This window comes from Gordonia sp. NPDC003950 (assembly GCF_053605205.1).
Map to the genome: position 1 here is coordinate 1 of NZ_JBSGIT010000004.1, position 230,686 is coordinate 230,686.

Below are 230,686 nucleotides of genomic sequence, written 5' to 3' on the forward strand. Positions count from 1 at the left end.
CCCTGGGGTCCTACTTCGCCGACCGCGACCCGCGCCGAACCTTCTCGGCGAGCGGACTGATGGCTTCGTCAGGAACGATCACGCGTCGGAGGCTTCCTTCTCGGCCGGGGCCTCGTACGAGGCGTCCTCGTCCACCGTTGCCAGGCTGACCTTGCCGCGCTCGTCGATATCGGCGCCGCCGCCCTGCAGTGGGGCCTGGTGAACCGGGTCGTCCCCCACGCCGAGGTCCTTGAGTCAGCCATCGCCCTTGCCGAAACCATCGCCGCCAACGCCCCGGTCGCGGTCGCCGCCAGCAAGCGCATCATTTATCACAAGGGACTGCTGCACGATTAGGTGACAGTTGCGGTGTCATGCCGCTGAGGCGGCTGTGTTGATGATGGTCTCGTATTCGATCGGGGTCAACCGGCTGAGGCGGACCCGACGGCGCCGGCGGTGGTAGGTCCGTTCGATCCACGTGACGATCGCCATCCGTAGTTCCTCGCGAGTCGCCCACCGTTGCCGGTCAAGGACGTTGCGCTGCAGCAGCGCGAAGAACGATTCCATCGCGGCGTTGTCACCGGCAGCTCCGACCCGCCCCATGGACCCGACCAGACCATGTCGATTCACCGCGGACACGAACTTACGGGACCGGAACTGAGAACCCCTGTCCGAGTGGATGATACAGCCCGACACATCGCCCTTTCGGCGGGTAACGGCGTTGTTGAGTGCGGTCACGGCGAGACGGGACTGCATGCGGGAGTCGATACTGTACCCAACGATCCGCCCCGAGCAGGCATCTTTGATCGCGCAGAGGTAGAGCTTGCCCTCGTCGGTCCAGTGCTCGGTGATATCGGTCAACCACAATTCGTTCGGTGTGTCGGCGGTGAAGTCGCGTTCGACCAGATCGTCATGCACCGGTGGGCCGGGCCTCTTCCCGCCCCGGCCTCGTTTCTTGCCGAACCTCGACCACCAGCCGTTCCCGTGGCAGATCCGCCACGCCGTCCGCGCACTCATGCTCTGGCCAGCAGCTTCGGCCTCATCAGCGAGGAACCGGTACCCGAACTCCGGGTCATCACGATGAGCGTTGAACAGCGCGTTCGCGCGCTCCGCTACGACCCGCTCGGCGGTGGTGACCGGGTCGGTCAGCCACCGGTAGTACGGCTGGCGGGAGAGCTTGAGCACCCGGCACGTCACCGCGACGGGAATCCCGTCCGCGGCGAGCTCTTTCACGAGCGGGTAGATCCTTTTCCCGGTAGGTTCGCCTGCGACAGATACGCCGCCGCCCGCCGCAACACCTCATTCTCCTGCTCCAACAGGCGGATTCGTTAGTTCGCTTCCCGCAGTTCCGCCGCCTGACCAGAAGTCATCCCGGGTTTGTTGCCGTCATCGATATCGGCGCGTCGCATCCACTTCTGCAAGGTCATCGGGTGTACCCCGAAGTCTTTAGCGATCTGCTCGATCGTCACACCGCTCTCGCGGTCGCGGGCAACCCGGACCACGTCATCACGGAACTCTTTCGGATAGGGCTTGGCCACGATAGTCATCCTTCCAGACCTGCCCTCCCGGGCAAGCCAGATCAGATGTCACCTATCGGTGCAGCAGACCCCAATCTCGCCCTGGGCTCCGACTGGGATCGGGAAGTCTGGGCATATAGCGACGCACAAACCCGAACGGTCATCAAGAGCGCGGATGCACAAGAAGGACCGCGGGCTTTCATCGAACGGCGAGCACCGAACTGGGTAGGCCGCTGACATGAGTGAGGCATCCATCGCCACCATCGCCGGACTCGGGCTGACCGAGGTTGGAAAGGTCTACGGGCGCAGCGCAAGCGATTTCGCTGCTGACGCGGCGCGTCGCGCCACCGCCGACGCCGGGATGCAGCTTGGCGACATCGACGGACTGTTGGTCACCCCCGGCACCCAGGGGCGCCCCAACCTGACGCTCCAGAAACTGCTTGGCCTGCGAGTGATCCGTCCCGGTGTTTCCGGAGGGCTCCTCTCAAGGGAGGATGAAACCTATGGCAGCAGGATCGAAGCGGTACTCGGCTGAGTTGAAGCGACAAAGGCGGTGCGCGACGGCGACAGCTTCGTGGTCAACGGTGCCAAGACCTACATCACCTCGGGAACGCGTGCCGACTACGTCACGACGGTCGTCCGTACCGGCGACTCCGGTCACGGCGGACTGTCGCTACTCGTGGTGGACACCGACACGCCCGGATTCTCGGTGACGAGTGCCCTGCCCAAGATGGGGTGCCTGTGCTCGGATACCGCCGAACTCTCCTACCAGGATGTGCGGGTTCCAGCAGCGAATCTTGTCGGCCCGGAAGGAACTGCCTTCACACAGCTGATGACTCGCCTCGACGGCGAGCGACTCCAACTCGCGGTTCAGGCATACGCCACGGCCCAGCGAGCCATCGATGTGACGATTCCGTGGGTTCGCCAGCGTTCGACCTTCGGCCGGCCCCTGGCAGCACGTCAGGTGATCCGCCACAAACTAGCCGAAATGACCCGTCAAACGGTCGCCGCGCGCACCTTCGTGCGCGACATCGCCGCACGCTTTGTCGACGGACAACGAGTGTCTGCGGAGGTGGCGATGGCCAAAAACACCGCCGTAGCCGCGTGCGACCACGTCGTCAACGAGGCCGTGCAGATCTTCGGTGGCATGGGATACATCCGTGAGACGGAGGTCGAGCGCCTCTATCGCGATGCCCGCATCCTTGGCATCGGCGGTGGATCGAACGAGATCATGAATGAGATCATCAGCAAATCACTGGGATTGAGCCAGTCGGGACAACGCGGCGCCGCACCAGAAGCGTGAGCCGACGAACCGGTCCACACCCCCTCGAGTTGGACGGGGCGCCGATCGCGGGTCAGGTGTTCGACCCGGACCGGTCGAACACCGCCATGATGATCCGATTCGGATCGGCCGGCCTACTCGGTCCACCCGGTCGCCCCACGGCCGACCGATATCGGTCAAGGATCGCCCGCACCGCTTCCGCGGCGCACCCGCCACGACGGCGTTGTTCACCGGCACCGGCATCGATCAGCCGCGCCCAATGGGCACCGAAGTGACCACGATCCCCTGAAACGACATGATCGTCGCAACCCCCCCATCTGAGGGGTGTTGCGACGATCATGTGAGCCTGCCCGAGGCCGCCGGGGTCCGCGGGCGAGCGTCGGCGATGCCGACGATCAGGCGTCGGCGGTCGCCTTCTCGGCGGGGGCCTCGGACTTGGCGTCCTCGTCCACCGGCACCAGGCTGATCTTGCCGCGCTCGTCGATATCGGCGATCTCTACACGCAGCTTCGATCCGACGTTCACGACGTCTTCGACCTTGTTGATGCGCTTGCCCTTACCGAGCTTGGAGATGTGCACCAGGCCGTCGCGACCCGGCAGCAGCGACACGAACGCACCGAATGCGGTGGTCTTGACGACGGTGCCGAGGAACCGCTCGCCCACCTTCGGCAGCTGCGGGTTGGCGATGGCGTTGACCTTATCGATCGCGGCCTGCGCCGACTCGCCGTCGGAGGCGCCGATGAACACGGTGCCGTCGTCCTCGATGGAGATGTTGGCGCCGGTGTCCTCGGTGATGCCGTTGATGGTCTTGCCCTTGGGGCCGATCAGCTCACCGATCTTGTCCATCGGGATCTTGATGGTGGTGATCCGCGGGGCGTACGGGCTCATCTCGTCGGGCTCGTCGATCGCCTCGGCCATCACGTCCAGGATCGTCAGACGCGCATCCTTGGCCTGGCTCAGCGCACCGGCCAGCACCTGGCTGGGGATGCCGTCGAGCTTGGTGTCGAGCTGCAGGGCGGTGACGAAGTCCTTGGTGCCGGCGACCTTGAAGTCCATGTCGCCGAAGGCATCTTCGGCGCCGAGGATGTCGGTCAGTGCGACATAACGGGTTTCGCCGTCAACGGTGTCGGACACCAGACCCATGGCGATGCCGGCAACCGGGGCGCGAAGCGGCACACCGGCATTCAACAGCGACATGGTGGAGGCGCACACCGACCCCATCGAGGTGGAACCGTTGGAGCCCAACGCCTCGGAGACCTGACGGATGGCGTACGGGAACTCCTCGACGCTCGGGATGACCGGCACCAGGGCACGTTCGGCGAGCGCACCGTGGCCGATCTCACGACGCTTGGGCGACCCGACGCGACCGGTCTCACCGGTCGAATACGGCGGGAAGTTGTAGTGGTGCATGTAGCGCTTGGAGGTTTCCGGCGTCAGCGAGTCGATCTGCTGGGCCATCTTCACCATGTCGAGGGTGGTGACGCCCAGAATCTGGGTCTCGCCACGCTCGAACAGCGCGCTGCCGTGGGCGCGCGGGATGACCGCGACCTCCGCCGACAGCGACCGGATGTCGGTGATGCCGCGGCCGTCGATGCGGAAGTGGTCGGTCAGGATGCGCTGACGCACCAGCTTTTTGGTGACCGAGCGGTAGGCCGCGCCGATCTCCTTCTCGCGTCCCTCGAACTGATCGCCGAGCTGGTCGAGGATCTGCGCCTTGAGTTCGTCGGTCTTCTCGTCGCGTTCCTTCTTGCCGGCGATGGTGAGGATCTGGCTCAGCTGCTCGCTCGCGGCGGCGGAGACGGCGTCGAAGACGTCGGTCTCATACGGCGGGAAGAGCGGGAACTCGGCGGTCGCCTTGGCGGCGGCGTCGGCGAGCGACTTCTGTGCCTCGCAGAGACGGGCGATGAACGGCTTGGCGGCCTCGAGGCCCTCGGCGACGATCGACTCGGTCGGCGCCTGGGCGCCACCGGCGATGAGGTCGATGACGTTCTCGGTGGCCTCGGCCTCGACCATCATGATCGCGACGTCGGCGGTGTCGCCGGACCCACCCACGATGCGCCCGGCGACGACCATGTCGAACACGGCACCCTCGAGCTGCTCCACGGTCGGGAAGGCGACCCACTGGCCGGCCTTGTTCTCCTCGGTGGGGATGAGCGCGACGCGCACACCGCCGACCGGGCCGGAGAACGGCAGTCCGGCGAGCTGGGTGGAGGCCGACGCGGCGTTGATAGCGACGACGTCGTAGAGGTCCTTCGGGTCGAGCGAGAGGATGGTGACGACCACCTGGATCTCGTTGCGCAGGCCGTCGACGAAGGACGGACGCAGCGGACGGTCGATCAGGCGGCAGGTGAGGATGGCGTCGGTGGACGGGCGGCCCTCGCGACGGAAGAACGAACCGGGGATACGCCCGGCGGCATACATCCGCTCCTCGACGTCGACGGTCAGCGGGAAGAAGTCGAAATGCTCCTTCGGGTGCTTGGACGCCGCAGTGGTCGACAGCAGCATGGTGTCGTCGTCGAGGTAGGCGGTCACCGAGCCGGCGGCCTGCAGCGCGAGGCGCCCGGTCTCGAATCGGATGGTGCGAGTACCGAAGCTGCCGTTGTCAATGACGGCAGTGGCCTCGGTGATGGCTTCGTCGTAGTCGTCGGCGAAGTCGTCGGTGGTGGTCACATCTGACATGTGGGGTGGTGATCCCTTCGTTGCGGCCGCGTCGTGCGGCCGTGGGGTGGCCGCGTCCGCGCGGCCTTCGTTATACGGCTGTGGGCCTGCCACGACGTGCACGCAGAACACCTGTCCTGTGAATCCCCGGATCGGGGTGCACGTGTGCATCAGCCCCGGAACTGCCGGGAAGAGAAATCGTCGGCGGGAGGCGATCGGCGCACTCGTTGCGCACCGCGTGTGCTCAGACGGCCTTCGATCGAAGCGGCCGGAAACTTCTGTCCTACGACCCATTCGTGCGGGTCACGTTCCGGCGGCCACTACCGAAAACCGATCTGGCTCGTCATCGCTTCCGTGCGTCAAATCTTCGTCACGGGCAACGTTCCGTTGGTCAGTTTATCACTGCCGATATGACGAACCGGCCACCTCCAGCGGAGATGACCGGTTCGCGGTGTCTGGTGTTCGCTCAGCGACGGTGTCGAAGGTCGCTCAGCGACAGTGCCGACAGGTCGCTCAGCGACGGTGTCGAAGGTCGCTCAGCGACGCAGGCCGAGACGCTCGATCAGCGAGCGGTAACGGTTGATGTCGACCTTGGCGACGTACTTGAGCAGGCGGCGACGACGGCCGACCAGCAGCAGCAGACCACGACGGCTGTGGTGATCATGCTTGTGGGTCTTGAGGTGCTCGGTGAGGTCGGTGATGCGCTTGGTCAGCAGCGCCACCTGGGCCTCGGGGGAACCGGTGTCGGTCTCGTGCAGGCCGTACTCGGTGAGGATGGTCTTCTTCTCGGCAGCAGTCAGCGCCATGGAATTACTCCTGTTTCTCAGTACCGCGTCAACTTCAGATCCTGCGAACCCGCCCACCCGGACGGTTCGTCGGCGGCGTGCCACCGCGGACTGCAGCAACGCCGAGAGACAAATTTACCAGCGGAGAAGTGGTGTACCCAAATCGGTGGTCAGGACCCGTTGCACCACGGCATGTGGCGTGGCTCGGAGTAGAGCCACCAAAAAAACTGCGACCGCAAGCACTCCGAGCACGACAGAAAGAACTCCGGAGACCCGGAGTCCGGTTGTCGACGTCAACTCAGTCGGTCTCGGCGCTGTCGGCTGCCAGCAGCACCCGCGTCTTGTCGACGTCGTCGGCGATGGCCTTGATCAGGCCGTCAATGCTGTCGAAGGGTTCCATCGGGCGGATGTGGCTGACGAAGTCGACGGCGACCTGCTGGCCGTAGAGGTCGGCGCTGGTGTCGAGGACGAAGGCCTCCACGGTGCGGGTACGCCCGGAGAATGTCGGATTGGTGCCCACCGACACGGCGGCCTGATACCGCTCCCCCGGCACCACCTGGCCGACGACGGGTCCGGCGCCGAGCACCGTGAACCACGCGGCGTACACGCCGTCGGCGGGGATGGCGGCATGCATCGGGGGTGCGACATTGGCTGTCGGATAACCCAATTCGCGACCCCGGCCGTCACCGCGGACGACGACCCCCTCGACCCGGTGCGGCCGGCCGAGCGCCTCGGCGGCCCGCTCGACGTCGCCGGCGGCCACACAGGAGCGGATGTAGGTCGACGAGTAGGTGACCGCATGCTCGCCGAACAGCGAGATCGCCTGCACCTCGAACCCGAACTTCGCACCGAGTTCGGCGAGTTTGGCGACATCACCGGCGGCCTTCTTGCCGAAGGTGAAGTTCGCGCCGACCACCACGTCGGCGGCGTGCAGTCGTTCCACCAGGATGTCGTGCGCGAAGTCCTTGGGTGTCCGCGACGCAAGTTCGGGTGTGAACGGCATGACACAGAACACGTCGATGCCCAGCTGCTCGGCGAGTTCGGCACGTCGGGTCAGCGTGGTCAGTTGCGGCGGGTGGTTGCCGGCGCGCACCACCTCGGCGGGGTGCGGATCGAACGTCATCAGCACCGCGGGCACACCCCGGTCGTGCGCGGCCCGCGTCGCGGCACCGATCAACTCGGCATGACCACGATGGACCCCGTCGAACACACCGATCGTCACCACGCAACGCCCCCAGTCCGCGGGCACATCGTCCAGACCTCGCCAACGCAACACGCCGACCAGACTACGACGCGACGGCGCACCAAACCAGCACCGCCTCCCCGGATGAACCCGGCGTGACGTAGTCGTTCGACACCGGTGAACCGGACATGGCGAGACCGGCGGCACACACGGTGCGGCGCGGGCGATCACTCCGTGATCCACACAGTGGGAGCGTCGGCTTCGCCGTTGGTGCGACGGCGTCCTAAGCTTGCCGATATGCCCACCAAAGGAGCGTCCACGCCGCGCCGAGGCACCGGCGCCGAACAGGCGGTGGCGGAGCTGTCGACGGTGACCCAGGACTATCTGAAGGTGATCTGGACCTCACAGGAATGGGCCGAGGTCAAGGTCACCACGAAGCTGCTCGCCGACAAGATGGGCGTGTCGGCGTCCACGGCATCGGAATCGATCCGCAAACTCGCCGATCAGGGCCTGGTGTCCCATGAGCGCTACGGCGCGGTGACGCTCACCGAATCCGGCCGCACCGCAGCCGTTCTCATGGTCCGACGGCATCGCCTGCTGGAAACCTTCCTGGTCCGCGAGCTCGGCTACAGCTGGGACGAGGTGCACGACGAGGCCGAGGTCCTCGAGCATGCGGTGTCCGACCGGCTGATGGCGCGACTCGACGCCAAGCTGGGCCATCCCAACCGCGACCCCCACGGTGATCCGATCCCGGCCGTCGACGGTTCGGTCCCGACCCCCGATGCCGATTCGCTTGCCGATCTCGACGTCGGCGCGTCGGGAACCGTGGCACGGATCTCCGACGACGACCCGGAGATGCTGCGCTACTTCGACGAGGTCGGCGTGGCGCTCGACTGCCGGGTGACGGTGACCGGCAAACGACCGTTCGCCGGGACGATCTCGATTTCCATCGACGACGGCGACGCCCTGGACATCGGGGACATCGCGGCCCGCGCGATCTTCCTCGTGCCGACGCCCTGACGACGGATCACCGAGCCGGACAATCCCTTTCGGACGGCGTCAGGAACCGTTGATCGCGTCGACGATGGCCGGGATCGACACGACGAACCAGGCCACGAGCGCAATGGCCACCGCACCGACCGCGATCACCACCAACCACGCCAGGGCGCGGACGATCGGTCCCCCGGGGCCCTGTCCGAGCAGGATTCTCACGAACTCGACGAACAGGTCGATGAGCCGTACCAGTGTCATCATCAGTGTGTCTCCGGGCGGTTTCAGGTCATTGTGACGTTGGCGAACGTCAGCACGGGTCAGCACACGATCGCTCCGAGGAAGGAGACGACCTTGTCGACCGGGTTGTCGATGTCGGCAAGATGCGCGGTGTGGGTCAAGGTCCACACCACGCCGATGATTCCGTAGGGGATGCCGATGAGGATGAGGGCTCCGAGGATCTCGGAGACCTTCATCTGGTGGTCGAGGATGCGGTTGATGGTCTTCATGTCACACCAGATCCCTTCCGGTGCGGATCCGATGTCGCAGGTCACCCATCCCCAGGTGGAAGGCCCAGAATCGAAGTGGTTGCGGCAGAAAACGATTGGTGAAGCCGACGAACAGGAAGAGATTGTCGAAGCGCCGCTGATCGATGGGTCGCCACTGCAGCCCCATCCGCTCGCGGAATACCGGCGCGAGTGAGCCGATCGTCAGGAACCGCAAGAGGCCGCGCAGGGGGTACCGCATCAGCGGGGTGACCATCTTGAGGTCGATCAACCGGTTGAGGAACTCTCGCTGCATCTCGTCGTAGGCGATCCGCTCACACGCCACGTTCCAGAAGTGTTCGAAGTCGGCGCGCGTGGCCGGCCACATGTCGTCGGGCACCTGCAGCGTGGTGCCGAGCGGGCGGGCACTCTGGTAGAACTCCTCGGCCTGCTCGGGGGTCATCTTTCCGAACAGCAGCTGGTGGGTGTCCTCGAAACCGATGAACAGACACGCCGCGACCCACATCTGCAGTTCCCGGTCGAAGACGTTGTACTTCACCGGTGAGGATTCGGTGCTGCACACGTGGCGGTGGGCCGAGTTCACCGCCTCCCGGTAGGCGGCGCGCTCCTCCTCGGTGCCGAGAATGGCCACGGCGAGGTACTGGGCGGTGGTGCGTAGGCGCTTCCACGGGTGCATCATCAGTGCCCCGGATTCGACGCGGGATTCCATCACGCCGTAGCCCACTTCCGGCCAACCCAGTTGCATCGCGACGTTCGCGGCCGCACCGGCAGCCGCCCACCCGTCGAGGGCTTCCTGAATCCGCTGCCCGGCGTGCTCCGCGCTGGTGGCACGCCGTGGGGTGGCGATGGAGATGCGGGTCTGTTCCGTGGTCAACCGCGCAATGGTGTTCTGCCAGTCCGTGAGGTACCGGCCGGTCGCCGGTCGCACGGATTCGGCGACGCCCGGCCGGACAACGGCCACCTCGGAGCCGTCGTTACCCGCGTCCTGACCTGCATCATCGCTGTTGGCGTCACCGCGTCGCCGGTGCCGACCCATCGACCTCGTCATCCTGCGCCCCCGATCTGGATACGTACGTGATCAGAATAGTCGACAGCGCACGACGACGTGACGCCGGTCATGAATGCCGAGGGGTCGGCGCACCTCACATGTGAACTGGCGTGTGCGGTGTCAGCGCAGCGTGGCCGGTCGCACCACCATCACCGAACTCGCCCGACGGCCCTTCTCCTCGATGAGCGCGATCGCCTGTCCGGACGGATCGACGGCGACGTAGATTCCGGTCAGGCCGATCGGCCGCAGCCACCGCCCCTGTGAGATGGATTCGGCCTCGTCGTCGTCGATGTCGCGCCGCGGGAACGACAACAGGGCCGCCTCGTCAATCGTCAGCGACAGTCGTGGGGTCTCGGCGAGATCGTCGAGCGTGCGGGAATGCTCGAGCGTGAACGGCCCCACCGCGGTGCGCCGCAGGGCGGTGAGATGTCCGCCCGCGCCCAGCGCCGCCCCGAGATCGCGTGCCAGCGAACGGATGTAGGTGCCGGCTGAACAGTCGACCTCGACGTCGAGGTCGAGGAACGCGCCTCCGGGGTAGGCCTCATCGGCCGCAACGTCGACGCGGCGGCGGTCACGAATCTCGAAGCGCGACACCACCACCGGACGCGCCTCGAGGTCGAAGTCGGCTCCGGTGCGCACCAGGGCGTGCGCACGTCGGCCGTCGACCTTGATGGCGCTGACCTTGGCCGGCACCTGTTGGATGTCGCCGGTGAGATCTGCGACGGCGGCATCGACAGCCTCGTCGGTGATCGCCTCGACCGCGCCGCGGGAGATGATTTGCCCCTCGCGGTCATCGGTGTCGGTGGCCGCGCCCAGCCGGATGGTGGCGGTGTAACTCTTGGTGGTCAACGACAACAGCCCGAGAAGCTTTGTCGCCCTCTCGATTCCGACCACGAGCACACCGGTCGCCATCGGGTCGAGGGTGCCCGCGTGACCGACCCGGCGGGTGTTGAAGATCTTGCGGCACCGAGCGACGACGTCGTGGCTGGTGATCCCGGCGGTCTTGTCGACGATGACCAGACCGGCGTTTTCGATCGATGCGTCGGCCATGTCAGACGTTCACGATCGTGGTGAGGATGAGGCCGTTGTCGACCGTCCAGCGTCCGTGCAGTTCGTCGAGCGGAGCTCCTCCGTCGACGGTGCGACCGTCGATCAGGATGCGCGACCGGAACGTTCCGGTCGGTGCACCGGCGGCGTCGTCGTCCCGGGCGAAGGTGATGTGCGCGTCCTCGAATCCCAGCCACCGCTCGGTGAGCGGGAACCACGCCTTGTAGGTGGCCTCCTTGGCGCAGAACAACAGTCGATCCCAGTGCAGGGTGTCCGGACGCCCGGCGAGAACCTCACGTTCCTCCGGCAGGCTGGTGTGGTCGAGCACGCCGTCGGGTAGCGCGTCGTGGGGTTCGGCGTCGATGCCGAGGGATCGAACCGCCATGCCGTAACCGACGATCGCCGCCCGGTATCCGTCGCAATGGGTGAGACTGCCGACAACATTCTTGGGCCACAACGGCATTCCGCGCTCGCCCCGCATGATCGCGACGGGCTCGATGCCGAGTTGGCCGAGCGCTTCGCGGGCACAGTGCCGCGCGGTGGTGAACTCGCGGCGACGTTTCTCCACCGCACGGTAGATCAGCGACTCCTCCCCCGGCAGCGGGGTGAGACCCGGTGGGTCACCGAAGGATTCGGCCGAGGCCACACCCGAGGGCAGCAGGCGTTCGATCACGTCTCGGGTCCTTCCGGCGTCGGCTGGGTCGGGGAGCTTTGCGCACGTCGGGCCGCCTGTCGTTCCCGGCGCTCGGCGCGTCGCCGTTGGAACTCCTCGGCCCGCCTCTCATAATCGGGCGGCAGTTCGAAGCGTGCGCCGTGCGGCGGCAGATCCTCTTCGCGGAGTCCCGGGTCGGGAGTGATCTGCCGCAGCAATGGTTCGGGCAGACCGCGCCGCTTCCATTCCCGCGGATAACCCACCGACACCTCTTCGAACCGCACGAAGTCGTAGAAGGTGGTGCGCGGGATGTGCAGGTGTCCGTACACGCAGCAGGCCGCGTTGAAGCGGGTGTGCCAGTCCGCGGTCTCGGTGCTGCCGCACCACAAGGCGAACTCCGGATACATCAGTGCGTCGGTCGGTTCACGCCGCAGCGGCCAATGATTGATCAGGATCGTCTGCTCGGCCGGGTCGAGCGCCTCGAGCCGGGCCCGGGTCGCCGCCACCCGCGCCCGCCCCCACGCGTCGCGGGTCGGGTAGGGCTCCGGCGACAACAGGAATTCGTCGGTGGCCACCACATTGCGTTCCCGCGCCAACGCCAGGGCCGCCAGTGCCGTCGAGGTTCCCTCGGGCCGGAAGGTGTAGTCGTAGAGCAGGAACATCGGCACCACCCGCACCGGCGCGGATCCGTCACCGGGATCGAACAGTGGGTAGATGTCCTCGGGCGTGACGACACCGAGGTCACGGCAGGCCTGCACGAGGTAGTCGTAGCGTGCCGCGCCGAAGATCTGCAGCGGATCCTTGGCGGTGGTGTAGAGCTCGTGATTGCCGGGCACCCAGACGACGGTGTGGAATCGGGCACGCAACCGTCGCAGGGTGTCGACGATGTCGTCGGTGCGTTCGGCCACGTCGCCGGCGACGATCAGCCAGTCCTGATCGGAGGTCGGACGGATCTGGTCGACGATGTGCTCGTTGCCGCGATGCGCAACGTGCAGATCGCTGATCGCCCAGAGAGTTGCCACGGGGATCCATCGTGCCATGCGCCCGGATGACACTATCCCGGCGGTGGCCGGGTCCACGTGACACACGCGGTGCACTCCCCTGGCTATCCTCCCGTTGCACCGGTACCCGCCCGCAGCCCCGCCCTCGGTGACCGTGGGCCGTGGTGGGTGCAGGCGCTGATCAGCGCGGGTATCGGCGTGGTGTTCTTCGTGCTGTCGGTGGCACTGCAGTACGTGCTGATCCAGGTGGATGTCGATGAGTGGCCGAACTTGGCGGCCTGGTCCGTGCTCGGCCTGATCTTTGTCGGGGTCCTGGCACTGTGGGGACGGACGACGACCCGGCGGATCGTCGGAGCCCTGGTCGCGCTGGTGTTGATCGGTGTCCACCGAATCCTGCAGGTGTTCTGGGTGGTGTCTGAGGACAATTTCCTCGACTGGGCGGACTGGCAGTTCAAGGCGCTCTGGTGGACCGGGACCGTGGTGCTTTACTCCGGTGTCATCCTCGGGTGGACCATCGCCCGGCGGCGGACCGGCTTCACCTGGATCGGTCTCCTGCCCGTGGCGATCCTGATCGCGCTGGCCGTGTGGGCCAACTGGGAACTGCCATACATCGACAGCGACTTCCGGCGTGCGCTGGCGGGCAACGCCATCGACTACGCCTTCTGGATCGTCGGCATCCTGATCTTCTGGGGGTGCGACGGCTTCGGGCTGGCATCACAACGCAACGCCTCCCCGCCGCCGTCGTCGCCGTTCGGCGGCGTCGGGGGTCACGGCCAGGGTTACGGCACGCAGGGTTACGGCACGCAGTGGCCGGGCCAAGCCGGTCCGACACCGCCCGCGCAGGGGCAGGGATGGCCACCGCCGCAGCAGTCGTGGCCACCGCAGTCCTGAACGACCGCGGCTTGAACCACTGCGGCTTGAACCACTGCGGCTTGAACTAGTACGGCTTGAACTAGTACGGATCGAGTCCCCGCGAACGACGCCGGAGAGGTGATGTGACGATGGCAGCTCCGTACCCCCTCGGGACACCGCCACTCCCGGCGATCCCGGCAATTTTGGCACCCGGCGCATCGGAATCACGCTGCTGATCGGCCCCATCACCGGATGGGGTCTCGCACGACACCGGATGCCCGCCGCCTGATCGGCGTTCTACCCGCCGTCGGCGTGGTGTGGCTCGGCGGTTGGCCGCTCACCTTCCAGCCGCGATCTCTGGATTCCCTGGGACGTCGCGGTGTACGCGGCGACGGCGAACTGAGCCGCGTTCCTCGGCCTCGCATTCGGGCTGACGGTCCTGGGCATTCTGCTCGTGTGGGCCTACGACGGCATCGGCCTGCTCCTGCGCCGTGGGATCACCGACCACCAGAAGTCTCCCTCGACGCCGTTGCACGGTACTGTCACGGACCCGGACGGTCACGGACCCCGCTGGTACGGCCATCAACCCGGACCCGGGCCCTGGCCACCACAGCAGCCACAGCAACCACCGGGGTGGCCGTCGCAGCAGTGAACACCGCGCGTCAGCCGACTCCCACCCGCCGCCAGCGCCCCGACGCGATCCGCCACCCGACGGCGGCCAGCCGCAGGATCATGAACACGACGAGGCCGGTCCACACCCCGGCCAGTCCCCAATCGAAAATCAGCGACGGCCAGATCAACGGCAGGAACCCGCACAACGCGGCGATCAGGGTGGCAGTGCGCAGGAACGCCGCGTCGCCCGCACCGAGAAGCACGCCGTCGAAGGCGAACACCACACCCGCGATCGGCAACATCGCGACGAAGAACCACCACGGCACACCGATCGCGTCGAGCACCGCGTCGTCGGAGGTGAACACCCGAGGCAGGACCGACGAGCCGGCGGCGAACACCCCGGCCATGAACACCGCCGCCGCCACCGACATGATCGTCACCCGTCGGGCCACCGAAACGGCCACGGACACCGAACCGGCGCCGAGCGCGGCACCGACCAGCGCCTGTGCGGCGATCGCCACCGAGTCCAGGAACAACGACATGAACTCCCACAGTTGCAGGACCAGTTGATGCGCCGCGACCTGCGCGACGCCGAATCGGGCGGCGACGGCGGCCGCGGAGACGAAGCAGATCTGGAACGAGAGACTGCGCACGATGAGGTCGCGGGCCATGACCAGTTGTGCCCCGATCATGGCGCGATCGGGCCGGAATGCCGCCCAGCTCACCCCCGAATCGCGGGTGTGTTCGCGGATCACCCGCGTCGCGAACAGGACACCGGTGATGGACTGCCCGATGACATTGGCGATCGCGCTACCGACGATGCCCAGACGCGGGAACCCCCACAGTCCATGCACCAGCCCGACCACGAGAACCGCCGAAAGTGACAGTCCGACAAGCACATAGATCACCGGACGACGGGTCTCCTGCACGCCACGCATCCAGCCGTTGCCGGCCATCGACAGCAGGATCAGCGGGACGCCGAACACCGCCACACGCAGCCATTCGGTGGCGTCGGTGGCCACCGTCGCCGACGATGAGGACGCATCACCCACCAATGCCCGCATCACATACGGCGCGATCGGCCAGGTGACGGCGACGATCAGCAGACCTGCGCCGAGCGCGATCCAACTCGCCTGTACGCCTTCGGAAATGGCGCCGGCACGATCACCGGAGCCGAACCGTCGAGCCGAGCGTGCCGTCGTTCCGTACGAGAGGAACGTCAGCTGGGTGCTGATGATCGACAGAACCAGGGTGGCGACGGCGAGCGCGGCGAGTTCGTCACCGCCGAGCCGGCCGACCACGGCCAGGTCGAGCAGTAGGTACAGCGGCGGGGCGATGAGCACCGCAAGCGCCGAGATGGTGAGGGTCCCGACGCGTCGCATCCCGGCATCGATGTCGGGGCCGGTCGTCGTCGGTGATCCGCTCAGAGTGACTCCCGCAGCCGGGCGATCACCTCGTCGGCCGAACCGGTGTCGCTGTAGCCGGAGGCGTTTCGATGGCCGCCGCCGCCGTGCGCTCGCGCGACCGGGACGAGATCGACGGTATTCTTCGACCGCAGCGACACTGTCCAGCTGTCGGCGTCGACTTCCTTGAACACGGCCGCAACCTCGGCCTCGGCGGTGGTGCGCACGATGTCGATGACGCTTTCGGACTCTTCCCAGCTCATCCCGCTCAACGCCGCACGGTCGACCACGGCGTACACCAGTCCCTCGCCGTCACACGCCGCAGCGTCCAACTGAGCCGACGCCAGAACACCGGCGACCATCCCCAGCCAGGCGAAGGGATGCGTGTCGAACAGCCGCCGACTCCAGGTGCGGGAGTCGACGCCGGCGTCGATCAGTCGGGCCGCGATGCGGTATGAGTTCGGACGCGCCCACCGGAAGGACCCCGTGTCGGTGGTCAGACCGGCATACAGGCACGTCGCGATGTCACTGTCGAGGTCGACACCGAGATCGTCGAGTATCCGCAGCACCAGCACCGCGGTGCAATCTGCTTGCGGATCAATGAAGTTCAGATCGCCGAAACCCTTGTTGGAGGCATGGTGGTCGATGACGAGGGAGGTGGCGGCCGCATCGAAGAGAGGCCCCAGGACGCCCAGCCGCTCGACGCTGGCCGCGTCCACCGAGATCACGAGATCACTTCCCCGGACGCCGGGGGCGTCGACGAGCAATTTCGCGCCGGGAAGTGCACCGAGGGCCGCGGGCAGGGTCTCCGGACCCGGAAAGGCGATCTCGACATCCACGCCGAGACGGTCCAGTGCCAGTCCGAGGGCGAGACCACTGCCGATGGTGTCGGCGTCGGGGCGGACGTGACACAGGATCGTCGCCGCACCGCCACTCTCGGCGGTACGGCGAAGCGTGTCGGCGACGGCCGCACTCGAGGCGTCGACCACTACTGCTCGACTTCGCCGGTCACGGCATCGGATTCGTCGGCGTCCTTGCTGCGGTACGGGTCGGCGTCGCCGGCCGGTTCGGCGCCCGCGGCACGACGTGCGACGAGCTCGTCGTTGGCCCGGGCCCGCGCCACCAGTTCCTCCATCTGCCGCGCGGCATCGGGAACGGTGTCGAGGACGAAGGTCAACGTCGGGGTGAACCGCACCCCGGTGCCCGCGCCCACCTTCGATCGGAGGATGCCGGTCGCCTTGGCCAGGCCGGCCGCGGCGGCGACGAGGTCGGGTTCCTCGTCCAGGGTGGATCCCATCACGGTGTAGAACACCGTGGCGTCGTGCAGGTCATTAGTGACCCGCGCGTCGGTGATCGTGACATGCGCCAGACGCGGGTCCTTGATCTCGTTGGCGATCGCCGACGCGACGATCGACGAGATCCGCTTGGCGAGACGTTGTGCTCGTGCCGGATCGGCCATCGGTGTCCTCCCAGAGGTCAGAAGATACTCCCCTCCCGGCGGGCGGTCCGGGCGAACCCGGACACCGCCCGCGGGAGGGGAGCCTCGATTGTTGCGCTGCGCGTCAGTCGCGCGCCTTCTCCTGCAATTCGTAACTCTCGATGACGTCGTCGACCTTGATGTCGCTATAGGTCAGCGTGAGACCACATTCGTAGCCTTCGCGAACCTCGGTGACATCGTCCTTCTCCCGTCGCAGCGAGGCGATGGTGAGATTCTCGGCCACCACGACGTTGTCGCGGAGCAGACGTGCCTTGGCGTTGCGGCGGACGATGCCCGACTGCACCAGGCAACCGGCGATGTTGCCGACCTTCGACGACTTGAAGATGGCGCGGATCTCGGCGCGGCCGAGTTCCACCTCTTCATAGATCGGCTTGAGCATGCCCTTGAGCGCGCTCTCGATCTCGTCGATGGCCTGGTAGATCACCGAGTAGTACCGGATATCGACGCCCTCGCGGTTGGCCAGCTCGGTGGCCTTGCCCTCCGCGCGGACGTTGAACCCGATGATGATCGCATCCGAGGCGGCCGCCAGGTTGACGTTGGTCTCGGTGACGCCACCGACACCGCGGTCGATGACGCGCAACGACACCTCGTCGCCCATGTCGATACCGAGCAGCGCCTCTTCGAGGGCCTCGACGGTACCGGAGTTGTCGCCCTTGAGGATCAGGTTCAGCTGGCTGGTTTCCTTCAGCGCCGAATCCAGGTCCTCGAGGCTGATCCGCTTGCGGCTGCGTGCGGCCAGCGCGTTGCGCTTGCGCGCATTGCGGCGGTCGGCGATCTGCCGGGCGATGCGGTCCTCCTCGACGACGAGCAGGTTGTCGCCCGCCCCGGGCACCGAGGTGAAACCGATCACCTGAACCGGACGCGACGGCAGGGCCGCCTCGATGTCGTCACCGTGTTCGTCGACCATGCGGCGCACACGTCCGTAGGCGTCGCCGGCGACGATCGAATCGCCGACCCTGAGCGTGCCGCGCTGGATGAGCACGGTCGCCACGGGTCCACGACCACGGTCGAGGTGCGCCTCGATGGCCACACCCTGGGCGTCCATGTCCGGGTTCGCCCGCAGGTCGAGCGACGCGTCGGCGGTCAGCAGCACCGCTTCGAGTAGTTCGTCGATGTTGGTGCCCTGCTTGGCCGAGATGTCGACGAACATGGCGTCGCCGCCGTACTCCTCGGGGATCAAACCGTACTCGGTGAGCTGACCGCGGATCTTCTGCGGATCGGCACCTTCCTTGTCGATCTTGTTGACCGCCACCACGATCGGCACGTCGGCCGCCTGCGCGTGGTTGATGGCCTCCACCGTCTGCGGCATGACGCCGTCGTCGGCGGCGACCACCAGGATCGAGATGTCGGTGGCCTTCGCACCGCGGGCACGCATGGCGGTGAACGCCTCGTGACCCGGGGTGTCGATGAAGGTGATGAGCCGATCATCGCCGTTGAGGTGCGTATTCACCTGGTAGGCACCGATGTGCTGGGTGATGCCGCCGGCCTCGCCCTCGCGGACGCTGGCATTACGGATCGTGTCCAGCAGTCGGGTCTTACCGTGATCGACGTGGCCCATGACGGTGACCACCGGCGGACGCTGCTCGAGGTCTTCCTCGTCGCCCTCGTCCTCGCCGTAGGACAGGTCGAAGCTCTCGAGGAGTTCGCGGTCCTCGTCCTCGGGGCTGACCACCTGGACGGTGTAGTTCATCTCCGAGCCGAGCAGCTCCAGCGTCTCGTCGTTGACCGACTCCGTCGCCGTGACCATCTCGCCGAGGTTGAACAACGCCTGGACCAGCGATGCCGGGTTGGCGTCGATCTTGTCTGCGAAGTCCGACAGCGAGGCGCCACGGGCGAGACGGATGGTCTCACCGTTGCCACGCGGCAGCCGGACACCACCGACCGCTGGTGCCTGCATGTTCTCGTACTCGGCGCGCTTCGCCCGCTTCGACTTGCGGCCCTTGCGGGGCGCACCGCCGGGACGTCCGAACGCACCCGCGGCACCGCCGCGACCACGTCCACCACCGCCGGGGCGGCCGCGGAAACCGCCGCCACCTGCGGGTGCGCCGGCACCGGGAGCACCGCCACCGCCGCCGCGGTAGCCACCGCCGCCACCACCGCGGTTACCGGGACCGCCGCTGCGGCCACCGGGCCGGGCGTCGGGTCGGCTGGCACGGCTGGGCATCGCACCCGGGTTCGGGCGCGGCGGCATGTTGCCGGGGCTGGGACGGGGACCGCCCTGGCCGGGAGCGGGACGTCCGCCACCCTGACCGGGTCGATTCTGCGCGCCGGGACGTCCACCGCCGGGACGGGGACCGCCCTGACCGGGGCCGGGACGCGGACCCTGCGGACGCGGCGCGGGGGCCGGTGCCGAGGAGTACGGGTTGTTCCCGACCCGTGGTGCACGCGGACCGGGCTTCGGTCCGGGGCGCGGACCGGGACTCGGGGCCGACGGCGCTGCGGGCGCGGGTGCCGACGCAGCAGCCGGCTTGGGTGCTGCGGGCTTGGCTGCCGGAGCACTCGGCGCGGGAGCCGGGGCCTGCGGGGCCGGGGCCGCCGGGGTGGCGGCCGCGGGACGGGCCGGGGCTGCCGGCGCGCTCACCTCGGGTGCCGGAGCGGGACCGGGCTTGGGCGCCGACGCATTGCCGCCGGGCTTGGGGCCGGGACGCGGACGCGCACCGGGCTTGGGTGCGCCGCCGTTACCGCTGGGCTTGGGTGCGGCGGAGCCGCCGTCTTTCTTGGGGAATGATTCGCGAAGTCGACGGGCCACGGGGGCCTCGACGGTCGACGACGCGGATTTGACGAACTCACCTTGTTCTTTGAGTCGCTCGAGCACTTGCTTGCTCGTCACGCCCAGTTCCTTGGCCAGTTCGTGCACGCGGGCCTTGCCTGCCACTGCTCTCCTCACTTGGAGGCCGAGCGGGCTGCCCGCTACGGCCTCGGATTATGTCCGATACGTGCTCATCGTGGGGACTTCACGGTGTGCTCATGTCTTCTGCTACCTGTTCCGGCTCGGTGTCGAGCCTGCTGTCGTCCGCGATCGGGAACCGATCCCCGGCTCCGATCGCTTCGGCGAGGTCATCTGGGTTGGCGGCCAGATTCGTCGTCCTCAATGCCACTGCGAATGCCCGTCGTCGCACCGCCGCGGACACACAGTCCACGCTCGGATGCAGCCACGCACCTCGTCCCGGCATGGTCTTCGCGAGATCGACCACGACCGTCGGTCCGTCGGCACCCTCGCGGGCGACCAGACGAACCAGTGCGGTGATCTCGGCGCGTTGCCGACATCCGATGCACATTCGGACGGGACGATCCCGACGGCCATCGTCGGAGGACGTGGTCGACGGCTTTCGCTGAACCATCGCTCAGTCTAGCGTGAGTCGCCGCTAAGAGGACAATCGGCCACCACTCGGTGTGCGGGAGCCGGTCGCGGCCGACCCGTCGGCATCGGATCGGATGTCGATTCGCCACCCGGTCAGCCGTGCGGCCAGCCGCGCATTCTGTCCTTCCTTGCCGATGGCGAGGGACAGTTGATAATCCGGTACCACCACTCGTGCGGCTTTCCCCGCGAGGTCGACGACCTCGACGGAGACAACCTTCGCCGGCGACAGTGCATTCCCGACGAAGGTGGCCGGATCGGTGTCGAAGTCGATGATGTCGATTTTCTCGCCGGCGAGTTCACTCATCACGTTGCGCACGCGCTGACCCATCGGGCCGATGCAGGCCCCCTTGGCGTTGAGGCCGCTGACACCGGTGTGCACCGCGATCTTCGACCGGTGACCCGCCTCACGGGCGACGGCGACGATCTCCACGGAGCCGTCCTCGATCTCCGGGACCTCCAGCGAGAACAGTTTGCGAACCAGGTTCGGGTGCGTGCGCGACAAGGTGATCTGCGGTCCACGCTGTCCTCGGGTGACTCCGACGACGTAGCACTTGATGCGATCGCCATGGGTGTAGGTCTCCCCCGGCACCTGCTCGGCGGGCGGGATGACGCCTTCGGTGGCGTTGGCCTCGCTGCCGATCTGCACGACGACCATGCCGCGGGCGTTGGCGCGGGCGTCCTGCTGGACGACGCCGCCGACGATCTCGCCCTCGTGGGCGACCAGATCGCCGAAGCTCTTCTCGTTCTCGGCGTCACGCAGCCGCTGCAGGATCACCTGGCGCGCGGTGGTCGCCGCGATGCGGCCGAATCCCTCGGGGGTGTCGTCGTACTCGTGGACGACGTCGCCGTGCTCGTCGAGTTCCTGGGCCATCACCCGCACCTCACCGGATTTCCGGTTCACGTCGATGCGCGCGTGCGGGGCGAAACCGTCGGTGTGCCGGTAGGCGGTGAGCAGGGCCGTCTCGATGGCGGTGATGACGGTGTCGATCGAGATGCCCTTGTCGGCCTCGATCATCCGCAGGGCGTTGATGTCGATGTTCATGTCGTGAGTGCTCCTATTCATTTGTCGGTTTCACTTGTACGGCTATTCAGTTGTGGCCACTGAAGTTGTGTCGAGTCCAGTGTCCGCCGCGGGACCCGTCCTTCACAATTCCGTCGGACCGGGTTCGCGGCGTCGCTCGATCTCGCTGTCGTCGAGGCCGCAGCGTTGCAGCTCGGCCACGCTCGGGCGGGAGAAGTCGACCTCCACCACGGCCCGGTCGACCGCGGTGAACGGGATCGTTTCGGCGCCGATCCGGCCCCGCGTATTGGTGACGACGGTGACCTCGCCGTCGGTGCTCGCCCCGATGCGTCCCTCGACCTTTCGGCCGTCGTGCAGCGTGATGCCGACCTTGCGGCCCTGCGCCCGTCGCCAGTGCCGCGCCAGGGTGAGCGGACGCCCGATGCCGGGTGAGGTGACCTCGAGCGTGTAGGGGGTGTCGGAGATGTTGGGACCGGCGTCGAGGACCTCGTTGATGTCGCGGGTGAGCGCACCCAGAACGTCGAGATCGGCGCCGCCGTCCCGATCCACGACGAGGCGGACCTCGTCGGTGCCGGCCGCGGACGAGATGATCACGTCCTCGAGGTCGAAGCCGTTCTCGACGACCAGATGTTCGACGAGGTCGTGAACCCGTTGCTTCTCGATGGCCACCGCATTCTCCTCGTCTTCAGTTGTCCGGTCGGTCGGCCCGCCCATGGTAGTGGATGGGCCGAGCGGATCCGACCACGGTGTGCACGGCCGGTGCGGACTCCGACCGGGCTGGCATCATGTGTCGGGTGATGCGTCCACCACCCGCCGACCCCGTCCACGGCGATACGCCCCACGGCGGCACCGGCCCGTCCCGTCGCACCGTCCTGCGCGGCAGTGTGATGCTCGGTGCCGGCGCGACGGCGGTGGCCACCGCCGCGGGATGCGATCGAGGGCCAACGCCGGGTCAGGTCACCGCACAGGCGCTGGTGCCGTTGGCCCGGTCGGCGGTGGCCGACGCCGCGGCGGCACGGGCACTGGCCCCGCAGCTGACCGACTATTCCGCGGCACTCGGCGTCGTCGCCGATCAACGCGGTCAGCATGCGCAAGCACTGCGGGAGGAGATCACCCGTCTCGATCAAGACATCGCCGGGCAGATCGATACACCGGCGTCCGGCACCGCATCGAGTGCACCGACGTCGTCGGGTGCCGGCCCCAGCGCGACAAGCGGTCCGGCGGCGCCGTCGGCGACCACCCTCGACGGGCTGCGATCGGCGTTGGCGGCGTCGGCCAGGGCGGCGGAGAGTTCGGCGATCGACCTGAGCGGGTACTCCTCGGGCCTGGCCGGTTCGATCAGCGCGTCGGTGACAACCCTGGTGGAGGTGCAGCTCGGATGAGTTCGGTCGATGCGATGTCGGCTGCCGTCGACACCCAGAACGCCGCCATCTTCACCTATGGGGTGGCCACCGCGTTCATATCGTCCGCACGGCGGCCGATGCTCGAGGAGTTCATCGCCGAGCACCGCACCGAACGGGACCGGATCACCGCGGCGATCACGGCGGCCGGCGGCACTCCCCCCGAGGCCGCGGCCGGCTATACGTTGCCGATCACGGTGAATGACCCGGTCAGCGCGGCGCAGGTGGTGCTCGATTCCGAAATCGACTGCACCGTCGCCTATCGCGCCCTACTCGAGCAGGCCGACGGCGCCCCGGCACGCGCCCTCGGTGTCGACGGACTGACATCGTCGGCATTGCGGGCCGCGCGGTGGCGTGTGGTGCTGGGTGAGCGGCCCGCCACGGTCGCATTTCCCGGTCGTCGGTAGTCTCGCGACACCCGTGAACGGTCGTCACCCGACGCCGGTGGGCGTCACCACCTACGCTTCCGGGGGGCGACACCCGACGCCGCGGTCAGAAGAACGGACAACGCCAGATGACGACACTCGAGAGCGTTCGCGACCTCGCACGTCGCGCACACGCGGGCCAGGTCGACAAGATGGGCCGCGACTACTACACCGCCCACCTGGAACCGATCGCGGAACGCCTCGCGCCGCTCGGCCCCGACGCCGAGATGGCCGGACTCCTGCACGACATCCTCGAGGACACCGACGTCACGGTGACGGAGTTGACCGACTTCGGGATTCCGGCACATGTCATCCGGGCCGTCGTCGCGGTGACCAAGAACGACGGTGAGGACTATTCGGCCGCCATCGAGCGCGCCGCGGCCGATCCGCTCGGCCGGCAGGTCAAACTCGCCGACAACGCCCAGAACCTGTCGGGCAACGCCGCACTCGCCGAACGCGATCCGCAGACCGCGGCGCGCCTCAAGCAGAAGTACGAGACGGCGCGCGAACGCCTGCTCGCGGCGGGGCGTGACGATCCGTCCCGCTGATCCGGCGTTTGTCTGATCCGGCCTTTGTCTGATCCGGCCTTTGTCTGATCCGGCCTTTGCCGAACCGTCGGGTCAGCCGCGCACTGCCGCGGTGATCGCCTCGACCGCGTCGTCGACGGGAACCTCGGTGCTCTCGCCGGTGAACCGGTCACGCACCTCGACGACACCGTTGGCATAGCCACGCCCGACGACGACAACCGTTGGCACACCGAGCAGTTCGGCGTCCTTGAACTTCACACCGGGTGAGGCCTTGCGGTCGTCGAGGAGGACCTCCAAACCGGCGGCGTCGAGATCAGCGGCCAGGGTGTTCGCGCCGTCGATCGCGCCCTGGTCCTTGTTGGCGATCACCAGGTGCACGGCGAAGGGCGACACCGCACGCGGCCAGCGCAGCCCCTTGTCGTCGTGGTTCTGCTCGGCGAGCACCGCCACCAGACGCGACACCCCGACGCCGTAGGAGCCCATCGTCAGCCGTACCGGCTTACCACTCTCGCCGAGGACGTCGACCTCGAAGGCGTCGGTGTACTTCTGACCGAGCTGGAAGATATGACCGATCTCGATGCCCTTGGCACTGACCAAGGGGCCCTTGCCATCCGGCGAGGCGTCGCCGTCGCGGACCTCGGCGGCCTCGATGGTGCCGTCGGCGACGAAGTCACGTCCGGCCACCAGGCCGACGACATGCTTGTTCGGCGCGTCGGCGCCGGTGATCCACGATGAGCCGTCACCGATCCGCGGATCGACAAGATAGCGAACCCCGTTGTCCTGCAGACCCTTCGGTCCGATATATCCCTTGGTGAGGAACGGGTTGGCGGCGAAGTCGGCCTCGGTGAGTAGCTCCACCTCGGCCGGCTCGAGGGACGCCTCGAGTCGTTTGAAATCGACCTCGCGGTCACCGGGCACACCGACGCCCAGCAACTCCCAATCCTTGCCCGGCTCACGGACTTTCACCAGGATGTTCTTGAGTGTGTCGGCGGCGGCGTAGCTGCCGTCGAGGGTGTCGTTGGCCCACGCCACAAGGGTGTCGATGGTCGGGGTGTCCGGGGTGTCGTGCACGACGGCGGCGGGCGCGTCGTCGAACGGAATCGGCTCTGCCGCAGGGGTGATCACGGCTTCGACATTGGCGGCGTAACCCGACTCGATGCACCGGACGAAGGTGTCCTCACCGACCTCGCTCTCGGCGAGGAACTCCTCGGAGGCGCTGCCACCCATGGCTCCCGAGGTGGCCGCGACGATTACGTACCGTACGCCGAGGCGCGCGAAGATCTTCTGATACGCCTCCCGGTGGGCCTGGTAACTGACCTTGAGCCCGTCGTCGTCGAGGTCGAAGGAATAGGAGTCCTTCATGACGAATTCACGGCCACGCAGAATGCCGGCGCGGGGGCGTTCCTCGTCGCGGTACTTGGTCTGGATCTGATACAGCACCACCGGCAGATCCTTGTACGAGGAGTACTCCCCCTTGACCAGCTGGGCGAACAGTTCCTCGTGGGTGGGCCCGAGCAGCATGTCGGCGCCCTTGCGGTCCTTGAGTCGGAACAGCGCCGGGCCGTATTCGGTCCACCGGCCGGTCTCCTCGTACGGATCGCGCGGCAGCAGCGCGGGCAACAGGATCTCCTGGGCGCCGATGGCGTTCATCTCGTCGCGGACGACCTGCTCGACGGCCTTGAGGACCTTGAGGCCCAACGGCAACCAGCTGTACACACCGGGCGCTGCGCGTCGCACGTATCCGGCGCGGACGAGCAGCTTGTGGCTGGGAACCTCGGCGTCGGCGGGGTCGTCGCGCAGGGTTCGCAGGAACAGGGTCGACATGCGGGTGATCACGGGAGCCGAGTCTAGTCGGGTGCTGCAACCGCATTGTCGCGCCCGTCGGCGCCGCCGATACAGTGTGGCGGTGCTCGTCATCCTCCCCCCTTCGGAAACCAAGTCCGACGGCGGTTCCGGCGCCCCGCTCGACCTCGACGCGCTGTCCTTCACCGAGCTGAACCCGACCCGTAAGCGCATCGCCGACGCGATCGTCGACCTCGCCGACGACCTGGACGCCAGTCAGAAGGCACTCGGCCTCGGCAAGACCCAACTCGCCGAGGTCGACCGCAACGCCGACCTGTGGCTCTCCCCCACCCGCCCGGCGATCGAGCGCTACACCGGCGTGCTCTACGACGCCCTCGATCACCGCTCGCTGACGAAGGCGGGCAAGAACAAGGCCGCCGAGCGTCTCGCCATCGGCTCGGCACTGTTCGGCGTGGTTCGGGCCACCGACCCGATCCCGGCCTATCGCCTCTCCGGGGGATCCAAACTCCCCAGGCTGCCGCCCCTGACCGCACTGTGGAAACCGGAGCTGTCGGCGGCCCTCGACGCGGTCGACGATTTCGTCGTGGATCTGCGCTCGGGTATCTATCAGCAGCTCGGCCCGGTGTCGGGGGCGGTGACCGCCACCGTGGTCACCGAGGCCGCCGACGGCACCCGCAAGGTGGTCAGCCACTTCAACAAGCATTACAAGGGACTGATGGCGCGCGAACTCGTGCGAACCCGCCGCACCGTGCGCGACATCAACGGACTCGCGTCGGTTCTCGGTGACGCCGGCCAGCGGGTGGAAATCGCGCGCGGTGATGAGATCGTCGTGATCACCGACTGACCGTGAGTCGGGACCCGAACCGATTTCCAGAAGACGCCATTAACTATGGTGAATCGCAATGTCTGAACCGTTGTTCGTCGTCAACCTCGATCCGCGCACCCACGATCTGCGTGACCAGCCGTTCGATCCGTCAGCGCTCGAGGCGTTCGCCGCGCGGCGGCTGACGGACCGCCCCACCGACCGGTCAGCGGAATCCAGTGGCCGCACGCTGGTCGATGCGCCGTGGATCCGGCTGGACCTCGCCCCCGACACCGCGACCTTCGCCGTCACACCCGGGCCGGCGGAGGCCGCCGTCGTCCACGACGTGCTCTCGACTGTGGGAGGCACCGCCCTCGGTGCCGGGATCGGTGTGAACATCACGTGCGACCGGGCCTGGCTGGGTGCCGACCGGGGGCCAACCGACACCGCGCTGATCGTCGTGCGCAGCGAGGCGGAGGTTGCCGAGTGCCTCGTCCTCGACGGTGTGCATCCCGGGATCTACGACGGCCCGCGCGCCGCTGTACGCACCCTGCCCACCTTCGGTTCCGAGGCCCACGTCGCCAGGGCGCTCGGCGATCGGGTGTCGATCACGCTCGATGACGAGGGTGTCCTATTGACCGGAGTGTGGTTCGACCCGCCGATGCGGTTGCGGGACGACGGAACCCTCGTCGACGGAGCCCCGCCGGCGACGATCACCATGCGGTGGGGTGCCGCGACGACGGTGTTGGACGTCGGGCTGCGCTATGCGGCACGCGGTTGGACCCTGCAGGCGGCGGCGAGCCATCTGCGTGTCTGGGGGCACGGTGCGAATCTGATGGTCACCGGCCCGCGTCAGGCCGTCCTGTCCGAGCCGGACTGAGGGCGGCGCGCCACGGCCCGTGTGTCGGGGCCGGTGTGTCGGGGCCGGTGTGTCAGGGCCGATGTGCGACGGCGTCGTCGACGTCGAGGGTGGTGTTCGCGGCTTCCTGGGCGGCCTGCCCCTCCGCGACCTCCTCCGGGGTGAACCGCATGAACATGACGACGACCGCCGCGATCAGCGCGATCCCCGCACAGCAGGCAAACGCCAGGCCGTAACCGTCGGCCTGCGCCGCGAGTTGGGTGGGGTTCATGGTCTCCACCGGCCCGGTGGTGCCGCCCTGCGACAACGCCCGTGAGGTGACCATCGCGCCGACGGCGACCAGTCCGATGGCGCCACCGAGGTTCTGGGCGACCTGCGCCAACGCGGTCAGCGGTCCGATCTCGGTCGGCGCGACGCCGGCCACGACCGACAGGGTGAGCGGGATCACCGACAGTCCCACGCCGAAGCCGATGATGACGACCGTCAGTCCGATGCCCGGGAAGTAGTGCGGCATCTCGGTGGCGATCGAGGACGCGTACAGGCATCCCGCGAGGATGATCGCGCCGCCGACGAGCACCAGCCACCGGGGCTGGATCATCAGCGAGAGTTTGGACGCGATCGCCGCGGCCACACCCAGCCCCACGGCGAACGGCACGACGGCCAGACCACTCTCGATCGGCGAGTACTTCAGAATGCCCTGCAGGTACAGAGAGATGAACACCGCCATACACATCATGATCATGCTGGCCAGGAAGATCGCGGCGAGGGCGGCGACCCGGCTGGTGTTGTCGAAGAGGACGAACGGCAGGATCGGGTTCGCGGCGCGACGTTCGACCACGATGAATGCAGCGAGCGCGACGGCACCGAGGAGGAAGGAACCGACGACGAGGGGCCGACCCCACCCGTCGGGACCTTCGCTGACCGCCAGCACCAGCAGCGTGCAGCCCACCGTGGCGAGCACGGCACCGCGGACGTCGAGTGCCAGACGTTCACCCTGGGACTCACGCAACGCGAACACGGCGCCGACCGCCACCGCCAGCCCGATCGGCACATTGATGAGGAACACCAGCCGCCAGGACATCTCGGTGAGCACACCACCGAGGATGAGGCCGGCGACCGACCCCACGCCCGTCATCGCCGCGTAGATGGCGAAGGCCTGACTGCGCGGCTTTCCCGGCGCGAAGGTGGTGGCCACCAGGGCCATCGCGGTGGGTGCCGCGACGGCCGCCGACGCACCCTGCAGGGCTCGTCCGACGATCAGGCTCGCCTCGTTCCAGGCGACCCCGCACAGCAGCGAGGTGAGGGTGAACGCCGTGACACCGACGATGAACATCCGCTTGCGGCCGAAGGTGTCGCCGAGTCTGCCGCCGAGCAGCATCAGACCGCCGAAGGCCAGGACGTAGCCGGTGATGACCCAGTTCGCCGACGATTCGCCGAGATCCAGGTGATCGCGGATGCTCGGGAGTGCGAGGGCGGCGACGGTGCCGTCGAGAACCATCAGCAGTTGCATCCCCGACAGCACCAGGATCGCGAGACCGAAGACCGGCCGGTATTGACCGGGCACCACCGTGGTGCCGTGATCAGACGGAGCTGATAGCGACATAAGGGTCGACGCTACCGTTCGCCTTGATCAATATGCCAATCGTTGTTGGCAATGTTGGCACAGAAGTGACGGCAAGTTGATACGGCAGTGACCTCGTGAGGCGGCTGTGACGGCGTCGAAAACCGAGGATCCTGCCGGATCAGGAACTGACGGTGGTGTCCGCGTCGGTGAACCCGGCGACGTCGCCGATCACCACGATGGCCGGTGGTCGCAGGTTTCCGCGGACCGCCTCCTCGGCGGCGTGGGCCAGATCCGCACGGATCACCCGCTGGGTGGGCAGCGAGCCGTTCTCGATCATCGCCACCGGTGTCTGCGGGCTGCGGCCACCGTCGAGCAACGCCTGGGTGAACCGGTCGATGCGTTCGACGGCCATCATCAGCACCAGGGTGCCGCGCAGCCTGCCCAATGCCGGCCAGTCGACCAGTGAATCGGGATGATCGGGCGCCACGTGCCCAGAGACGATCACCACCTCATGGGTGACGCCTCGATGGGTGACGGGGATGCCCGCGGATGCGGGCACCGAGATCGGGCTGGTGATCCCGGGGACGACGGTCACCGGGACATCGGCGGCGACGCAGGCCTGCAGTTCCTCGAAGCCCCGGCCGTACACATACGGGTCGCCGCCCTTGAACCGCACGACGAACTTGCCCTCCTTGGCGCGGGCGATCAGGACATCGTTGATGGCCTCCTGTTTCATCGCCCGCCCATAGGGCACCTTCGCGGCGTCGATGATCTCCACCTGCGGCCCCAACGCGGCCAGCAGTTGCGGCGGCGCGAGCCGGTCGGCGACGACGACGTCGGCGGCCATCAGCAGCCGCAGGCCGCGGACGGTGATGAGGTCGGGGTCCCCCGGTCCGCCACCGACCAGCGCCACCCCGGGCGGGTGCGGTGCATCGTCGACGACGAGGTCACCGTCGGCCAGTGCCCGGCCGATGGCGGCCCGCAACGCGGCGGACAACTTGTGATCGCCGCCGGCGAGGACGCCGAACTGGACGTCCCGGTGGCGACCCGAGGCCGGGGTGACGGCCGAACCGAAGCGCGCGTCGTCGGCCCGCACACAGAACGTGTGCGACCGTTCCGCCTCGGCCACCACCGCGGCGTTGACGTCGGGGTCGTCGGTGCAGGCCATCGCATACCACGCACCCCTCAGATCGCCGTCGGTGTAGGCACGGCGATGGATGCTCACCCCCGGGTAGGACTCCACCGCGGGCGTCGGGTCGATCGCCACCACATGCACGTCGGCGCCGGCCGCCACCAGATTGGGCAGCCGGCGCTGTGCGACCGACCCGCCGCCGACCACGACGACCCTGCGGCCGACCAGATCGAGACCGGCCAGGTAGTGGCCGGCGATTGCGGCGTCACGCTCGGGGTTCTCAGGGGTGTCGGACATGAGTGTGGAGCCTACCGGCTCGGGCACGTCGCGCCCGGGCACGCGGCATGACCGCCGCCGCGATTCCCGCGTGCGCCGCAACCCCCTTGTCCGAGTGGATCTTTGATCGACTACAGCGGCAGCTCACCGGTGCGGCGGATGTAGGACCACACATCCGCGGTCGGCACACCGAGCCGATGCGCCGACGATTGCAGCAACGCACCGAGGAGCAGCGAACTGCAGTACTCGCCGGCGGCGGTGTCCTCGGCGTGACAGCGCACCTCGTTCCACCAGGTCGGATTGTGGTTCGCGGCGGCCTCGGCCATGGTGATCGCCGCGAGGAAGCCGACCGGGACGTCGGGTTCCGGTGCCGGTATCGGGCGTTCGCAACTGCCGCAGCATTCGCCGCAGCCCCCTGCCGGTGCGGACGGCTCGATTCCCAGGTTCATCGGTAGGTCCGCGATCGTCATGCGCCCGCCATTGCCCTTCGGGACTCGCGCTCCAGCGCGCGCTCGCGGGCCCGCTGGAACTTCTCCACCTTGACGTTCATCTCCTCGAGGAAGTCGGCGAGCTTGTCGCGGTACATGTCTCCGAGTGGGCCGAAGTCGTCACGCTCGAAGATCCGCCACTTCCGCAGCACCGGCATCACCACCTCCGAAAGATGTTGCGGCAGATCGTAGATCCCACCCTTGGCGATGAGCACCGCGTTGCGCCGGAAGTTCGGCATCGAGGCACCGGGCATCTGGAAGTTCGAGACGATCCCGTAGATCGCGGCCATCGCCTGATCGGGCACCAGGTCGAGCGCACCGGCGACGATGTTGCGGTAGAAGAGCATGTGCAGGTTCTCGTCCGCCGCGACACGCTGCAGCATCTTGTCGGCAATGGGATCCCCGCACGCCTTGCCGGTGTTGCGGTGACTGACGCGGGTGGCCAGTTCCTGGAAGCTGACGTAGCTGACGGCGTAGAGCATGTCGAAGCTGTGATCGCGCTGACCGTCGTCCTCGGGCAACGGATTGAATCCGTGCGTCATGTGCAGCATGCGGGTTTCCTCGAGTTCCACCGGGTCCACCCCACGGGTGACGACGAGGTAGTCGCGCATCACCGTCGAGTGGCGCATCTCCTCGGCGGTCCACCGGCCGACCCAGAAACCCCAGGCGTCGTCGAGGGTGAAGTTGTCGGCGATCACGCGGTGATACGACGGCAGGTTGTCCTCGGTGAGCAGGTTGGTGATCATCGCCGCCTTCGCGACCTCCGACAGCTGCGACTGCTCGGGATCCCAGTCCACGCCGCCGAGAGCGGCGAAGTTTCGCCCGTCGTCCCACGGGACGTAGTCGTGCGGGTGCCAGTCTTTGGTCATCTTCATGTGGCGTTCGACTTCGGTCTCGCAGACCGGCAACAGTTCACGCAGCAAGTCGGAGCCGGTCATTCCGGCATCACTGGTGGCTGGTCCGATGAGGGTGCTCACGCGTCGCTCCTAGTGCTCTTCGTGTCGGATCGTTACGACCGCGGCGGGATGTGCGTCGTTGCCACACCCGCTCGACGGTCCTCCAGGCGCGCGGCCCGACACGCGCTCCCGGTTCTCCACACTCTCCGCCACGTCCCACCCGTCACACGTGAGCCAAAGGTCCCCTGTCGGTGGGGACCGACGTCGCGATCTGGGCGGCCCGGTGCGGTAACTTCGTGTCATGTCCTCCGACGTCCATCCCGCTTCTGCCGACGATTCCGGTGGTGAGCTCGGCCACGAGGGTGCGCCGAGGACACCGGTTCGGGTGTACCTCGTCGACGACCACGAACTCGTCCGGCGCGGTCTGCGTGACCTGCTCGGAACCGCCGGCGACATCGAGGTGGTCGGAGAGGCGGCGAGCGTCGGAGAGGCCCGCGTCGGCGTCCTGGCGGCCAAGCCCGACGTGGCGGTGCTCGATGTCCGGTTGCCCGACGGCAACGGTGTCGAATTGTGCCGCGACATCCGCGCCGCCGATCCGTCCATCCACTGCCTGATGCTCACCAGCTACGCCGACGACGATGCCCTGCTCGCCGCCGTGTTGGCCGGTGCCTCCGGATTCGTGCTCAAGCAGATCCTCGGACACAACCTGGTGGCGGCCGTGCGCACCGTCGGTAAGGGTGGCTCGCTGCTCGACGATCGCAGCACGGCGGCGCTTCTGGCGAAGTTGCGCGACGGTAAGCAGCACACCGATCCACTCGCCGACCTGACCCACCAGGAGCGCGAGGTCTTCAACCTGATCGGCGACGGCATGACGAACCGCCAGATCGCCGAACGAATGTTCTTGGCGGAGAAGACAATCAAGAACTACGTCTCCCGCATCCTCGCCAAACTCGACATGCAGCGCCGCACCCAGGTCGCGGTGATGGCGACCAAACTGCGCGACGGGAAGGCGTAGCCAACCGAGTCGATGATTCTTCCGGCCGTGCGGGATCCCCGTCTCATCACCGTCCGTCGGGGTGGAACCCTCAGCGACGAGAATCATCATCTGCTCGCGCTGTGGTCGGCGACGTGCGCCGAGCACGTCCAGGGCGCATTTGAGGCGGCCTCTCCCGACGACCGTCGACCCCGTGACGCCATCGATCACGCCCGGCTGTGGGCTCGTGGCCAGATCGCGATGATGACGGCGCGGGCCGCGGGTGGTCACGCCATGGGAGCTGCGCGTCCGCTGACCGGCGCCGCCCGCTTCGCCGCCTACGCGGCGGGACAGGCGGCCGTGGTCGCGCACGTTGCCGAACACAACCTCGGCGCAGCTGCTTACGCCATCAAGTCCGCGCGGGCGATGGCGCCGGAGAACGATCGGGAGGCAGTGCGTGCCGCCGAGTGCGAGTGGCAGCGAGCGCAGCTGCCACCCCAGATCCGCGATCTCGTCCTCGACGATCAACGTCGCCGCAACGGTATCTGCTGGGACATGTTCACCTGAGCCGGCGTCGTATGCGGCTCAGGTGTCGCGTCACCCCTCGGCCAGCGGCACCGACCAGGTCAGCGTCGTGCCACCGCCGCGCCCGTCGCGCCGGCGTGGTGCGGTGTGGATGTCGAAGACGCCGTCGCACTCTTCGGCGCGACGGGTCAGATTGTCCAGCCCCCGGTAGTTGACGTCCTTGGCGATTCCGACGCCGTCATCCTCGATCTCCACGGTCAGCACGTCGTCGGCGCTCACCGACACCGAGATGTGCTCGGCGTGCGCGTGCCGGAGCGCGTTGGAAAGCCCTTCGCGCAGAACGGCATCGATATGTGGTCCGAGCGCATCGGGTACCACGGTGTCGACCGGGCCGATGAACTGCACGCTCGGCGCGATCGGCGCGTGCACCGACAACTCCGAGACGATGTCGAGCACTCGACGACGCAACGTCGAGGTGTCGTGATGATCCGACACCGTCTGCAGATCGAAGATCGAGGTCCGGATCTGCGCGATCGTCCGGTCCAGATCGGTCATCACCTGCTCGAGACGCGCGGTGGTCGCCTCGTCGGTTGTCCCCGGCTGCGCGGCCGAACGTGCCTGCATCGTCTGGATCGACATACCGATCGCGAAAAGGCGCTGAATCACATGGTCGTGTAGATCACGGGCGATGCGATGCCGATCCTCGAGCACCTCCAGATCGCGGGCGACCTGCTGCTGCTCGGCGTAGACGATGGCCAGCGACGCCACCTCGGCGACACCGGCCAGACCGGCGATCTCCTCGTCCTCCCAGAACTTCTTCTCGCGGGCGGTGATCAGCAACCAGCCGAACGCCCCCGACGCGCGATGCAGCGGCTGCACCGTCGCCCACCCGGCCCCCGAACGTGACAGTTCCGAGTCGATCTCCTCGATCGGCACCACCGACAACCCGGTACCGGCGGGCAGTGTCAACCGCGACAGGTCCAACCCGGTGCGGGTGGCCCCGGCGACCGACCGATGTCCCTGCTCGCCGGTGATCAAGTACACGTCCACCGCGTTGACCAACTCGGCCACGTCCGAACACATCCGGGACAGGGTGTCCGACAACGCGATCCCGGCCAGTGGCTCCGATCCGCGACGGGCGAGGATCTGCATCCACCGGTGTCGGGTGCGCGCACGCTCGAAGAGTTGAGCGTTGTCCACGGCGATGCCCGCGGCCACCGCCAGGACGGCGATCAACGTCTCGTCGAGCTCGGAAAACTGTGCACCGCCCCGCTTCTCGGTCAGGTAAATCCGCCCGAAGATCGAACCGCGAATGATGATCGGCGCGCCGAGGAAGGTGGTCATCGGCGGGTGATTCGGCGGGAATCCCACCGACGCCGGATGTTTGGCGAGATCGGGAATCCGCAGAACGTGCGGATCGTCCATCAGCACACCGAGCACGCCGCGACCGACGGGCAGCGCACCCATCCGTGCTCGCTCAACGGATGTGATGCCGGTGTAGACGAACTCGCTGAGACCGCCGTCCGGTCCGCGCACGCCAAGTGCGCCGTAGCGGGCGTCGACGACGCCGACGGCCACCTCGACGATCCGTTGCAGAGCCCGGTCGAGTTCGAGTCCCTGCCCCACCACGAGGACAGCTTCGAGCAGGTCCCGAAGGATGTCGGGGTCGTCGACACCGTACTCGAGCAGAGCGTCGAGCACGGCCCGCAGTTCAGTTCCGGACATGGTCATCGCGGTCACCACCGATCGTCGTAGCCGTCGTTGCCGCGTCGACGAATCGTGCGATCGCATATGGCGTCGCCACCGGGTGTACGTGCAGGTAGGACGCGTGCACGCCATCACCGATGGCCCCATCGGTGACGGGCACCCCACTGACGCCACGCCATCCCCAGGCGGGAGCTCCCTGGTCGATGTCGACGTAGGAGCGGTGGAATTCGTGACCGGTGACCCGCTCACCGGCCCTGTACAAGACCGAATCGGCGATGGCGACGGCATCCCGGTATCCGAGATTCAACCGTGGACCGAAGACGCCGACACCGTCGATGACACCGGTCATCGCATGCCCGTCGAGCTCGCGGCAGAGGTAGAGCAGGCCGGCGCACTCGGCGTGGATCGCGCCTCCGCCACGAGCATGGTCGGCAATATCGTTGCGTAGCAGCGTGTTTGCCGACAGTTCGGCAGCGTGTTCCTCGGGGAATCCGCCCCCGATGACGACAGCGGCGGTGCCGTCGGGAAGTCGGTCGGTCAGCGGATCGAACTCGGCGATGTCGGCACCCGCGGCCCTCAGCAGCTCGGTGTGCTCGGCGTAACCGAAGGTGAACGCAGCCCCGGCGGCCACCGCCACCACCGGGCGGGCCCGGGGAGGTGACATATCCGGGCCGACGGCCCCGGCGATCGCCTCCGCTGCACTCCACGGTCGATCCGGGACCCCACGCGCGGCGTGCGCTGCCGCGACGATGGCCGGCAGGTCGAGTCCGGCTCCCACCGTCGCCGTCATTGCAGCCACCGCGGTCACCGCATCCGCGCTGCGTTCGGCGGCCGGGATCAGGCCGAGATGACGCGACGGGACCGCCAGCTCGGGATTGCGGTGCAGCACACCGAAAACGGGAACACCGGCCCGCGCACACGCCTGACGCAGGACCGCCTCGTGCCGCGGTGAACCGACACGATTGAGGATCACCCCGGCGATCCGCACCGACGGCGAATATCCGAGGAAGCCGTGGAGCAGTGCGGCCAATGACTGACTGTGGCCGGCGGCATCGACGACGAGGATCACCGGCGCACCGATCAGCGTTGCCACATGCGCGGTCGATCCCATGCCGATGGGGTCGGCCTCCGAGATGTCCGCGTCGTCGCCGATCCCGGTGATCCGCCCGTCGAACAGGCCCATCACCCCCTCCACGACGGCGATGTCGGCTCCGGTGCATCCCGCGGCGAACAGTGGGGCGATCATCTCCGCCCCAACGAGATTCGGGTCCAGATTGCGTCCCACCCGACCGGCCGCCACCGCGTGGTATCCGGGGTCGATGTAGTCGGGCCCCACCTTGAACGGCGCCACCCGGTGGCCGGCGGCGCGCAACGCGCCGAGCAGTCCGGTGGTCACCGTCGTCTTGCCGCTACCCGACGCGGGCGCGGCGATGACGACGGTGGGGATGCCGGTGGCCGTCGGCGACGTCACGGCCTCACCACTCGATACCCTTCTGCCCCTTACGGCCCGAGTCCATCGGATGGGAGATCTTGCGCATCTCGGTGACCAGGTCGGCGGCGTCGATGAGCGCCTGCGGGGCGCGGCGTCCGGTGATGACGACGTGTTGCCGGCCGGGCCGCGCGGCCAGTGCCTCGACCACCTCGTCGACGCCCACCCAGCCCCAGTCCAGCGGGTAGGTGAATTCGTCGAGGACGTAGAAGTCGTGTTCGTTCGCCGCGAGACGCCGCGCGATCTCCGCCCACCCGGCGCGGGCCGCGGCGGCGTGGTCGTCGGCGTCATCGGCGTTGGCGCGCAACCACGACCAGCCCTGGCCCATCTTGTGCCACTCGACCGGTCCGCCCTGCCCGGTCCTCTCGTGCAGTTCGCCGAGGGCGGTCATGGCCGACTCCTCGCCCACCTTCCACTTGGCGCTCTTGACGAACTGGAACACCGCCACCCGCATGCCGGAGTTCCACGCCCGCATCGCCATACCGAACGCGGCGGTGGATTTCCCTTTTCCGTCGCCAGTGTGCACGGCGAGCACCGGGAGATTCCGGCGCTGCCGGGTGGTCAGGCCGTCGTCGGGAATGGTGGTCGGAACACCTTGCGGCACAGAATCTCTCCTCGAATACTCGTTATGCGGCCGAATGGGCGGGGCGGGCCAGAGCGGCCAGGCTCAGGTGCTCCATGGGCAACAGTTCCGCGTTGAGGTGCACCGCGAGCTCCGCCGCGAGACCCAGACGCACCATGCCCTGCTCGCAGTCGACGACGACGCCGTCGATGCCTTTGCGGCCGATCATCTCGGCGGCCGCGCGGGCCCGCGGTGCGGCGTCGGCCCCCGCGGTGGCCCGGCCGTCGGTCAGGACCACCAGCAAGGGGCGTCGATGCGGATCGGCACGTCGGGCTCGGGTGATGACCTCGTCGGCGGCGAGCAGCCCCTCGGCCAGCGGGGTGCGGCCACCGGTACGGACCGAGGCCATCCGACGCACCGCGATGTCGACCGACTTCGTCGGCGGCACAGCGACTTCGGCGCGCGAGCCACGCGCGATCACCACGGCCACCCGATCCCGGCGGGTATAGGAATCGCGGAGCAGATCGACGCACAGTTCACTGACGGCGGCCAGTCGGCGGCGTGCGGTCATCGATCCGCTCAGATCGACGACGAAGACCACCAGGTTTGCTTCCTGACCGATCCGCGCGGCCCCACGGAGATCTCTTTCGGCGACCCGTACCCGCCCGGCGTCGTCGACGCCGCGGCCGGCGGCGGATATAACCGTGCCGAACAGATGCATCGGTGTGCCGGGGCCGAAATCGGTGGCGCCGACCGTCTGGCCACGTCGACTCCGAGCGCGGGATCGTCGGCCGGGTTCGCCATCGCCGATGCCGTCGACACGCAGGCGACGCATCCGGCGGGCGGTCGCCGCGGCGGGCCGGCCGAACAGTGCCCCCGGCGCCGGACCGGCCGGCGTCGTCGACTCGGCACCCTCCTCGTCGTTGGGTAGGGCGGCGTCGTTGTTGGATGGGGCGCCATCGGGCGTGGAGGGCTCGGTGGAATCGCGGGGCGCCTCGCGCGTCGCTTCTCCCCCATCAGGTCCGGGGTCATCAGATGCTGGGTCACCGGGTTCACGATCTCCCGACCCGGGGTCATCCGGTGGTTCCGGGGAATCGTCATCACCGGCGGCCTCATCGCCGGCCGCCATCGCATCGTCGAGTTGCTGATCACTGAGACCGGATTCGTCGAACGGGTTGCGTCGGCGCCGATGCGGCAGTGCCAGTTCGACGGCGACGCGCACGTCCTCGGCATCGACCTCGGTGGCACCACGCAACGCGGCGTGGGCCGTCGCTGTCCGTGCCACGACGATGTCACCGCGCAGTCCGTCCACCTGCAGGTGAGCACAGATCCCGGCAATCCGGCGCAGCTGCGAGGTCGGTAGCGCGACGGTGTCGATACTTGCCCTCGCGGACGAAATACGTTGCGCGAGTTCGTCTTCAGAATCTGCGTAGCGCGCCGCGAAACCCACCGGATCGGCGTCGAAGTCGATGCGACGGCGGACGATCTCGACCCGTTCGTCGACATCGCGTCCGGCGATCACATCGACGGCCAGACCGAAACGGTCGAGGAGTTGCGGACGTAGCTCTCCCTCTTCGGGATTCATGGTGCCAACGAGCACGAAGTCGGCGGATTGGGTGTGCGACACCCCGTCACGTTCAATCGTCACCCGCCCACTCGCCGCGGCGTCCAGGAGAACGTCGACGAGGTGATCGGCAAGCAGATTGACCTCGTCGATGTAGAGCACTCCCCCGTCGGCCTGCGCCAGCAATCCGGGAGTGAAGTCGGCCCGACCGTCGCGCAGGACACCGGTGAGATCGAGCGATCCGATCACCCGGTCCTCGGTGGCACCGATGGGTAGTTCGACGACGCGGGCACCGTGACCCTCCGCGCGTGCGTCATGAATGAGTGGACCGAGCGCACGCACAATCGTCGACTTCGCGGTGCCCTTCTCGCCGCGGATCAGCACTCCACCGATCCCGGGTGCGATCGCGCTGAGGATGAGGGCGAGTTTGAGTCGGTCCTGTCCGACGACCGCGGTGAACGGATACCGCACCGGTGCGACGATCGGGTCGCGCGGGGTGCGTCCCGACGCAAGGTCTGTGGTCATCTCAGCTCACGCCCGTCTCCGCCGGACGAGCACCGTCACGCACCATCGACACATGAGGTATCCCGTCCTCGAGGTATTCGTCACTGTTGACCCGGAAGCCGAACTTGGCATACATCTGCGTCAGGTAGGTCTGCGCCTCGATCCGGCACACGTGTTCTCCGATATCCTCGAGCGCGGCGGTCAACAGTTGTGCGGTCAGGCCCATGCCACGGTGGGCCCGTTCGGTGCACACCCGACCGATTCGGAATTCGGGCCTGCCGTCGGGACCGAGACCGTCCTGCATCACGCGCAGCGTCGCCGCCACCGGAGATCCCATGCCGTCCACCTCGTCCGATGCCGACGTCGACTCGGTGAACCACCAGTGATGGGTGGTGGGCTCGAGGTCCCGGCCATCGAGTTCGGGATAGGGGCAGGCCTGCTCCACGACGAAGACATCGACCCGCAACCGCAGAATCCGATACAGCGTGGCGGGATCGAGGTCGGCGGCAGCGCTGTCATGCAGCCGGTACGTGTTCGACGTCGCTGAGCTCATGATGTCGTGACTATCACAGGACCCCCGGGCCGTGCACCTTCCCGCACATCACGGCGTCGCGGTCAGCCGGCCGAGGTCGCACCCGCGTCGGCGGACTGGGTGGCGCCGCCCTTGAGTTGCAGGCTGGCGCTGGTCCAATCCCACACCTGCCGGAACAGGTCACGATTGCCCGACAGTTTTTGACCGAAGGACGGAATCATCTCGGTCAGCTTGGACGTCCACCCCTGATACTGCGTGGGGAAGCACTGCTCGAGCACGTTGAGCATCGCCGGAACGGCCGTGGACGCGCCGGGCGAGGCACCGAGCAGGCCCGCGATGGTGCCGTCACCGGCGGCGACCACCGCGGTTCCGAACTCCAGCGAGCCACCGACGCCGGTCTTCCGGATCACCTGCACACGCTGGCCTGCGGTGATCAACTCCCAGTCGTGCCCGAGGGCGCGGGGTACGAACTCCGACAGCGTCTTCACGCGGTCGGCGGGGCTCGCGGCGAGCTCCCCGATCAGGTACTTGAGCAGACCGAACTCCTGCGGCGCGATCGACATCATCGGCAGCAGGTTGCCGGGCTTGATGGTCGCGGGCAGGTCGGTGACCTTGCCGCTCTTGAGGAACTTCGGCGACCAGCCGGCGTACGGGCCGAACAGCAGTCCCTTGGAGTGATTGATGACGCGGGTGTCGAGGTGCGGCACCGACATCGGCGGGGCGCCGACCGCGGCCTGCCCATACACCTTGGCCGCGTGCTGTTCGATCAGGTCGGGGTTGGTGCAGCGGAAGAACTCACCCGACACCGGGAATCCGCCGAAGCCCTTCGCCTCGGCGATACCCGACTTCTGCAGCAGGCTCAACGCGCCGCCACCGGCGCCCACGAAGACGAACTTGGCGTGCACCTGGATCTTCTCGCCGGTGCGACGGTTCTTCACCTTGACGATCCAACTGCCGTCGGATTGCTTGTTCAGGTTGGTCACCGAGTGACCGAAGTAGATGTCGCCGCCCTGGCTGACGAAGTTCAGCAACTGCTGGGTGAGGGCGCCGAAGTCGACATCGGTGCCGTCGGTGAACCAGTTGAGCGCCACCGGATCGCTGAAATCGCGACCCTGGGCCATCAGTGGCAGCCGTGCGCTGAACTCGGCCGGGTCGTCGATGAACTCCATGCCCTCGAACAGCACCTGTCCGGAGAGACGGTCGTAACGCTTGCGCAGGTAGTCGGCGCCGGCCTGACCGTGGGTGAAGCTGACGTGCGGGATCGGGTTGATGAACTCGCTGGGCGAGCCGAGGATGCCGTTGTCGACGGCGTGGGCCCAGAACTGACGAGAGACCTGGAACTGCTCGTTGATGTTGATGGCCTTGTCGATGTTGACGTCACCATCGGCGGTCTTCGGTGTGTAGTTCAGCTCGCACAGTGCCGAGTGACCGGTACCGGCGTTGTTCCACGGGTCGCTGCTTTCGGCGGCGGCGGCGTCGAGCCGTTCGAACAGGCTGATCGACCAATTGGGCTCGAGCTGCCGCAGCAGCGCTCCCAGAGTGGCACTCATGATGCCCGCGCCCACCAACGCCACATCTGTCTTGATCACCGTTTCAGACACCTGGACCCCAATTCACGCAGCCGGGACGACCGTCGTCCCTTCTCGATAGCCCATTGTCCCCTATCGCGGCGCTCCGGCAGCATCGACTCCTGTCAAGTGTGGGCTGGGCGACACTGCACCCCGACTTTCGCACGCCGTGCGCTGGTCGGTGCCGCCGGTGCCGCTTCACTACAGTGGTGGCGTGACGTCTCAGCAGGGCCTCGTCAACGCCACCAGCAGCACCGGTGCCGTCGTCCACGACTGGCAACCCGACCACTTCCTCGACCGCTACGAAACCTGCACCATCGACCTCGGACCCGACCCCGACGGCGAGGATCCCATCACCGCGACCCTCGTCCGCCGCCCGGCCGGTCAGGCCGATGCCGAACGCGGAGCCGTGCTGTACGTGCACGGCCTGACCGACTACTTCTTCCATGAACCCCTCGCCGATCACTTCGCCGAACTCGGCTATGCGTTCTATGCGATCGATCTGCGTAAGTGCGGGCGTTCGCTGCTGCCCCAGCACACCCCGCACTACACCGCCGATCTCGCGGTGTACGACGAGGAGTTGCGCGCCGCGATCGACATCATCGGCGCCGATGTGGGCGCCGACGCCGAGATCCTGGTTGCCGGCCACTCCACCGGCGGGTTGGTCGCCGCGCTCTGGCTCGACCGACTCCGCCGAACCGACCCGACCCGCCACGATCGCATCCACGGATTGGTACTTAACAGTCCATGGTTCGATCTGCAGGGCGCGCCGTTCCTCCGTTCATACCCGGTGACCCTCTTGTTCCGGATCGTGGCCGCGGTGCGGCCGAAAACCGTGATACCGCAGGAGTTCTCATCCGCATACGGCGACAGCATCCACGTGAGCAAGTTCGGCGAGTGGAGTTACGACCTGGCAAAGAAGCCCCTCGGGGGGTTTCCCAAGACCTTCGGCTTCCTCGATGCCGCCCGAACTGCTCAGCGTCACCTACACCACGGCATCGACGTCGGCGTTCCATCACTCGTCTTACGTTCTGACAAAACACATTTCAGCCCGCACTATTCTTCGGCGACCGACACCGCGGACGCCGTTCTCGATGTCGGGCAGATCGCCCAGTGGAGTGGCTGCCTCGGTAATCGAGTCACCACCGTCCCGATCACCGACGCCCGGCACGACGTGTTCTTGTCGGTACGTCACGCCCGTGAGCAGGCCTACCTCGAGGTCGACCGATGGCTCGCGGCCCTGCACGAACAACAGACTGCGAAAGGTCACTAACCCGTGGGAACAACCACATCTGTCGATCTGGCCATCATCGGATCGGGCAGTGGAAACTCCATTCCCGACGATCGCTTCGCCGGGAAGAGCATCGCCATCTTCGAGGAGAGCATCTACGGGGGCACCTGCCTCAACGTCGGCTGTATCCCGACCAAGATGTTCGTCTACGCCTCCGAAGTCGCCGACATCGCCTCTCACGGTGAGAAGTACGGCGTTCATTCGCGTGTCGACGGGGTCGACTGGCCGTCGATCGTATCGCGTGTCTTCGGGCGGATCGACCCGATCTCGGTGGGCGGCAAACGTTATCGCGTCGAGGACTGTGACAACATCACCGTCTTCGATACCCATGTCGAGTTCGACGGTCGCGATGATTCCGGCCGCTATCGGCTCGTCACCGGGGATTCTGTGGTTCTCGCCGACGAGGTGGTCATCGCTGCAGGGTCGCGTGCCACCATCCCCACCCCGATCGCCGAGAGCGGCGTCCACTACTACACCAACAATGACGTGATGCGGCTGGAGAAGCTGCCGCAACGGATGATCATCGTGGGCAGCGGGTACATCGCCGCCGAGTTCGCGCATGTCTTCGGCGCATTGGGTACCGACGTGTCCATCGTGGCCCGCGGACCGCGACTGCTCCGCAAGCTGGACGACGATGTCTCGGAGCGGTTCACCGAGATCGCCCGGGACCGCTGGGATGTGCATCTCGACACGCAGGTGTCGGGGGCGGCAAACCTTCCCGGGGGCGGAGTTCGTATCGACCTCGAGGACGGGAGCCATCTCGATGCCGACGTGCTCCTGGTGGCCGTCGGCCGAGTGTCCAACGCGGATCGGCTGGGGTTGAACACAATCGGACTCACCCTCTCTGATGACGGCCGGGTGATCGTCGACGAGCATGGCCGAACCGACGCCCGCGGCGTGTGGGCGCTTGGCGACGTCAGTTCGCCGTACCAGCTCAAGCATGTCGCCAATCATGAACAGCGTGTCGTGCAGGCCAACCTGTGCAAGGGTTGGGACGCCGACGATCTCGAGTCCTTTGATCATCGATACGTTCCTGCTGCCGTCTTCACCCACCCCCAGATCGCCTGCGTCGGCATGTCGGAGACGCAGGCCCGCGCGGCCGGCCACGACATCACGGCGAAGGTCCAGGCATACGGTGACGTCGCCTACGGCTGGGCGATGGAGGACTCCACCGGGTTCTGCAAACTGATCGCCGAGAAGGGTACCGGCACCCTGTTGGGCGCCCACATCATCGGTCCGCAGGCTCCGACCGTCATCCAACCCGTCATCCAGGCGATGTCCTTCGGGCTCACCGCCCACGAGATGGCACGCGGGCAGTACTGGATTCACCCGGCAATGCCGGAGGTCCTGGAAAATGCCCTTCTCGGCCTGGACATCTGACCCGCCCCGTTGGTCGATCCGAACGGCCCCATCTCGCCGGTCGAGACGGTCGAAGCGAAGCTGAGTCCGTGACCGCCGCGCCCACGGCCACAACGATTCTGCGGCAGTGCGGCCCGGACGGTCCGGTGGGGTGGTTCAGGAGGTGTCGTCGAGCCGGTAGTGGAGTCTGGCGGCCAAGACACGTTCGATTCGGCTGTTGCGTGGGTTGCTGCCGATGGCGGCCAGTTCCTCAAGCTCACGTTCGCGGTCGGCCGCCGAAATCGGGCTCCGTCGAAACGGAGCCCGAGTCGAGACCACGCAAGACGACGCTGGAAACTCAACCACCCTAACCCCATTCAAGCCTCCTCCCGGCTCGACCACGGCTCGACCAAAGGAACGAGGCCTCACGCTCGGCCCGGCGAATGAGGGTGCTCGACGAGGCCGTTGGGACGGCTCAGGAGGTGGGGTTGGTCGAGCGTCGCCTGACCGATGACGCTCAGAAAACTGCTGAGCGCAAGGAGATCTCGCTGGCCAGTTCGGCCGGCGCGTGTTGCGGAATCCAGTGGTCGACGCCGGACAGTACGCAGAAGCGGAAGTCCGAGTAGGCATACCGTCCGCTCTGCTCGGCCTGCTCACGCCCGAGCGCAGAGTCGGCGTCGCTCCACACCATGGTGGTGGGAATCTCGACGGGTCGGCACGACATCGTCTTGGCGATGTCGGTGGTGAAGTTCGCCCGGTACCAGTTCAACGCGGCGGTCATCGCCCCCGGTTCCTTCAGTGGGACAAGCTCTTCCGCAGTGACACCCGCCCGACGCAGCAACACACCGTTGCGCGCGAGGAGCTTCTCCTCCGCACCTTCGGCAATGAAATCCTTGATGTAGGAGGATCTTTCCCGTTGATCACTGGTGTTCAGTGAATCTCGGGTCGCCGACGGGTGACCCGTGCTGACCGCAACGAATCCGGTGAACCTGTCGGGATGCTTGGCGGCGAGGTGCCAGGCAACCAGCCCTCCCCAGTCGTGTCCGACCAACAACGCGTAGTGCACGCCGAGCGCATCGAGGATGCCGATCGCGTCGTCGACGAGATGATCGATCCGGTAATCCTCGACCTTGTCGGGACGGGCACCCGGGCTGTAGCCACGCTGGTTGGGCACGATGGTCCGCAATCCCGCCTCATGAAGACGTGGGACGACGGCGTCGTAGCACGAACCGTTCACTGGAAAGCCGTGAAGGAGTAGCACCCAGGGGCCCTTGTCCGGGCCCCCGGTGGTGACCTCGAAACTCATATCCCCCACATCGACCGTGCGCTGTTGTGTGTCCACTCGGTCCAGCCTAGGTGATCGCCAACACGTCAGAGGTCAACACGGGCGCGGAATCAGCGCGCTGGCGACGATCGGCAGGTCCGCGCGAGCTCCGGCGGCGAGGATGTCCACGACGGCATCGAGATCGAGATGCTCGACCACCAGATCCGCGATGCGGTCGACCTGCTCGGCGCGCACGTCGGCGAAGGTGACCGTTTCGTCGGGCTCGAACTCGCTATGACCCGATTCTCTTGCGGCCCAACGGAGGAAGTCCCGGCGAAACCCGTCCGAGGCAAGTAGGCCGTGCCAGTGTGTCCCCCGTACCGATCCGCGAGCCGCGCCTTCGTCGCCGAAACGGTCGTCACGCAGCCAGGGTTCCTCGGCGGAACGCGTCACCCGTCCGTGATGGATCTCATATCCGCTGATCGGGAGACCCCCACCGGTGCCACTGACCTCGCGAAGAATCTTCTGCTGATCGAACTCCACGTCGATGTCGAGGAGGCCGAGACCGTCCACCCGTTCGCGTCCCGTCGCCGATTCCACATCGTCGACGATGACTCGGCCGAGCATCTGGAATCCTCCGCAGATCCCGACGATCGGCCGGCCGGCAGCGGCCCTCGCCTGCACGGCGCTGTCGATCCCCCGTGACCGCAGCCACGCGAGGTCGGACACGGTGGCCCGAGTGCCCGGGAGTACCACCAGATCAGCGGAGGCGACGCTCCCCGGATCGTCAACCCACGTGACATCCACCCCCGGATCGCACGCCAAGGCCTCCACGTCGGTGGAGTTGGAGATCCGAGGTAGCCGGATCGCGGCCACCGTGAGGTTGTGGTCCGACCGGCCCGACGTGGCCGGCGGCCCCACCCGGCGTCCGACCGGAGACGACAACGAATCCTCGGCGTCGATCCACAGGCCGGTGTCGAACGGCATCACGCCCAGCGTCGGCCGTCCGGTGAGCGCCTGCAGCTGCATCAGTCCCGGTTCGAGGATCGACACATCGCCACGGAACTTGTTGATGATGTATCCGGCGATGCGCGTCTGATCCGCGCTGTCCAGGATGGCGGTGGTCCCGAAGAGGTGCGCCAGCGATCCGCCGCGGTCGATGTCGGTGACGAGGAGCACCGGAAGGTCCGCAGCCTGCGCCAATCCCATGTTCGCGATGTCGGTGTCACGCAGGTTGATCTCGGCGACCGAACCGGCACCCTCACAGATAACGACATCGAATTCATCACGCAGCGAAGACAATTCATCGGCGACGACCTCGAGTAGATGGGACCGGCGCGTGATGTAGTCGCGAGCACCCACGTCTCCGGCCGGCTGTCCACGCACGATCACGTGCGACCGTCGATCACCGCCCGGCTTGAGCAGCACGGGATTGAATCGGGTCGACGGTTCCAGACCACAGGCGTACGCCTGCAACGCCTGCGCACGACCGATCTCGCCGCCGTCGATCGTGACCACCGAATTGTTGGACATGTTCTGTGCCTTGAACGGCGCGACCCGCACGCCACGTCGCGCCAAAGCCCGGCACAGCCCGGCGACCACCAGGCTCTTGCCGGCGTCCGAGCTCGTCCCTCCGATCAGTACGGCACCACGAATCCCGGTCACGTCGGTCACCCTATCGGTGCGTTCGTCGTTCGGGTGCTTTCCGCGCCGTCGATCAGAGCCCGCCTCCGCGATCCGCGTCGACGCGAGGGCCCCCGGGGTTTGATACCTCACCCGAGAACGTCGGGGTGAGGAGATATCGATGGCACTGGCCGCCGGTGCGACCTTTGCCGTTTATCGCGTCATCGAACAACTGGCTGCCGGGGCGCATGGGCGAGGTCTATCTCGTCGAACACCCGCATCGCCGACGTCGTGAAGCACTGAAGGTGATGTCGGTTCGGCCTGTGCGCTTTCGAAGGCCGATGTGTACTGCTGGGCGACAATCAGTCGGGCCAGGCAGGCGTCAACGAATCGGGCGAGCGAGGTGCGCCGAATCTGCTGTCCCCTCGGCAGGTGCACGGAGTCGACGATGTGACATCGATCAGCGTCGGCGATGCCCACACGTGCGCCATCTCGAACGCCCGGGCGCTGCGCTGGGGCCGATAGCGCCGACGGACAGGTCACCGGGACCGCAGTGAGGCCACCTGAACGGTCGAGCCGGGAGACCTGTGCTGCTGGGGTAACGGCCCGGCGCGATAGGCACACGCGGTGCAACGTCTTGCCTCACAGGCGCACCACCGTCCACATGAGCGCCGACCGAGCGCTCCTGATCACGGTGCGCTTCGCTAATATGCTGCAGACTTGTCGAAGAAGTTGGGGGAATCGACGCGTGATGCTGCTCCAGCCGGGCGCGACGTTCGCCGGCTACCGCGTCATCCGCAGACTCGGTGCCGGCGGCATGGGCCAGGTCTACCTCGTCGAACATCCCTCGCTGCATCGCCGCGAGGCGCTCAAGATCATTTCTGCCAACACCGACGACCCCGACTTCTTTCATCGTTTCGCCAACGAAGCCCGAGTGGCGGCGTCCCTCGATCACCCCGGCATCGTCACCGTCCATGCGCATGGCGTCGACAACGGCACACCGTGGTTCACCATGAGCTATCTGGAGGGGAGCGACCTTTATCACAGCCCGGCGCTGCCGATCGAGGATGTCTCACACATCATCGGCAGAGTCGCCGATGCCCTCGACTACGCCCACGCCCGCCGCATCATCCACCGCGACATCAAACCCGACAACATCGTCATCACCACCGACCCCCACGGCCACCCCGACCGCGTCACCGTCCTCGACTTCGGCATCGCCCGACTCATCGACGCCCCCAAGATGACCGCCACCAGCGCCTTCATCGGCACCCTCGCCTACGCCGCACCCGAGGTCCTGAACGGCGCACCCGCCACCCCCGCCTCCGACCAATACGCCCTGGCCTGCACCGCCTTCACCCTCCTCACCGGCACCCCGCCCTTCCCCGCCACCAACCCGGCCACCTCATCGCCGGCCACCTCAACGCCGCCGTACCCCGACTCTCCGAACGCATCCCCACACCTCCGGCAGCCGACACGGTCGTCGCACGAGCCATGGCCAAAAACCCCGCCGACCGCTATCCCACCTGCCGCGACTTCACCACCGACCTCCGGCAGGCGTTGCTGTCCTCGGGTGCTGCGCCGACGCTGCCCCCGGCCGCGGCGCCGATGCCGTCGCCGATGCCGTCTCAGCATCCCGGCACACCGGGCGCACCTCGCACCCCTGAGACCCCTCGGACATCGGTCGGTGGGCCGCCACGTGACTCATCCGCGCGACGAACCGCTCTGCTGGTGACGGCGGTGGTGAGTGTGATGCTCCTCGTCGCGGCCGTCGCGAGTGTCGCCATCTGGTTGTCGGCGGGTGACGAACCGTCCACGCCGCCGGCCGCCGCGTCGGGAACCGGTGCGCCGGCGGCCACGAGCGCGCCGGACACGAGCGGTGACTGGACCGCGGTCAGCACCTCGACGACCGTCAGCTGTGGGATCAAGGGGCGTGCGCTGTTGTGTTGGGGTGACAACGATTACGGCGCCGTCGGTGACGGCACGACCACCGACCGCGCGGTCCCGACGCCGGTCACGGGCATCAGTGATGTCTCGTCGGTGTCGGTGGCGTTCGGTCAGGCCCGGGTCTGTGCGGTGAGCAAGGGCTACCTCTACTGCTGGGGTCAGGACCTCGCGGGCGGCGACATGCAGCGAACCCCCACTCGCGTCGACGGCATCTCCGATGTCAGTGGGTTTCCTCCGGGATCGCCACATGTGTGGTGCGTCGGGGTGAGGTGTACTGCTGGGGCAACAACGTGTACGGAAGTGCCGGCGTCGGAACGACATCCACGTCGGTGGCCGATCCGACGAAGGTGGCCGGTCTGGAGAACGTGGCGTCGATCGCGAGTGGGGTCGCCACCACCTGTGCCATCACCCGCGGGGCCGAACTGTACTGCTGGGGCCAGAACAATACCGGCCAGGTGGGCGACGGCACCCGGGAGAACCGCGCAACCCCGGTAAAGGTGCCCGGACTACGTTCAGTGACCTCGGTCAGTCCCGGCACCAGCAACACCTGCGCCGTCGCCGAGGGACAGGTCTACTGCTGGGGGTACGGTCCCGGCCAGTATCCCGCGGGCACCGAGAACGAGCATGTGCGCCCCGAGCCGATCGGCCTCGACGGCGCACGATACGTCGCCAACACCGGGACCGGTGGATGCGCCGCGGTCGTCAGCGGTCGTGTCTCATGCTGGCGCAGTAGTGGCGACGTGGCGCCGACGCCCGCCGACGTGGCGGGCATCGATCAGGTGACGGCGCTGGACGGCAACATCAACGTCTGCGCGATCTCGGCCGGTCGACTGTACTGCTGGGGACTCAACAATGCCGGGCAACTCGGCGACGGCACGACGACGACCTCGATCGATCAGCCGGTGAGGGTCCGCGATCCGGCGTGAGGCCGGTCAGGCGTCGGGCCCGGTCAGGCGTCAGGCCCGGTCAAGCGTCAGGCCCGGTCAAGCGTCAGGCCCGGTCAAGCGTCAGGCCCGGTCAAGCGTCAGGCACCGTGAGGATCTCCGCGCCCGTGTCGGTGACGACGAGCGTGTGCTCGAACTGGGCCGTCCACTTGCGGTCGACGGTCACCACGGTCCATCCGTCGTCCCACATCTCCCACGGCAGCCCACCGAGATTGATCATCGGCTCGATGGTGAAGACCATGCCGGGCTCGATGATGGTGTCGACGTTGGGCTGGTCGTAGTGCAGGACGACGAGCCCGTTGTGGAAGGTCTCGCCGATGCCGTGGCCGGTGAAGTCGCGGACCACGGTGTAGCCGAATCGGTTGGCATAGGCCTCGATGACCCGGCCGATCACGTTGAGTTCACGTCCCGGTTTGACCGCCTTGATGGCGCGTTCGGTGGCGATGCGGGTGCGCTCGACGAGGTCGCGTGCCTCCTGCGACACATCGCCGGCGAGGAAGGTGGCGTTGGTGTCGCCGTGGACCCCGTCGATGTAGGCGGTGACGTCGATGTTGACGATGTCGCCGTCGGCGATGACGGTCGAATCCGGGATGCCGTGGCAGATGACCTCGTTCAGCGAGGTGCAGCAGGATTTCGGGAAGTCCTTGTAGCCCAACGTCGACGGGTAGGCACCGTGGTCGATCATGTACTCGTGCGCGATGCGGTCGAGTTCGTCGGTGGTCACTCCGGGGGCGACGGCCTTGCCGGCCTCGGCGAGGGCGTTCGCGGCGATCTTGCCGGCCACCCGGACCTTCTCGATCACCTCGGGAGTCTGCACCCAGGGCTCGTGTCCCTCGTTGACCTTGTCCTTCCAGACGTACTCCGGCCGTGCAATCGAGTCGGGCACCTCGCGGATGGGTGAGAGTTTGCCGGGGTGAAGCGGGGCACGAACGGTCATGGCCCCAGCTTAGTGAACGCCGATGAGCGCCCCGGACCGGCCGGAGGTACATCGCCGACCTCTCACCATCCGTGATTAAGGTGAGCCTGTGCAACAGATGGAGACGGCCACGCCCGTCATCGGCGGCGACCTGATCGGGAAGCGGGCTCGGTATCGTCGACCGTCGGGGCGGCCCGCGGTTCTCGCCGCGCTGGTGGCTCTGGCCGCCACTCTGATGCTGACCACCGGGTGCAGCACCGCGCCGATCGAACAGGCATCGCCGTCGGACGCGGCCGCGCACCTGCGCAGTGGCCCGCAAACGGCCACTCTGCCCGATGCGGACGTCGTGCCGGTGACCTCGAATCCGACGATCACCCTGCCGGTCACCGTCGGGTCGGCATCGGGGGGCAGCGTGACCGTGACCGATACCAGCCGGATCATCGCGATCGACCGCAACGGCACCCTGAGCAACATCGTGTTCTCCCTGGGACTGGGCTCCCGCGTCGTCGGACGCGATCAGTCGACGACGTTCCCGTCGGCGGCCGACCTGCCGGTGGTCACCGGCAACGGGCACCAACTCAACGCCGAGGCCGTGCTGGCGCTGAACCCGTCGGTGGTCCTCGTCGACAAGACGACCACCCCGCCACAGGCGGTCGAAGCGTTGCGTGCCTCGCAGATCCCGGTGGTGGCGTTCACCGACACGCGGTCGGTGTCCACCACACCCGATCTCATCCGGGCGGTGGCGGCCGCACTCGGCGTCACGCCCGCGGGCGACGCCCTGGTGGCACGAACCCAGGCGCAGATCGCCGACGCGCAGGCAACGATCCCCGACCCGTCCGGCGACCCCACGATGGCGTTCCTGTACATCCGCGGACCGAACCTGGTGTTGCTGGCCGGCCCGAACTCCGGCGCCGACGATCTCATCGAGGCGCTCGGCGGCAAGGACGCCGGCACCGCGGCGGGTCTGAGCGCAGCCTTCACCGCCATCACCCCGGAGGCGCTGCTGCGCGCCGACCCCGACGTCATCCTGGTGATGACCCAGGGCGCGGACTCGGTAGGTGGACTCGACGGTGTCCTGGCACTGCCCGGCGTCGCCGACACCGATGCCGGGCGGGCACGCCGCGTGGTGCAGATGGACGAGACCGAGATCCTCGCCTTCGGACCCGACGTCGGGAGGGTCCTCGGCGCACTGTCCCACGCGATCTACACGTGAGCACAACATGAGCATTCCCACGGAGTCACCGTCGACGTCGCGGCCGGGGGCGCGGGCGGCCGGACGAGTCTCGGCACCGGTGGTCATCGCGACACTGATCGTGGCGACGATCGTCGTCGTCGTCGCGTCGGCCGCCATCGGTCAGATTCCGGTGGCGCCGAGCGAGGTACTCGGCAGCATCGCCCACCATTTCGGCCTGAACATCGGATCGCTGCCGTCGCATCCGCAGGGTGAGCACGCGTTGTGGGTGGTGCGATTCCCACGAATCGTGCTGGGCCTCATCGTCGGCGCCGCGCTCGGAGCGGGCGGATGCCTACTACAGGGGGTGCTGGCCAACCCACTGGCCGAACCCGGTGTGATCGGGGTGTCGTCGGGAGCGGCGGTCGGCGCCTGCCTGATGATCGTGATCGGCGGGGTCGGTGTGAACGGCTGGGCACTGGCCGGGGCGGCCTTCGTGGCAGCGTTGATCACCACCGCCGCGGTGTACGTGCTGTCCCTGCGGGACGGGTCGTCGTCGGCGATCATGTTGGTGCTCACCGGCATTGCGATCAACGCGTTCGCCCTGGGCATCATCTCCTACCTCACCTTCGTCGCCACCACCGCCGCCCGCGAACAGATCGTGTTCTGGCAGTTGGGTTCTCTCGCCGGGGCAAACTGGAACGCGGTGTGGGTGACGCTGCCCCTGGTGGTCGCGGGCGTGGCGGCGGCGATGCTTCTGGTGCACAAGCTCGACCTGCTCGCGCTCGGCGAGATCCAGGCCGCGTCGCTGGGTGTGAACGTCGAGACCGTGCGCCGGCAGGTCGTCGTGCTCGTCGCGATCCTCACCGCCGCCGCCGTCGCCTTCACCGGCATCGTGATGTTCATCGGTCTGGTCGTGCCGCATGTGATGCGCCTGATCGTCGGTCCGCGTCACGCGGTGCTGTTGCCGGCGAGCGTGATCGGCGGCGCACTGGTCCTCGCGGCGGCCGACCTGGCGTCACGCACCGTACTCGGCGGGGCCGACCTGCCGTTGGGCGTGTTCACCTCGTTGGTGGGTGGCCCGGTGTTCTTCATCCTGTTGCGCCGCAGCCGCCACGCCGGGGCCGGGTGGTGACGATGGCCGACCCCCACGCCGGGATCGAGGCCACCGACATCGTCGTCGAACTCGGTGGCCGCGACGTGGTGTCCGGGGTGTCGCTGTCGGTGCGTCCCGGCGAGCTCGTCGCGCTGGTGGGCCCCAACGGTTGTGGCAAGTCCACCCTGCTGTCGGTGCTGTCGGGAGTACGCCGCCCCCGACGCGGGCAGGTGTTCATCGACGGTCACGACGTCGCCCACACCTCCCATCGCGATCTCGCGCGCCGCCGCTCGATGGTCACCCAGCACAACCGCGTCGACACCCCGTTCACCGTCGGGGAGGTCGTGGAGATGGGACGTTTCCCGTGGCTGCGCACCCCACGTGCGGCCGATTCCCCCGCCGTGATCGCCGACGCGATCGCCCGGTGCGACCTGTCCGACATCGTGGCGCGGCCGTTTCCGCAGCTGTCCGGCGGTCAGCAGGCGCGGGTGTCGCTGGCCCGGGCGATCGCGCAGGATACCCCGGTGATGATGCTCGACGAGCCCACCGCGTCCCTCGACATCCGGCATCAGGAGCAGGTCCTCGACATCCTCTGCGAGCACCGAGATTCCGGCGCTGCGGTCCTCCTCGTGGTCCACGACCTGACACTCGCGGCCGCCTACGCCGACAAAGTGGCGGTGATGAAGGACGGTCACCTTCGCGCCTTCGGCGCGACCCGTGCGGTGATGACCACCGAATTGCTGTCGGAGACCTACGATTACCCGGTCGAGATCCTCGACCGCGGCGGTCGGCTGATCGTCATACCGCGTCGCAGGTGAACGCTGTGATCAGACTCCGAAACCGGCCGGCAGGAACGAGAAGAAGTCACGGGTGACGCCCACGGCGTTGTTCGAATCACCGCCGCGCACAACGAGAGTCGCGAATGCGAGATCTCCGCGGTAACCGGCGAACCAGGCGTGCGACCCACCATCGAACTCCGCCTCACCGGTCTTGCCGTACACCTCACCCTGCCCCGCGATGGCGGTGCCGGTGCCGGAGACCACGACCTCGCGCATCATCGGCCGCAATTGGCCCACGACGTCGGGGTTGAGTTCCGCCGACGGCCCGCTCACCTGTGTGGTGCGGCCCAGGATCAATTGCGGGACAGGCAGTGTGCCGTTGTTGGCGACGGTCGCCGCGACGAGCGCCATGCCGAACGGGCTGACCAGGTCCCGGCCCTGCCCGAAGCCGTCCTCGGTCCGCGCCACCAGATCGCTCTCGATCGGTACCGACCCGGTGGCCGTGGCCAGGCCGGGGATGTCGTAGTTGCGTCCGATACCCATCGCCGCGGCCGCATGCGGCAGATCCGACGGCCCCATCTCGCTCGCGAGTTTGGCGAAGGTGGTGTTACACGATTGCGCGAAGGCGCGCAGCAGACTGACCGGCCCCAACGCGAACCGGTCGTAGTTGGGGATGGTGCGCGGCCCGATGGTCACCTCGCCGGGGCACCCCACCGTCGAATCCGGGTGCACCATTCCGGCATTGAACGCCGCCGCCGAGGTCACCATCTTGAAGGTGGAGCCCGGTGGGTACAGGCCGGTGGTCGCGATCGGTCCGTGGGCATCGGCGGCCGGGTTCTGCGCGACCGCCAGGATACGGCCGGACGACGGCTGGATGACGACCATGGCGATCTGGAAGGCGTTGGTGGCGTTGACCGCTCGTTGCGCCGCGTCCTGCACCTGACGGGACAGACTCAGCGACACCGCAGGCGACGGCTCGGCCGCGTGGTCGGTGAGGGTGTCGGCGTCCAGGCCGTTCGGATTGACGGTGACGATCTGCCAGCCGGACCGCCCGGCGAGTTCGCCGTCGACGACGCTGCGCACCCCGGTCAGGAGTGCGGGCGCGAAGGCGGGGTTGGTGGGGACCAGTTCGGCCTGCTCGTTGTGGACCACGCCGGGGATCGCCAACTGGTCGCGCAACCGGTCGAAGTCGGCGGTGGACAGGCGGGTGATCGGGTACTGCCCGTCGTCGGCGGTCGATTCCTCCGCGATCTTCTGCGCGTTGAGGGTCGGGTCGACGGGTGCCAGCACGTCGACGAGGCGGGTCACCGAATCACCGACGGACCCTTGGGCCGCTGCGGCTTTCGCGTCGAAGTTGATGCCGACGACGGTGCCGTTGACCATCACTTCCGAACCGTCGGCCTCGTTCACGGTGGCCCGCGGCGCGGCGGTGGTGCGCAGGACGAGCCGTTGATCCGCACCGAGGTTCGGGTGGATGTCGGTGGAGGTCCACCGCACCTGCCAGCCGCGTGAATCCGACCGGACCGCCTTGATGGTCGCGTCGTAGCGCCACTCCCTCGCATCGGCCAACCGCCACGTGTAGGCGACGTCGATGTCGGCGGTGTCCTGCGTGACGTCGGCCCGGCCGGTCCGCCCGGTCACCGACTCGGCGGCCAGCCCATCCCAGGCCGAACGCAACGCGGCCGCCGCCGACTGCGGATTGTCGGTCTGTGCGGCGGCGCCGGCGATGTCGCCGCGGCTGTAGGCGGACAGGAAGTCGTCGACGGCACCACGCGGTCCGTCGTCGGCCGAACTGCAGGCCGTCGCCGCGCCGACGACGAGCACAGCGCTGATCAGCATGGCCAGGATCAAGGCCGCTCTGCGCGTCGGGAATTCCATCGCTGCCGATCCTAGGGTCGGCGGCACCCGGAATCCGGGAGCCACGCGGCGCCAAAGGCTGTGACTCTGCGATCTTCTCGGCCCACCGACGTGCCGAACGGGCACCGCGGCCGATCAGTCGATGAGCACCGTGGCGAACGTGCCCACCTGGGTGAACCCGACGCGGTGGTAGACGGCCTGGGCCGGCAGGTTGAAGCTGTTGACGTAGAGGCTGGGAATGCGCCCGTAGGCGGCGACCGCGGCGGCCACGGCGGCGGTACCGGCGGCGCCGTACCCACGCCCACGCATCTGCGGGTCCACCCAGACACCCTGGATCTGGCCGACCGCCCGTGACATCGACCCGATCTCGGCCTTGAACACGACCTCACCGTCGTCGAAGCGCGCGAACACCCGGCGCGCCGCGATCAGCGACGCGAGACGACGGCGATAGGACCGGCCACCGTCGCCGGCACGCGGATCCACGCCGACCTCACCGATGAACATGTCGACGGCCGCCGGCAGGTAGGCCTCGAGGTCGTCGGGGGTGACCAGCCGAACCGCGGGGTCGGGTTCGACGGCGGGCGGGCCGTAGAGCGCCATCAGCGGCTGGGTGGGACGGACCTCACGGGCCTGCCCCCAGACCGGCGTGATGTTCTCCCACAGGGTCAACGCCAGATCGGTGTCCCCGACGATCGAGGAGCAGACGCGGGCCCCCGAAGTCGCACGGTCGGCGAAGTACGCCATGTCGGCCAGCGATCCCCGGATCGGGATGAGGTTGGCACCGGAGAAACACAGCGACGATTCGGGATGACCGGCCGACCACATCTCCCCACCGAGCATCCGGGGTTCGATGCCGTGGGACTCGAAGCGCGCGGCGACCATGCAGTTGGCGACCGGGTCGGCGTTGAGGACACGACTGACCGCGGGTGCGTCCCGCGCTCCGAGCGGCTTGTCGCCCAGCAGCTTCAGCACCGCTGCTCCTTCGCTCCCGTAGCCCTGCGCGACCCTACGAGACGGTCACGACCGGCGGCCCGACCGGCGCGCCCTCACCAGTGTCCCCTGATTCCTCGGCAATTCGCAGCGCTTCTTCGATCAGAGTCTCGACGATGTCGGCCTCGGGGACGGTCTTGATGACCTCCCCCTTGACGAAGATCTGACCCTTGCCGTTGCCCGACGCCACGCCCAGGTCGGCTTCGCGTGCCTCGCCCGGACCGTTGACGACGCAGCCCATCACCGCCACCCGCAGGGGTACCTCCATACCCTCGAGTCCGGCGGTCACCGCGTCGGCGAGCTTGTAGACGTCGACCTGGGCGCGCCCGCACGACGGGCAGGAGACGATCTCCAGCTTGCGGGGACGCAGGTTGAGCGACTGCAGGATCTGATCGCCGACCTTGATCTCCTCGGCGGGCGGCGCCGACAGCGACACCCGGATGGTGTCGCCGATGCCCTGGCTCAGCAGCGCCCCGAACGCGACCGCGGACTTGATGGTGCCCTGGAATGCGGGACCGGCCTCGGTGACGCCGAGGTGCAGCGGGTAGTCGCATTGGGCCGCGAGTTGGCGGTAGGCCTCGACCATGATGACCGGGTCGTTGTGCTTCACCGAGATCTTGATGTCGCCGAAGCCGTGCTCCTCGAACAGGCCCGCTTCCCACAGCGCCGACTCCACCAGCGCCTCCGGGGTGGCCTTGCCGTACTTCTGCATGATGCGTTTGTCCAGCGATCCGGCGTTGACGCCGATGCGGATCGGGATGCCGGCATCCCCGGCGGCCTTGGCGACCTCCTTGACCCGGCCGTCGAATTCCTTGATGTTGCCCGGGTTCACGCGCACCGCCGCACACCCGGCGTCGATGGCGGCGAAGATGTACTTCGGCTGGAAGTGTATGTCGGCGATCACCGGGATCTTGGACTTCTTGGCGATGATCGGCAGGGCGTCGGCGTCCTCCTGACGCGGACACGCCACGCGGACGATGTCACAACCCGACGCGGTCAGTTCGGCGATCTGCTGCAGTGTCGCGTTGATGTCATGGGTCTTGGTGGTGGTCATCGACTGCACCGAAATGGGGTGATCGCTGCCGACGCCGACCGAGCCGACCTGGATCTGGCGGGTCGTGCGTCGGGGGGCCAGCACCGGCGGCGGCGCCTCGGGCATGCCGAGGCCGATCGCGATCGGGCCGGACGAGTTCGGGTCAGGGGCGGACATCGCGTTCTCCTGCGGGCGTGTCGAGGGGTGCGAGGCGGGCTCGCTGGGCTGGGAGGGCAACCATCAGTTGGGGATGGTGATCGGATTGATGATGTCGGCGGTCAGCGTCAGCACCATGAATCCGGCCATCACGACCACCACCGCGTAGGTCAGGGGCAGCAGCTTGTAGTAGTCGACCGGACCGCCCGGGGCCCGGCCGAACCACCGACGCACCGTGTCACGTCCCTTCTCGTACCCGACGATGGCCATGTGTCCACCATCCAAGGGTAATAGCGGGACGAGGTTGAACAGTCCGAGGAAGAAGTTGATGCTGATCAGCAGCAACAGGAAGGTGTCCCACAGGCCCCGTTCGGCGGCCTGACCGCCCAGCACGGTGGCGCCGTACACGCTGACCGGGGTGTCCGGGTCGCGTTCACCACCGGTGACCGCGATCCACAGATTGTGCACCTTCGTCGGCATCGACAGCAGCGCATTCCAGGTCTGATGTGCCAGTTCGGCGGTGAACACCGCGGATCCGGGCAGGATCGTCAGCACGTTGTAGTGCTTCCACAGCGGGGGCTGCTCGAAGGTGATCCCGACCCGGTTGATGGATCGGCTCGTCGTGGCACCGGCCTTGTCGGTGGTGTTGATCGTCACCGGCTGCGGGGTCATCACGGCGGTGAAGTCGCTGCCGTCGCGACGCACTGTGAGTTCGACCGGACCGACGCTCTGCTGGATCTTCGGGGTCAGGTCCGATGCGGTGTCCACCGGAGTGCCGTTGACGGCGACGATCTGGTCACCGGTGCGCAGTCCAGCCGCACCGGCCGGCCCGCTGCCCGCGCAGGGCGCTTCGGTGGCGGAGTTGCCGGCATCGACCGTGATGGTCGGGGTGACGCAGGAGATCTTGGCGACGGTGGTGCCGGTGGCCGGCGGCGACAGATCGGGCAGACCCCAGACCAGGCCGGCGATCACGATCAGGACGAATCCGAGGATGAAGTTCTGCGCGGGACCGGCGAACAGCACGACGAGCCGTTTCCACGGCTTCTGCCGGTACATCGCGCGCTCACGCTCGTCGGCGGTCAGTTCCTCATGCGGGGTCATGCCGGCGATGTCGCAGAACCCGCCGAACGGCAGGGCCTTCACGCCGTACTCGGTCTCGCCGCGGCGCGTTGACCACAAGGTGGGGCCGAAGCCGACGAAGTAGCGTCGGACCTTCATCCCGGTCCTCTGTGCGGCCCACATGTGACCGCACTCATGCCACGCGATCGACGCGAGCAACGCGAGGGCGAACAGCACCACCCCGATCGCAAAAACCACTTCTCGACTCTCCTGTTGATTACTGATCCCTGTGCCGGGCCTCAAGCCCGGCGCGGTGCCGCGACCAGCTCCGCCGCACGGACCCGCGCCCAGGTGTCTGCGGCGAGGACCTCGTCCACAGTACCCGGGGTCGCACGCCACTGATCGGCGTCGTCGAGCACACGACCGATCACCTCGACGATGCGGGGAAAGGCGATCTCACCGGCGAAGAAGCCGGCCGCCGCGGCCTCGTTGGCGGCGTTGTACACCGCAGTCAGGCTGCCACCGGCCCTACCGGCACGCCGGGCCAGCTCGATCGCCGGGAACACCTCGTTGTCGACGGGTTCGAAGGTCCACGCCGAGGCCGTGGAGAAGTCACAGGCCTGCGACGATCCGGGCACCCGGTCCGGCCAGCCCAGAGCCAGCGCGATGGGCAGTTTCATCGACGGCGGGGACGCCTTGGCGATGGTCGCACCGTCGACGAAGGTCACCATGGAATGCACGATCGACTGGGGGTGGACGGTGACGTCGATGCGGTCGTAGGGCACGTCGAACAGCAGGTGCGCCTCGATCACCTCGAGGGCCTTGTTGACCAGCGTCGCCGAGTTGAGGGTGATCATCGGCCCCATTGACCACGTCGGATGCCGACCGGCTTGCTCGGGGGTGACATCCTCGAGTTGCGCGGCGCTCCACCCGCGGAACGGCCCACCGGAGGCGGTGAGCACCAACCGATCCACCTCGTCCGCGGTCCCCGCCCGCAGGCACTGGGCGATCGCGGAATGCTCCGAATCGACCGGCACGATCTGGCCGGGTGCGGCGGCCCGCAGCACCAGCGCACCACCGGCGACCAGCGATTCCTTGTTGGCCAACGCGAGTCGCGCACCCGATTCGAGTGCGGCGAGGCTCGGCCGCAGTCCGATCGATCCGACGACGGCATTGAGGACGACATCGGCCTCGACTGTCTCGATGAGCCGGCACATCGCATCCGCGCCGCCGAGGACGCCGTCACCGAGTTCGGCGCTCAGCGCCTGGGCCGCCGCCGGATCGGCGACCGCGACCGCCGCCGCGGGTACGCCGTGCTCCCGCGCCTGACGTGCGAGGATGTCACGATTGCCACCCCCGGCGCCGAGCCCGACCACCGAGAACCGGTCGGGATGTTCGGTGATCACGTCGAGGGCCTGGACCCCGATCGATCCGGTGGAACCGAGGATGAGCACGCGCGTCGTCACACGTTCATTGTGGCCGACGGCCGCGACGGGTCACTGCCACCCTTGCCGACGATGCGGGCTCGAGGTCAGCCGCGGACGCCGCCCGGCGCCGGATGCACCGTGCGCCAGTGTTCGGCGATGTCGATGCGGCGGGTGATCCAGACATCGTCGTGGGATTGGACGTGATCGAGGAAGCGCTCCAGGCTCGCCAGCCGGGCGGGCCGCCCGACGAGCCGACAATGCAGACCCACCGAGAGCATCTTGGGTGACCCCTCGACGCCTTCGCGGTAGAGCACGTCGAACGCGTCGCGGAGATGGGCGAAGAACTGCTCCCCCGACGGAAATCCGCCGGGCGAGGCGAACCGCATGTCGTTGGTGTCGAGGGTGTAGGGCACCACCAGGTGATCGACCGCCCCGGTGACCGACCCGTCGGTGCGCGGAACCTTCACCCAGTAGGGCAGATCGTCGGCGTAACTGTCGGAGTCGTAGACGAAACCACCCTGTTCGACCACGAGGGACCGGGTGTTGGGCGAATCGCGACCGGTATACCAGCCGAGCGGCCGCGCCCCGGTGATCTCGGTCAGGACGTCGATCGCGGTGCGCATGTGCTCGCGTTCGACGTGTTCGTCGACCATCTGATAACTCAGCCACCGGTAGCCGTGGCAGGCGATCTCGTCGCCGCGTTCGACAAAGGCCGCGGCCGCCTCCGGGTTGCGGGCCATCGCCTGGGCGACCGCGAAGATCGTCAACGGAAGACCACGACTCTCGAAGGTCCGCAGGATGCGCCACACCCCGGCCCGCGACCCGTATTCGTAGAGCGATTCCATACTCATGTGCCGGTTCGGAAAGGATTGGGCACCAATCATTTCCGAGAGGAATGTCTCGCTGCCGCGATCGTTCTCGAGGACATTGTTCTCGCTGCCCTCCTCGTAGTTGAGGACGAACTGCACCGCGATCTTCGCGCCACCCGGCCACTGCGGGTCCGGCGGCGTCGGACCGTATCCCACCATGTCGCGTGGGTAGTCCTCGGAGCGATGGTCGGCGAGTGAGCGAGACGGTGGATGCATGGCCAGATTCTTACACCGATCCGACGTCGGCACCCGTCGGCGTGGGGAGTGCAACACCGCGTGGGTCGGGCCGCTATGCTTTCCCAGAGCAGAACTACTACCGACCGTCGAAGATCCCTCCGGAGGGCTTCGGCGCCCGCAGTGAGGAGCCAGGCGTGGCAAGCACCGATGTGGAGCACAGCGACGACATCGACACCGGTTGGGTGCACGAACCCGCCGATGCGCCGTCGGCGCGGTTCGGGTGGCACGGCACCGCGACCAAGACCTTCTACATCGCCGGATGGCTGAGCGTGATCCTGCTTCTGCTCATGTTCTTCGGCAATCACGTGGGGCACGTCGAGGACATCTGGCTGGCCGTCGCCGCAGCGGTGCTGGCGGTCTTCCTGCTGCGTGCGATGTTCGCCAAGAAGAAGTGGAGCTAGTCCCCTCCTCCAGACGTCACAGAGCCCGGCCGGTGATCACCGGCCGGGCTTTGATCGTTTATCCGGTCGTGTCGCCCGGGCCCGGAGGTTCTATTTCTCCTCGGCGGCGAGCTGACCGCAGGCTGCCGCGATCTCCTGCCCGCGGGTGTCGCGCACCGTGCAGGAGACACCCTGCTCGCGGACCCGTCGCACGAACTCCCGTTCCACCGGTTTGGGACTGGCGTCCCACTCCGAGCCCGGGGTCGGGTTCAGCGGGATGAGATTGACGTGGACCAGCGAACCGAGCGCCTTGTGCAGCTTCTTCCCCAGCATGTCGGCGCGCCACGGCTGGTCGTTGACATCCCGGATGAGGGCGTACTCGATCGACACGCGACGACCGCTCGAGTCGGCGTAGTACCGCGCGGCGTCGAGGACCTCGGCCACCGACCAACGGTTGTTCACCGGGACCAGGGTGTCGCGCAGTTCGTCGTCGGGGGTGTGCAGGGACACGGCGAGCGTGACCGAGAGTTTCTCGTCGGCCAGGCGCCGGATGGCCGGCGCCAGACCGACCGTCGACACCGTCACCGATCGCGCCGAGATCCCCAGCCCGGCGGGCGCCGGCGAGGTGATCTGGCGGACCGCGCTGACCACGCGTTTGTAGTTCGCGAGGGGCTCACCCATTCCCATGAACACGACGTTGGACAGTCGGCCCGGTTCGCCGAACTCGCCGTCGCGCAGCGCCCGGGCGGCGGCGCGCACCTGGTCGACGATCTCGCCGGTGGACAGGTTGCGGTCGAGGCCACCCTGCCCGGTCGCGCAGAACGGGCAGGCCATACCGCAGCCGGCCTGACTGGAGATGCACAACGTGTTGCGGTCGGGATAGCGCATCAGCACGCTCTCCAGCAGGGTGCCGTCGTGCAGCCGCCACAGGGTCTTGCGGGTGCTGTCGTCGTCGCAGGAGATGTGCCGGACCGGGGTGAGGAGCTGCGGGAACAGTGCCGCACCGACCTTCTCACGAGCGGCGGCGGGCAGGTCGGTCATCTCGTCGACGGCGCCGTTGAGGCGGCCGTAGTACTGGCGGGCGAGCTGATCGGCGCGGAATCGCGGGAGCCCGATCTCGCCGAGGGCCGCCACACGGTCCGCCGGGTCGAGATCGGCGAAGTGTGTCGGCGGACGCCCACGCTTGGGCGCGTCGAACACGAGTGGCAATGACGTCATACCACCATTGTCGCATGTCATGATGGGTGCATGACGAGTCCCGATCCGCAAGGTCCGGCGGCGCCGGATAGCTCTGCCGGAACTACCGACCCCGCCACCCCCGATGTGGACAGCCACGCACTGATCGACGAGCGCGACGCGCTGCGCAGACAAGTGAAGAAGGTCGAGCACACGCGGACCCGCGCCACCTTCATCGGCCTGGTGATCGGGGCCGTCATCACCGTCCTGCTGTTGGTATTCATCCTGCAGAATCTCGAAAAGCAGCAGATCACGTTCCTCGCGTGGCATGTCACGCTACCGATGGGCGTGAGTCTGCTGATCGCCGCCATCGCCGGAGCGTTGATCGTCGCGCTGGTCGGCGGACTCCGGATGATTCAGCTCACCCGGGCACTGAAGAAGGCCAAGAAGTAAAGGCCGAGAAGTAACCGTCGAGACGGCGTCATCTACAGCAGGGTCGTCTATAGCAGGGCGGTGAGCACCGCCCACACGATGAACGCCGACGGCAACAGCGAGTCGAGGCGATCCATGATGCCGCCGTGGCCGGGGAGCAGGGTTCCCATGTCCTTGATCGCGAGATCGCGTTTGATCTGCGATTCGACGAGGTCACCGAGGGTTGCGCAGATCACCAGGACCGGACCCAGGATGACGCCCACCCACCAGGCGTTGTCGAGCAACAGCATCACGCATCCGACCGCGCCCGCGGTCCCCACCACGAACGAGCCGACGAGGCCCTCCCACGACTTCTTCGGACTGATCGCCGGCGCCATCGGATGCTTGCCGAAGAGCACTCCCGCGGCGTAGCCGCCCACGTCGGAGCACACGACCACGACCATCAGGGTGGCGACCCGGGCGGCCCCGTGGTCCTGGGTGACCATGACGACGCCGAACGACGCCAACAGTGGGAGCCACGCCAGCACCAGGATCGACACGGCGAGGTTGCGCAGATAGTTTTCCGGCGCGTGAGTGATGCCCTGCGACAACAGTTTCCACACCATCAGCACGAGCACGGTCGCGACGAATGCCACCAGGATGCCGGTCGTTCCCCACGGCCAGCTCGACCACACAATGGCCTGCCCACCGATCAGCAGCGGCCAGAACGCGACGTCATAGCCGCCGCCGCGGAGCCGTTTGGTGACCTCCCAGGTGGCGATCGCGAAGGCCACCGAGACGACGCCATACCAGACCATCGGCGCGAACAACAGGATGAGGATGATGGTGACACCCAGGGTCACACCGACCCCGATGGCCGCCGGCAGGTCCCGACCGGCGCGTGACTTCTTCGGGGCCGCTGCCGCCGAATCCGCCGGTGACTCGGCCTCCCGACTATCCGAAGTCCCGTCCGTCCCCGACGGCTGCGCCGACGATTCGTGTGGCATTGCTGTGGTGTCCGCCTGTCATCTCCGCTGAGTCGAGGTGCGTTGCGAGGTTGAGGTGTCGGGTTGAGGTCGTCGGGTCCCCGGGTCCCGACTCACCAGGGGTTCGTGATCCTCACACCTCGAGGAGTTCGGACTCCTTGTGCTTGACCAACTCGTCGACCTGATGAACGTAGTCGGCGGTGGTCTTGTCGATTTCCTTCTCCGCCCGCACGACCTCGTCCTCGCCGGCCTCGCCGTCCTTCTGGATGCGCTTGAGCTCCTCGACGGCCTTGCGCCGGACGTTGCGGATGGCCACCTTCGCGTCCTCACCCTTGCCCTTGGCCTGCTTGACGAGATCCTTGCGCCGATCCTCGGTGAGCTGCGGGATCGACACCCGGATCAGCGAACCGTCGTTGGTCGGGTTGACCCCGAGATCGGAGTTGCGGATCGCGGTCTCGATGTCGCGGAGGGTCGACGCCTCGTAGGGCTTGATGACCACCAGTCGGGCTTCGGGGGTGGTGATGCCGGCCACCTGCGTGATCGGGGTGATGGCGCCGTAGTACTCGATGGTGACCTTGTTGAACATCGCCGGATTGGCTCGGCCGGTCCGGATGGAGCCCATGTCGTCCTTGGCGACGGCAACGGCCTTCTCCATCTTCTCCTCGGCATCGAGCAAGGTGTCGTCGATCATGTGTTGAGTTCCCTGGTTCTGGTGTGTGGTGGGTGGTCGCGAAGGTGTGCGGGGCTCAGGTGCTCACGAGTGTCCCGATCGGTTCACCGGCCACCGCCCGGGCGATGTTGCCGCGCTCCAGCAGATTGAACACCAGGATCGGCATCTTGTTGTCCATGCAGAGACTGAACGCGGTCGCGTCGGCGACCTTGAGTTCGCGGTCGAGGACCTCGCGGTGACTGATCTCGCGGAACAGGGTCGCGTCGGGATCGACCTTCGGGTCGGCGCTGTAGACACCGTCGACGGCCTTGGCCATCAGCACCACCTCGGCCTTGATCTCGAGGGCGCGCTGGGCGGCGGTGGTGTCGGTGGAGAAGTACGGCATGCCCATACCGGCGCCGAAGATGACAACCCGGCCCTTCTCGAGGTGACGCTGCGCCCGCAACGGCAGGTACGGCTCGGCGACCTGACCCATCGTGATGGCCGTCTGGACTCGCGTGGTGACCCCGCGCTTCTCCAGGAAGTCCTGCAGCGCAAGGCAATTCATGACGGTCCCGAGCATGCCCATGTAATCCGAGCGGGCCCGGTCCAGGCCGCGCTGCTGCAGTTCGGCGCCGCGGAAGAAGTTGCCGCCACCAATGACGACGGCCACCTGCGCCCCGGACTCCACCACTTCGGCGATCTGATCGGCGACGGTGGCCACCACGTCGGGATCCAGTCCGACCTCTCCCCCGCCGAACATCTCACCGCCGAGCTTGAGGAGCACCCGGTGGAAACCGGAACGCTCGGACTGCTGGGGATCAGGGGATTGCATCATCTACTTCCTCACTGACAGCCGACGGTGGTGGGCCGCATGCGATCCGCGCGGGCGGTGCACACGACCTTCTCGAATCATCTTAGGGCGTGCCCGATTGCCGCTCTGACGCGACGACCCCGTGTCCACGAGAAGTGCGGACACGGGGTCGTCGTGCGATCAGGGCCGATCAGGCCTGGCCGACCTCGAAGCGGGCAAAACCGTTGACGGTCACACCGGCCTCGTCGAGGAGTGCCTTGACGGTCTTCTTGGAGTCCTGCACCGACGGCTGGTCGAGCAGCACGACATCCTTGTAGAAGCCGTTGACGCGACCTTCGACGATCTTGGGCAGCGCCTTCTCCGGCTTGCCCTCGGCCTTCGCGGTCTCCTCGGCGATGCGACGCTCGTTCTCGATGATGTCGGCGGGGACCTCATCGCGGGTGGCGTAGCGCGCCTTGAGCGCGGCTACCTGCATGGCGGCGGCACGCGCGGCCTCGGCCGCAGCGTCGCCCTCACCGGTGTAGGACACCAGCACACCAACGGCCGGCGGAAGATCCGAGGCACGCTTGTGCAGGTAGATCGCGACCGGGCCGTCGTAGTAGGCGACGCGACGCAGTTCGAGCTTCTCGCCGATCTTGGCCGAGAGTGCCTGGACGGCGTCGGCGACGGTCCCGTCGCCGAGCTTGGCGGCCTTGAGTTCGTCGACATCGCTGGTCTTGGCGGCGATCGCGGCCTCGACGACCTGGTCGGCAAGCGCCTGGAACTCGGCGTTCTTGGCGACGAAGTCGGTCTCGGAGTTGATCTCGACCATGACGCCGTCACGAGCGGCGACGAGGCCCTCGGCGGTGGACCGCTCGGCACGCTTGCCGACGTCCTTGGCGCCCTTGATGCGCAGTTCCTCGACGGCCTTGTCGAAGTCACCGTCGTTGTTCTCGAGGGCCTTCTTGCAGTCCATCATTCCGGAGCCGGTGAGCTCGCGGAGACGCTTCACGTCCGCTGCGGTGTAGTTCGCCATCGTTGGCGAGCCTCCTTTAGGAAAAGAGTGTCGATGTGTCTGGTGACCTGCGCGCCCGGGATACCGGGCGCGCAGGTCGACGACGTGGACCCGATCAGGTCAGGACGCCGGGGTGGCGCCACCCTCGGCGGGTGCAGCCGCCTGGGTCAGCAGTTCCTGCTCCCACTCGGCGAGCGGCTCGCCGCCACCGGCCTCCGGCTTGGAGTCGTCGGAGGACTGGCCGGCGCGGGCCTGGACGCCTTCGGCGACGGCCGAGGCGACCACGCGGGTGAGCAGGGCGGCGCTGCGGATGGCGTCGTCGTTGCCCGGGATCGGGTAGTCGACGAGGTCGGGGTCGCAGTTGGTGTCGAGGATCGCGATGACCGGGATGTTGAGCTTGCGTGCCTCACCGACAGCAATGTGCTCCTTGTTGGTGTCCACCACCCAAATGGCGGACGGCACCTTGGCCATATCGCGGATACCACCGAGTGTCCGCTCGAGCTTGTTCTTCTCGCGGGTCAGCATCAGGATTTCCTTCTTGGTGCGACCCTCGAAGCCACCGGTCTGCTCCATGGTCTCGAGTTCCTTGAGACGCTGCAGACGCTTGTGCACGGTCTGGAAGTTGGTGAGCATGCCACCGAGCCAACGCTGGTTGACGTACGGCATGCCGACGCGGGTGGCCTCGGCGGCGATGGATTCCTGGGCCTGCTTCTTGGTGCCGACGAACAGGATGGTGCCGCCGTGGGCGACGGTCTCCTTGACGAACTCGTACGCCTTGTCGATGTAGGTCAGCGTCTGCTGCAGGTCGATGATGTAGATGCCGTTACGGTCGGTGAAGATGAATCGCTTCATCTTCGGGTTCCAACGGCGGGTCTGATGCCCGAAGTGTGCGCCGCTGTCCAGCAGCTGCTTCATGGTTACGACAGCCATGAGTGTGTTCATTCCTTTGTGCGCAGTTGACGTCGACACCGGGTGGCGTCGACCCTGGCGTCTGCGTCCACGCGGACCCGGGAGGCCGGGACCGCCGCGCGGAGGTGTTCGGGGCCGCAGTGCGGCGAACGGGTGCAGACGCGCGAAGTCACCCCGCCGAAGCGAGGTGCTCTGGCAAGTCTACGCGCGCGCATGCCGGTCTCCAAAAAGCCCGAAATCTCCCCGAAATTTCTCGGCCGGCGATGGAGCCGAATGCCCCCGGCGTGCGTCTGATCTGTTGTGACCCGTTCTGCAGATTCTGCGACATACAACGACGCAGCGCATCTCGGCGCCGACGACGACGATGCCGTGACGCCGCCACGGCCATCACGAGCGGTGGTCGTGATCCGGCATCTGACGGCGGTGCTCGTCGAGCTGCTGGTCGTCGCGTCGATGATGCTGCTGATGCCCGGCGTCGTCGGTGCCGCCCCGACCCCGGTGTCCCCGATCCCGGTGTCCCCGCGCGGTTACTCGGCGCCGCTGTCGCCGCGGCCGACGGTGGTCCGCGGCTTCGACAATCCCCCGCAGCGGTGGCAAGCCGGTCACCGTGGGGTCGACCTGGCGGCATCGACGGGTGCGGTGATCCTGGCGGCCGGCGACGGTGTCATCCGGTTCGCCGGGATCGTGGCGGGCAAACCGTCGGTGTCGATCGAGCACGATGACGGGGTGATCACCACCTACGAACCGGTCCACGCGAGCGTGCGACGCGGCACCCTGGTGCAACGCGGCGAGCCGATCGGCAACGTCGAGGCCGGTCATCCGGGCTGCGACGCGGCCGCCTGTCTGCACTGGGGCGCGCGCCGCGGAGCCGGTCACGTGGCCCAGTATCTCGATCCCCTGGCGTTGTTGGGTGCGGTCCGGGTGCGGCTCAAGCCGCTCGGCGGGTGAGACCACGTTTGTTGGGCGACCAGGATTTTGCTGCGCGACCAGGGTTTTGCTGCGCGACCAGGGTTTGTTCGGCGACCGGGCTTGTTGAGCTAGGCCCGCGGATGTGCCTGCCGGTGCGCGGCACGCAGGCGTTCGACGCTGACGTGGGTGTAGACCTGGGTCGTCGCCAGCGACGAATGTCCCAGAAGTTCCTGGACGACTCGCAGGTCCGCACCGCCTTCGAGGAGATGCGTCGCGGCGCTGTGGCGCAGACCGTGGGGTCCCATGTGCGGGCCGCCGGCCGCGGCGACCGCCGAGGAGACGACCGCCCGCGCGACCCGCTGGTTGAGTCGGCCGCCCCGGGCGCCGAGCAGCAGAGCCGACCCGGAGGCGGCGGTGGCCAGCGCCGGCCGTCCGGCGGCCAGCCACCGCTGCAACGCGCGCGCGGCGGGCACACCGTAGGGCACACTGCGCTGCTTGTTCCCCTTGCCGATGACCCGCAGCACCGCCCGCGCGTCGTCGACGTCGGCGAGGTCGAGACCGCACAGCTCGCCCACCCGGATTCCGCTGGCGTAGAGCAGCTCGGTGATCACGCGGTCACGCAGCACGATCGGATCGTCGGGGTCGGCGTCGCCCTCAGAGTCCTCGGCACCCGGCGCCGCGGTGCCGGCGGCGACCGTCGCCGCCTGTTCGGCGGTGAGAACGGCAGGCAACCTCCGATGCGCCTTCGGGGCCTGTAGCCGGGTGGCCGGATCCGCGCCGAGAATCCCTTCGCGAACGGCCCACGCGCAGAACGTCTTTGCCGAGGACACCTGTCGGGCGACCGTTGTCCGCGCGGCTCCCCGACGGGTGTGGTCGGCCAGCCAGGCGCGTAACAGGGCCAGATCGATGTCGCCGACGGGTACGCCGCGCACGCCCGCGAAGCTGATCAGACCGCGCAGATCACCGGTGTACGCACGGATCGTGTGCTCGCTGAGTCCACGCTCGAAGCGCAGATACCGCGCGAATTCCGACACCACCGACTCGGTCATCACCCCAGCACACCCACCGCGCCGCACTCACGCAACCGCACACGCGACGCCGTTGCCGGATCGGTACGACCGCCCGATCCTCCTCGCGCCCGGTTCAGCGCACCAGATTGCGGAGGCGCTGCCCGACGCCGACCTTTTGCTCCCCCTCTTCGGTGGCGCGCAGGTCGGCCTTCCATTCGCGGAAGCCCTCCTCGGTGCGGCCGCGGCGCCAGTATCCGGAAATAGACGCATTCTTCGCACCCACACCACGTTCCTTGCGGATGTAGCCACGCAGATTGTGCATCACCGCCTGCGCCTCGCCGTGGATGAAGACCTGCGGCTCACCGTCGAGCCACTGCGCGCCGCGGACCGCGGCGATCAGCGGAGCGTTGTCCCCGGCACGATCGTCGTCGACCTCACCGGCACCGCCACCCCGATGCACCCAGGTGATCTGCGCCCCGGCGGGGGCGACGAGATCGATCTCGTCCTCGGGACCGGCGACCTCGATGAACACCCGCGCGGTCGCGTCGGCCGGCAGGGCTTCCAGCGCTGCGGCCACCGCCGGCAATCCCGCCTCGTCGCAGGCGAGCAGATGCCAGGGTGCGGCCGGGTTCGGGTGATAGCCGCTGCCCGGCCCGAGGAACCGCACGGTGGTTCCCGGCTCGACCGAGGCCGCCCACGGTCCGGCGAGCCCCTCGTCGCCGTGCACCACGAAGTCGACGAGCAGTTCCCGGCGTTCGGCGTCGACCTTGCGGACCGTGTAGGTGCGCAACGTCGGCTGCTGCTCGGGGGGCAACGACCGCGACGCGCGCGGATCGAAATCCTCTGGGAACTCCACGCCCTCGGGCATGAAGATCAGCTTGATGTACATGTCGGTCTCGCGCAGACCGTCCTTGCCGAGAGCCGGCAAGAAGTCGTCGAACCCATCCCCACCGAAGAACAGCCGCACCATGTGCGGCGTCACCTGCTCACGTCGCAGGACGGTCATCGTATTCACTCGCTTGGCCATGCAGACCTCCTTCTCCCGAACCAGCGTACGCCGAGTTAGGTTTACCTAACTGCGACGGTTGGGTTCTCGCGGAAAGCACACACCGAACACCCACACCCATGGCACGACCTCACGCCAGTCGCCACGTACTGCCGTCGGTGCCGACCAGTCCCCCGAGTTCCATCATCACCAGCGCCACCCGGGTGGCATCGATCTCGACACCCGCGGAGAACGCGATCTCCTCCAGGGTGGCCCCGCCGCGACCGGGAATGGCGTCGTGCACCTGTCTCTGCTGCGCGGTCAGACTGTCGGTGGGCCGGGCCGCTCCGTGATCGGGTGCCCCCAGTCCGTCCGGGCGGACCACCGAGACCAGCGCGTCGACGTCGGCGATGAGTGCGGCACGGCCATCGGCGATCATCTCGTGACAACCCACCGACGTCGCCGAGGTGACCGGTCCGGGTACCGCACCCAGTGGACGTCCGAGCTTGCAAGCCCACGCCGCGGTGCTCACCGCCCCGGACCGCGCACCCGCCTCGACCACCAGGACCGCCGACGACAGGGCCGCGACCAGACGATTACGCGCCAGAAACCGGTGCCGGGCGGCCGTCGTCCCGGGCGTGTACTCCGACACGATCAGCCCGCTCTCGGCGATCGCGGCCAGCAGCCGCGAATGTGCGGCCGGATAGTCCCGGTCGATGCCGCAGGCCATCACGGCCATCGTCGCGCCGTCACACGCGAGCGCGGCACGGTGAGCGGCGACGTCCACGCCGTAGGCCGCACCCGAGACGATGCCCCACCCACGCGACACCAACTGCTCGGTCAGGGTGCCGGTGACGTGGGTGCCGTAGTCCGACGCCGCGCGGGACCCCACCACGGCGATGGATTGCTCGGCGAAGTCGTCCAGTCGCCGAGGACCGCGCACCCACAGCGCCAACGGCACTCCCCCCGCGGATGCCGTGTCCGCCTGATCCAAGGCGAGCAGGGGAAATCCCGGCCACTCGTCGTCGTCCGGGGTCACCAGCCGCGCCCCCACGGCGTCGGCGGCCGCCAACGCCTGCTCCGGCCGGACGGCCGCCGCCCGCGATGCGGTCGGTTTCAATACCGCCCGGTGTGCCGTGGGAACCATGCGGGTACGGATGGCGTCGGCCGCCGCCTCGGCCCCGATGTCGGCCACCAGCGCACCCACCGCGCGGCAGGGCGGTTCGGCCACCGCCACCAGATAGGCCCAGGCGGCGCGTTCGGAGTCATTGCTCGTCATCGATGGATTCCTCGGTCACGGTAGTGAAGGGCCTGTGCCACTTCGTCTTCTCCGGGTGCGGTCTGTCCGGACAGGTCGGCGAGTGTCCACGCGACCCGCAATGCGCGGTCGGCGCCACGGGCGGTGAGTCGACCGTCGCGCATCGCCAGTTCGAGGGGTCGCGTCGCCGACGGCGGCAGACGGAACTCGCGTCGCAGCAGTGGTCCCGGTACCTCGGTGTTGGTACGAAAGCCGCGCCCACTCCACCGCTGGGCCGCCGCTTCCCGGGCGGCCGCGACGCGCGCCCGGATGTCGGCACTCGATTCGCCGGTGTCGGTGGTCAGTGCCGCGTTTCCCGGGGGATCCATGCGCACGCGGATGTCCACCCGATCCATCAATGGTCCGGACAGCTTGCCCAGGTAGCGACGCCGCGTCACCGAACTGCAGACGCACTCGACGTCACGGACCGGGGCACACGGACAGGGGTTGGCGGCCAGGACGAGCTGGAAACGCGCCGGATACACCGCAACCCCGTCACGGCGGGTCACCCGCACTTCGCCCTCCTCGAGCGGTTGACGAAGCGAATCGAGGACCTTGGTGCCCATCTCCGCGCACTCGTCGAGGAACAACACTCCCCGGTGGGCCAGCGAGACGACACCCGGTCGGGCCATGCCGGTTCCGCCGCCGAGCATCGCGGTGAGGGAGATGCTGTGATGGGGATCGATGAACGGCGGTTCGATGACCAGTGGCGAGCCGGGCGACAGCGCACCCGCGATCGAATGAATCGCGGTGACCTGCAGGGATTCATCGGTCGACAGTGGCGGCAGAATCCCCGGCAGCCGACGTGCCAGCATCGTCTTCCCGATCCCGGGCGGACCGGTCATCAGGACGTGATGCCCACCGGCGGCGGCGATCTCGAGAGCGTGCCGGGCCTGTACCTGACCCGCCACATCGGCCATGTCCGCCGGCATCCGCGACGGCGATTGCCGCGGTGCCGCTTCATCGACGGTGTCGAGCACATGGTTGCCGGCGAGCCATCGCACGACCTCGGCGAGGTTGTGCGCGCCACCCACCTCGATCCCCGAGACCAGCGTCGCCTCGGCGATGTTGGCCATCGGCACCACCACCGCGGCCATGCCCGCGGCGCGCGCCTCGATGACCGCGGGCAGCACACCCCGCACCGGCCGGAGGCTGCCGTCCAGAGCGAGTTCACCCACCAGCACGGTGCGGCCGAGCCTGGCCGTCGGCGCCCGGTTGATCGCGGCGAGCACGGCGACCGCCATCGCGAGGTCGTAGGTGGAACCCCGTTTGGGCATTTCGGCCGGCGACAGGCTGATCGTCACCTTCATGTCGGGGAACGAGAATCCCGAGTTGTTGATTGCCGAACGGATGCGTTCCTTGGCCTCGCGCAGCGACGAATCCACGCTGCCGGAGATCGTCACGCCGGGCAGGCCGTGCCCGACATTGGCCTGCACCTCGACCGGGGATGCCTCAAAGGCGTTGAGCCCCACGGAGTTCGTGCACCCGAGCATCCGTGAGGACTCCTCATCCTCACGCCGCGATGGGTCTTCACTCCACGATGTTGACATGGTGCCGCACCCGCGCGCCGTCGGCCGACATCGGATGTGCCGGATCGAGTTGGATGGAGATGATGTCGAATCGGATCTGCTCCCAGTGCCGATCCTGCTGCGCCAACCACATGCGCGTCAGCCGTCGCATCCGCATCAGTTTGTCCCGGGTCACCGCCGCCACGGGATCGTTGAAGATCCGCGACGCGCGGGTCTTGACCTCGACGACCACCAGTCGGCGTCCGTCGGCCGCGATCAGGTCGAGCTCGCCATACCTGTTGCGCCAGTTGCGATCCAGAATGCTCCAGCCGAGACCGCTGACGTAGTCGGCCGCCAGGTCTTCACCCAACCGCCCCACCCCGGCCCGGCGATTGGGCCGGCGATCGGGCCGACGCCTCGGCTCGGGTCCCACCGATTGTGCTGTCATGTCCGACAGCATCACTCACCGCGCCGAGCAGACCGCCCGGATACCTGCCGCGACGGCCGATACCTGTGAATGACTGCGCTTCTGGGGATCACCGCTGGGATGGAACCCGCGGTTCAACCGGTGCGGACGTACCCCCGGCGGACGATCAGACCGCAAAAGCGACACCCCTACAACGACTTTCGTCGCAATCGGCGGATGTCAGGTCACGGTTCGTCGGGCAGCCGTAGTTCGGACTTCTCCAGTTCCTCGATGTTGACGTCCTTGAAGGTCAGCACCCGGACCTGCTTGACGAAACGAGCCGGGCGGTACATGTCCCACACCCACGCATCGCTCATTCGCAGCTCGAAATAGATCTCACCCTCGGGGTTACGCGGCACGACCTCCACCGAGTTGGCGAGATAAAAGCGGCGCTCGGTCTCGACGACGTACGTGAACTGACCGACGATGTCCTTGTACTCGCGGTACAGGGACAACTCCATCTCGGTTTCGTACTTCTCGAGATCCTCAGCACTCATCCTGTAAGCCTATCGCGCGACGTGTCGGCGGATGCGGCAGGAATGTCGCGGATACGCGCGGCGACGTTGCGATACGACATCCGATGCTGGGGCGAGGGTCCGAGTTCGTCCAGACAGTTCATGTGCAGTGCCGTGCTGTAGCCCTTGTGGATCGAGAAGGAGTACCCCGGCAGTTCGGAGTCCATCGCCACCATGATGCGGTCGCGCGTCACCTTCGCCAGGATGCTGGCCGCGGCGATGCAGGCGGCGGCGCCGTCACCGCCGATCACCGGCAGCGACGGGGCGGTCAGTCCGGGAACCGCGAACCCGTCGGACAGGACGTAGCCCGGGGTCACATCCAGACCGGCCACGGCGCGACGCATTCCCTCGATGTTGGCGACGTGGATGCCGATCCGATCGATCTCGGCGGCGTCGATGATCACCACAGACCAGGCGTCGGCGTATCGCGTCACCGAGCGATAGAGCTTCTCGCGCGTTGACTCGGTGAGTTTCTTGGAGTCGTCGAGTTCCGACAACGACACGAGCTGGGTGGGTCGCAGCACGCACGCGGCCACCACCAGCGGCCCGGCGCACGCGCCGCGCCCGGCCTCGTCGACTCCGGCGACCGGGCCGAGACCACTGCGGTGCAGGGCGAACTCGATGGTGCGCAGGCCCGCCGCGCGGCGGATCGGCAGACGGGGTGGCCAGCGACTCATCGTGGATCTGCTATCGACTCGCGGTCACTGCCGTGGGATCACTGCTGGGGGTTGACGGAGTCCACCCCACCCATCCGGGAGAACGGGAAGATGATGAACTGCGTCTTGCCGCGGATGTCGTCGACGGGGACGGTGCCGTCGCTGGTCTCGGTGATGTGGTAGCGCGAATCCGAGGAACGGGTTCGGTTGTCGCCCATCACGAACACGCTGTTCTCGGGCACCACGATCGGGCCGAAGTCCTTGCCGAGGCAACTGTTGAGCTTGCCGTCCTCGCCGATGGCGGTCGGGGTCGCGGTGCCGTCGGCGAGGTTCTGCTCCTGCAGGGCCATGTCGACATACGGCTCTTTGAGAACCTTGCCGTTGACCTTCACACCGACGCCGTCGGCGTTGTGGCATTCGATGGTCTGACCGCCGGTGGCGATGATGCGTTTGACGTAGTCATTCTCGTCGGGAGGCGCGAATCCGAACCACGACAGGCCGTCCTGCAGTCCACGGATCACCGTATTGGAGGATCGGGGTGACACCCATCCGTCCTCGCCCCACGACTCGGGGACCTTGAACACCACGACGTCGCCGGGCGCGGGATCACCGAAGGTGTAGGACAGTTTGTCGACGAAGATCCGGTCGTTCGAGCAACCGGTGCAGCCGATCAGTGTCGGCTCCATCGACTCGGATGGGATGACGTATTGCCGTCCGATGAAGGTCTGCAGAATCCAGCTGATCAGCAGGACGCAGGCGACGATGATGATCGTCTCCCGCAGCAGGGAGCTCTTCTTCTCCGGCTTGTCGCTCTTGGTGCGCCAGGGGCGGGACGCGGAGTCGGCGTCGACGGAATCGTCGCGCGGGACCCGGTCCTCGCCGGCCTCATCGCCTCGGCGGTCAGTGTCAGCCACGTCGCCAGGGTAGACGCGTCAGCGCTTTTCCTTGATCTTGGCGGCCTTGCCGCGCAGATCCCGCAGGTAGTAGAGCTTGGCACGACGCACATCACCGCGGGTCAGAACGTCGATCTTGGCGATGTTGGGGCTGTGCACCGGGAAGGTACGCTCCACGCCGACGCCGAAGGAGACCTTGCGCACGGTGAAGGTCTCGCGGACGCCACCACCCTGGCGACGGATCACGACGCCCTTGAAGACCTGGACGCGCTCCTTGCTGCCCTCGATGACCTTGACGTGCACGTCGAGGGTGTCGCCGGGTCCGAATGCGGGGATGTCGTCGCGCAGGGACTGCTGGTCGAGGATGTCCAGGGTGTTCATGATGGTTGGTCCTTAGGGTGCTAGCTGCGAACAGAGGAACCTGGCGGCCCTCCCCCCACCCGGATCACCCGAGTCGGTGTATGGGTTCGGCCGGTTCGTGCTCCGAGTCATGTGCGCGCCTGCTAGAGACCCCGACCGGGGCCGTCGTCAGGCAACCCGACTATTGTGCCAGACCGACCCGCGTCCGACGAAATCGCGACCTGACCAGCGGTGACGTCGTCACGACCGGGTGGGGTCGATGATGATCGAGGTCACCCCAGCCGTCGCCAGGACGGCCCGCGCCGCCGCCGACGGCGTCGACGGTGAGGCCACCGCGATCGGCTCGTATCCGCGGGCGCGCAGATGGTCGACCACCGCGATCTCCGGTGCCCGCCCGTCACCGGCCAGCTCGTCGGTGGTGCGGACCCGCATCCCGACGCGCAGATAGGGCACCGGATCGCTGGTCCCGACGACCCTCGCGCGTCCCTGGGCCCGATCGTGCCCGATGCCGACGGCCACCTGAACCCAGCCCCCGGCCCGACCGTCGAGGTCGGCGGCCAGAGTCCGGGCGTAGCGCACGAGGTCGTCGTGCTCAGCGCGGGTGAGTTCGAGCGGTTCGTCGTCGTCGGTTCCCGGCTCCCGCCGGTTTCTCCCGGCCGCGGCCGCGGCGCCCACCGCACCCACACCCACCGCACCCACACCCATGGCCCCGAGCCCACCCATCGGCATCATCCCGCTCGTCGCGGCGGCGGGATGTTGCGGATCGTCGGTGGTGGTCGCGGCGGCTCCGTGTGCCGCGGCCTCGTCGGCGTAGTCGTCACTGGCAGCCGTCATCGCCGCTCGTCCCGCACTGGCCGCCCGGACGGCCGGCGTGTCGTCGCCGACCGCAGAGCCGATCATCCCGAGTAGCCGATCGCGATCGGCGATCGTCGCCACGACCGCCATCTTCTGCCGCGTCGTGGTGGTGAGGTTTGCGAAGGCGGCCAGGGTCGTTGCCGAGACGGCGAGCCCGCCGGCGGTCCCGGTCACGTCGTTGGCGAGCCGGGTGGCGGTGTCGAGGGTTGCCTGGTCGAAGGCGCCCGAACCGATCCGGTGATCACGGTGGACGGTCTCGACGGTGTTCGCGACCGCAACCAGTCGCGCAGCGAGCCCGGCGAGTCGCTGCGCGAGCTCACCGATGGCGATGACATCGGTGTCCGGCCACCGATCGGGTGCGAGTTCCTCGGCGATGCGCCGCAGGTCGTCCGGCCCGCTCATGCGGTCCGGTCCACGCTTCGTCGCACGCTATGGGCGGCGGTGTCCTCGGCGGCCTCGACGCCGAGCAGGCCGTAAGCGATCTGTGCGGCCTGGGTGGTCAGGGCGTCGGCGATCGGACCGAGGGCATCGTGCAGCGCGGTGATACCGGGGACGAAGGCGGCGGCAAACGCGGTTGCGCCGACATCGTGTCCGAGCGCTTCGGTGAGTTCGTCGATGATGCGACCGAGGTCCACCCCGATGGCGGTCACCTCGTCGGCGAGTTCGGTCACCTCGCCGACGAGCGTGTGGCCCGCCTCCGGGTCGACCGCGACGCCCTCGGACCGGCTCATGTGCGGTTCCCGCCGGACACGTCCGCGTATCCGGGGACCGTTCCGGCCACCTCCGCCAGGAGGTGTTCACGCTGGTGACGCAGCCGCTGGTCGGCCACGGCGACCAGGTCCGTGATGAGCTCGGCCAACACGGACGCGCGGTGTCGGCGCAGGGCCGCCGGTTCGATCTGCAGGTCGACGAGCAGGCCGCGCGCGTCGACGGTGACCTCGATCAGGCGGTCCGTGCTGACCGCGCGGGCAGTCAGCGTCGCGAGTTGTTCGGCGGCGCTGGCGAGGTCGGCGCGCTGCCGGTCCAGTGTCTCGAGCATCGCCGACCAGTGGGAGTCACCCGGCCGACCCGGGTCACGCGTGTCGTGTGCATCGGACCGTTCATCCACCGTCGTCCCCCCTCGTACCCGCGGGTGAGGCGCTCGGACGCGGGTCGAACGAGCGTAGCCCGAACAGCGGGTTCCCACCGGGAATGCATCCACAGTGGCGACCCCTCTTGCGGAGACGGGGCGTTCGTCGCCGTCAGTCGCCCTTGCCCGGTTCGGCGAGGAGGTCGGGGCGACGCTCACGTGTCCGTTGCAACGACTGCTCGTGGCGGAACCGCGCGACCTTGGCGTGATCGCCGGAGAGCAACACCGGCGGCACGGGCAGCCCCCGCCACGTCTCCGGGCGGGTATAGCTCGGCCCCTCCAGAAGTCCGTCGGAGAACGAATCCTCTTGGTGGGAACGAGGATTGCCGAGGACCCCGGGGATCAACCGCACGGCGGCCTCGATCATGGCGATGGCCGCCACCTCTCCCCCGATGAGGACGAAATCGCCGAGTGAGACCTCTTCGACGCGCACCCGGCGCGCGGCGTCGTCGAAGACCCGCTGGTCGATGCCCTCGTACCGGCCGCACGCGAACACGAGGTGTTCTTCGGCGCTCCAGCGGACGGCGGTGGCCTGCGTGAAGGGCACCCCGGCCGGTGTGGGGACGATGAGCAACGCGTCGTCCGGGCACACTTCGTCCAGTGCGGGACCCCAGACGTCGGGTTTCATCACCATGCCCGGACCGCCGCCGTACGGGGAATCGTCGACGCTGCGGTGCACGTCGTGGGTCCAGGACCGCAGGTCGTGTATCCCGACCTCGATGACGCCACGGTCGATTGCCTTGCCCAGCAGGGCAACTCGCAGCGGCTCGAGGTACTCGGGAAAGATGGTGACGACGTCGACACGCATGCGCGGATCGGTCACGATGCGCCGTCGGGAGTGCCCGTGTCCGCGTCCGCGTCGTCGAGCAGACCGATCGGCGGGTCGACGACGATACCGTCACGCCCGACCACCGGGACGATCTCGCGTACGAACGGGATGAGGATCTCCCGTCCGTCCGGGGCACGCACCGCCAGCACATCGTTGGCGGGCAGATGCAGTACCGACGACAGCACACCGACCGCCGCTCCTGCGACGGTCGTCACCGGCAGACCCTCGAGTTCGTGGTCGTAGAAGGCGTCGGGATCGTCGCCGGAATCGACCTGCGAGCTGTCGATGAGGAACAACGTCCCCCGCAGGTCGTCGGCGTCGGCCCGCGTGCCGACCTCGGCCAGCGACAGCAACAGCCGCCCGGAATGTTCCCGGGCGGCTGTCACCGTGAAATCGCGTTCGCCACCACCACGTGGCAGGCGACCGACCAGGGTCGCGCCCGTCGCGAACCGTTGCTCCGGTTCGTCGGTACGGACGTCGACGACGACCTCGCCGCGAATGCCGTGCGACTTGATCACACGGCCCACCACGAGCTCCATTGATGTGGCGCTCAGCGGTCGGTGTCGACGATGTCGACACGCATGCCGCGGCCACCGATACCGCTCACGAGGGTGCGCAGTGCGGTGGCGGTGCGGCCGTTGCGACCGATCACCTTGCCGAGATCCTCCGGATTCACGTGCACCTCGACGAGGCGACCGCGACGACCGGTGATCAGTTCGACGCGCACGTCATCGGGGTTGGAGACGATCCCGCGAACGAGATGCTCGACGGCGTCGGCGACGACAGCACTCACGCCTGGGCCTTGTCACCCTCGGCGGCCGCCTCATCGGTGGCGGCCTCGTCGGCGGATGCGGCCGGGGCCTCGTCCTTCTTGGCGGCCTTCTTCTTCGGGGTGGTGGCCTCGGCGACCGGCTCGCTGTCGGCGGCGGCCAGGGCCGCGTTGAACAGGTCCAGCTTGGAGGGCTTCTCGGCGGCGGTCTTCAGGGTTCCCTCGGCGCCGGGCAGGCCCTTGAACTTCTGCCAGTCGCCGGTGACCTTGAGGATCGCGGCGACGGGCTCGGTCGGCTGGGCGCCCACGCCGAGCCAGTACTGCGCGCGCTCGGAGTCGACCTCGATGAAGCTCGGCTCTTCCTTGGGGTGGTACTTGCCGATGGTCTCGATCACCCGGCCGTTGCGGCGGGTGCGGGAATCGGCGACGACGATGCGGTACTGCGGGTTGCGGATCTTGCCGAGCCGCGTGAGCTTGATCTTGACAGCCATGTTCTTCTTCTTTCGTTGGCCACTGCGCAATTCAGCGACCCCGCCGGAATGCGAGGCCCGGTTTTGCGATCGGGTGTGACCGTCGGCCGGTACGTGACCGTGTCCGACGAACCAGCGTTCAATTCTGCCAGAGACGCGCCCACCGGCCCAAATCGCGGCCGATCGACCAGCGCGCATCGGCCGCCTGCGATCGACCCGGTACGCTCGCTGGGCGGTCGGGGGTGACCAGCGGGCGGAGTTCGGCGACCTGACGTCGGGCCGCCACCCTCTCACATCAGCAGTCGATGCAGCAGTCGACCCACGGCAGCAGTCGACCCACGGCAGCAGTCGACCCACGGCAGCAGCGACACAGTCAGCGAGGAGAGCACCGCACCCCATGCTCAACGCCCTGGCCTACGCACTCGTCGACGCGGTCAACGTGTTGTTGATCGGCGTCCTGGTCGCGCTCGCGATGATGACCGCACGCGGCCGGTATCGCTCGATCACCATTCTGCTGCTCATCGGCAATTGGCTGGGCGTCATCGGCCTGGCCCTGATTGTCCTGCTCGCCTTCGACGGGTTGGGCACCATCGTCGAGCAGGTCGTCGACTCTCCGGCATTCGGCGCGCTGTTGATCCTCACCGGTGTCGTCACCGCGTTGTGGACGCTGCGCCAGGGCGACGACGGGCCACCCCCGATCGTCGACCGCATCCTGACGCCGGTGCGTACGGCGTCGCCGTTGACCGTGCTGGCCGGCGTGGGTCTCGGCGCGGTGCAGTCCGCCACCTCGGTGCCGTTCTACGCCGGACTCGCGGTGCTGTCGTCGAGCGGTCTACCGGCCGGCGAGCGCTACACCGCGCTGCTGGCCTACGCGACGGTCGCCCTGAGCATCCCGGTGCTGGCGGCGATGGCGCTCGGATTGGTCCGGGTCCGGCCGCGTTCGTGGGCCGGACGTCTGTTCGTCACTGCTCGGCGACACCACACACTCGTCGCCCGCGGGGCCGCCTACCTGGTCTCGGCACTGTTGATCGTGATCGGCATCCTGCGACTGCTCTGACGGGTGCTCCGAACCCAGAAACGGGATCGGGCATGTGGCTGTCCACCCCGCGAAGGACACCCACATGCCCGCATCTTTCCCCGGCGAACATCCCGCCGATCGCACCGCGGTACGGGCGACGAGAAGACTTGTGAACTGATCACGAAGTGGTCAACCTCGCGATGTGACTGTGACCCTACCGAACAGTAAGGACATCGACCAACGGTCAATGAGTGATTTGGCTCACAAATCCGACGTGAGGTGTACAGCGCGGAACAATCCGACCCTTCACTCGGTGACCACCCGTGATGTCGCGATCGCGCGGCGCTGTCAGAGATGCGTGCCCGCGCAGACGATGGCCGCCGGATGACGCAGGATGTCCAAGTTCTCCACCGGGTTCTCCTGAAACACCAGGAAGTCGGCGCGGTCACCGTCGTCGAGAATCCCGGCACCGAGCCAGCGCCGCGGTTCGGTGGTGGCGGCGGCGAGAGCTCCCCGGGCGCCGAGACCGACGCCGGCGAGCCGTTCGATCTCGTCGACGATGCGTCCGTGTTCGACGAATCCACCCGCGTCGGTGCCCGCGAAGATGGTCACTCCGGCTTCGCGGGCCGCCGCGAAGGTGTCCTCGGCGTTCGCGTGCAGCTTGCGCATCGTCGCCGCATAGGTAGGGAACCTGTCAGCGCCGGAGGCGATCTGAAGGAAGTTATCGACCTGGATCAGCGTGGGCACCAAGGCGATCGAGCGTTCGACGAGTGCATCGATGTGCTCGGAGGTCAGGCCGGTACCGTGCTCGATGCAGTCGACGCCGACGTCGATGAGATCGCCGAGCGCGTCGGTGCCAAAGACATGCGCCGTGATGCGGGCACCGTTGTCGTGCGCCGCGGTCACCGCCGCGTCGAGCTGGCGTCGGGTCCACAGTGGCGCGAGGTCCCCGACCTCCCTGTCGATCCAGTCCCCGACGATCTTCACCCACCCGTCGCCGGCCTTCGCCTGCCGCGCCACCTCGTCGGCGAGTTCGTCCGGGTCGTCGAGATCGACACCGTAGTCACGGAGATAACGCTTCGGCCGCGCGATGTGCTTGCCGGAGCGGATGAACCGCGGTCCCGCCGGATCGTCGTCGAGTGGGTGGGTATCCAGCGGGGATCCGACCTCGCGGATCAGCAGGGTACCGGCGAGGGCGTCCTGACGGGCGAAGCCGCGGGCCTGCTCGATGGTCACACCGAGTCCGGGTGCGATCCCGACATGGTTGTGCGCGTCGACGAGTCCCGGCACAATCCAGCCGTCGGCGACGACGGTGTCGGCCGCGGCCACCGGCTCAGCGGTGATCGTGCCGTCGACCACCCAGAATTCGAGGGGCTCGTCGGTCAGCGGATCCCGACCGCGGTAGTGCTGTGCGGGTGTGGTCGCGGAACCGCCGCCGACGGTCATCGGCTCACTTCTTCTTCGGCTGCTGGAACTGCGAGACGTCGATGCCCTCGAGTCCCGGCGGGAGTTGATCGAGTCCGGCGGGCATGTTGGACAGGTCCGGGAAACCGCCGGGCATGCCCGGGAAACCGCCGCGCACCTTCGGCGGGGTCGGTCCGCGTCCGCGGCTCTTACCCTTCTTGCCCTTGCCCTTCTTACGGTTGGTCTTTCGGCCCGGGCCCATCATCCGGCCGGACATCTGGGCCATCATCTTGCGGGCCTCGAAGAACCGGTCGACGAGTTGGTTGACCTCGCTGACCGTGACCCCCGAACCGTTGGCGATGCGCAGTCGGCGAGAGGCGTTGATGATCTTCGGATTCTCCCGCTCGGCCGGGGTCATGCCGCGGATGATCGCCTGCACCCGGTCGAGTTGCTTGTCGTCGACCTGGCTGAGCGCGTCCTTCATCTGGTTGGCGCCGGGCAGCATGCCGAGGATGTTGCCGATCGGCCCCATCTTCCGGATCATCTGCATCTGCTCGAGGAAGTCCTCGAGGGTCAGCTCCCCCTGGGTGATCTTGGCCGCGGCCTCCTCGGCCTGCTGGGCATCCCAGTGCTGCTCGGCCTGCTCGATGAGCGAGAGCACGTCACCCATGCCGAGGATGCGACTGGCCATCCGGTCGGGGTGGAAGACGTCGAAGTCCTCGAGTTTCTCGCCCGAGGAGGCGAACATGATGGGCCGGCCGGTCACCTCGCGCACCGACAGCGCCGCACCGCCACGGGCGTCGCCGTCGAGTTTGGTGAGCACCACGCCGGTGAATCCGACACCGTCGGCAAACGCTTCGGCCGTGGAGACCGCGTCCTGACCGATCATGGCGTCGACGACGAAGAGCACCTCGTCGGGCTGCGTGGCATCGCGGATATCGGAGGCCTGCTTCATCAGCTCGGTGTCGATGCCGAGCCGGCCCGCGGTGTCGATGATGACGACATCGTGGTGGCGAGCCCGCGCCTCGTCCACACCGGCCTTGGCCACCGACACCGGGTCACCGGCAGTGACACCCAACGCATTGACCGCGGTCGGTGACGACTCGCCGGTGATAGAGGTCCCCGGATGCGGCGCGAAGACCGGCACACCGGCCCGCTCGCCGACGATCTGCAGCTGAGACACCGCGCCCGGGCGTTGCAGGTCACATGCCACCAGCAACGGGGTGTGGCCCTGCTTGATCAGCCACGCGCCGAGCTTGCCCGCCAGGGTCGTCTTACCGGCACCTTGCAGACCGGCCAGCATGATGACGGTCGGCGGGGTCTTGGCGAACTGCACCCGCCGCGTCTCGCCGCCGAGGATCGCGATGAGTTCCTCGTTGACGATCTTGACGACCTGCTGGGCCGGGTTGAGCGCGCCGGATACCTCGGCGCCCTTGGCACGTTCCTTGATCCGTGCGATGAAGGCACGGACGACGGGCAGTGAGACGTCGGCTTCGAGGAGTGCGAGCCGGATTTCACGACAGGTGCGGTCGATGTCGGCGTCGGAGAGGCGGCCCTTGCCACGCAGATCCTTCAGCGCACCGGTCAACCGATCGGAGAGGGAGTCGAACATTCCCCCATCTTTCCATGACCGCGCTCGAGGTGACCGCTCGACCACGTCGCCCCAGCCGTGTCGGCGCTCGGGTGCGGCCCGTGATCAGCTGATCGGAACCCCGGAACGCGACGACCCGGCGGTCGGCGGGGCCGCGTCGTCGTCGTCCGAACTCGGCCGGATGACCGGACACACCGCCAGAACCGCCTCCTCCAATGCGGCCCGCGTCTCGTCGGTGTCGGCGGGCAGCGTGAGGCAGAATGTGTCGACGACGGTGTTGCCGAGGGTGGCAACCTTGGCCCACCGCACGGCGACGCCCGACTCCTCGATCACGGCACTGACCCGGCTGAGCAGACCCAGCCTGTCGTCGGTGCGCAGTTCCATCAACACCTCGCCCCCGTCGCCGACCTCGGCCCAGAGCACTCGTGACGGAGCCACCGCGAACAGCGCGGGCACCGCGTTGACGGCAGCCACCGTCGGCATGTCGTCGTCGGTCTCGGAGGCCGCCCCGGGCGAGCCGGCCACCGTCCCGATGGTCGGTGTCGGGGATTCGCGTTCCCGTTTGTCGAGCCGGTCGAGCACCTTGATCTTGCCCTCGACCGCCCCGATCAGCTGCTGACGCAGCAGACCGGCCTCCGGCGGATCACCGAACGCCGGCACCACCACGAACGCGTTGACCGCGCGACCGGCGTGGCTCTGCACGGTCGCCGAATGCGACCGAAGTCCGTTGAGCGCCAGCACACCCGCCATCTTCGACAGCAGACCGGGCCGATCGGGGGCGACCATGATCACCGAGAAGGTATGTGGCCCTTCGGTCGACGAGACCTTCACGGCATACTCTCCGCTCTCGGCGACCGCGATCATCTCGTCGGTGAGCGGCTCCGGCGTGGGCAGTTCGTAACCGTCGAGCAGTCGGGTGGCCCGCCGCACCAGGTCACCGATGAGCGAGGCCTTCCAATCGCCCCACACGCCCGGGCCGGTGGCCAGCGAATCCGCCTCGGCCAGCGCGGCGAGCAACTCCAGCAGCACCCGACTGCGGCCGAGTTTGTCGACCACCTCCTGCGCGGTCGCCGGGTCGTCGAGATCTCGTCGGGTCGCCACGGTCGGCAGGAGCAGGTGATACCGCACCATCTCCGACAGGATCGTCACGTCCTGCGGCCACAGTCCGATCCGCGTGCCGACCTGGATGGCGAGGTCGGCGCCGACGATGCTGTGGTCGGCGCCGCGGCCCTTGCCGAGATCGTGGACCAGGGCGCCGAGCAGCAGCAGATCGGGCCGGGTAACGCGTGTGGTCATCCGGCTCGCGTTGACCGCGGTCTCCACCAGATGACGATCCACCGTCCAGGTGTGCACGGCGTCGCGCGGAGGGAGGTCCCGGACCGCACCCCATTCGGGGAGCAGACGCCCCCACAGTCCGGTGCGATCCAGGGCCTCGATCGGTGCCACCATGTGCGGGCCCGAGCCGAGCAGGACCAGCAGGTCGCTGAGCGCCTCGGCAGGCCACGGTTCACGCAGTTCCGGGGCGTAGTCGGCCAGCCGCGACAGTGTCGAGGCGCTGATCGGCAGTCCGGTGCGCGCCGACGACGCCGCCACCCGCAGGATCAGACCGGGGTCCTTGCTCGGAAGTGCATTGCGCGCCAACACGATCTCGCCGTTGTGCTCGACGACCCCCTCATCGAGGGGCCGCCGGATCGGCGAGCGTCGCAACTTGGCCAGACCGCGTCGGGGCAGCGCGTTACCGGCGGTGCGCAGCCCCACGTCGGTGGAGTAGCTGATGGTGCGCGCGGCGTCGCTGATGACGCGCGCGAGATCGAACCGGTCGCCGATCCGCAACGCGGCGCCGATCTCGTCGGCGTCCTGGGCGCGGACCTGCTCGCGGGGCCGCCCGGCGATCCGATGCAATTCGGTACGGATGTCCAGGAGTCGCTGATAGGCCACCTGGGGGCCGGCCCCGGGCGAGTCGGGCCGCAGGTTGGCCATGCCGTCGGTGAGCTGGGCGATCGACAGGGCGCCCAACAATTGCACGTCACGCAGGCCGCCGCGGCCGTTCTTGAGATCGGGTTCGGCGCGGTGCGCGATGTCGCCACTGCGGCGCCAACGATCCCGCGCGTGCTCGACGACCGCACCGAACCTGGTGCGGATCTCCGATCGCCACTGTTGCCGCACCCCACCGATCAGCAGCGCCGAGAGGTCCTCGTCGCCGGCGATGTGCCGGGCCTCGAGGAGGCCGAGCGCCGCGGTCACGTCGTCGGAGGCGACCTGCAGGGCCTGCGGAACCGTCCGGACACTGTGATCGAGTGGGATGTTGGCGTCCCACAGTGGATACCAGAGTCCGTCGGCGACCTCGGACACCCGCTCCGGTGATTGGTCCTCGTAGAGCAGGATGAGGTCGAGGTCGGAGAACGGCAGGAGTTCACCCCGGCCGAGTCCGCCGACGGCGACGATCGACATGCCGCTGCCCGGCCGGATGCCGAGTTCGGCACCCTTGCTGGTCAGCCAGAACTCGTGCAGATCGACGAGCACCTGCCGGAGTCCGGCAGCGTCGAGTCGGTTGGGTCCGGTGGCCTCGGTGAGTTGCCGCCGGGTGGCCGCGAGATCTGTTGCCGCGACCGGTGTCTGGGAAGGACGCGGCCCCGCACCCGACTCGTCGTCGGACGCGGGGCCGTGACCTGTGCTCACGAAGGGCATCGACCCTCGTTATAGGGCGTCGGAGCCACGCTCACCGGTGCGGACGCGGACGACCGACTCAACCGGCGACACCCATACCTTGCCGTCACCGATCTTGCCGGTGCGGGCGGCCTCGACGATGACGTCGACGACCTTGTCCACGGCGGCGTCGTCGACGACGACCTCCACACGCACCTTGGGAACGAAATCGACGGAATACTCGGCGCCGCGGTAGACCTCGGTGTGGCCCTTCTGGCGTCCGTAACCCTGGACCTCACTGACGGTCATGCCCAGGATGCCGGCCTGCTCGAGACCCGCTTTGACGTCTTCGAGCGTGAACGGCTTCACGATCGCGGTGATCAGCTTCATGAATTATCCCTCTCCAAAGGATTCAGCTGTGATTCAGCGTAGTGGTCAACGGTGCCGGATTCACGCCAACTCATACGCTGTCTCCGCGTGTTCTGCCTCGTCGATACCACTCTTCTCCTCGTCGGAGGCGACACGCCAGCCGAGCGGCTTGAGAATCAGGGCGATGATGGTGGTCAGAACGCCGGTGAAGGCGAGGGCGAACAGAGCGATGACAACCTGCACCACGAGCTGCTTGTAGTCGCCGCCCCAGAACAGGCCGGTGTCCTTCGCGAGGAAGCCGATGCCGATGGTGCCCCAGAGGCCGGCGACGAGGTGCACGCCGACGACGTCGAGCGAGTCGTCATAGCCGAACTTGTTCTTCAGGCCGATGGCGAGTGCCGCCAGCACACCGGCGATGACGCCCAGGATCAATGAGCCGACCGGGGTCAGCGCACCGCAGGCGGGAGTGATGGCGACCAGACCGGCGACGATACCGGACGCGGCACCGACGCTGGTGGCGTGCTTGTCGCGAACCACTTCCACCGCGAGCCAGCCGATCATCGCCGCCGCGGTGGCCGCGGTCGTGTTGACCCACACCAGGCCGGCGGTCATATCCGCAGCGAGTTCGGAACCGGCGTTGAAGCCGAACCAGCCGAACCACAGGAGTGCAGCGCCGAGCATGACGAACGGGATGTTGTGCGGACGGTAGGCGGTCTTGCCGAAGCCCACGCGAGTACCGACGATCAGCGCCAGCACGAGGCCGGCCATACCGGCGTTGATGTGGACCACGGTGCCACCGGCGAAGTCGATGGGTGCCACGTTTGCAGCACCATCGGTGGACCCGAACATCCAGGAGGCGAAGCCCTTCTCGGCGCCGGACATGATGCCACCACCCCACACCATGTGGGACAGCGGGAAGTACACGATCGTCGACCACAGCACCGAGAACACCAGCCAGGTGGAGAACTTCACGCGCTCTGCCACCGCACCGGAAATCAGCGCGACGGTGATCACCGCGAAGGTCAACTGGAACGCCAGGAAGACAATCGCCGGAAGCTTGGTGTCGACACCGGTCCAGAGCACGTACGTCGGCGAGTCATCGGTGCCGGCGGTGTTCATGAGCTGGTCGGAACCGAACAGCGCAAACGGATTCGAGAAAATACCCCCGATGTCGCTGTCGCCGGTCACGGTGTTGCCGAAGGACATCGAAAAACCCCACAGGACGTAGACGACGCTCACCGTCGCCAGCGCCCCGAAGGACATCATCATCATGTTCAGAACGGCTTTGCCGCGCGACAGACCTCCATAGAAGAAGGCCAGTGCCGGGGTCATCAGAAGCACCATCGACGCGCTGGCCAGCATCCATGCTGTGTTACCGGCGTCGGGCTCTCCGAAGACGTCTGGTGGCAATGCAGAAACCACTGTGAGAAACCTCCCTAGAGTGCGCCGACCGCTCGGCGCCTCCAAAGAGACTGTCGGCACTCGGTTTCAGCCGTGGTGCTCTGACGTTTCGGATATGTGAACCGGTGGCCGGTTTACATTTCGTGCAGGTAACACCCCTGGTCGCATATGCACGGCGCCGCATGAAATCCCACAGTCAATTCCACCGATTCCCACATCAGTGTTTGCGTGTCGTCACAGCAACGCGTCGACGAACGCCTCCGGCTCGAAGGGGGCGAGATCGTCGGCGCCCTCACCGAGTCCGACCAGTTTGACCGGAACGCCCAGTTCTTCCTGCACGTGAAAGACGATGCCGCCCTTGGCCGTACCGTCGAGCTTGGTCAACACGACGCCGGTGATGTCGACGACCTCGGCGAACACCCGTGCCTGGGTGAGCCCGTTCTGGCCGACGGTGGCGTCGAGAACGAGGAGAACCTCGTCGACCGGCGCCTTCTTCTCGACGACCCGCTTGACCTTGCCCAACTCGTCCATCAAGCCGGTCTTGGTATGCAGGCGGCCCGCGGTGTCGATCATCACCACGTCCACACCCGTGTCGATGCCCTTGGCCACCGCGTCAAACGCCACCGAGGCCGGATCCGCCTGCTCCTTGCCACGGACGATGTCGGCGCCGACCCGCTCCCCCCAGGTCTGCAGCTGATCGGCGGCCGCGGCACGAAACGTGTCCGCCGCACCGAGCAGCACGCGCCGGCCGTCGGCAACCAGAACCCGCGCCAGCTTGCCGGTGGTGGTGGTCTTTCCGGTGCCGTTGACGCCGACCACCAGCACCACGGCGGGACTACCGGCATGCGGCAGTGCGCGGACCGAACGATCCATCTCGGGATGAAGCTGCTCGACGAGGACACGTCGCAGCAGTGCCCGTGCATCATCGGAGGTGCGGACCGGATTCGTTGCCAACTCGGTCCGCAGCCGTTCGACGACGGCGGTGGTCGACGCGGTACCGAGGTCGGCCATCACCAGCGTGTCCTCGATCTCCTCCCAGGAGTCCTCATCGAGATCGCCTGCGCCGAGCAGTCCGAGCATGCTCTTGCCGATGGCGCCCTGCGACCGCGACAGTCGCCCGCGGAGGCGGCCCAGGCGTCCGGCGGTCGGCGCGATCTCCTCTCGCGGGGGCACCACTTCGGCCGTGGAGGCATCCGTGGGAGCGGTGATCTCGGGTGCCGGAGCGCTGTCAGTGACCCCGGGAGCGCTGCCAGTGACCTCCGGAGCGCTATCAGTGACCCCGGGAGCGCTGTCAGTGACCCCGGGAGCGCTGTCAGTGACCTCCGGAGCGCTATCAGTGACCCCGGGAGCGCTATCAGTGACCCCGGGAGCGCTATCAGTGACCTCCGGAGCGCTATCAGTCGCCTCTGGGGCGCTGTCAGTGACCTCCGGGGCGCTGTCAGTGACCTCCGGGGCGCTGTCAGTGACCTCCGGGGCGCTGTCAGTGGCCTCTGGGGCGCTGTCAATGGTGTCGGTGTCGGTGTCGGGCAGCGTGATGTCGGTGATCTTGCGCTGCTCGGAATCGCGTGGGACCGAGGCGTCGTCGCCGACGCCGGGCTGACCGTCGGTCTCGGTGCGTTCCACCGGTGGGCGCACCGGCTCGGGCGGCGGCGCCACGGTCGTCGTCCCACCCTGACTGAAACTGAATCCGGACCCGGCCTGGTAGCCGCCGGATCTGTCCACCTGGGGCTTGCTTCCGTCGATGACCTGCGTATCGGACTTGTCGCTCAACGAGATCCGTCGCCGCCGCGCGAGGACGATTCCCGCGACGATCAGCGCGAGGATCACGACGACGGCGATGACGACGATGCCGATGATGAGTTGGGTGTCCACTGAGGGTCCTGTCCTGTTCTCTACACGCTCGTTGGGTCCTGCTGATCCGACCCGGTCGCCGGGTCGGACGCGGCGGCGACGGGGATCTCCACCCCGCGCAGCCGCTGTGAGATCACCGTGGTGATCCCGTCACCACGCATGCTCACGCCGTACAGCGCGTCGGCGACCTGCATGGTCGGTTTCTGATGGGTGATGACGATCAGCTGCGACCGCTCCCGCAACTGTTCGAACAGACTGATGAGTCGTCGCAGATTGGTGTCGTCGAGCGCGGCCTCGACCTCGTCCATGACGTAGAACGGCGACGGGCGGGCACGGAAGATCGCCACCAGCATCGCGACGGCGGTCAACGACTTCTCACCACCGGACAGCAGCGAGAGCCGCTTGACCTTCTTGCCGGGCGGTCGCGCCTCCACCTCGACACCGGTGGTCAGCATGTCGCCGGGTTCGGTCAGCACCAGACGGCCCTCGCCACCGGGGAACAGCGTCGAGAAGACCTGCGCGAACTCGCGTTCGACGTCGGCGTAGGCGTCGGTGAAGACCTGCAGGATGCGGGCGTCGACCTCCTCGACCACCGACAGCAGGTCCTTGCGGGCCGCCTTGACGTCCTCGAGTTGGGCGGAGAGGAAGTTGTAGCGCTCCTCCAGCGCCGCAAACTCTTCCAGCGCAAGCGGATTCACCTTGCCGAGGGTGTTCAGGTCCTTCTGCGCCTTCTTCGCACGCGACTCCTGGGTGGCACGGTCATACGGCATCGGGGCCGGGGCCACCACCTGATCGCCACGCGCCTTGGCGGCCTCGTACTCACTCATCTCCAACGCTGAGGGGGGCATCGGCACGTCGGGACCGTACTCGGCGACGAGATCGTCGGGTGTCATCGCGAACGACTCCATCACCTGCTCTTCGAGCTGTTCGATGCGCAGCGACGCCTGGGCGCGGGCGACCTCATCACGATGCACCGCGTCCTTGAGTGTGCTCAAACGCTGCGACAGCAGGTTCGCACGGCTCTTGAGTTCGTCGAGCGCCACCGTCCGGGCGGCCCGGACCTGCTCGAGTTCGTCGCGACCGGCCTGGGCGTCGGCGACGGCACCCACGAGTCGGGTGGAGACCTCGGCGGCCGCGGCGGCCACGGCGGCAGCGACGGTGGCCGCCTGACGCCGCGCCTCGTTCTGCCGCCGGGCCCGTTCGCGGGCGTCGCGTTCCCGCGCGGCCGCGCGACGCAGCGATTCCGCGCGCCCCCGCACCGAGGCCAACCGTTCCTCGGCGGTACGCAGTCCCAGACGCGCCTCCATCTCGGCGGCGCGGGCCACCGCGACCGCCTCGGCGGCCGCCGAACGGTCAGGCGACTCGATGTCGGTGGGTTCGTCGGAACCCTCGTCACGGGCCAGGGCCAGACGTTGTTCGAGTTCGTGCAGGGAGGTCAGGATTTCGGCACGACCGGTCTCGACGAAGGTGCGTTGCCGGCTGAGGCGATCGGCGTCGGCCTCCGCGGCGCGGATCTCCTGCCCCAATCGCGCCAGGTGCTCATACGCGCCGCCGACAGCGCTGTCGGACTCGTGCAACGCGGCCAGGGCTTCCTCGGCCGCCTCCCGGCGTTGCTGCTGTTCGGTGAGCGCACCCTGAAGGGCGGCACCGATCTCCTCGACGCGGCGTCGGGCGGTCGCCAACTCGGTGGTGGCGGCGTCGATCGCCGAGGTCACCTCGAGGGTCGACGGCCGATGCGAGGAGCCACCTTCCAGCGACGCGCGGGTGACTCGGTCACCCTCGCGGCTGACCGCGCGCACGCCGAGCGCCGTCGCCACCTCGACGCCCTGGGCGGTCGTATCCACCACGACGGTGTCGGCGAGCAGGTGATCGACCGCGCCACGGATCGCGTCGTCGCAGGTCACGACGGAGGCGGCCCACACCACCCCGGCGGGGAGGGCGTCGGTGCGGGGCGCCGCGGCTTCGGCGAGACCGCCGACGATCAGCGACGCCCGTCCCCCGTCACCGCCCTTGAGCGCGTCGAGGGCTCGCAGCGCCGCCAGCGAATCGACCGTCGCGATGGCATCGGCAGCCGCGCCGAGCGCGGCGGCGATGGCCGTTTCCCATCCGGAGGTCACCGTGATCAGCCCCGACATCGGTCCCAGCAGGCCGTCGGTGACGTGCTCGAGCAGCCAGGCACCGCCGTCGCCGCGTTCCAGGCCCACCGAGAGGGCCTCGATCCTCGCGGTCAGCGACGCGATGCGCTGTTCGGTCGCCCGCTCCTCGGTCTGCAGGGTGGCGACCCGTTCATTGGACAGGTTGAGCGCGGAGACACACCGCTCGTGATGCTCATCGAGACCCTGTTCGGAGGCCTCGAGTTCGCCCAGCGACTCGGCGACCGCGTCCTGCTGGGTCTGGGCCTGCTGGGCGCGTTCGGTGGCCGCCGCGATCGAGGTGGTGATGCGGTCGATCTCGGCGTCGACCGATTCGGCCTTCGTACGCAGACTCCCGACCTGACCCTCCAGGCGGGCCAGGCCCTCGCGGCGATCGGCGACGGCGCGGACTGCGGCCAGGTGGGCGGCCTCGGCGGCACCCGCGGCACGTTCGGCATCGGCCAGGTCGTCGGCCGCCCCCTCGAGGACTTCCGCGGCACTCTCGACGGCGTAAGTCATCTCGGCCTCGGTCTCGGCGGCCTCGGCGGCCTGACGTTCGAGGTCGTCGGGGTCGGGTCCGCTCGACTCGGCCGCCGGCTCGTCGAGGTAGCGGCTGCGTTCGGCGGCCACCCGACCGGTCGCGCCCACCCGCTCGGCCAGCGCCGACAACGTAAACCACGCCTGACCGGCGGCTTCGGCCGCCGGCACGATCTGGGCGAGGTGCTCCTCGTGATCGGCGACGTCGGCGCTGACGGTGTCGAGTTCGGCCGACACCTCGTCCTGTTCGCCTCGGATCTGGTCCTCGACGGCGGTGTGTTCGGCCATCTCCGTGCGCCGGCTGACGAGGTCGTCGGCGGCCAGGCGCAGTCGCGCATCACGCAGGTCGGCCTGGATGGTCTGGGCGCGGCGGGCGACCTCGGCCTGCCGGCCGAGCGGCTTGAGTTGTCGCCGCAGTTCGGCCGTCAGGTCGGAGAGCCGGTCCAGGTTGGCCTGCATCCCCTGCAGTTTGCGGACGGCCTTCTCTTTGCGTTTGCGGTGTTTGAGGACCCCGGCGGCCTCCTCGATGAAGGCGCGACGGTCCTCGGGCCGGGATTCGAGGATCGTCGCGAGACGCCCCTGTCCGACGATGACGTGCATCTCCCGGCCGATACCCGAATCCGACAGCAGTTCCTGCACATCCATCAGGCGACACGTACTGCCGTTGATCTCGTATTCGCCGGCGCCGTCGCGGAACATCCGTCGGGTGATGGACACCTCGGAGTATTCGATCGGCAGGGCGCCGTCGGAGTTGTCGATGGTCAGCGTCACCTCGGCGCGCCCGAGCGGTGGGCGGCCCGAGGTGCCGGCAAAGATGACATCCTCCATCTTCCCGCCGCGCAGCGCCTTGGCCCCCTGCTCCCCCATCACCCAGGTCAGGGCGTCGACGACGTTGGACTTGCCCGAGCCGTTGGGGCCGACGACACAGGTGATCCCGGGCTCGAAACGCAGGGTCGTCGCCGACGCGAAGGACTTGAAGCCCTTGAGGGTGAGCGACTTGAGGTGCACGACGGTACAGCCTACCCATCTGGAAGTCGGCGGGCGGCCGAGCCGTGGGTGCTCTCCTACTTCTCGACGAAACCCGTCAGATCGTCACGCGGCGGATCCAGCCGATCGACCACCAGATCCACCTGACCGGGGGTCCGGTCCGAGCGCAACGAGTCCACCAGCGCGGACACCGATGAGCGTGGCCCTTCGGCGACCACCAGGACCCGGCCGTCGGGCTGGTTCGCGGCGTAGCCGACGAGACCCAGTTCCAGTGCGCGGGCGCGGGTCCACCACCGGAATCCGACGCCCTGCACGTGGCCGTGGACGAAGGCGGTCAGCCGGACGGTGGTTGCGGCATCGGGTTCGGATGCGTCGGTCATGACACGCTCACTCGGTGTCGATGCGCAGGTCGACGTCGGTGCCCGCCCGCAGGGTACGTCCGACCGTGCACACGGCGTCGATGGCGCGCTCGACGACGACGAGAAGTCGTTGTGCCGCTTCGGGTTCCAGCTCCGAGAGGTCCACCTCGAGAACCTCGGAGAGCTTCGGGTACACCTCGTTCTCGCGGTCGGCGGCACCGCTGACCCGGATGGTGGCGTCGTAGTCGTCGCCGAGACGCCGCGACAGCGGACGATCCGAGGACATTCCGGTGCATGCGGCGAGCGCGATCTTCAGCAACTCGCCGGGGGTGAAGACGCCCTCGACGTCCTCGGATCCGACGAGCACCTCCGCGCCGCGTGAACTGTGGCCGGTGTAGCGACGGGTGCCGGTGCGTTGCACCCACAGTTCGGTGCCCGCGTGTCCCCCGCCGGTGGCATCGGCGGTGCTCGACTCGCCGGCCTGCGCGTTCTCCTGCTCAACGGTCATCGTGGTGACGGCTCCTTCGTGGCTTCTGTCGTTCGTGCTTGGTCAACATCGTGGACTGTCCGAGGCTTCCCGGTGGCGTCTCGAAACGTCCTAGGATTCGCGTGGCCGTCGCTGGCACTGCGGGCAGGAGAACGAACTGCGGTTCATGAAGTGTTCGCGGCGCATCGTTCGGCCGCATCGCCGGCACGGCTGCCCTTCCCGGCCGTAGGCGTTCAGCGATCGCTCGAAGTAACCGGATTGGCCGTTGACGTTGACATAGAGAGCGTCGAACGAGGTCCCACCCACGTCGAGCGCCTCCGACATCACCGCCGTCGCCGCATCGAGGAGCTCTCGTAGCCGTTTCGGGGCGAGGGTGTCGGTCAGTCGGGTGCCGTGCAGGCGGGCGCGCCACAGCGCTTCGTCGGCGTAGATGTTGCCCACCCCGGAAATCAACGACTGATCGAGCAGGGCCCGTTTGATCTCGGTGTGTTTTACGCGCATCGCGGCGACTACGGCCCCGCGGTCGAAGGCGGTCTCGAAGGGGTCGGGTGCGATGTGGGCGATCGAGGCGGGCACCTGCCCCACGCCGCCGAACGGATCGGGGACGTGATCATCGACATGCCACCCGCCGAAGGTGCGCTGATCGACGAATCGCAGTTCGTTGCCGTCGCCGAGCCGCGCCCGAATCCGCAGATGGGTGTGGTCGGGCGCCCCCTCGCGGGCGATGAGCATCTGTCCGCTCATGCCCAGGTGCACCACCAGCGCGGCGTCATCGTCGGCGTCGGCGACGTCGAGCCAGAGGTACTTACCGCGACGCCGTGCCGCGGTGACGGTCTTGCCACGCAGACGCGCGCGCAGGTCGGGCGCGCCGCCGACATGCCGCCGCACGGCCCGTTCGTGCATCACCTCGACATCGGTGATCTTCTGTCCCACAACATGATCGGCAAGACCGAGGCGGACTGTCTCAACCTCGGGGAGTTCAGGCATCTGTCGGGTCGGAGCTCACGAGGCGCCGGCCCGGTCCGACAAAGCCTGCCAGGCGAGTGCCGCAGCCTTCTGCTCGGCCTCTTTCTTGGTGCGGCCGGTACCCTCGCCGACGTCCTCGCCGGCGACCACCGCCACGGCGGTGAACTCCTTGTTGTGATCGGGTCCGGTCGAGGTGATCTGATACTGCGGAGGTCCGTAGCCACGTTCGGCGGTCAGTTCCTGCAGCGACGTCTTCCAGTCCAATCCGGCACCGAGATCGCCTGCGCGGTCGATGATCTCGTCGAACAACCCCATGACGACGTTCTGCGAGGTGGCCAGGCCGTGCTCGAGATACACGGCGCCGAAGAGGGATTCGAGGCCGTCGGCGAGGATCGAGTCCTTGTCGCGGCCACCGGTCAATTCCTCACCTCGACCCAGGAACAGGAAATGTCCGAGCCCGTCGGGTCCGAGCCCCCGCGCGACGTCGGCGAGCGCATGCATGTTGACGACACTGGCACGGATCTTGGCCAGCTCGCCCTCGGGGCGTTCGGGGAATCGTTTGTAGAGACATTCGGTGATCACCACGCCGAGCACCGAATCCCCGAGGAACTCCAGGCGCTCGTTGGTGGGTAGGCCGCCGTGTTCGTAGGCGTAGGAGCGGTGGGTCAGCGCCAACGTCAGCATCTCATCGGAGATCTCGACGCCGAGCGCACTCAGCAGCGGATCGAACGAGGGCGGTTGATTACCCCGTCGCTTACCGTCGGTCACTTCTCGCCCCGCACCTCGGCATCGGCGTCACCCTTGCCCTCTTCGTCGGATGGTTCACCCAGGGAGCCGAACTTGTCGGCCAGTCCCGCCCACCGCGGATCGATCACCTCGTGCCCGTGGTCGGGTTCGGCCACGGCGAGCCGGATACCGCAGACGCTGCACAGTCCCGGGCAGTCGTCGCTGCACAGCGGCGACATCGGCAATTCCAGGGCGACCGCGTCGATGATCGACTGTTCGAGATCGATCCGGTCGTCGACGATCCGATGCACCTCGTCGGCGTCGGTGGTCTGTTCGGTCTCGCTGTCGGGATAGGCGAACAGTTCGGTGAGGAACACCGTCACGGTGCCGTCGAGCGGTTCCAGACAGCGTGAGCACTGCCCCTCGGTCTCGCCGGCGACGGTGCCGGTCACGAGGACACCCTCACTCACAGATTCCAGGCGCAGATCGAGGTCGACGTCGGAGCCCGCCGGGATGGCGACCATCTCCACACCGATGCGCTCGGGGATCGAGACGGTGCGATGCACCTCGGTCATGGTGCCGGGGCGGCGTCCCAGGGACCGGATGTCGAGGACGAACGGATCCCGAACTACTCCGTGTGAATCGGCGCCGGGCGTGGATGCATCCGGCGTCACTGCATTGTCGACCACACGAAAACCATACGCTCGGGTCAGAAATTCCTCGAATGGCCACCGATCCGTGTCGCCCGGACCACCGGCCGGGTCAGACGGCGACGGTCAGACGGCGAGAGGTGACACCTCGTCGTCGGCGTCGGCGCGACCCCGGCCCCGCGCAACGTCCTGATCGACGCTGCGGGGGTATTCGACGTAGTCGTGCATGCCCGCACCCGTGCGCAATTGATGACGGCCACGGTTGACCGAACGCAGGGTGTTGGTGAGGACCTCCTCGAACTGCGCGAGCTTCTCGTCGACGTAGACATCGCAGTCGCCACGCAGGCGGTCGACCTCGGCGTGTGCGGCGTCGATGATCCGTTCGGCCTCCGACTTGGCCGCGGCCACGACCTCGGCCTCGGAGACCAGACGCTGCTGCTCGGCGATGCCGTCGGCGACCGACTTGTCGTAGATGTTGTTCGCGGAGTCGATGGTGCGCTGCGCTTCGGCGCGGGCCCGTCCGGTGACGGCCTCGAACTCGCGGGATGCACTGGCCGACATCCGACGAGCCTCTTCGGTGGCCTCGTCGACCAGGGACTTGCCGTGGTTGCTCGCCTCGTCGACCATGCGATCGGCCTGGGCCTTGGCCTCCGACAGGACGCGATCGGCCTCGGCGCGGGCGTGGGCGAGCACGGCCTCGGATTCCGAGTCGGCCCCGGTGATGACGGTGTCGGCGTGCGAGCGGGCCTCGTTCAGCATCGAGTCCCGGTTGTCGAGCACGTCTTGCGCGTCGTCGAGCTCGCCGGGGATCGAATCCTTGATGTCGTCGAGAAGTTCGAGGACATCACCCCGCGGCACCACGCAGCCCGCCGTCATCGGCACGCTCCGTGCCTCCTCGACAATTGCCATGAGTTCGTCGAGTGCTTCGAATACCCGGTACACAGCCACCCCAATCCGGCATCTGCCATTGGTCTCTTGGTGAAACGTCTGTGGCCATTGTGCCGAATGAGATGTTTGTGACTCAGGAGGTGAATGAGGTCGGCGTGTCGGAATGGCACATCGAGTCGCCGTGGGGGCGTGCGCGCAATACCGCAGCCGAACCAGGTCACCGCACCCAACATCTAGCCGAGACCCCATCCGTCGAAACGGAGCCCGCGTCCGCCGGGCCGAGCTTGTCGAGGTCGAGACCTCGCAAGTCGACGTAGCGAACTCAACCACCCCAACCCCAATGGGTGAAGCCGACATCACCGACCTCGCACCGGCCTGCGGGCCGCACAACCGGATGGTCGGCCCCAACCCCAGCCACTACACCACCGGCATCCACGACGACGGGCCCCTCGCCGGACGATGCTGGTGACGGACGGTGCTGGTGGCAGCACAACACCGCACCCGGCATGCCCGACAACCCGAAAACCGTCAACGACCCCCCCGACATCACCGCCCCTACAAGCAGAAACTCGACCAGATCCGCGACCACATCCACCGCGACCACAACGACAGCGATGGCACGGATACCGGCACCGATAGTGGTTCCGGCGCAACCGAACCCGCAGGCACCGATTTGGTCGACACCGACGTGATCGACGCCGACGTGATCGATGCCGAAACTGCTGACACTGAAGCCGAAGCCGAAGCCGACGCAGAGGATGAGACCGAATCGGTCGATACCGCACGACAGCGACGTCGTCAGACAGCAGCCCGACCCGGCCATTGACGAATGCGATTCAGGCGCAGCCCAATCCGATCCGGTTGAGCCCCGACCACCCGAGCAGTGGGACGGGCCCGACGCCATAGGCGACGAGCACTCCGACGTACCTGGTGTCACCGACACCGGGGCGACGACCGTGGCATCGTCGAGACGGGCGGTGTCCCGATCTTCGAGGATTCAGAGAATCCCGACAGTGCTGCCGCGCTGCATCGTGCCCTGAGTGCCCGTATCCAGGTCGGCGGCACGATTCCCGAGGGACAGGCACGTCAGCACCTCATCCGTATGGGTCGCGTAGAACCCGAGGTCGAGCGACACGAGATGGACGCCGCCGGCACGTATCCCGGCAACCGAGGTGCACGTGTCCTCGCCGCCATACTCCACGACGGTCTCGACACCTCCTGAGCCCACCCCGCGCCCACGGCCCAGGGTGAGACACCTCCCGCGACATGGCACGCCCCACTTACGGACTCAGCGTTCAGCGTCGGCCGCCATCAGGGGATGCGAATACCGCCGAACGTCAACGTGCGCCGGAGAACGAAGCCGAGTTCCTCGTATAGGCCTATCGCGGGCCTTGGGAGTGTTCGCGGTCTGCGGGACGTGGTAGGAGATCGACGGTTTGGGTCCGAGATACGTGTCGATCTTGCCGGACGCCAGAGCGAGATTGGTGGCATTCGACTCCGGGAAGTGGACGACGGTCAACGTCTTTCCCTCTGCGGCATTGCGCACCTCGACCCGAGCACCGGCGCCGGTGATGCCCGCCAGGTCCGCGGCGTCGATGCCGATTCTCGATGACCCGCTCATGACGTCCACCTCGGTCGCCGGGTGAGGGTCGCGGCAGCCATTCGCACTCTCTGTAGCGGTGTCGGTGGCAGGGTCCGACCCGCACCACGCGCGAAGTATCGCTCGACATAGAACTGTGCGACCGTGCTGATCCCGACGATCGCGATGATCAGCGGAGTCGCCAGATCGGCCTCGGAGAAGTGAAAGAACTCGGGCCCGAACGGAATTCCCAGACTCAGCGACTCATACAGCGCGCCGAAGTTGTACAAGTTCAGCAGCAGCACAATCAGCGGAATGGATCCGAACACCCACACATAGATCGAACTGACCGCTGCCAGAACAGGACTCCGCGACAGCCGGATCAGGGCCAGGACGATACCCCCGAGCAACCCGAGAACCGCACTGCACGCCGCCACCTCGAGAGGGTTGCCGGCCGGCACGCCAGGGCTTGACGCTCATCACCGTGATCAGAACGCTACTGCGCGAAGATGTTTCGATGTCAGGCTTGCACCCGCGAGAGTTTTTCTCTGTGCAGAGGTGAGGATCTCGTGCCGAACGAGCGGCCGATCAGACCCGACGCTCGCCGGCGATCTCGGCGAGCAGACGCTGATGGATATGGGCCGACAGGAACGGTGAGACGTCACCACCGAGCTTGGCGACCTCTTTCACCAACGAGCTCGACACATGTGCGAAGCGCGGATCGGTCAGCAGGAAGATCGTCTCGACGTCGGCCAGGTCGCGGTTCATCTGGGCCATCGGCAGTTCGTAATCGAAGTCGACCGCCGACCGCAGACCCTTCACGATCGAATGGATCGAGTTCTTCCGCAGATAGTCCACCAGCAAGCCGGTCCACCGGTCCACCCGCACGTTGGGCAGGTCGGCACAATCCTCGGCGATGAGTTCGAGGCGCTCGTCGACGGTGAACAGCCCCCGTTTGTTCGGATTCACCACGACGGTGACGACGAGTTCGTCGAAACACCTCGCGGCGCGTTCCACCACATAACGATGCCCACGTGTGAAGGGATCGAAGGAGCCTGGGATCACCGCACTGGTCATGACCGTTGAACCTACCCGTCCCCGGTGCCCGGTCGTCGCACGCCCACGTCGACCGCGGTGTCACCGTAGTTCTTCGTCACGATCACCTCGAGGTGATCCGGCCACGTCACCGAAGTCCGCCGTGCCCGCTCGAGAACGATCAACGCATCGGACGACACCCACCTGTCACCGAGTCTCGCGAGGTCCTCGGCGATCTCGGCCGGATCGATCGCATACGGCGGGTCGCTGAAGACCAGGTCGAACGGCGCGGACGGCGCACCGGCCAGGAACGTCGACACCGACGAGGTGACCACCTGTACATCGGCGCCGAGTCCCAGCGCGGTCACATTCGCGGTGATCACGCCCGTCGCGCGGCGTCGGGCATCGACACACGTCGCCGACGCCGCCCCTCGAGAAAGCGCTTCGACGGCCAAGGCGCCCGATCCCGCATAGAGATCGAGGACGTGGGCACCGTCGAGGTCGATGCGGGCGGCGAGCATGCTGAACAGCGCTTCCCGGACCCGATCAGAGGTCGGTCGCGTGCCGTCGTCGGGAACCTTGAGCCGACGTCCACCGAACCGGCCGGCAATGATGCGGGTCACCCCGCCATTGTGCCCCAGTGCCGCGCCGACGAAGGGGAGCCAGCCACCCGTGCTACCCCACTCTGCCACCATCGAGACCCTCCGACGTGACCGGCCTCACATCTGCACGCTGAACTGGGAATTGGTGGGTCATTTCGTGACCGATTTCCGTCGGTGGGTGAATCCGACGACACACATTGTTAACGTCGAATCGTCATGAGCCCGTCCCACATAAGAACGGCCCCATCCAACACACTCACTCTCGACTACCGCATTCCGACGGTGACCGACGGAACCCGGCTCTGGGAAATCGCCCGCGATTCCCGCGTCCTCGACGTCAACTCGAGTTACGCCTACGTACTGTGGTGCTCCGATTTCGCCGAGACGTCCATCGTTGCCGAAGTCGACGGCCGCGCAGTCGGATTCGTCACCGGCTACCGCCGACCGTCGGACCCGTCGACCCTGATGGTGTGGCAGGTCGCCGTCGACGACGACCATCGCGGCCACGGCATCGCCGCCGCGATGCTACATCGCCTCTTCGATCGCACCGCAGAGCGTGGCGTTGTCGCGATGCACACCACCATCAGCCCGGATAACGTTGCCTCCCAACGGCTTTTCGCCTCCGTCGCAGCGGCGCGCGGCCTTCGGTTCGACCGGCGCGATCTCTTCGCCGCGACGGACTTCCCCGACGCCCACGAGCCCGAGGATCTCTACCTCCTCGAACCCGAGGTCCCCGAACCCTGAGGCACCGCGGAACGTTGTGTTCCGACACTCTGGTTTCGCGGCGCGCTTCGCCGGTATTCGTCGCCGACCATGCCGTCGCCGACCACGCATCCCGCCCTGTTCCGGCTCGGCGTCGACGCGAGTGCTGGTGGCCGTTCCGCCGCGCCGACCGCTGTTGTGCCGGCGCGCGTGAGCACTCCCACCGGGATATAACACGGCGTCGGAAACAGCACGGCGCCGGCGCCCACGAATTTTCACCTATCGGAGGTTTGTTCATGAATATGCTCGATACAACGATCCTGGATACCACGATCGACGACTCGGTCTTCACCCAGCACGAATCCGAGGTCCGCAGCTATTGCCGCAGCTGGCCGACGGTGTTCGGAAGGGCTCGCGGATCGTGGCTCACCAACACCGACGGTGATCGCTACCTGGATTTCTTCGCCGGTGCCGGGGCACTGAACTACGGTCACAACAATCCCGTCCTCAAGTCCGCACTCGTCGACTACATCAACGACGACGGCATCACCCACGGACTCGACATGGCCACCGCGGCCAAGGGACGATTCCTGGAGACGTTCGCGGACAAGATCCTCACCCCGCGTCATCTCGACTACAAGATCCAGTTCCCCGGCCCGACCGGGACCAACGCCGTCGAGGCCGCCCTCAAGCTGGCCCGCAAGGTGACCGGCCGCGAGTCGATCGTGAGTTTCACCAATGCGTTCCACGGCATGACGCTGGGTTCGCTGTCGGTGACCGGTAACTCGATGAAGCGTGCCGGTGCGGGCATTCCGCTGGTGCACGCCACCCCGATGCCGTTCGACAACTACCTCGGCGGGGCGGTCGAGGACTTCAGTTGGTTCGAACGTGTCCTCGACGACTCCGGTAGTGGCCTCAACCTGCCGGCCGCCGTCATCGTCGAGACCGTGCAAGGCGAGGGCGGCGTCAACGTCGCCCGTGCCGAGTGGCTGCGGGCTCTGGCCGACCTGTGCGCCCGCCGCGACATCCTGCTCATCGTCGACGACGTGCAGATGGGCTGCGGCCGCACCGGCGACTTCTTCTCCTTCGAGGAGGCCGGGATCACCCCGGATATCGTCACGCTGTCGAAGTCGATCAGCGGATACGGCCTGCCGTTGGCGCTCACCCTGATTCGCCGCGACCTCGATGTGTGGTCCCCCGGCGAACACAACGGCACCTTCCGCGGCAACAACCCGGCCTTCGTCACCGCGACGCGGGCCATCGAACACTACTGGTCCGACGACGCCCTGTCCCGCGACGTGCACATCAAGGGCCGCCAGATCGACGAGGTGCTCACCACCCTGTCGACCCGACACGAGGGCGTGTCGACCCGCGGTCGCGGCATGGTCCGTGGACTCGTCTTCGACGAACCCGCCAACGCCGGCAAGGTGTGCGCCACCGCCTTCGGTGCCGGACTGCTCGCCGAAACCTCCGGCCCGTCCGACGAGGTCGTCAAACTGCTTCCGCCCCTGACCATTTCGCCCGAGGACCTCGACCGCGGTCTGGGAATCCTCGCCGATGCCACCGAGGAGGTACTCGCATGATCGTCCGTACCACTGACGAGATCACCGGAACCGACCGAGATGTCGCCGACCCCAAGGGCAATTGGGTGTCCAAGCGCATCGTGCTCGGCGGCGACGGGGTCGGCTTCTCCTTCCACGAGACCACCATCAACGCCGGCAGCGTGAACGAGTTCCACTACGCCAACCACATCGAAGCCGTGTGGCTGGTGGAGGGCACCGGCACGCTCCTCGATCGCGAGACCGGACAGACCTATCCGCTCGCCGCCGGCACGATGTACCTGCTCAACGGGCATGAGCGGCACACCGTCACCGCCGACACACGGATGCGGATGTTGTGTGTGTTCAATCCGCCCGTCGTGGGGACCGAAGTGCACGACGAGAAAGGGGTCTATCCCCTGGTCACGGTGCCCGAACAACCCGAGGGTCGGCACGCGGAGCCGGTCGAGGCCTGAACCGCTCGACCACCCCGGCGCACCCGCGCCGTTACCCTGGACAGGGTGCGTACACGCCTTCAGATCGGCTGGAGTCCGGCCGAACCGACGCCGCTCGATCCGGATATCGACATCCGGATCGAGCGGCTTCGTGCGTTGACCGACGGTGCGCGGATCTGCGCCCTCACCGGGGCCGGCATCTCGACCGATTCCGGGATTCCGGACTATCGCAGTCCCGGAGCGCCGGTCCGCACACCGATGACCGCGCAGATGTTCGGGTCGTCGCCGCAATTCCGGCAGCATTATTGGGCCCGCAACCATCTCGGCTGGCGCCACATGGATGCCGCCCGGCCCAATGCGGCCCACCGGGCGCTGACCGATCTGCAGGCCGCGGGCCGGCTGACGGGGATCATCACCCAGAACGTCGACATGCTGCACACCAAGGCGGGCACCCGGGGGGTCATCGAACTGCACGGTTGTTACGGCCGGGTGCGTTGCCTCGGATGCGGCGCGATCACCTCGCGGCATCGACTCGCCGAACGCCTGGAATCGCTCAATCCCGGTTTCGCCGACCGGATCCTGGGTCGCGGCGCCATCGAGGTGGCCCCCGACGCCGACATGACCGTCGAGCACACCGGGGATTTCGTCGTCGCCGACTGCCCGCGGTGCGGCGGGATCCTCAAACCCGACATCGTGTACTTCGGCGAGAATGCGTCGAAGAGTGCTGTCGCACAGTCATTCTCACTCGTCGATGACAGTGATGTGCTGCTGGTCGCGGGTTCGTCGCTCACCGTGATGAGCGGTTTGCGTTTCGCCCGGTATGCACGACGCACCGGCAAGCTGCTGATCGTGGTCAACCGCGGCGCCACGCGAGCCGACAACATCGCCGATCTCAAGATCGACCACTATTGCGGCGTTGTCCTGCCCGCTCTGGCCGGCGTCACCACGGGGGCAGGCGCGCCCTGAACGGCGCCGAAGGTCACACGGTCACCAGATCGTCGGCGTGCACGACCGGTCGGGACAACTCCGCCGGCAGCTCCGAGGTCGAGCGGCCCACCATGGCCGCGACGTCGTCGGCGTCATACGACGACACGCCGCGCGCACACACCCGGCCCGAGGTGCTGACGAGTTCGACGACGTCCCCGTCGGAGAAACTACCGCGCACCCCGACCACTCCGGCGGCCAGCAACGATCGGCGACGATGGGACACCGCGGCCACCGCACCGTCGTCGAGGACGATCTGGCCGTGCGCATCGGCAGCATGCCGCACCCAGAACCGCCGCGCCGACAGGCGTTCGGCACGCGGAGCGAAGACGGTACCCACCGATGCCGAACTCAACGCCTGGGCGGCATCGGCCGCGGCCGCCAGCAGCACCGGAACGCCACCATCGGCCGCCAGGCGCGCCGCCGCGAGCTTGGACGCCATCCCACCGGTGCCCAGCGCCCCGCCCGAACCGGCGATCACGCCGTCGAGGTCGTCGGGCCCGTTGACCTCGGAGATGAACTGTGCCACACGACCATCCGGGCCGACCTTGCGCGGATCGCCGTCGTAGAGGCCGTCGACATCCGACAACAGGACGAGCGCGTCGGCGCCCGCGAGATGAGCCACCAGCGCGGCGAGGCGATCGTTGTCGCCGAAGCGGATCTCGTTGGTCGCCACCGTGTCGTTCTCGTTGACGATCGCCACCGCCCCCAGCGAACGCAGCCGGTCCAGTGTGCGTTGGGCATTCGCGTGGTGGGCGCGATTGGAGATGTCGGACGCGGTCAGCAGGACCTGTCCGACGGTACGCCCGTACCGGTGAAACGACGTGCCCCAGGCGTGCGCGAGAACCAGCTGGCCGACGCTGGCCGCGGCCTGCTTGGTGGCCAGATCGGTCGGCCGCTTCTTCAGGCCCAGCGGGGCGATACCGGCACCGATGGCACCCGAGGACACCACGATCACGTCCGAACCCGACCGCATCCGCGCTTCGAGAGCGTCGGCGAGTCGATCCAGACGCGCCGTGTCGAGTCCGGTGCCGAGGTCGGTCAGCGCCGACGAGCCGATCTTGACGACGATGCTGCGCGCATGGGTGATCGTGTCACGGACATCGCTCATGCCTGATCGCTCATTGCACTCTCGCCGCTCGTTCGTCGCCGTTCATTCGTCGCCGTTCATTCGTCGCTGTCGTCATCGTCGACGAGTCCGCGCCGCAGGCGTCGGGCCTGCTTGCGTTCGGCGGCGCCGATCCGTTCGGAACGGTCGAGTCGCACGTCGGTACCACGACCGGTGATCGGGACGTCCTCGCCCATCGGGGTGGACGGCTCCCAGTCGAAGGTCATGTCGCCGATCGTCACCGAGGCACCGGGTTCGGCCCCCAGACGGGTCAATTCGTCCTCGACGCCGAGGCGGTTGAGTCGGTCGGCGAGATAACCGACGGCCTCGTCGTTGTCGAACTGGGTCTGCGCGATCCAACGCTCGGGTCGGGTACCCCGCACGATGAAGCCGCCGGGGACGGACGGATCCGGCTCGACACTGAACTGCGCCTCGTCGATAGCCTTGGGCCGGATGACCGTTCGCCGGGCCACGGGCTTCGGATGGGCTTCGCGGTAGTCCGCAACCATCCGCGCCAGGGCATTGGTCAGTTCCCGCAGTCCCTGATGGGTCACCGCGGAGATCCGGAACACCGGCCAACCACGTTGCACCAGTTCGGGTTCCACCAGATCCGCCAGTTCCGCGGCATCCGGGACGTCGATCTTGTTGAGGATCACCACGCGCGGGCGTTCGGCGAGATCACCGAGTCCGTGGTCGGCGTCGAGGGCAGGACGGTAGGCCGCCAACTCGGCCTCGAGGGCATCGATGTCGGAGACCGGATCACGGCCGGGTTCCAGCGTCGCGCAATCGACGACGTGGGCCAGCACCGCGCACCGCTCGAGATGACGCAGGAACTCCAGGCCCAGTCCACGTCCGGTGGACGCCCCGGGGATGAGGCCCGGGACGTCGGCGATGGTGAACACGTCGCCGGCCGACTGCACCACACCGAGATTCGGCGCCAGCGTGGTGAACGGATAGTCCGCGATCTTCGGCTTGGCGGCCGACAGCACCGACACCAGAGACGATTTACCCGCCGACGGGAAGCCGACGAGTCCGACGTCGGCGACCGACTTCAGTTCGAGGACGAGGTCGCGATGCTGTCCTTCTTCACCGAGCAACGCGAAACCCGGTGCCTTGCGGGCCTTCGAGGCCAACGACGCGTTGCCCAGGCCACCCCGGCCACCCTGAGCGGCCTCGAACGTCGTTCCCTCCCCGACCAGATCGGCCAGGATCGTCCCGTTGCCGTTGAGCACCACGGTCCCGTCGGGGACCGCCAGCACCAGATCCTCGCCGGTCGCGCCGTCCCGGTTGTCACCCATGCCGGGCCGTCCGTTGCTCGCCTTGGCATGCGGGCGGAAATGGAAATCCAGGAGCGTGTGCACCTGCGGGTCGACCACGAGGCGCACCGATCCCCCGTTGCCGCCGTTGCCGCCGTCCGGTCCGCCCAGGGGCTTGAACTTCTCCCGATGCACCGACGAACAACCGTGTCCGCCGTTGCCGGCGGCGACGTGAATGGTCACCCGGTCGACGAACCGCGACATGAGGACTTCCTTCCGTTGACGAACTCCCCTACCGGGACGGACGTCTCAAACAAACAGCCATGCCATCGGCACAACCCACAAACGACAACAGAGCGGGCCGGGTGCGTATGCCCCTGCCCGCCCTGTCGAAAAGAGCTCTGGTGGTTCTGGTGAACCGCTCGGTCAGGCCTGAGCGGTTTCCGGAACGATGTTCACGGTCTTGCGGCCGCGCTTGGTGCCGAACTCGACCGCACCCGCCGCGAGGGCGAACAGGGTGTCATCGCCACCGCGTCCGACGTTGACGCCGGGGTGGAACTTGGTGCCGCGCTGGCGGATCAGGATCTCGCCCGCGCTGACCTGCTGACCACCGAAGCGCTTCACGCCGAGGCGCTGGGCGTTGGAATCACGACCGTTGCGCGAGCTGGACGCGCCCTTCTTATGTGCCATTGTCTCGTCCTCCTGGCTTACTTGATACCGGTGACCTTGAGGACCGTCAGCTTCTGACGGTGTCCCTGGCGCTTGTGGTAGCCGGTCTTGTTCTTGAACTTGTGGATACGGATCTTCGGGCCCTTGACGTGCTCGACGACCTCGCCGGTGACGGAGATCTTGGCGAGCTTGTCGGCGTCGGTGGTCAGCGTCGAACCGTCGACGACCAGTGCCACCGGCAGGCTGACGGTGCTGCCCGGCTCGCTGTCGATCTTCTCGACCTTCACAATGTCGCCCTCAGCGACCTTGTACTGCTTACCGCCGGTCTTGACGATCGCGTACGTTGCCATCGAAGCTGTCCTCTTGTTCATCATCTCGGGCCGTGTCATGCGTTCGCGTGCCACGGAGTGTGTGGGTGTGTGCGTCCGGTGCGGGCCGTGCGAGACCCCGCACAGCGGTGGGGATTCGCTCAGATCGCTCCGAAGGGCCTGCCGGGAAGGATCTCCGATCACCGTTCGCGGTGCATCCGGATGGATACCGCGCACAGCTGGAACCCTTCGCCAGAGGCGACCAATCAAGGTTACGGGAGCCGGTCACGTCAGGTCAAACTCGCTCCGACGAGCGTGGACGACCCCGACCTCCGGCCCCGTGTCCCGTGATCGGCGTCAGTCCTCCACCGGCGGACCGGCCGGACGTCCGGCGGCCCGTCGACGGGGGCGTCGGCGTACCGCGACGACCGCCTCGGTGGGCGAGGTGGAGATCGGACCGAACGTCGTCAGCGGCGCTGCGGTGGCCTCGGCGCGGATCACCGTCGGTGCCTCCGTCGTCGTCGGCGATGCCGCACGTCGAGCGGCCCGGCGCCGCGAGCGTCGCTGCCCGGAAGGTGCCTGGTTTCCCGATCCGGCACCGTTCGCACCGTTGGGGTACACCTCGGCTGCCTGAGCCTCCGGGGTGTCGGCGGATGCCCCTCCCACGTTGTCGGCCCCAGCGTCGTCGGAACCAGCGTCGTCGGAACCAGTGCCGTCGGAACCGGCGCCGTCGACCTCGACCGCGTCGTTGTGCGACCGGCCGGTGTCGGCGTTGGTTCCCTCGGCGGCGGCGGTGCGATCGTCATCAGCGCCACCGTCATCAGCACCACCGTCATCAGCGTTCTGCTCAACCGACACCGGCTCGACGTCGTCGTCGTGCGAGTGTGCCGCCATGGCGCGGAACATCGGGTGTTCGGCCGGGTTGTGCGCGGGCTTCGCGGGGGCCTCGGCGGGCTGGTCGTTCTTGCGCTTGCCGCGGCGTGACCGCTTGGACCCGGACGCATCGCCTCGTCCGGTGTCCTCGGTCTTCACCTCGACCGGCGACGAATGCACGATCACACCGCGACCGCCGCACGACGTGCAGGTGGTCGAAAACGCTTCCAGCAGACCGGTTCCCAGCCGCTTGCGGGTCATCTGAACCAGACCCAGCGACGTCACCTCGGATACCTGGTGACGGGTGCGGTCCCGTGCCAGCGACTCGGTCAGTCGTCGCAGCACGAGGTCGCGGTTGGATTCGAGGACCATGTCGATGAAGTCGACGATGATCATGCCGCCGATGTCACGTAGGCGCATCTGCCGCACGATCTCCTCGGCGGCCTCCAGATTGTTGCGGGTGACGGTCTCTTCGAGGTTGCCGCCGGAGCCGGTGAACTTGCCGGTGTTGACGTCGATGACGGTCATCGCCTCGGTGTGCTCGATGATCAGCGTGCCGCCCGACGGCAACCACACCTTACGGTCGAGTGCCTTGGCGAGTTGCTCGTCGATGCGGTGCACGGTGAAGGAATCCGGGGCGTCGGCGTGCGTCCGTTCGAACCGTTCGACCCGATCGAGCAGATCCGGCGCGACGGCCTGCACGTAGCCCTCGACCAGACTCCATGCCTTGTTGCCCTCGATCACGAGCTTGCGGAAGTCCTCGTTGAACAGGTCGCGGACCACCCGCACCAGCAGATCGGGCTCTTCGTACAGTGCCCGGGGGCCGGCCGAGCCGTTGCCCTTCTTCGCGTCGGCCACCGAGGCGTCGATGGACTTCCACTTGGATTCCAGCCGCTCGATGTCGGTGCCGAGGTCCTCGGCGCTGACGCCCTCCGAGGCGGTACGGATGATCACGCCGGCGTCGTCGGGCACCAACTTGGCCAGGACCTGCTTGAGGCGTTTGCGTTCGACGTCGGGCAGTTTGCGGCTGATGCCGGTCGACGATCCGCCCGGCACGTACACCAGGTAGCGACCGGCGAGGGAGATCTGCGTGGTCAGCCGGGCTCCCTTGTGACCCACCGGATCCTTGCTGACCTGCACGACGACGTTGTCGCCGGGCTTCAATGCCTGTTCGATCTTGCGGGAACCGCCGTCGAGTCCGGCGGCATCCCAGTTCACCTCACCGGCGTAGAGCACACCGTTGCGACCACGACCGATGTCGACGAATGCCGCCTCCATCCCGGGCAACACGTTCTGCACGCGGCCGAGGTAGATGTTGCCGACCATCGACGACGACGTCTCCGTGGTGACGAAGTGTTCGACGAGGACGCCGTCCTCGAGCACCGCGACCTGGGTGTAGTCCTCGATCACCGAGTGGTCCGAGTGATCGGATCCGGTGAGCGCGCTGTTGGCGCTGCGCTCACGCACCACCATCACCCGTTCGACCGATTCGCGCCGGGCGAGGAACTCCGATTCGCTCAGGATCGGCGGGCGGCGACGGCCCGCGTCACGTCCGTCGCGGCGACGCTGACGCTTCGCCTCGAGCCGTGTCGATCCGGAGATGCCCTGCACCTCGTCGCGGACCCGCTTGCTGCGCGGCTCCCGCTCGTGCACGACGGTGTTCGGCGGATCGTCCGGCGACGCCTCATCCGGCTCGACGCCGCCCTTGCGACGCCGGCGCCGACGCCGGCGCTTCGAGGTGGGCACCGACGCATCGGCATCATCGTCATCGGATTCCGCGCCCTCGTCGAACTCGGTGTCCTCGGCGGTCCCGGTGGCGTCGGTGTCCGAGTCTTTCTTGGCGTCCGAGTCCTTCTTGGCAGCGGATTTCGTGGCCCCGTCCTTCGCGGCCTCGTCCTTCTTGGCGTCGGACTTCTTGCCCTTCTTCTCGCCCTTCTTGGACTTCTTGCCGCCGCCGGATGCGGCATCGGCGCTGTCCTCGGCCGCGTCGTCGTCGGACGCCGCCGCGACCGAGGTGTCGTCGGAATCCTCCGAATTCGCCGAGTCGTCACCCGAGTCAGACCGTTCGCCCTGGTCGCCACGACCGCGACCGCGACCCCGACGTCCGCGACGACGCCGACGGTTACGACCCGACTCCCCTGAGCCGGCATCGTCGGAGTCCTCGGTCGATGAGTCGGCATCGGTATCGGCCTGATCGGCCGACGATTCGGTCTTCGGTGAGCTGTCGGTCACCGGTGAAGTGTCGGTCTTCGACGAGCTCTCGGTTGGCGCGCTCGCGGTCCGACGACGGCCCGAACCACCCGAGCCGGTGGCCTCAGGAGCACTCGGCTGCAGGAACAGCGGGCCGTCGGCCACCTCGGTCACCACGACCGGCTCATGGCTGGCGGCGTCGGCCGCCGAGAACAGCGTCATCGCGGCGGGCTCGGCAGCACTCTCGGTGTCGGACTGAGCGCTGTCAACGGTGTCGGGAGCGCTGTCAACGTCGGACTGAGCGCTGTCAACGGTGTCGGGGGCGCTGTCAACGGTGTCGGGGGCGCTGTCAATGGGCTCGGGGGCGCTCTCGATGGGCTCGGGAGCGCTGTCAGCGTCGGACTGAGCGCCGTCAACGGTGTCGGGAGCGCTGTCAGCGTCGGACTGAGTGCTGTCAGTCGGCTCCGGCGCGCCGTCGGCGGCCTCGGGATCGCGCACCCGCTGGGCGACGGCCTCGGCCATGTCGCGTTCGATACTCGATTGTGGGCTGCGCGTGTGCGAGCCCAGTTCTGCCAGGTGGGCCAAGACCTGGCGGCTTGTCACGCCGAGTACGCGCGCCAGCGCGTGCACACGGAGTTTGCTGGGAAATTCTTCCACCGGATCCGACGCAGCGTTCGCGTCAGCCGGTGACCCGTTGTCGGTCACTCGTGTCTCCTCGAGCCCCCGGGCGCGTCGTATCGACGCGGCCACGCGAGGGCCTCATCCTGTGTCCCGGCCTTCGGCCGGTGTTGTGTGGTCTGCGCGTCCCGTCGGTGCCGGAATCCGGCTCCGCAAGACGCTCTTGCTGGGTGATGAGCTCCGGTCCACCCTCCACGCCATCGAATGGGCTGTGGCCTGTGAATGGATCACCGCTGGTGAACCACCTCGATGGGGAGGGCGGGTGGGCGGGCACAAGATGTTTCGTGCTGGTCCGACCCGTTTTCCGTTCGTCATCGGCGTCAACGCGGGCAAAGTGTGTCCGCGATAACTTCCCAAGTATCCCACACGACGGGCCGACGCCGGCACACGTGTGCCGCAATGCGCGTCGGCCCGGTGTCGTCGGCTGTCGCCGAACGCCTCAGGAGTCGAGGTCGGGGAACCAGATCGCGATCTCACGTTCCGCGGATTCGATGGAATCCGATCCGTGAACGAGGTTGTTCTGTGTGGTCAGCGCAAAGTCGCCGCGGATTGTTCCCGGAACGGCCTTTTCCACCGGGTCGGTGCCACCGGCGATCTGCCGCCACGCGGCCACGGCGCGGGGCCCCGCGACGACGGCGGCCACCAGCGGTCCCGAGGTGATGAATTCCAGCAACGACGGGAAAAAGGGTTTGCCTTCGTGTTCGGCGTAATGCTTACGCGCCACCTCGTCGCTGACCTGGGTCAACTCGAGGGCGATCAGGGTCAGGCCCTTGCGCTCGATGCGGGCGATGACGTCGCCGACCAGCGATCGGGCGACGCCATCGGGCTTGATCAGTACCAGTGTCCGTTCAGTCACTCCGACACTGTATCCATCGGGACCGTTCTGATCAGGAGCAGTACTCGATCAGGGGCAGTACTCGCCGGAAATCGGATACACCCCGTAGTCGAACAAATTCCCGCTGTCGGGTTGCGGGTCGACGATGATCTGCAGGCAGCCCCGCGGGTCGGCCAGCGCCGCCTTCATCGCCACATCGAGGCGCGCCGCCAACGCGGCGTTGGCCGGGCGGTAGTCGGCGGGCACCGGCAGGGCGAGGATCGCCTCCGGGATGCTCATCGTCGACAGTTGCTTGGTCACCGAGTGGGTGGCGGTGTACCCGAACGATCCAGCCGGCACCGACATCGGCGGACCGGCCTGCGGAATCTCGAGGACCGAAACACCCGGCGTCGTCTCGGTGGGTGCGGCGGGCTCCGCGTGCGCGATTCCCGCCGACAGCGCCGATGCCAGTGCCGCACCAACCCCGACGGCCAGCGCCGCCGCGCGGAATCGTGTCGAAAAACGGCTGGTGGGCAGGGTGCTGGGTCGATCGACGGTCACGCGGCTCCTCACGGGTTGACGTCAGATGCGATACCGACTCGTGTCGGCATCGGAATCGATGTGCCACGGACATGCGGCAGACGCGCAGTTGTCCCCGGACACACTGGCCGCCATTGTGGCACCGTCGCGTTCCCGGGGAGCCACGGACAGGTCACGATCCGGTCGCGGTGCGTACACACCTCATGCGTTGCCGATCGGCTCCTGCCCGGCGAGACGACCCTCGCGCATCCGGCGGGCGACGTCGTTGCGTACGTAGCGGATATAGATCCACACGAACAGGAAGATGACCCCGACGACGGCGATCGACCAGTGGAAGATGCCGCCGAGGATCACCGGCACCTGCAGACCGAGATCGATGTCGAGGGCACGGGGACGCTTCTGGATGCCGGCGGCGAGGATCAGCAGCAGCGTGACGACGCCGAGGTAGACGCCGGAGAACCAGGACAGTCCCGGTCCGATCTTTGCGACCACCGGGAACGTCAGCGCCATGACGATGACCTCGAGGATCAACGTTCCGGCCATCACGCCACGCAGACCGCGCCACGGGTCGGTGGCCGGGGCGGTGAAACCCGGGTGTTCGTCGGCCTGATTCACGAGGGTTCCTTCCCGAAGAGGGTTCGCCCGGCACCGGCGGTGACCACCGACCCGGTGATGATGACGCCCGCGCCGGAGACCGGCTGGCCCTCGGATTCCTCGGCGAGGCCGATGGCCGCGGCCACCGCGTCGGGCAGGAACGGCTCCACCACCACGCGGTCCTCACCGAACACCTCGCGGGCGATCTCGGCGAGGTCCTCGGCGTCGAGGGCGCGGGGCGAACCGTTGTTGGTCACCACCACCTGATCGAGGATCGGCTCGAGCGCACCGAGGAGACCCTCGGCGTCCTTGTCACCGAGGACGCCGATCACGCCGACGAGGCGGCGGAAATCGAACTGGTCGGTCAGCGCCCGCGCCAAAGCCTGTGCCCCGTGCGGATTGTGGGCGGCGTCGACAAACACACTCGGCGCGCTGCGCACCCGTTCGAGGCGGCCGGGGCTGGTCACCGACGCGAATCCCGCTCGCACGGCGTCGATGTCGAGTTGACGATCGGGCCCGGCCCCGAAGAACGCCTCCACCGCCGCGAGCGCGAGCGCCGCGTTGGCCGCCTGATGTTCACCGTGCAGCGGCAGGAACACCTCGTCGTACACGCCCCCGAGGCCCTGTATCCGGAGTTGTTGGCCGCCAACGGCGGTCACCGATTCGAGGACGGCGAACTCCGAATTCTGGCGGGCGACAATGGTTCCCTTCTCGACGGTCTCGCGCAGCAGGACGTCGATCACCTCGGGTTGCTGCGGCGCGATCACCGTCACCGGATCGACCTGAACCAGCTCGTCCTTGCCGCGCTTGATGATTCCGGCCTTCTCCCCCGCGATCGCGGCCAGGGTGTCGCCGAGGTAATCGGCATGATCCATGGCGATGGGCGTGATGACGGCTACGGTCGCGTCGACGACGTTGGTCGCATCCCAGCGGCCACCCATCCCGGTCTCGACCACCGCCACGTCGATGGGCGCCTCGGCGAAGTAGGCGTAGGCGATCGCGGTGAGCACCTCGAACTTGCTCATCCGCGGGCCGTCCGCGGCCGTCGACGAATCGTCGACCATCGTGATGTAGGGCTCGAGATCACGGTAGGTGTCGATGTAGGCGCGCGCCGAGATCGGTTGCCCGTCAACGGCGATACGTTCGGTGACCCGCTGCAGATGCGGGCTGGTGATGCGGCCGGTGCGCCGGTGCAGCGCGATCAGCAGCGCGTCGATCATCCGGGTCACCGACGTCTTGCCGTTGGTTCCGGCCACATGAATCGCCGGGTAGGCGTGCTGCGGCGAACCCAGCAGATCCATCAGCGTCGAGATCCGGGCGAGGGACGGATCGATCTTCGTCTCCGGCCATCGCGTGTCGAGTTCGGCCTCCAGGTCGGCGAGTTCGGCGAGATCCGAGGCGCTGTCGACCCGGAAGATCGGCGCGTCGGGATCGTCGACGTCGGAGCTCTCGGCGTCGTCGGTCAGCAGCGAGGCCAGATCCATCCGGTCCGGTTCGATCGCACCCGGATCCTCGAAACCGGCGAGATCCTCGGCGGTGAAGATGGGTTCGTCGGCCTCCTTCTCGTCGGCCCCCATCTCCTGACCGTCATCGTCGACGGCGTCGTCCCTGCGGTCGCTCACGATCCTCCCAGCGAGGCGAGTTTGGCGGTCAACCGTTCCACCTCTTCGGTGGCGATCTCCTGCCGCGCCTTGATCTTGGAGACGACCGGCTCGGGCGCCTTCGACAGGAACTGCTCGTTGCCCAGTTTCGCCGTGGTCTGCGCCAGTTCCTTCTCCGCCGCCGCGAGATCCTTGGTGATGCGTTTGCGTTCGGCGGCCACGTCGACGGTTCCGGACGTGTCGATCTGCACGCCGACGGTGGCGGCCGACAGGCGCACCTCCAGCGTCGCGGTCGCGGTGAACGCGTCGGACGGATCCTCCAGTCGCGCCAGCGAGGCGATGGCGGGCGTCAACGGCTCCAGACCCGACTCGGCAAGACGATCGAAACGCACCGGCACCTTCTGACCGGGTTTGAGTCCCTGATCGCTGCGGAATCGGCGCACCTCGGTGATCAGCTTCTGCAGATCCTCGACGCTGCTCGCGGCCGCGGCATCTGCCGGGCGTTCCGACGGCAGCGGCCACGGCGCGATCACCACCGACTCGCCTCCCGTCAACGCCGTCCACAGCACCTCGGTGACGAACGGCATCACCGGGCTCAGCGCCCGCAACAGTGGGTCGAGCACCGCACCGAGCACCAGACGTGTTGTCTGCGAACGACTCTCATCGCCCTCGGCGAACTGGACCTTGGCGAGTTCGAGATACCAGTCGCAGAACTCGTCCCAGGCGAAGTGATACAGCGCCTCACACGCCTTGGAGAACTCGAAGGACTCGAGGCCGGCCTGCACCTGTGCGAGCACCTCGTCGAGCCGGGTGAGGATCCAGCGATCGGCGACGGTCAGCTGCTCCGGCGCCGGGACCTCGCCGAGGGTGGCACCGTTCATCAGGGCGAACTTGGTGGCGTTGAACAGCTTGGTCGCGAAGTTGCGCGACGACGACGCGTGGTCCTCGCCGACCGAGATGTCGCTGCCCGGATTCGCCCCGCGCGCCAGGGTGAACCGCAGCGCGTCGGCGCCGAAGCGTTCCACCCAGTCCAGCGGATCGATGCCGTTGCCCTTGGACTTGCTCATCTTCCGGCCGTGCTCGTCGCGCACCAATCCGTGCAGGAAGAGGTTGTGGAAGGGAACCTCGTTGCCTGGCCCGAGGTCCTTGCCGACGTAGGTGCCGAACATCATCATCCGCGCCACCCAGAAGAACAGGATGTCGTAACCGGTGACGAGAACCGATGTGGGATAGAACTTCTCGAGGTCGGCGGTCTGATCGGGCCAGCCCATCGTGGAGAACGGCCACAGCCCGGAGGAGAACCACGTGTCGAGGACGTCGGTCTCCTGGGTGTAGCCGGCCGGCGGCGTCTCGTCGGGACCCACGCACACCACCTCGCCGTCGGGTCCGTACCAGATCGGGATGCGGTGACCCCACCACAGCTGCCGCGAGATGCACCAGTCGTGCATGTCGTCGACCCAGGCGAACCACCGCGGTTCCATGGTCGTCGGGTGGATGACGGTCGACCCGTCGCGCACCGCGTCGCCGGCGGCCTTGGCCAGCGAGGACACATCGACCCACCACTGCATCGACAGGCGCGGCTCGATCGGTTCGCCGGTGCGTTCGGAATGACCGACGCTGTGCAGATACGGCCGCACCTCCTTGACGATGCGTCCCTGCTCGGCCAGCGCCTCCCGGATCCGCACACGCGCTTCAAAGCGGTCCATCCCGTCGAACGGTGTTCCGGTGCCCGAGATCCGGGCCTGGGTGTCCATGATCGTGGGCATCGCCAGGTTGTGACGCTGCCCGAGCGCGAAGTCGTTCGGGTCGTGCGCCGGGGTGATCTTGACCGCGCCGGAACCGAACTCAGGGTCGACGTAGTCGTCGGCCACGATCGGGATCCTGCGGTCGACGAAAGGATGCTCGAGTTCGGTGCCCACCAGGTGGGCGTAGCGCTCGTCGTCGGGGTGCACCGCGATCGCGGTGTCACCGAGCATCGTCTCCAGTCGGGTGGTCGCGACCACGATGTGCGGCTGCGCGTCGTCGAGCGAACCGTAACGGAAGCTGACGAGTTCGCCCTCGACGTCGGCGTAGTTGACCTCGATGTCGCTGACCGCGGTCTGCAGCACCGGCGACCAGTTGACCAGGCGTTCGGCCTGATAGATCAGCCCGTCGTCGTACATCTTCTTGAAGACGGTGGCCACCGCCCGCGAGAGGCCCTCGTCCATGGTGAAGCGTTCGCGGCTCCAGTCGACGCCGTCACCGAGGCGGCGCATCTGTTCGCCGATGTTGCCGCCGATCTCCACCTTCTCGGCCCACACCCGTTCGATGAACTTCTCGCGCCCCAGGTCGTCGCGGGTGAGTCCCTCGTCGGCCAGCTTGCGTTCGACCATCGTCTGCATCGCGATCGCCGCATGATCCATGCCGGGCAGCCAGAGGACCTCATAGCCCTGCATGCGCCGCCACCTCGACAGCGCATCCATCAGGACATGCTCGTAGGCATGCCCCATGTGCAGGGAACCGTTGACGTTGGGCGGCGGGATGACGATCGAGAATGCGGGCTTCTCACTTGCCGCGTCGGCGGTGAAGTAGCCGGCGTCGACCCACCCCTGATACAGCTTCGCCTCGTGTTCGGCGGGGTCCCAGGACTTCGGCAGCTCGCGGGAGGATTCGGGTGTGCTCACCCCACAATCTTAGGGAACGCCTCCGGCGCTAGATCCCGGAGGCCGCGCGCAGCCGGTGCAGGTCCTCGGGGGCATTCACGTTGGTCAGCCAGTCCGGATCGGACACAGTCACCCGACGTGTCGCCAGCGCGTCGAGCACGGCGGTCATCCGTTTCTCTCCGGTCGCCACCAGCTCGGCGATCCTCGACACCGCCGAGGTGCGATACACCCCGGCCATCGGGTGATCACGTTCGGTGTCGTGGGCGATCACCGCGTCGGCGGAGTCGACGACCGCTCCGGACAGCTCGTCGATCAGTCGGGCCGAGATCAGTGGCATGTCCGTGGCGCAGACGAAGGCCAGATCGGCGCCGGCCTGCGCGGCGGCGGCCAAGCCGACGGCCAGGCCACCCACCGGACCGGCCTCGGGCGCCTCGTCGGTGACCCAGGTGGCCTCCGGGCCGCCGGTGCCGTGCAACAGCCGATAGGCCGACGACGACTGCGCCGCGACCACGAAGACCGGCTCGCAGCGCTCCGAGGAGATCCGCACGATGCGCGCCAGCATCGGTTCGCCGTCCCAGTCCAACGCGGCCTTGTCCGTTCCCATCCGCCGCGATCGCCCCCCGGCGAGCACGATGGCGGCGAGTCGGGATTGCTGTGTGGTGTTCGTCATGACACACAGTGTGATCGATATCGGGTCACAAATACGCGAAGATGAGCAGATGAACCATCGGGAAACGACGCCGTCGACGAACCCGCCGACGTCCACGTCGGTCACATCAAGCCCTATGCGGCGGGCGTGCCCGCGGTGGCGGTGGCACTGCGTCGCGGTATCGAGCAGATGGGCACCGTGCGGACCGCACGGACCCTGGCAAAACTGAACCAGCGCAACGGTTTCGATTGCCCCGGGTGCGCCTGGCCGGAAACCCCCGGGCACCGTAAGCACGCCGAGTTCTGCGAGAACGGCGCCAAGGCGGTGGCCGAGGAGGCGACCCGCCGGGTGGTGACCCCGGAGTTCTTCGCGGCGCATCCGATCGACGACCTGCGCACCCGCTCGGGGTACTGGCTGTCCCAGCAGGGCCGGCTGACCCACCCGATGTACCTCGCGCCGGGCGACACCCACTACCGACCGGTGAGCTGGGACCAGGCCAATCACATCATCGCCGACGAACTGCGCGCGATGGATCACCCCGATCAGGCCGTCTTCTACACCTCCGGACGCACCAGCAACGAGGCCGCCTTCGTCTATCAGTTGTTCGCCCGCAGCCTCGGCACCAACAACATGCCCGACTGCTCCAACATGTGCCACGAGTCGTCCGGCACCGCGCTGACCGAGGCGATCGGCATCGGCAAGGGTTCTGTGTCGGTCCCCGATCTCGAGACCGCCGACCTGATCATCGTCGCGGGACAGAACCCGGGCACCAATCACCCGCGCATGCTCTCCACGCTCGAGAAGGCCAAGCGCGGCGGTGCGCGCATCGTCGCGATCAATCCGCTGCCGGAGGCCGGACTGATGCGGTTCAAGGATCCGCAGCGTCCCAGCGGTGTCGTCGGCGACGGCGTGCGGCTGGCCGACGATTTCCTGCAGATCCGCATCGGCGGTGACATGGCGCTGTTCCGCGGCATCTGCCGAATGCTGCTCGACGACGAAAACGAAAGTCCCGGAACGGTCTTCGACCATGACTTCCTGCGCGACAGGTGTGCGGGGGTGCAGCCCTATCTCGATCTGCTCGGCGCAGTCGACACCGACGAGATCCTCGCCGCCACCGGACTCGACCATGCCACGATCCGCGACCTGGCAACCCGGGTCGCGCGGTCACAGCGAGTGGTGCTGTGCTGGGCGATGGGCCTCACCCAGCAACGCCACGGTGTGGCGACCATCGCCGAGGGCGTCAACATGCTGCTGTTGCGCGGGATGATCGGCAAGCCCGGCGCCGGCGTCTGCCCGGTGCGCGGCCACTCCAATGTGCAGGGCGATCGCACGATGGGCATCTACGAGAAGATGCCGGAGACATTCCTGGCCGCACTCGACGCGGAGTTCGGCATCGCCAGTCCCCGGACGCACGGATACGACACCGTCGCGGCCATCGACGCCATGCACCGCGACGAGGTGCGGGTGTTCATGGCGATGGGCGGCAACTTCGTCGCCGCCGCCCCCGACACCCGGATCACCGAGGAGGCGCTGGGTCGCTGCCGACTGACCGTGCAGGTGAGTACCAAACTCAACGAGTCCCACCTCGCGAACGGCACCGCCGCACTGATCCTGCCCAGCCTGGGCCGCACTGACAAAGACATCGTCGACGGTGTGGCACAACAGGTATCGGTCGAGGACTCGATGTCGGTGGTACACCTGTCCCGCGGATCGCTGACACCGTCATCACCGCTGTTGCACAGCGAGGTCGCCATCGTCTGCGATCTGGCGACGACGACCTTCGGCCCGGATCACCCCGTCGACTGGACCGCCATGGCCCGCGACCACGACGTCATCCGCGACCACATCTCCCGGGTCATCCCCGGCTTCACCGACTTCAACACCCGCGTGCGCGCCAAGGATGGATTCGTGCTCCCGCACCCACCGAGGGATTCGCGGGAGTTCGCCACCAGCACCGGTCGGGCCAACCTCGCCGCCCATCCCCTGCGGTGGGTGCCGGTCCCCGACGGACGGCTGATCCTGCAGACGCTGCGCAGCCACGACCAGTACAACACCACGGTGTACGGCCACGACGATCGTTACCGCGGCATCAAGGGCAATCGCCGGGTGATCATGGTCCATCCCGACGACATCGCCGCACACGGCCTGACCGCAGGTGATCACGTCGACATCGTGTCGGAGTTCGCCGGGCCCGACGGGCCGGAGGAACGACGCGTCACCGACTTCGAGGTCGTCGCCTACGACACCCCGCGCGGCAATGCCGCCGGCTACTACCCGGAGACCAATCGCCTCGTCCCCCTCCACCTGGTGGCCGAGGAATCCAACACTCCGGTGTCCAAGGCCGTCGTCATCCGGCTCGAGCGCGCCGCGAACAGCCCGGACTGATTCGGGCAGCACAACGACGAGGGCCGCTCCACGATCTGATCGTGGAGCGGCCCTCGTCGTGTCCGTGCGTGGGGTGCGTGTCAGGCGCTCTTGTCGCGCCGCTCGTCGTCGTTGTCGCTACGCGGGACGATCGTCGGGAGCACGTTGTCGTTCACGGTCTCGCCCGTGACGACGACCTTCTCCACATCGTCGCGGCTCGGGATGTCATACATCACCGGCAGCAGCACCTCCTCCATGATGGCGCGGAGCCCACGGGCGCCGGTGCCACGATGGATCGCCTGATCGGCGATCGCCTCGAGCGCATCGGTGGTGAACTCGAGTTCCACGTTGTCCATCTCGAAGAGCCTGGTGTACTGCTTGACCAGCGCGTTCTTCGGCTCCGACAGGATGGATACGAGTGATTCCTTGTCCAGGTTGGTCACCGAGGCGATGATCGGCAGACGGCCGATGAACTCCGGGATCAAACCGAACTTGATCAGATCCTCCGGCATGACCTCGGCGAAGTGATCGGTGGTGTCCACCTCGTTCTTGGAGGCCACCTCATTGCCGAAACCGATGCCGCGCTTACCGATTCGTTCGGAGATCACCTTCTCCAGGCCGGCGAAGGCACCCGCCACGATGAACAGCACGTTGGTGGTGTCGATCTGGATGAATTCCTGATGCGGATGCTTACGGCCACCCTGCGGGGGCACCGACGCCTGGGTCCCCTCGAGGATCTTCAGCAGCGCCTGCTGCACACCCTCACCGGACACGTCGCGGGTGATCGACGGGTTCTCGCTCTTGCGGGCGATCTTGTCGACCTCGTCGATGTAGATGATGCCGGTCTCGGCACGCTTGACGTCGTAGTCGGCGGCCTGGATGAGCTTCAGGAGGATGTTCTCGACGTCCTCGCCGACGTAGCCGGCCTCGGTCAGGGCGGTCGCGTCGGCGATGGCGAACGGCACGTTGAGCATCTTCGCGAGGGTCTGCGCGAGATAGGTCTTTCCGCAGCCGGTGGGGCCGAGCATCAGGATGTTCGACTTCATCAGCTCGACGCTCTCACCGCCGCGCGCTTCCTTCTTCTCGCCCGCCTGGATCCGCTTGTAGTGGTTGTAGACTGCCACCGCGAGGGTCCGCTTGGCGGTGTCCTGGCCGATGACGTAGTTCTCCAGAAAGTCCTTGATCTCGGCGGGCTTGGGCAGCTCGTCGAGCTTCACGTCACCGTTCTCGGCGAGTTCCTCTTCGATGATCTCGTTGCAGAGATCGATGCACTCGTCGCAGATGTACACACCGGGACCGGCGATGAGCTTCTTGACCTGCTTCTGACTCTTTCCGCAGAAGGAGCACTTCAGCAGATCGCCACCATCTCCGATACGTGCCATCTTGTGCTGTACCTACTTCCTCGATGTGTCCGCACCACCTGCGTGGATCGCCACCGGATCGGCGACGACGCCACCGGCGGTGCGGTCGGTCGTGAGCTGCCCGCGGGCAGGCTCGACGGGCGTCACGAAAGGCTCGTTCACCCGACGGTACCCGCGGTCGCGCGTTACTTCGACCGCTTGGGCCAAATGTCGCGCAGATTGCCGGAAAGAGCCGGTGGTCGCGGTGCCGCGACCACCGCTCACCCTCACTTCTTCAGCGACTTCTTGCGGTATTCGAACACCTCGTCCACGATGCCGTACTCCTTGGCGGCAGCGGCGGTGAGGATGTTGTCGCGGTCGGTGTCCTTGCGGATCTTCGCCGGATCCTGTCCGGTGTGGCCCGCCAGGATCTCGTCGAGCCGGTTGCGGATCCGCTCGATCTCGGCGGCCTGGATCTCCAGGTCGGAGACCTGTCCCTGGTAGGCGCCGCCGGTGCGGGGCTGGTGGATGAGGATCGTCGCGTTGGGCAGCGCGGCACGTTTGCCGGGGGTGCCACCGGCCAGCAGGATCGCCGCGGCCGATGCCGCCTCACCGAGGCAGACGGTGACGATGTCGCAGTGGACGTACTGCATGGTGTCGTAGATGGCCAGCATGTCGGGCACGCTGCCGCCCGGCGAGTTGATGTACATGGTGATGTCGCGGTCGGGATCCTGCGACTCGAGCACCAGCAGCTGCGCCATCACGTCATTGGCGACGGTCTGGTCGATCGGCGTACCGACGAAGACGATGCGCTCCTCGAACAGCTTGGCGTAGGGATCGTACTGCCGCTGCCCGTTGGGGGTGTGCTCGATGAACTGCGGGAGGATGTAGCGCGCCTCAATACCCTTGAGCGCCAAGGCCGAGGCGGGAATTCCGGCGGCCACGTCGGCCGGAAGCGAGTCATACATGTTGGTCATGGTCCTACTCCGTGAAGGTGGTGGTGGGATGGTCTCGACTGCTACCGAGCGACTACTGCGAGCCGATCGCGGCACGGGCGATCACATGGTCGACGAGGCCGTAGTCCTTGGCCTCGGCCGCGGTGAACCACTTGTCGCGGTCGGCGTCGGCCTCGATCTTCTCCAACGGCTGCCCACTGAACTCGGCGTTGAGCCGGTTCATCTCCTTCTTGGTGGCGGCGAACTGCTCGGCCTGGATCGCGATGTCGGCGGCGGTACCACCGATGCCGGCGGACGGCTGGTGCATCATGATCCGGGCGTGCGGCAGGGCGTGCCGCTTGCCTTTGGCCCCGGCGGCGAGCAGGAACTGCCCCATCGACGCGGCCATCCCCATCGCGTAGGTGGCGACGTCACACTCGGCGAGCTGCATGGTGTCGAAGATCGCCATGCCCGCGGTCACCGATCCGCCCGGCGAGTTGATGTAGAGATGGATGTCCTTGGTCGGGTCCTCGGCCGCCAGCAACAGGATCTGCGCGCACAGCCGGTTGGCGATGTCGTCGTCGACCTGGGTGCCGAGGAAGATGATCCGTTCCCGCAGCAGCCGCTCGAACACCGAATCGGTGAGGTTCAGCCCGGCAACACCCGAACTCATCGAAGGCGTGCGGCCGCCAGAGGACATTGCACCCGCGGGGTCAACAGTCGGATTGCTCACGATTCCTACCTTTACCTGTCGTAGCTCTTTCACGTACCGGCCGGACCGGCACCTGTACTTCGCACGTCGTTCGCTCGTCACCGACACTAACCAATCCGGTGCCACGGGCACTCCCGTCAACGCCCGTCTTCGCTCACAGCAGAACCGAATCGGTGGACCGGAGGACAAGACATGACAGCCGGACACCTCGTGCGGTGTCCGGCTGTCAGGTCACGGTGAAGCGATCAGGCGTCAGAGCTCTTGTCTTCTGCGCCCTTGTCTTCTGCGCCCTTGTCCTCCGCGCCCTTGTCCTCTGCGGTGGCGTCGGCATCCGCACCGTCCTCGTCGGCGGTGCCGAAGAACTCCGTGGTGTCGACGGCGTTGCCGTCGGTGTCGGTGACGGTGACCTCACCGACGATGCCGAGCAGCGCCTTGTTGCGCCGCACGTCGGCGTAGACGGCGCCGACCTGGTTGGCCTGGGTCAGCTGCTGGATGAACTCCTGCGGAGCCATCCCGTACCGCTGTGCGGAGAAGAGGATCTGCTGGGTCAGCTCGTCTTGACTGACCTCGGTGTCCTGCTGCTCGGCGATGGCGTCGAGGAGCAGCTGCTGACGGACCGACTTCTCGGCGGTCTCGCGGGCGTCGGCCTCGAAGGCCTCCCGCGTGGTGCCCTGGGCCTCGAGGAGCTGGGCAAAGATGGCCTCGTCATGTCCGATGCTGTGCAGGACCTGCTCAAGGGAGTTGTCGACCTCGGCCTGCACGACGTTCTCCGGCAACGGGACCTCGACCTTGGCGAGCAGTTCGTCGAGGACAGCGTCGCGGACCTTGTTGGCCTGCTCCATCTTCTTCGATTGCGCCACCCGCTCGGCCAGCGACTCACGAAGTTCGTCGACGGTGTCGAATTCGCTTGCCATCTGCGCGAATTCGTCGTCGAGTTCGGGCAGCTCGCGTTCCTTGACCGAGTTCACGGTCACGGTGACGTCGGCTTCCTCGTCGGCGTGCTCACCAGCGACGAGTGTGGTGGTGAAGACCTTCGACTCGCCGGCCTTGAGTCCGACGAGGGCCTCGTCGAGGCCGTCGATGAGGTCACCGGCGCCCACCTCGTGGGACAGGCCCTCGGTGGAGGCCTCTTCGACCGGTTCGCCGTCGATGGTCGCGGCCAGGTCGATCGACACCATGTCGCCGTCCTGCGCACCGCGATCCACGCCGGTGAGGGTGCCGAAACGGGCACGCAGGCCCTCGATCTGCTCGTCGACGGCGTCCTCGTCGTCGGCGATCGGATCCACCTCGACCGACAGGGTCGAGTAGTCCGGGAGTTCGAGTTCGGGACGGACGTCGACCTCGGCGGTGAACGAGATCGACTCGCCGTACTTGAGTTCCTCGAGATCGATCTCGGGCTGACCGATGGCCTTGGTCTCGGTCTCGGCGACGGCCTGGCTGTACTTGCCGGGCAGCGCGTCGTTGACGACCTGCGCGAGGATCGAGTCGCGACCGACGCGCGCCTCGATGAGCTTCGCGGGGGCCTTGCCCGGGCGGAAGCCGGGGATGCGGACCTGCTGTGCGAGGGCCTTGTAGGCCCGGTCGAAGTCGCCCGAGAGCTCCTCGAACGGGACTTCCACGTTGAGCTTCACCCGGGTGGGGCTCAGCTGCTCGACGGTGCTCTTCACGCCTGATGCTCCTTATATCTGCGTTGCGTACGCCATGATCGTCGCGGCCCCCATTCCGTGGGCCGTCATCGGTTCTGTCGGGATGACAGGATTTGAACCTGCGACCCTCCGCTCCCAAAGCGGATGCGCTACCAAGCTGCGCCACATCCCGTGGGCCCGTTCACCGGACACGCCGCCATCGCGACGTGTCGAAGCAGGGCCGACAGCCGATCTTACGGGTCGGGCACCGAAGGAGAAAAACCGGTCCACCCCACGCAGCCGATCGGGGCCCGGAGACCCGCCGCGAGGCAGGCGATTTCTGATCCGGGGCACCGAACCTGTACAGTCTCATGCGCGCACTTCGCACGGCCCCTCTCGGGCGGTTGTGACGGCGCACGCGGGTGTAGCTCAATGGTAGAGCCCTAGTCTTCCAAACTAGCTACGCGGGTTCGATTCCCGTCACCCGCTCGCGCACTGCCCCGGTCCCCTCAGACCGGGGCATTCTGCGTTTTTCGCCGCAAGGTACTCGGGAGCGTGACCTCACGCCCGCGGCGTCACCATTTTGTGGTCGAAGGCGTAGATCACCGCGGCCGCCCGATCGCGCACGCCGAGTTTGGTGAAGATCTTGCCGACGTGACTCTTGACCGTGACCACCGAGATCACCAGTTCGGCGGCGATCTCGTCGTTGGTCAGTCCCCGTCCGATCAGTCCGAGCACCGTCATCTCGCGCGCGGTGAGATGATCCGGCGCCGCTGCCGCATCGGTGGTGACCGGCATGGACCGGTACGCGTCGAGAACGTGTCCGGTGACCGCCGGATCGAGGACGGCCTCACCCGCAGCGACCACTCGCACCGCGCGGATGAGGTCTTCGGCGGGCGAGTCCTTCAACACGAATCCGGCCGCGCCCGCCCGTAGAGCCTCCGACAGGAGTTGCTCGTCGCGGTAGGTCGTCAGCACCAACACCGGCGGCGCCCCCGCACAGTCGGACAATCTGCGAGTGGCCTCTGCCCCGCCGACGCGTCTCATCCGCAGATCCATCACCACGACGTCGGGCCGATGCGCGGCGACCATGTCGGGCACCTCGTAGCCGTCGCCGCATTCGGCGACGATCTCGAAACCGTCCTTGGCCCGCAGGATGCGGCGCAGACCCGCGCGCACCAGTTCCTGGTCGTCGACCAGCGCCACCCGGGTCACGCCGACGTCACCGCCGGGATGTGGTCTCGTGCGCACCCATCCGGGTCGGCGACGTCCGCGATCCCGGCCGGCAGCGTCGCCTCCACCATCCAGCGGCCCGCGACCACGCCGACTTCGACGGTTCCGCCGAGGTTGCGCACCCGGGAGTCCATCCCACGCAGACCCGACCCGCCCCGGCCGCGACGGAGGTTGGGCGCCACCGGATTTGCCACCCGAATCACCAACCGGCCATCACCCGCCGGCCCGACGTGCACGGTCACCGACGCCCCCGGCGCGTGTCTGCTCGCGTTGGACAGGGACTCCTGAACCACCCGGTACACCGCCAGCCCGGTTCCGGCGGTGACGGTTCCGACGTCGGCGAGGTCACCGTCGATCTCAACACCGGCCCGCCGGAAACCGTCGATCAGATCGTCGAGGTCGGCCACCCCCGGTTGCGGGTCACCGTCCATCCCCTCGCCCCGCAGCAGCTCGATGGTGTGACGGACATCGTGCATGGCTGCGCGGCCGACCTTCTCGGCGTCCTCGAGGGCCTCGGCCGCCTCCGAGCGGTCGTCAGCCGAGCGGCCGGCGTCCTCGCGCAGCGCACGTCGGGCCGCGGTGACGTTGAGCAGCACAATGCTCAACGAATGCGCGAGTACGTCGTGGACCTCACCCGCGATCGCCGCCCGGTCCAGAGCGGCTGCTGGGCACGCGCAGTGCGCTCCGCCCGCAACAGATGCAGTTGTTTCTGCATCAGGTGGCCGACCACTCCGGCGAAACCGACCATCAGGGCCAGCAACCAGCCCTGGTCGATGACACCGGCCAGGCCCCCGCCGACGGCGGTGAGCGACAGCGCAGCCGTGGCGATCAGTCCCCGGTGGCCGGTGGCGATGGCGGCGGTGACGGTGGCGGACAGCGGCAGCAACAGTGACGCGACGTCCACGTGCACCGGCGTCTGCCAGAACAGCACCACCGAGATGATCGACGACGCGGTCAGGCCCATCACCCAGGGCCGAAGTGGCGCCGCCAGACACACCAGGTGAGGTGCCACGCTGACCAGCGCGCCGGCCGCCGGCCACAACCAGGCGGCGCCGTGAACACCGTCGATGCCGCGTTGCACGACCGCGGCCACGCACAGCGTCACCACCGCGAGGTCGGCGATCATCATGTACCCCGGCGGATAGTCGAAACCGAAGCGTTCCATCGCGTGCCGGTAATGGGCGTCCAACCAGCGCATCCGCCGATTCTATCGTCGCGTGACGGCGACCACATCCACCCACGGTCGGATTCTCCGGTCCTGCCCGGGACGGACGAAAGGATCCACCCGCAGCCCGCTGACCTGCAGCGACATTCTTCCTAGCGTTATCGGTAGCCCCACACCGGGATTCGATCGAAGGGAAAGACGTCATGTGGCTGCTCCTCGGAATCACCATCCTCGTTCTCGTGCTCCTCGCCTGGCTGACACACGACCCCGACAACATGGATTACCGCGGCCGCGAGGAACGGGCCGCCTTCGCCGCCCGCGAACGTCGCATCCGCACGGCGCGGTTCTCATGAGCGCGAGTCACATGAGTGCCCCGACCATGCGCCCACACTCCGGACCCGGCCGCGCCTGGTTCGCCGCCGCGTCCGACGCCCGGTCGGGTCTGCTCACCCACGACGGCGAGGCGGGTCCACTGGTCGCCGACGACGCCCGCGACCTGCCGAGCGCACCACTGGCCCGCGCCGCGTCACTGTGGCGCACGATCGACTTCGCCCGCAACGAAACCGACCTGATGTTCGCCGACGCCGCCCGATTGGGCGAAGTGGTCGCCTATGACCTCGTCGGCGGGCCGGGCGCGATCGTGACGATCTCCGATCCCGGCCACATCCGGTCGATCGTGACGGCGGCACCGGAGATCGCGCCCTCGGCCACCCGCCATTCCCTACTGCGGCCGATCGTCGGCGCAGATTCGGTCCTGACGACGCTCGGCGAGCGGCATCGTCGTCAGCGCGCCCGGTTGATGCCCGCGTTTCAGCGCTCCGCGGTCGCCGACTGCCGTGGTCACATCGAGCGGGCCTGCGGTGAGCGCATCGACCGGTGGCGGCCGGGTTCCCGGGTGGCGGTGGCCGGCATTGCCGAGGACATCACCCTCGACGTCATCACCCGTGTCGCCTTCGGCCTCACCGACTCCGGCCGAGCGTGCTTTGCGGGTCGCGGTGCGACGCAGCATGCGGTTCTCGACGACACGCATCGGGGTCGTCGCGCAGTTGCTGAATGCGCGCAGCGAGGAGGCGACCGGAATACTCGCGCTGGGTCTGGCGCCGCTGGACCGCGCAGTGCACCGACTGATCGCCGAACGCCGCAGCCTCGACGACAGCGGTCACGGCGACACCGACCGCGACGACGTGCTGTCGGTGCTGCTCGCCGCCCGAACCCCCAGTGGCGCCCGACTCTCCGACTCAGAGATCAGGGACGAACTCGTCGGACTCCTCCTCGCCGGCCACGAGACGACGGCACACACCACGGCGTGGGTGTTCGAGCGTCTGACCCGCCATCCGCGCATGCTGGCCGACGCGCGTGACGCGGCACGCGCCGGCGAACGCGACTTCGTCGACGCGGTGATCACCGAGACGATGCGGTGCCGCCCGGTGGTTCCGTCAATTGCACGAGAAGTGTTGCACCCCTGGCGTTTCGGACGCTTCCGCGTGGACGCGGGCACCGTGGTGATCGCGAGCACGGTACTGCTGCACCATCGCGACGACCTCTACCCGCAGCCCTTCACATTCCGGCCGGAGCGGTTCCTCGGCACGCGTCCGTCACCGCACGCCTTCCTACCCTTCGGAGCCGGCAACCGCCGTTGCCTGGGTGCACACCTCGCGATGACCGAACTCGACATCATCGTCACCGAGATCCTCCGCCGGGTCGACCTCGAGGCCACCGACCGCGCGCCCGAACGGCCGCGGCACCGCAACGTCACGATGATCCCGGCGGACGGGGGTCGTGTCCGCGCTCGTGCGGTGCACTGACGCGGCACCGACGTGCCGCCCACGGCGCCACCACACGGCCGTCCATCGATATGATATTCGCCACATTCGGCGTAGTCTGAAGCCATGTCTTCCAGTCATGTGAAAAGCCAACGCAAGTGCCCCTCGTGCGGGGCGAATCTGCACGTCCGCAAAGACGTCGCGACCAGCGAGGGAGGTCACCGCCGCGTCGACACGATGCTCGTGTGCCGCGACGAGGCCTGCTCGGAACCCGCACGCCACCTCCACACGGAGCACCTGCAGACCGCCTGAGCCCGGTCCCACGGCCACACCTGGTCATTTGTTCCAGTTGACAGCGGTGGCGCGACCCCACAGATTGTGAGCCGGGCCGGGGGGCCCTGTCGCGGTTTTCCACACCGCGCAGGCGTGCAGGCACAATTCCATGGGGGGACCTTGTCCACAATCTTCGGCCGTCGCGTGCGCACGGCCGCGCTTACCCGGCTCGCTTGCATCGCGTTGACGGTCGCGGGTCTCGGCGCGGGATCACCGCCACCGCCGCCGGCCCGGCACACGCCGACAACGTCGCGCTGCCCACCTCGCTGAGCGACCCGTTCTACGCCGCTCCCGCCGACATCGGACGTTTCCGCGACGGCGACATCATCGCGACACGCACCCGCGTCAACCCGCCGGCGTTCGTCGATGTACGGACGTATCAGATCAAGTTCCGCACGACCGACAGCCAGGGCGCGCCGATCGCCGCGGTCACCACGCTGCTCGTTCCGATTCACAAGCAGGCCAACGAGCCGTTGCTGTCGTTCCAGCACATCATCAATGCGACCGGGCTCGAATGCGCCCCCTCGCAGGCGCTGTGGACCAGCGACCCGAACCTCACGATTCGCGAGGCACCCGGCCTCAACGGCGCGCTGCAACGCGGCTGGACGATTGCCATCCCCGATCACCTCGGGCCGCGTAGCTCCTACGGCGCAGCGAAGCTCGGTGGCCAGATCACCCTGGACGGCATCCGCGCGGTGCAGCACTTCTCTCCCGCCGGCGTCGCGCGGAGCAAGGTCGCGATGGCCGGATACTCCGGCGGTGGCATGGCCACCGCGTGGGCCGCCGCTCTCGCCCCCACCTATGCCCCCGACCTCGACATCGTCGGCGCGGCCTACGGCGGCGTGCCGATGGATCTGATCAAGATGGCGGAGGGTCTGGGCTACAACAATCCGCATCCGGCCTTCGGTCTCGCCTTCGCCGCCGCCATCGGACTCTCGCGCGAGTATCCGCAACAGATTCCGATGCTGAAGTATCTGTCGCCGGTGGGGATGCGCATGTTCCTCGAGATGCGCAACGCCTGCACCAACGACATCCTGCGTCTCGGCGCGGGCCATTCGGCCAAGGAGGTGTCGGTCGGCGGCGAGCAGATCTTCGAAGACCCCACGGCGCGGCGTGTGGTCCGGGACAACAGTCTCGTCTTCTATCCGGGGATACCGACCACGCCGATCTTCGAGTGGCACAGTCCGACCGATGTGCTGATCCCGGTGTCGTCGATCGATCAGACCCTGGGGCGTTACTGCCGAGCCGGGGTGCGAGTGCAACACTTCTCAACGCCGTCACCGGACCACATGTCGGCCGCCGTGATCGGGCTGCTGCCCGCCTTCAATTACCTCGGTGACCGATTCGCCGGGATACCGGCACCCCGCAACTGTTGAGTGTGTCGCTTGTCACATCGACTTTTCTCAGGGTCCCTACCTGTCGTTTCGACATATCGCATCCCCGATGCGGCACCGTCACACACCGCCGACCCCCGCAGGTCTTTGGCCGCAAGGCAACGTTTGTGTAACGATGGTGCCTGCGCACTCCGGGGAGGCGCCCGGAGTTTTCCCAAAAGCAAAGGTTTCAACGTCCCGTGCTGAACACCACTTCTTCTCGCCGCCGCCGTCGCGGAGGCTTCCGCCTTGTCGCCGTCGTCCTCGGCGTGATCGCGATGGCCTTCGCCCTGCCGGGTCTGGCACAGGCGGCACCCGTGACCGTCGTCCCCGGCCTGCCGCCGGTCGAGATTCCCGCCATCCCGGGTCTCCCGACTCCGCCGACCCAGACGCCGACACCGGAGACCACCACTCCGCCGACGACCACGACTCCGGAAACCCCCGGCGTCCCCGCCGTGCCGCGTGTCTCGACACCGACCGGTTGGGTGGCCCTGGCCGACAACGCCAGCCACACCATCTACTGGTACAAGGGCGGCGACTTTGTGAAGTCGATGCCGATCTCGATGGGCTCCGATGAGCACCCGACTCCGAACGGTGTGTACCACACCAAGGAGAAGTACCGTGACATGTACATGGACTCCTCCACCTACGGCGTGCCGGTCGACTCCCCCGAGGGTTACCGCACCTATGTCGAGTACGCGACCCGCATGTCCTGGGACGGCATCTTCATCCACGCCGCACCGTGGTCAGTCGCCCAGCAGGGCGTGAGCAATGTCAGCCACGGCTGCATCAACGTGAGCACCGAGAACGGCAAGTGGGTCTACGACACCATCGGTCGGGGAACCCCCATCGTGGTCCGTGGCACCATCGGTGGCCAGTACACCGGCGACTGAGCGTCTCCGCGCTTCACTGAGCTGATACCACTGAGCTGATACATGAAGGCCGGTCCCGACAGGGACCGGCCTTCGTCCTTCAGCGGTGGTGAGGTCGGGTCGGGTGGCGCCGGTCAGACGGCCGCGTCGGCGTCCAGATCGAGGGAACGGCCCTCCGCGCGCACGCGGGCGATGGCCCGCATCTTGTTCGACGCATCGAGCGCAGCCACCTTGTAGCCCTCGGCGAGTGTCGGATAGTTGAACACCGCGTCGACCAGATAGTCGATGGTGCCGCCCAGGCCCATCACCGTCTGCCCGATGTGCACCAGTTCAGCCGCGTTGGAACCGAACGCGTGCACACCCAGCAGCGTCCGGTCCTCGGCGTGGACCAGTAGTTTCAGCAGGCCGTAGGAATCGCCCATGATCGCACCGCGCGCCAGTTCACGGTATCGGGCAACCCCCACCTCGAACGGGATGTTGGCGGTCGTCAGCTGATCCTCGGTCCGCCCGACGAAGCTGATCTCGGGGATCGCGTAGATACCGATCGGCTGCAGTTCCTCCGCCGTCTCGCCGACCGGTTCGCCGAAGGCGTGGTAGGCGGCACGACGCCCCTGCTCCATCGAGGTGGCCGCCAGCGCGGGGAAGCCGATGATGTCGCCGACGGCGTAGATGTGCTCGACCTCGGTCCGGAAATGCCCGTCGACCTTCAGTCGGCCGCGGGAGTCCGCGGTCAGCCCGGCGGCCTCCACCTTCAGCTCATCGGACACGCCCTGCCGCCCGGCGGAGTACAGGACGGTGTCGGCGGGGATCTGCTTGCCGGATTCGAGGACTGTCAGGGTGCCTGACGGATGCGTCTCGACGGTCTTGACGTGCTCACCGAACCGGAAGGTCACACCTCGTTCGCGGAGCTGGTACTGCAGGGCCTCGACGATCTCCCGGTCGCAGAAGTCCAGCATCGCCGGACGTTGCTCGATGACGGTCACCTTGGTGCCCAGGGCAGCAAACATGGAGGCGTACTCGATGCCGATCACGCCCGCGCCCACCACGACCATCGAGCCGGGTACCCGGTCCATCTCCAGGATCTGATCGGAGTCGACGACGGTCTCCCCGTCGAACTCAACGGTCTTCGGACGGGCGGGCCGGGTACCCACCGCGATGACGAACTTGTCCGAGGACACGTGTTTGAGGTCGCCGGTCGCGTCTTCGATGATGATCTCGTGCGGACTCGTGAACTGCGCGCTGCCGGTGAAGATGCTCACCCCGTTGCGTGCCAACTGGTTCTGGATGACGTCGATCTCTTTGCCCACGACGTGCATGGTCCGCGCGGTGAGGTCGCCGACGGTGATGTCGGTCTTGAGCCGATAGGACTGTCCGTACAACTCGCGTTGATTGAGACCCGTCAGGTAGAGCACGGCCTCCCGGAGCGTCTTCGACGGGATCGTGCCGGTGTTGATGCAGACGCCGCCCATCATGTGACGTCTCTCGACGATGGCCGCTCGCTTACCCAGTTTGGCGGCGGCGATCGCCGCCTTCTGCCCGGCAGGCCCGGACCCGATGACGACGATGTCGAAATGATCCACCGTGGATGCTCCGCTCGAGTGCTCTATGAATCGCGGGCACGAGACGGCCCGAGACGCATACAAGTGTCGCTCACCGGCCCGAATCCCTCGACTCGAACGGAGGTGATCAGGCCACGGCGTCGCTGCGCGGGTCCGCGGTGATGTCGGCAGGGTTCTCCGCTTCGGCACCGATCGCGAAGGTCACCTGGACCTGCAGCCACTGGGCGAGTGCCTCGCAACCGGTGGTCAGCGGGTCGGTGATCGGTGCCCGGTGATATGGCTCGTCACGGTAGGCGGTGTGGCGGCCGCCGGTCCCGTTCCGGATGACCAGCCCCCGCCAGGTGATCAGCCGTGGCAGATATCCGCGCACTTCCCGCGCCGCCGACCACAACCGCGTGATATCGCGTCGCCACTGCGCGGGTCCGGGTGAGGTCCGCAACGCGTTCTGGAAAGAGTTGGTGCGCAGCGTTTCCCACATGGCGCCCAGCCACCGCCGGGGCGCGGCGAAGGTCAGCGTGTCGGTGAGATCGGCGATGTCCCGGATGAACGAATCGTGCCCGGCATTGCAGATCATGTCCTCGGCGGTCCCCACCCACCAGGCCGGGATCGACGCCGGCAACGCCGGCCCGCGACCGGCCACACCCCATCCGTCACATCCCGGGACCACCCCGGGCGGCTGATGCGGATCGGCCACCAGCCCCACGGCCAGCACCCGGTCGGCCGTACCGCATCGACGCGGGTCGGCGGCGATGTCGGCCAGCAGCCGCCGGATCACCACGGCCCCCTGGGAATAGCCGATCAGCACGACCGGACCGGTCTCGGCCCCGAGTACCACAGCGAGTCTGCGCATCCCCTCGGCGACGCTGTCGGCGTAGCTGATCCCGTCCAGGTGCGGGGCCGGACCGTAGCTCGCCGGGTAGGCCACCCAGCGAGCATCGAATCGGTCGTCGAGGGCCTCGGTGACCCCGGACAGGACACCGCTCACCTCGGTGCGGGTGTCGTCGGCGGATGACTCCCCGGTGCCACCGACCACCAGTGCGGTGACATGGTGTGCGGGCGGCCGGTCGCCGGTGGCCGTCACGTCGGTTGCGCTCATGATTCCATCCTGTCCACCGCGGATGAGAACCGTCGACGAGAGGGCTGAGCGCTGACTGAGACCGGCACAGCTCACACCCGAGGCCGCCGGGTGAGCAGAATCATCGCCGAACACGTTGATTAACACAGATGTAACGCGAACAATCGGAAGAGGCCGTGTTTCAAGATGTCGGCAGCGCTCGCTCACCCGCAGCCCGCCGACCGGCCGATCGACACAATCGAGAAGTTGAAAGAAGTACCAGCACATGTCGTTCGCACGTTTCCGTGAACGTTTCCTGTCCACCTCCGCCTGCCATCGCGATCTGTACGACCGCATTCATCGCACTGCCAGTGGCGCTCAGCGCGACGAGCTTCTGGTGATGGCCCAGCGCCTCGAATCGCGCTGATCCCGCCGGCGGCGCCCCACCTCGCTGCTGACCAGCCTCACTGCTGACAGCTCGGGCACCAGTAGAGGTTTCGGCCCTCGAGTTCGGTCTGCGCGATCGGGGTACCGCAGATCCGGCACGGCTCTCCGGTGCGCCGGTACACGTAGGTGCGTGGCCGGTCCGGTGCGTATGAGCCGGGGCCGTGATCATCCTCCGGCGCCACCACGTGAATTCGCCCGCGCCGCACACCGATTCGCATCAACGACACCAGATCCGCCCACAGGGCGGTGACCGTCTCGTGGTCGATGGTGGTACCAGGGCGCTGCGGATCGAGCCGGGCCCGGAACAACACCTCGGCCCGATACACGTTCCCGACGCCGGCGATCACCTTCTGATCCATCAGCAACGCGGCGATGGGTCGTCGCGACCGGCGGATCGCCCGCCACATGCGTTCCGGGTCGCCGTCGCGACGCAAGGGGTCGGGGCCCAGGCGTGCGACGAGCTCGTCGAGATCGGCGGGTGTGTACAGCTCGCAGGCGGTGGGACCGCGTAGATCGGTCCCCATCTCGGCGCCCTCGATCCGCATCCGGACCTGACCCACCGGCTCCCCCATCGGTATCGGGAGTTCGGTGAACGACCCGTACAGACCCAGGTGCACGTGGACGAGTTGAGACCGCCGTCCGTCGCGGTAGCCCTGGATGAGGTGTTTACCCCAGGCCTGCGCCCGGTGGAACTCCCACCCGTCGACGAGCGCGGCCCCCTCGGCGAAGCGACCCTGCGGGCTCGACACCGCGACGCGCTGCCCACCGAACAGCTTCTGCTGACGCCGCGCGATGCGGTGCAGCGTATGCCCCTCGGGCATCGGTCAACCCAGTCTCGGCTCAGGCCTCGGGAACCGCCGGTGCCACGCCGGTGCGCTCGTACTCCGACAGGATGTCGATACGACGCTGGTGACGCTCTTCGCCGGACCACTCGGCGGCGAGGAAGGCGTCGACGATCGCGAGCGCTTCCTCGGTGGTGTGCATCCGCCCACCGATGCCCATCAGCTGGGCGTTGTTGTGTTGCCGCGCCAACTGGGCGGTCTCGATGCTCCACGCGAGCGCGCAGCGCGCACCCGGCACCTTGTTCGCGGCGATCTGCTCGCCATTTCCGCTGCCGCCCAGCACGATTCCGAGACTGCCCGGATCGGCGACGACCTTTTCGGCGGCGGCAATGCAGAAGGCGGGATAGTCGTCGAGGGCGTCATAGGTGTGGGCACCGCAATCGATGACCTCGTGACCGGCACCCCGAAGATGCTCGGCGATGGCCGTCTTCAGTTCGAAACCAGCATGATCTCCACCGAGGTATACGCGCATGCCGACACTATAGAACGCGGCCGGTGCGGCACATCATCGCACCCACCGACCACGTTCTGGCAGACCAGGTTTGCGCCGCCGATCTACTCGGTCGGTCTGCTCGGTCGGTGTTTCAGTCGAACTCCGGATCCTCACCACGGCTGCGCTTGAGCTCGAAGAAGTGCGGGTAGGACGCCAACGCCAGCGCCCCGTCCCACACCGTGCCCGCGGTCTCCCCGCGCGGGATGCGTGAGAGCACCGGACCGAAGAACGCCACGTCGTTGATGTGGATGGTCGGGGTGCCCACGTCGTCGCCGACCTTGTCCATGCCCTCGTGGTGGCTGGCGCGAACGGCATCGTCGAACTCCGTGGAATCCGCGGCCTGTGCCAACTCCGGTTCGAGACCGAGATCGGCCAGCGACTCGGCGATGACGACGTCGAAATCCTTGTTCTGTTCGTTGTGGATCTTGGTGCCCATCGCGGTGTACAGCGGCGCCAGGATCTCGTCACCGTGTTTCGCGGCGGCCGCTGCTATCACCCGCACCGGCCTCCAGGCATCGGCGAGTCGCTCACGGTATTCCTCGGGGATATCGCGTCCCTCGTTGAGGACCGCGAGGCTCATGAGGTGGAAGTTCGCCTCGATGTCGCGCACCTTCTCGACCTCGAGAATCCAGCGGGAGGTGATCCAACACCACGGGCACATCGGATCAAACCAGAAATCCACGCGATCGGTCGACATGCGGGCATCCTTTCGTCGGGTTTGTCTGACTTCGGTGCGCGAACCGTGATCCCGGGGCACACACCCTGCTGTTTGTACAACTCGACGGTGTACCCGCTGATTCCGCCGGCACCGACCGTACCCCGCACACGATGGCTGGATGGCTAAGCTGGCCACTGTGACTGCTCCGAATCTGACGCGTGATGCGGCCCGCGAACGCGCCGCCACCGTGACCGTCTCCCACTACGGCATCGACCTCGATCTGACCGACGGCAACGGGGCCCCCGGCTCCACCACCTTCCGGTCGTCCACCACCGTGACCTTCAACGCCACCGCGGGATCCTCGACCGTCATCGACCTGGTGGCACCGAACCTGATCTCGGCCACCCTCAACGGCACCGAGCTCGACGTGTCCGACTTCGACGAATCGGTCGGCATCGCGTTGCCGGATCTGGCCGCCGACAACGAACTGGTCGTCGTCGCCGACTGCGCCTACTCCAACACCGGTGAGGGTCTGCACCGCTTCGTCGACCCCACCGACGACTCGGTGTATCTGTATTCGCAGTTCGAAACCGCGGACGCCAAGCGCATGTTCGCCTGTTTCGACCAGCCCGACCTCAAGGCCACCTACACCTTGACGGTGACCGCGCCGGAGGACTGGAAGGTCATCTCCAACGCCGCAGTGGTCAACGATCTGGTGGCCGAACCGGGCATCCACCGTTTCCGCGAGACACCGACGATGAGCACCTATCTGGTGGCCCTCATCGCCGGGCCGTACGCGGAGTGGACCGACACCTACAGTGACGAGCACGGCGACATCCCGCTGGGCATCTACTGCCGCGCATCGCTGGCCGAGTTCATGGATCCGGAGCGGCTGTTCACCGAGACCAAGCAGGGCTTCGCGTTCTACCACAAGAACTTCGGCATCCCGTACGCCTTCGACAAGTACGACCAGCTGTTCGTGCCCGAGTTCAACGCCGGTGCGATGGAGAATGCCGGCGCGGTGACCTTCCTCGAGGACTACGTGTTCCGGTCCCGGGTCACCAAGTACCTCTACGAGCGGCGCGCGGAAACCGTGCTACACGAGATGGCCCACATGTGGTTCGGCGACCTGGTCACCATGACCTGGTGGGATGACCTGTGGCTCAACGAGTCCTTCGCCACCTTCGCCTCGGTCCTGTGCCAGGCCGAGGCCACCGAATACGAGAGTGCGTGGACCACCTTCGCCAACGTCGAGAAGTCCTGGGCCTACCGCCAGGATCAGTTGCCCTCGACGCACCCGGTGGCCGCCGACATCCCCGACATCGCCGCGGTCGAGGTGAACTTCGACGGCATCACCTACGCCAAGGGCGCCTCGGTACTCAAGCAGCTCGTTGCCTACGTGGGCCTCGAGGATTTCCTCGCCGGCCTGCGCGACTACTTCACCGCCCACAAGTTCGGTAACGCCACCTTCTCGGATCTGCTTGCCGCGCTGGAGAAGTCGTCGGGACGCGACCTGTCCGACTGGGGTGACCAGTGGCTGCGCACCACCGGAATCAACGTCATCCGACCGGATTTCGAGCTCAACGACGACGGCGCGTTCACCCGGTTCACCATCGTCCAGGACGGTGCCGCACCCGGCGCCGGTGAGACCCGTGTGCACCGCCTGCGGGTCGGCGTCTACGACGATGACGGCTCCGGCGCGCTGGTGCGCACCCACAGTGCCGAACTCGACGTCGAGGGCGAACGCACCGATGTCGCCGACCTGGTGGGCGTGCCCCGCGGCGCGCTGATCCTGCTCAACGACGACGACCTCACCTACGCCTCGATCCGACTGGACGAGCAGTCCCTGGCGACCGCCACCGCACGGATCGGCGACATCACCGACTCCATGCCGCGCACGCTGGTGTGGTCGGCGGCCTGGGAGATGACCCGTCAGGCCGAGATGCGCGCCCGGGACTTCGTCGAACTCGTCGAACGCGGCATCGCGTCCGAGACGGAGATCGGTGTGGTGCAACGCGTTCTGCTGCAGGCGACCACCGCCATCGATGCCTACGCGGATCCGGCGTGGGCGGCCACCACCGGCCGTCCCGGGTTCAGTGCCCGACTGCTCGAATTGGCAAAGGGCGCCGAGGCCGGCTCCGATCACCAGTTGGCCTTCGTCAACACCCTGCTCACCTGCCGGGTCAACGACGATCAGACGCAGATGCTGCAGTCGTTGCTCGACGGCGACGACCCCGCCGACTACGACCTGCCCGGACTGACCGTCGACACGGACCTGCGCTGGAAGATCGTGATCGCCCTGTCCACCGCCGGCGCCATCGACACCGATCCGGATTCGACGCCGGTCATCGACGCCGAGGCCGACCGCGACAACACCGCCGCCGGCGCGCGGCAGGCCGCCACCGCGCGGGCGGCCCGGCCGCTGCCGGAGGCCAAGGCCGACGCCTGGGCTCAGGCCATCGACGACGACACGGCATCCAACATCTACACCCGCGCGGTGGTCGCCGGATTCGCCCGCCCGGGTCAGGACGGCCTCCTCGACGACTACGTGGCGAAGTACTTCGACGCCGCGCCGGGCGTCTGGTCACGCCGCTCGAGCGAGGTCGCCCAGACGGTGGTGGTCGGTCTGTATCCGTCGTGGGACATCAGCGCCGACGCGCTGACGGCGGCCGAGGAGTTCCTGGCCGGCGATCACCCGTCGGCACTCAAGCGCCTGATCTCCGAAGGCCGTGCAGGAGTGGAACGTTCCTTGAAGGCCCGCGAGTTCGACGCGAGCTGAGTTCGACCCGAGATCGGCGACATCGTGTGGCGGGTGCTCACCGCACCCGCCACACGTATCGGACCCGCGGCCGCCCGGTGCGCCCGTTTTCGGTGACCCGGTCCACGGTGCCGTCGTCGGCAAGATGCTCCAGGTAGCGCCAGGCCGTCACCCGCGAACTTCCCACGCCCGCAGCGACTTCCGACGCGGTGAGTCCGGCGGCACTGTCCCGCACCGCACGTGCGACGGCATCTTCGGTATCGGGTGCGCGTCCCTTCGCGGCGGTCCGCCGGTCGCCGATGCTGCGCAGTTGCGCCAGCGCCTGGTCGACCTCCCGTTGGCTCACCGCGTCCCCGTGTCCGGACAGCGCTGCGCGGTAGCCGAGGTACTGGGCGAGCTTCTCCTTGAACGCCGCGTAGATGAACGGCTTGATGAGGTAGAGCAGCACTCCGTGGCCCATCGCGCTGCGCACCGAGTCGAGATCGCGGGCGGCGGTGATCGCGATGATGTCGGGTGCCGGGCGGATACCTCCCAGAGCGGCGGCAAGGTCGATGCCACGCGCGTCGGGAAGCCCCAGATCGAGCAACACCAGGTCGATCGGCGCACCGGTCGCGGACGCCCCGGTTGCCTGCCGCAGCGCGTCCTGCGCGGTGCGACACTCGGCGATCACCTCGAATCCACCGACGCGGGACAGGTATTCGCGATGCCCGGCGGCGATGAGGGGTTCGTCCTCGACGATCATCACCGCGATCACGACCCCACCCCCACAGCGGGTGCGGCGGCCGAACCGATCTCCACGGTGACCACCGACCCATAGGTGTTCTCGGCGACGATCACCCCACCATGGCCGGCGACGACCTGGGCCACCAGCGCCAGCCCGATCCCCCGGCCGGCCTCGTCACCGCCGGCCTTGGTCGAATAGCCGCGTTGCTGCGCCCGGGCGAAGACGTCGGGCGACATCCCACCGCCGGAATCGGCCACCACGATGCGCAGACCACCGGCGTCGCCGCGCACGGTCACCTCGACCCACGGATCCTCCGGGTCGCACGCGTCGAGGGCGTTGTCCACCAGGTTGCCGACCACCGTGATCATCTCCGCCGACGAGAGTCGTTGTGTGGCACCATCATCGACCATCGAATCCTCGGTGAGGGCGAACGCGATGCCCCGTTCGGCGGCCTGCGCCGACTTGCCGAGCAGCAGCGCCGCCAGGGTCGGTTCGGCGACGGCGTCGGCGATCCGGTCGACGAGATGCTGTGACACCTCCAGGCTTTCGGTGGCCAGCCGCACCGCCTCCTCGGTTCGGCCCATCTCGATCAACGCGACCATGGTGTGCAACCGATTCCCCGATTCGTGTGCCTGCGAGCGCAGCGCCTCGGCGAAGCGCGTCATCGAATCGAGTTCTCCCACCGCCTCGGACAACTCGGTGCGATCCCGGATGGTGACCACCGCACCGTCATCGCGACCGGGCACGGGTGCGCGGTTGACCACCAACACGCGACCGTTCGCGGCATACAGGGTGTCGCGCAGCGGTTCATGGCCGCTGGTGAGGAACGACGGAATATCCACCGCGGCATCACCACCGGCCGTTTCACGCCCCCCGCGTCCATCGTCCAGCAGCCGGTGGGCCTCGTCGTTGACCAGGACCGGTTTCCCACCCTCGAGGACGATGAGGCCCTCGTGGACGGCGTGCAGTACCGCGTCGTGGTGGTCGTACATCACCCGCAACTCCGACGGCGCCAATCCGCCTGTGTGGCGCAGCAATCGGCGGCGGATGGCCCACAGTCCGATCAGTGCGATCACCAGTGCGGCGATCCCGATGGTGGCGATGAGCGGGAGCTGCGACACCCAGTCCTCGGTGAGCGTGGACTGGGTGATCCCGACGGCGACCAGCCCGACCACCTTCCCACCGGCGTCGCGCACCGGGGCGACGGTGCGGATCGACGGACCGAGCGTGCCGGTGTAGGTCTCGGTGTAGATCGCGCCGCGCAGCGACGGCTCGGTGGTGCCGATATAGCGCTGCCCGATGAGGGACGGGGTGGTGTGGGTGAAGCGGCGACCCGTGGTGTCCATGATCGTGATGAACGCGACGCCGGTGGCGCGTCGGATCTGCTCGGTGACCGGCTGCAGGGTGGCGGTGGGATCGGCCGAGGTCAGTGCCGCCGCGGTCCACGGCGCGTCGGCCAGACTGACCGCCACCGCGGTCACCTCCTCGCGCGCGGCGCGGTTGGCGTCGGCGCGGGCGTCGACGGCGGCCAGCACGCTGCCACACACCACGATGGCCACCACCACCGCCACCTGCAGGGCCACCGCCTGCCCGGCCAGCGAGCGCGGCATCAGCCTGCTCATCGTCTCATCACCTCTTTCTCCGGACGTGTGCCGGTGATCGCCGGCCAGTGTGCTCCGCGTCCGGTGATGTGTGCCACTGAACGAAATGAACTCAAGGGTGACCGCCATCACCGGGTCGTCGAACAATTCTTACCCAGAACCTCCTCGCATCGGCGGGGGCGGAGGAATGAAAGGCAGTCGAGATGACCATCAGGGCGAAGGCGGCGGGCACCGCCGATTTCCCGGCATCCCCCTCGGGGAAGAAGCGCGATCGCACGCATTGGCTGTACATCGCGGTGATCGTCGCGGTCATCGCCGGTGTGGCGGTGGGCCTGATCTGGCCGGAACTCGGCAAGGATCTCGGCGTCCTCGGGACGATGTTCGTCAGCCTGATCAAGATGATGATCGCGCCGGTGATCTTCTGCACCATCGTGCTGGGTATCGGCTCGGTACGGAAGGCGGCCACTGTCGGCAAGGTCGGCGGCCTCGCCTTCGTCTACTTCCTGGCGATGTCGACCGTCGCCCTGGCGATCGGTCTGGTGGTCGGCAACATCATCAAACCCGGTGAGGGCCTGAACATCTCGTCGGTGGCGGGCAAGGGCGCCGAGCTGGCCGAGCAGGCGCACGAATCCGGCGGCACGATGGCCTTCATCGAGGGCATCATCCCGACCTCGCTGCTGTCGGCGCTCACCGAGGGCAGCGTCCTGCAGGCCCTGTTCGTCGCACTGCTCGTCGGATTCGCCATCCAGGCCATGGGTCGCAGCGGTGAGCCGATCCTGACCGCGGTGTCGTACTTCCAGAAGCTGGTGTTCAAGGTGCTGACCATGGTGCTGTGGGTCGCCCCGATCGGCGCGTTCGGCGCGATCGCGAACGTGGTCGGTCAAACCGGCTGGGCGGCCGTCGGTCAGCTGCTGGTTCTCATGGTTGCGTTCTACCTGACGTGCCTGGTGTTCGTGTTCGGGGTACTGGGTGTGCTGCTGCGCACCGTCGCCGGCGTGTCCATCTTCCGCCTGGTGCGCTACCTGGCCCGGGAATACATCCTGATCTTCGCGACCTCGTCGTCGGAATCCGCACTCCCCCGCCTCATCGCCAAGATGGAGCACCTCGGCGTGCAGAAGACCACCGTCGGCGTCGTCGTCCCGACCGGATACTCGTTCAACCTGGACGGCACCGCGATCTATCTGACGATGGCCTCGCTGTTCATCGCCGACGCCATGGGCGATCCGCTGTCGATCCCCGAGCAAATCGGACTGCTGGCGTTCATGATCATCGCGTCCAAGGGCGCCGCCGGCGTCAGCGGCGCGGGCCTGGCCACCCTCGCCGGCGGTCTGCAGGCACACCGACCGGAGATGCTCGACGGTGTCGGGCTGATCGTGGGCATCGACCGGTTCATGTCCGAGGCGCGGGCGGTCACCAACTTCTCCGGCAACGCCGTGGCCACCCTGTTGGTCGGATCGTGGACGAAGACCGTCGACAAGGACCGCGTCGACGAGGTGCTCTCCGGCCGTGCCCCGTTCAACGAATCCGACATGGTGGACGGAGACGACACCATCGGCTCGGCCGACGACGATCCGATCGATCAGCGGCCGGACGCCGGCGCACAGGCCACCGAGAAGGTCCTGGTCACTCACTGATCACCAATCGTCCCCCAACGACGTCGGCCGCTCATCCACCAGGGATGAGCGGCCGACGTGAGGTTGTCGGGGACGTCGCTACTGGTTTGCGGCCGCCGTGGCGATCACATGCAGTGCCGAGACGAGACCGTCGATGAGGTTGCCGGACCGGAGGCTGCCGATCGCGGCGGTCACGCCGAGCTGGGCGACGCGGTCATTGACGCGGTCGGCGACCCGGGCACCGGACACCACGACCACATCGTGCGAATTTGGCGACACCGCGATGAGTGCACCGTTGGCCGGTTCCGGGGCCTGTGCGAGGACCGCGCGGGCGTCGGCGACCGCGTCGGAGCCGAGATCACCGATGTATACCGAGAAACGCACCATGGCCTTCTCGCTGGCGGCCTTCAGCGCATCGTCGAGGTCGATGAGGTCGGCCTGACTGAACGGCGGGGTGCTCGGGGACTGACCGGGGAAACGGGTCGACGACACGCGTCCGCCGTTGGTGATCACCGTTCCCATCGGGAGCGCGGTGGCCGGGGAGAGCTTGACGCGCCCCTCGGTCCCTGCCTGGGTTACCTCACCACTTGCCACTGGCCGAGCCTCCATCCACATCGGTCGCTTCTGCATGGTGCGGGAGAGCCATCGGCTCGATCTCGGTCGCGCTGAACAGCAACGGATCTCGCGTCCACGGCTGATCGAGCGTGTACTCCTGCACCTTCGGGTACTTCAGGCCGTTCGAGAACACCATCGAGATGACACAGAGAACCACCATCACGACGCAAACGACCGTGACGACGACTCCGATGCCGACCATCGCGCTATCCATGACATCCTTTCGATCGGTGTCCGGGGGCTGCCGGTAGGCGACCCGCCCAGCAGGTCGTGTGATCAATCTAGCCCACGACGACACTCACGTCCCAGTGGGGCCTACAACGCGTCGTAGACGATTTCGCGGGACTCAGGCGGCGCCCACATCGATGTAGCGCGCCCAGGCCGGATCGATCTCCTTGACGGTCGCCAGCAATCGCCAATGCCGCCCCTTGGGCGCCACGAGTGGGGTGTGCAGGGTCCATCCCAACTCGCTGAGCAGATGGTCGGCCTTGCGATGGTTGCAGCCGGCACAGCAGGCCACGCAGTTCTCCCAGGTGTGGCCGCCCCCGCGACTGCGCGGCAGGACGTGATCGATGGTGGTCGCCTTGGCGCCGCAGTAGCCGCAGCGGAACCGGTCGCGATGCATCAGCGCGGCGCGCGTCATCGGGATGGTCGCCCGGTACGGCACCCGCACATAGGTCCGCAGGCGGATCACCGACGGCACCGCGACGGCGGTGTCGGCCGAATGCACGGCCAGTCCGGGGGCCGCGGCGTGAACGACGTCGGCACGCTCACGCAGGATGAGGACGATCGCGCGGCGCAGCGAGACCGCGGTCAGCGGCTCGTAGGTCGCGTTGAGCAGCAGCACCCGTCGGCGGCCCCAGATCCCGGGGGTCGAACGCATCGAAGCGGTGTCCGGGACTGCCGTGCCCACGGCCGCATCCGCACCGAGCACCTCGGGTCGTCGGGGCACCTCGGGTCGTCGGGGCACCTCGGGTCGTCGGGTCGCGTGCAGCATCGTCACATCGCGAACCTGCCGTGGACTTCTGCGTGTCATAGCCGTCTCCCGTGCGCGCACCGGTCGCGTCAAGTGGACCACGTCGAACGCGCTCGTGCACTCCCAATCGGGAGTGAGGGACAATGGACGGGTGAGTGCACAGCAGCCCGCCCAAGCACCCGACCAACGCTCCTTCTACGACGAGGTCGGTGGCGCCGAGACCTTCGAACGCCTGACCCACGCGTTCTACGCCGAGGTCGCCAAGGACGACATTCTCCGGCCGATGTACCCCGAGGCGGATCTCGGGCCGGCCGAACGACGTCTGCGGATGTTTCTCGAGCAGTACTGGGGCGGTCCCCGCACCTATTCGGAGGAACGAGGCCACCCACGGCTGCGGATGCGTCATCATCCGTACACCATCGGCCCGATCCAGCGCGATGCCTGGCTGCGCTGCATGCACATCGCGATCGCCTCGATCGACTCCGACACCCTCGACGACGCGCACCGCCGGGCCCTCGTCGACTACATGGAAATGGCCGCGCAGTCGATGGTGAACTCGCCGTTCTGAGTGCGCCCGGAGGGCATCGGCCCGACGCGACACGCCCGGGCAGCGACGCGCCGCACCAACCTCAATTCCTCACTGAAATCACAGGTGGTGCACAATTGCGACGTGAGCGATGAGACATCGAGCGCCGACTCGTCCGACCCCGATCATCCCGTATCGGATATCGAGAATGGTTCGGCCGCGCCGTCGGAAGAGCCGGGCGGGCCGGCAGCCACCACACCCTCCGGTGATGCCGTCGTCGGGCACGAGGGTGCCGGGCAGGATGTCGACGCGGACGCCGAGGTCGGCGAGGACGTAGCTCCCACCGAACCCGCGGTCGGCTCTGCGGCAACCGATGACACCCCGCCGGCCGATGACGAGGTGGCCGAGGTGGCCGACGATGAGGCATCCGACGACGAGGCTGTTGACGACGAGGCCGGTGACGACGTCACGGCAGTCCACGCCGATCCCGCCGAGAGCGTCGCACCTGCGGAAGACGTCACACCCGAGATCTCGGACGCCGAGATCCCCGACACCGGCGCCCCCGACACCGACGTCTCCGACACCGAGACCCCGGAGACCGATTCCGAACCGGAACAGGAACCGGCCGTGGCCGCAGTCGCCGATCAGGTGGTGGTGCCGCAACTCGATCCCGCCGACACCACCTGGTGGCAGTCGGCGGTGTTCTATCAGATCTATCCACGGTCGTTCTCCGACCTCGACGGCGACGGCGTCGGCGACCTCGCGGGCGTGATCGACAAACTCGGATATCTCGAACTGATCGGTGTGGATGCGATCTGGCTGAGCCCGATCATGCGCTCCCCCATGGCCGATCACGGCTACGACGTGTCCGATCCACGCGACATCGATCCGCTGTTCGGTGATCTCGCCGACTTCGACGCGCTCATCGACGAGGCACACGACCGGGGCATCCGCGTCACCATGGACCTGGTCCCCAACCACACCAGCGACCAGCACGCGTGGTTCACCGCGGCACTGGCCGCCACACCCGGCAGCCCCGAACGGGCCCGCTACATCTTCCGCGATGGCGTAGGCGAGGGCGGCGATCAGCCACCCAACAACTGGCGCAGCGTCTTCGGCGGGCCGGCCTGGACCCGGGTCACCGAGGCCGACGGCAGTCCCGGGCAGTGGTATCTGCACATCTTCGCCGCCGAGCAACCGGATCTGAACTGGGAGAATCCCGAGGTCTTCGCCGATCTCGAACGGACGTTGAGGTTCTGGCTCGACCGTGGCGTCGACGGGTTCCGCATCGACGTCGCGCACGGCATGGCCAAGCCCGAGGATCTTCCCGACATGGACCTGGAGTCCGTCGGACTGTTGAGCAACAGCGACGACGACCCGCGCTTCAACAACTATGCGGTGCACGACATCCACCGCAAGATCCGCACGGTGATCGACGAGTACCCGGGCGCGGCGAATGTCGGTGAGATCTGGGTCGAGGACAACGAGCGGTTCGCCGAGTACCTACGGCCCGACGAGTTGCACCTGGGTTTCAATTTCCGCCTCGCGAAGGCCGAGTTCACCGCCGAATCGGTCCGTGATGCCATCGAGAACTCCCTCGATGCGGTGTTGTCGGTGTCGGGTACCCCCACCTGGACGCTGTCGAATCACGACGTCGAGCGTGAGGTGTCCCGCTATGCCCGCGTCGATCAGGGCGGGGACGATCAGGGCGGGGACGATCAGGGCGGGGACGATCAGGGCGGGGACGATTCGCCCATCGACCTCGCCGTCGGATCGGCGCGCGCCCGCGCCATGGCGATGGTCGAATTGGCCTTGCCCGGAACGGTGTTCATCTACAACGGCGCCGAACTCGGGCTGCCCAACGCCGATCTCCCCGACGAGGCCCTGCAGGATCCGGTGTGGGAACGGTCGGGTCACACCGAGCGTGGCCGCGACGGGTGCCGGGTGCCGATTCCCTGGGAGGGCACCGAACCGCCGTTCGGATTCAGCTCGTCACCGCAGACCTGGTTGCCGATGCCCGAGTCGTGGGCACCGTTCACCGTCGAACGTGAACTCGAAGACATCTCGTCGACGCTGTCGCTGTATCGGCAGGCGATCGAATTGCGGTATCAGCGACCGGAATTCGCCGGCGACACCGTCGAGTGGTACGGCGCCCCGGACGGCTGTCTGGCGTTCCGGCGGTCGGAGGGACGACTGGTGTGCGCGCTGAACACCACCGCCGACCCGGTTCCCCTGCCACCCGGTGAGGTGATCCTGGTGAGTGCACCACTGGTCGACGGGTACCTGGCACCGAATTCCGCCGCCTGGCTGGTCTGAGCTCCGCGTCTCTCAGCGCACCATCACATCGAGGTCGCGGTGGCGGCGCTGGTACACCGCGCCGTAACGGGCATCGATCCGAATCCAGGCCGCGGACATACGAATTCGGATGGGTTCGGCCGGGTCGACGGCCTCGACGTCGGAGTTCTCGGTGATCGCCCGGCCGTCGGCGTCACGCACGAACCCCATGGCGGTCAGGGCGAACAGCGACCGCATCGACACCGCGGCCGTCAGGTTGCCGTCGGCGGAGGCCACCTCCAGGACCGGCTGGTCGAGCAGCCCGGTCGCCGGCCCGTGGGCGCTGCCCTCCTCCCGCGCCACGCGCGCACCGTCGCGGGCCAGTTCCACCACCGCGCGGGCGGGCACATCGTCGACGTGCCGGTAGCCGGTCTGTAGGGGCAGTGCGCCGCGCCATGCCGAGTCGAACGGCATGCCGGGGTCCACCGCGGTCCCGGGTTCGGCCTGGGTCAACTCCTGTCGCAGCGTCGACGCATCGCATACCAGGTCGCGGGGCGCCATCCGGCCGAAGACCGCGCGGGTCACCAGCACCTCGAATCCGGTGTGCGACCACATTCCGATGAGCCCGTCGGGGCGTACCGACAGCCGCGTCACCGCCGACTCGTCGAGTCGGCTCGCCCGTGCCAGGAAGGCCACCGCGTCGGCCTTGTCCTCGGCCCGGTCCAGGGAGAGGAACCGTTCCGGATTCACTCGGCGCCCGTCACGATCCCGCCGGCACGACGAAGGACTCCAGGTACTCCCGTTCGGCGGGGGTCAACCGGCGCAGGCGCTGCCCGTCGACGTCGAATGCGACGAGCTGGGTGGAGGCGATCACCGCCGGTTTGTCGGTCGGTGACGCCCCGTGGGGGCGCACCTCGTAGGCCACGGTGAAGTCCACGGCGCGGACCTTCTCCACCCGCATCGTCACCACGATCGGTCCTTCGTCGTGGCGCAGCTGGGATTGGTACTTGACGTGCAGGTCGGCCACCACGCACCCGCGACGCAGATCCGCGGTGGGTCGTTCGTCGTAGAACAGCCACGGAATCCGGGCCTCCTCCAGCAACGTCACCATCCGGGCATGGTTGATGTGGGCGAACACATCCATGTCCGACCACCGCACCGGCACCTTGACCACGTAGCCGTTCGCGGTGGCGGTTCCCTCGTCCTCAAAGCTCATATTGGTCACCGGATCACGCTACGGAGTTGCCGCGCGGCCACCGACAGGGTGGCCAGGTCGAGGTTGCCCGCCTCCTCGATCTCGGTGAGCATCGCCCGGACCCGGGACAGCCGCGACGAGAAGGACCGCTCCCACTCGGAGATCTTCACCGCCGCACGCTCCTCGGGTTCGCTGACCTCGAGGATCTTCAGGGTCAGGGCGCGTAGCGCGCCATGCATGTCGTCGCGGAGAGCCAAGCGCGCCAACGCATGCCAGCGGTCGCCGTAGTCGAGGTTGCTCACCGCGGTGAGCAACTCCTCCAACCCGAAATGCTCCATCACCGCGAAGTACAGTTCACCGACCTCGACGGGATCACGGTCGGCGATCTCGGCGGCGTCGACGATGTCGAGCAGGCAGAAGCGGTGCAGGCTGATGGCCACCTCGTGTGCCAGATCCGGGGGCACACCCAGCGACCGGTAGTGCTCGACGCGATCGTCGACGTCGGTGGCCGATCCGCGCCCGAACCAGCTGTCCAGCAACGCCGACAGCGTGGCGACCCGTTCGGAGTACCGGGTCACCTCCGCGGCCATCGCCAGCGGCTGCGGGCGGAAGGCCAGCAACCACCGGGACCCGCGGAACAGCAGTCGCCGCGCGTACATCATCATCTCGTCGATCGCTTCGATGCTCGCGGCGCAATCCTGAACCCGGGCAAGGAGATCGGCCATCCCGAACACCTGGTCGGCGACGACGAATGCCCGCACCACCTCGTCGGTTCCGGCGCCGGTCGCCTCACTCAGGCGGAACAGGTGGGTGATCCCGGCCCGGTCGACCACGTCGTTGACCAGAACCGTCGTCACGATCTGACGGCGCAGGCGATGATCGCGGATACCGTCGGCGAACTGCCGGCGCAGCGCCACCGGGAAGTAGCCGTCGAGTTGTGCGTCGAACACGTCGTTGTCGGGTAGGTCGCTGGCCAGCAGGTCATCCTTGGCAGCCAGCTTCACGTGGGCCATCAGGGTCGCCAACTCGGGCGAGGTCAATCCACGATGGATATCCGAGGTGTGGCGCTTGTGCAGGGTGACCGGATCGGGCAGCGCCTCCAGCTTCAGGTTGACCCCTCGATGCGCCAGTTGCGCGAGCAGCCGTCCGTGGACGTCGACGCGTTCGGTGGAGTATGCGCGACCGAAGCCCAATTCCGCGTTCTGCGAGATGTTGTCGGCCAGAACCAGTGCGGAGACCTCGTCGGTCATCGACTCGAGCAACGGGTTACGCGCCTGCGAGTCGAGGTCCCCCGACGACACCGCGGCGTCGAGGAGGATCTTGATGTTCACCTCGTGATCGGAGCAGTCGACACCGGCGGAGTTGTCCATCGCGTCGGTGTTGACCCGGCCGCCCGCCAGATCGAACTCGATGCGGCCTCGTTCGGTGACTCCGAGATTGCCACCCTCGCCGATCACCTTGGCGCGCAGTTGTTCTCCGGTGACCCGGATGGCGTCGTTGGCCTTGTCCCCCACCTCTGCGTCGGATTCGGTGGACGCCCGCACATAGGTCCCGATGCCACCGTTCCAGAGCAGGTCGACGGGGGCGAGCAGCACCGCCCGGATCAGATCCGGCGGCGACAATGCCGTCACATCGTCGGAAAGGCCGAGCGCCGAACGCATCTCGGCGCTCACCGGGATGGACTTGCGTTCCCGTGACCAGACTCCGCCGCCGGGACTGATCAGCGTGGCGTCGTAATCGGCCCACGACGAGCGCGGCAACGCGAACAACCGGGCCCGCTCGGCATACGACATGGCGGCGTCCGGGGTGGGATCGATGAACACATGCCGGTGATCGAACGCGGCGACCAACCGGATGTGCTCACTGAGCAGCATGCCGTTACCGAAGACGTCCCCGCTCATGTCGCCGATCCCGGCGACGGTGAATTCCTCTGCCTGGGTGTCGATTCCCATCTCCCGGAAATGCCGTTTGACCGATTCCCAGGCGCCGCGCGCGGTGATGCCCATCGCCTTGTGGTCATAACCGGCCGAGCCGCCCGAGGCGAAGGCGTCGCCGAGCCAGAAGCCGTAATCACCGGCCACCCCGTTGGCGATGTCGGAGAACGACGCGGTGCCCTTGTCCGCGGCCACCACGAGATACGGATCGTCGCCGTCGCGCCGCATCACCGAGCGGGCCGCGATGATCTCGCCGGTGGCCCGGTCGATGTTGTCGGTGACATCGAGGAGCCCGGAGATGAACCTGCGGTAGCACTCGATTCCCTCGGCCCGCAACGCATCCCGGTCCGCGGCCGGGTCACCGGTCGGGGCCGGCGGCCGCGCCAGCACGAAACCTCCCTTGGCCCCGAGCGGCACGATCACCGCGTTCTTCACCGCCTGCGCCTTGACTAGACCCAGGATCTCCGTGCGGAAATCCTCACGCCGGTCCGACCACCGCAAACCACCGCGGGCGACCGACCCGAACCGCAGATGCACGCCCTCGACCCGCGGCGAATACACCCAGATCTCGTGCAGCGGAAGGGGTTCGGGCGCCTGCGGGATGTCACGCGGACGCAGTTTGAACGACATCACCGGACGGTGCCCACCGGACGTCGCCGGGTCGGACTCCACCTGCGGTCCGCCCGTCACATAGAAATTGGTCCGGTCGGTCGCGGTGACGACGGAGGTGAAGGCGGAGACGATCCGGTCGGCGTCGAGCGACAGGACCTCGCCGACCGCCTCGTGCAGGGCCGCCAGCACCGTCTCACGTCGTGCCGGGTCGCTCACGGCCGGGTCGAACGACACCTCGAACAGGTCGACCAGGCCGCGCGTGACATCGCGGTAGCGCCCCAGAGTTGCGGCGACATGTGTTGTGCTGTAAGCGAATCCGCACTGGCGCAGGTAACGCCCGTAGGCCCGCAGCATGGCCGCCGAACGCCAGGTCAGCCCGCACCGCATGATCAACTCGTTGTAGGCGTCGACCTCGGCATTACGACGCCAGATTTGGGTGAAGGCCTCGGTGAACCGCTGCGGGAGATCCTCGGCGGTCGCCATGTCGACCGACATCCCCGGGGCGAGCGCGACCGCGAACTCGTAGACATGACAGTCCGCACCGTCGGGACGGACCAGTTGGTAGGGGTGCTCGTCGATGACGTCGAGCCCCAGACTGTGCAGCACCGGCAGCACATCGGTCAGCGTCGCCGACTCACCGCACAGATAGAGTGTGAAATCCCAACGCGGAGCGGCGGAATCATCCTGCGAACGCCCCTTCAGGGTGACGGCCAGATCACCGGGGGCCAATCCGACCACCTGCGCGAGGTCGGCGACACCCGCGGTCGGCGCACGCTGATCCTTGTAGTCGTCGGGCAGCGAGCTGATCAGTCGCAGCATCGCGTCGGTGTCGACCCGCGCCGATGGTCCCGGAACCGCCGAGGTCACCCCGTCCGAGGCGGTGATCAGTTCACGGACACGTTCGTCCCAGCTCCGCACGGCCTCGGCGAGGGCCGCCTGCATGCGTTGTTGCACCTCGCTGCCGATGTCGACCGATCCCCAGGAGCGGGCCACCTCGGGGTCCACCCGGACCATCACCTGCAGTTGGGCCAGGGGACGCTCACTGACCCGCGCGGAGTACTCCAGGTCGGAGGCCTCGAGTATCCGGGTCACCTCCGATTGCAGGGCGAGTCGTGATGCGGTGTTGTAGCGGTCGCGTGGCAGGTAGATCAGGGCGGTGGCGGCCTGCCCGCCCGGGTTGACGCGCAGGAAGACACGCAACGACCGGGTGGCCACCGCGTCGAGCATGTCGTCGACGCGTCGACTCAGTTCCGACGTCGAATCCTGGAACATCTCCACCAGGGGGTAGTTCTGCAGCAGTTCGACCATGGTGCGCCCGGCATAGGAATCCTCGTCGACCCCGGCCCGCCGGACCACCTCGTGCACCTTCGCGCGCAACGCCGGAACATCGAGCACCGTCTGATGCAGGCCCGAGGAGGTGAACACCCCGAGGAACCGGTGTTCGCCGGTCGGGGTGCCGTCGGCGTCGGCGGTCGGCAACTGGATGAGGATCGGATAGTTGGACCGCTGGATCCCCGTCTCGACGAACACCCGGGAGATCCGCGGTGCCGGCCGAGCCCCGTCGGCGAGGGGGAAACTGGGATCGACGTCGTCGGCCCGATAGATGCCCAGCCGCTCCTCGACACCGCCGCGCGCGGTGATCCGCTCATACCCCAATGTGACGAAGTGATTGCCCGCCAACCAGTCGAAGAGATCGGAGTACTCGCGCCGGTCGATGTCGGCGGACGCAACGCCCGCACCATCGGGCATCGACACGCAGTCGGCACCACACCCCGTCAGCCGCTCCCGCATCGCCGGCGCATCCTCGTCGACGTCCACGACGATGCCGATGACGCGCTTCAGTTGCGCGGCGAGAGCGTCGTCGTCAACCGACGCCCGGCCCGGCAACGCCGACACCGAGATCCACGACTCCGCCCGGCCGTGCGCGTGGTCACCGATGTCGGTCAGCGTGCCCGCCGGGTCGCGGGTCACCGCGATGATCGGGTGATCGATCCGGCCGACGGTCAGACCCTGCCCCTCCAGGGTCGCCAGGACCGCCTCGACCAACAGTGGCATGTCGTCGTTGATCACCACGATCTCGGTGCCGCCGGAACCGCCGGTGACCACGTCGATGATCGACTGCCCGACGCCACGCACGGCGGCGACCTGCACGTGGGTCCGGATTCGGTCAACCTCGCCGGGGTCCAGCGTCGCCGGATCCAGGTGGGAGCGGCTGCGCCCACCGGCCTCGTCGATCGCACCGACCGATGTCGCCAGGTAGCAGGGAATGACTTGCGGCAGAAGCGAAGTCACATCCGTCAACGATGATCACCCTCTCATGGACGCGCCCTTTCGCAGACGCTTCGACAGACACCGGCCCATCCGCGAGCCTAGTGCCATCGGGGCGGCCACGGCAGTCATCCACGGCACAAACACACTCGCCGCCCGGGAAGCCCGGACGGCGAGTGAGGTGACGTCGCAGTGACGTGTTGTGGTGGCGCGAACTCAGTCGCGGGTGAGCTTGCGGTGGGTCACCCGGTGCGGACGGGCCGCGTCGGCGCCGAGGCGGTCGACCTTGTTGGCCTCATACGCCTCGAAGTTGCCCTCGAACCAGAACCACTTGCCCTCCTCGACGTTGCCCTCCCACGCCAGGATGTGGGTACAGGTGCGGTCCAGGAACCAGCGGTCGTGGGAGATGACCACCGCACAGCCGGGGAACTGTTCGAGCGCGTTCTCCAGCGAGCTCAGGGTCTCCACGTCGAGGTCGTTGGTCGGCTCGTCGAGCAGGATCAGGTTGCCGCCCTCTTTCAGGGTCAGCGCCAGGTTCAGCCGGTTGCGTTCACCACCGGAGAGCACCTCGGAGCGCTTCTGCTGATCCGGGCCCTTGAAGCCGAACGCCGAGACGTATGCCCGCGACGGCATCTCGTTCTGGCCGACCTCGATGTAGTCGAGTCCGTCGGAGACGACCTCCCACACCGACTTCTTGGGGTCGATGTTCGCGCGACCCTGGTCGACATAGCTGAGCTTGACGGTGTCGCCGACCTTGACGGTGCCCGAATCCGGCTCCTCGAGTCCGACGATCGTCTTGAACAGCGTCGTCTTACCCACGCCGTTGGGACCGATGACGCCGACGATGCCGTTGCGCGGCAGGGTGAACGAGAGGTCCTTGATCAGCACGCGCCCGTCGAAGCCCTTGTCGAGGTGGGAGACGTCGACCACCACGTCACCGAGTCGCGGCGGCGTGGGGATCTGGATTTCCTCGAAGTCGAGCTTGCGTGTCTTCTCCGCCTCGGCGGCCATCTCCTCGTAGCGGGCCAGACGCGCCTTGTTCTTGGTCTGACGGGCCTTGGCGCCCGAGCGCACCCAGGCGAGTTCTTCCTTGAGCCGCTTCTGCAGCTTCTGGTCCTTCTTGCCCTGGACCTCGAGTCGCTCCGCCTTCTTCTCGAGGTAGGTGGAGTAGTTGCCCTGATACGGGATCAGCTTGCCGCGGTCGACCTCGCAGATCCACTCCGCGACGTGATCGAGGAAGTAGCGGTCGTGGGTCACGGCCAGGACGGCACCGGGGTAGCTCGCAAGGAACTGCTCGAGCCACAGCACGCTCTCGGCGTCGAGATGGTTGGTCGGCTCGTCGAGCAGCAGCAGATCCGGCTTGGACAGCAGCAGCTTGCACAGCGCGACACGACGACGTTCACCACCGGACAGATGGGTGACCGGCGCGTCGCCGGGCGGGCAGCGCAGCGCGTCCATCGCCTGCTCGAGCTGGGAATCCATGTCCCAGGCGTCGGCGTTGTCGAGGTCCTCCTGGAGTTTGCCCATCTCCTCCATGAGTTCGTCGGAGTAGTCGGTGGCGAGCAGTTCGGCGATCTCGTTGAAGCGGTCGAGCTTCACCTTGACCTCGCCCATCCCCTCCTCGACGTTCTCCTTGACCGTCTTCTCCTCGTTGAGGGGCGGCTCCTGCAGGAGGATGCCGACGGTGGCATCGGGATCCAGGAAGGCCTCACCGTTGGACGGCTGATCGATGCCGGCCATGATCTTCAGGATCGACGACTTACCCGCGCCGTTGGGGCCCACGACGCCGATCTTGGCGCCGGGGAAGAACGACATGGTGACATCGTCGAGGATGACCTTGTCGCCGTGCGCCTTGCGCACCTTCTTCATCGTATATATGAACTCAGCCACACCTAATCCCTACTGACCTGGTTTGTTGTCGTCGCGCATGGCGGGAGGACCAGCGCGTCCGGGCACGTAGCGAACGGACCGGACGCGGTCGCATCCCGAAACACCAATCAATCCTAGCGGGGACGGCATCACCGCCTGGGAGCCCACTGTGACGGTTGACGCGACCGGCCCGGTCCCCGACACCGTCCTCGTGCACTGTTACCAGTGGAGTCATTCCGAGGACGGGGCCAATGATGTCGATGATTCGGGCCGGGGCGGGCGAACCGGTGTGGGCGTCGCCGGACGGCCCGACGGCATCGAACGTGAGCTCGGCGCGATCGGCTGGGACACCTGCCACGTGGTCGGCGGTTCCCTCGGTGGGCAACTCGCCTCCTAACCCGAACGGCGGGCTCTGCCCGTTCCCTCGGACCGACCGATCAACCCGGCCGGTGGCTGGAACGGTTCTCCATGACCGAGTTCCGACTCGGATTCGGATTCATCGGCCAGTTCCCGCTGGCCGCGGTGGCTCGCCTGCGCGGTGACCGGGCGGCGCGAAGTGAACGTTTCCCACGGCCGATCTTCCGCAACTGCAGCACCGACGTCACCGCCGTGTCCGCCGTGTCCGCCGACGATGCGACAAACGTCGTGCGCGCGGTGTCGCACTGCCCGATCCACCTGCCGATGCAGTTGCCTGTCTGCGCGACGGCCCACTTCAGGCGAACACGACATCCGGGGTGTCACCGAGCCGATGCCCCTCATCCTGTCGGAATTCGACACCTTCCTCACCCGCGAGGGCTTCATGCGACGCCTCGTCGACGGGCTGCCCGATCACGTGGAGGAGATCCTCCTCCCGGGCGTCGGCCACATCCCGACGCTGGAGAATCCCGCGCTGGTCGCCGAGGCGGTGAGCGACCATGTGCGCAGGGCGACAACGCTCACCGACCCAGCGTTCCGCTGAACGCTCACCGAACCACGATTTGTTTCGCCCCGACGCATTCGGCGATGTCCGACAAGCGGATGATGTTGCTGTGCAGTGACCGAGTGGTGTGCGGTATCAACAACACCATCGTCACGCCCACTATCAGTCGAGGAGCACTCCCATCGAGATGGACGAACACGTGACTCCTGAGGCGCCGGTGGACGGCCGGCCCTTCCGGCGCCCCCGCGGACTCGGGTTCCGCGCCTGGGTGACCACACGCATAGTCCGACGCATCCTGCGCATGCTCGCGATGCTCAAGATCATCCACGTCCGGGTATCCCACCGGGAGGTCGTGCCACGATCGGGGCCGGTGATCCTCGCGAGCAACCACATCTCGATGCTCGACGGGATCTTCCTCTGGGGAGCGCTGCGCAGACGGGCAATCGCCATCGCCATGGCCGAATTGTGGTCCTGGCCGGTCGCCGGCTGGCTCGTCCGCAAACTCGACTTCATCCCGGTGGAACGCACGAGCAAGGTATCGGGGTCGACGGCGTTGGAGCGATTGGAGACCGCACTGCGATTCGGCGGCGCGGTGATCATCTATCCCGAAGGCCGGTGCGTCCCACCCGGTGAGCATGTCCGATTCAAACCAGGTGCCGCAGTCCTCGCCTTCCGCACCCGCACCCCGGTGATCCCGGTGAAGATCATCGGCTCCAACGACGTGTTGCCGCTCAAGAAGTTTCGCCGCAACGGCAAGGCATTCGATCGGCACCGGCAGGTCACCCTGCTCTTCGGAGAACCACTGCAGCCCGACGATTTCGCCACACCGGGGGATCTCCTCCGCGAATTGCGTTGGCAGATAGACGCGATGGGCCCGACGCCGACGCCGGCATAGTTATCCACAGGCGAGCCGGCGAAAGCGGTGAGCGTCCGCGGGTACTGCATGCTGGAGCGGCCAGGTCGGTGATCGCGGAGGGGACGGTCACCGGCCGGGAGCATCCGGCGCTATACGGCCATCCCGGGCGCGCAACGGCGAGCTCCTCACGACCCGATATACTCGCCACGCCGTGACCGGGTCGCCCGCTGCGGCACGCCTCCGTAGCTCAGGGGATAGAGCAGCTGCCTTCTAATCAGCTGGTCGCAGGTTCGAATCCTGCCGGGGGCACTTCACCAGCAGAAACGCTCGCCACCAGGCGTGGCGGATAGTCCCGGTCGACGATTATTCGACGGATATTCGTCGGACTGTCGGCCACCCTGTCTAGACTTGCTTCCACCTGGGAGAGAGGCAGCAAGATGGCAGGACGACCACGCTTGGACGTGGGCACCCACGGCAAGATCAGCTCGAAGCGAGGCACCCCGTGCACCGCGTGGTGCAGGTACCGCGACCTCGACGGCCGCACCCGGGTGGTGACGGCCAGCGGCACCAGCAAGGCCGACGCCGAGCGGCGTCTACAGCGCAAGCTAACCCACCGGGTGACACCGGCAGACGAGACGATCACCGCCGACACCCGCATCCGCGCCCTGGCCGATGCGTGGCTGGCCGACGTTGAGCGGTCCGACCGGGCGACCAACACTAAGAAGCGCTACGACGAGGTGGTGCGAACCTACGTCGTGCCCGCCATGGGTGAACTTCGGGTCCGCGAGTGCACCACCTCCAGGTGCAACGGGCACCTGCAGACGGTCTCGGAGAAGATCGGCGCCGCGACAGCCAAGGTGATGCGGTCGGTACTGTCCGGGATGTTTCAGCTCGCCATAGACAACGGGGCATGCGATCGTAATCCGTTGCGCGACTTGAGAATTACCGCGCCCAAGTCGAAGCCTAAAGCCTTGTCAATCGAGGAGGTGCGCGACCTCCGAACACGTCTTCGTGCCGACCCCAAGGCGGTCCGGTCCGATGTTCCCGACGTCGTCGACTTCCTGGTCGCCACCGGCGTCCGAATCGGTGAGGCGCTCGCGGTGCGGTGGTCCGACCTCGACTTGGCGCCCGCCGACGATGAGGCACCCACTGTGCGGATCCACGGGACGGTGATCCGTATCAAGGGGCAGGGACTCGTGATCCAACCCCACGGCAAGGGCAAGGCCGACGACGACGTACTGGTGCTTGCGCTGCCCTCGTGGGTGGTGCCAGTGCTCATGGAAAGGCAGCTCGGGTCACTCCCGAATGCCGAAGACGCGGTGTTCGCCTCAGCGGTCGGCACGCTTCGCGATCCGTGCAACTTCCGGGACTCGTGGCGGGCCGCACGGGACCGCCTGGGCGTCGAAGACTGGGTGAAGCCGCACACCATGCGCAAGGCGGTGGCGACTGCAGTGGCCACCGCCAAGGGCGCCCAGGCGGCAGCCGATCAACTGGGCCACGCATCTGACGCGGTCACCCGAGCGCACTACATCGAGCGGGTGCGCCGGGCCGACCATCGCGAAGTAGTCGACCAGTTCAACCCCGCGTCGGTGTCGGCGGACCCGGCGGCATAGGCGGGCGATCGTTAGCTGTCCTAATGACCCGCCGGCGAGACGACGACGGCCCCGGGTGCGAGATGCACTCGGGGCCGTTCGGCGTTCAGGGTCAGGCCAGGGCGGCCGCGTCCTGGGAGTTCAGGACCGCGCGCACGGTCGAGGCGTGCCAGGTGGCGCCGCCGCGCACGGTCGGGATCCCGGCGTCGGTCAGCTCGGCCGCGATGGCGCGCAGGCTCAGGCCCCGGGCCTTGGCCTCGACGACGCGGCGCGTCACCTCGGCCGGGGTCTCGCTGGGACGGCCCAGGCGGACACCCTGGGCACGCTTCTGCGCCAGGGCGTCCTTGGTGCGCTGCGAGATGAGGCGGCGCTCCAGCTGGGAGAACACGATCATCATCGCCGCGGCGGCCTCACCGGCGGGCGTGGTCTGGTCGATGGCCAGGTCGGCCGACAGGATCTGCCAGCGACCACGATTAGCCTGCTCCAGCAGACGCGAGGCGTCGGCGACCGACCGCGACAGGCGGTCGAGCTTGGCGACGATGAGAGCCTCGGCCTGGCGCCCTTCCATCGCGGCGACCGCGTCGGCCAGGCCCGGGCGGTTGGCGATGGCCTTGCCGGAGATCCCCTCGTCGGAGAACCACGCGACGATGGCCACGCCCCGGCGGGCGGCCTCGGCCTCGATGGTCGCGCGCTGGGCGGCCAGACCGGCGCCGCTCTGGGCCTGCTCCTCGGTCGAGACGCGGACGTAGCCGATGGCGGTGTTGGCGGGGGCGGTGGCTCGCTTGCTCATACCCCTACTGTACACGAATCGGGCGTTTTATGTACAGACCTCAGTCCGAGACACGCCGCAACGCCTCGATCGCGCCCTCGATCGCGGCCAGCTCGGTCGGCGTGATCTCGACATCCTGCTCACCGACGCGGGTCAGCAGGATGTCGAGCTGGTCGGCGATGTCGCGCGGGTCGGCACTCATGGCCCCATCATCCCCGGCGGTCGGCCAGCTCGGCCAGGATCTCGATCGCGGCCAGACCGCCCTCGACGAACGCGCGGCCCGTCGTGGTGTCGTTCTCGACACGAGATCCCATGTGCGACAGTGCTTTTCGTACCTTGGTCAGATCATCGGGGTGCATTGCTCTCGGTCCTCCTGCTCTCATTACTCGACGTCGATCTCGTCGGCGGCGGCCTCCTGGGCGACGTAGGCCGCCATTTGCAGACGCACGAGGCCCAGCATGCTCACCTGGTCGGGTATCGAGTCCGCGGCATCGAGGGCGTCAGCGTGCGCGCTCACCCTCACCAGGCGCTCCACCGCGGTCGCCAGGTCGGCGACGTCGCGGGCACTCGGTAGGTCGGTCTCGATGGTCTCGACCCCGTCCCGTGTGGCCACATGCTGAATCCCCTTGCCCCACAGGCGTTTACGGATCTCCAGGGCGTCGGCCATCGTCTGCTCGGCCAGGTCTCGGCGGGCCTGGCGCAGGCGTTCGCGCTGCACTTCGGTCGCCGGACTCGGCGCCTGGGCCCATGAGATGCCCTCACGCTTGGACCACCGACTCAGACCGGGTTGGCTCAGACCCAGTTCCCGCGCGGTGGCCGACTGAGACAGGCCCCGGTCCCGGCATGCCAGGATCGCTCGGCGGTCGTTCTCGGTCGGCTTGCGTGACCCGCGCGCGGATCGACACACGAACTTGTCGCCGGCATCAGCGTCGGCCTGCTTCTCGGTCATCCGTTGCCCCACGGGTCTCGGTCTCGGCGGGCGATGGCCCCGGACCACACGACGCGCCCCTGGCGGGCCCGTGCAGGCTCTGGGACGCGGCGGGCGGGGTCGGCGCAGTCCTCACACCGGCCGTCGTCGTCGAGGGCCGGAGAGGGCAGCGTGAGGCCACACGAGGTGCACATCACCGGCGACGCCGGAGAGGCTCACGGCCGCGCGTGGCCCGGTTGCGGCGCGCCTGGGACGCCTTGCGCCGGTGTGTCGGCCAGAGGGTCACGGTCGTCGGCCTGCTCACTGGAGATCCTCGGACAGCAGGGGATGCACCAGCGACCGCAGGGCGTCGACGTACCGGTGCACATCGGCGAGGTGTCCGCGCACCCCGGCGGGATCGGGACGCCACGGGTGCGCGTAGTGGCTCTCGATCGGCACCAGGTACTCGCGGACCTGGTGAGCCTTGGCGGCGAAGTCGAAGGCGACCGCGCGCGGATCTCCAGGCACCCACGTGCACCACTGGCAGGTGCCGAAGGTGTCGCCGCACTGCGAATGTCCGATCTCGTGCCGGATGCGCTTGGCCACCAGCTCGGCGTCGCGCATCGCCGCCTGGGCCCACTTGGCGGCCGTGTGACAGCTCGGGTCCTCCAGGACCCCGTCAGCACCGGCGATGGCCTCGACGGCGCCGCGCAGCTCCACCAGCCGCACGTCCAGGTCGGTCGCCAGGGCCTCGACCGCGGCGGCGCGGGCCTGGCGTGCGTTGCGGCGCGCCATCGCGTGAGCGTTGATCTGACGGGCCCTCTCGATGCGTTCCTCGATCTCCGCGGCAGCGCGCACCACCTGGTACTCGGCGGCGTCGACGTCGATGCCTGAGTCGATCCGCCGGTCGAGGTCGGCGAGCTGTTCCACGGCGCTCATCAGAACCGCACCTTGCCGCGGCGGGCCTCGCGGATCTTGTCGACCTCGGCGGCGGTCTCCTTGGCGGCAGTGTTGCGGTTGACGCGCGACGCCTTGAGCTGGCGGGCCTGGCGCGCGGCGTGCGGGTTCTCGGCCTTGCCCGCGTCGACAGCTGCGGTCAGCGCGACATCCTCGGGACTACCCGGAGCCACCACCGAATCGCATGTGGGGCAACGTGTTTCATTCTTGGCCACTCAGGCCTCCTCGAAGTGGGATTCTCGGCGGGGCGGATGATCACCCCAGGCGGCGAGAGAGGCGAAGCCACCCGGGGTGACGATCACCGACAGGCGGTTCATCTACACCCTTACCCGGGCCGGGATCTGTCCGGCCCGGGGTCAATTCTCCCTGGTCGGCGCGCTCGACGAGCTGATCGACACGCCGGAATATCGTTGCGCGCCTTGGTATCTCAGGCGGAAGAAAGTTAGAACGAGAGGCAATACAATCCTTGATACAATCGAGGTCTCGGCGCCGGAGAGACAACCCGCGTCGGGCATCGGACCCCGCCCGTCATCCCGGCAGCGCGGGCGGGCGGGGGTCTGTGCCGGTCACATCGCCCGCAGGTGCCGCCCACGCAGTTCATCGCAGAAGTGCTCGAAGAGGTCTACCAACTCCTCGCCCTCGCCGTGGTTGACATCGAACTGGAATCCGGCCCCGTAGCCGGACTTGTCGAGGTCAACCTCGGGCCCTCCGAGATGTTCTGCGATCGCTTGGATGGCGCCACGAAGCGATGCACCCCAGTTCGCTGACAGCCGGTGGTCACACATCGCCCAGGCCTCCCAGGCCGCGAACACTGCATCCACCCATCCCGGGAGTACCAACACGCCGTGATCGGCGCGCAGATCATGAATCAGGCGCCAATGCGAGCGGTTCGGTTGCCAATCCCTGGGCAGTGGACGTTCCCTGGCGGTCTGTTCGAGGTCGAAGACTCCCGGGATGGGCTTCGGGAATCGCTCCGAGATGATCGGGAATCGCTTCGGGATCAGTCGGTCGCCGGTGCAATCGCGCAGCGGTGCGCCAGCAGGAGGGTGGTCTGTTCCCTGGTCTGTTATTCCCTGGTCTGTTATGTGTGCAGCATCCTGCAGGTCTGGAGTCGCAGCATCCTGCAGGTCTGGAGTCGCAGCATCCTGCGAGTCACGAACGCGCAGCCGGTATCGGGACGACCGATTGCCGCGTCGGGTCCGGGTCAGGTACCCCTTGGCCATCAGGGCATCGAGGTGTGTGTCGACGGTCCGCAGACTCGCACCGGCGGCCTGTGCCAACGTGGTGCGGGTCGCCCAGAAGTCGCCAGTGTCAGCGTCCGCGAAGGTGGCGAGCACTGCGTAGAAACCAGCTTCGGTGAGGGTCAAGTCTCGGTGGATAAACAAGGGCACCTTGCCAAATCGCATGTAGAATCTCCTGTTGTAGAAGTTGTTCCCGGCCGGGCAGCCGGTGACTAGCAGAACGGCCCCCACCATGTCGGTAGGGGCCGTTCTCGCTATTCGGGGGTGTGGGGCGGTAGGTCGGGCAGAGGTTCGTTGTCGGCCATCACAGCGGGTTCGGTGAGTCCGAGGTCCTCGATGGCGTCGCGGCGTTCCTGGTCGATCACGAGGAGCACTCCGGGCACAACCGACGCCGATGTCGACGGCGCTCGTGACGTTCATCGGCCACCGGCGCCCACATGGCCGCGGTGAGCCGGTCCGCGACCGCGCCGCATCCCTCGCACCGCACACCGCCACGCGGAAACTGGGCGCTGAGTTCCCCCGTGAGCGCCAAAATGCGCTCACGGCGATCAGGGTGTGCCCCGGTCACGACGCGGCCCGCCCTGCAGCAACGAGGCGGGCAAGCTCGATGACCAGTTCCTCGGCGTCGTCGAGATCGAAAGTCGCGACCGCGTCGGCGACCGCAGGGTCGAAGTCGACGTCGATGACCGGCCGACCGTCACCGTCGGGGCGCGACGTGATGAAGACGTTGGTGTTGTGGTTGGTGGGGACTACTGCGAAGGTCACGCTGACACCACCTGCGACGCAACCCAGGCGTCGAGGTCGGCCCGGCGGTATCGCACCGTTCGCCCCATCTTGACGTAAGCGGGGCCGTCACCACGCCAACGCATGTTTGACATTGTCTGGAATGCGAGTCCTACGTACTCGGCGGCCTGCTTGGTGTTCAGGAGATCCATGTGTTCACCATCTCGAAGTTGTATCTACGGGCGTCTCTACAACTACCCGATGGCCACCATGGCGTCAAACTCGAAAAATGTTGTCCTGCAGTAACACTCAACCACCACAGTGTGGATTCCGACCCCAAGTGAGGGCATTCGTCAGGTCGACGCTTATTCGACGAAAATGGACAGTAGCGAAGGTTATTCGACGTTATGCCAAGTGATGCCAGGAGACGTGATCTCGCTTGCCGCACAGGATTTCACGGGACACGGCGAGATACCGAAGGACACTCCCTCTTCTAATCAGCTGGTCGCAGGTTCGAATCCTGCCGGGGGCACAGGCACAGTGACATCCCCTGCCGGCCTCCGGCCGGTGTGGACATCCCCTGCCGGCCACCGGCCGGTGTGGACATCCCTGCCGGCCACCGAACGGTGTGCGCCCACCGCATGGTTGAAAGTGATCCACGCGGGTGCACTCAGAGATTCACGCACTCGCGCGGGTCCTCACCATTCGCGCGGTTCCCAGCCACTCACGCGAGTCGTCGACGGCCCGCGCGACCCGAGACCACTCGATTGCCCCGAGAACACTCGATGCCCGAGATCGATCGCACTTCTCCACAAGCGTTCCCACCCTGGGAACCGATCGCGCTCCCGTGCGTCGGATATGTCATCGACCATCCCAAGCACCCGGAGGAGCAGTCATGACAGACCACCCACTCGCCGATCTCCTGCACGACGGGATCGGCGGCGTCCTTCCCGACGGCGTGCTGGGCGTCGGACTCGATCCCGACGACATCGCGGCGATCGCCGCGCAGTGGAACACCCAGAGCGAGGTCATCAGCGACATCGACCTGGGCACACTCGCCGCCACGCCCGGACCGGCGAGCCGCGTCGTCGGCGCTCTGCGTGCGACGCCCGAGTCGGCATCGGCCTGCCTCGACGACATCAGCAGACGTCTGCACGCGATGAGCGTGGCACTCGAGTGCTTCTCGAGTACGTCGGTGAAGAGCGACGAACACGTCGCACGCATCTTCGGCTTCATGAGCGAACGCTGATGCGCCCCAACATCTCTGCCTTGTGTGCCTGGAACACCGATGCGATCACCGGTGCCGGAGAGGCCACCGGACGCGCCGCGCAGACCCTCGACGGCGCGCGCCACGCCTTCGCCGACTCCGTTCAGTGGCCGTTCTACTGGTTCGGCCGCACTCACGACGCCGCACGGCGCTGCGTCGCCCAGGAGGCCGATCACGTCGACGAGGTCCGAAATGTGTTGCAGCAGATCACCGACGAGGCCAAGGATGCCGGAACCGACCTGACCCACGCCAGGCAGGTGGTACTGCTCGCGGTCGCCGAGGCACTCAGGGCCGGATATGACGTCTCCGACACCGGGATGGTGACCCACCCACAGGCCGGCCGAGCCGACGGCGCCTCCGCCCATCAGGGCCGGATACAGCGCGGACTCGATGTCATCGACGAGATCGACGAACTCTACGGGGCCCGCCTCGACGATCTCCGGGGTGATCTCGCGGCGATGGTCGGTGGCCAACCCGACATCACCGTCCCCGGGATCGGCACTCTCGACGCGGACACGATGGTGGACCGGCTGGAGCAGTTGAGCATCGAGCAACGAGCAACGCTTCTCGCCGGGCTGTCCCCCACCGACATGCGCCGTCTCATCCAGGCCGACCCGGAACGCGTCGGCAACCTCGACGGGGTGCCGTTCGAGATACGCGGCATCGCCAACGAGATCAACATCCGCAACGCGCTGGCCACCGAGATCCGCACGCACGGACCCGACACCCAGCATGCGACGACGCTGCGCTCCTACCTCGGCCAGCGGACGATTCCCCTTGACGCCAAGAACGTGAATTCCGGTACGGCGCAGGAGGTCCCGGAAGGAATCGACACCGAACGCGTCTACGTCTCGTTCACCGACGGCGAGAATCCGCGTCTCATCGAGATGGTGGGCTCACTGACTGCGCGAACAACCAATGCCACAGTCTATGTCCCCGGAACGGGCACCAACGCGAATGGGTACGGCGGCAGCAACTGGCAGTCGGCCTGGAATCTCGCGCAGCAGACCGGCGGCCCGGTGTTCATCTACCTGGACGGCGAACTCCCCCAGACGATCGTCGACACCGACGCCGCGCGCAACCTCGGCATCGACCTGATCCCGGGCAACCCGATCGGGCCGTTCCGGGCACCGTTCGATGGCCTCGATGTCGCCTCCGACACGTCCGTCGATCCGCACTACGCCCAGGAGATGGCTCCACGTCTGGTCGCCTTCGGGCAGGCCCTCGACGCCGAGATCGCTTCCACCGCACCGGGTGCCAGCACGACGTTCGTCGGGCACTCCTACGGCGGTTCGGTCGTCGGATCGGCCGAGCAACTCGGTCTGCGTGCCGACAACGTCATCTTCGCGTCGTCGGCGGGCACCGGCGTGTTCGACGCCCCATGGGACAACGCCAATCCCAACGTGGCGCGGTACTCGTTGACCGCACCCGGTGATCCCATCCAGACCGTGCAGTCGCTACCGGGCAATCCCCACGGCTCCGACCCGGATTCCGAGCCCGGAGTGACGCGGCTCGACACGGGTTTCTACGGTGACGGGTCGCCGGTAGAGGGCGTCGGCGGCCACGGTGACTACTGGAACGATCCGCAGTCCGACGCCTTTGCGGCGATGGTCGAGGTGATCCGGGGTGGCCATCCACCCGAGTACGTCCCGCGCGGTCCCGACGGCCTTGTCGGACACTACGGAAGCGAGGCCGCCGACGCCGCCGCGGACCGCCTCGGGCGGGCGGCCACCCGGGCACGCGACGCGGTGTCCGAGGTGTTGAGCGGACTCGATGATCCCGCTCCCGGCCATCGTGGCTTCGGCGTCGACGATCTGGTGCGGGCATTGACGCCGTTGCCGGCGGTGCCGCTGCCCGGCGGCCTCGATGTACCGCTCAGGTTGCGGTGACCCCGGCGGTGCCGAGCCACCGACCGCACAGCCACAGGACGTGGTAGATCAGCAGTGCCGCCACCGCACCGATGGCGATACCGCCGAAACTCACACCGCCGATGGCCCAGGTGAAGTTCGCGATGCCGATGACCAGCGGGATGGCTGCGGTGAACTGATTGATGGGTTTGGCGAAGTCGACACGATTGCTCACCCAGATGTGCACGCCGATGATGCCGACGAGACCGTAGAGCGCAGTGGTCACGCCACCGAGCACGCCGGCCGGGATGGCCGCGATCACCGCACCGACCTTGGGGCACAGTCCCAGGACGATTGCGGCGATTCCGGCCACCCAGTAGGCCGCGGTGGAATACACCTTGGTCGCCGCCATGACGCCGATGTTCTCGGCATAGGTGGTGGTGGCCGATCCACCCCCGCTGCCGGCCAGTACGGTGGCGAGGCCGTCGGCGGCCAGCGCCCGACCGATCCGGTCGTCGTAGTCGGTGCCCGTCATCATCGCCACCGACTTCACGTGCCCGATGTTCTCCACCACCAGCACCAGGACGACCGGCAGGAAGGTGGGGATGACCGACCACGCGAATGTCGGACTCTGGAAGTGCGGCAAACCGATCCACGCCGCACTGTCGATGCCGGAGGTATCCACCTCGCCGCGGGCGAATGCGAACAGGTAACCCAGGACGACGCTGATGACGATCGCCAGACGGCCGAGGAGGCCGCGGAAGAGCGCGATCGACGCGATCAGCAGCACCAGGGTCACAGTGGCGGTCACCGGCTGCTTCTCGAAGTTGTCCTTGGCGCTCGGCGCGAGGTTCAGCCCGATCAGGGCGACGATGGTGCCGGTGACGATCGGCGGCATCACCACGTCGATCCACCGGGTACCGGCGAAGTGCACGATGACGCCGATGAGCACGAGCAACGCGCCCACCACCACGATGCCGCCCAGCGCCGAGGACTGGCCGTGCGACGCCGCTGCCGCGGTCACCGGCGCGATGATGGCGAAGCTCGATCCGAGATAGCTCGGCAGCCGATTACGGGTGATCAGCAGGAACAGGATGGTGCCGATACCCGAGAACAACAGTGTGGTGGCCGGCGGAAACCCGGTCAGGACCGGGACGAGGAAGGTCGCACCGAACATCGCCACCACGTGTTGCAGCCCGATTCCGACGGTCCGCGGCCAACTCAGTCGTTCACCGGGCGCGACGACCACGGCATCGTCAACCCGCGTCCATCCGAAGAATCGTCGATCACTGTCGATGGGACTCTGCATCGCCTCAGTCTGGCCTACGCGGGTCACCAGCGCGCTCCGAATACGTGGTGTCCGCACCGTGCACACCCGCGTCCGTGCACATCGGACAACACGCGCACATGGACGTAATACACAGCGTCCGTACAGATTTCACTGACAGCGCACTGCCAGCCACCGGGCAGCGCGAGCGAAGGTGCGAGCCATAGTTTCTTCTTCGTCGGCATCGGTGCCGGCCAGATCGAGAAGGAGAAACACCTTATGCCAGGACACCAACGTCAGCCCCAGCAACAGCAGCGACGCCAGCCGCAGCCCCAGCCCCGCCGCCGGCGTCGCGTGCGGGTGTGGGACTGGCGGACCTTCCAGTGGATCTGGGTGTGGCAGTGATCCGGATCACTCGATCCTAGGCCGGTCGGCGCCGACGTCATCCTCCCCTGTGCCCGTCGACGCCGACCGCCCGTGAACCCGGCGTGACCGTGCCCGTCACGCCGGGTTCGGCCATGCCCGACGACCCCGCGGAGAAACCATGAACGCCAGCACAGCAATCCGACGATTCCTCCCCGCCATGCGCGGAGAGTGGAGACGCTTCACCGTCGCGGGAGCACTGCTCGGGGTGGCCGCCGTCTGCGAGATCATCTCGGTCTTCGTCCTCGCCGACGTCGTCGACGGCGCACTGAATTCCGACAGCGCACTGGCGTTCGCGAAACTCGCGGCGCTCTGGCTCGGCCTGACCGCCATCTCCACCGCGGCCGACTACTACGGCCAGATCATCTCCGTCGGGGTGTCGGAGAATGTGGTTCTGCGACTCCGTGATCGGTTGTTCGCCCACGTCCAGCGACTGCACCCGGTCGTCCATCGTCGGCTGGGGCTGGGCAACCTGGTCACCCGGCACTCCAGCGATCTCGAGGCCGTCGAGTACCTGGTCGGCTCGGGCGTGATGCAGATGATCATCGCCCTGATCAACACGATCGGACTCGTCATCGCGGCCTTCATCATGAACTGGCAGGTGGCTCTGGTCGCGCTCGCCGCAGTCCCCATGCTGTGGGCCTGCTCGGCGATCTTCGCACGCCGGCAGGTGGCGGTCACCCGCGACGAACGGGGCGCCAACGCCGACATCGCCGACGCGGTGCAGACCGCCCTGATCGGCCACGAAACCGCCGTCGCCTACAACCAACAGCCGCGCGAACACCGGATACTGCACGAGCACGGGACGGCGTGGCGTGCGGCACGATTGTCGCAGACCCGCGTCGAGGCCGGATTCGGGGCGGTCATGGGGTTCGGGCAGGTGGTGGTCACCTTGGCCATCGCCGTCGCCGGTGTGTGGCAGGTCCGCCAGGGCCACCTCACCATCGGCCAGTTGTTGGCCCTCACCGGCTATCTGGGTCTGCTCTATCCCAAGATGCAGGAAATCGCCGACGCTCGCCTGGCGATCGCGTCGGCGGCGGTCAGCGCCGAGCGCGTGGCCGAGGTACTCGACCTGGAACCGAGCGAACACGACGCCGACGACGCCACACCCCTGCCGGCCCGACCGGGCGCGGGTGCGAGTCCCACCCTGGCCACATCACCACGCCATGGCCTGCCGGTATCGCTGCGCGGGGTGACTCTGCATCGGGGCGCCGCCGCGGTGCTCGACCGAGTGTCCCTGGATCTTCGCCCCGGCAGCGTCACCGCCCTCGTCGGACCCAGCGGCGTCGGCAAGTCCACTCTGGCGTCACTGTTGTGCCGCTTCGAGCACCCCGACTCCGGCACCATCCGGCTCGGCGGCGACGACTACGGGGCACTGACCGGCCAGTACATCCGTGACGTCGTCACCCTGCTCCCCCAGACACCGATCATCAAAGGCGCCACCGTCGCCGAGAACATCGCCTACGGCGCACCCGCGGCAACCCGCGCGCAGATCGTGCGGGCCGCCATCGCCGCCGACGCCGACCCCTTCATCCAGTCCCTGCCCGATGGATACGACAGCGTCCTCGACGATGGTGGACTCACCCTCTCGGGCGGGCAGCGGCAGCGAATCGCCATGGCGCGCGCCATGGTTCGTGACACCCCGGTTCTCATTCTCGACGAACCCACCTCGGGCCTCGACGACGCCAGCGTGGGACGCATCCTGGCCCCGCTGGCCCGGATCGCGGCCGGCCGCACCACCCTGCTGATCACGCACGATCGCCGCGTCACCGACCTCGCCGATCGCGTCGTCGAACTGCGCGACGGCCGCCTGCGCGACCGCTCGCCGTGGATCGTTCCGGAGGATCTGCCCACCGTGCCGGCCGATCGTGGTACCCGGCTATTCGTACCCGCTGCCGGATAGCCGCACCATATGCACCGATACACATAGGCACTTCGTTGCATAGTGTGTTGGTGCACTGATACCGTGCACATATGGCGCTGGAGCACGCGATCATGGTCTCGTTGGCCGAACGCCCGGGCACCGGGTACGAGATCAGTCGGCAGTTCGACCGGTCGATCGGGCATTTCTGGTCGGCCACCCATCAGCAGATCTATCGGACCCTGCGCAAGCTCCACGCCGACGGTCTGGTCTCCTACGAACCGATCGCGCAGGACGGACGACCCGACAAGAAGGTGTATTCACTGTCGGACAGCGGCCGGGGTGCCCTGCACGCCTGGGTCACCACCCCGACACCCATCCAGCAGCTGCGCGACGACCTGGGACTCAAGATCCGCGCGGCACACCGCGACGACCTGCCCGAGTTGATCGCCGAACTGCAACGTCACCGCGAGCTGCACGTCGCCCGACTGCACCTATATCAGGGTTTCGAGAAGGACGACTATCCCGCGCCCGACTCCCTGTCCGGCCGGCGGCTGCATCAGTACCTGGTACTGCGCGGCGGCGTCCGCATCGAAGAGGCCTTCATCGACTGGTGCGACGAGGTGGTCTCGGCGCTCCAACGTGAGCTCGACGAAAATCCCTGATCTGCACCGTATCTCGGCAACTCCCAGACATCGCATTCCACATTCCCGGCATTGCCACCCACCAAGAAAGGTGACTCGATGACAGCCCCATCGACCGACCGCAATCCGCATTTCCCCAACCTGTTCGAACCTCTCGACATCGGCGGGATGACCATCAAGAACCGCATCATCATGGGGTCGATGCACACCGGTCTCGAGGACCGGATCTGGGACACCGACAAGCTCGCCGCATACTTCGCCGAGCGGGCGCGCGGCGGCGCCGGACTCATCATCACCGGCGGATTCGGCACCAGCCGCACCGGCCTCCTGATGGCCTTCGGTGGCAAGATGACGAACTCCGTCGACATGTACCGGCATCGCCGGGTCACCAAGGCCGTGCACCGCGAGGGCGGCAAGATCGCCATGCAGCTGATCCACGCCGGCCGCTACGGCTACACCCCGTTCAAGGTGGCACCGGGCAAGGAACCGTCCCCGATCCATCCGTTCAAGCACCTGCGGATGACCGAACCGATCATCCAACACGTCATCAAGTCCTTCGGGCAGTCGGCCAAGCTCGCTCGCGAGGCCGGATATGACGCGATCGAGATCATGGGCGGCGAGGGCTATCTGATCAACCAGTTCCTCTGCCCGCACACCAACGACCGCACCGACAAGTGGGGCGGCAACACCGAGAACCGTCAGCGGTTCCTCGTCGAGGTGATCAAGGAGATCCGCCGGCAGGTCCCCGCCGACTACCCGGTCATCCTGCGGCAGTCGATCGCCGACCTCATCCGCAAGGGCCAGACCTGGGACGAGGTCGCGCTGATGGCCCGCAAGGCGCAGGAGTTCGGCGTCGACGCCATCAACACCGACATCGGCTGGCACGAGGCCCAGGTACCCACCATCGTGACCTCGGTGCCGCGTGGGGCGTTCGTCAAGTTCACCGAACGTCTGCGTGACGAGGTGTCGATCCCGCTGATCACCGCCAACCGGATCAACACCGCGGAGTTGGCCGAGGAGATCCTCGAGCGCGGCCGCGTCGACGCGATCCAGATGGCCCGCCCGTTCCTGGCCGACCCGGAACTGGCCAACAAGGCCCGCGACGGACGATCCGACGAGATCAACACCTGTATCGGGTGCAACCAGGCCTGCCTCGACCACGCCTTCGTCGGCAAGCACGTCTCGTGCCTGGTCAATCCGCGGGCCGGCCGGGAGACGACGCTGCTGCTCGGCCCGACCCGCCGCGCCAAGCGTGTCGCGGTCATCGGTGCCGGACCGGCCGGGCTGTCGGCGGCAGTCGCCGCCGCCGAACGCGGCCACAAGGTCGACCTGTACGAGGGCGGTAGCGCGATCGGCGGCCAGTTCTCCATCGCCTCACGCATTCCCGGCAAGGAGGAGTTCCACGAGACCATCCGGTACTTCACCCGTCGTCTCGAGGTGCTCAAGGTGACCGTGCACCTGAACACCCGCGTCAGCGCCGACGACATCATCGCCGAGAAGTTCGACGAGGTCATCGTGGCCACCGGAGTCACCCCTCGTATCCCGAACATCCCCGGCGTCGACCACCCGATGGTCATGTCTTACGCCGACGCCGTGCTCGGACGCCGCGAGATCGGCAAACGAGTGGCCGTGATGGGTGCCGGTGGTATCGGATTCGACGTCAGCGAGTTCCTCACCACCGACGAGTCCCCCTCGCTGAATCTCAAGGAATGGGAACAGGAGTGGGGCGTCACCGAGGACGGCGAGAAGCCCGGATTCGTCACCAAGCCGCGGCCTCTGCCCCCCATTCGCCAGGTCTACATGGTGCAGCGCAAGACCGGTAAGCAGGGCAAGACGCTGGGCAAGACCACCGGGTGGGTGCATCGCGCGCAGATGAAGATGAAAGGCGTGGAACAGATCTCGGGTGCCACCTACGACAAGATCGACGATCAGGGCCTGCACCTGAGCTTCCACGACGAGGAAGGAAAGGTCACCGAGACCCGCGTCCTCGAGGTCGACAACGTGGTGTTGTGCACCGGACAGGAATCGGTCCGTGACCTCGTCGATCCGCTGACGCTGGCCGGGGTGACCACCCATGTGATCGGTGGCGCCGACCTCGCGTCCGAACTCGACGCCAAGCGCGCCATCCGGCAGGGCACCGAGGTGGTCGCCGGCATCAACTGACGAGCCGCGACCCTTCGCGCTGGACGAGGCACACCCTTCCCACTGGACGAGCCGCACCCTTCCCGCTGGACGAGCCGCCCCGGAGCGATAGCGGGCGATAGCGGAGGGGCGAGTCGAGACCCGGTGACCAGGGCTGACGACGCGCGGGCGGTCGAGATGCCGGCGCTGGCTACGATACGACTCATGCCAGTGCCTGCACCGTCGCACACCGCCCGCGCCGTCGTCACCGGAGCGTCGTCCGGGATCGGAATGGCCCTCGCCCGGGTACTCGCCCGGCGGGGGCATTCGCTCATCGTGGTGGCCCGCCGCGGCGACATCCTCGAGGACCTCGCCGAAGAACTCCGCGCACGTCACGACATCACCGTCGAGGTCCGCCCCACCGACCTCTCCGATCCGACCGCGACCGGCATTCTGGCCGCCGAACTCGCCGGCCGGGAGATCTCGATCCTCGCCAACAACGCCGGGATCGCGACGTTCGGTCCGGTGGTAGAGCTCGACGCCGACTACGAGCGCGCGCAGGTCCGCCTGAATGTCGTTGCGGTGCATGACCTCACACTCGCGGTACTCCCTCAGATGGTGCAGCGCGGTGCCGGTGGCATCCTGATGGCCGGCTCGGCCGCGGGTAACATGCCGATCCCCCACAATGCCACCTATGCCGCCACCAAGGCCTTCGTGAACACCTTCAGCGAATCGCTGCGCGGTGAGGTCGGCGGACAGGGTGTGCACGTCACGCTGCTCGCTCCCGGGCCGGTCCGCACCCAGACCCCGTCGGCAGAGGACGCGTCCGTCGTCGACAAGCTCGTCCCCGATTTCCTCTGGCATTCCAGCGCCAAGGTCGCCGAGATGAGCCTGGATGCGTTGGAACACAACAAGATGCGCGTCGTCCCGGGCACCCTGTCGAAGGCGATGTCGGTGGCCGGCGGATACAGCCCACGCGCCGTTGTCGCACCGATCGTGGGAACGTTCTATCGCAAGCTCGGAGACGGTTGAATCGGCGAAGAGTGACGTCACCGTCGTCTATCCCGAGTCGCGACAGTCCCTCCTCGACATCGGTTGTGGCACAGCAACGGTCGAGGTGTTGTGTGCGTCGGGCATCCCACGGGTGTTCGGCGATGAGATCCGCGGTCACCGTAGACTCGTGATCTCCGGCCTGCGGGTAGAGTTCGGCGCACACGTCTATCTGGGTGCCCTATGGCTCATGCCGCCTGACGGTGCCGTGCTCCTCGGCGACCCCACATCCCTCTGCTTCGTGAATTCGTCACTGGATCAGTATGTTTCAACGGCTCACACGGTGACCGACCTGGCCGCGAGATTCCGGCGGCACGACTCCGAGCGCTGGGAGCACGATGCCGAGGAGATGATCACCGCGGTCGCACGAATCGATCGGGAAGCCGCACGCGCGGGCACGTACTGAGACTCGGTCAGGGAGTCGATGTCGATCGGCGACTGGGCATCCGAGAGCGAGTGAGGGGCGACCGCAGACGACCCGCTACCTCCGTCGCCGACCCGTCCCGAAGATCGCCCGGCTGAACTCGCGTCCGGCGGCACTGGCGGCCGACCGCAGGAAACTCTGCATCGGCTTGCTGGTCAGCACCTCGGTCAGCATGCCCGGCTCCTCGGGTTGCGGCTTGGGCGCAGGAGCCGGCTTCGGCGCCGGTGTCGGTACCGGTGCGGGCACGGGCGCATCCGGCGACTCCCCCGGCGCGAGGGTCTTGGCCGCCAACTTCTCATAGGCAGATTCCCGGTCGATCGCCTGACCGTACTTGGCGTAGAGCGGGCTCGCCTTCGCAGCCGCGGTAATGCCTTCGGCGCCAACGGCTTCCATCGACGACCGCGGTGCGCGGACAACGGTCCAGGCCACCGGGGTGGGTGCCCCCTTCTCCGAGAGCACCGTCACCACCGCCTCGCCGGTCCCCAGCGACGTCAGCACCTGATCGAGCTTGTACACCTCCGAGACCGGGTAGGTCTTCACCGTCTTGGCGAGCGCCTTCTGATCGTCAGGCGTGAACGCGCGCAACGCATGCTGGATGCGGGCGCCGAGTTGGGAGAGCACCTCGTTGGGGATGTCGGTGGGAAGCTGCGAGCAGAAGAAGACGCCGACGCCCTTGGATCGGATGAGCTTGACGGTCTGCACGACCTGTTCTTTGAACGCCTTGGACGCATCGGCGAACAGTAGATGCGACTCGTCGAAGATGAAGACCAGCTTGGGTTTGTCCAGATCGCCGACCTCCGGCAGGAACTCGAAGAGATCGGCCAGAATCCACATCAGGAAGGTGGAGAACAGTGCGGGACGTGCGGCCTGCGCACCGAGTTCGAACAGGGTGATGATGCCCTGCCCATCGGGCGTGGTGCGCAACAGATCCGCCGGTTCGATCTCCGGCTCACCGAAGAAGGTGTCCCCGCCGTCGGCCTCCAGGTTGGTCAGCGCGCGCAGAATGACGCCCGCGGTCTGGGTGGAGACGCCACCGATGGCCTTGAGTTCGGGCTTGCCCTCGTCGCTGGTGAGGTAGGCGATGACCGACCGCAGATCCTTGAGGTCGAGCAGCGGCAGACCCTTCTGGTCGGCCCAGTGGAAAATCAGGCCCAGCACCGACTCCTGGGTGTCGTTGAGCCCGAGAACCTTTGACAGCAGGATCGGTCCGAAGGAGGTGATTGTCGCGCGGATCGGGACGCCGACCCCCTCGGCACCCAGCGAGACGAACTCCACCGGATGAGCGGCGGGCTGCCAGTCGTCACCGGTTTGGGTGGCGCGCGCGGTGATCTTGTCGTTGCTTGTTCCCGGATTGCTCAGTCCCGACAGATCACCTTTGATGTCGGCCATCACCACCGGCACCCCGTTGGACGACAACTGCTCGGCGATCAGCTGCAGCGTCTTGGTCTTGCCGGTACCGGTGGCACCGGCAACCAGGCCGTGGCGATTCATCATCGCCAGCGGGATGCGGACCCGCGCGCTCGGATCGACCGTTCCGTCGACACTCACCGCCCCCACCTCGAGTGCCGGGCCGGTGAAGGCGTAGCCGCTGGCGATGGTCTGGGCCGGAGACAGTGCGTCGGTCACGGTGCCACCTTACGGGCCGGATCGGAGGTTGGCGTGAAGCTCGACCGACAGGGTCCAAAGGCCCTACCCCGCAGCAAGGGCCGAGGGCGGGTATGTGCGTTGGCTAAGGTTGACGGGTGCAGGACAAACTGGTGTGGATCGATTGCGAAATGACGGGGCTGCGACTCGACTCGGACAAACTGATCGAGATCGCGGCGCTGGTCACCGATGGTGACCTCAACATCCTCGGCGACGGCGTCGACGTCGTCATCCATGCCGACGACGCGGCTCTCGCCGCGATGCCCGAGGTGGTCCAGAAGATGCACGCCTCATCCGGGCTCACCGAGGAGGTGCGTCGTTCCACCGTCAGCCTGGCCGAGGCCGAGAAGCAGGTCCTCGATTACCTGCGCCGCCACATCAGCACCGCGGGCACCGTCCCCCTCGCGGGCAACTCCATCGCCACCGACCGCGGATTCATCTCCCGCGACATGCCCGACCTCGACGCCTACCTGCATTACCGCATGGTCGATGTCAGCTCGATCAAGGAGCTGTGCCGCCGCTGGTACCCGAAGATCTACTTCGGCCAGCCGGAGAAGGGGCTGGCCCACCGCGCGCTCGCCGACATCCGCGAGTCGATCCGGGAGCTCCGCTACTACCGCGCGGCGGCCTTCGTGGCCGAACCCGGCCCCGACAGCGAGACGCTCGCCCACATCGTCGCCGACCTCGGCCCGGCCTGAACACGCTGGTCACAAAGCGATTGGTATTCGACGCCCACTATTCGCTAGAGTATGAGCCTGGCTCTGGAACCCGGCGAGAAATCCCTGGTTCCCGACGCCGATGGTGGATGTAGTTCAGTTGGTAGAGCACCAGGTTGTGATCCTGGCTGTCGCGGGTTCGAGTCCCGTCATCCACCCCGACACGAGAAACGCCCCGCCTCAACCGGCGGGGCGTTTCTCGTGTCACCTCATCCAAACGGTCATCAGCCGGCCGCACGACCATCGCGATGATGCCGTCGACAGAGCGCCCGATACATCATCGGCGCGTCGTCGGTGTCACCCACCGCCACCAACTCGCCCGAGCGCACCACCACCCCGTCGATGACGCGCGCGTTCAGGAAAGCCGGCCGTCCGCACCAGCACAGGACAATGGCCTGCATGCGGTGCACCTCGTCGGCCAGTTCCACCAGGCGCGCCGAACCCGGGAACAGGACGCTTCGGAAATCGGTGAGCAAGCCGAAGGCGAAGACGTCGATCGCAGCGTCGTCGACGAGACGCGCCAGCGCCTCGACGTCGTCTGCGGTCAGGAATTGTGCTTCGTCACACACCACGTAGTCCAGGCCGTCGCGAGCGGCGTGCGCGGTCAGCACAGCGTGCAGGTCCAGCCCGTCACCGAAGACCACCGCGTCGGCGGCCAGCCCGATACGGCTGGTCACCCTGGGTTCGCCGGAGCGGTCCAGGGTGGTGATGAGGACTCCGCGGCGCCCCTGTTGCCCCTGGTTGAAGTGCGTTTGCAGCGCGAAAGTCGACTTCCCCGCACCCATCGGACCGTGGTAGAAGATCAGTCTCCCGAATGCCGTCACGAGCGGCTCGGACGGTGATGCGACAGTGCCGACATTGTTCGATGATGGCGCACTGCGTCCACTCCTGCCGGTCGAGGACTGTGCGAACCTCTCCGATTCGTCGTTGTTCATCTTCATGCTCTAATCTGCGCGTCATGCTCGAGGACCTCAACAAGGCAGCCAAGAAGGTGGGCCTCAACGTTGCCCCCGGTAAGAAGAAGGACCGCTTCTCGGTCCGCAAGGTCAAGACCGGCAAGCTCATCGCGAAGAACATCGACGCCGACGAGGTGAAGTCGATCATCAAGGATCGCAAGTAACTTCGGTTCTCCTGCAACTCACGCTATCGACGCATCGGGGGGTGCGATCGATAATCGGTGGCGCCGAAATGCGCCCACAGCCTACGGTGACGTCATGACCCCGAACGAATCCGGCCCACCCGAATCCGGCCCACCCGAATCCGACGCGGCCGAGCCGATTCGCGATCGTCTCCGGACCGCTCTGCGAGCTGCCATGCGCGCACGAGATCGCGCCGCGGTCTCTGCGATCCGTGCCACCCTGGGCGCCATCGACAACGCCGAATCCGAGGGCATACCCGCCGGACGGGCCGGTGCCATCGAATCCGCGGAACTCGGTGTCGGCGCCGCCGAGGCGCGACGCCGTGCCCTCACCGAGACAGAGATGGCGGCGCTGGTCGACGCCGAGATCGCCGATCTCGACTCAGCCGCGGCTACCCACGAACGTGCCGGCGCGCGCGACCGTGCGGCAGAGTTGCGTCGTGGCGCAGCCGGACTGCGCGCACTTCGCTGACTGACGCCCTCACCCTGGCGCCGATCCGTACCTTCACCCACTCCGTGTATTACGCTGTTACGTAGTTACGGATCTGGGAAGGGAACGGCATGCGCATCTGGGCAACCGTCGTCCTCACCGTCGCGGGCCTCGTTGTCGCGACCGTCCCGACGGCATCTGAGTCACCACACGCCGAGGCAGCACCAGCGATGGCCGGGTGCGCTGCGCCCCCACCGCCCGATGTCTCGACCACGCAGGGCTGGATCGGTTACCTCGCGGCCCATCCCGACGACTACGGTCTGGCGATCACCACCGCCGACGGGCAGGACTTCGGCCACAACATCGGCGTGCGGTTCCCGACCGCGTCGGCCATCAAGTTGGTCCACCTGGCCGCCTACGCGCAGGCCGTCGCGCGGGGAGACCTGCATGCCGAGGACACCGTCGGCGTCGACGAGTGGGAACAGTGGTACTTTCCGCTCGACGGAGGTGCGCACCGGGAATCACTGCGGTACTTGGGGATTCCGGAGGTCAACGGGGTTGCCGTCGACCGGACCCGTCGGGTGAGCTACCGGCAGCTGGTCGACGTGATGATCCGGTTCTCCGACTCCGCCGCACCGGACGTCCTCCGGGAACGGCTCGGGGACGGCGCACTGCTCGCGATCATGCGCGCCTACGGTCTCGGCGACGAGACTCCCGGTCTCCTCGGCCTGTACCTGGGTCTCCTCGACCCGACGGTTCACACTGCGGCCCAACGGGATTCGGACGCTCGACGCTACCGGCACGACCCGGCCTATGCGGCACACATGCTCTCCCTGGCCGCAACGGCCCCGCCGCTGACGGTCGCCACCGATTCGACCATCGATGCAACGCCCGGCTCACTGCATGCGCTCATGTCCGCGATCGCCCGTGGGACCCTCGGGCCGGGTGCGGCGATCGCACGGAACGTCCTGGAGTACCAAGGCGTGTCACCCGATGGCGGGATACTCGGCTTCAAGGGCGGAAGTCTGCCGGGAATCCTGACCGAGGTGTTCGAGTACCGGTTCGCCGATGCCCGGATCGCGGTCGGCACCTTGATGGTCCGCGGCCTCTCCCCCGACGACGCCGCGCGGAACGACTTCGCCCACCAGCGCCTGCTTCTCGGCGCGCTCACCGATCCGCAGGTGACCGCTGCATTACGATGCGTGGTGTGAGTGACCTCGAGTCCGAGCTGCACGAGCTCGCCGCGCGGGTCGACCGGCTCGAGGAGACGCTACGCGGCGGTGGTTCGCCACGACCGGGCACCGCGCCACCCGATGGTCCGGGCCCTCCCGGCACCGACACGCCCGGCGCCACCACCGGCGCGCAGACCGTAGGTTATTTCGGCACCGTCGATCTGGCCGGTCCGGTGCAGTGGAGCATCCACTACGACGCCACCGCGGCATTGGACCTCCCCACCGAATCGTCCGCGGCGGTCTTTGCCGCGCTGGGCCACCCGGCCCGCCTGGAGATCGTACGAATCCTGCTGCGCGGCAACGCTTCGGTGACCGATCTCCAGGCGGCCGGCGACTTCGGGACGTCCGGCCAGCTCTACCACCACCTGAAGATCCTCACCGCGGCAGGAGTGGCGAGCAAGCTCGGACGCAACGAATACGGTATCGCCGCAACACATGTGGTTCCCACGCTGGTGGCGCTGGTGTCCGCGGCGGACATCAGCGGATCACTGTAGGACCGCATCCGACAACGGCACTCCCCAACTGCGGCCGTACCAGTCGAGCAGCCGTCGGTTGATCAGACGTCGATCGGGATACTCGGGCAGGTCGGCTTGCGCGGCCAATCGGGCCAACTCCACCACCGATGCATCCGCCCGATCCAGCGCTTCCTCCTTGGTGTGACGTCCGTGCCGGAGCTCGGTCAGCCACGTCCGGTCGGGTTCGGCGATGGGCAGCGTGATCCGACCGGTGGTCAGCAGCTCGACACCCTGAATACCCAAGCGCACCATGTGATACGCGAACTTGGAGTCGAACCCGTAGGCCTCGATCAACTCGGGCCGGTTGGTCCGCTGAGCTCGGATGCCGAGCAGCTTCTCCTTCTGCGAGGTGAGGTAGCCGACGAAGCGTGCGGCGACCTGCCGCGACAGGAACATCGACGCCGACTCCTGTAGCTCCCGGCCGATGTCGTTGCGGTACACCAATTCCTGCTCCGGAATGAACAGCAGCAACAGGATCGTCGGATTGCCGTCGGCGGCCAGCCGCGCCCACTTGCGCAGGGAGTACACCACCAGGTCGAGATCCCCTGCGCCCGAGCGATTCCCGTCGGGTTGAGTGCGGTACTCGTACTGCTCGAACGGCATCCTCTGCAGACCCAGAACCCATTCGGGGCCTTCGATGCACACACCCATCTCGTCGCGGTCATCGCCACCGGTGGTCACGCCGTGCAGACCGGAGCCGACCTGCCCCCGAAGGATCAGGCCGTGCTCGGCGATCTGCCGGAAGTCCGCATTGTCGTGCTTGGTCACGCCGTCCAAGCTATCGCGGCACGCAAGCGAATAACCGCTCGCGCACACCCTCTCAGAGGGTGCGCGCGATGATCTCCTTCATGATCTCGTTGGTGCCCGCATAGATCTTCTGCACCCGCTGATCCGCCCACATCCGGGCGATCGGGTACTCGTTCATGTAGCCGTAGCCGCCGAAGAGCTGCAAGCACTCGTCGGCGACGACCATGGCCCGGTCGCTGGTCCACCACTTGGCCATTGCCACGGTCGGGATGTCGAGTTTGCCGTCGAGATGCTTGGTGATGCAGTCGTCAACGAAGACGCGCGCGATCTTGGCCTCGGTGGCCACCTCGGCGAGTTTGAACTTGGTGTTCTGGAACCCGAAGATGGGACGGCCGAACGCGGTTCGCTCCTTGGTGTAGGCCAGAGTGTGCGCCAGTGCGGTTTCCATGCCGGCCACCGAGGCGACCGCGATGATCAACCGCTCCTGCGGGAGTTGCTGCATCAGCTGGATGAAGCCCTGCCCCTCCTCTGTGCCGAGGAGATTGTCGACCGGCACGCGCACCCCGTCGAAGAACAGTTCGGAGGTGTCCTGTCCGCGCTGCCCGACCTTGTCGAGCACGCGCCCACGCCGGAATCCCTCTCGATCGGCTTCGACCAGGATCAGCGAGATCCCCTTGGCGCCCTCACTCGCGTCGGTTTTGGCGACCACGATGATGAGGTCGGCCTGACCCCCGTTGGTGATGAAGGTCTTCGAGCCGTCGATGACGTACTCGTCGCCCTGCCGGATCGCCTTGGTCTTGACGTTCTGCAGGTCCGATCCGGTGCCCGGCTCGGTCATCGCGATCGCGCCGACCACCTCGCCGCTGGCCATCTTCGGCAGCCAGGTCTTCTTCTGCTCTTCCGAGCCGTAGGACAGCAGGTAGTGGGCGACGATACCGTTGTGCAGGCTTGCGCCCCACGACGAGTCGGCCACGCGCGCCTGTTCTTCGATGAGGATGGCCTCGTGGGCGAAGCTGCCACCACCGCCGCCGTACTCCTCGGGGATCGACATGCAGAGCAGTCCGAGTTCGCCGGCCTTGTTCCACAGGTCGCGGTCGACGTGGTGCTGCTCGATGAACTTGTCGATGTTCGGCTTGATCTCCTTCTCGCAGAAATTGCGAGCAAGGTCGCGCAGTGCGGTCAGATCGTCGTCTTCCCAGGAAGAGCGTTCCACCATGGTGTGTGTCCCATCGTCACATGAACATGTCAGCGATGATCGTAACAGTGCCCACTGGCAGCATCCGGCCGGGCCGCTCAGGCGTTGCCCTTCGACCACACCGCCCACGGGATGTTCCAGTCACCGAGTCCGTCAGTTCCCGGAAGCGTGCCGCCCACCGTGTTCTTCACGACCACCGGATCACCGCGCAGGGTGTTGCGCATGACCCAGAGGGCGTTGTCGGGGCTCAGGTTCAGGCACCCGTGGCTGGTGTTGGTGTTGCCCTGTGCCCACACCGACCAGGGCGCGGAGTGGAAGAAGATGCCGCTGTAAGACATTCGCGTCGCGTAGTCGACGGGCGTGCGGTAGCCGTCGGCCGAACCGACCGGGACACCGTAGGTGGACGAGTCCATGATGATGTTGTCGTGCTTGTCCGATACCAGGTAGATGCCGTTGTCGGTCGGCGTGGCGTCCTTACCCATCGACGTCGGCATCGAGCGGATCGTCTTGCCATCCTGGACGAACGTCACCTGCTTGGTGTTGTCGTCGGCGGTGATCAACATCGAGCGTCCGACCTTGAAGGTCGCCTTGACGTTCTCCTGACCGAACAGGCCACCACCGAGGTCGATCCCGTAGGTGTTCACCGCGACGTTGACGGTGGTGCCCGGCTTCCAATACTCCTGCGGCCGCCAACGGACCTCGGTGTCACTGATCCAGTAGAAGGCACCCTGCACCGGCGGGTCGGTGGTGACCTTGATGGCCTCCTGCGCGGCACGACGGTTGGTGATCGACTCGTCGAACTTGACCGCGACCGGCTGCCCGACGCCCACCGTCTCGCCGTTGTCCGGGGTCAGGTAGGCCTGGGTGAGATTGTTCGGTGCGCGCGTGGTGAACGACACCTCGCGGGTGGTGGCACCGCCGACGCCGGTCGCATCCGCGGTCAGCGTGTAGGTGCGGTTGTAGCCGAGCGGTTCGCTACTGACCCAACGGGTTCCGTCCTCGCTCAACTCCCCGCCCACGGCCGACCCGTCGGCCTTGTTGATCCGGACGTTGGTCAGCGCACCCTCGCTGGCGACCACCGTGATCGGGGCGCCGGGCTGCACGCCGACGGCATCGTTGGCGAGGGGCTTGTTGCCCCATTCGGTGATCTCGAGGCCGGGCTTGAGCAGTTCGTCGTACAGGACCGAACTGCCGACGTTCGACGAATACTTCGATTCCGACGAGCACGACGTCACCAAGGCGACGATCGCCAGCAACAGCACACCGACCGCGACCGATGACCGCGAGCGATTCCGACCGATCCCCATAACTCTCCCACCTGCAACCATGACCACCAGCAATGCAATCCCCGCAATCCCGCACCAAGTGTACGAGATACCGGATATGTCGGAGTCCCACCCACACGCCCGCCGCTGTCGGCCGAATGACGTCCGACGGTGTTCGCGCGATGAGAGATCCTCGACATGAATGGACGCCCCGCACCAAGCGGGACGTCCATGTCGCTTTCGGGCGATCTTACCAAATTCGCCGGGTCCCCCGGCGCGGCGCGACGCGGTGTCAGCCGGCGCTCGGACCCGTCGTCGGAGCGGTCCCGGAGGTAGGTGCCGATGGCGCCTTCCGGCGGCGGCGAACCCTGACGACGAGGAAGAACACCACGGCGAACACCGCAACCGCGAGGATCACCCCGGCCAGGGTCGCGCCGCGAAAGCCGGGGCCGTCCACGTCCAGGATGCGTTCACCCGCGTGTGCCGCGCTGCTGTTACCGGCCACGATCGACAGCGTCAACAGATTCGGGATCGACACCACCACGGCGAGGACGATCAGCCCGATCGCCCAGTACCGTCCGCCACGCCAACGACGAGTCCACCAGATCGGCACCAGCAGCAACAGTGAGACGGAGGTGCAGACGAATCCGAACGCGAGGCCGTATCCGGTGCCCGAGGTGATGCTGCCGTCGACCATCGAACCGATGTGCTGCGCCCACTCCCGTGGCGCGAACGCCGCGAGGATGAAGTAGGTGATCACCAGCAGCACCGCGAGGATGCCGACGGCGATTGCCTTCCACGCCCACGAGGGCAGACCGTTCGAGGAGGTCGCCGGGCCGACCGGTGTCTTCGCGTTGTCGCTCATGACCACATCGTGGTGACCGGATCGGCCGATTGCCAACCTCGGCACGACACCGTGACCGCTTCGATATCGACCTTCGCGCTTCACGCTGGTCGTCGATGCTCGCGCGGGCCACTTGATGCCTTACCCGCGCGGGAGCCGTACAGAACGACGGGCGGAGCGCCGGGCACCCCGAAATGATCGAAGCCCCCGCCCGGATCATCCGGACGGGGGCTTGTCTGTGCGCCATCAGGGACTCGAACCCCGAACCCGCTGATTAAGAGTCAGCTGCTCTGCCAATTGAGCTAATGGCGCTTGGCGAACCGAGAGGAAACATTACATGACCGGTGCCCCAGAAATGAAATCGGCTGGTCAGGAGCGCATTCCGCTCGGTGTCGCACCGATCGTCAGGCGTTGCCCTTCTTCCAGACCGACCACGGGATGTTCCAGTCACCGAGACCGTCGTCACCCGGAAGGATCGGTCCCACAGCGTTCTTCACGGTGACGATGTCGCCGCGCAGTGCCGTGTTGAGGAACCATTCGGCGTTGTCCGGACTGACGTTCAGGCATCCGTTGCTGACGTCGTCGACGCCCTGGTCACCCAGCGACCAGGGAGCGGAGTGGACGTAGATGCCGCTGTAGGAGATCCGGGTCGCGTCGTACACGGTCTCGCGGTAGCCACCGGGCGAACTGACCGGCACCCCGTAGGTCGACGAGTCCATGATCACGCTCGGATCCCGTTCGGCCACAATGTAAACACCATTGTTGGTCGGGGTGGAGTCCTTACCCATCGAGGTGGGCATCGTGCGGACCACCTTGCCGTTGATCGACACGGTGATCTGGTGGGTGTTGTCGTCGGCGGACGCGATGAGGCTGCGTCCGACGGTGAAGTGGGTGCTCAGGTTGTTGTCGCCGTACACGCCGTCACCGAGGTCGATTCCCTTGGTGTTGACCTTGACGCTGACCTTGGTGCCCGGCTTCCAGTAGTGCTCCGGGCGCCACCGCAGCATCGAGTCGTTGACCCAGTAGAAGGCACCCTCGACCGGCGGGTCGGTGGTGACCTGGATGGCACGCTGCGCGTTGAGCTTGTTGGTGACCGGCTGATCGAAGTTGATCATCACCGGCTGCCCGATGCCGACGGTCTCCCCCTCTGCGGTCACGCTCGACGCCGACGCGGTCGACTCCGCCGAGGCGGTGGTGAACGTCAGCTTCTTGGCTCCGGCACCCTCGATGCCCTGGGCCGCCGCGGTCAGCGTGTAGTCCGACCCGAAGTCGAGGGCGTTGGTCGCGGTCCACGTGGAGCCGTCGGCGGAGACGGTGCCGGCAACCGGCCCGTCGTCGCCGGTGACGACGACCGACTTCAGGCTCCCGTCATGGGCGGTCACCGTGAGCGGCGCACCCGGCATCACTCCTACCGCGTTGTCCTTCACCGGGCGATCGGCCCACCCGGTGACGGCGATACTCGGCTGCCCCAACGAACTCAACGCCGGCGCATTCCCGACCGCGTCGGAATACGACGACGACGCCGTGCAACCTGGCAAAACGGTCACAACAGCGCCGGCGGTGAGTAGGAGGAGTGCGTGTCGGGCGTTGACGCCCCGCACCCGGGTCACCTCATGACCTTGCGAATGACGAGAATGACGACAACCGAACCGACACCGGCGATGGCGTACTTCACCGCGGGCTTGTTCACGAACGCCAGAGCCGCGCTCTTGGCGTCCTCGGTCAGGCGCTGCGGGTTCGCCCGAGCAGCCAGGGTGTCGAGTGTGCTGGCCAGTTCCTCGCGAGCCTTCGCGATGTCCTGTTCGATACGGTCGGTATCCCCGGCCACGTGGTCCTCCAAAACTTCTTACCAACGGAAAAATTACCCGACGAACAGCACCCGACACCGGCACCGGGCCGGGTTCGGGACTGCTGACACAACGCGCCCGCACCCGGATGAAGTTCCCGGCGCGGACGATTGCTGCGTGAGCGCCATCTCAGGCTACGCCATGACCGCTGCTGAGCATGGACGTTGATCGGCTAGCCTGGCGTCATGTCCGAGTCACATCGCCTCGCCGTCGGCGACCCCGCACCCGCCTTCTCACTCCCGGACGCAGAGGGAAATACGGTTTCGCTCGCCGACTACGCAGGGCGAAAGGTGATTGTGTACTTCTACCCGGCCGCCGCCACCCCCGGGTGCACCAAGCAGGCCTGCGACTTCCGCGACAGTCTGTCCGAGCTGAACGGCGCCGGCATCAATGTGATCGGAATCTCACCGGACAAACCGGCAAAGCTCGCGAAGTTCGCCGAGGCCGAGGGCCTCACGTTCCCCTTGCTGAGCGACCCGGACAAGGAGGTGCTCACCGCATGGGGCGCCTTCGGCGAGAAGAAGCTCTACGGCAAGGTCGTTACCGGCGTCATCCGGTCGACGTTCGTCGTCGACGCCGACGGCACCATCGCCCTGGCCCAGTACAACGTCCGCGCCACCGGTCACGTCGCCAAACTCCGTCGCGACATGAAGCTGGACTGACCGCGTAGCCGACGATGACCGCGCAACCGCTGATCCCCCGCAAGAGGCCGACTCAGGAACGCAGCAAACGCAAGTTCTCCGCGATGCTCTCGGCCGCGCGCGATCTGCTCACCGAGGTCGGGTTCGAATCACTGACGTGCGAGGAGATCGCCTCCCGCGCAGACGTTCCCATCGGGACGCTGTATCAGTACTTCGCCAACAAGTACGTCATCGTCTGCGAACTCGACCGGCTCGACACGGTCGCCGTCCGCGAGGAATTGACAGCCTTCGCCTCGGAGGTCCCGTCGTTGGAGTGGCCGGTGCTACTCGAGAAGTTCCTCGATCACCTCGCCGCACTGTGGCGCGACGATCCGTCCCGGCGTGCGGTGTGGCTCGCAGTGCAGTCCACCCCGGCCACCCGGGCCACTGCGTCGCAGAACGAGCGGGTGCTCGCCGAGCAGGTGGCGCGGCTGATCGCGCCGCTGACCCCGTCACAGCGCGATCGCCGCGACATGATGTCGCAGGTCCTCGTCCACACCGCGTACTCGTTGCTGAGCTTCTCCGTGCAGGACGGTCACGATCATCCGGAGACCGTCAGCGAACTCAAACGGATGCTCGCCGGATACCTGCTCCTCGAGGAATCCACCTCGACCATGTGAGGCGAGACGGTGAGACAAGACCGGGCCGCCACAGCGGTGTGGCGGCCCGGACGTCGGGGGTGATGGACCCGCTGCTCAGCCGGCTCCCTCGATGATGGCGACGGCCGCCGCCGACGGACCGTCGTGCGTCAGCGACACGTGCACGAGGGTGTCACGCAGGTGCTCGGCGATCTCGCCGGCCAGCCGGATGGCCGGACGGCCCCAGTTGTCGGTGATCACCTCGATGTCGCTGTGCCGGATCAGCGGCAGCAGTGGCGACCGCGCGAAGCGGCTGACCGACCACGCCTTGACGACGGCTTCCTTGGCGGCCCAGCGGGCGGCGAGGTGACGGGCATCCTCACCGGTTCCGGCGGCAGAGTCCCGCCGCTCCCCGACCGTGAACCGGTCGGAGAACGTGGTACCCGGTTGGGATAATTGCTCGGCGAACTCGGGGACGGACACGATGTCGATCCCCACTCCCAGTACGGCCATGTCTCAGCTCACGCCCGATCCGGACACGGCATCGCCGTAGGCACCCGAGGTGCCCAGGCGCACAGCCGGATCCAGCAGCAGGTCGGCCTCGGCGTCGTGCTCGTCACGGGCCTCGTCGAACCGGCGGTTCGGCGGGCGACGGTAGGCTGCCTCGCCACCGCACATCGCCTGCAGCAGACGCTGGCTGCCGTTGCGCTCCCGCTCGGCGGCCCGGCGACGGTACTCGTCCCGCTCGGCCGGGTCCAGCGAGGCGATGAACGCCTCCGGATGGACGACCGCGATGAGTCCCGACACGTGACCGAAGCCGAGGCTGGTGAGCAGACCGGCCTTGAGCGGGAAGCGATCTCCCAGACGCAGGGTCTCCCGCGCCCACACCAGATGCGGGTACTCGGCCATCTTCTCGTCGACGCAGTCCAGACTGCGGTTGGGCGGGATGACGCCGTCGCGCAGCACCTGGCACAGCCCGATGAGCTGGAAGGCCGCGGCACCACCCTTGGCGTGGCCGGTCAGCGACTTCTGCGACACCACGAACAGCGGCGCGCCCTCGCTCCGGCCGATCGCCGCCGCGAGCCGCTCGTGCAGTTCGGATTCGTTGGGGTCGTTGGCCCGCGTGGATGTGTCGTGCTTGGAGACCACCGCGACGTCGTCGGCGGAGACACCCAATGCATTGAGCGCGTTGGCCAGCGGCGAACTCAGCGCACCGCGGGCCGCGCCCAGGGCACCGAGGCCGGGGGCCGGGATGGAGGTGTGCACGCCGTCGCCGAAGCTCTGCGCCCAGCCCACCACACCGAGGACCGGCAGACCCATCTGCGCCGCGACGTCGCCGCGGGCCAGCAGAATCGTTCCGCCACCCTGGGATTCGACGAATCCGCCGCGTCGACGGTCGTTGGCCCGCGAGTAGCGGCGCTCGTCGATTCCGCGGGCGGCCATCTTGGCCGACTCCGCGGTCGCGGACATGTCACCGAATCCGACGATGCCCTCGATGCCGAGGTCGTCGAAGCCGCCGGCCACCGCGAACAGTGCCTTGCCGAGCCGGATCTTGTCGACGCCCTCTTCCACCGACACCGCGGCGGTGGCGCACGCGGCGACCGGGTGGATCATCGCGCCGTAGCTACCGACGTAGGACTGGACCACGTGGGCGGCAACGATATTCGGCAGGGCCTCCTGCAGGATGTCGTTGGCCTTGGACTCACCGAGAATGGTGTTGATGTAGAGCTCGCGCATCGAGGTCATGCCGCCCATGCCGGTGCCCTGGGTGTTGGCCACCAGACCGGGGTGCACCCAGCGCATCAGTTCGCTCGGGGTGAAGCCCGACGAGAGGAACGCGTCGACGGTGGCGACCAGATTCCACAGCGCCACCCGGTCGATCGACTCGACCATGTCGGCGGAGACGCCCCAGCGAGTCGGATCGAATCCGGTGGGGATCTGACCACCGACGGTGCGGGTCAGGGTGAACGTGCGCGGCACCCGGATCTCGGTGCCGGCCAGTCGTGTGACCTGCCATTCGCCGGACTCCTCGTCGGCGACGACGCGGGTGCGTTCCGGGTCGGCGGCGGCGAAGGCGCGTGCCTCGGCCTCCGAGGACACCGAGAAGGTGAGGTCCTCGTCGAGGAACACCGATGTCAGCAGCGGTGAGGTGTTGTCGATCATGGCGCCGTCGTCGGCGTAGCGACGGATGCCGCAGCGTTCGACGACCACGTCGTGATAGCGCTCGGCGATGTCGGCCTCGGCCACCGGATCACCGGATTCGGTGTCGTACCAGCCCGGCTTGGGCGCGGTGTCCCAGGTGATCAGGCCGGTGTTCCAAGCGAGTTCGAGAACACCTGCGGCCGAGAGCTTTTCGTCGACCTCCATCTCGAATCGGGTGCGCGCCGAGCCGTACGGTCCGAGCTCACCGGCACCGACGATGACGACCATGTCCTCCGGCCGGGCGTCGATGCTCGGCCACTGCGGCGTCATCCCCGCGGTGGCGCGTGCCGGTGCGGGCAGGGCCGCGACGGTGACCGGGGCGTCGGCCGCATCCTCGTCGGCCTCTTCGACCGCGTCGGCTGCCGCTCCGGCAAGGGCTTTCAGGTCGATCGACGGGTCCAGGCCGCCGGTGAAGTCGGCAATGACCGCCGCCTCCTCGGCCGTGACACGGGTGTCGGAGTCGCACAGTCCGAGCAGGTTGGCCGCCATCTCATCGGTGGTCCAGGTGCGCACACCCGCGGCCTCCACGGCGTCGACCATGCCGTCGTTGTGGCCCATCAGACCGGTACCCTTGACCCAGCCGATCAGAGCGTGCGCGAGGGTGGTCTTCGAGCCCCAGGATTCCTCTGCGCCCCAACGGGTCACGAGCGCATCGAGGGCAGCCTTGCTCTCGCCGTAGGCGCCGTCACCACCGAACATGCCGCGGTTGGGCGAGCCCGGCAGCACGACGTGCAGGCGGGCGGCGATGTCGTGGTCGGCACCGATCTCCGAGAGCCCCGCGATCAGTCGCTCGACCGACCACAGCAGCACCTTCATCTCCAGTTCGGCACGGCCACCGGCGTCGGTGAGGTCACCTGCCACCCGCGGAGCGGCGAACGGGAACAGCAGCGTCGGCTTCATCGCCGGCTTGACCACCGCGGTGGTCCCGCCCAGGTTCTCGGTCTGCTCACCGCCCAGCCAGGCCGCGAGTTCGTCGATGTCGGTGTAGGCGGCCATGTTGGCCGGCGCCACCCACAGCGCCGCGTCGTGGCGGGCGTTGTCGCGGAAGAGCTTCTTGTAGAACGCCAGTCGCGACGAGTCCAGACGCGAGGTGGTGGCCACCACGGTGGCGCCGCCGGCCAGCAGGCCCGCGACGACCGATGCGGCGATCGATCCCTTGCTCGCGCCGGTCACCACGGCGACCTGATCGGCGAACTGCCCCTGACCGGGCTCCTCGGCGGCGGCCGCGATGGCACCGTAGAGGCGGGCATGCACCGGATGCCCCTCCGCGGCCGCCTTGGACTGCCACCAGCCGGCGTGCACGGCGACGGTGTGACCGGCGCCGACGAAACGTGCGACCTGCGCGTCGACATCGAGGTCGGCCTCGTCAGCCAGCCACAGACGCACCAGATCCTCTCGCGCGGTGGCCCAGCGGTCGTCGATGAGCACCACTTTGGCCTCGTCGAAGGCCGGTGCCACGGTGCGCGCCCAATCCGAGCCGAGCTCGTCACTGACCCGCTGTGCCACCACGGCATTGGGATCGTCGGCGGCCTCCGGGGTGGAGACCTCCTCGATCAGACCGAGCTTGGCGAGCAGGGTGTTCGCGGCCGAGGCCAGCGCCCCGGAGCGGCCGGTGATCGCTTCGGTGAACTCGCCCAGCGCGGCCGCGTCGACGGTGGCCCCACCGCCGGATTCGGCGGCCGGCTTGGCCACCGCGATCCCGCGGGCGGCACCGGCGGCGACGACGGCCCGGTCGATCAGGCCGTCGAGCGCGTCGGTGTTGGCGACCGCGCCGTCGAGCAGGTCGCCGAGGTCACCGCCACGAACGCTGGCGCCGTCGCGGCTGCCCAACGCGAGCGCGACCTGGGTGTGCAGGGCCCAGCCGGGGCCCAGCTGCCAGACACCGGTCACCCGGTCGGTGATGTAGGACTGGCGCTTGCCGGTCGGGCCGATGACCTTGCGGATCTGGTCGCCGACCGCGTCGGTGAGCACCGTGCCCAGCGGGCGGTAGCCGCGGGCCAGGCTCTCCACGGTCGAGGCGAGCGCGCCCATGTCGGCTTCGGCGGCACCGTCGATGGCACCGAGGCCGAGTTCACCACCGATGTCGAGGAGCAGCTGATTGCGGCGTGAGGACACCCCGTCGCACAACGCCTCGATGGTGTCGGCGCCACCGATCTGATCAACCCGCATCTTGGTCCACAGCGCGATGACGGCCTTGACCGCATCCGCCGGGCCGAAGGAGATGTCGTCGGGACGGGGTCCGGAAGCCGCGGCCGGGGCCGGGGCGGGCGCGGCGGCAGGTGCGGCGGCCGCTGCCGGGGCGGCACTCTCGGTACCCGCATCGGCGGCCGGCTCGTCGGCCTCGTCCTCCGGTTCGGGGCCGGAGTCCTTGGCCAGGATGACATCCGAATCGCGTTCGAGGTTGACGACCTCGGTGGTGGCCGAGCCGTAGGCATCGAGCTTGAGGGTGTTGGTCGCCAGTCCCGACAGGGTCGGCGCGCCCTTCAGTCCGATTTCGACGAAGCGCTGGATGCCCAGGCCGTCACGTTCGGTGCCGGAGAACAGCAGATCCTGCGTCTCGATCCAGCGCACCGGGCTGGCGAACTGCCATGCGAGAAGTTCGATGAGGATGACGCGGGCCAGCTTGGCGGGCTGCGCGGACCACGAATCCCAATCCGCGAGAACCGCATTCAGCGGGTCGGAGGGGACCAACTCGGCGATCTCGGTGACGAAGTCCCGACCGAGGTTGAACATCCGCGGCACCAGGTTCGGGATGTAGTGGCCGATGAGGATCGACGGATCGAACTCCTCGGGCAGCAGCGCGTCGAGTTTGCCGCGAAATTCCGGGACACCGGCACGCAACACCGTGGAGTGGAAGGGAACATCGATGCCGGGCACCAGGATGAAGGAGCGCTTGCCCCCGAATTCGAGACGACGGCGCTCGATCTCCTCCTCGAGCACCTCGAGGCCACGCACCGTACCGACGAGCGCGTACTGCGAGCCGAGCAGGTTGAAGTTCACGACCTCGAGGAACTCGCCCGCCGAGTCACCGAACTCGCTCACCCAGGTGGCGACATCCTCGTCGGCCAGACCGAACTGGCTCGGCCGGATCGCGGCCATCCGATAGTCGCTGCGGCCCTGCTCATCTCGGGGAACGAGATGGTGCATGGCCTCGCCACGCTGGAAGACGACCTCCAGCACGGCCTCGAGCGGAAGCACTCCGGCGCAGGCGGCCAGCGCGTTGTACTCACCGACGGAATGCCCGCAGGTGATGGCGCCCTCGACGAAACCGCCCGACTCCTTGAGCTCGGCGATCTGCGCGACGCCCAGGGTCGCCATGGCGACCTGGGTGAACTGCGTCAGGTTGAGCACACCGTCGGGATGGCTGTAGGTGGTGCCGTTGGCGATCAGGGTGGTCGGGTTGTCCCGCACGACCGCGAGGATCGAGAAGCCCAGCGCCTTGCGGGTGTGCTTGTCGGCGCGATCCCACACTTTGCGTGCGGCCTTCGACCGCGAGCGGGCGTCGAGCCCCATGCCCTTGCTCTGGATGCCCTGGCCGGGGAACGCGTAGACGGTACGCGGCGCGGCGAGCAGTCCGGTGGCGCTCATCACGAGGTCGTCGCCGACCTTGGCGGTGACCTCGACGACCTCGCGGCCGGCGTCGAGTCCGACGCGGTCGACGCGGACACTGATCTCGTCACCGGTACGGACCATGCCGAGATACCGTGCGGTCCAACCGATCAGCGGACGCGGGGACGGGATGGGGTTCTTCGCATCGGTGGCGGTGACGACCTGCTGGGCTGCCGCCGACAACCACATGCCGTGCACGATCGGGTCGCCGAGACCCGCCAGACGGGCCGCGGAGGCGTCGGTGTGGATCGGGTTGCGGTCGCCCGAGACGCCGGCGAAACCGGTCATCCGCGACGGCGCGGTGATGGTCACCACGCGCAGGGTCTTGCGGGTGGCCGAACCCTCGTCGTCGAGCGCTCCGCCGGCCCGCGCCGGGTCGGTGAGTTCGGCGGCGCCGAGGCGTCCGCGGATCGCGAAGCGCTCATCCATCGTCGCGATCGTCGCATCGCCGGCACGCACCTCGACGGCCACCTCGACGACGCGTCCGACCTCGGTGTCGGCGACGGTTCCGGTGGTCGCGGTGACCGTCAGATCAGTTGCGGTGGTCGGGATGTCGCCGACGAGGCGGACCACGTGGTCGAGATGGACGAGGTCGAGCAGACCCTCGATGACCGAGCAGCCCTCGTCGGTGGTGGCCGCGCCGATGACGCTGAACACGCTCGGCCAGCAGGCGCCGACCAGGGTGTCGGGAACCGCGAAACCGAAGGGCTCCGACGGCGTCGTCGGATGCAGGTGCGCGGGCATCGTGTAACCGGTGACGGCGGCGTGGTCGGCCACCGAATCCGGGTTCCACGACACGGTGGTGGTGGAGGCACCGTCGGTGACCTGTGCCAGCAACCCACCGGCGGCGACGGTCAAGATCTCCCGCATCGCGGCGGCGGCATCGTCGGCGAGCACCAGCGGGCTGCCCCCGTCGCGCACCGACGAGTCGATCCGCATCGGGATGCGCACCGCGGCCGAGGAGATCGGGATGATCAGGTCGAAGCGCTCGTCGTCGACCTTCTCCAACACGGCACCGGAGGTCTCGTGTTCGGCGCGCTCGGGCGACACGACGGTCCACCGGTCGCGATCACCCAGGCGGGCAACGGGACTCGGGACGATGCGGCCGGCCCAGCTGACGTCGTCGGCCTCGAGCACCGTGGTGATCGAGCCGGCGTCGGCGACCAGCCCGGCCCGATGGCGTGAGTCGATCGCGACGGGCTGCGCGCCGGCGTCGGTGAGGTCGGTGGCCACCTGCGCCTCGAAACGGTCGAGCAGATCGCCCACCGGCTCGTCGACCCGGGTGATACCGGCGACGGCCACCGGACCGGGGATGATGCAGACGGCGTCGGCGCCGTAGCGGGCGTCGTGCGCCTGCCACAGCGAGTCGCTGCGCCACCACCGGCGGACGTCCTTGTCGATGACCGGGACGAAGTTGACCGGCTTGCCCGGGGTACGGCACTGGTCGAGGAAGAAGGCGACGTCGGCGGGATGCAGGATGTCGACCTCGACGGCCGGGTAGACGCCGATGACGGCATCGATCGCGGCATGCGCATCCTCGACGCTGGCGACGTCGGCGAACATCGTCGGGATCTCACCGGAGTCGAGCGGGTTCATCCGGGCCTCGGTGCGGCGCAGCATCTCCACGAAGCGCTGCTTCCAGGTGATGTCGGCCCACGGCAGCTGATCGGCGTCGGCCGCACCGACCGACAGGGTCGCGAAACGCTCCAGCCACTGCCGGTAGGTCATCTCGGCGACGTCACCGAAGTACGGCTTGGCGGTCGGCGCCATGGCGGCGATGATCTCGTCCCGGCGGTCGGCGACGGCGTCGGCGTCACCGGCGACCTCGTCGAGCAGGCGACCGCAGCGCGACGCGGCGTTGTCTACCTCGTGGATGTCGGCGCCGAGTTGGCTTCGGCCGGAAGCCATTCCGGCGGTAGCGTGGCCTGCGCCGATCCATTCGTCGCAGCCGACGGTGTCGACGAGCAACTGCTTGACCTCGGGTGCGGTGGTCGCCTCGAGGGTGGCCATCGCCGCGGTGCCGATGAGGATGCCGTCCAGCGGCATCGTCGGGTAGCCGTGGTCGGTGGCCCAGGCGCCGGTCAGGTAGGCGCTGGCACGTTCCGGTGTGCCGATACCGCCGCCGACGCAGACGACGATGTTCGGGCGGGCGCGGAGTTCGCCGTAGGTGGCCAGCAGCAGGTCGTCGAGGTCTTCCCAGGAGTGATGGCCGCCGGCGCGTCCACCTTCGATCTGGACGATCACCGGGTGGTGGGGCACCTCGGCGGCGATGCGGATGACCGAGCGGATCTGCTCCACGGTGCCCGGCTTGAAGGCGACGAAACGCAGTCCGGCCTCGACGAATTCGTCGACGAGGGCGACGGCCTCGTCGAGTTCGGGGATACCGGCGGAGACGATCACACCGTCGAGCGGGGCGCCCTGGGCGCGGGCCTTCTGCACCAGGCGTTTGCCGCCCAGTTGCAGCTTCCACAGGTAGGGATCGAGGAACAGTGCGTTGAACTGTGCCAGCCGGCCCGGCTCGAGGAGGTCGGTCAGGGTGGCGACGTTGTCGGCGAAAATCTGCTCGGTGACCTGTCCACCACCGGCGAGCTCGGCCCAGTGGCCGGCGTTGGCGGCGGCTGCGACGATGGCGGGGTCGACGGTTGTCGGGGTCATGCCGGCGAGCAGCATCGGCGAGCGGCCGGTCAGCTTGGTGAAGGATGTTTCGACGACGCGACGGCCGTCGGGCAGCTCGGCGATGGTCGGGGCGAACTCGGACCAGGGGCGCGCAACCTCGGGAATACCGGCGGGGCTGAACAGATTTCGCTGACCGCCGCGCAGCGCCGCGGCCACGAGTCCGACACCCTGACCGCGGACCAGCGGCGCCGAGAGTCGGGTGGCGAGGTCACCGGGGCCGAAGTCGAGGATCCATCGGGCGCCGGCGTCGATGACGGAGTCCACGGTCGCGACCCAGTCGACCGGCTCGACCAGGATGGAACGGGCGTGCCGCAATGCCAGGTCGACGTCGATTCCGCACAGCGCAGCCCATTCGCCGACGAGATCGACCGCGTCGGCCATCCCGGGGTGGTGGAAGGCGACACTGACCTGGAGGTGGTCGGTGGTGGGGTCGAACGGCGCGCCGCCGATCACCTTGCGCTTGCGGTCGGCGGCCTCGGCCTCGGCGACCTGCTCGCAGCGCTCGGCGAAGGCCCGCAGATGGCGCGGTGCGCCGGACAGCACCACCGAGGTGCGGCTGTTGCGGATGGCGACGACGGGGGCGGCGGCGAGTTCACCGACGGAGAGGTTCGCGCGGTACTCCTGCAGCAGCGCGTCGATCCGCTCGGGGCGGATGCCGGTGATCGCCAGCATGGGTGGGCCCTCGCTCGTGGTGGCGAGTCCGCGGCGACGCGCGATGATGGTTCCGGCCGCCCCGACGAGGTGGGCGACGGCCAGCAGCAGGCCCTGCCCGGACTCGGCGACGTGCCCGTCGGCACCGATGGCGCCGGTCGCCAGCGAGCCCTGGGAATGGCCGACGACGGTGACCGGTGCCGGGCTCGTGGTGTCGAGGCCCTGTTTCTTCAGCGATTCGATGGCTGCCAGCTGGGTCAGCAGCACACCGGGACCCGACAGGGTGAAGTCGGCGAGTTCGGCGTCGGCGGGGACCTGCTCACCGGTGTCGATGGCGTGCACCCAGGACAGCGGATGGAAGCCGTCGGGGCGCGCCATGGTGATCGCGTCGGCGACCGGTTCGACGAGTCGTTCGGCCGCCTCGACCACGGCCGACACCCGATGTTCGAGATCGGCGTCGATCACCAGCTCGGCCAGCGTCGGCAACCACGCAGAGCCCTGCCCGCCGAAACTGATCGCGTAGGCCTCGCCGTTCTCGAGCCGATCGATCAGGCTCTCCGAGGGGCCGGTCTGGGCGCGGGCGGTTCCGGTGCGGTGGTGATCGACGGTCACATGAACTCCTGTGGGTTGTGTCCGGATTGGGGTGCGACCGACGACGACGCCGAGTCAGGGCGTGCGTCATCGCGACCACCACCCGTTGGCTTGCGGGCTGGCCTCGCGTCGCTCTGTTGTACTGAACGCGCCTGTACCACAAGTCCTTTGGGGCTACGGCATTCATCGGTGAAGCACCGTCGACGTGTTCGTGGGACCAATCATGGCACACAAAAGTGAGGGATTCCTCATGTTCCGAACTGACCCCGCGGTATACCGGTCGGTAATCTCGCGGGTAACACAGGCGTCCACCGAGTGGCCCGTCACACCCCCGTGGGTTGCGGCAGTTCACGGGCGCTTTTGCCGCACCGAGCGAGCGTTCCGCAGGTCAGGGATGGTCTGTTATCTAATCGTTATGTGAGGTGAAACACGTCCGCGCGCGTTGTCGTATGAGTGGGTCGAGCGTCCACCTCCGATGTGCGTCGGGCCGGACCCGTAGGGTGTGGTGATTATGACCGACTGCGTATTCTGCGACATCGTGACCGGCGCCGCGCCGGCGCGGCAGATCTACGCCGACGACCACGTCGTCGCCTTCCTCGACATCCGCCCGATCATGCGCGGACACACCCTGGTCGTCCCGCGCACCCACTCCGGCGGACTCACCGACCTGGGCATCGACGACGGCGCCCGCATGTGGGCCGCGGGGCGACGGATCGCGGCCGCGATGAAGGTCTCCGACCTGGTGGTCGACGGCATCAATCTGGCCCTCAACGACGGTTCCGCGGCGTTCCAGACGGTGTTTCACACCCACCTGCACGTGCTTCCGCGCGCCGACGGCGACCGCATCCGATTCGTCCGCGGACTCCTCGTGCGACGCGACCCGAACCCCGACGAGACCGCCGCCATCCTGCGCGAGGCGATGGGCACCCTGCCGTGACGACCTCCGCCGCCTTCGACGAGGTGGTCGCCCTCACCGCGCAGGCCCGCTGGATCACCGTGTTCTCCGGCGCCGGCATGAGCGCTGAGAGTGGTATCCCGACCTTCCGCGATGCGCAGGTGGGGCTGTGGGAGAACTATGATCCGGCCTCCTTGGCCACCCCCGAGGCATGGGAGGCCGACCCGGACCTGATGTGGGCCTGGTATCGGTGGCGCGCCCGACTCGTGCGACGGTCCGAGCCGAACGCGGGCCACCACGCCCTCGCCGATCTGCCGACCGCGGGACTCGACGACTCCGGCGATTCCGAGGCACGTGCGGTGATGATCGTGACCCAGAACGTCGACGATCTGCACGAGCGCGCCGGCACCCCGGTGCTCAGTCACCTGCACGGCAGCCTCTTCGCACCGCGGTGCTCCCGGTGCGCCACGCCGTACGACCCCGACGCCATGCTCGACAGGTCCGAACCCGATTCCGATCTCGACACCCCGCCGACGTCCCGGAGGACACCGCCGTCCTGCCCGATCTGCGGGGGGCGGGTCCGCCCCGGCGTGGTGTGGTTCGGTGAGGCCCTACCCGAAGACGCCTGGCAACGTGCCGAAAGCGCCTTCCGCGCAGCCGATCTGGTGATCGTGGTGGGAACCAGCGGAGTGGTGTACCCGGCCGCGTCGCTGCCCGAGCGCGCCGCGGCGGCCGGTGTGCCGGTCGTCGAGATCAACCCGGAGCCCTCGGCGCTGTCCGCGGCGGCATCACATCATCTGCGGGCCACCGCGGCCACCGCCCTGCCCGCGGTGGTGAGCGCCCTCGTCCAGCGGTGAGAGAACCGACCCCGCGCTACTCCCCTGACGCGAGATCGATCGGCTGCCAAGAGATTTCGGATCGCGCCGGGCCGGTTGGCACCGACCCCGGCTTCACGCCGCGACGGTCGAGCGCATCCCACAGTCCGGCCAGGGCGGTGTCGGGATCGAGTTCGAACTCCGACTCACGCACGCGCCAGAACTCCCAACCGCACCGTCGTAGCTCACGTTCGCGTTCCATGTCCGAACGTGCCTGCGCACCGGTGGTGATGAACTCGTCGCCGTCACATTCCACCGCCATCCGACCGTCGGCGCCGGTGACCACCAGATCCATACATCGGTTGTTCACCACCACCTTCGGCGTCACGTGGTACCCACGACGGGACAGGATGTTGAACACCTTCTGCTCGAAGAGGCTCTCGAACGGTTCGACCCGCCGGTCGTCCGGGATGTCGACGGGCATCGGATCGATCGCGGGGCCCTGGTTCGCCTCGAGGTAATCGAGCAGCGATCTGCGCAGGTCGCCCTCGCCGAGGTCGTCGAGCGCGATGGAGTGGAACAACCACATCTGGTCCATCGCGCGCGACGCCGCGACGTTGATGCGACGTTGGGATTCGGCCCGGGTCAGCGCCGCGATGGCGCCGGGATCGGAGACCACCATCGACAGGAAGATCACGCGTCGTTCATCGCCCTGGAAATCCGGGGGCGTCCCCACCCGGATCCGTCGGCGACGCCACTGCGCATCGTCCACTCGCTCACGCAGCAACCGGGTGATCATCTCGGCCTGCCGGGTGCCCTGCAGCGCGATGACGCCGAAATCCATTCCGTCGTAGGCACTGTCGGCGAGGCACTCGACGAGTACCTCCACAAGCGCAGCGGCCTCGGCCTCATTCACCAGCGTGTTGCCCTGCCCGGACGCGGTGCCGTCGACGAGTTGGGTCCGCAGCGGGTCGAGTCGGTCGGCGCCGTGCTGGCGGACCGGGATCAGCGGTGCGTCGGAGTAGAACTGTGCCGAGGAGTACCCGATGATCTCCGGCATCGAGCGGAAGTGTTCGCGCAGCCGGATGACATGCCCGAATCGGCTGCGCAGCAAGGAGAACAGACTCGACCGTGGGGTCAGCCCGTCACGCAGGTAGTGGGGCAGGTCGGGCAGGTGGGAGTCGAGGCCGGCGAAGGCGTCGTCGAGGGTGGTGCCCGACAGGCCGGTGGGCGCACACTGGCGATCGTCGCCGACGACGATCACCCGGGGTGCAAGCCACAGCAGGTAGGCGCTCGTGACATCGGTTTGGCTGGCCTCGTCGACGATGACGACGTCGAAGGAATTCTGTTGTGCCGGGAACATTTCCACGACCTCGGCCAGTGGCATCACCCACGCCGGCACGGCGGCGGCGGCCTCGGTCATCGCTTCCCGGGCCGCGGCCCGGAAGCGGTGTGCGTGTTTCCCCGATCCCTTGCCCAGGTTGATCATGTGGTCCCGGTAGGACTGCAGCGCCTGGATCTGTGCGACCGTCACCCGCGACAGGCACGCCCGCCAGGCGCGGGCTGCGGCCAACTGGGTGGTGAGCTGCGCCAGATCGGCCTCGGACTCGTCGAGCGCTGCCGACCACCGCCGTTCGCCGTCGGGGTCGCTGCGCTGTTCCGCCCACGTCCGCGCCCGACGCCAGTCCCATGCGCGACGCACCTCACGCAGGCGCCCGTCCCACGCGGGATCGTCGGCGGACTCGGCCAGCATGACCGCGAATTCCGGTGCCTTGCTGCGTAATCGAAGGATCAGCAGGTCCAGGGCCGACTGGTCCTCCCATTGCGTCCGGGCCGCCACCACGGCCCGTCGCGCGGCCTGGATGGCATCGGCGTCCGCACTCGCGAGTGCCGCGATGAGCGCATCCCCCTCCGCGGACGGCCCGCGTTCGAGTTCGGGGGCCAGCGCGTAGACGTGGTCACCGAGTTCCTTCTCGGCCAGCAGGGCGTCGTTGGCCGCCGCGATGGCACCGGCGTCGTGGGCCACGGCCACCGCCTCGGCGACACTGCGCGGTCGGGGCCCGCCGGGGCTGATCGCCTCGAGTTCGCGCACCAGCGCGTCGCGTTCGGACAACAGCGTCGAGATCCACCCGAGGCGCTCGTCGAGTCCGACCAGCCGATTCAGTTGTGATGACCGACTTCCGGAGACGTCGACCGAAACGTGCAGATCGGCGAGCACCCGCTGCGCGTGGTACACCGCGTCGAACACGGCGAGGTGATCGGCGACGGCCTGCAACGACCGTTCGTCGGTGGGTACGCGACCGTCGACGGTGGCCGCGACCCCGGACTCCTCGACGGCCCGCTGTGCCTCCGATCGCCGCATGCGGCCACGCCAGCGGCCCCCGCCACGCAGGAAAGCGGCTGCGGCGGCGAATAACTCGCCATCCCCGGGGCGTGCACCGTCGACCGAGACCGCCTGCGCGCCGAGGTCACGATCTCGGCGCGCTGCGTCGGCGATGACCGGCGACAGGGTGGTGACACGCGACCACAGATGGGTGGCCTCACCGGCGAGCAGGCGGTCGGCCATGTCGACCATGGCCGGCGGAAAGGCCGCCACCTCGGTCGCGGCCACGCCGAGCCGATCGCAGATCTCCTTGAGCCGCATCAATCGGGCGCTGTCGACACCGGACAGGATCGACATCAACGAGCCGGTACCGACCATGGGTTCGGTGGGGCGATGCGCGATACGCGCGCAGATCTGATCCATCCGGGCCGGATCGGGCAGAAAGTCGTCGAGGTCGACGAAGCGCTGGGCCTGCCGGGAAGGCTGATTCCTGGTGGTGCGCAACAACTCCAGCACCCGGGTGAACTCGGCGGGTTCCAGCGGCGGCAGTGCCCCCTCGACGGGTCCCGGCAGCCAGTCGTATCGCGCCGCGTGGGCGTTGCAGTCACGGACCACCTGCGCGGCGGTGCCCCGATAGTCGCCGGCCACCCATTCGTGGATCTCGGTCTCGGCGCGGCGCAGCTCCCAGAGTCCGCGTAACGCACGTTCCCGGCGGGCCATGGCCTGCTCCCGGCGCGCGGTCAGGTCATCGATCTCGGCGGTGCCGACGCCTTCGACGTAGGTTGCCTTGCGTTCGGCGATCTCCTCGACACCCGAGACCATCGATTCGAAGCGGTCGCGGGTGATGTCGGCGGTGGACACCGTCAGGGCCTGCAACTCGAGCGGCAGGATGTCGCGGAGGACGGCCAGCGCTCCGGGCTTCTCGCTGGTCACCAGGACGCGCTGTCCCTTGGCCAATAGCGCCGACACGACGTTGGCGATGGTCTGGGTCTTCCCGGTGCCCGGTGGCCCTTCGACGACGACACCGCTGTCGACACCGAGTTGGGCGAAGACGTCGCGCTGTTCGACGTTGGCGGGCAGCGGGAAGAGCGCATCGCCGACGAGATCCTCGGCGGGCATCGCGCCCGACGCTGCCAGCGCAGCCAGCCGCTCGTCGGATTCGATCGGCGCCACCAGTTGGGCCAGCCCGATGGGGATGTCCTCCTCAGCCGTATCGCGCAGTCGGGTGAGAATCGTCTCGTAGAAGTCGAGCAGCGCGTCGGGACTGCGTCGCCGGCACACCAGCGCTCCGACGAACTCCACCTCGACCGACACGGCCGCGTCGGTCCGTACACGCGAAACCCAATCGTGCAGGAGATCGTCGGCCTTCGGATGGAGCGGGCTGGGCAACGACTCGATCTTCGCGCGCACCTTCGCGGTGTTCTCGAAGTCGATGCCCTCGACCGATGACAAGAGTCGGGCGTCGTGCAGGGTCGGGACCGATCCCGCCGCCACCGCGACGCGGATCGTGCCCCGATCGGGGTCCCGCTCGGCCACCACCGGCTGCGTCAGCAGGTACTCGCGGATCGTGGGGGTGCCGGCCGCATCCGCCGAATCCGGCGACGACACGGTCAGCAGGCCGGCGGCCAGCACGAGTTCCCGGGACTGGGGCGACTCGGTGAGGTCGTCGACCATCGCCGACAGACTGTCGTATCCGACGTGATCGAGCCCGAGTTCGACGACGAGCTGACCGGCCGCCGCACCGGACCGAATCGCTATCGGGGTGCCAGGCCCCACCGGCAGGACCGCCGGGTGCTCGCCGACGTCGCGCACGTCATGACCGCGGGAGGCCAGCAGGTCACGGAAGAAACCGAGCAGGCCGAAGACCTGATCGCGGCGATGCGCGCGGTGCTCCTCCTCGGTCATGAGCGTGGTGTCCTCCTGCGCAGATCGTCCAACCGGCCGATGACCGGGCGAGTCTGGCCGTCGGTCACCTCCGGTCGGGTCTGACCCATCACGCTATCAAGCCGCCGCCGGGGCGGCAGGACGCCGATTACGATCCGGGGTTGCTGCGCAGCGCCCGATAGCCGCCGTCGATGTAGTGGACATTGGTGTAGCCGAGGTCGGCGATCTGTTCGGCGATGCGAGGCGCCTGTGACGAGACCGACACCACGTTGATCTCGGTGTCGGGGTGACCGATCACCGGGAAGGTGCCCGACGGCGTGGGCGCGAGGCGCTCGCGGACATCGGTCGGCTCGACGACGACCGCTCCGGGCAGGCTCCCCTGATGCCGCACGACCTGCGGGCGCGCGTCGAGAACCACGGCATCGCCGCGGCGGGTGTGGGACATGGCTTCGGCTGCCGAGATGGGATCCACCACTGACACTGGGGACTCACTCCTGATGTTGCTGAGATGTTGTACGACGGGGGCGCGAACACGGTCGCCCGCGATCCCCCCGACAAAGGTTACGGAAAAATCTCGAAACGCCCAACATCGCCTCAACCCGGACACGCCGGAGCCACCGGTCGCGGATCGCCGGGTCAGTGAGTCAGTTCCGCGGCCGTCCGGCGACGTGGCGCGAACCCCGCTTACCCCAGCCGTCCCCACGGGAGTTGTGACCGTCGCGCCCACGCTGCCCCTGACCCGTGCGTTTGTTGCCGCCCCGACCACGCGGGGGGCCCATGTCCTTGCGCAGATCGATCGGGTTCTTGCCGATCCGGGTGTTGCGCAGCAACTCCAGCGTCTCGCGATCGAGGTTGTCGGGCAGTTCCACCAGCGAGAAATCGTCGCGGATGCTGATGTTGCCGAAATCACCCCGGGTGAGTCCGCCCTCGTTCGCGATCGCGCCGACGATCGCGCCGGGCGACACCTTGTGTTTGCGGCCCACCGCGATGCGGTAGGTGGCAAATCCGCCGCCGCTTTTGCGTGGGGCGCGTTCGCGGCGTTCGGGCCGCTCTCCCGCGGGCGGGTCGGGTGCCATCAGAAAGCCGCCGTCGCGGGTCTCGAGCGCCAGCGCGGCGGCGATGTCGGCCATCGCCACGTCCTTGTCACGCGCGTAGTCCTCGACGAGTTTGCGGAACATGTCGAGGTTGTCCGAACCGAGGTTCTCGGTGATCGAGTCGGCGAAGCGAGCCACCCGCTGGGCGTTGACATCCTCGACCGACGGCAATCCGATCTCGGTGAGCGGTTGCCGGGTGGCCCGCTCGATCGCCCGCAGCAGGTGACGCTCCCGCGGCGAGACGAACAGCAACGCGTTGCCCGATCGGCCGGCGCGTCCGGTGCGGCCGATGCGGTGCACATAGGACTCGGTGTCGTGCGGGATGTCGTAGTTGACGACGTGGGAGATGCGCTCGACGTCGAGTCCGCGGGCGGCCACGTCGGTGGCGACCAGGATGTCGATCGTGCCGTCCTTGAGCTGATTGATGGTCCGCTCACGCTGCGCCTGCACCATGTCGCCGTTGATCGCCACGGCCGAGAAACCACGTGCGCGCAATTTCTCGGCGAGTTCCTCGGTGCCCGATTTTGTGCGGACGAAGACGATCATCGCGTCGAAGGACTCGACCTCGAGGAAACGGGTCAGCGCGTCGAGTTTGCGCTGATGGGACACCTGCAGGTAGCGCTGGGTGATGTTCTGCGCCGTCGCCGTCTTGGCCTTGACGGTGATCTCCTGCGGATCGTGCAGGTACCGCTGGGCCAGCCGGCGGATGGCGCTGGGCATGGTGGCCGAGAAGAGCGCCACCTGCTTGTCGTCGGGGGTCTCGGCCAAGATGCGTTCGACGTCCTCGGCGAAGCCCATGGTGAGCATCTCGTCGGCCTCGTCGAGCACCAGGTACTCGAGTTGGGAGATGTCGAGGGTGCCCTTGTCGAGGTGATCGATGACACGGCCGGGGGTGCCGACGATCACCTGCGCGCCGCGCTTGAGCCCGGCGAGTTGCACGCCGTAGCTCTGGCCGCCGTAGATCGGCAGCACGCGGACGTCGGGCATGTGCGCCGAGTACTTGCCGAATGCCTCGGCGACCTGCAACGCGAGTTCGCGCGTCGGCGCCAGGACGAGTGCCTGGGGACGGCGCAGCGCCGGATCGATCCGCGAGAGGATCGGGATGGCGAATGCGGCCGTCTTGCCGGTGCCGGTCTGCGCGAGTCCGACGACGTCGCGGCCGGACATCAGCGGTGGAATGGTGGCCGCCTGAATCGGCGACGGGGTCTCATAGCCGACCTCGGCGATCGCGCTGCGAACGCGGTCGTCGATGTCGAGGTCGTCGAAGCTCATCGACGGCGAATCGGTGTCGGGCTGATCGGTCATTGTCTGCGTGTCCCGTTCATCGAGATAACTGTAATGCGCGCGACGGCCAGAGTCCTTATCTGCGGCGGTTTGGCCGTGGTGACATCGGTTTCTCCGACGTCGCGACGGTCGATCCGCACTGTGATCGGCGCCACCGGGTTGCTGATACCCTAGGTGCCACTTACCACTACGCAGCGGCCATGTGACTCGCACCGTCTGCCCGAAATGCCCGTATTCGATCACCCATATTCGACCACACCGTATTCACCCAGGAGCGTCATGCAGGAATACACCACCCCGTCCGACCTCGCCATCGACGACAAGGCCACGACGGTCGACGCGATCTTGCGCTACCGCGAACAGCGGCCCACCATGCCGCTGTTCAAGAAGCGCGCGTCCGGAACGTGGATCACGGTGACGGCCAAGCACTTCGCCGACGAGGTCGATGCCGTCGCGAAGGGACTCATCGCCTCGGGCGTGCAGGCCGGTGATCGGGTCGCGATCCTGTCGTCGACGCGCTACGAGTGGACGGTCCTGGACTACGCGATCTGGCGCGCGGGCGCGGTCACCGTCGCGATCTACGAGACCTCGGCCACCGATCAGGTCCAATACATCGTCGAGAACTCCGGCACCACCCTTCTGATCATCGAATCCGAGGCGCAGTTCACCAAGCATCAGGAGGTCATCCTCTCCCCCGATCCGCTGCGCGAGACCCTGGTGATCGACCGCCACGGACTGGCCGAGCTGAGCAAGCGGGGCGAAAAGCTCGGGGACGAGGTACTCGACGAGCGACACGCGAACCAGCTCTCCTCCGACGCCGCCACCCTGATCTACACCTCGGGCACCACCGGCCGGCCCAAGGGCGTCGTACTCACCCACGCCAACTTCCTGGCCGAGTGCGCCGCCACCCGCGACGCGGTGGGCGCCGGACTGGTCGAGGGCCGCTCCACCCTGCTGTTCCTGCCGCTGGCCCACGTCTTCGCACGCGTCGTGGCCGTCGGGTGTGTCGAGAACGGCGTGATCCTCGGCCACACCAACGACATCCCGAATCTGATCAACGACCTCGCGGTCTTCAAGCCCAACTACATCCTGTCGGTGCCGCGGGTGTTCGAGAAGGTCTTCAACTCGGCCAAGCAGAAGGCCTACGACGGCGGCAAGGGCGCCATCTTCGATCGGGCCACCGACACCGCCATCGCCTACAGCAAGGCCACCGAGAACGGTTCGGCCGGATTGATGTTGTCGTTGCAGCACAAGCTGTTCGACGTGCTGGTGTACAAGAAGTTGCGCGCCGCGCTGGGCGGCAACTGCGAGGGCGCCATCTCCGGCGGGGCCCCCCTCGGCGCCCGGCTCGGACATTTCTTCCGCGGCGTCGGCATCCCGGTGTACGAGGGTTATGGGCTCTCGGAGACGACCGCCGCGGTGACCGCCAACAACGAGGACCACCAGAAGGTCGGTTCGGTCGGACGGCCGGTGCCCGGCGTCAGCGTCGCCATCGCCGAGGACGGCGAGGTGCTGCTCAAGGGTCCGGTGGTGTTCACCGGCTACTGGCACAACGCCCAGGCCACCGCGGACGCGATCCGAGACGGCTGGTTTCACACCGGCGACATCGGACATCTCGACGACGGGTTCTTGTTCATCACCGGCCGCAAGAAGGAGATCATCGTCACCGCCGGCGGCAAGAACGTCTCCCCCGCCCAGCTCGAGGACGCGATCCGCGCCCATCCGCTGGTCAGCCAGTGCCTCGTGGTCGGCGACAATATGCCGTTCATCGGCGCACTCATCACCATCGACACGGAGGCGGCCCCGGGGTGGCTCGAGCGCCACCACCTGCCCGCCGACACTCCGATGACCGACCTCATCAAGAACGAGGCGCTGCGCGCCGAGATCGACGCGGCCGTCGCGGAGGCGAATTCGAAGGTGTCCAAGGCCGAGGCCATCAAGAAGTTCGACATCCTCGAGTCCGATTTCACCATCGAATCCGGCGAGCTCACGCCGACGATGAAGCTCAAGCGCAACGTCATCAGCGACACCTACAAGCAGGCGATCGCTGACCTGTACACCTGATCAACGGTCACCTGCGTCTTTCGATGGCGGGGTGAGACTCCTGTTACTCAAGTGACAAATGTGACGATTGGGACTCGACGGCGCGTCGTGGCCCTGGGGGCGACGGCCCGGCCATAGTCTCTGGGCGATGAACCGGGACCTCGCCATCGACGTGACGCGCGGCCTGGCGATCTGGAGCATGATCACCGCCCACTTCGCCGACGGCGCCAAGATCGCCATGCCTACCCATGCCTTCCCCTACGTGGACGGCATGAGTGTGTTCGTCCTGGTGTCCGGGTTCATCCTCGGGCTGGTCCATCACGGCTGGATCGACGCACACGGCATGCGGTACGCCTTCGGCAAGCTCGCCGCCCGCCTCGCGGTCCTCTACGTCTGCCAGCTCACCATTGCATTGGTGGCGGTGGCCGCGGGGATGGCCGGCTACTTCCGGCTCACCTGGCTGCTGCCGGTGGACGGGTGGGCCGAGGGTATCTGGGCCTCGGTCACGATGGCGTACCTGCCGAGCGGCGGGAACATCCTGCTGATGTACATGGTCTTGATGGCCTCGGCCTTCGCCATCCTGCCGATGCTGGCGCGCGGGTGGTGGGCGGCGGTCGTCGCCGCGTCGATCGGACTGTACATACTCGCCCAGACCAATCCGCCGGACTGGTTCTATCTCACCGCCGACATGACCGCGCCCCGGATCCAGAACTGGGCGGCCTGGCAGGTTCTGTTCGTGCCCGCCCTTGCGATCGGGTGGAATTGGCGGCGGTGGCACCTCGCGACCAGGATCGAACGGCACCTGCCACTGCTGGTCCTGGTGGCCGCCATTGTGGCCGCGGCAATGGGTTTCCTGGTGATCGACGGCCCCCTCGCCGCCTTCGAGCCGGCGCTGGGCGACAAGCTCGACCTGGGCGTGGCGCGAGTCGTCGGCGCCTGGGTCGTCGTCCCTGTCGTCTATGGCGTCTTCCGTGTCTTCCTCGCCCAGTGGCATCGCGACTGGCTGCGACCGTTGATGTTGTCGGGTGCCCGGAGTCTGGACTCTTATGTCATCCAGTCGTTGGGCCTGGTCGTCGTGCCGATCATGATCCTGGATCGGCCGTGGTCGACGTGGTCGATGACGGCGATCGCCGTCGGAGTGTTCGGAGCATGCTGGGCGTGGGCGGAGTTCCGGCGTGCCTGCCACGTCGACAAGCTGCATCATCTGCCGGCGATTCTCGCGGCGCCGATCACCGCGGCCATCGCGCGGAGGATGCCCGCACCGGCCGTGCGGCCCGTCGGTGTCGCCTCCGCCACACACTCGTCGGTTCGCCGCTCGGTCTCCGCCGGATCACCGTCATGAGCGGCAATCGCGACGAGGTGATCGCCACCGCCGGTGACATGACGACCGCCGTCCACGCCGGCAACGACACCCGAGGCGCCGCGATCCGCACACCGATCACCATGGCCAACTCCTATCACCTGCCCCCGAATCCGGAGGCGGTCGACTGGTCGGGCACCGATGACCTGCTCTACACCCGCAACTCGGGCGCCAATCAGCTTGCCCTGCAACGAAAACTGGCGGTCCTCGACCACGGCGAGGACGCCGTGGCCCTCGCCTCGGGTGTCGCGGCGCTGCATGCGGCATTCTTCACCTTCGTCGCCGCCGGCGACCACGTCGTGGTGTCCGACACCACCTACGAGGCGACGTGGAAGCTGTGGACCGAACTGCTCCCCCGCAAGTACGGGATCGAGGCGAGCTTCGTCGACATCACCGATCTCGACGCGGTGGCCGCGGCGATGCGGCCGCAGACCCGGATGGTGATCACCGAGGCCATCGCCAATCCGACGACCAAGGTCGCCGACATCTCCGCCCTCGCAACGCTCACCCATGACGCCGGCGCCGTCCTGCTGGTCGATTCGACCTTCACCCCACCGCCGCTGTATCGCCCGCTCGACGACGGCGCCGACCTGGTGGTGCATTCGTTGACCAAGTACATCAACGGGCACGGAGATGCCATGGGCGGAGCCGTGATCGGCGATGCCGAGCGCATCGGGCAGATCAAATGCGAGGCGATGGTCGATGTCGGCGGGGTCATCTCCCCGTTCAACGCCTGGCTCATCGAGCGCGGCTCGATCACGTTGCCGCTACGGCTCGGCCAGCATCAGCGCACCGCCGAGCGCGTCGCCGCGGTCCTCGCGGGTGATCCCCGGGTGGCCTTCGTCGCCTACCCCGGCCTCACGTCGCACCCGCAGCACGAGCTCGCCGCACGCCAGTTCGGTGGCCGCGGATTCGGCGCGATGATGGCGTTCGCGGTCGACGGCGATCCGGCCACCCAGAACCGCTTCGTCTCCCACCTCCGGGTGATCACCTCGGCGGTCTCCCTGGGCCACGACGAGTCGCTCATCGTTCACGTCGGCACCGACGGCCCACGGGTGGCCGCCTATCCGGAGCCGTTCCGCACGTTCGGACATCTGCGGTTCTCGGTCGGACTCGAGGACGCCGACGATCTGATCGCCGATCTCATCGGCGCCCTCGACGCCACCTTCGGGTGAGCGCGCGCGTCAGTGGGTGACAGGTCAGTGGGTGACCCAGGCGCGGGCGATGTCCAGACGCTGCCATCCCCCGGTCGGCCCGGACTTGTCCAGCGGATATCCTGCCGGAAGTGCGGTGCGGGCCAGGATGTTTCGGAGCTGGGAGGCACTCAGCCCGGGATGTGCGGCACGAATGAGGTTCTCCGCCCCGGTCGGCACGGTGAGCGCGGATGCGGTGTCACCGGTCGGCAGGAACGAGTAGCTCGCCCGCTGCCGGTAGTCGGCCAGCGCCGTCGCCGTCGGCTCCCACGGCTGTTGACAGGCCGCGACGGAGCCGATCGGTGCGCCCACCCGGGCCTGCAGCACGCCACGCAGTTCGGTGCGGGCGGCGGCGAACAGGGCGGCGAATCCGGGATCGCCGAGCAGTTCTGAGGCGGTGGCCTGGGCCAGCATCCGGCCACCCATCACGTCGAGCGGGTAGTGCACGCCGAGGACGATGCGGTGATAGCCGTACTCCGCGCCGCGGGCCAGGATCTGCGGACCGATCTCCGGCAGCATCGAGGCGATCAGGAATGCCTGGGTGTACCCCCAAGTAGTGTGTCCGGACGGATACGAGCCGCTGCCCTTGACCGCGGCGTACAGGTCCGGGCGACCGTCGCCGTATCGTCGAATGAGTTGGGGCGCAACCTCGAACGGGCGTGGATACTGGAAGTACTTCTTCTCCTTGGTGGTGCTGATGCGTTCCCCGGCGATCGACTCCTCGCCCAGGAGCAGTTCGGAGGTCTTGGGCAACTGTCCGGCCCGCAGCGCCGCCGAGAAGGCCGGCGCCAGCTGCGATCCGAGGGCGTTGAATATGGCCGGACCCTCGATCGCGTAGTTGTCGTCGACGGCATACCGCGCGGTCGCGGGCGAGGCGGTGGTGTTGACGGCCACCGTCTCCGCGAGGTTCTGTTGCCGGACCAGCGGCGACGTGCGCGAGAACCCGTCGAGGATGGCGATGTGATTGGCCGGTGCCGCGGTGGTGAACGGGTCGGACTTCTGTGCCGCGGTGAATCCCGTCGACGCCGGTACGGCCGTCGAGGTGAACGTACATGCCGGAGCGGCGGCGGCCGGGGCGTGCGTCGCCACCGTCGGCGCCATCAATGCCACCGCCGCCACCGCCGCAGCCATGATCTTTGTCCACTTCGGACGCACCATGATTCCTCCGATCGACCCGTCGTACCGCTGTCGCACTCACCTCACGAAGCGCGATGGATCACTCGGCATCAGGCGGTCGCACACGAGGTGAACACTGGGTGACCATTGCCTCCGAAAACGACATTCCGCCCAGAATGCCGGCCGGCGGATCAGCGTGTCTCGAACAGGATTCCGCGGCCGATCGCCTCGCGGATCACCGGGATGGCCGCCTGCGCCAGCGCGTCGGCGTCGACGTCGTGGACGCCGGCGAGCAGATCGATCAGCGTGCCGAGGGGGACCTGCCCGCGGCATCCGGCCAACAGTGCACGGGACACCTCGTCGACGCCGAGAACGGCGCCGGGCCCGCCGGGTCGCCGCACCGATGACCCGATCTCCTGCCAGCCGCCGTCGCCGGGTAGTGACTGCGATTCGAGGAAGACCGGCGCGGTCCGCAACCGCGCAGCCAGCAGATGCGCGTCGTCGTGTCCGAGTAGGTAATCGCGCCGGTCGAGGAAGGCGCGTGCCTCCTCGCCGGTCACCTCCTCACCCGCCCCGGTGATCTCCTCGATGGTGTGGTCCGGAATGCGACGGCCGTTGCGGCGCACGGTGATCACACCCATCCCGATCCCGGTGATCTGCTCCTCGGCGAACCAGTCCAGCCAGTCCGACCCGCGGCGGGCGATCTGCTCCGGGTCTTCGCCGGCATCGGAGAGCCACAGCGAGATGTAACTGATCGGATCGGCGAGTTCGCGTTGCACCACCCAGGCGTCGAGTCCGGTTCCGTCAAGCCAGCCCACGATCCGGTCGCGCCAGTCCTCGCCGTCACGCACGATCCAGTTGGCGAGCAGCTGCGCCGTGCCACCGTCGGTCAGATGATCCGGGAGTTGCCGAATTATGTTGGCGCACATCATATCTCCGGCCATCCCCGAATCCCGGTAGATGTAGTCCTGCCCACCGGCCCCGACGACGAACGGCGGGTTGGACACGACCAGGTCGAACCGCTCGTCGGCCACCGGCTCGAAGAGGCTGCCGGCTCGCAGGTCCCAATCCATTCCGTTGATCCGCGCGGTCGCCGCGGCCAGGGCGAGCGCCCGCGGGTTGGTGTCGGTGGCCACGATCGACTCGCAGTGCGCGTCCAGATGCAGTGCCTGGATCCCGCACCCGGTGCCGAGATCGAGCGCACTCTCGACCGGGTCACGGATCACCGCGCGCACCAACGAGATCGACGCACCACCGATCCCCAGAACGTGGTCGTGGGCCACGGGACCGGACCGCACGGCCGCGTCCTGGTCGGATACGACCAGGTAGTCCCGGACGTCATCGGCGTGCGGCCGGATATCCAGGACCGCACGCAGGCGGCCGTCGGCAACTCGCTCGATTACGCCCGCGTCGATGAGGACGTCGACGCCGGTCGTCGGAAATGCCTGCGTGACGGCGGTTTCCGGCTCATCCGAGCCCAGGAGAAACACTCGGACCAGAGTGGCGAGCGACGGAGAAGCAGTATCGGCGCCGGTGGCGCGGAGCGCGGGCCACCAGACCCCGCGACCCAATGCCTCATTCGCCTCTACGCCCAGTAACTCCGACACCCCGTCGGCGGTGTACCCCGCAGCGCACAGGTCGGAACCCAAGGAATCGACGACGGATGTCGACTGCAGCGGAAGATCGCTCATCAGCCGACCCGCCGGTACTTCTTGTGCATTGCCTGCTTGGACACACCGAGCACCACGCCGATCTCCGCCCAGGACAGACCCGCCGTCCGAGCCCGCCGGACCGCGACCTCCTCGTCACGTGCGAGCTGCCGGCGACGGTCGGCAACCTCAGCCAACGCCGACACCGGATTGTCGGGGTCGCCGGAGTCCCCGGTGCCGATTCCTGTGTGCATGCCCCCATCGTGCACGTCGCAGCCATCATCGTCAACCAACGTTGACGTTCGGTGTTACCGGATGTGATGGTGATCCTGCTCACGATCCTTTCGTTCAGGCAAGGTTATGCTAACTTTTCCTCAGATTCTGACCGTCGTGAGGTTGCGTGGCGACGGTGTCGTGGTGCGCGTGGACGGCTCGTCCGTGTCCTCCCAGCGCACCGGGGAGGCTGAGGAGTGCAGGTGGCAGTGGTGGGTTCGATGCGGGGTCAGCGGTCGGGGCGGGGCAAGACGTGGTTTGTCCGGGTGTCCGCGGTTGCCACGTTGACGGCGTTCTCGGCCAGCGCTTTCACGTCGAACGGGTCGGCCGCCGTCCTGAGCCCGGCCCTCGCCCCGGTCCCGACACCGGTCGCCAAGCAGACCGCACCGCCGAGGACGCCGGCCACCAAGCCGGCCGAGACCTTCCAGGAGCGCATCGACCGGATCGCGGCGAGCCCGCGGTCGCTGCTGCGGCCGCTGGATGAGAACCGCGGTCAGGCCACCGTGTGCGTGAGCGGCGAGTTCACCACGATGTCGGTGGTCTACGATTCCCTCTTCGAGTCACTTCTCCCCTCGTTGCCGCCGCAGTTGCGGGCCAACGCCTACGCCGCTCGCGATGCCGCACATCGGGATATGAAGCGGCTCAACGTCTCCACCCTGGCCATCTCCGACAACCCGATGGCACTCGGCGCCGACACCGACGATCCATCGCTGAAGTACCGCGGACCGATCTCGCAGTGGATGGTCATGCAGCTGTTGAAGATCAAGGACGGCCAGGAGGGTGAGGCCATTCCGGTCGGCAACATCACTCTCGCGCAGGCGGTCGAGACGGCGTGGCTGTACCTGTTCGCGACGGTGATCGCGCCGACGAAGTTCGCGCTGCAGTTGACGCCGTTCCTGGGCAGTCCCCTCGAAGGCACGTCGCTCGCGAGCTTCCAGGGCTACTTGACCTACAACACGATCCTGCAGATCGCGGTCCAGGGTGGGGCGCTCGGTGCGCAGTACACCTATCAGGCCATCTCGAACATGGTGATGAACCAGTGCGTGGCTCGGGTGACCGAGGACCAGCGAGCCGAGGCGGGCCGCCCGAGCGAGGACGTCACCTACGACATCGACATTCCCGCGGTTATTCGAAGCGTGGCCAATCAGCTCTCGCTGGCCGACAACGAGACCTGTGACGCCGTGGGTAACGTCCCGCTGAGCCGCATCGTGACCCGCACCCGCGACTACGTGCAGAGCACCGCGACCACCGACGCGCAGAGGACGCAGGTCGCACGCGAAACCGATGCGATCCTGGCGCGGATGAAGACAACTCGGATTCCGCACAATCTGATTCCTGCCGATCCCGCGGATTTCACGCAGCTCGAGGGCGCCGCCTCGCTGTTGGGCAGCCTGATCCCGTACGTCGGCGGTGCGCCGCTCGACATCGTCATCGGCCTCAAGCACAACCTCGATCAGGGGGACAACCCGCTGGAGACGGTTAGCGTCGCCGACCTCACCGTCACCAAGTCGCTCACGGCCGCGTACTACTCGTACTACCTGTCGCTGTACCTGTTCACCACGGTCGGCGGTCTCGCCGAAGGTGAGATCTTCGGCAGTCCGACCGTCGGTTTCCTCTCCCCGACTCGTGCCATCGGTGCCGTCGCCGCACTTCCCCTCACCTATGGACTTGTCAACTTCCACAACGTGATTCGCTCGATGTGCTTCACCGAAGACGACACCACCGGCACGGGGCGTGGCGCGCAGCTCAACCGCGACAACGCCACCCTTCCGTCGGCGAGCACGACGACGCCGACCGCCCCTCCGCGCGCGGGCTCCCGTGCGAGCACGCCGTCGAGTACTCGGCCGTCGGGCACGCCGAACCGCGGCGCGGCGTCGACCACGACCACCCGGCAGCCGATACCCGGTCTGCCGATTCAAATTCCGGGAATCGGCTAATCACACCCTGAACCGGCCGCGGTTGCGGCCTCACCCTCAGAAGGGTGGTGGTGCGCCGTCGTCGGACACGACGGGGTATCGCTTCTCGCGTCGTTTCGGGCGTGGCGGGGTAAGTGGGGCGACACCGTCGGCGATGCGGGCGCGGTTGCGTTCGCGTTCGCGGCGTCGCCGATCGTACTTGGCGGCGAGCCGATCCCGGATACGGTGCCGCGTCGCCACGCGTCGCCGACGTCCATCGTCCTCCCTGATTTGCGACATCGGATTATCCATGTGTTAACGTGCATCACGTGGCAAGGGTGAAGGTGACCTCGTTCGTCGACGACCTCGATGGCAAACCCCTCGGTGTCGACGATGCACGCAGTGTGATGTGGTCCTGGGCGGGCGTCGTCTACCGGCTCGATACCTCGAAGGTGAACCTCGCGAAGATCGAGGACGGGTCCCGCTCGCCAAACTGCTCGCCGTCTCCACCCGCGTCGGGGGTCGACGTCACCCCACCGCGACACGCATCGATCCGCCCACCCGACGCCAATCCACCACGCCGGACCCGGCGCAGGTCCGGGAGTGGGCCACTGCGAACGGATACTCCGTCTCCGCCCGGGGTCGCCTACCTCGCAACGTCGTCGACGCGTACGACGCGGCGCACTGAGACCAACGCCGAGGTTCCTCGCCATAGGGGTCACCGACCGAGGTGAATGCTGGTGCGCGAGGGGGGACTTGAACCCCCACGTCCGTAGACACTGGAACCTAAATCCAGCGCGTCTGCCAATTCCGCCACTCGCGCGTGCTGCGAGCACAGCCTACCGTCTGCACTTCCCGCGAACCGCATCAGCCCGAGCGTCGGCGTCACCGTTGACGCAGATCACCCCGACCGCCCGGCAGAGCATCGGCGCAGGCCAGGTACCGTCGTGGGTATGTCTACGCAGTCCGGCCGTCGTCGTCACCGCCCCGCACTCCTGGTGCTCGCGGTCGCCGCGGCAATCGCCTGCCTGGGTTTGGCCTGGTGGCAGTGGGACACCTACGAGTCCGGCGGTGGCACTGAACAGAATCTCGGATACGCGCTGCAGTGGCCGGCCTTCGGGTTCGCCTTCGTCTGGGCGTACCGCCGCTTCGTGGTCCTCGAGAGCGATCCGGACGAGGCGCGCAAGATTGCCGAGAACAAGGCCGCGACCGAGATCCCCGAGGGCATCCTGCCCGAGCGTCCGACGATCCCCAGTGCGTCGACCCTGCAGCGCGACCGGGCCGACGACGACGATCCGTCGCTGCGCGAGTACAACCAATACCTGGCCGAACTCAACGCCGCCGACCACGCCCACGCCGCCCTGCGCGAGACCGTGCCGCCGGCCGATACCGACACATCCGAGAAGTGAGGATCCCATTTCAGTGAGCGACAAATCCGCGACCGACGTCGCACCAGCGGCCGCACCGATCGAGAAGGTCAAGGGAGCGCTCCTGCGGTACCGCATTCTCGCCTGGATCACCGGTCTGTGGTTGCTGCTACTCGTCGCAGAACTGATCCTCAAGTACGGATTCGACGTCGCCGCCCTCGACTTCGTCCCGATCGTGCACGGGTGGGTGTACTTCGTCTACCTCATCCTGGCGGTGGACCTGGCCATCAAGGTGCGCTGGCCGCTGGGCAAGATCCTGGTGACCGCCATCGCCGGCACCATCCCGTTCCTGTCCTTCTACGTCGAACACATCCGGACCAAGGAAGTGAAGGCGCAGTACGGGATAGGCGGCGAGACGCTGTAGAGATCAGTCGGCGGCCAGGCCTCGTAGCGCGGGAACCAACTGCGCCAACGCCTTTCCGCGATGGCTCAGTGAATCCTTCTCCTGCGCAGAGAGTTCCGCCGACGATCGGCCGGCCGCGACGGCGTCGTCGGGGATGAACAGCGGGTCGTAACCGAAGCCGTTGGCGCCCCTCGGGACACGCAGGATCGTGCCACGCCACTCCCCTCGCACCACGGTTTCGGAACCGTCGGGCGCGACGAGTGCACACGCGGAGACGAACGCGGCACCGCGACGCTCGTCGGGCACGTCACCGATCTGATTCAGCAGCAGGTCGTTGTTGGCGGCATCGTCGCCGTGGCGGCCGCTCCACCGCGCCGACAGCACCCCGGGCATCCCGTTGAGCGCATCCACCGACAGCCCCGAATCGTCGGCGAGACAGACCAGGCCGGTGGCCCGCGCCCCGGCACGTGCCTTGATCAGCGCGTTCTCCTCGAACGTGGCGCCCGTCTCGGGTTCTTCGGGGTAGTCGGGCACCGAGTCGAGTCCGATCACCTCGAGTCCTACGATCCCCGCCGCGTCGACGACCCGCTGCAGTTCGGCAAGCTTCTTGGCGTTGCGGCTCGCCAGCAGAATCCGATTGGCCATCAGGCCGGAAGCTCGCCCGGGTACGGCTGCTCCAGCGCGATCCGCTGGGCCTCGAACAGTTTGGCCGTGCCCACCTCGGCGATGTCGAGCAGCTTCTCGAGGGTGGCACGCGGGAAGGTCGCACCCTCACCGGTCCCCTGCACCTCGACCAGCGTGCCGGCGTCGGTGGCGACCACATTCATGTCGACCTCTGCGCGGGAATCCTCCTCGTAGGGAAGGTCCAGACGCACCCGGCCGTCGACGACGCCGACGCTGACCGCGGCGATCATGCACGACAGTGGCTGCGGATCGCTGAGTTGGCCTGCCGCACCGAGCCAGGTGACCGCGTCGGCGAGGGCCACGTAGGCGCCGGTGATCGCCGCGGTGCGGGTACCGCCGTCGGCCTGCAGGACGTCGCAATCGAGGGCGATGGTGTTCTCCCCCAACGCGGCCAGGTCGATGCAGGCCCGCAGGGAACGTCCGATGAGCCGGCTGATCTCGTGTGTGCGGCCACCGATCTTGCCCTTGACCGATTCCCGACGAGACCGTTCGTGGGTGGCCGCGGGCAGCATCGAATACTCCGCGGTGAGCCACCCCAGTCCCGACCCGCGCCGCCACGGCGGCACGCCGACGGTGACGCTCGCGGTGCACATCACCCGGGTCTCGCCGAATTCCACGAGCACCGATCCAGCCGGATGGCTGGTGAATCCGCGGGTGATGGTGATCGGTCGGAGTTCGTCGTCGGCCCTGCCGTCAGCGCGTGTGGTCACCTCACCAACTGTAGACATCGCCGCAGACACCGACGACGCCCCCCACGCGCCGGCTCAGAAGTGGAAGATCTGGCCCTGCCGCACCAGCTCGACCGGTCCCGAGAACGTGCTCCGGGCCTCGGCGAGAATGGTTTCGGCGTCACACCACGGCGCGACGTGGGTGATCGCGAGCGTCTTCACATTGGCCTTCGTCGCGGCCTCTCCCGCCTCGATACCCGACAGGTGCAGGTGTTCGGGACGGGTGGCCGGGTCATGGGTCCACGACGCCTCGCACAGGAACAGGTCCGCGTCCGCGGCGACGTCGATCAGTTCGTCGCACGGGCCGGTGTCACCGCTGAAGGCCACCACATGCCCGTCCGGTCCGGTGATCCGCATCCCATAGGTCTCCGGCGGGTGATCAACCGCGAGCGCCTGAATACGCAGGCCACCGAGGGTGATCTCCATCCCGTCGCTCCACTCGTGCACGTCGAAGGTGTCGCTGATGTCGTCGATCTCGCCCGGATATTCCGAGGACGCCGCACCGATGCGCGTCGCAACACCCGACGGGCCGTACAGCGGCGCCTTCTCCGGTGCGGGACCGGGTGGGGCGTAGCGACGCCACACCAGCATCGCGGGTAGATCGAGACAATGGTCGGCGTGCATGTGGCTGAGCACCACCGCGATGTTGTCGGGATCGGCCACCCTCATGAGTTCACCGATCACCCCGGGCCCGCAGTCGACAAGCACCGGCTGCTCACCCGGCGCGGCAAACAGGTACCCCGAGCAGGCCGCCCCCGGCCCGCCCACACTTCCCGAGCACCCGAGGACCGTGAGACGCATGTTCCTACCATGCCATGCGCGCATGGCATGGTGATCAGGTATCGGGCACAAGTCGGTTGCGGGCCGGCGAATCGGTGTCGACATTCCTCAGATGCGAGCCACCGCCCCGATGGTGGGACCGAGGAAACGGCTGGACAACTTGGCGAACGACGCGGGGTCACCGGTCGCCTGGAAGACCCGCTCGGCCTCGCGATCGGAATGCGGGTGCAGCATGTCACCCTCGGTCAGAACCCGGAACAGGTCCTTGGCCGTCTCCTCCGCACTCGACACCAGCGTGACCTCGTCACCCATCGCCAACTGAATCACGCCGGACAACAGCGGATAGTGCGTACACCCCAGGACGACGGTGTCGACGTCGGCCTCCTGCAGCGGTTCCAGATATCCCTGGGCCAGACCGAGGATCTGTCGCCCACTGGTGATGCCGCGTTCGACGAAGTCGACGAATCTCGGGCAGGCGACCGCGGTGATCTGCGCGTCGCGGGCCGCGGCGAAGGAATCCTGGTACGCACGCGAGGCGATCGTGGCCTCGGTGCCGATCACCCCGATCCGCCCGGTCTTGGTGGCCACCACCGCACGCCGCACCGCCGGCAGCACGACCTCTACCACCGGGATCGGGGCATAGCGTTCCCGGGCGTCACGCAGGCATGCCGCCGACGCAGTGTTGCACGCGATGACGATGGCCTTGACGCCGCGCTCGGCGAGGTCGTCGCCGATCGCGAGAGCGTGTTTGCGGATCTGCGGAATGGTCAGCGGACCGTACGGGCCGTTGGCGGTGTCGCCGATATAGACGATGTCCTCGTCGGGCAGCAGATCGATGATCGCGCGGGCGACGGTGAGCCCGCCGACGCCGGAATCGAAGATGCCGATCGGAGCATCGGGCGTCGATGATGATGATGCGGTTATGACGTCACCCCCGGAGTGGTCCCGGCACCACGATTCGGGCGTCGACGGTCACGGTCGGCGAGGTACCAGGCGGCCACCACGCCGCCGATGGCCCCGAAGAGATGGCCCTGCCAGGACACCCCGAATGTGCCGGGGAACACTCCCCACAGCACCGAGCCGTACACGAGGAAGAGACCGACACCCAGCAACACCTGCCAGAAGTCCCGGTTGAACAGGCCGCGCACGAGCAGGAAGGTCAGCCAGCCGAAGATGATCCCCGACGCGCCGACGGTGATCGTGTAGGGCGGCGCGATCAGCCACACCCCGAGCCCCGAGATCACCCACACGATGGCCGTCACGATCAGGAACCGCCGAGTCATCAGCACCAGGAAGCCGAGCACGATACCCGGAATGAGGTTGGCCCACAGGTGTTCCCAATCGGCGTGCAGGAACGGGGCCCACAGGATGCCGTCGAGACCGTCGATCTGCCGCGGCTCGATACCCGCATCATCGAGTTGGTAGCGGGTGGCCGCGTCGATGGCCTCGATGATCACCAGCAGGGCCACGATGGCCGCCATGACGATGGCCGATCGCTGCCACAGCGGTCGGCCGGCGCGTGGGGTCGCGGTCGGCGGTGTGACGGTCATGTCCTCCTCATTCACCGATGGGGGCCGGCCACAGGACTCACGCCCAGAGCTGCCCCTCGAGGGCCTGTTCGGCCTCCTCCAGGCTACCGTCGTACGCCCCGGTCGACAGATACTTCCACCCCGCGTCGGGGACGACGAACCCGATGTCGGCGCGTTCCCCCTTCTTGATGGCCTGCCGTCCGACGCCGCGCGCCGCCTGCAGGATCGCGCCGGTGGAGACGCCCGCGAAGATCCCCTCGGTGTCGATGAGTTCGCGCACCCGCGCCACCGCGTCGACACCCTGCACCGAGAACCGGCGCGTCAGCACCGTGTCGTCGTACAACTCCGGGACGAAGCCCTCGTCGATGTTGCGCAGGCCGTAGACCTCGTCCCCATAGCGGGGTTCGGCGGCCACGATCTGCACGCCCGGCACACGCTCACGCAGATACCGCCCCACCCCCATGAGGGTTCCGGTGGTTCCCAGCCCGGCGACGAAGTGGGTGATCTCGGGCAGATCGACGAACAGTTCCGGACCGGTGCCCTCGTAGTGCGCGAGCCAGTTGGCCTCGTTGCCGTACTGGTAGAGCATCACCCAGTCGTCGTGGTCGGCCGCGAGTTCCTTGGCCACCCGGACCGCGGTGTTCGAACCACCCGCGGCGGGTGAGGAGATGACCTGCGCGCCGTACATCCGCAGCAGTGATCGACGTTCCTCCGAGGTGTTCTCCGGCATCACGCAGATCAGCTGATAGCCCTTGAGCTTCGCTGCCATCGCCAGCGAGATCCCGGTGTTTCCGCTCGTCGGCTCCAAGATCGTCGCGCCCGGCGTCAGAACACCGTCGCGTTCGGCCTGCTCGATCATGCGCAACGCCGGACGGTCCTTGATGGAACCGGTGGGATTGCGGTCCTCGAGTTTGGCCCACAATCGCACATGCGGGCCGTCGTCGGAGTCGTCCCACCGGGGCGAGAGCCGTTGCAGACCGATGAGCGGGGTGTTGCCAACCGAGGCGATCAGCGACTCGTAGCGCGCCACGCCTCAGCGTGCTCCGCCGGCCGGAAACCGCACTCCGGCCCCGCCGGCGGTGACCTCGAATCCGGCCCCGCCGGCGACCGCGGGCAGGATGGTCACCTCGTCGCCGTCGTCGATCGACGTGTCGAGTCCGCCGGAGAAACGGACGTCCTCGTCGTTGACGTAGACGTTGACGAAACGGTGCAGCTTGCCGTCGGCGACGAGACGGTCACGGATGCCGGGGTTGACCGACTCCAGATTGTCGATCACCTCGGACAATGTGGATCCGCTTGTGTCAACCCGCTTTTCACCACCGGTGTGGGTACGCAGGATTGTGGGGATGGAAACGGTGACGGCCATGGTGTTCTTCAGCTCCTGATCTCGATCTCTTCTTCGGTGACCACCCCGTCGAGAATCCGGTAACTGCGCACCTGCGCGATATCGGGCTCCCGGGTGGACACCAGGACGTAGTGGGCGTTCGGTTCACTCGCGTAGGAGATGTCGGTGCGGCTGGGATATGCCTCGGTCGCGGTGTGTGAGTGGTAGATGACCACCGGTTCCTCGTCATTGCGGTCCATCTCACGCCACACCTTGAGCTGTTCGAGCGAATCGAATCGGTAGAACGTGGGCGAGCGCTCCGCGTTGACCATGGGGATGAACCGCTGCGGGTCGTCGGAACCCTCGGGGCCGGCGATGACGCCGCACGCCTCGTCGGGGTGATCGGCGCGCGCATGCGCGATCATCTGATCCACCAGGTCCCGACCGATCCTCAACACCGACTCGTCCTCCGCCGCGATCCTCCGGGCCCGCCCCGGCGGGCAGGCAATGTCCGCCGGACATCAACGACGCCGGCGACCGGGCTATTCCGTGGCGACCACAATCTCAACGGCGCCCCAACCCCAGCCGTGAGTCGATCACCCGTTCCGATCACCTCGCCGACCCGTCCTCCGAACGCATGTCATCCATCCGATCCACATAGGGGGTTGACCTGCAGGGGCCCGTTGTAGCGTGTGCCTACCTCGATCTGCGGTGCCGGATTCTCACATCGACCACCGGCCTCGGGGACCACAGAAAAGGAGTGCCATTTCATGCAACGTGCCCAGCGTGTTGCCACTGCAGCCGTCGCGGCGGGTATCGCCGCCGCCCTCGCCCTGACCGGCTGTTCGTCGGGTTCCGAGAGTGGTTCGTCGGGTTCGACGACGGCCACCTCGACGATCACCGATCCGGCGGCGCTGGTCAGTGCCGCCGCCGACTCGACCGCCGCCCTGACCGGCGCCCACCTGAACCTGGCGGTGACCGGGACCATCCCCAATCTGACCGCCAAGGCGGTCGAGGCCGATGTCACCACCAAGCCGCAGATGGCGGCCAAGGGCACCGCGACCGTGCTGCTCGGTACCACCGAGGTGAAGGCCCCGTTCGTCTACGTCGACAAGCATCTCTACGCGGATATCGGTGGTCAGGGATTCGTGGACTACGGCGATGGCCGGTCCATCTACGACGTGTCGGTGGTACTGGATCCGGACAAGGGTCTGGCGAATCTTCTCCGGCAGATCCAGAACCCGACCAAGACCGGTGCGGCCGACGTCGACGGGGTGCAGGCCACTCAGGTCACCGGCACCGTCGCGGCGATGACCCTGGCACCGCTGACGGGGGTCAACGTCACCGCGAATCAGGATGCGCAGGTCCCGATCACTGTGTGGATCACCGCTGACAATCAGCTGGCCCGGGTGGCCATCACACCCGTCCCCAACTCGTCGATGACGATCACCCTCTCGAAGTGGAATGACACCGTCGAGGTGAGCAAGCCGTCACAGATCGTGACACCGAGCGCCTCGACGCCGCCGAACCCGGCCGACGCCTCCCGCGTGCCGGCCTGACACCCCACCCACCCACGAAAGGCAGAAAGCCATGACCATTCGCAAGCGCTTCGTCGCCGCTGCGGCCGCAGTGGGCGCGGTGGGTGCGGCCGTCGTCGCCCCGGCCGCGCTGGAGACCGCACCGGCCCACGCGTACGGCAACTACTACGGCGCCATCGCGCTGAACACCTCCGACGGCACCGTCGGCCGCGCCTGGGATTACGACTCCTACGCCGAGGCCGACGCCGCTGCGCTCGGCGCGTGCGGGTACGGCTGCAAGGTCGTCGTCGACTTCGTCAACGGCTGCGGTGCGGTCGCGTCATCGCCGAGTTACTGGGGCTACGGACGCGGCTCGAGCCTCTACACCGCCCAGTCCAACGCGCTCTATGCCGCGGGCGGCGGGGAGATCTACACCTGGGTGTGCACCAGCGGACACGACTGACACTCCCCGACCCATCCAGCACCACGTGGTGCCGTCAGCGCAATGCCGACGGCACCACGTCTGCGTAGGCGGGAATGCCGGCCACCGGCCGCGCGGCGATCACCGCCTGCCAGACCGCGTCGCGCGTCACCTCCGCCGCCACCTGGGCGACCTGGGTGAGCACGGCGGCCTCCGGGTTCATCCCCGGTGGGATGAGCGGCGACGGTTCCACCGGGCGGGCCCCGGTGGACACCGCGAAGATGGTGTCGCCGTCCAGCGGTGAATGCACCGGGACGATCGCGCGGGCCAGGCCGTCGTGTGCGGCCACCGCCATCCGTCGCAGCGACGCCGGGCTCAGTGCCGCATCGGTGGCCACCACACCGATCGTCGTGTTGAGAACCGTTGCCTTGGAAGCGATGTCGGCCACCGCAGCGATATCCTCCGAAGTCGGTTGACGCAGCCCGAACCGCTCGAGGTCGGCGATCGGGGCACCCCACGGCAACCCCGTCGCCGGATCGATCACCGTCCCGACCGGATTGGCCACGATCAGCGCACCGACCGTGACGCCGGCCGCCGGTCCCGCTTCGATGAGCCGGCTCGCGGTACCCACACCGCCCTTCAGGCCGCCGGCGCGGGCGCCGGTTCCGGCTCCGACACTGCCGATCGCGAAGTCCTGCGCCGCCGCGCGTGTCGCGGCCGCGCCGAACCCCGCGTCGGGACGACGATCCCAGCCGCCCACCGGGAGATCGAAGATCACCGCCGCCGGCACGATCGGCACGACGTGGCCGTGGATGTCCATCGGCAGTCCGACACCGGCACGTTCCAGCTCGGCCATCACGCCGTCGGCGGCCGCGAGCCCGTAGGCGCTGCCGCCGGTCAGCACGATCGCGTGGGCGACGGTCACCGTGTTGGACGGGTCGAGCAGGTCGGTCTCACGCGTCCCCGGCCCACCACCACGCACGTCCACCGCGGCCCGCGGGTCCGGACCGGCAATGCGGACGACCGTGGTCCCGGCGGCCCAGCCCGACCCGGGCTGATCGCCGGGCCGATCTCCACCGACGACGACGTCGTCGTCGAGGCGATGGTGATGGCCGACGGTGATCCCGGCGACGTCGGTGAGGCGATCTCCCCGACGGCTCACCGGCGCGTCGCCGGGGCCACCGGCATGGGCCGCGGCGCTCACATCAACGACTCCACCAGGAGTTCCTGCATCACCGTGAGCCAGTGGTAGACGTCGAGGTGTGCGGCGTGCGGATGGCCCTCGGGCAACTGATCCGGGGTGTCCTCGGAGATCCCCAGCATGGCGCCGAGCGCGAGTCGCACGTCGTTGAGTGCGGTCAGCCAGTCCAGCGCCTGCGCCTCGGTCAGTGCGATGTCGCCACCGCCGGGCGGGAGCGAATCGAGCAGGGTCTTGGCCGCGGCCGTCTTCGCGTCGATGATCTTCGGTTCGTTGATGCTGCGCAGCGCCGCGTTCAGATCGCCGTTGACCATGTCGGCGGCCAGTTCGCGTTCCTGATCGGGCCGATGGAAGTCCGGCAGCAACCGCCCCAGGGTCACATCCCCCGGCGGCGCGGAATGCCCGGTCCGGATTCCGGTGAGCTCCGCGAGATCGTCGATCGGTGCGCTCGACTCCCGCTCATGCAGGAGGTCGATCATCGACGAGACCATCGAGGTAAGCAGCTCGACCTCGTTGCGGTCGAGGTTGGAACGGATCCGCATACGCGAACCACGACCCTGACGTTTCCAGGTGCGCACGTGTGATCCCGGCCCGCTCAGCAGTCGCGCTGCATCGTGGCCCACAGGCCGGCCGCGTGCAGCTTCCGGACGTCGGACTCGACCTTGTCGCGATCCCCGCTGGACACCACGGCCTTGCCCTCGGTGTGCACCTGCATCATCAGTTGATTGGCCCGGGATTCGGAGTAGCCGAAGATCTTCTGGAACACGAAGGTCACATAGCGCATCAGGTTGACCGGATCGTCCCAGACGATCGTCATCCAGGGCCGGTCGAGATCAGCGACGTTCTCGGCGGCGGTCGGTTCCGCGACCGTCGCACCACCCGGAGTAGCCTCGTGCGCACGCAATACGTCAGGCGCCATACCTCCAAGGGTAAGGGATCACCACCGTGGACAACACCGCCCTGCTGACCGATCACTACGAGGTCACCATGGTCTCGGCTGCGCTGCGCCAGCCGATCGCCCATCGACAATGTGTCTTCGAGGTGTTCGCCAGGCGTCTGCCCGATGGCCGCCGGTTCGGTGTCGTCGCCGGCACCGGTCGCGTCCTCGACGAACTAGCCCGCTTCCGGTTCGGCGACGACGAGATCGCGGTCATCGAGAAGTTCTGCGACGCCGACACCGTCGCCTGGCTGCGCGACTACCGGTTCTCCGGCGACATCGACGGCTACCGCGAAGGCGAGCTGTACTTCCCGGGCTCGCCGATCCTCACCGTGCGCGCGAGCTTCGTCGAGGGAGTGCTCCTCGAGACCCTGATCCTGTCGATCCTCAACCACGACAGTGCGATCGCCTCCGCCGCGGCGCGCATGGTGAGCGCGGCAGGCAGCCGGCCGATCATCGAGATGGGATCCCGGCGCACCCATGAACGAGCCGCGGTGTCCTCGGCCCGCGCCGCCTACATCGCCGGCCTGTCGGCGACGTCGAATCTCGAGGCGGCACGGACCTACGGTGTGCCCAGCGCCGGCACCGCGGCGCACGCCTTCACGCTCGGGTTCTCCGGCCCCGACGGACCCGACGAGAAGGCCGCGTTCGCCGCGCAGATCGAGGCGCTCGGCGTCGGCACCACCCTGTTGGTGGACACCTACGACATCACCCAGGGCGTCGCCAATGCGATCGCCGTCGCAGGGCCCGAACTCGGCGCGGTCCGCATCGATTCCGGCGACCTCGGTGTCCTGGCCCGCCAGGTGCGCGAGCAACTGGACTCGCTCGGCGCGACGAAGACCAAGATCGTCGTGTCCGGTGACCTCGACGAGTACGCCATCGCGTCGCTGCGGGCCGAGCCCGTCGACATCTACGGCGTCGGCACGTCGCTGGTCACCGGTTCCGGCGCGCCGACGGCCGGCATGGTCTACAAGCTCGTCGAGGTCGACGGGATCCCGGTGGCCAAACGGTCCAGCCACAAGGAATCGCAGGGCGGTGCCAAGACGGCGATCCGCACCGCCCGACCCAGCGGGACGATCGTCGAAGAGGTCGTCTACCGCACCGGGACCCCCGCTCCCACGGCCACCGGGCTGATATCACGGGATCTGCAGATCCCCTTGGTCCGCGACGGCAAACCCGTCGACGAGCTGCCGACGCTGACCGATTCCCGCGACCATCTCGCGCGGGGTCTGGTGAGTCTGCCCTGGGAGGGTCTCGGGTTGTCCCACGGCGATCCGGCCGTCCCGACCCGTTTCGTTCTCCCCACGCCGCCCGGGTGAGCCACACTCGCGTGTGAGCCCCGTCCGCCCCGCCGTCCGACCTCCAGCCCCGAGGAGAGCCATGTCCAGCCCGACCTCCGACACCGCCGCCGACGCCCTCATCATCGTCGACGTCCAGAACGATTTCTGCGAGGGTGGCGCACTGGGCGTGGCCGGTGGCAACGCCGTCGCCCAGGCGATCAACACCATTCTCGGCGAGTACTCGACGGTGGTGGCCACCCGCGACCACCACATCGATCCGGGCTCGCACTTCTCCGAGAAACCCGACTTCGTCGACTCGTGGCCACCGCATTGCCGCGTCGGCACCGACGGCGTCGCCTTCTCCCCCGGCCTGGACACCTCGACGGTCGCCGACGTGTTCTCCAAGGGTGAGTACTCGGCCGCCTATTCCGGATTCGAGGGCGCCGACGACGACGGCGTGACACTGGAACACTGGTTGCGCGACAAGGGCGTTCACTCCGTCGATGTGGTCGGGATCGCGACCGACCACTGTGTCCGGGCGACCGCCCTCGACGCCGCTAAGGCCGGTTTCGCCACCCGGGTGCTGCTGAACTTCACCGCCGCGGTGGCCGCCGACACGGCGACCTCCGCGCTCGCCGAGATGCGGGCAGCGGGCGTCGAGGTGTCCGGCGACCTGCTCTACGGTGGCGCCGGATCCTGATCTTTCATCCACAGCCTGCCGTCATCGACGCCCACCGCCGCGAAACACCTGACAGACTCACTCATGCCTGAACTCCCCTCGGTGACCGATCTTCTCGACGCCGCCGTCACCGCCGTCTCCGGTGCCCGACGCGACGGGCAGGTGCGGATGGCCACCGCCGTCGATCACGCCATCGACGTCGGTGAACACCTGGCGGTGCAGGCCGGCACCGGCACCGGCAAATCCCTGGCGTATCTGGTCCCGGCGATCCGTCATGCCGTCGCCAGCGGGCACACCGTCATCGTCTCGACCGCCACGATCGCGCTGCAACGCCAACTCGTCGAACGCGACCTGCCGCGACTGGCCGACGCGCTTGCCGGTCCGCTCGGCCGGCGGCCCACCTTCGCGATCCTCAAGGGCCGCGCCAACTATCTGTGCCTGCACAAGATCCACGCGGGCACCGTCGAGGAGCCGGACACCGAACTGTTCGACGCGTTCGAACTGTCGCGGACCGGCCGCGAGGTGACCCGGCTGCGGGAGTGGACCTCCGACACCGAGACCGGTGACCGTGACGACCTGACCCCCGGGGTCTCCGACCGCTCATGGCGGCAGGTGAGTGTGTCGGCTCGCGAATGTCTGGGGGCCGCGAACTGCTCGTATGCCGAGGACTGCTTCGCCGAACGCGCACGGCGCGCGAGTGGCCAGGTCGACGTCGTGGTGACCAATCACGCGATGCTCGCCATCAATGCGATGAGCCCGGCCAACATCCTGCCCGAACACGACGTCGTCATCGTGGACGAGGCGCACGAGCTCGTCGACCGGATCACCGCCGTCAGCACCGCCGAGGTGTCGGCGGCGGCGGTCGCCAACCTGTCGCGCCGCGTCGGCAAGCTCATCGACGAGGAGACCACCGACGCGCTGCTCGGCGCCGGCGACCAGATCGGTGCGCTGCTCGAGGAGTGTCCGCCGGGTGAGTGGACGCGACTGCCGGTGTCGGCGGGCACCATGCTGACCGCGTTGCGGGACCGCTTGTGGGCGGCCCGCTCGGCGATCGGGCCGGTGCGCGGCACCGGGATGAGCGGTGAGGATGCCGCCGCGCGGTCGGCGGCCCTGACCGGCCTCGACGACCTGCACGACACCATCGTCCGCCTGCTGGACACCTTCGGCGAACCCGATGTGGCCAAACGTCGCGACGTGGTGTGGGTCGCGGCCGAACGGGTCGGACGGGGAGCGTCGGCCACCACCCGTCCGGTGCTGCACATCGCCCCGCTGTCGGTGGGTGGGCTGTTACGCGCCACCCTGTTCAGCACCGCGACGGTGATCCTGACGTCGGCGACCCTGACCATCGGTGGCTCCTTCGACGCCCTGGCCGCCACCTGGGGATTGCCCGCGGCCGGTCGCGGCGCCGACACCCCCGCCGCCGACGACATCGACGCAGCGAAGATCGACGCGGCGACATCGACCGGCTCCGCGCGGGAGGTCACCGCGACTGGGAAGGCGGCGCCGTCGGATTCCGGGCCGGTGCGGTGGACCGGGATGGACGCCGGTTCACCGTTCGATTATCCGCGTTCGGCGATCCTCTACGTCGCCCGGCATCTGCCCAGACCCGGGCGTGACGGCCTCGCCCCGCGGACCCTGGAGGAGATGGAGCAACTCATCGCCGCCGCGGGTGGACGCACCCTCGGACTGTTCTCGTCGATGCGCGCCGCCCGCGAGGCCGCCGACGCCCTGACCGATCGCTGCTCGGTGCCGATCCTGTGTCAGGGCGACGACACCACCTCGACGCTGGTGCGTCGGTTCGCCGAGGACCCGGCGACCTGTCTGTTCGGGACGCTGTCACTGTGGCAGGGAGTCGATGTCCCGGGTCCGTCGCTGAGTCTGGTGCTCATCGACCGCATCCCCTTCCCGCGGCCCGACGACCCGTTGTCGACCGCGCGGCAACGCGCCGTCGACGCCCGCGGCGGTAACGGCTTTCTGTCGGTCGCCGCCAATCATGCGGCGCTACTCCTGGCCCAGGGCGCCGGGCGGCTGCTGCGGTCGGTGGACGACCGGGGTGTGGTCGCGGTGCTCG

220 protein-coding genes, 6 tRNA genes and 4 pseudogenes (1 of these 230 cut by a window edge) are annotated in these 230,686 nt (G+C 67.5%); 78 read left to right on the forward strand and 152 right to left on the reverse strand.

Features of this window, described 5'->3' with window-relative positions; all coding sequences use genetic code 11:
• Positions 1–78: 78 nt before the first annotated feature.
• The gene (locus ACWETB_RS04355; RefSeq protein ID WP_452209529.1) at positions 79–219 is read right to left on the reverse strand and encodes a hypothetical protein; all 141 of its coding nucleotides are present in this window, start codon (positions 217–219) and stop codon (positions 79–81) included.
• Between ACWETB_RS04355 and ACWETB_RS04360 the strand changes: the two genes are divergently transcribed.
• A complete protein-coding gene (locus tag ACWETB_RS04360) occupies positions 199–333 on the forward strand; it encodes a hypothetical protein (RefSeq protein ID WP_452209531.1) in 135 nt (44 codons plus the stop codon). The two genes, ACWETB_RS04355 and ACWETB_RS04360, sit on opposite strands and share 21 nt — an antisense overlap.
• A gap of 15 nt (positions 334–348) precedes the next feature.
• On the opposite strand, the pseudogene ACWETB_RS04365 reads toward ACWETB_RS04360, so the two are convergent.
• A pseudogene (locus ACWETB_RS04365) lies at positions 349–1,514 on the reverse strand (IS3 family transposase).
• Positions 1,515–1,731: 217 nt separating this feature from the next.
• Between ACWETB_RS04365 and ACWETB_RS04370 the strand changes: the two are divergent.
• Both ACWETB_RS04370 and ACWETB_RS04375 read left to right on the forward strand, forming a co-directional pair.
• Positions 1,732–2,028, forward strand: coding sequence for a hypothetical protein (locus ACWETB_RS04370; protein ID WP_449744715.1), 297 nt, complete (start codon positions 1,732–1,734; stop codon positions 2,026–2,028).
• A gap of 9 nt (positions 2,029–2,037) precedes the next feature.
• Positions 2,038–2,796 (forward strand): annotated as a pseudogene (locus ACWETB_RS04375) (acyl-CoA dehydrogenase family protein); the annotation flags it as partial.
• A gap of 374 nt (positions 2,797–3,170) precedes the next feature.
• On the opposite strand, the gene ACWETB_RS04380 reads toward ACWETB_RS04375, so the two are convergent.
• From ACWETB_RS04380 to ACWETB_RS04390, 3 genes are all read right to left on the reverse strand, one after another.
• Positions 3,171–5,453 (reverse strand): polyribonucleotide nucleotidyltransferase, encoded by a 2,283-nt coding sequence (locus ACWETB_RS04380; protein ID WP_348808129.1) that lies wholly within the window; start codon positions 5,451–5,453, stop codon positions 3,171–3,173.
• Between the two features lie 515 nt (positions 5,454–5,968).
• Positions 5,969–6,238 carry a 30S ribosomal protein S15 gene (gene rpsO / locus ACWETB_RS04385; RefSeq protein WP_348803490.1) on the reverse strand — a complete coding sequence of 90 codons (270 nt, stop codon included), beginning with the start codon at positions 6,236–6,238 and terminating at the stop codon, positions 5,969–5,971.
• A gap of 277 nt (positions 6,239–6,515) precedes the next feature.
• Complete coding sequence (locus ACWETB_RS04390; protein WP_449744714.1) at positions 6,516–7,493, reverse strand: bifunctional riboflavin kinase/FAD synthetase; 978 nt, start codon at positions 7,491–7,493, stop codon at positions 6,516–6,518.
• Positions 7,494–7,697: 204 nt separating this feature from the next.
• Here ACWETB_RS04390 and ACWETB_RS04395 point away from each other — a divergent pair, with 204 nt between their 5' ends.
• Complete coding sequence (locus ACWETB_RS04395; RefSeq protein WP_449744713.1) at positions 7,698–8,420, forward strand: metal-dependent transcriptional regulator; 723 nt, start codon at positions 7,698–7,700, stop codon at positions 8,418–8,420.
• 39 nt (positions 8,421–8,459) lie between these two features.
• Here the strand turns inward: ACWETB_RS04395 and ACWETB_RS04400 are convergent, their stop codons facing one another.
• The 6 genes from ACWETB_RS04400 to ACWETB_RS04425 form a co-directional block, all read right to left on the reverse strand.
• Entirely contained in the window at positions 8,460–8,654 is a 195-nt protein-coding gene (locus tag ACWETB_RS04400; RefSeq protein WP_452209535.1) for a hypothetical protein, read from the reverse strand.
• 56 nt (positions 8,655–8,710) lie between these two features.
• A complete protein-coding gene (locus ACWETB_RS04405) occupies positions 8,711–8,899 on the reverse strand; it encodes a hypothetical protein (protein WP_452209537.1) in 189 nt (62 codons plus the stop codon).
• A 1-nt stretch (position 8,900) separates the two neighbouring features.
• Entirely contained in the window at positions 8,901–9,932 is a 1,032-nt protein-coding gene (locus ACWETB_RS04410; protein ID WP_452209539.1) for an oxygenase MpaB family protein, read from the reverse strand.
• A gap of 132 nt (positions 9,933–10,064) precedes the next feature.
• Positions 10,065–10,994 carry a tRNA pseudouridine(55) synthase TruB gene (gene truB, locus ACWETB_RS04415; protein ID WP_452209541.1) on the reverse strand — a complete coding sequence of 310 codons (930 nt, stop codon included), beginning with the start codon at positions 10,992–10,994 and terminating at the stop codon, positions 10,065–10,067.
• 1 nt (position 10,995) lies between these two features.
• Positions 10,996–11,664: a 4'-phosphopantetheinyl transferase family protein gene (locus ACWETB_RS04420; RefSeq protein ID WP_452209543.1), complete on the reverse strand. Its 669-nt coding sequence runs from the start codon at positions 11,662–11,664 to the stop codon at positions 10,996–10,998.
• Positions 11,661–12,665: a metallophosphoesterase gene (locus ACWETB_RS04425; protein WP_452209545.1), complete on the reverse strand. Its 1,005-nt coding sequence runs from the start codon at positions 12,663–12,665 to the stop codon at positions 11,661–11,663. Before ACWETB_RS04425 ends, ACWETB_RS04420 begins: the two co-directional genes overlap by 4 nt.
• Before the next feature lie 57 nt (positions 12,666–12,722).
• Between ACWETB_RS04425 and ACWETB_RS04430 the strand changes: the two genes are divergently transcribed.
• The gene (locus ACWETB_RS04430) at positions 12,723–13,535 is read left to right on the forward strand and encodes a hypothetical protein (RefSeq protein WP_452209547.1); all 813 of its coding nucleotides are present in this window, start codon (positions 12,723–12,725) and stop codon (positions 13,533–13,535) included.
• Positions 13,536–14,158: 623 nt separating this feature from the next.
• On the opposite strand, the gene ACWETB_RS04435 is transcribed toward ACWETB_RS04430, so the two are convergent.
• The 7 genes from ACWETB_RS04435 to rimP form a co-directional block, all read right to left on the reverse strand.
• A complete protein-coding gene (locus ACWETB_RS04435) occupies positions 14,159–15,490 on the reverse strand; it encodes an MATE family efflux transporter (RefSeq protein WP_452209549.1) in 1,332 nt (443 codons plus the stop codon).
• Positions 15,491–15,531: 41 nt separating this feature from the next.
• A complete protein-coding gene (locus ACWETB_RS04440; protein WP_348808137.1) occupies positions 15,532–16,500 on the reverse strand; it encodes a DHH family phosphoesterase in 969 nt (322 codons plus the stop codon).
• Positions 16,500–16,970 carry a 30S ribosome-binding factor RbfA gene (rbfA, locus tag ACWETB_RS04445; protein WP_348808138.1) on the reverse strand — a complete coding sequence of 157 codons (471 nt, stop codon included), beginning with the start codon at positions 16,968–16,970 and terminating at the stop codon, positions 16,500–16,502. Before rbfA ends, ACWETB_RS04440 begins: the two co-directional genes overlap by 1 nt.
• A 103-nt stretch (positions 16,971–17,073) precedes the next feature.
• Positions 17,074–19,884, reverse strand: a complete 2,811-nt coding sequence (gene infB, locus ACWETB_RS04450; protein ID WP_449744704.1) for a translation initiation factor IF-2 — start codon at positions 19,882–19,884, stop codon at positions 17,074–17,076.
• 79 nt (positions 19,885–19,963) lie between these two features.
• A complete protein-coding gene (locus tag ACWETB_RS04455) occupies positions 19,964–20,350 on the reverse strand; it encodes a YlxR family protein (RefSeq protein ID WP_348808140.1) in 387 nt (128 codons plus the stop codon).
• 24 nt (positions 20,351–20,374) lie between these two features.
• Positions 20,375–21,412 carry a transcription termination factor NusA gene (nusA, locus tag ACWETB_RS04460; protein ID WP_348808141.1) on the reverse strand — a complete coding sequence of 346 codons (1,038 nt, stop codon included), beginning with the start codon at positions 21,410–21,412 and terminating at the stop codon, positions 20,375–20,377.
• A 102-nt stretch (positions 21,413–21,514) separates the two neighbouring features.
• Entirely contained in the window at positions 21,515–22,060 is a 546-nt protein-coding gene (gene rimP, locus ACWETB_RS04465; protein WP_452209553.1) for a ribosome maturation factor RimP, read from the reverse strand.
• A 128-nt stretch (positions 22,061–22,188) separates the two neighbouring features.
• Between rimP and ACWETB_RS04470 the strand changes: the two genes are divergently transcribed.
• The 3 genes from ACWETB_RS04470 to ACWETB_RS04480 all read left to right on the forward strand — a co-directional run bounded on the left by ACWETB_RS04470 (position 22,189) and on the right by ACWETB_RS04480 (position 23,764).
• A complete protein-coding gene (locus tag ACWETB_RS04470) occupies positions 22,189–22,773 on the forward strand; it encodes a hypothetical protein (RefSeq protein ID WP_452209839.1) in 585 nt (194 codons plus the stop codon).
• The gene (locus tag ACWETB_RS04475) at positions 22,770–23,198 is read left to right on the forward strand and encodes a ferritin-like domain-containing protein (RefSeq protein WP_452209555.1); all 429 of its coding nucleotides are present in this window, start codon (positions 22,770–22,772) and stop codon (positions 23,196–23,198) included. Before ACWETB_RS04470 ends, ACWETB_RS04475 begins: the two co-directional genes overlap by 4 nt.
• A gap of 107 nt (positions 23,199–23,305) precedes the next feature.
• Entirely contained in the window at positions 23,306–23,764 is a 459-nt protein-coding gene (locus ACWETB_RS04480; protein ID WP_452209557.1) for an HD domain-containing protein, read from the forward strand.
• Positions 23,765–23,836: 72 nt separating this feature from the next.
• Here ACWETB_RS04480 and ACWETB_RS04485 read toward each other — a convergent pair whose 3' ends face one another.
• Positions 23,837–25,567, reverse strand: a complete 1,731-nt coding sequence (locus tag ACWETB_RS04485) for a proline--tRNA ligase (RefSeq protein WP_449744724.1) — start codon at positions 25,565–25,567, stop codon at positions 23,837–23,839.
• An 82-nt stretch (positions 25,568–25,649) separates the two neighbouring features.
• Here ACWETB_RS04485 and yaaA point away from each other — a divergent pair, with 82 nt between their 5' ends.
• Both yaaA and ACWETB_RS04495 read left to right on the forward strand, forming a co-directional pair.
• Positions 25,650–26,390: a peroxide stress protein YaaA gene (gene yaaA / locus ACWETB_RS04490; RefSeq protein ID WP_449744700.1), complete on the forward strand. Its 741-nt coding sequence runs from the start codon at positions 25,650–25,652 to the stop codon at positions 26,388–26,390.
• Between the two features lie 58 nt (positions 26,391–26,448).
• The gene (locus ACWETB_RS04495; RefSeq protein WP_452209559.1) at positions 26,449–27,228 is read left to right on the forward strand and encodes a hypothetical protein; all 780 of its coding nucleotides are present in this window, start codon (positions 26,449–26,451) and stop codon (positions 27,226–27,228) included.
• 52 nt (positions 27,229–27,280) lie between these two features.
• Here ACWETB_RS04495 and ACWETB_RS04500 read toward each other — a convergent pair whose 3' ends face one another.
• The 4 genes from ACWETB_RS04500 to ACWETB_RS04515 form a co-directional block, all read right to left on the reverse strand.
• Positions 27,281–28,810, reverse strand: a complete 1,530-nt coding sequence (locus ACWETB_RS04500) for a DHA2 family efflux MFS transporter permease subunit (RefSeq protein ID WP_452209561.1) — start codon at positions 28,808–28,810, stop codon at positions 27,281–27,283.
• A 139-nt stretch (positions 28,811–28,949) separates the two neighbouring features.
• Positions 28,950–30,200, reverse strand: a complete 1,251-nt coding sequence (cobA, locus tag ACWETB_RS04505; RefSeq protein WP_452209563.1) for a uroporphyrinogen-III C-methyltransferase — start codon at positions 30,198–30,200, stop codon at positions 28,950–28,952.
• Positions 30,201–30,310: 110 nt separating this feature from the next.
• Positions 30,311–30,649 (reverse strand): hypothetical protein, encoded by a 339-nt coding sequence (locus ACWETB_RS04510; RefSeq protein ID WP_452209565.1) that lies wholly within the window; start codon positions 30,647–30,649, stop codon positions 30,311–30,313.
• Positions 30,646–31,644 (reverse strand): acyl-ACP desaturase, encoded by a 999-nt coding sequence (locus ACWETB_RS04515; RefSeq protein WP_348803460.1) that lies wholly within the window; start codon positions 31,642–31,644, stop codon positions 30,646–30,648. The genes ACWETB_RS04510 and ACWETB_RS04515 overlap by 4 nt, the downstream gene beginning before the upstream one ends.
• Positions 31,645–31,864: 220 nt before the next feature.
• On the opposite strand from ACWETB_RS04515, the gene ACWETB_RS04520 reads away from it, so the two are divergent.
• Both ACWETB_RS04520 and ACWETB_RS04525 read left to right on the forward strand, forming a co-directional pair.
• Positions 31,865–32,578 carry a response regulator transcription factor gene (locus ACWETB_RS04520; protein WP_449744696.1) on the forward strand — a complete coding sequence of 238 codons (714 nt, stop codon included), beginning with the start codon at positions 31,865–31,867 and terminating at the stop codon, positions 32,576–32,578.
• Between the two features lie 12 nt (positions 32,579–32,590).
• Complete coding sequence (locus ACWETB_RS04525; RefSeq protein WP_452209568.1) at positions 32,591–33,103, forward strand: putative immunity protein; 513 nt, start codon at positions 32,591–32,593, stop codon at positions 33,101–33,103.
• A gap of 30 nt (positions 33,104–33,133) precedes the next feature.
• Here ACWETB_RS04525 and ACWETB_RS04530 read toward each other — a convergent pair whose 3' ends face one another.
• The 6 genes from ACWETB_RS04530 to mqo all read right to left on the reverse strand — a co-directional run bounded on the left by ACWETB_RS04530 (position 33,134) and on the right by mqo (position 41,020).
• Positions 33,134–34,786, reverse strand: coding sequence for a GAF domain-containing protein (locus ACWETB_RS04530; RefSeq protein WP_449744694.1), 1,653 nt, complete (start codon positions 34,784–34,786; stop codon positions 33,134–33,136).
• Positions 34,773–36,239 (reverse strand): cobyrinate a,c-diamide synthase, encoded by a 1,467-nt coding sequence (locus ACWETB_RS04535; protein ID WP_452209570.1) that lies wholly within the window; start codon positions 36,237–36,239, stop codon positions 34,773–34,775. Before ACWETB_RS04535 ends, ACWETB_RS04530 begins: the two co-directional genes overlap by 14 nt.
• Positions 36,240–36,243: 4 nt before the next feature.
• Entirely contained in the window at positions 36,244–36,861 is a 618-nt protein-coding gene (gene cobO, locus ACWETB_RS04540) for a cob(I)yrinic acid a,c-diamide adenosyltransferase (RefSeq protein WP_449744692.1), read from the reverse strand.
• A gap of 22 nt (positions 36,862–36,883) precedes the next feature.
• Positions 36,884–38,908 (reverse strand): VWA domain-containing protein, encoded by a 2,025-nt coding sequence (locus tag ACWETB_RS04545; protein ID WP_452209572.1) that lies wholly within the window; start codon positions 38,906–38,908, stop codon positions 36,884–36,886.
• Position 38,909: 1 nt separating this feature from the next.
• Positions 38,910–39,440, reverse strand: a complete 531-nt coding sequence (locus tag ACWETB_RS04550) for a GNAT family N-acetyltransferase (RefSeq protein ID WP_452209574.1) — start codon at positions 39,438–39,440, stop codon at positions 38,910–38,912.
• A gap of 62 nt (positions 39,441–39,502) precedes the next feature.
• Positions 39,503–41,020, reverse strand: coding sequence for a malate dehydrogenase (quinone) (mqo, locus tag ACWETB_RS04555; protein ID WP_452209576.1), 1,518 nt, complete (start codon positions 41,018–41,020; stop codon positions 39,503–39,505).
• A 181-nt stretch (positions 41,021–41,201) separates the two neighbouring features.
• Here mqo and ACWETB_RS04560 point away from each other — a divergent pair, with 181 nt between their 5' ends.
• Positions 41,202–42,260, forward strand: a complete 1,059-nt coding sequence (locus tag ACWETB_RS04560; RefSeq protein WP_452209578.1) for an alpha/beta hydrolase — start codon at positions 41,202–41,204, stop codon at positions 42,258–42,260.
• 3 nt (positions 42,261–42,263) lie between these two features.
• Entirely contained in the window at positions 42,264–43,658 is a 1,395-nt protein-coding gene (locus ACWETB_RS04565) for a mycothione reductase (protein WP_452209580.1), read from the forward strand.
• A 475-nt stretch (positions 43,659–44,133) separates the two neighbouring features.
• Here the strand turns inward: ACWETB_RS04565 and ACWETB_RS04570 are convergent, their stop codons facing one another.
• Both ACWETB_RS04570 and ACWETB_RS04575 read right to left on the reverse strand, forming a co-directional pair.
• Positions 44,134–44,922 (reverse strand): alpha/beta fold hydrolase, encoded by a 789-nt coding sequence (locus ACWETB_RS04570; protein ID WP_452209841.1) that lies wholly within the window; start codon positions 44,920–44,922, stop codon positions 44,134–44,136.
• A gap of 72 nt (positions 44,923–44,994) precedes the next feature.
• On the reverse strand, positions 44,995–46,545 hold the full coding sequence (locus ACWETB_RS04575; protein WP_452209582.1) for a cobyric acid synthase: 1,551 nt from the start codon (positions 46,543–46,545) through the stop codon (positions 44,995–44,997).
• Between the two features lie 306 nt (positions 46,546–46,851).
• Between ACWETB_RS04575 and ACWETB_RS04580 the strand changes: the two genes are divergently transcribed.
• The 4 genes and pseudogenes from ACWETB_RS04580 to ACWETB_RS04595 all read left to right on the forward strand — a co-directional run bounded on the left by ACWETB_RS04580 (position 46,852) and on the right by ACWETB_RS04595 (position 49,376).
• A complete protein-coding gene (locus ACWETB_RS04580) occupies positions 46,852–47,028 on the forward strand; it encodes a hypothetical protein (protein WP_452209843.1) in 177 nt (58 codons plus the stop codon).
• 226 nt (positions 47,029–47,254) lie between these two features.
• Entirely contained in the window at positions 47,255–48,238 is a 984-nt protein-coding gene (locus tag ACWETB_RS04585) for a protein kinase domain-containing protein (RefSeq protein ID WP_452209845.1), read from the forward strand.
• A 17-nt stretch (positions 48,239–48,255) separates the two neighbouring features.
• A pseudogene (locus ACWETB_RS04590) lies at positions 48,256–48,519 on the forward strand (hypothetical protein); the annotation flags it as partial.
• Between the two features lie 182 nt (positions 48,520–48,701).
• Positions 48,702–49,376, forward strand: coding sequence for an RCC1 domain-containing protein (locus ACWETB_RS04595; RefSeq protein ID WP_452209584.1), 675 nt, complete (start codon positions 48,702–48,704; stop codon positions 49,374–49,376).
• A 91-nt stretch (positions 49,377–49,467) separates the two neighbouring features.
• Here ACWETB_RS04595 and map read toward each other — a convergent pair whose 3' ends face one another.
• Positions 49,468–50,331, reverse strand: coding sequence for a type I methionyl aminopeptidase (gene map / locus ACWETB_RS04600; RefSeq protein WP_449744684.1), 864 nt, complete (start codon positions 50,329–50,331; stop codon positions 49,468–49,470).
• A 214-nt stretch (positions 50,332–50,545) separates the two neighbouring features.
• On the opposite strand from map, the gene ACWETB_RS04605 reads away from it, so the two are divergent.
• From ACWETB_RS04605 to ACWETB_RS04615, 3 genes are read left to right on the forward strand one after another with little or no spacing between them, the layout of a single operon-like run.
• Positions 50,546–51,523 (forward strand): heme/hemin ABC transporter substrate-binding protein, encoded by a 978-nt coding sequence (locus tag ACWETB_RS04605; protein WP_348808267.1) that lies wholly within the window; start codon positions 50,546–50,548, stop codon positions 51,521–51,523.
• Between the two features lie 7 nt (positions 51,524–51,530).
• Positions 51,531–52,616 carry a FecCD family ABC transporter permease gene (locus ACWETB_RS04610; RefSeq protein WP_348808163.1) on the forward strand — a complete coding sequence of 362 codons (1,086 nt, stop codon included), beginning with the start codon at positions 51,531–51,533 and terminating at the stop codon, positions 52,614–52,616.
• Positions 52,617–52,618: 2 nt separating this feature from the next.
• Entirely contained in the window at positions 52,619–53,395 is a 777-nt protein-coding gene (locus ACWETB_RS04615) for a heme ABC transporter ATP-binding protein (protein WP_449744683.1), read from the forward strand.
• 9 nt (positions 53,396–53,404) lie between these two features.
• Here the strand turns inward: ACWETB_RS04615 and ACWETB_RS04620 are convergent, their stop codons facing one another.
• The 6 genes from ACWETB_RS04620 to puuE all read right to left on the reverse strand — a co-directional run bounded on the left by ACWETB_RS04620 (position 53,405) and on the right by puuE (position 60,963).
• Positions 53,405–55,234, reverse strand: coding sequence for a penicillin-binding transpeptidase domain-containing protein (locus tag ACWETB_RS04620; RefSeq protein WP_452209587.1), 1,830 nt, complete (start codon positions 55,232–55,234; stop codon positions 53,405–53,407).
• A gap of 114 nt (positions 55,235–55,348) precedes the next feature.
• Positions 55,349–56,185 (reverse strand): GNAT family N-acetyltransferase, encoded by an 837-nt coding sequence (locus ACWETB_RS04625; RefSeq protein ID WP_452209589.1) that lies wholly within the window; start codon positions 56,183–56,185, stop codon positions 55,349–55,351.
• A 34-nt stretch (positions 56,186–56,219) separates the two neighbouring features.
• Positions 56,220–57,413, reverse strand: a complete 1,194-nt coding sequence (ispG, locus tag ACWETB_RS04630) for a flavodoxin-dependent (E)-4-hydroxy-3-methylbut-2-enyl-diphosphate synthase (RefSeq protein WP_449744680.1) — start codon at positions 57,411–57,413, stop codon at positions 56,220–56,222.
• Between the two features lie 63 nt (positions 57,414–57,476).
• Entirely contained in the window at positions 57,477–58,709 is a 1,233-nt protein-coding gene (locus ACWETB_RS04635) for a M50 family metallopeptidase (RefSeq protein ID WP_449744679.1), read from the reverse strand.
• Positions 58,710–58,750: 41 nt separating this feature from the next.
• The gene (dxr, locus tag ACWETB_RS04640) at positions 58,751–59,917 is read right to left on the reverse strand and encodes a 1-deoxy-D-xylulose-5-phosphate reductoisomerase (protein WP_452209592.1); all 1,167 of its coding nucleotides are present in this window, start codon (positions 59,915–59,917) and stop codon (positions 58,751–58,753) included.
• A gap of 65 nt (positions 59,918–59,982) precedes the next feature.
• Positions 59,983–60,963, reverse strand: coding sequence for an allantoinase PuuE (gene puuE / locus ACWETB_RS04645; protein WP_449744677.1), 981 nt, complete (start codon positions 60,961–60,963; stop codon positions 59,983–59,985).
• Positions 60,964–61,118: 155 nt separating this feature from the next.
• Here puuE and ACWETB_RS04650 point away from each other — a divergent pair, with 155 nt between their 5' ends.
• Complete coding sequence (locus tag ACWETB_RS04650) at positions 61,119–61,385, forward strand: DUF2631 domain-containing protein (RefSeq protein WP_449744676.1); 267 nt, start codon at positions 61,119–61,121, stop codon at positions 61,383–61,385.
• A 90-nt stretch (positions 61,386–61,475) separates the two neighbouring features.
• Here ACWETB_RS04650 and rlmN read toward each other — a convergent pair whose 3' ends face one another.
• Positions 61,476–62,582: a 23S rRNA (adenine(2503)-C(2))-methyltransferase RlmN gene (rlmN, locus tag ACWETB_RS04655; protein WP_452209594.1), complete on the reverse strand. Its 1,107-nt coding sequence runs from the start codon at positions 62,580–62,582 to the stop codon at positions 61,476–61,478.
• A 30-nt stretch (positions 62,583–62,612) separates the two neighbouring features.
• Here rlmN and ACWETB_RS04660 point away from each other — a divergent pair, with 30 nt between their 5' ends.
• Positions 62,613–62,993 carry a LapA family protein gene (locus ACWETB_RS04660; protein ID WP_449744674.1) on the forward strand — a complete coding sequence of 127 codons (381 nt, stop codon included), beginning with the start codon at positions 62,613–62,615 and terminating at the stop codon, positions 62,991–62,993.
• Between the two features lie 47 nt (positions 62,994–63,040).
• Here ACWETB_RS04660 and ACWETB_RS04665 read toward each other — a convergent pair whose 3' ends face one another.
• The 5 genes from ACWETB_RS04665 to rpsB form a co-directional block, all read right to left on the reverse strand.
• A complete protein-coding gene (locus tag ACWETB_RS04665; protein WP_452209596.1) occupies positions 63,041–63,958 on the reverse strand; it encodes a phosphatidate cytidylyltransferase in 918 nt (305 codons plus the stop codon).
• A gap of 112 nt (positions 63,959–64,070) precedes the next feature.
• The gene (gene frr, locus ACWETB_RS04670) at positions 64,071–64,628 is read right to left on the reverse strand and encodes a ribosome recycling factor (protein WP_452209598.1); all 558 of its coding nucleotides are present in this window, start codon (positions 64,626–64,628) and stop codon (positions 64,071–64,073) included.
• 55 nt (positions 64,629–64,683) lie between these two features.
• Positions 64,684–65,424, reverse strand: a complete 741-nt coding sequence (pyrH, locus tag ACWETB_RS04675; RefSeq protein WP_348803418.1) for a UMP kinase — start codon at positions 65,422–65,424, stop codon at positions 64,684–64,686.
• Positions 65,425–65,590: 166 nt separating this feature from the next.
• The gene (gene tsf / locus ACWETB_RS04680; protein ID WP_452209600.1) at positions 65,591–66,415 is read right to left on the reverse strand and encodes a translation elongation factor Ts; all 825 of its coding nucleotides are present in this window, start codon (positions 66,413–66,415) and stop codon (positions 65,591–65,593) included.
• Between the two features lie 99 nt (positions 66,416–66,514).
• Positions 66,515–67,324: a 30S ribosomal protein S2 gene (gene rpsB / locus ACWETB_RS04685; RefSeq protein WP_348803415.1), complete on the reverse strand. Its 810-nt coding sequence runs from the start codon at positions 67,322–67,324 to the stop codon at positions 66,515–66,517.
• A gap of 444 nt (positions 67,325–67,768) precedes the next feature.
• On the opposite strand from rpsB, the gene ACWETB_RS04690 reads away from it, so the two are divergent.
• The gene (locus ACWETB_RS04690) at positions 67,769–68,251 is read left to right on the forward strand and encodes a M23 family metallopeptidase (RefSeq protein ID WP_452209847.1); all 483 of its coding nucleotides are present in this window, start codon (positions 67,769–67,771) and stop codon (positions 68,249–68,251) included.
• Between the two features lie 89 nt (positions 68,252–68,340).
• On the opposite strand, the gene ACWETB_RS04695 is transcribed toward ACWETB_RS04690, so the two are convergent.
• The 16 genes from ACWETB_RS04695 to rpsP form a co-directional block, all read right to left on the reverse strand.
• Positions 68,341–69,261 carry a tyrosine recombinase XerC gene (locus ACWETB_RS04695; RefSeq protein WP_452209603.1) on the reverse strand — a complete coding sequence of 307 codons (921 nt, stop codon included), beginning with the start codon at positions 69,259–69,261 and terminating at the stop codon, positions 68,341–68,343.
• A 94-nt stretch (positions 69,262–69,355) separates the two neighbouring features.
• On the reverse strand, positions 69,356–70,249 hold the full coding sequence (locus ACWETB_RS04700) for a siderophore-interacting protein (RefSeq protein WP_452209605.1): 894 nt from the start codon (positions 70,247–70,249) through the stop codon (positions 69,356–69,358).
• A 109-nt stretch (positions 70,250–70,358) separates the two neighbouring features.
• Positions 70,359–71,486 carry a DNA-processing protein DprA gene (gene dprA, locus ACWETB_RS04705; protein WP_452209607.1) on the reverse strand — a complete coding sequence of 376 codons (1,128 nt, stop codon included), beginning with the start codon at positions 71,484–71,486 and terminating at the stop codon, positions 70,359–70,361.
• Complete coding sequence (locus ACWETB_RS04710) at positions 71,483–73,054, reverse strand: YifB family Mg chelatase-like AAA ATPase (protein ID WP_452209609.1); 1,572 nt, start codon at positions 73,052–73,054, stop codon at positions 71,483–71,485. The genes dprA and ACWETB_RS04710 overlap by 4 nt, the downstream gene beginning before the upstream one ends.
• Positions 73,035–73,460, reverse strand: coding sequence for a YraN family protein (locus ACWETB_RS04715; protein WP_452209611.1), 426 nt, complete (start codon positions 73,458–73,460; stop codon positions 73,035–73,037). Before ACWETB_RS04715 ends, ACWETB_RS04710 begins: the two co-directional genes overlap by 20 nt.
• A gap of 203 nt (positions 73,461–73,663) precedes the next feature.
• Positions 73,664–73,975: a DUF2469 domain-containing protein gene (locus ACWETB_RS04720; protein WP_348803407.1), complete on the reverse strand. Its 312-nt coding sequence runs from the start codon at positions 73,973–73,975 to the stop codon at positions 73,664–73,666.
• Positions 73,972–74,670, reverse strand: a complete 699-nt coding sequence (locus ACWETB_RS04725) for a ribonuclease HII (RefSeq protein WP_452209613.1) — start codon at positions 74,668–74,670, stop codon at positions 73,972–73,974. The genes ACWETB_RS04720 and ACWETB_RS04725 overlap by 4 nt, the downstream gene beginning before the upstream one ends.
• Positions 74,671–74,708: 38 nt before the next feature.
• The gene (lepB, locus tag ACWETB_RS04730; protein WP_452209615.1) at positions 74,709–75,563 is read right to left on the reverse strand and encodes a signal peptidase I; all 855 of its coding nucleotides are present in this window, start codon (positions 75,561–75,563) and stop codon (positions 74,709–74,711) included.
• A gap of 18 nt (positions 75,564–75,581) precedes the next feature.
• Positions 75,582–75,923, reverse strand: a complete 342-nt coding sequence (gene rplS / locus ACWETB_RS04735; protein WP_348803404.1) for a 50S ribosomal protein L19 — start codon at positions 75,921–75,923, stop codon at positions 75,582–75,584.
• 219 nt (positions 75,924–76,142) lie between these two features.
• Entirely contained in the window at positions 76,143–77,159 is a 1,017-nt protein-coding gene (locus ACWETB_RS04740) for a hypothetical protein (protein WP_452209617.1), read from the reverse strand.
• The gene (locus ACWETB_RS04745; RefSeq protein ID WP_452209619.1) at positions 77,156–77,488 is read right to left on the reverse strand and encodes a hypothetical protein; all 333 of its coding nucleotides are present in this window, start codon (positions 77,486–77,488) and stop codon (positions 77,156–77,158) included. Before ACWETB_RS04745 ends, ACWETB_RS04740 begins: the two co-directional genes overlap by 4 nt.
• Positions 77,485–77,796, reverse strand: coding sequence for a YbaB/EbfC family nucleoid-associated protein (locus ACWETB_RS04750; RefSeq protein WP_452209621.1), 312 nt, complete (start codon positions 77,794–77,796; stop codon positions 77,485–77,487). Before ACWETB_RS04750 ends, ACWETB_RS04745 begins: the two co-directional genes overlap by 4 nt.
• Before the next feature lie 202 nt (positions 77,797–77,998).
• Positions 77,999–78,694, reverse strand: coding sequence for a tRNA (guanosine(37)-N1)-methyltransferase TrmD (trmD, locus tag ACWETB_RS04755; protein ID WP_452209849.1), 696 nt, complete (start codon positions 78,692–78,694; stop codon positions 77,999–78,001).
• 11 nt (positions 78,695–78,705) lie between these two features.
• Positions 78,706–79,254, reverse strand: a complete 549-nt coding sequence (rimM, locus tag ACWETB_RS04760) for a ribosome maturation factor RimM (protein WP_452209622.1) — start codon at positions 79,252–79,254, stop codon at positions 78,706–78,708.
• A gap of 11 nt (positions 79,255–79,265) precedes the next feature.
• On the reverse strand, positions 79,266–79,508 hold the full coding sequence (locus ACWETB_RS04765) for an RNA-binding protein (protein ID WP_348803399.1): 243 nt from the start codon (positions 79,506–79,508) through the stop codon (positions 79,266–79,268).
• Positions 79,505–79,975, reverse strand: a complete 471-nt coding sequence (rpsP, locus tag ACWETB_RS04770; protein WP_452209624.1) for a 30S ribosomal protein S16 — start codon at positions 79,973–79,975, stop codon at positions 79,505–79,507. The genes ACWETB_RS04765 and rpsP overlap by 4 nt, the downstream gene beginning before the upstream one ends.
• A 376-nt stretch (positions 79,976–80,351) precedes the next feature.
• Here rpsP and ACWETB_RS04775 point away from each other — a divergent pair, with 376 nt between their 5' ends.
• Entirely contained in the window at positions 80,352–81,011 is a 660-nt protein-coding gene (locus ACWETB_RS04775) for a hypothetical protein (protein ID WP_452209626.1), read from the forward strand.
• A 309-nt stretch (positions 81,012–81,320) separates the two neighbouring features.
• Here the strand turns inward: ACWETB_RS04775 and ACWETB_RS04780 are convergent, their stop codons facing one another.
• From ACWETB_RS04780 to ACWETB_RS04840, 13 genes are all read right to left on the reverse strand, one after another.
• Positions 81,321–82,418, reverse strand: coding sequence for an amidohydrolase family protein (locus ACWETB_RS04780; protein WP_452209628.1), 1,098 nt, complete (start codon positions 82,416–82,418; stop codon positions 81,321–81,323).
• A 4-nt stretch (positions 82,419–82,422) separates the two neighbouring features.
• Positions 82,423–83,988: a signal recognition particle protein gene (ffh, locus tag ACWETB_RS04785; RefSeq protein ID WP_452209630.1), complete on the reverse strand. Its 1,566-nt coding sequence runs from the start codon at positions 83,986–83,988 to the stop codon at positions 82,423–82,425.
• 84 nt (positions 83,989–84,072) lie between these two features.
• The gene (locus tag ACWETB_RS04790) at positions 84,073–86,655 is read right to left on the reverse strand and encodes a [protein-PII] uridylyltransferase (protein WP_452209632.1); all 2,583 of its coding nucleotides are present in this window, start codon (positions 86,653–86,655) and stop codon (positions 84,073–84,075) included.
• Positions 86,656–86,664: 9 nt separating this feature from the next.
• On the reverse strand, positions 86,665–87,003 hold the full coding sequence (locus ACWETB_RS04795; protein ID WP_348803391.1) for a P-II family nitrogen regulator: 339 nt from the start codon (positions 87,001–87,003) through the stop codon (positions 86,665–86,667).
• A 60-nt stretch (positions 87,004–87,063) separates the two neighbouring features.
• Entirely contained in the window at positions 87,064–88,404 is a 1,341-nt protein-coding gene (locus ACWETB_RS04800; RefSeq protein ID WP_452209634.1) for an ammonium transporter, read from the reverse strand.
• Positions 88,405–88,617: 213 nt separating this feature from the next.
• Positions 88,618–90,255, reverse strand: coding sequence for a signal recognition particle-docking protein FtsY (gene ftsY, locus ACWETB_RS04805; RefSeq protein WP_452209636.1), 1,638 nt, complete (start codon positions 90,253–90,255; stop codon positions 88,618–88,620).
• 20 nt (positions 90,256–90,275) lie between these two features.
• Entirely contained in the window at positions 90,276–93,911 is a 3,636-nt protein-coding gene (gene smc / locus ACWETB_RS04810) for a chromosome segregation protein SMC (protein WP_452209638.1), read from the reverse strand.
• 56 nt (positions 93,912–93,967) lie between these two features.
• Positions 93,968–94,270 carry an acylphosphatase gene (locus ACWETB_RS04815; RefSeq protein ID WP_452209640.1) on the reverse strand — a complete coding sequence of 101 codons (303 nt, stop codon included), beginning with the start codon at positions 94,268–94,270 and terminating at the stop codon, positions 93,968–93,970.
• Positions 94,271–94,277: 7 nt separating this feature from the next.
• The gene (locus tag ACWETB_RS04820; protein WP_452209642.1) at positions 94,278–94,757 is read right to left on the reverse strand and encodes an OsmC family protein; all 480 of its coding nucleotides are present in this window, start codon (positions 94,755–94,757) and stop codon (positions 94,278–94,280) included.
• Between the two features lie 90 nt (positions 94,758–94,847).
• Entirely contained in the window at positions 94,848–95,723 is an 876-nt protein-coding gene (gene mutM, locus ACWETB_RS04825) for a bifunctional DNA-formamidopyrimidine glycosylase/DNA-(apurinic or apyrimidinic site) lyase (protein WP_452209644.1), read from the reverse strand.
• A gap of 15 nt (positions 95,724–95,738) precedes the next feature.
• Positions 95,739–96,470, reverse strand: a complete 732-nt coding sequence (gene rnc, locus ACWETB_RS04830) for a ribonuclease III (RefSeq protein WP_452209646.1) — start codon at positions 96,468–96,470, stop codon at positions 95,739–95,741.
• The gene (locus ACWETB_RS04835; protein ID WP_452209648.1) at positions 96,467–97,117 is read right to left on the reverse strand and encodes a YceD family protein; all 651 of its coding nucleotides are present in this window, start codon (positions 97,115–97,117) and stop codon (positions 96,467–96,469) included. Before ACWETB_RS04835 ends, rnc begins: the two co-directional genes overlap by 4 nt.
• Before the next feature lie 87 nt (positions 97,118–97,204).
• Positions 97,205–98,020 (reverse strand): DivIVA domain-containing protein, encoded by an 816-nt coding sequence (locus ACWETB_RS04840; RefSeq protein WP_348808178.1) that lies wholly within the window; start codon positions 98,018–98,020, stop codon positions 97,205–97,207.
• Between the two features lie 286 nt (positions 98,021–98,306).
• Between ACWETB_RS04840 and ACWETB_RS04845 the strand changes: the two genes are divergently transcribed.
• Positions 98,307–98,435 carry a hypothetical protein gene (locus ACWETB_RS04845; protein WP_452209650.1) on the forward strand — a complete coding sequence of 43 codons (129 nt, stop codon included), beginning with the start codon at positions 98,307–98,309 and terminating at the stop codon, positions 98,433–98,435.
• Between the two features lie 204 nt (positions 98,436–98,639).
• Positions 98,640–98,792, forward strand: coding sequence for a hypothetical protein (locus ACWETB_RS04850; protein ID WP_452209652.1), 153 nt, complete (start codon positions 98,640–98,642; stop codon positions 98,790–98,792).
• Positions 98,793–98,963: 171 nt separating this feature from the next.
• Here the strand turns inward: ACWETB_RS04850 and ACWETB_RS04855 are convergent, their stop codons facing one another.
• The 5 genes from ACWETB_RS04855 to rsmD all read right to left on the reverse strand — a co-directional run bounded on the left by ACWETB_RS04855 (position 98,964) and on the right by rsmD (position 101,203).
• On the reverse strand, positions 98,964–99,167 hold the full coding sequence (locus ACWETB_RS04855) for a hypothetical protein (RefSeq protein WP_452209654.1): 204 nt from the start codon (positions 99,165–99,167) through the stop codon (positions 98,964–98,966).
• An 87-nt stretch (positions 99,168–99,254) separates the two neighbouring features.
• Complete coding sequence (locus ACWETB_RS04860) at positions 99,255–99,587, reverse strand: hypothetical protein (RefSeq protein ID WP_452209656.1); 333 nt, start codon at positions 99,585–99,587, stop codon at positions 99,255–99,257.
• Positions 99,584–99,982 carry a hypothetical protein gene (locus ACWETB_RS04865; RefSeq protein WP_452209658.1) on the reverse strand — a complete coding sequence of 133 codons (399 nt, stop codon included), beginning with the start codon at positions 99,980–99,982 and terminating at the stop codon, positions 99,584–99,586. The genes ACWETB_RS04860 and ACWETB_RS04865 overlap by 4 nt, the downstream gene beginning before the upstream one ends.
• 151 nt (positions 99,983–100,133) lie before the next feature.
• Positions 100,134–100,622: a pantetheine-phosphate adenylyltransferase gene (gene coaD, locus ACWETB_RS04870; RefSeq protein ID WP_452209660.1), complete on the reverse strand. Its 489-nt coding sequence runs from the start codon at positions 100,620–100,622 to the stop codon at positions 100,134–100,136.
• A gap of 11 nt (positions 100,623–100,633) precedes the next feature.
• Positions 100,634–101,203 (reverse strand): 16S rRNA (guanine(966)-N(2))-methyltransferase RsmD, encoded by a 570-nt coding sequence (rsmD, locus tag ACWETB_RS04875; protein WP_452209662.1) that lies wholly within the window; start codon positions 101,201–101,203, stop codon positions 100,634–100,636.
• 195 nt (positions 101,204–101,398) lie between these two features.
• On the opposite strand from rsmD, the gene ectA reads away from it, so the two are divergent.
• The 4 genes from ectA (at position 101,399) to ACWETB_RS04895 (ending at position 104,843) form a co-directional block, all read left to right on the forward strand.
• The gene (gene ectA, locus ACWETB_RS04880) at positions 101,399–101,926 is read left to right on the forward strand and encodes a diaminobutyrate acetyltransferase (RefSeq protein WP_452209664.1); all 528 of its coding nucleotides are present in this window, start codon (positions 101,399–101,401) and stop codon (positions 101,924–101,926) included.
• A gap of 254 nt (positions 101,927–102,180) precedes the next feature.
• Entirely contained in the window at positions 102,181–103,467 is a 1,287-nt protein-coding gene (ectB, locus tag ACWETB_RS04885) for a diaminobutyrate--2-oxoglutarate transaminase (protein ID WP_452209666.1), read from the forward strand.
• Positions 103,464–103,898 (forward strand): ectoine synthase, encoded by a 435-nt coding sequence (locus ACWETB_RS04890; RefSeq protein ID WP_452209668.1) that lies wholly within the window; start codon positions 103,464–103,466, stop codon positions 103,896–103,898. Before ectB ends, ACWETB_RS04890 begins: the two co-directional genes overlap by 4 nt.
• Positions 103,899–103,943: 45 nt before the next feature.
• Positions 103,944–104,843: a Sir2 family NAD-dependent protein deacetylase gene (locus ACWETB_RS04895; protein WP_452209670.1), complete on the forward strand. Its 900-nt coding sequence runs from the start codon at positions 103,944–103,946 to the stop codon at positions 104,841–104,843.
• 13 nt (positions 104,844–104,856) lie between these two features.
• On the opposite strand, the gene proB is transcribed toward ACWETB_RS04895, so the two are convergent.
• The 11 genes from proB to mobA all read right to left on the reverse strand — a co-directional run bounded on the left by proB (position 104,857) and on the right by mobA (position 118,804).
• Positions 104,857–105,972 (reverse strand): glutamate 5-kinase, encoded by a 1,116-nt coding sequence (gene proB / locus ACWETB_RS04900; RefSeq protein WP_452209672.1) that lies wholly within the window; start codon positions 105,970–105,972, stop codon positions 104,857–104,859.
• A 56-nt stretch (positions 105,973–106,028) separates the two neighbouring features.
• Entirely contained in the window at positions 106,029–107,489 is a 1,461-nt protein-coding gene (obgE, locus tag ACWETB_RS04905; RefSeq protein WP_449744041.1) for a GTPase ObgE, read from the reverse strand.
• Positions 107,490–107,651: 162 nt separating this feature from the next.
• Positions 107,652–107,915, reverse strand: coding sequence for a 50S ribosomal protein L27 (gene rpmA, locus ACWETB_RS04910; RefSeq protein WP_208790864.1), 264 nt, complete (start codon positions 107,913–107,915; stop codon positions 107,652–107,654).
• Positions 107,916–107,932: 17 nt separating this feature from the next.
• Positions 107,933–108,244, reverse strand: coding sequence for a 50S ribosomal protein L21 (rplU, locus tag ACWETB_RS04915; protein WP_348803364.1), 312 nt, complete (start codon positions 108,242–108,244; stop codon positions 107,933–107,935).
• Between the two features lie 315 nt (positions 108,245–108,559).
• On the reverse strand, positions 108,560–111,970 hold the full coding sequence (locus ACWETB_RS04920) for a translation initiation factor IF-2 N-terminal domain-containing protein (protein ID WP_452209675.1): 3,411 nt from the start codon (positions 111,968–111,970) through the stop codon (positions 108,560–108,562).
• 412 nt (positions 111,971–112,382) lie between these two features.
• On the reverse strand, positions 112,383–112,799 hold the full coding sequence (ndk, locus tag ACWETB_RS04925; RefSeq protein ID WP_452209677.1) for a nucleoside-diphosphate kinase: 417 nt from the start codon (positions 112,797–112,799) through the stop codon (positions 112,383–112,385).
• Positions 112,800–112,847: 48 nt separating this feature from the next.
• Positions 112,848–113,318, reverse strand: a complete 471-nt coding sequence (locus ACWETB_RS04930) for a hypothetical protein (protein WP_449744043.1) — start codon at positions 113,316–113,318, stop codon at positions 112,848–112,850.
• A 180-nt stretch (positions 113,319–113,498) separates the two neighbouring features.
• Complete coding sequence (locus tag ACWETB_RS04935; protein WP_449744124.1) at positions 113,499–113,840, reverse strand: DUF4233 domain-containing protein; 342 nt, start codon at positions 113,838–113,840, stop codon at positions 113,499–113,501.
• Positions 113,841–113,908: 68 nt separating this feature from the next.
• Positions 113,909–115,375 (reverse strand): bifunctional tetrahydrofolate synthase/dihydrofolate synthase, encoded by a 1,467-nt coding sequence (folC, locus tag ACWETB_RS04940; protein WP_452209852.1) that lies wholly within the window; start codon positions 115,373–115,375, stop codon positions 113,909–113,911.
• 134 nt (positions 115,376–115,509) lie between these two features.
• Positions 115,510–118,155 (reverse strand): valine--tRNA ligase, encoded by a 2,646-nt coding sequence (locus tag ACWETB_RS04945; RefSeq protein WP_452209680.1) that lies wholly within the window; start codon positions 118,153–118,155, stop codon positions 115,510–115,512.
• Between the two features lie 28 nt (positions 118,156–118,183).
• Positions 118,184–118,804 carry a molybdenum cofactor guanylyltransferase gene (gene mobA, locus ACWETB_RS04950; protein ID WP_449744045.1) on the reverse strand — a complete coding sequence of 207 codons (621 nt, stop codon included), beginning with the start codon at positions 118,802–118,804 and terminating at the stop codon, positions 118,184–118,186.
• A 105-nt stretch (positions 118,805–118,909) separates the two neighbouring features.
• On the opposite strand from mobA, the gene ACWETB_RS04955 reads away from it, so the two are divergent.
• Positions 118,910–121,168 (forward strand): FdhF/YdeP family oxidoreductase, encoded by a 2,259-nt coding sequence (locus ACWETB_RS04955; protein ID WP_452209854.1) that lies wholly within the window; start codon positions 118,910–118,912, stop codon positions 121,166–121,168.
• Between the two features lie 80 nt (positions 121,169–121,248).
• Here the strand turns inward: ACWETB_RS04955 and clpX are convergent, their stop codons facing one another.
• From clpX to ACWETB_RS04980, 5 genes are all read right to left on the reverse strand, one after another.
• Positions 121,249–122,529: an ATP-dependent Clp protease ATP-binding subunit ClpX gene (gene clpX, locus ACWETB_RS04960; protein WP_449744047.1), complete on the reverse strand. Its 1,281-nt coding sequence runs from the start codon at positions 122,527–122,529 to the stop codon at positions 121,249–121,251.
• A 245-nt stretch (positions 122,530–122,774) separates the two neighbouring features.
• Complete coding sequence (locus ACWETB_RS04965) at positions 122,775–123,464, reverse strand: ATP-dependent Clp protease proteolytic subunit (RefSeq protein WP_449744048.1); 690 nt, start codon at positions 123,462–123,464, stop codon at positions 122,775–122,777.
• Positions 123,465–123,516: 52 nt separating this feature from the next.
• On the reverse strand, positions 123,517–124,095 hold the full coding sequence (locus tag ACWETB_RS04970; protein ID WP_348803354.1) for an ATP-dependent Clp protease proteolytic subunit: 579 nt from the start codon (positions 124,093–124,095) through the stop codon (positions 123,517–123,519).
• Between the two features lie 284 nt (positions 124,096–124,379).
• On the reverse strand, positions 124,380–125,801 hold the full coding sequence (tig, locus tag ACWETB_RS04975; RefSeq protein ID WP_452209684.1) for a trigger factor: 1,422 nt from the start codon (positions 125,799–125,801) through the stop codon (positions 124,380–124,382).
• A 77-nt stretch (positions 125,802–125,878) separates the two neighbouring features.
• Positions 125,879–125,952, reverse strand: a tRNA-Pro gene (locus ACWETB_RS04980).
• A 225-nt stretch (positions 125,953–126,177) separates the two neighbouring features.
• Between ACWETB_RS04980 and ACWETB_RS04985 the strand changes: the two genes are divergently transcribed.
• Positions 126,178–126,248: transfer RNA gene (locus ACWETB_RS04985), tRNA-Gly, on the forward strand.
• Between the two features lie 72 nt (positions 126,249–126,320).
• Here ACWETB_RS04985 and ACWETB_RS04990 read toward each other — a convergent pair.
• From ACWETB_RS04990 to ACWETB_RS05000, 3 genes are read right to left on the reverse strand one after another with little or no spacing between them, the layout of a single operon-like run.
• Positions 126,321–127,010, reverse strand: a complete 690-nt coding sequence (locus ACWETB_RS04990) for a response regulator transcription factor (protein WP_452209686.1) — start codon at positions 127,008–127,010, stop codon at positions 126,321–126,323.
• Positions 126,971–127,588 (reverse strand): sensor histidine kinase, encoded by a 618-nt coding sequence (locus ACWETB_RS04995; protein ID WP_452209856.1) that lies wholly within the window; start codon positions 127,586–127,588, stop codon positions 126,971–126,973. Before ACWETB_RS04995 ends, ACWETB_RS04990 begins: the two co-directional genes overlap by 40 nt.
• A gap of 5 nt (positions 127,589–127,593) precedes the next feature.
• A complete protein-coding gene (locus ACWETB_RS05000; protein WP_452209688.1) occupies positions 127,594–128,190 on the reverse strand; it encodes a hypothetical protein in 597 nt (198 codons plus the stop codon).
• 170 nt (positions 128,191–128,360) lie between these two features.
• On the opposite strand from ACWETB_RS05000, the gene ACWETB_RS05005 reads away from it, so the two are divergent.
• Positions 128,361–128,510 (forward strand): hypothetical protein, encoded by a 150-nt coding sequence (locus ACWETB_RS05005; RefSeq protein WP_348803349.1) that lies wholly within the window; start codon positions 128,361–128,363, stop codon positions 128,508–128,510.
• Between the two features lie 368 nt (positions 128,511–128,878).
• On the opposite strand, the gene ACWETB_RS05010 is transcribed toward ACWETB_RS05005, so the two are convergent.
• Positions 128,879–129,166, reverse strand: coding sequence for a hypothetical protein (locus tag ACWETB_RS05010; RefSeq protein ID WP_452209690.1), 288 nt, complete (start codon positions 129,164–129,166; stop codon positions 128,879–128,881).
• Here ACWETB_RS05010 and ACWETB_RS05015 point away from each other — a divergent pair.
• From ACWETB_RS05015 to ACWETB_RS05030, 4 genes are all read left to right on the forward strand, one after another.
• Positions 129,165–129,962, forward strand: a complete 798-nt coding sequence (locus ACWETB_RS05015) for a cytochrome P450 (protein WP_452209692.1) — start codon at positions 129,165–129,167, stop codon at positions 129,960–129,962. The two genes, ACWETB_RS05010 and ACWETB_RS05015, sit on opposite strands and share 2 nt — an antisense overlap.
• A gap of 84 nt (positions 129,963–130,046) precedes the next feature.
• Positions 130,047–130,232: a hypothetical protein gene (locus ACWETB_RS05020; protein ID WP_348803347.1), complete on the forward strand. Its 186-nt coding sequence runs from the start codon at positions 130,047–130,049 to the stop codon at positions 130,230–130,232.
• A 194-nt stretch (positions 130,233–130,426) separates the two neighbouring features.
• Positions 130,427–131,629: a lipase family protein gene (locus ACWETB_RS05025; protein WP_452209694.1), complete on the forward strand. Its 1,203-nt coding sequence runs from the start codon at positions 130,427–130,429 to the stop codon at positions 131,627–131,629.
• A gap of 197 nt (positions 131,630–131,826) precedes the next feature.
• The gene (locus ACWETB_RS05030; RefSeq protein ID WP_452209696.1) at positions 131,827–132,519 is read left to right on the forward strand and encodes a L,D-transpeptidase; all 693 of its coding nucleotides are present in this window, start codon (positions 131,827–131,829) and stop codon (positions 132,517–132,519) included.
• Between the two features lie 113 nt (positions 132,520–132,632).
• On the opposite strand, the gene sthA is transcribed toward ACWETB_RS05030, so the two are convergent.
• Complete coding sequence (gene sthA / locus ACWETB_RS05035) at positions 132,633–134,078, reverse strand: Si-specific NAD(P)(+) transhydrogenase (protein ID WP_452209698.1); 1,446 nt, start codon at positions 134,076–134,078, stop codon at positions 132,633–132,635.
• Between the two features lie 106 nt (positions 134,079–134,184).
• On the reverse strand, positions 134,185–135,153 hold the full coding sequence (locus ACWETB_RS05040; RefSeq protein WP_452209700.1) for a PE-PPE domain-containing protein: 969 nt from the start codon (positions 135,151–135,153) through the stop codon (positions 134,185–134,187).
• Between the two features lie 244 nt (positions 135,154–135,397).
• Between ACWETB_RS05040 and ACWETB_RS05045 the strand changes: the two genes are divergently transcribed.
• The gene (locus tag ACWETB_RS05045) at positions 135,398–135,538 is read left to right on the forward strand and encodes a hypothetical protein (RefSeq protein ID WP_452209702.1); all 141 of its coding nucleotides are present in this window, start codon (positions 135,398–135,400) and stop codon (positions 135,536–135,538) included.
• 37 nt (positions 135,539–135,575) lie between these two features.
• Here ACWETB_RS05045 and ACWETB_RS05050 read toward each other — a convergent pair whose 3' ends face one another.
• From ACWETB_RS05050 to ACWETB_RS05060, 3 genes are all read right to left on the reverse strand, one after another.
• On the reverse strand, positions 135,576–136,379 hold the full coding sequence (locus ACWETB_RS05050) for an Fpg/Nei family DNA glycosylase (protein WP_452209704.1): 804 nt from the start codon (positions 136,377–136,379) through the stop codon (positions 135,576–135,578).
• A 19-nt stretch (positions 136,380–136,398) separates the two neighbouring features.
• Positions 136,399–136,872: a ribose-5-phosphate isomerase gene (locus ACWETB_RS05055; protein WP_348803340.1), complete on the reverse strand. Its 474-nt coding sequence runs from the start codon at positions 136,870–136,872 to the stop codon at positions 136,399–136,401.
• 112 nt (positions 136,873–136,984) lie between these two features.
• Positions 136,985–137,590 (reverse strand): mycothiol-dependent nitroreductase Rv2466c family protein, encoded by a 606-nt coding sequence (locus tag ACWETB_RS05060; RefSeq protein WP_452209706.1) that lies wholly within the window; start codon positions 137,588–137,590, stop codon positions 136,985–136,987.
• Positions 137,591–137,747: 157 nt separating this feature from the next.
• Here ACWETB_RS05060 and pepN point away from each other — a divergent pair, with 157 nt between their 5' ends.
• Positions 137,748–140,330 carry an aminopeptidase N gene (gene pepN / locus ACWETB_RS05065; protein WP_452209708.1) on the forward strand — a complete coding sequence of 861 codons (2,583 nt, stop codon included), beginning with the start codon at positions 137,748–137,750 and terminating at the stop codon, positions 140,328–140,330.
• A gap of 37 nt (positions 140,331–140,367) precedes the next feature.
• Here pepN and ACWETB_RS05070 read toward each other — a convergent pair whose 3' ends face one another.
• Positions 140,368–141,063, reverse strand: coding sequence for a response regulator (locus tag ACWETB_RS05070; RefSeq protein WP_452209710.1), 696 nt, complete (start codon positions 141,061–141,063; stop codon positions 140,368–140,370).
• Positions 141,060–142,655, reverse strand: a complete 1,596-nt coding sequence (locus ACWETB_RS05075; protein ID WP_452209712.1) for a sensor histidine kinase — start codon at positions 142,653–142,655, stop codon at positions 141,060–141,062. The genes ACWETB_RS05070 and ACWETB_RS05075 overlap by 4 nt, the downstream gene beginning before the upstream one ends.
• A gap of 182 nt (positions 142,656–142,837) precedes the next feature.
• Here ACWETB_RS05075 and ACWETB_RS05080 point away from each other — a divergent pair, with 182 nt between their 5' ends.
• The gene (locus ACWETB_RS05080; RefSeq protein WP_452209714.1) at positions 142,838–144,268 is read left to right on the forward strand and encodes a cation:dicarboxylate symporter family transporter; all 1,431 of its coding nucleotides are present in this window, start codon (positions 142,838–142,840) and stop codon (positions 144,266–144,268) included.
• Between the two features lie 78 nt (positions 144,269–144,346).
• On the opposite strand, the gene ACWETB_RS05085 is transcribed toward ACWETB_RS05080, so the two are convergent.
• The 3 genes from ACWETB_RS05085 to ACWETB_RS05095 all read right to left on the reverse strand — a co-directional run bounded on the left by ACWETB_RS05085 (position 144,347) and on the right by ACWETB_RS05095 (position 145,745).
• Positions 144,347–144,841: a DUF5130 domain-containing protein gene (locus ACWETB_RS05085; protein WP_452209716.1), complete on the reverse strand. Its 495-nt coding sequence runs from the start codon at positions 144,839–144,841 to the stop codon at positions 144,347–144,349.
• Positions 144,828–145,076: an aa3-type cytochrome oxidase subunit CtaJ gene (ctaJ, locus tag ACWETB_RS05090; RefSeq protein ID WP_348803333.1), complete on the reverse strand. Its 249-nt coding sequence runs from the start codon at positions 145,074–145,076 to the stop codon at positions 144,828–144,830. Before ctaJ ends, ACWETB_RS05085 begins: the two co-directional genes overlap by 14 nt.
• A 132-nt stretch (positions 145,077–145,208) precedes the next feature.
• Positions 145,209–145,745 (reverse strand): HNH endonuclease, encoded by a 537-nt coding sequence (locus ACWETB_RS05095; RefSeq protein WP_348803897.1) that lies wholly within the window; start codon positions 145,743–145,745, stop codon positions 145,209–145,211.
• Between the two features lie 244 nt (positions 145,746–145,989).
• On the opposite strand from ACWETB_RS05095, the gene ACWETB_RS05100 reads away from it, so the two are divergent.
• Positions 145,990–146,406: a globin gene (locus tag ACWETB_RS05100; protein WP_348803332.1), complete on the forward strand. Its 417-nt coding sequence runs from the start codon at positions 145,990–145,992 to the stop codon at positions 146,404–146,406.
• 486 nt (positions 146,407–146,892) lie between these two features.
• Complete coding sequence (locus tag ACWETB_RS05105; protein ID WP_452209858.1) at positions 146,893–148,680, forward strand: glycoside hydrolase family 13 protein; 1,788 nt, start codon at positions 146,893–146,895, stop codon at positions 148,678–148,680.
• 12 nt (positions 148,681–148,692) lie between these two features.
• Here the strand turns inward: ACWETB_RS05105 and ACWETB_RS05110 are convergent, their stop codons facing one another.
• The 4 genes from ACWETB_RS05110 to ettA form a co-directional block, all read right to left on the reverse strand.
• Positions 148,693–149,388, reverse strand: a complete 696-nt coding sequence (locus ACWETB_RS05110; protein WP_452209719.1) for a hypothetical protein — start codon at positions 149,386–149,388, stop codon at positions 148,693–148,695.
• Positions 149,389–149,398: 10 nt separating this feature from the next.
• Positions 149,399–149,854: an acyl-CoA thioesterase gene (locus ACWETB_RS05115; protein WP_449744128.1), complete on the reverse strand. Its 456-nt coding sequence runs from the start codon at positions 149,852–149,854 to the stop codon at positions 149,399–149,401.
• A gap of 5 nt (positions 149,855–149,859) precedes the next feature.
• Positions 149,860–154,671 (reverse strand): NAD-glutamate dehydrogenase, encoded by a 4,812-nt coding sequence (locus ACWETB_RS05120; protein ID WP_452209721.1) that lies wholly within the window; start codon positions 154,669–154,671, stop codon positions 149,860–149,862.
• A 192-nt stretch (positions 154,672–154,863) separates the two neighbouring features.
• The gene (gene ettA / locus ACWETB_RS05125) at positions 154,864–156,537 is read right to left on the reverse strand and encodes an energy-dependent translational throttle protein EttA (protein ID WP_452209723.1); all 1,674 of its coding nucleotides are present in this window, start codon (positions 156,535–156,537) and stop codon (positions 154,864–154,866) included.
• A gap of 148 nt (positions 156,538–156,685) precedes the next feature.
• Between ettA and ACWETB_RS05130 the strand changes: the two genes are divergently transcribed.
• The 5 genes from ACWETB_RS05130 to ACWETB_RS05150 all read left to right on the forward strand — a co-directional run bounded on the left by ACWETB_RS05130 (position 156,686) and on the right by ACWETB_RS05150 (position 159,904).
• On the forward strand, positions 156,686–156,913 hold the full coding sequence (locus ACWETB_RS05130) for a hypothetical protein (RefSeq protein WP_452209725.1): 228 nt from the start codon (positions 156,686–156,688) through the stop codon (positions 156,911–156,913).
• Between the two features lie 351 nt (positions 156,914–157,264).
• Entirely contained in the window at positions 157,265–157,474 is a 210-nt protein-coding gene (locus ACWETB_RS05135) for a hypothetical protein (RefSeq protein WP_452209727.1), read from the forward strand.
• Between the two features lie 148 nt (positions 157,475–157,622).
• Complete coding sequence (locus ACWETB_RS05140) at positions 157,623–158,330, forward strand: lysophospholipid acyltransferase family protein (RefSeq protein ID WP_452209729.1); 708 nt, start codon at positions 157,623–157,625, stop codon at positions 158,328–158,330.
• Positions 158,331–158,527: 197 nt separating this feature from the next.
• Positions 158,528–158,600, forward strand: a tRNA-Arg gene (locus ACWETB_RS05145).
• A gap of 128 nt (positions 158,601–158,728) precedes the next feature.
• Positions 158,729–159,904, forward strand: a complete 1,176-nt coding sequence (locus ACWETB_RS05150) for a tyrosine-type recombinase/integrase (protein ID WP_452209731.1) — start codon at positions 158,729–158,731, stop codon at positions 159,902–159,904.
• Between the two features lie 91 nt (positions 159,905–159,995).
• Here the strand turns inward: ACWETB_RS05150 and ACWETB_RS05155 are convergent, their stop codons facing one another.
• From ACWETB_RS05155 to ACWETB_RS05195, 9 genes are all read right to left on the reverse strand, one after another.
• Positions 159,996–160,673 carry a recombinase family protein gene (locus tag ACWETB_RS05155; protein WP_452209733.1) on the reverse strand — a complete coding sequence of 226 codons (678 nt, stop codon included), beginning with the start codon at positions 160,671–160,673 and terminating at the stop codon, positions 159,996–159,998.
• A 40-nt stretch (positions 160,674–160,713) separates the two neighbouring features.
• Positions 160,714–160,854 (reverse strand): hypothetical protein, encoded by a 141-nt coding sequence (locus ACWETB_RS05160; RefSeq protein ID WP_452209735.1) that lies wholly within the window; start codon positions 160,852–160,854, stop codon positions 160,714–160,716.
• A gap of 7 nt (positions 160,855–160,861) precedes the next feature.
• Positions 160,862–161,011, reverse strand: coding sequence for a hypothetical protein (locus ACWETB_RS05165; RefSeq protein WP_452209737.1), 150 nt, complete (start codon positions 161,009–161,011; stop codon positions 160,862–160,864).
• Between the two features lie 23 nt (positions 161,012–161,034).
• Positions 161,035–161,601 carry a hypothetical protein gene (locus tag ACWETB_RS05170; protein WP_452209739.1) on the reverse strand — a complete coding sequence of 189 codons (567 nt, stop codon included), beginning with the start codon at positions 161,599–161,601 and terminating at the stop codon, positions 161,035–161,037.
• A 279-nt stretch (positions 161,602–161,880) separates the two neighbouring features.
• Entirely contained in the window at positions 161,881–162,498 is a 618-nt protein-coding gene (locus ACWETB_RS05175; RefSeq protein ID WP_449744066.1) for a hypothetical protein, read from the reverse strand.
• Positions 162,498–162,689, reverse strand: a complete 192-nt coding sequence (locus ACWETB_RS05180) for a hypothetical protein (RefSeq protein ID WP_452209741.1) — start codon at positions 162,687–162,689, stop codon at positions 162,498–162,500. Before ACWETB_RS05180 ends, ACWETB_RS05175 begins: the two co-directional genes overlap by 1 nt.
• A gap of 393 nt (positions 162,690–163,082) precedes the next feature.
• Positions 163,083–163,883 carry a helix-turn-helix domain-containing protein gene (locus tag ACWETB_RS05185; RefSeq protein WP_452209743.1) on the reverse strand — a complete coding sequence of 267 codons (801 nt, stop codon included), beginning with the start codon at positions 163,881–163,883 and terminating at the stop codon, positions 163,083–163,085.
• Between the two features lie 438 nt (positions 163,884–164,321).
• On the reverse strand, positions 164,322–164,522 hold the full coding sequence (locus ACWETB_RS05190) for a hypothetical protein (protein WP_452209745.1): 201 nt from the start codon (positions 164,520–164,522) through the stop codon (positions 164,322–164,324).
• Positions 164,519–164,692 (reverse strand): helix-turn-helix transcriptional regulator, encoded by a 174-nt coding sequence (locus tag ACWETB_RS05195; RefSeq protein WP_449744070.1) that lies wholly within the window; start codon positions 164,690–164,692, stop codon positions 164,519–164,521. The genes ACWETB_RS05190 and ACWETB_RS05195 overlap by 4 nt, the downstream gene beginning before the upstream one ends.
• Positions 164,693–165,375: 683 nt before the next feature.
• Between ACWETB_RS05195 and ACWETB_RS05200 the strand changes: the two genes are divergently transcribed.
• Both ACWETB_RS05200 and ACWETB_RS05205 read left to right on the forward strand, forming a co-directional pair.
• Entirely contained in the window at positions 165,376–165,729 is a 354-nt protein-coding gene (locus tag ACWETB_RS05200) for a hypothetical protein (protein WP_452209747.1), read from the forward strand.
• Positions 165,729–167,636, forward strand: coding sequence for an alpha/beta hydrolase (locus ACWETB_RS05205; RefSeq protein WP_452209749.1), 1,908 nt, complete (start codon positions 165,729–165,731; stop codon positions 167,634–167,636). The genes ACWETB_RS05200 and ACWETB_RS05205 overlap by 1 nt, the downstream gene beginning before the upstream one ends.
• On the opposite strand, the gene ACWETB_RS05210 is transcribed toward ACWETB_RS05205, so the two are convergent.
• Positions 167,623–168,903: a uracil-xanthine permease family protein gene (locus ACWETB_RS05210; RefSeq protein ID WP_348803320.1), complete on the reverse strand. Its 1,281-nt coding sequence runs from the start codon at positions 168,901–168,903 to the stop codon at positions 167,623–167,625. The genes ACWETB_RS05205 and ACWETB_RS05210 overlap by 14 nt on opposite strands.
• A 502-nt stretch (positions 168,904–169,405) precedes the next feature.
• On the opposite strand from ACWETB_RS05210, the gene ACWETB_RS05215 reads away from it, so the two are divergent.
• From ACWETB_RS05215 to ACWETB_RS05235, 5 genes are all read left to right on the forward strand, one after another.
• Positions 169,406–171,187, forward strand: a complete 1,782-nt coding sequence (locus ACWETB_RS05215; protein ID WP_452209751.1) for an ABC transporter ATP-binding protein — start codon at positions 169,406–169,408, stop codon at positions 171,185–171,187.
• Between the two features lie 71 nt (positions 171,188–171,258).
• Complete coding sequence (locus ACWETB_RS05220) at positions 171,259–171,810, forward strand: PadR family transcriptional regulator (protein ID WP_449744074.1); 552 nt, start codon at positions 171,259–171,261, stop codon at positions 171,808–171,810.
• A gap of 78 nt (positions 171,811–171,888) precedes the next feature.
• Complete coding sequence (locus tag ACWETB_RS05225) at positions 171,889–173,952, forward strand: oxidoreductase (RefSeq protein ID WP_449744075.1); 2,064 nt, start codon at positions 171,889–171,891, stop codon at positions 173,950–173,952.
• Between the two features lie 183 nt (positions 173,953–174,135).
• A complete protein-coding gene (cmrA, locus tag ACWETB_RS05230) occupies positions 174,136–174,942 on the forward strand; it encodes a mycolate reductase (protein ID WP_452209754.1) in 807 nt (268 codons plus the stop codon).
• 148 nt (positions 174,943–175,090) lie between these two features.
• The gene (locus tag ACWETB_RS05235) at positions 175,091–175,366 is read left to right on the forward strand and encodes a hypothetical protein (protein ID WP_452209756.1); all 276 of its coding nucleotides are present in this window, start codon (positions 175,091–175,093) and stop codon (positions 175,364–175,366) included.
• Positions 175,367–175,441: 75 nt separating this feature from the next.
• On the opposite strand, the gene ACWETB_RS05240 is transcribed toward ACWETB_RS05235, so the two are convergent.
• The gene (locus ACWETB_RS05240; RefSeq protein ID WP_452209758.1) at positions 175,442–177,010 is read right to left on the reverse strand and encodes a helicase HerA-like domain-containing protein; all 1,569 of its coding nucleotides are present in this window, start codon (positions 177,008–177,010) and stop codon (positions 175,442–175,444) included.
• A gap of 116 nt (positions 177,011–177,126) precedes the next feature.
• Here ACWETB_RS05240 and orn point away from each other — a divergent pair, with 116 nt between their 5' ends.
• Both orn and ACWETB_RS05250 read left to right on the forward strand, forming a co-directional pair.
• Positions 177,127–177,726 (forward strand): oligoribonuclease, encoded by a 600-nt coding sequence (orn, locus tag ACWETB_RS05245; protein WP_449744079.1) that lies wholly within the window; start codon positions 177,127–177,129, stop codon positions 177,724–177,726.
• Between the two features lie 103 nt (positions 177,727–177,829).
• Positions 177,830–177,902, forward strand: a tRNA-His gene (locus tag ACWETB_RS05250).
• Between the two features lie 66 nt (positions 177,903–177,968).
• Here ACWETB_RS05250 and ACWETB_RS05255 read toward each other — a convergent pair.
• Positions 177,969–178,568 (reverse strand): thymidine kinase, encoded by a 600-nt coding sequence (locus ACWETB_RS05255; protein ID WP_449744080.1) that lies wholly within the window; start codon positions 178,566–178,568, stop codon positions 177,969–177,971.
• Positions 178,569–178,702: 134 nt separating this feature from the next.
• Here ACWETB_RS05255 and ACWETB_RS05260 point away from each other — a divergent pair, with 134 nt between their 5' ends.
• The 4 genes from ACWETB_RS05260 (at position 178,703) to ACWETB_RS05275 (ending at position 181,038) form a co-directional block, all read left to right on the forward strand.
• A complete protein-coding gene (locus tag ACWETB_RS05260; protein WP_348803308.1) occupies positions 178,703–178,864 on the forward strand; it encodes a hypothetical protein in 162 nt (53 codons plus the stop codon).
• A gap of 94 nt (positions 178,865–178,958) precedes the next feature.
• The gene (locus ACWETB_RS05265; protein ID WP_452209762.1) at positions 178,959–179,354 is read left to right on the forward strand and encodes a hypothetical protein; all 396 of its coding nucleotides are present in this window, start codon (positions 178,959–178,961) and stop codon (positions 179,352–179,354) included.
• 89 nt (positions 179,355–179,443) lie between these two features.
• Entirely contained in the window at positions 179,444–180,523 is a 1,080-nt protein-coding gene (locus ACWETB_RS05270) for a serine hydrolase (RefSeq protein WP_452209764.1), read from the forward strand.
• On the forward strand, positions 180,520–181,038 hold the full coding sequence (locus ACWETB_RS05275; protein ID WP_449744083.1) for an ArsR/SmtB family transcription factor: 519 nt from the start codon (positions 180,520–180,522) through the stop codon (positions 181,036–181,038). Before ACWETB_RS05270 ends, ACWETB_RS05275 begins: the two co-directional genes overlap by 4 nt.
• Here ACWETB_RS05275 and ACWETB_RS05280 read toward each other — a convergent pair.
• From ACWETB_RS05280 to ACWETB_RS05310, 7 genes are all read right to left on the reverse strand, one after another.
• The gene (locus ACWETB_RS05280; protein ID WP_452209766.1) at positions 181,030–181,827 is read right to left on the reverse strand and encodes a DNA polymerase beta superfamily protein; all 798 of its coding nucleotides are present in this window, start codon (positions 181,825–181,827) and stop codon (positions 181,030–181,032) included. The two genes, ACWETB_RS05275 and ACWETB_RS05280, sit on opposite strands and share 9 nt — an antisense overlap.
• A gap of 52 nt (positions 181,828–181,879) precedes the next feature.
• A complete protein-coding gene (locus ACWETB_RS05285; protein ID WP_452209768.1) occupies positions 181,880–183,022 on the reverse strand; it encodes an acyl-CoA dehydrogenase family protein in 1,143 nt (380 codons plus the stop codon).
• Positions 183,023–183,099: 77 nt separating this feature from the next.
• Positions 183,100–184,308, reverse strand: a complete 1,209-nt coding sequence (locus ACWETB_RS05290; RefSeq protein ID WP_452209770.1) for a L,D-transpeptidase — start codon at positions 184,306–184,308, stop codon at positions 183,100–183,102.
• 250 nt (positions 184,309–184,558) lie between these two features.
• On the reverse strand, positions 184,559–185,131 hold the full coding sequence (locus tag ACWETB_RS05295) for a permease (RefSeq protein WP_452209772.1): 573 nt from the start codon (positions 185,129–185,131) through the stop codon (positions 184,559–184,561).
• A gap of 218 nt (positions 185,132–185,349) precedes the next feature.
• Positions 185,350–185,422: transfer RNA gene (locus ACWETB_RS05300), tRNA-Lys, on the reverse strand.
• A 92-nt stretch (positions 185,423–185,514) separates the two neighbouring features.
• Positions 185,515–186,720, reverse strand: a complete 1,206-nt coding sequence (locus tag ACWETB_RS05305; RefSeq protein WP_452209774.1) for a L,D-transpeptidase — start codon at positions 186,718–186,720, stop codon at positions 185,515–185,517.
• A complete protein-coding gene (locus ACWETB_RS05310; protein ID WP_348803294.1) occupies positions 186,717–186,938 on the reverse strand; it encodes a DUF3618 domain-containing protein in 222 nt (73 codons plus the stop codon). Before ACWETB_RS05310 ends, ACWETB_RS05305 begins: the two co-directional genes overlap by 4 nt.
• Before the next feature lie 204 nt (positions 186,939–187,142).
• Between ACWETB_RS05310 and bcp the strand changes: the two genes are divergently transcribed.
• Positions 187,143–187,619 carry a thioredoxin-dependent thiol peroxidase gene (gene bcp, locus ACWETB_RS05315; RefSeq protein WP_452209777.1) on the forward strand — a complete coding sequence of 159 codons (477 nt, stop codon included), beginning with the start codon at positions 187,143–187,145 and terminating at the stop codon, positions 187,617–187,619.
• 14 nt (positions 187,620–187,633) lie between these two features.
• Entirely contained in the window at positions 187,634–188,257 is a 624-nt protein-coding gene (locus tag ACWETB_RS05320; protein WP_452209779.1) for a TetR family transcriptional regulator, read from the forward strand.
• A gap of 75 nt (positions 188,258–188,332) precedes the next feature.
• Here ACWETB_RS05320 and acpS read toward each other — a convergent pair whose 3' ends face one another.
• Together acpS and ACWETB_RS05330 are read right to left on the reverse strand one after the other, a co-directional pair.
• Positions 188,333–188,728, reverse strand: a complete 396-nt coding sequence (gene acpS / locus ACWETB_RS05325) for a holo-ACP synthase AcpS (RefSeq protein ID WP_348803290.1) — start codon at positions 188,726–188,728, stop codon at positions 188,333–188,335.
• Positions 188,729–188,731: 3 nt separating this feature from the next.
• Complete coding sequence (locus tag ACWETB_RS05330; RefSeq protein ID WP_452209781.1) at positions 188,732–197,965, reverse strand: fatty acid synthase subunit beta domain-containing protein; 9,234 nt, start codon at positions 197,963–197,965, stop codon at positions 188,732–188,734.
• 490 nt (positions 197,966–198,455) lie between these two features.
• Between ACWETB_RS05330 and ACWETB_RS05335 the strand changes: the two genes are divergently transcribed.
• Both ACWETB_RS05335 and ACWETB_RS05340 read left to right on the forward strand, forming a co-directional pair.
• Complete coding sequence (locus ACWETB_RS05335; RefSeq protein ID WP_449744096.1) at positions 198,456–198,881, forward strand: HIT family protein; 426 nt, start codon at positions 198,456–198,458, stop codon at positions 198,879–198,881.
• Positions 198,878–199,696: an SIR2 family NAD-dependent protein deacylase gene (locus tag ACWETB_RS05340; RefSeq protein WP_452209784.1), complete on the forward strand. Its 819-nt coding sequence runs from the start codon at positions 198,878–198,880 to the stop codon at positions 199,694–199,696. Before ACWETB_RS05335 ends, ACWETB_RS05340 begins: the two co-directional genes overlap by 4 nt.
• A gap of 16 nt (positions 199,697–199,712) precedes the next feature.
• On the opposite strand, the gene ACWETB_RS05345 is transcribed toward ACWETB_RS05340, so the two are convergent.
• The 3 genes from ACWETB_RS05345 to ACWETB_RS05355 all read right to left on the reverse strand — a co-directional run bounded on the left by ACWETB_RS05345 (position 199,713) and on the right by ACWETB_RS05355 (position 206,260).
• Positions 199,713–203,882 carry an AAA domain-containing protein gene (locus ACWETB_RS05345; RefSeq protein WP_452209786.1) on the reverse strand — a complete coding sequence of 1,390 codons (4,170 nt, stop codon included), beginning with the start codon at positions 203,880–203,882 and terminating at the stop codon, positions 199,713–199,715.
• A gap of 127 nt (positions 203,883–204,009) precedes the next feature.
• On the reverse strand, positions 204,010–204,342 hold the full coding sequence (locus ACWETB_RS05350) for a rhodanese-like domain-containing protein (RefSeq protein ID WP_348803282.1): 333 nt from the start codon (positions 204,340–204,342) through the stop codon (positions 204,010–204,012).
• A 163-nt stretch (positions 204,343–204,505) separates the two neighbouring features.
• Positions 204,506–206,260: a DEAD/DEAH box helicase gene (locus ACWETB_RS05355; RefSeq protein WP_449744099.1), complete on the reverse strand. Its 1,755-nt coding sequence runs from the start codon at positions 206,258–206,260 to the stop codon at positions 204,506–204,508.
• A 258-nt stretch (positions 206,261–206,518) separates the two neighbouring features.
• Here ACWETB_RS05355 and ACWETB_RS05360 point away from each other — a divergent pair, with 258 nt between their 5' ends.
• The 3 genes from ACWETB_RS05360 to ACWETB_RS05370 all read left to right on the forward strand — a co-directional run bounded on the left by ACWETB_RS05360 (position 206,519) and on the right by ACWETB_RS05370 (position 210,817).
• Positions 206,519–208,303 carry an AMP-dependent synthetase/ligase gene (locus ACWETB_RS05360; RefSeq protein ID WP_449744100.1) on the forward strand — a complete coding sequence of 595 codons (1,785 nt, stop codon included), beginning with the start codon at positions 206,519–206,521 and terminating at the stop codon, positions 208,301–208,303.
• Positions 208,304–208,430: 127 nt separating this feature from the next.
• Positions 208,431–209,624, forward strand: coding sequence for an OpgC domain-containing protein (opgC, locus tag ACWETB_RS05365; RefSeq protein ID WP_449744101.1), 1,194 nt, complete (start codon positions 208,431–208,433; stop codon positions 209,622–209,624).
• On the forward strand, positions 209,621–210,817 hold the full coding sequence (locus tag ACWETB_RS05370) for a trans-sulfuration enzyme family protein (RefSeq protein ID WP_452209789.1): 1,197 nt from the start codon (positions 209,621–209,623) through the stop codon (positions 210,815–210,817). The genes opgC and ACWETB_RS05370 overlap by 4 nt, the downstream gene beginning before the upstream one ends.
• A 24-nt stretch (positions 210,818–210,841) precedes the next feature.
• Here ACWETB_RS05370 and ACWETB_RS05375 read toward each other — a convergent pair whose 3' ends face one another.
• The 3 genes from ACWETB_RS05375 to ACWETB_RS05385 form a co-directional block, all read right to left on the reverse strand.
• Complete coding sequence (locus ACWETB_RS05375) at positions 210,842–211,993, reverse strand: acid phosphatase (protein WP_449744103.1); 1,152 nt, start codon at positions 211,991–211,993, stop codon at positions 210,842–210,844.
• 149 nt (positions 211,994–212,142) lie between these two features.
• Positions 212,143–213,642: a DUF7782 domain-containing protein gene (locus ACWETB_RS05380; protein WP_452209791.1), complete on the reverse strand. Its 1,500-nt coding sequence runs from the start codon at positions 213,640–213,642 to the stop codon at positions 212,143–212,145.
• Positions 213,642–213,854 carry a hypothetical protein gene (locus ACWETB_RS05385; protein ID WP_449744105.1) on the reverse strand — a complete coding sequence of 71 codons (213 nt, stop codon included), beginning with the start codon at positions 213,852–213,854 and terminating at the stop codon, positions 213,642–213,644. The genes ACWETB_RS05380 and ACWETB_RS05385 overlap by 1 nt, the downstream gene beginning before the upstream one ends.
• A gap of 222 nt (positions 213,855–214,076) precedes the next feature.
• Between ACWETB_RS05385 and ACWETB_RS05390 the strand changes: the two genes are divergently transcribed.
• Positions 214,077–215,810: a hypothetical protein gene (locus tag ACWETB_RS05390; protein WP_452209793.1), complete on the forward strand. Its 1,734-nt coding sequence runs from the start codon at positions 214,077–214,079 to the stop codon at positions 215,808–215,810.
• A 36-nt stretch (positions 215,811–215,846) separates the two neighbouring features.
• On the opposite strand, the gene ACWETB_RS05395 is transcribed toward ACWETB_RS05390, so the two are convergent.
• Complete coding sequence (locus ACWETB_RS05395; RefSeq protein ID WP_452209795.1) at positions 215,847–216,068, reverse strand: hypothetical protein; 222 nt, start codon at positions 216,066–216,068, stop codon at positions 215,847–215,849.
• 44 nt (positions 216,069–216,112) lie between these two features.
• On the opposite strand from ACWETB_RS05395, the pseudogene ACWETB_RS05400 reads away from it, so the two are divergent.
• Both ACWETB_RS05400 and ACWETB_RS05405 read left to right on the forward strand, forming a co-directional pair.
• Positions 216,113–216,184, forward strand: a pseudogene (locus ACWETB_RS05400) (hypothetical protein); the annotation flags it as partial.
• On the forward strand, positions 216,178–216,456 hold the full coding sequence (locus tag ACWETB_RS05405) for an Lsr2 family DNA-binding protein (protein ID WP_452209797.1): 279 nt from the start codon (positions 216,178–216,180) through the stop codon (positions 216,454–216,456). The pseudogene ACWETB_RS05400 and the gene ACWETB_RS05405, both read left to right, overlap by 7 nt.
• A 50-nt stretch (positions 216,457–216,506) precedes the next feature.
• Here ACWETB_RS05405 and ACWETB_RS05410 read toward each other — a convergent pair.
• Positions 216,507–216,591 (reverse strand) — tRNA-Leu (locus tag ACWETB_RS05410).
• Positions 216,592–216,721: 130 nt separating this feature from the next.
• Between ACWETB_RS05410 and ACWETB_RS05415 the strand changes: the two genes are divergently transcribed.
• Together ACWETB_RS05415 and ACWETB_RS05420 are read left to right on the forward strand one after the other, a co-directional pair.
• Positions 216,722–217,177: a transcriptional regulator gene (locus tag ACWETB_RS05415; protein ID WP_452209799.1), complete on the forward strand. Its 456-nt coding sequence runs from the start codon at positions 216,722–216,724 to the stop codon at positions 217,175–217,177.
• 13 nt (positions 217,178–217,190) lie between these two features.
• Positions 217,191–217,559, forward strand: coding sequence for a DUF3817 domain-containing protein (locus ACWETB_RS05420; RefSeq protein WP_348803265.1), 369 nt, complete (start codon positions 217,191–217,193; stop codon positions 217,557–217,559).
• 3 nt (positions 217,560–217,562) lie between these two features.
• Here the strand turns inward: ACWETB_RS05420 and rdgB are convergent, their stop codons facing one another.
• From rdgB to ACWETB_RS05460, 8 genes are all read right to left on the reverse strand, one after another.
• Positions 217,563–218,183: an RdgB/HAM1 family non-canonical purine NTP pyrophosphatase gene (gene rdgB, locus ACWETB_RS05425; protein WP_348803264.1), complete on the reverse strand. Its 621-nt coding sequence runs from the start codon at positions 218,181–218,183 to the stop codon at positions 217,563–217,565.
• Positions 218,183–218,932 (reverse strand): ribonuclease PH, encoded by a 750-nt coding sequence (rph, locus tag ACWETB_RS05430; RefSeq protein WP_449744109.1) that lies wholly within the window; start codon positions 218,930–218,932, stop codon positions 218,183–218,185. Before rph ends, rdgB begins: the two co-directional genes overlap by 1 nt.
• Before the next feature lie 54 nt (positions 218,933–218,986).
• A complete protein-coding gene (locus ACWETB_RS05435) occupies positions 218,987–219,751 on the reverse strand; it encodes a cyclic nucleotide-degrading phosphodiesterase (RefSeq protein ID WP_449744110.1) in 765 nt (254 codons plus the stop codon).
• 87 nt (positions 219,752–219,838) lie between these two features.
• Positions 219,839–220,654 carry a glutamate racemase gene (gene murI / locus ACWETB_RS05440; RefSeq protein WP_452209860.1) on the reverse strand — a complete coding sequence of 272 codons (816 nt, stop codon included), beginning with the start codon at positions 220,652–220,654 and terminating at the stop codon, positions 219,839–219,841.
• Positions 220,651–221,280 carry a rhomboid family intramembrane serine protease gene (locus tag ACWETB_RS05445; protein WP_452209802.1) on the reverse strand — a complete coding sequence of 210 codons (630 nt, stop codon included), beginning with the start codon at positions 221,278–221,280 and terminating at the stop codon, positions 220,651–220,653. Before ACWETB_RS05445 ends, murI begins: the two co-directional genes overlap by 4 nt.
• 37 nt (positions 221,281–221,317) lie before the next feature.
• Positions 221,318–222,289 carry a PLP-dependent cysteine synthase family protein gene (locus ACWETB_RS05450; protein WP_452209804.1) on the reverse strand — a complete coding sequence of 324 codons (972 nt, stop codon included), beginning with the start codon at positions 222,287–222,289 and terminating at the stop codon, positions 221,318–221,320.
• Between the two features lie 3 nt (positions 222,290–222,292).
• On the reverse strand, positions 222,293–222,625 hold the full coding sequence (locus ACWETB_RS05455) for a MoaD/ThiS family protein (protein WP_452209806.1): 333 nt from the start codon (positions 222,623–222,625) through the stop codon (positions 222,293–222,295).
• Between the two features lie 8 nt (positions 222,626–222,633).
• The gene (locus ACWETB_RS05460) at positions 222,634–223,041 is read right to left on the reverse strand and encodes a Mov34/MPN/PAD-1 family protein (protein WP_452209808.1); all 408 of its coding nucleotides are present in this window, start codon (positions 223,039–223,041) and stop codon (positions 222,634–222,636) included.
• Positions 223,042–223,353: 312 nt separating this feature from the next.
• Between ACWETB_RS05460 and ACWETB_RS05465 the strand changes: the two genes are divergently transcribed.
• Positions 223,354–224,142 carry an LppX_LprAFG lipoprotein gene (locus ACWETB_RS05465; RefSeq protein WP_452209810.1) on the forward strand — a complete coding sequence of 263 codons (789 nt, stop codon included), beginning with the start codon at positions 223,354–223,356 and terminating at the stop codon, positions 224,140–224,142.
• 31 nt (positions 224,143–224,173) lie between these two features.
• The gene (locus tag ACWETB_RS05470; protein WP_452209812.1) at positions 224,174–224,563 is read left to right on the forward strand and encodes a DUF4189 domain-containing protein; all 390 of its coding nucleotides are present in this window, start codon (positions 224,174–224,176) and stop codon (positions 224,561–224,563) included.
• 34 nt (positions 224,564–224,597) lie between these two features.
• On the opposite strand, the gene ACWETB_RS05475 is transcribed toward ACWETB_RS05470, so the two are convergent.
• The 3 genes from ACWETB_RS05475 to clpS are packed head-to-tail and all read right to left on the reverse strand — an operon-like array spanning position 224,598 to position 226,638.
• Complete coding sequence (locus ACWETB_RS05475; RefSeq protein ID WP_452209814.1) at positions 224,598–225,725, reverse strand: P1 family peptidase; 1,128 nt, start codon at positions 225,723–225,725, stop codon at positions 224,598–224,600.
• Positions 225,722–226,297, reverse strand: a complete 576-nt coding sequence (gene aosR, locus ACWETB_RS05480; RefSeq protein ID WP_452209816.1) for an oxidative stress transcriptional regulator AosR — start codon at positions 226,295–226,297, stop codon at positions 225,722–225,724. The genes ACWETB_RS05475 and aosR overlap by 4 nt, the downstream gene beginning before the upstream one ends.
• 17 nt (positions 226,298–226,314) lie before the next feature.
• Entirely contained in the window at positions 226,315–226,638 is a 324-nt protein-coding gene (gene clpS, locus ACWETB_RS05485; RefSeq protein WP_452209818.1) for an ATP-dependent Clp protease adapter ClpS, read from the reverse strand.
• Positions 226,639–226,706: 68 nt separating this feature from the next.
• Between clpS and ACWETB_RS05490 the strand changes: the two genes are divergently transcribed.
• The 3 genes from ACWETB_RS05490 to ACWETB_RS05500 form a co-directional block, all read left to right on the forward strand.
• Positions 226,707–227,975, forward strand: a complete 1,269-nt coding sequence (locus ACWETB_RS05490; protein ID WP_452209862.1) for a nicotinate phosphoribosyltransferase — start codon at positions 226,707–226,709, stop codon at positions 227,973–227,975.
• Between the two features lie 61 nt (positions 227,976–228,036).
• Positions 228,037–228,636: an isochorismatase family protein gene (locus ACWETB_RS05495; protein ID WP_449744112.1), complete on the forward strand. Its 600-nt coding sequence runs from the start codon at positions 228,037–228,039 to the stop codon at positions 228,634–228,636.
• Between the two features lie 63 nt (positions 228,637–228,699).
• Positions 228,700–230,686, forward strand: the 5' portion of a protein-coding gene (locus ACWETB_RS05500) for an ATP-dependent DNA helicase (RefSeq protein ID WP_449744113.1). It continues 128 nt past the right edge of the window; only the first 1,987 of its 2,115 coding nucleotides appear in the window; its start codon is at positions 228,700–228,702; its stop codon lies beyond the right edge, outside the window.

Bases quoted from the DNA above. Each gene is read 5' to 3' on its own strand.
- ACWETB_RS04720 (WP_348803407.1), bottom strand. From the start codon at position 73,975: ATGAGTGCTGAGGATCTCGAGAAGTACGAAACCGAGATGGAGTTGTCC.
- rdgB (WP_348803264.1), bottom strand. From the start codon at position 218,183: ATGGCCAATCGGATTCTGCTGGCGAGCCGCAACGCCAAGAAGCTTGCC.
- ACWETB_RS04470 (WP_452209839.1), top strand. From the start codon at position 22,189: ATGCGTCCACCACCCGCCGACCCCGTCCACGGCGATACGCCCCACGGC.
- rpmA (WP_208790864.1), bottom strand. From the start codon at position 107,915: ATGGCACATAAGAAGGGCGCGTCCAGCTCGCGCAACGGTCGTGATTCC.
- ACWETB_RS05265 (WP_452209762.1), top strand. From the start codon at position 178,959: ATGACCCCGAACGAATCCGGCCCACCCGAATCCGGCCCACCCGAATCC.
- ACWETB_RS04405 (WP_452209537.1), bottom strand. From the start codon at position 8,899: ATGAAGACCATCAACCGCATCCTCGACCACCAGATGAAGGTCTCCGAG.
- dprA (WP_452209607.1), bottom strand. From the start codon at position 71,486: ATGACGAGCAATGACTCCGAACGCGCCGCCTGGGCCTATCTGGTGGCG.
- ctaJ (WP_348803333.1), bottom strand. From the start codon at position 145,076: ATGGATAGCGCGATGGTCGGCATCGGAGTCGTCGTCACGGTCGTTTGC.
- ACWETB_RS04480 (WP_452209557.1), top strand. From the start codon at position 23,306: ATGACGACACTCGAGAGCGTTCGCGACCTCGCACGTCGCGCACACGCG.
- ACWETB_RS05140 (WP_452209729.1), top strand. From the start codon at position 157,623: ATGGACGAACACGTGACTCCTGAGGCGCCGGTGGACGGCCGGCCCTTC.
- ACWETB_RS04815 (WP_452209640.1), bottom strand. From the start codon at position 94,270: ATGACCGACGCATCCGAACCCGATGCCGCAACCACCGTCCGGCTGACC.
- ACWETB_RS05080 (WP_452209714.1), top strand. From the start codon at position 142,838: ATGACCATCAGGGCGAAGGCGGCGGGCACCGCCGATTTCCCGGCATCC.
- ACWETB_RS04780 (WP_452209628.1), bottom strand. From the start codon at position 82,418: ATGACCGTCGGCGGCGGTTCCGCGACCACACCCGCACAGCACTACCGC.
- ACWETB_RS05075 (WP_452209712.1), bottom strand. From the start codon at position 142,655: ATGAGCAGGCTGATGCCGCGCTCGCTGGCCGGGCAGGCGGTGGCCCTG.
- ACWETB_RS04715 (WP_452209611.1), bottom strand. From the start codon at position 73,460: ATGACAGCACAATCGGTGGGACCCGAGCCGAGGCGTCGGCCCGATCGC.
- clpX (WP_449744047.1), bottom strand. From the start codon at position 122,529: ATGGCACGTATCGGAGATGGTGGCGATCTGCTGAAGTGCTCCTTCTGC.
- mobA (WP_449744045.1), bottom strand. From the start codon at position 118,804: ATGACGAACACCACACAGCAATCCCGACTCGCCGCCATCGTGCTCGCC.
- ACWETB_RS04790 (WP_452209632.1), bottom strand. From the start codon at position 86,655: ATGCCCTTCGTGAGCACAGGTCACGGCCCCGCGTCCGACGACGAGTCG.
- ACWETB_RS04845 (WP_452209650.1), top strand. From the start codon at position 98,307: ATGGGTGAAGCCGACATCACCGACCTCGCACCGGCCTGCGGGCCGCAC.
- ACWETB_RS04585 (WP_452209845.1), top strand. From the start codon at position 47,255: ATGCTGCTCCAGCCGGGCGCGACGTTCGCCGGCTACCGCGTCATCCGC.
- ACWETB_RS05135 (WP_452209727.1), top strand. From the start codon at position 157,265: ATGCCCCTCATCCTGTCGGAATTCGACACCTTCCTCACCCGCGAGGGC.
- cobA (WP_452209563.1), bottom strand. From the start codon at position 30,200: ATGTCCGACACCCCTGAGAACCCCGAGCGTGACGCCGCAATCGCCGGC.
- ACWETB_RS04795 (WP_348803391.1), bottom strand. From the start codon at position 87,003: ATGAAGCTGATCACCGCGATCGTGAAGCCGTTCACGCTCGAAGACGTC.
- rimM (WP_452209622.1), bottom strand. From the start codon at position 79,254: ATGGAGCTCGTGGTGGGCCGTGTGATCAAGTCGCACGGCATTCGCGGC.
- ACWETB_RS05455 (WP_452209806.1), bottom strand. From the start codon at position 222,625: ATGGCCGTCACCGTTTCCATCCCCACAATCCTGCGTACCCACACCGGT.
- coaD (WP_452209660.1), bottom strand. From the start codon at position 100,622: ATGACCAGTGCGGTGATCCCAGGCTCCTTCGATCCCTTCACACGTGGG.
- ACWETB_RS05495 (WP_449744112.1), top strand. From the start codon at position 228,037: ATGTCCAGCCCGACCTCCGACACCGCCGCCGACGCCCTCATCATCGTC.
- ffh (WP_452209630.1), bottom strand. From the start codon at position 83,988: ATGTTCGACTCCCTCTCCGATCGGTTGACCGGTGCGCTGAAGGATCTG.
- ACWETB_RS05015 (WP_452209692.1), top strand. From the start codon at position 129,165: ATGCGGTTCTCGACGACACGCATCGGGGTCGTCGCGCAGTTGCTGAAT.
- ACWETB_RS05000 (WP_452209688.1), bottom strand. From the start codon at position 128,190: ATGCGCTGGTTGGACGCCCATTACCGGCACGCGATGGAACGCTTCGGT.
- ACWETB_RS05170 (WP_452209739.1), bottom strand. From the start codon at position 161,601: ATGACCGAGAAGCAGGCCGACGCTGATGCCGGCGACAAGTTCGTGTGT.
- ACWETB_RS04890 (WP_452209668.1), top strand. From the start codon at position 103,464: ATGATCGTCCGTACCACTGACGAGATCACCGGAACCGACCGAGATGTC.
- ACWETB_RS05005 (WP_348803349.1), top strand. From the start codon at position 128,361: ATGTGGCTGCTCCTCGGAATCACCATCCTCGTTCTCGTGCTCCTCGCC.
- tsf (WP_452209600.1), bottom strand. From the start codon at position 66,415: ATGGCGAACTACACCGCAGCGGACGTGAAGCGTCTCCGCGAGCTCACC.
- ACWETB_RS04860 (WP_452209656.1), bottom strand. From the start codon at position 99,587: ATGAGCGGGTCATCGAGAATCGGCATCGACGCCGCGGACCTGGCGGGC.
- ACWETB_RS05355 (WP_449744099.1), bottom strand. From the start codon at position 206,260: ATGACCGATCAGCCCGACACCGATTCGCCGTCGATGAGCTTCGACGAC.
- ACWETB_RS04965 (WP_449744048.1), bottom strand. From the start codon at position 123,464: ATGACCAACATGTATGACTCGCTTCCGGCCGACGTGGCCGCCGGAATT.
- ACWETB_RS05205 (WP_452209749.1), top strand. From the start codon at position 165,729: ATGCGCCCCAACATCTCTGCCTTGTGTGCCTGGAACACCGATGCGATC.
- acpS (WP_348803290.1), bottom strand. From the start codon at position 188,728: ATGGCCGTACTGGGAGTGGGGATCGACATCGTGTCCGTCCCCGAGTTC.
- rpsP (WP_452209624.1), bottom strand. From the start codon at position 79,975: ATGGCTGTCAAGATCAAGCTCACGCGGCTCGGCAAGATCCGCAACCCG.
- ACWETB_RS05220 (WP_449744074.1), top strand. From the start codon at position 171,259: ATGGCGCTGGAGCACGCGATCATGGTCTCGTTGGCCGAACGCCCGGGC.
- ACWETB_RS05380 (WP_452209791.1), bottom strand. From the start codon at position 213,642: ATGAGCGATCTTCCGCTGCAGTCGACATCCGTCGTCGATTCCTTGGGT.
- ACWETB_RS05050 (WP_452209704.1), bottom strand. From the start codon at position 136,379: ATGCCCGAGGGGCATACGCTGCACCGCATCGCGCGGCGTCAGCAGAAG.
- ACWETB_RS04545 (WP_452209572.1), bottom strand. From the start codon at position 38,908: ATGACCACAGACCTTGCGTCGGGACGCACCCCGCGCGACCCGATCGTC.
- ACWETB_RS04740 (WP_452209617.1), bottom strand. From the start codon at position 77,159: ATGAGCGGGCCGGACGACCTGCGGCGCATCGCCGAGGAACTCGCACCC.
- ACWETB_RS04500 (WP_452209561.1), bottom strand. From the start codon at position 28,810: ATGTCGCTATCAGCTCCGTCTGATCACGGCACCACGGTGGTGCCCGGT.
- ACWETB_RS04455 (WP_348808140.1), bottom strand. From the start codon at position 20,350: ATGGTTCAGCGAAAGCCGTCGACCACGTCCTCCGACGATGGCCGTCGG.
- ACWETB_RS05395 (WP_452209795.1), bottom strand. From the start codon at position 216,068: ATGTCGCAAATCAGGGAGGACGATGGACGTCGGCGACGCGTGGCGACG.
- ACWETB_RS05020 (WP_348803347.1), top strand. From the start codon at position 130,047: ATGTCTTCCAGTCATGTGAAAAGCCAACGCAAGTGCCCCTCGTGCGGG.
- ACWETB_RS05225 (WP_449744075.1), top strand. From the start codon at position 171,889: ATGACAGCCCCATCGACCGACCGCAATCCGCATTTCCCCAACCTGTTC.
- ACWETB_RS04660 (WP_449744674.1), top strand. From the start codon at position 62,613: ATGACGAGTCCCGATCCGCAAGGTCCGGCGGCGCCGGATAGCTCTGCC.
- rplS (WP_348803404.1), bottom strand. From the start codon at position 75,923: ATGAACACCCTGGACATCCTCGACCAGCAGTCCCTGCGCGACGACATC.
- mutM (WP_452209644.1), bottom strand. From the start codon at position 95,723: ATGCCTGAACTCCCCGAGGTTGAGACAGTCCGCCTCGGTCTTGCCGAT.
- ACWETB_RS05010 (WP_452209690.1), bottom strand. From the start codon at position 129,166: ATGCTGCGTCGCACCGCGACCCGCAAAGCACGCTCGGCCGGAGTCGGT.
- nusA (WP_348808141.1), bottom strand. From the start codon at position 21,412: ATGAACATCGACATCAACGCCCTGCGGATGATCGAGGCCGACAAGGGC.
- ACWETB_RS04485 (WP_449744724.1), bottom strand. From the start codon at position 25,567: ATGTCGACCCTGTTCCTGCGAACCCTGCGCGACGACCCCGCCGACGCC.
- ACWETB_RS04395 (WP_449744713.1), top strand. From the start codon at position 7,698: ATGCCCACCAAAGGAGCGTCCACGCCGCGCCGAGGCACCGGCGCCGAA.
- frr (WP_452209598.1), bottom strand. From the start codon at position 64,628: ATGATCGACGACACCTTGCTCGATGCCGAGGAGAAGATGGAGAAGGCC.
- ACWETB_RS04410 (WP_452209539.1), bottom strand. From the start codon at position 9,932: ATGGGTCGGCACCGGCGACGCGGTGACGCCAACAGCGATGATGCAGGT.
- ACWETB_RS04725 (WP_452209613.1), bottom strand. From the start codon at position 74,670: ATGAGTCGCTGGCCACCCCGTCTGCCGATCCGCCGCGCGGCGGGCCTG.
- rpsB (WP_348803415.1), bottom strand. From the start codon at position 67,324: ATGGCTGTCGTAACCATGAAGCAGCTGCTGGACAGCGGCGCACACTTC.
- ACWETB_RS04510 (WP_452209565.1), bottom strand. From the start codon at position 30,649: ATGACGATCGCGGACCTACCGATGAACCTGGGAATCGAGCCGTCCGCA.
- ispG (WP_449744680.1), bottom strand. From the start codon at position 57,413: ATGTCCGCCCCTGACCCGAACTCGTCCGGCCCGATCGCGATCGGCCTC.
- folC (WP_452209852.1), bottom strand. From the start codon at position 115,375: ATGGATCTGGCCTCGCTGCTGACCGACGACGCCGAGAGCTCCGACGTC.
- rbfA (WP_348808138.1), bottom strand. From the start codon at position 16,970: ATGGCCGATCCGGCACGAGCACAACGTCTCGCCAAGCGGATCTCGTCG.
- ACWETB_RS05445 (WP_452209802.1), bottom strand. From the start codon at position 221,280: ATGACCGTCACACCGCCGACCGCGACCCCACGCGCCGGCCGACCGCTG.
- ACWETB_RS04370 (WP_449744715.1), top strand. From the start codon at position 1,732: ATGAGTGAGGCATCCATCGCCACCATCGCCGGACTCGGGCTGACCGAG.
- ACWETB_RS04530 (WP_449744694.1), bottom strand. From the start codon at position 34,786: ATGTCCGGAACTGAACTGCGGGCCGTGCTCGACGCTCTGCTCGAGTAC.
- rplU (WP_348803364.1), bottom strand. From the start codon at position 108,244: ATGGCAACGTACGCGATCGTCAAGACCGGCGGTAAGCAGTACAAGGTC.
- ACWETB_RS04775 (WP_452209626.1), top strand. From the start codon at position 80,352: ATGCTCAACGCCCTGGCCTACGCACTCGTCGACGCGGTCAACGTGTTG.
- ACWETB_RS04525 (WP_452209568.1), top strand. From the start codon at position 32,591: ATGATTCTTCCGGCCGTGCGGGATCCCCGTCTCATCACCGTCCGTCGG.
- ACWETB_RS04745 (WP_452209619.1), bottom strand. From the start codon at position 77,488: ATGAGCCGGTCCGAGGGCGTCGCGGTCGACCCGGAGGCGGGCCACACG.
- ACWETB_RS05115 (WP_449744128.1), bottom strand. From the start codon at position 149,854: ATGAGCTTTGAGGACGAGGGAACCGCCACCGCGAACGGCTACGTGGTC.
- ACWETB_RS05345 (WP_452209786.1), bottom strand. From the start codon at position 203,882: ATGACCGAGGAGGAGCACCGCGCGCATCGCCGCGATCAGGTCTTCGGC.
- ectB (WP_452209666.1), top strand. From the start codon at position 102,181: ATGAATATGCTCGATACAACGATCCTGGATACCACGATCGACGACTCG.
- ACWETB_RS05385 (WP_449744105.1), bottom strand. From the start codon at position 213,854: ATGCACACAGGAATCGGCACCGGGGACTCCGGCGACCCCGACAATCCG.
- ACWETB_RS04570 (WP_452209841.1), bottom strand. From the start codon at position 44,922: ATGAGTTTCGAGGTCACCACCGGGGGCCCGGACAAGGGCCCCTGGGTG.
- ACWETB_RS05150 (WP_452209731.1), top strand. From the start codon at position 158,729: ATGGCAGGACGACCACGCTTGGACGTGGGCACCCACGGCAAGATCAGC.
- ectA (WP_452209664.1), top strand. From the start codon at position 101,399: ATGAGCCCGTCCCACATAAGAACGGCCCCATCCAACACACTCACTCTC.
- ACWETB_RS05415 (WP_452209799.1), top strand. From the start codon at position 216,722: ATGTCTACGCAGTCCGGCCGTCGTCGTCACCGCCCCGCACTCCTGGTG.
- ACWETB_RS05270 (WP_452209764.1), top strand. From the start codon at position 179,444: ATGCGCATCTGGGCAACCGTCGTCCTCACCGTCGCGGGCCTCGTTGTC.
- ACWETB_RS05435 (WP_449744110.1), bottom strand. From the start codon at position 219,751: ATGCGTCTCACGGTCCTCGGGTGCTCGGGAAGTGTGGGCGGGCCGGGG.
- ACWETB_RS05470 (WP_452209812.1), top strand. From the start codon at position 224,174: ATGACCATTCGCAAGCGCTTCGTCGCCGCTGCGGCCGCAGTGGGCGCG.
- ACWETB_RS05155 (WP_452209733.1), bottom strand. From the start codon at position 160,673: ATGAGCAAGCGAGCCACCGCCCCCGCCAACACCGCCATCGGCTACGTC.
- ACWETB_RS04700 (WP_452209605.1), bottom strand. From the start codon at position 70,249: ATGGCCAAGCGAGTGAATACGATGACCGTCCTGCGACGTGAGCAGGTG.
- ACWETB_RS04550 (WP_452209574.1), bottom strand. From the start codon at position 39,440: ATGAGCTCAGCGACGTCGAACACGTACCGGCTGCATGACAGCGCTGCC.
- ACWETB_RS05335 (WP_449744096.1), top strand. From the start codon at position 198,456: ATGACCGACTGCGTATTCTGCGACATCGTGACCGGCGCCGCGCCGGCG.
- cmrA (WP_452209754.1), top strand. From the start codon at position 174,136: ATGCCAGTGCCTGCACCGTCGCACACCGCCCGCGCCGTCGTCACCGGA.
- ACWETB_RS04935 (WP_449744124.1), bottom strand. From the start codon at position 113,840: ATGGCCGGAACGTTGATCCTCGAGGTCATCGTCATGGCGCTGACGTTC.
- ACWETB_RS04970 (WP_348803354.1), bottom strand. From the start codon at position 124,095: ATGAGTTCGGGTGTTGCCGGGCTGAACCTCACCGATTCGGTGTTCGAG.
- ACWETB_RS05055 (WP_348803340.1), bottom strand. From the start codon at position 136,872: ATGCGCGTATACCTCGGTGGAGATCATGCTGGTTTCGAACTGAAGACG.
- puuE (WP_449744677.1), bottom strand. From the start codon at position 60,963: ATGCATCCACCGTCTCGCTCACTCGCCGACCATCGCTCCGAGGACTAC.
- ACWETB_RS05165 (WP_452209737.1), bottom strand. From the start codon at position 161,011: ATGCACCCCGATGATCTGACCAAGGTACGAAAAGCACTGTCGCACATG.
- proB (WP_452209672.1), bottom strand. From the start codon at position 105,972: ATGAGCGATGTCCGTGACACGATCACCCATGCGCGCAGCATCGTCGTC.
- ACWETB_RS05285 (WP_452209768.1), bottom strand. From the start codon at position 183,022: ATGGTGGAACGCTCTTCCTGGGAAGACGACGATCTGACCGCACTGCGC.
- ACWETB_RS05320 (WP_452209779.1), top strand. From the start codon at position 187,634: ATGACCGCGCAACCGCTGATCCCCCGCAAGAGGCCGACTCAGGAACGC.
- ACWETB_RS05095 (WP_348803897.1), bottom strand. From the start codon at position 145,745: ATGCGTTCGACCCCCGGGATCTGGGGCCGCCGACGGGTGCTGCTGCTC.
- ACWETB_RS05215 (WP_452209751.1), top strand. From the start codon at position 169,406: ATGAACGCCAGCACAGCAATCCGACGATTCCTCCCCGCCATGCGCGGA.
- ACWETB_RS04400 (WP_452209535.1), bottom strand. From the start codon at position 8,654: ATGATGACACTGGTACGGCTCATCGACCTGTTCGTCGAGTTCGTGAGA.
- trmD (WP_452209849.1), bottom strand. From the start codon at position 78,694: ATGCGTGTCGACGTCGTCACCATCTTTCCCGAGTACCTCGAGCCGCTG.
- ACWETB_RS05160 (WP_452209735.1), bottom strand. From the start codon at position 160,854: ATGAGTGCCGACCCGCGCGACATCGCCGACCAGCTCGACATCCTGCTG.
- ACWETB_RS05200 (WP_452209747.1), top strand. From the start codon at position 165,376: ATGACAGACCACCCACTCGCCGATCTCCTGCACGACGGGATCGGCGGC.
- ACWETB_RS05045 (WP_452209702.1), top strand. From the start codon at position 135,398: ATGTCGTTCGCACGTTTCCGTGAACGTTTCCTGTCCACCTCCGCCTGC.
- ACWETB_RS04615 (WP_449744683.1), top strand. From the start codon at position 52,619: ATGGCCGACCCCCACGCCGGGATCGAGGCCACCGACATCGTCGTCGAA.
- bcp (WP_452209777.1), top strand. From the start codon at position 187,143: ATGTCCGAGTCACATCGCCTCGCCGTCGGCGACCCCGCACCCGCCTTC.
- ACWETB_RS05040 (WP_452209700.1), bottom strand. From the start codon at position 135,153: ATGAGCGCAACCGACGTGACGGCCACCGGCGACCGGCCGCCCGCACAC.
- ACWETB_RS05375 (WP_449744103.1), bottom strand. From the start codon at position 211,993: ATGGTGCGTCCGAAGTGGACAAAGATCATGGCTGCGGCGGTGGCGGCG.
- ACWETB_RS04475 (WP_452209555.1), top strand. From the start codon at position 22,770: ATGAGTTCGGTCGATGCGATGTCGGCTGCCGTCGACACCCAGAACGCC.
- ACWETB_RS04610 (WP_348808163.1), top strand. From the start codon at position 51,531: ATGAGCATTCCCACGGAGTCACCGTCGACGTCGCGGCCGGGGGCGCGG.
- ACWETB_RS05195 (WP_449744070.1), bottom strand. From the start codon at position 164,692: ATGGATCTCCTGAACACCAAGCAGGCCGCCGAGTACGTAGGACTCGCA.
- ACWETB_RS05290 (WP_452209770.1), bottom strand. From the start codon at position 184,308: ATGGGGATCGGTCGGAATCGCTCGCGGTCATCGGTCGCGGTCGGTGTG.
- pyrH (WP_348803418.1), bottom strand. From the start codon at position 65,424: ATGATGCAATCCCCTGATCCCCAGCAGTCCGAGCGTTCCGGTTTCCAC.
- ACWETB_RS05490 (WP_452209862.1), top strand. From the start codon at position 226,707: ATGGTCTCGGCTGCGCTGCGCCAGCCGATCGCCCATCGACAATGTGTC.
- ACWETB_RS05360 (WP_449744100.1), top strand. From the start codon at position 206,519: ATGCAGGAATACACCACCCCGTCCGACCTCGCCATCGACGACAAGGCC.
- ACWETB_RS05175 (WP_449744066.1), bottom strand. From the start codon at position 162,498: ATGAGCGCCGTGGAACAGCTCGCCGACCTCGACCGGCGGATCGACTCA.
- ACWETB_RS05295 (WP_452209772.1), bottom strand. From the start codon at position 185,131: ATGAGCGACAACGCGAAGACACCGGTCGGCCCGGCGACCTCCTCGAAC.
- ACWETB_RS04820 (WP_452209642.1), bottom strand. From the start codon at position 94,757: ATGACCGTTGAGCAGGAGAACGCGCAGGCCGGCGAGTCGAGCACCGCC.
- ACWETB_RS04690 (WP_452209847.1), top strand. From the start codon at position 67,769: ATGCCCGGCGTCGTCGGTGCCGCCCCGACCCCGGTGTCCCCGATCCCG.
- map (WP_449744684.1), bottom strand. From the start codon at position 50,331: ATGACCGTTCGTGCCCCGCTTCACCCCGGCAAACTCTCACCCATCCGC.
- rlmN (WP_452209594.1), bottom strand. From the start codon at position 62,582: ATGACGTCATTGCCACTCGTGTTCGACGCGCCCAAGCGTGGGCGTCCG.
- ACWETB_RS04380 (WP_348808129.1), bottom strand. From the start codon at position 5,453: ATGTCAGATGTGACCACCACCGACGACTTCGCCGACGACTACGACGAA.
- ACWETB_RS04665 (WP_452209596.1), bottom strand. From the start codon at position 63,958: ATGCCACACGAATCGTCGGCGCAGCCGTCGGGGACGGACGGGACTTCG.
- truB (WP_452209541.1), bottom strand. From the start codon at position 10,994: ATGGCCGACGCATCGATCGAAAACGCCGGTCTGGTCATCGTCGACAAG.
- ACWETB_RS04605 (WP_348808267.1), top strand. From the start codon at position 50,546: ATGCTGACCACCGGGTGCAGCACCGCGCCGATCGAACAGGCATCGCCG.
- ACWETB_RS04750 (WP_452209621.1), bottom strand. From the start codon at position 77,796: ATGCTCGAGACACTGGACCGGCAGCGCGCCGACCTCGCCAGCGCCGCC.
- ACWETB_RS05210 (WP_348803320.1), bottom strand. From the start codon at position 168,903: ATGCAGAGTCCCATCGACAGTGATCGACGATTCTTCGGATGGACGCGG.
- ACWETB_RS05465 (WP_452209810.1), top strand. From the start codon at position 223,354: ATGCAACGTGCCCAGCGTGTTGCCACTGCAGCCGTCGCGGCGGGTATC.
- ACWETB_RS04695 (WP_452209603.1), bottom strand. From the start codon at position 69,261: ATGACCGAGTCGGTGGTGTCGGAATTCGCGCGGTATCTGCGCTTCGAG.
- ACWETB_RS04620 (WP_452209587.1), bottom strand. From the start codon at position 55,234: ATGGAATTCCCGACGCGCAGAGCGGCCTTGATCCTGGCCATGCTGATC.
- ACWETB_RS05060 (WP_452209706.1), bottom strand. From the start codon at position 137,590: ATGTCGACCGATCGCGTGGATTTCTGGTTTGATCCGATGTGCCCGTGG.
- clpS (WP_452209818.1), bottom strand. From the start codon at position 226,638: ATGGCGCCTGACGTATTGCGTGCGCACGAGGCTACTCCGGGTGGTGCG.
- rpsO (WP_348803490.1), bottom strand. From the start codon at position 6,238: ATGGCGCTGACTGCTGCCGAGAAGAAGACCATCCTCACCGAGTACGGC.
- ACWETB_RS05370 (WP_452209789.1), top strand. From the start codon at position 209,621: ATGAGCGGCAATCGCGACGAGGTGATCGCCACCGCCGGTGACATGACG.
- obgE (WP_449744041.1), bottom strand. From the start codon at position 107,489: ATGTCGCGGTTCGTCGACCGGGTGACCATTCACGTCGCCGCCGGCAAC.
- ACWETB_RS04495 (WP_452209559.1), top strand. From the start codon at position 26,449: ATGTCTGAACCGTTGTTCGTCGTCAACCTCGATCCGCGCACCCACGAT.
- ACWETB_RS04435 (WP_452209549.1), bottom strand. From the start codon at position 15,490: ATGCGACGCGTCGGGACCCTCACCATCTCGGCGCTTGCGGTGCTCATC.
- ACWETB_RS05260 (WP_348803308.1), top strand. From the start codon at position 178,703: ATGCTCGAGGACCTCAACAAGGCAGCCAAGAAGGTGGGCCTCAACGTT.
- ACWETB_RS04710 (WP_452209609.1), bottom strand. From the start codon at position 73,054: ATGTCAACATCGTGGAGTGAAGACCCATCGCGGCGTGAGGATGAGGAG.
- opgC (WP_449744101.1), top strand. From the start codon at position 208,431: ATGAACCGGGACCTCGCCATCGACGTGACGCGCGGCCTGGCGATCTGG.
- ACWETB_RS04520 (WP_449744696.1), top strand. From the start codon at position 31,865: ATGTCCTCCGACGTCCATCCCGCTTCTGCCGACGATTCCGGTGGTGAG.